At 65.8% G+C, this 222428-nt stretch carries 226 protein-coding genes, 1 tRNA gene, 1 other RNA gene and 2 pseudogenes (2 of these 230 cut by a window edge); 125 read left to right on the forward strand and 105 right to left on the reverse strand.

Annotated features, from left to right (window positions below):
* Together ACT2B0_RS00290 and ACT2B0_RS00295 are read right to left on the reverse strand one after the other, a co-directional pair.
* Positions 1-1275, reverse strand: the 5' portion of a protein-coding gene (locus ACT2B0_RS00290; RefSeq protein WP_473460374.1) for a peptide chain release factor 3. 312 nt of this gene lie to the left of the window's left edge; the window shows 1275 of its 1587 coding nt (coding positions 1-1275); it begins with the start codon at positions 1273-1275; the stop codon falls past the left edge of the window.
* A 104-nt stretch (positions 1276-1379) separates the two neighbouring features.
* A complete protein-coding gene (locus tag ACT2B0_RS00295) occupies positions 1380-2093 on the reverse strand; it encodes a pentapeptide repeat-containing protein (protein WP_473460376.1) in 714 nt (237 codons plus the stop codon).
* A 215-nt stretch (positions 2094-2308) separates the two neighbouring features.
* On the opposite strand from ACT2B0_RS00295, the gene ACT2B0_RS00300 reads away from it, so the two are divergent.
* A complete protein-coding gene (locus ACT2B0_RS00300) occupies positions 2309-3874 on the forward strand; it encodes a tryptophan halogenase family protein (protein ID WP_473460378.1) in 1566 nt (521 codons plus the stop codon).
* On the opposite strand, the gene ACT2B0_RS00305 is transcribed toward ACT2B0_RS00300, so the two are convergent.
* Positions 3855-4133: a DUF6356 family protein gene (locus ACT2B0_RS00305; RefSeq protein ID WP_473460380.1), complete on the reverse strand. Its 279-nt coding sequence runs from the start codon at positions 4131-4133 to the stop codon at positions 3855-3857. The genes ACT2B0_RS00300 and ACT2B0_RS00305 overlap by 20 nt on opposite strands.
* Positions 4134-4264: 131 nt before the next feature.
* On the opposite strand from ACT2B0_RS00305, the gene ACT2B0_RS00310 reads away from it, so the two are divergent.
* The 5 genes from ACT2B0_RS00310 (at position 4265) to ACT2B0_RS00330 (ending at position 8141) form a co-directional block, all read left to right on the forward strand.
* Positions 4265-4735, forward strand: a complete 471-nt coding sequence (locus ACT2B0_RS00310) for an Lrp/AsnC family transcriptional regulator (RefSeq protein WP_473460382.1) — start codon at positions 4265-4267, stop codon at positions 4733-4735.
* Between the two features lie 82 nt (positions 4736-4817).
* On the forward strand, positions 4818-6014 hold the full coding sequence (locus ACT2B0_RS00315; protein ID WP_473460384.1) for an MFS transporter: 1197 nt from the start codon (positions 4818-4820) through the stop codon (positions 6012-6014).
* Between the two features lie 79 nt (positions 6015-6093).
* Positions 6094-6549, forward strand: a complete 456-nt coding sequence (gene dut / locus ACT2B0_RS00320; protein ID WP_473460386.1) for a dUTP diphosphatase — start codon at positions 6094-6096, stop codon at positions 6547-6549.
* Between the two features lie 16 nt (positions 6550-6565).
* Positions 6566-7201 (forward strand): HAD family hydrolase, encoded by a 636-nt coding sequence (locus ACT2B0_RS00325; protein WP_473460388.1) that lies wholly within the window; start codon positions 6566-6568, stop codon positions 7199-7201.
* A gap of 136 nt (positions 7202-7337) precedes the next feature.
* The gene (locus tag ACT2B0_RS00330; RefSeq protein ID WP_473460390.1) at positions 7338-8141 is read left to right on the forward strand and encodes an isocitrate lyase/PEP mutase family protein; all 804 of its coding nucleotides are present in this window, start codon (positions 7338-7340) and stop codon (positions 8139-8141) included.
* Between the two features lie 98 nt (positions 8142-8239).
* Here ACT2B0_RS00330 and ACT2B0_RS00335 read toward each other — a convergent pair whose 3' ends face one another.
* Entirely contained in the window at positions 8240-9097 is an 858-nt protein-coding gene (locus ACT2B0_RS00335) for an META domain-containing protein (protein ID WP_473460392.1), read from the reverse strand.
* 143 nt (positions 9098-9240) lie between these two features.
* Here ACT2B0_RS00335 and ACT2B0_RS00340 point away from each other — a divergent pair, with 143 nt between their 5' ends.
* From ACT2B0_RS00340 to ACT2B0_RS00360, 5 genes are all read left to right on the forward strand, one after another.
* Positions 9241-10242, forward strand: a complete 1002-nt coding sequence (locus ACT2B0_RS00340; RefSeq protein ID WP_473460393.1) for a proline racemase family protein — start codon at positions 9241-9243, stop codon at positions 10240-10242.
* Positions 10243-10347: 105 nt separating this feature from the next.
* Positions 10348-10965 carry a LysE family translocator gene (locus tag ACT2B0_RS00345; protein WP_473460395.1) on the forward strand — a complete coding sequence of 206 codons (618 nt, stop codon included), beginning with the start codon at positions 10348-10350 and terminating at the stop codon, positions 10963-10965.
* A gap of 151 nt (positions 10966-11116) precedes the next feature.
* Entirely contained in the window at positions 11117-11455 is a 339-nt protein-coding gene (locus ACT2B0_RS00350) for a hypothetical protein (RefSeq protein ID WP_156713109.1), read from the forward strand.
* A 172-nt stretch (positions 11456-11627) separates the two neighbouring features.
* The gene (locus ACT2B0_RS00355; RefSeq protein WP_106572582.1) at positions 11628-11882 is read left to right on the forward strand and encodes a helix-turn-helix domain-containing protein; all 255 of its coding nucleotides are present in this window, start codon (positions 11628-11630) and stop codon (positions 11880-11882) included.
* A gap of 168 nt (positions 11883-12050) precedes the next feature.
* The gene (locus ACT2B0_RS00360) at positions 12051-13760 is read left to right on the forward strand and encodes a SulP family inorganic anion transporter (protein ID WP_473460397.1); all 1710 of its coding nucleotides are present in this window, start codon (positions 12051-12053) and stop codon (positions 13758-13760) included.
* On the opposite strand, the gene ACT2B0_RS00365 is transcribed toward ACT2B0_RS00360, so the two are convergent.
* Positions 13749-14687 (reverse strand): LysR family transcriptional regulator, encoded by a 939-nt coding sequence (locus tag ACT2B0_RS00365; protein ID WP_473460399.1) that lies wholly within the window; start codon positions 14685-14687, stop codon positions 13749-13751. The genes ACT2B0_RS00360 and ACT2B0_RS00365 overlap by 12 nt on opposite strands.
* A 123-nt stretch (positions 14688-14810) precedes the next feature.
* Here ACT2B0_RS00365 and ACT2B0_RS00370 point away from each other — a divergent pair, with 123 nt between their 5' ends.
* Entirely contained in the window at positions 14811-15437 is a 627-nt protein-coding gene (locus ACT2B0_RS00370; protein WP_473460400.1) for an FMN-dependent NADH-azoreductase, read from the forward strand.
* Positions 15438-15596: 159 nt separating this feature from the next.
* On the opposite strand, the gene ACT2B0_RS00375 is transcribed toward ACT2B0_RS00370, so the two are convergent.
* Positions 15597-16457, reverse strand: coding sequence for a YiiX/YebB-like N1pC/P60 family cysteine hydrolase (locus tag ACT2B0_RS00375; protein ID WP_473460401.1), 861 nt, complete (start codon positions 16455-16457; stop codon positions 15597-15599).
* 171 nt (positions 16458-16628) lie between these two features.
* Between ACT2B0_RS00375 and ACT2B0_RS00380 the strand changes: the two genes are divergently transcribed.
* The 4 genes from ACT2B0_RS00380 to ACT2B0_RS00395 all read left to right on the forward strand — a co-directional run bounded on the left by ACT2B0_RS00380 (position 16629) and on the right by ACT2B0_RS00395 (position 20394).
* On the forward strand, positions 16629-17324 hold the full coding sequence (locus ACT2B0_RS00380; protein WP_473460403.1) for a CerR family C-terminal domain-containing protein: 696 nt from the start codon (positions 16629-16631) through the stop codon (positions 17322-17324).
* Positions 17324-18283, forward strand: coding sequence for an HlyD family secretion protein (locus tag ACT2B0_RS00385; protein WP_473466174.1), 960 nt, complete (start codon positions 17324-17326; stop codon positions 18281-18283). The genes ACT2B0_RS00380 and ACT2B0_RS00385 overlap by 1 nt, the downstream gene beginning before the upstream one ends.
* A 1-nt stretch (position 18284) precedes the next feature.
* Entirely contained in the window at positions 18285-19202 is a 918-nt protein-coding gene (locus ACT2B0_RS00390; protein WP_473460405.1) for an ABC transporter ATP-binding protein, read from the forward strand.
* Between the two features lie 61 nt (positions 19203-19263).
* Positions 19264-20394: an ABC transporter permease gene (locus ACT2B0_RS00395; protein WP_473460407.1), complete on the forward strand. Its 1131-nt coding sequence runs from the start codon at positions 19264-19266 to the stop codon at positions 20392-20394.
* 152 nt (positions 20395-20546) lie between these two features.
* Here ACT2B0_RS00395 and ACT2B0_RS00400 read toward each other — a convergent pair whose 3' ends face one another.
* Positions 20547-21293 (reverse strand): hypothetical protein, encoded by a 747-nt coding sequence (locus ACT2B0_RS00400; RefSeq protein ID WP_473460409.1) that lies wholly within the window; start codon positions 21291-21293, stop codon positions 20547-20549.
* A 175-nt stretch (positions 21294-21468) separates the two neighbouring features.
* Here ACT2B0_RS00400 and ACT2B0_RS00405 point away from each other — a divergent pair, with 175 nt between their 5' ends.
* Positions 21469-21768 carry a hypothetical protein gene (locus tag ACT2B0_RS00405; protein ID WP_481658437.1) on the forward strand — a complete coding sequence of 100 codons (300 nt, stop codon included), beginning with the start codon at positions 21469-21471 and terminating at the stop codon, positions 21766-21768.
* Between the two features lie 318 nt (positions 21769-22086).
* On the opposite strand, the gene ACT2B0_RS00410 is transcribed toward ACT2B0_RS00405, so the two are convergent.
* Entirely contained in the window at positions 22087-23085 is a 999-nt protein-coding gene (locus tag ACT2B0_RS00410; protein ID WP_473460412.1) for a threonine ammonia-lyase, read from the reverse strand.
* A gap of 144 nt (positions 23086-23229) precedes the next feature.
* On the opposite strand from ACT2B0_RS00410, the gene mbfA reads away from it, so the two are divergent.
* A complete protein-coding gene (gene mbfA, locus ACT2B0_RS00415) occupies positions 23230-24213 on the forward strand; it encodes an iron exporter MbfA (protein ID WP_473460413.1) in 984 nt (327 codons plus the stop codon).
* A gap of 17 nt (positions 24214-24230) precedes the next feature.
* On the opposite strand, the gene ACT2B0_RS00420 is transcribed toward mbfA, so the two are convergent.
* The 3 genes from ACT2B0_RS00420 to ACT2B0_RS00430 form a co-directional block, all read right to left on the reverse strand.
* Positions 24231-24578 (reverse strand): antibiotic biosynthesis monooxygenase family protein, encoded by a 348-nt coding sequence (locus ACT2B0_RS00420; protein ID WP_473460415.1) that lies wholly within the window; start codon positions 24576-24578, stop codon positions 24231-24233.
* The gene (locus tag ACT2B0_RS00425) at positions 24575-24907 is read right to left on the reverse strand and encodes an NIPSNAP family protein (RefSeq protein WP_473460417.1); all 333 of its coding nucleotides are present in this window, start codon (positions 24905-24907) and stop codon (positions 24575-24577) included. The genes ACT2B0_RS00420 and ACT2B0_RS00425 overlap by 4 nt, the downstream gene beginning before the upstream one ends.
* Before the next feature lie 89 nt (positions 24908-24996).
* Positions 24997-25221: a DUF1127 domain-containing protein gene (locus ACT2B0_RS00430; RefSeq protein WP_473460419.1), complete on the reverse strand. Its 225-nt coding sequence runs from the start codon at positions 25219-25221 to the stop codon at positions 24997-24999.
* A 68-nt stretch (positions 25222-25289) separates the two neighbouring features.
* On the opposite strand from ACT2B0_RS00430, the gene ACT2B0_RS00435 reads away from it, so the two are divergent.
* The 6 genes from ACT2B0_RS00435 to ACT2B0_RS00460 all read left to right on the forward strand — a co-directional run bounded on the left by ACT2B0_RS00435 (position 25290) and on the right by ACT2B0_RS00460 (position 30339).
* Positions 25290-25976, forward strand: coding sequence for an ArsR/SmtB family transcription factor (locus ACT2B0_RS00435; RefSeq protein ID WP_473460421.1), 687 nt, complete (start codon positions 25290-25292; stop codon positions 25974-25976).
* 79 nt (positions 25977-26055) lie between these two features.
* Positions 26056-26685: a CDGSH iron-sulfur domain-containing protein gene (locus ACT2B0_RS00440; RefSeq protein WP_473460422.1), complete on the forward strand. Its 630-nt coding sequence runs from the start codon at positions 26056-26058 to the stop codon at positions 26683-26685.
* A gap of 285 nt (positions 26686-26970) precedes the next feature.
* Positions 26971-27120, forward strand: a complete 150-nt coding sequence (locus ACT2B0_RS00445) for a hypothetical protein (protein WP_481658438.1) — start codon at positions 26971-26973, stop codon at positions 27118-27120.
* 83 nt (positions 27121-27203) lie between these two features.
* The gene (locus ACT2B0_RS00450) at positions 27204-28220 is read left to right on the forward strand and encodes a C4-dicarboxylate TRAP transporter substrate-binding protein (RefSeq protein WP_473460424.1); all 1017 of its coding nucleotides are present in this window, start codon (positions 27204-27206) and stop codon (positions 28218-28220) included.
* 59 nt (positions 28221-28279) lie between these two features.
* Positions 28280-28951: a TRAP transporter small permease subunit gene (locus ACT2B0_RS00455; RefSeq protein ID WP_473460426.1), complete on the forward strand. Its 672-nt coding sequence runs from the start codon at positions 28280-28282 to the stop codon at positions 28949-28951.
* The gene (locus tag ACT2B0_RS00460) at positions 28948-30339 is read left to right on the forward strand and encodes a TRAP transporter large permease (protein WP_343040643.1); all 1392 of its coding nucleotides are present in this window, start codon (positions 28948-28950) and stop codon (positions 30337-30339) included. Before ACT2B0_RS00455 ends, ACT2B0_RS00460 begins: the two co-directional genes overlap by 4 nt.
* Positions 30340-30345: 6 nt before the next feature.
* On the opposite strand, the gene cysK is transcribed toward ACT2B0_RS00460, so the two are convergent.
* Both cysK and ACT2B0_RS00470 read right to left on the reverse strand, forming a co-directional pair.
* Positions 30346-31317 carry a cysteine synthase A gene (gene cysK, locus ACT2B0_RS00465; RefSeq protein ID WP_473460428.1) on the reverse strand — a complete coding sequence of 324 codons (972 nt, stop codon included), beginning with the start codon at positions 31315-31317 and terminating at the stop codon, positions 30346-30348.
* Between the two features lie 8 nt (positions 31318-31325).
* The gene (locus ACT2B0_RS00470) at positions 31326-32126 is read right to left on the reverse strand and encodes a potassium channel family protein (protein WP_473460430.1); all 801 of its coding nucleotides are present in this window, start codon (positions 32124-32126) and stop codon (positions 31326-31328) included.
* 224 nt (positions 32127-32350) lie between these two features.
* Between ACT2B0_RS00470 and ACT2B0_RS00475 the strand changes: the two genes are divergently transcribed.
* From ACT2B0_RS00475 to ACT2B0_RS00520, 10 genes are all read left to right on the forward strand, one after another.
* The gene (locus tag ACT2B0_RS00475; RefSeq protein ID WP_473460432.1) at positions 32351-32962 is read left to right on the forward strand and encodes a YkoF family thiamine/hydroxymethylpyrimidine-binding protein; all 612 of its coding nucleotides are present in this window, start codon (positions 32351-32353) and stop codon (positions 32960-32962) included.
* Positions 32963-33013: 51 nt separating this feature from the next.
* Positions 33014-33595 carry an ECF transporter S component gene (locus ACT2B0_RS00480; protein WP_473460434.1) on the forward strand — a complete coding sequence of 194 codons (582 nt, stop codon included), beginning with the start codon at positions 33014-33016 and terminating at the stop codon, positions 33593-33595.
* Entirely contained in the window at positions 33570-35276 is a 1707-nt protein-coding gene (locus ACT2B0_RS00485) for an ABC transporter ATP-binding protein (RefSeq protein ID WP_473460436.1), read from the forward strand. Before ACT2B0_RS00480 ends, ACT2B0_RS00485 begins: the two co-directional genes overlap by 26 nt.
* Positions 35276-36043, forward strand: coding sequence for an energy-coupling factor transporter transmembrane component T family protein (locus ACT2B0_RS00490; RefSeq protein ID WP_473466177.1), 768 nt, complete (start codon positions 35276-35278; stop codon positions 36041-36043). The genes ACT2B0_RS00485 and ACT2B0_RS00490 overlap by 1 nt, the downstream gene beginning before the upstream one ends.
* A 100-nt stretch (positions 36044-36143) precedes the next feature.
* Complete coding sequence (locus ACT2B0_RS00495) at positions 36144-37508, forward strand: cytochrome ubiquinol oxidase subunit I (RefSeq protein ID WP_473460438.1); 1365 nt, start codon at positions 36144-36146, stop codon at positions 37506-37508.
* A 69-nt stretch (positions 37509-37577) separates the two neighbouring features.
* Positions 37578-38582, forward strand: a complete 1005-nt coding sequence (locus ACT2B0_RS00500; protein ID WP_473460439.1) for a cytochrome d ubiquinol oxidase subunit II — start codon at positions 37578-37580, stop codon at positions 38580-38582.
* Between the two features lie 144 nt (positions 38583-38726).
* Positions 38727-41012, forward strand: a complete 2286-nt coding sequence (locus ACT2B0_RS00505) for an efflux RND transporter permease subunit (RefSeq protein WP_473460441.1) — start codon at positions 38727-38729, stop codon at positions 41010-41012.
* A gap of 14 nt (positions 41013-41026) precedes the next feature.
* The gene (locus tag ACT2B0_RS00510; RefSeq protein WP_473460443.1) at positions 41027-41530 is read left to right on the forward strand and encodes a hypothetical protein; all 504 of its coding nucleotides are present in this window, start codon (positions 41027-41029) and stop codon (positions 41528-41530) included.
* The gene (locus ACT2B0_RS00515; protein ID WP_473460445.1) at positions 41527-42477 is read left to right on the forward strand and encodes a carotenoid biosynthesis protein; all 951 of its coding nucleotides are present in this window, start codon (positions 41527-41529) and stop codon (positions 42475-42477) included. Before ACT2B0_RS00510 ends, ACT2B0_RS00515 begins: the two co-directional genes overlap by 4 nt.
* A gap of 6 nt (positions 42478-42483) precedes the next feature.
* Complete coding sequence (locus tag ACT2B0_RS00520) at positions 42484-43086, forward strand: SRPBCC family protein (protein WP_473460446.1); 603 nt, start codon at positions 42484-42486, stop codon at positions 43084-43086.
* Here ACT2B0_RS00520 and sigJ read toward each other — a convergent pair.
* The 5 genes from sigJ to ACT2B0_RS00545 form a co-directional block, all read right to left on the reverse strand.
* Positions 43072-43992, reverse strand: a complete 921-nt coding sequence (gene sigJ / locus ACT2B0_RS00525) for an RNA polymerase sigma factor SigJ (RefSeq protein WP_473460448.1) — start codon at positions 43990-43992, stop codon at positions 43072-43074. The two genes, ACT2B0_RS00520 and sigJ, sit on opposite strands and share 15 nt — an antisense overlap.
* Before the next feature lie 3 nt (positions 43993-43995).
* A complete protein-coding gene (locus ACT2B0_RS00530) occupies positions 43996-44544 on the reverse strand; it encodes a hypothetical protein (RefSeq protein ID WP_473460449.1) in 549 nt (182 codons plus the stop codon).
* Positions 44541-44933, reverse strand: coding sequence for a hypothetical protein (locus ACT2B0_RS00535; RefSeq protein ID WP_473460451.1), 393 nt, complete (start codon positions 44931-44933; stop codon positions 44541-44543). The genes ACT2B0_RS00530 and ACT2B0_RS00535 overlap by 4 nt, the downstream gene beginning before the upstream one ends.
* A gap of 99 nt (positions 44934-45032) precedes the next feature.
* Positions 45033-45317: a hypothetical protein gene (locus ACT2B0_RS00540; RefSeq protein WP_473460452.1), complete on the reverse strand. Its 285-nt coding sequence runs from the start codon at positions 45315-45317 to the stop codon at positions 45033-45035.
* 115 nt (positions 45318-45432) lie between these two features.
* Entirely contained in the window at positions 45433-45639 is a 207-nt protein-coding gene (locus ACT2B0_RS00545; protein ID WP_473460454.1) for a hypothetical protein, read from the reverse strand.
* 373 nt (positions 45640-46012) lie between these two features.
* Here ACT2B0_RS00545 and lepA point away from each other — a divergent pair, with 373 nt between their 5' ends.
* The 3 genes from lepA to ACT2B0_RS00560 all read left to right on the forward strand — a co-directional run bounded on the left by lepA (position 46013) and on the right by ACT2B0_RS00560 (position 49227).
* Positions 46013-47818, forward strand: coding sequence for a translation elongation factor 4 (gene lepA / locus ACT2B0_RS00550; RefSeq protein WP_156713144.1), 1806 nt, complete (start codon positions 46013-46015; stop codon positions 47816-47818).
* Between the two features lie 552 nt (positions 47819-48370).
* On the forward strand, positions 48371-48865 hold the full coding sequence (locus tag ACT2B0_RS00555) for a hypothetical protein (protein WP_473460455.1): 495 nt from the start codon (positions 48371-48373) through the stop codon (positions 48863-48865).
* 152 nt (positions 48866-49017) lie between these two features.
* Positions 49018-49227: a DUF1858 domain-containing protein gene (locus tag ACT2B0_RS00560; protein ID WP_473460457.1), complete on the forward strand. Its 210-nt coding sequence runs from the start codon at positions 49018-49020 to the stop codon at positions 49225-49227.
* A 33-nt stretch (positions 49228-49260) separates the two neighbouring features.
* Here ACT2B0_RS00560 and ACT2B0_RS00565 read toward each other — a convergent pair whose 3' ends face one another.
* The gene (locus ACT2B0_RS00565; protein ID WP_473460459.1) at positions 49261-49962 is read right to left on the reverse strand and encodes a Crp/Fnr family transcriptional regulator; all 702 of its coding nucleotides are present in this window, start codon (positions 49960-49962) and stop codon (positions 49261-49263) included.
* A 132-nt stretch (positions 49963-50094) separates the two neighbouring features.
* Here ACT2B0_RS00565 and ACT2B0_RS00570 point away from each other — a divergent pair, with 132 nt between their 5' ends.
* Positions 50095-50544: a pseudoazurin gene (locus ACT2B0_RS00570; RefSeq protein ID WP_473460460.1), complete on the forward strand. Its 450-nt coding sequence runs from the start codon at positions 50095-50097 to the stop codon at positions 50542-50544.
* A 325-nt stretch (positions 50545-50869) separates the two neighbouring features.
* Here the strand turns inward: ACT2B0_RS00570 and ACT2B0_RS00575 are convergent, their stop codons facing one another.
* The 4 genes from ACT2B0_RS00575 to nirK all read right to left on the reverse strand — a co-directional run bounded on the left by ACT2B0_RS00575 (position 50870) and on the right by nirK (position 54647).
* Positions 50870-52114 carry an NnrS family protein gene (locus ACT2B0_RS00575; protein WP_473460462.1) on the reverse strand — a complete coding sequence of 415 codons (1245 nt, stop codon included), beginning with the start codon at positions 52112-52114 and terminating at the stop codon, positions 50870-50872.
* On the reverse strand, positions 52111-52518 hold the full coding sequence (locus ACT2B0_RS00580; RefSeq protein ID WP_473460463.1) for a hypothetical protein: 408 nt from the start codon (positions 52516-52518) through the stop codon (positions 52111-52113). Before ACT2B0_RS00580 ends, ACT2B0_RS00575 begins: the two co-directional genes overlap by 4 nt.
* A 69-nt stretch (positions 52519-52587) precedes the next feature.
* The gene (locus tag ACT2B0_RS00585; protein WP_473460465.1) at positions 52588-53463 is read right to left on the reverse strand and encodes an SUMF1/EgtB/PvdO family nonheme iron enzyme; all 876 of its coding nucleotides are present in this window, start codon (positions 53461-53463) and stop codon (positions 52588-52590) included.
* 74 nt (positions 53464-53537) lie between these two features.
* Positions 53538-54647 carry a copper-containing nitrite reductase gene (gene nirK, locus ACT2B0_RS00590; RefSeq protein ID WP_473460467.1) on the reverse strand — a complete coding sequence of 370 codons (1110 nt, stop codon included), beginning with the start codon at positions 54645-54647 and terminating at the stop codon, positions 53538-53540.
* Between the two features lie 253 nt (positions 54648-54900).
* On the opposite strand from nirK, the gene ACT2B0_RS00595 reads away from it, so the two are divergent.
* The 4 genes from ACT2B0_RS00595 to olsA all read left to right on the forward strand — a co-directional run bounded on the left by ACT2B0_RS00595 (position 54901) and on the right by olsA (position 59185).
* Complete coding sequence (locus ACT2B0_RS00595) at positions 54901-57060, forward strand: malate synthase G (RefSeq protein WP_473460468.1); 2160 nt, start codon at positions 54901-54903, stop codon at positions 57058-57060.
* 86 nt (positions 57061-57146) lie between these two features.
* Positions 57147-57830 carry a tRNA (adenosine(37)-N6)-threonylcarbamoyltransferase complex dimerization subunit type 1 TsaB gene (gene tsaB / locus ACT2B0_RS00600; protein WP_473460470.1) on the forward strand — a complete coding sequence of 228 codons (684 nt, stop codon included), beginning with the start codon at positions 57147-57149 and terminating at the stop codon, positions 57828-57830.
* Positions 57830-58327, forward strand: coding sequence for a GNAT family N-acetyltransferase (locus tag ACT2B0_RS00605; RefSeq protein ID WP_473460472.1), 498 nt, complete (start codon positions 57830-57832; stop codon positions 58325-58327). Before tsaB ends, ACT2B0_RS00605 begins: the two co-directional genes overlap by 1 nt.
* Positions 58328-58363: 36 nt before the next feature.
* Positions 58364-59185, forward strand: a complete 822-nt coding sequence (gene olsA / locus ACT2B0_RS00610) for a lyso-ornithine lipid O-acyltransferase (RefSeq protein WP_473460473.1) — start codon at positions 58364-58366, stop codon at positions 59183-59185.
* On the opposite strand, the gene ACT2B0_RS00615 is transcribed toward olsA, so the two are convergent.
* From ACT2B0_RS00615 to ACT2B0_RS00625, 3 genes are all read right to left on the reverse strand, one after another.
* Positions 59149-61017, reverse strand: a complete 1869-nt coding sequence (locus tag ACT2B0_RS00615) for a putative bifunctional diguanylate cyclase/phosphodiesterase (RefSeq protein WP_473460475.1) — start codon at positions 61015-61017, stop codon at positions 59149-59151. The genes olsA and ACT2B0_RS00615 overlap by 37 nt on opposite strands.
* A gap of 270 nt (positions 61018-61287) precedes the next feature.
* Positions 61288-61656, reverse strand: a complete 369-nt coding sequence (locus tag ACT2B0_RS00620) for a VOC family protein (RefSeq protein ID WP_473460477.1) — start codon at positions 61654-61656, stop codon at positions 61288-61290.
* 34 nt (positions 61657-61690) lie between these two features.
* Positions 61691-62524, reverse strand: a complete 834-nt coding sequence (locus tag ACT2B0_RS00625) for an alpha/beta fold hydrolase (RefSeq protein WP_473460479.1) — start codon at positions 62522-62524, stop codon at positions 61691-61693.
* A gap of 244 nt (positions 62525-62768) precedes the next feature.
* On the opposite strand from ACT2B0_RS00625, the gene ACT2B0_RS00630 reads away from it, so the two are divergent.
* The 9 genes from ACT2B0_RS00630 to trmB all read left to right on the forward strand — a co-directional run bounded on the left by ACT2B0_RS00630 (position 62769) and on the right by trmB (position 72062).
* Complete coding sequence (locus tag ACT2B0_RS00630) at positions 62769-63437, forward strand: TetR/AcrR family transcriptional regulator (RefSeq protein WP_473460480.1); 669 nt, start codon at positions 62769-62771, stop codon at positions 63435-63437.
* A 92-nt stretch (positions 63438-63529) separates the two neighbouring features.
* Entirely contained in the window at positions 63530-64927 is a 1398-nt protein-coding gene (gene miaB / locus ACT2B0_RS00635; RefSeq protein WP_473460482.1) for a tRNA (N6-isopentenyl adenosine(37)-C2)-methylthiotransferase MiaB, read from the forward strand.
* 80 nt (positions 64928-65007) lie between these two features.
* Positions 65008-66000, forward strand: coding sequence for a PhoH family protein (locus ACT2B0_RS00640; protein WP_473466179.1), 993 nt, complete (start codon positions 65008-65010; stop codon positions 65998-66000).
* Positions 65997-66524: an rRNA maturation RNase YbeY gene (ybeY, locus tag ACT2B0_RS00645; RefSeq protein WP_473460484.1), complete on the forward strand. Its 528-nt coding sequence runs from the start codon at positions 65997-65999 to the stop codon at positions 66522-66524. Before ACT2B0_RS00640 ends, ybeY begins: the two co-directional genes overlap by 4 nt.
* Positions 66525-66533: 9 nt before the next feature.
* A complete protein-coding gene (locus tag ACT2B0_RS00650) occupies positions 66534-67598 on the forward strand; it encodes a hemolysin family protein (RefSeq protein WP_473460486.1) in 1065 nt (354 codons plus the stop codon).
* Positions 67599-67721: 123 nt separating this feature from the next.
* Positions 67722-69317 (forward strand): apolipoprotein N-acyltransferase, encoded by a 1596-nt coding sequence (gene lnt, locus ACT2B0_RS00655; RefSeq protein WP_473460488.1) that lies wholly within the window; start codon positions 67722-67724, stop codon positions 69315-69317.
* Between the two features lie 135 nt (positions 69318-69452).
* Positions 69453-69869, forward strand: a complete 417-nt coding sequence (locus tag ACT2B0_RS00660; protein ID WP_156713747.1) for a helix-turn-helix domain-containing protein — start codon at positions 69453-69455, stop codon at positions 69867-69869.
* 183 nt (positions 69870-70052) lie between these two features.
* Entirely contained in the window at positions 70053-71351 is a 1299-nt protein-coding gene (metK, locus tag ACT2B0_RS00665; RefSeq protein WP_473460490.1) for a methionine adenosyltransferase, read from the forward strand.
* 12 nt (positions 71352-71363) lie between these two features.
* Positions 71364-72062 (forward strand): tRNA (guanine(46)-N(7))-methyltransferase TrmB, encoded by a 699-nt coding sequence (trmB, locus tag ACT2B0_RS00670; protein WP_473460492.1) that lies wholly within the window; start codon positions 71364-71366, stop codon positions 72060-72062.
* Positions 72063-72068: 6 nt separating this feature from the next.
* Here trmB and ACT2B0_RS00675 read toward each other — a convergent pair whose 3' ends face one another.
* Positions 72069-72506: an Lrp/AsnC family transcriptional regulator gene (locus tag ACT2B0_RS00675; RefSeq protein ID WP_473460494.1), complete on the reverse strand. Its 438-nt coding sequence runs from the start codon at positions 72504-72506 to the stop codon at positions 72069-72071.
* Between the two features lie 131 nt (positions 72507-72637).
* Here ACT2B0_RS00675 and rocF point away from each other — a divergent pair, with 131 nt between their 5' ends.
* From rocF to ACT2B0_RS00750, 15 genes are all read left to right on the forward strand, one after another.
* A complete protein-coding gene (gene rocF, locus ACT2B0_RS00680) occupies positions 72638-73558 on the forward strand; it encodes an arginase (RefSeq protein WP_473460496.1) in 921 nt (306 codons plus the stop codon).
* A 2-nt stretch (positions 73559-73560) separates the two neighbouring features.
* Positions 73561-74619 (forward strand): ornithine cyclodeaminase, encoded by a 1059-nt coding sequence (locus ACT2B0_RS00685; RefSeq protein ID WP_473460497.1) that lies wholly within the window; start codon positions 73561-73563, stop codon positions 74617-74619.
* A gap of 151 nt (positions 74620-74770) precedes the next feature.
* Positions 74771-75406 carry a ribosome maturation factor RimP gene (rimP, locus tag ACT2B0_RS00690; protein ID WP_473460499.1) on the forward strand — a complete coding sequence of 212 codons (636 nt, stop codon included), beginning with the start codon at positions 74771-74773 and terminating at the stop codon, positions 75404-75406.
* A gap of 47 nt (positions 75407-75453) precedes the next feature.
* A complete protein-coding gene (gene nusA / locus ACT2B0_RS00695) occupies positions 75454-77073 on the forward strand; it encodes a transcription termination factor NusA (RefSeq protein ID WP_473460501.1) in 1620 nt (539 codons plus the stop codon).
* 42 nt (positions 77074-77115) lie between these two features.
* A complete protein-coding gene (locus ACT2B0_RS00700; protein WP_473466182.1) occupies positions 77116-77766 on the forward strand; it encodes an RNA-binding protein in 651 nt (216 codons plus the stop codon).
* Complete coding sequence (gene infB, locus ACT2B0_RS00705; protein WP_473460502.1) at positions 77763-80327, forward strand: translation initiation factor IF-2; 2565 nt, start codon at positions 77763-77765, stop codon at positions 80325-80327. Before ACT2B0_RS00700 ends, infB begins: the two co-directional genes overlap by 4 nt.
* A 78-nt stretch (positions 80328-80405) precedes the next feature.
* Positions 80406-80954 (forward strand): YcxB family protein, encoded by a 549-nt coding sequence (locus tag ACT2B0_RS00710; protein WP_473460504.1) that lies wholly within the window; start codon positions 80406-80408, stop codon positions 80952-80954.
* Positions 80947-81345 carry a 30S ribosome-binding factor RbfA gene (gene rbfA, locus ACT2B0_RS00715; protein WP_473460506.1) on the forward strand — a complete coding sequence of 133 codons (399 nt, stop codon included), beginning with the start codon at positions 80947-80949 and terminating at the stop codon, positions 81343-81345. Before ACT2B0_RS00710 ends, rbfA begins: the two co-directional genes overlap by 8 nt.
* 50 nt (positions 81346-81395) lie before the next feature.
* Positions 81396-82382, forward strand: coding sequence for a tRNA pseudouridine(55) synthase TruB (gene truB, locus ACT2B0_RS00720; RefSeq protein WP_481658439.1), 987 nt, complete (start codon positions 81396-81398; stop codon positions 82380-82382).
* Positions 82383-82461: 79 nt separating this feature from the next.
* On the forward strand, positions 82462-83547 hold the full coding sequence (gene corA / locus ACT2B0_RS00725) for a magnesium/cobalt transporter CorA (RefSeq protein WP_197435155.1): 1086 nt from the start codon (positions 82462-82464) through the stop codon (positions 83545-83547).
* A gap of 31 nt (positions 83548-83578) precedes the next feature.
* On the forward strand, positions 83579-84103 hold the full coding sequence (locus ACT2B0_RS00730) for an SH3 domain-containing protein (protein ID WP_473460510.1): 525 nt from the start codon (positions 83579-83581) through the stop codon (positions 84101-84103).
* Positions 84104-84227: 124 nt separating this feature from the next.
* Entirely contained in the window at positions 84228-84611 is a 384-nt protein-coding gene (locus tag ACT2B0_RS00735; RefSeq protein ID WP_481658440.1) for a hypothetical protein, read from the forward strand.
* A gap of 102 nt (positions 84612-84713) precedes the next feature.
* Positions 84714-85085, forward strand: a complete 372-nt coding sequence (gene rpsO / locus ACT2B0_RS00740; protein ID WP_281349424.1) for a 30S ribosomal protein S15 — start codon at positions 84714-84716, stop codon at positions 85083-85085.
* A 267-nt stretch (positions 85086-85352) separates the two neighbouring features.
* Positions 85353-87503 carry a polyribonucleotide nucleotidyltransferase gene (gene pnp / locus ACT2B0_RS00745; protein WP_473460514.1) on the forward strand — a complete coding sequence of 717 codons (2151 nt, stop codon included), beginning with the start codon at positions 85353-85355 and terminating at the stop codon, positions 87501-87503.
* 99 nt (positions 87504-87602) lie between these two features.
* Entirely contained in the window at positions 87603-88628 is a 1026-nt protein-coding gene (locus ACT2B0_RS00750) for a class I SAM-dependent methyltransferase (RefSeq protein WP_473460516.1), read from the forward strand.
* Positions 88629-88679: 51 nt separating this feature from the next.
* Here ACT2B0_RS00750 and ACT2B0_RS00755 read toward each other — a convergent pair whose 3' ends face one another.
* From ACT2B0_RS00755 to fabA, 4 genes are all read right to left on the reverse strand, one after another.
* Positions 88680-90206: a putative bifunctional diguanylate cyclase/phosphodiesterase gene (locus ACT2B0_RS00755; protein ID WP_473460518.1), complete on the reverse strand. Its 1527-nt coding sequence runs from the start codon at positions 90204-90206 to the stop codon at positions 88680-88682.
* 96 nt (positions 90207-90302) lie between these two features.
* Positions 90303-91103, reverse strand: a complete 801-nt coding sequence (fabI, locus tag ACT2B0_RS00760; protein ID WP_473460519.1) for an enoyl-ACP reductase FabI — start codon at positions 91101-91103, stop codon at positions 90303-90305.
* 11 nt (positions 91104-91114) lie between these two features.
* The gene (gene fabB, locus ACT2B0_RS00765) at positions 91115-92335 is read right to left on the reverse strand and encodes a beta-ketoacyl-ACP synthase I (RefSeq protein WP_473460521.1); all 1221 of its coding nucleotides are present in this window, start codon (positions 92333-92335) and stop codon (positions 91115-91117) included.
* A gap of 48 nt (positions 92336-92383) precedes the next feature.
* Entirely contained in the window at positions 92384-92896 is a 513-nt protein-coding gene (fabA, locus tag ACT2B0_RS00770; RefSeq protein ID WP_473460522.1) for a 3-hydroxyacyl-[acyl-carrier-protein] dehydratase FabA, read from the reverse strand.
* Between the two features lie 236 nt (positions 92897-93132).
* Here fabA and irrA point away from each other — a divergent pair, with 236 nt between their 5' ends.
* Entirely contained in the window at positions 93133-93552 is a 420-nt protein-coding gene (gene irrA / locus ACT2B0_RS00775) for an iron response transcriptional regulator IrrA (protein WP_473460523.1), read from the forward strand.
* Positions 93553-93651: 99 nt separating this feature from the next.
* On the opposite strand, the gene ACT2B0_RS00780 is transcribed toward irrA, so the two are convergent.
* Positions 93652-94218 carry an SH3 domain-containing protein gene (locus ACT2B0_RS00780; protein ID WP_473460525.1) on the reverse strand — a complete coding sequence of 189 codons (567 nt, stop codon included), beginning with the start codon at positions 94216-94218 and terminating at the stop codon, positions 93652-93654.
* A gap of 166 nt (positions 94219-94384) precedes the next feature.
* Between ACT2B0_RS00780 and ACT2B0_RS00785 the strand changes: the two genes are divergently transcribed.
* Positions 94385-95386 (forward strand): 2-hydroxyacid dehydrogenase, encoded by a 1002-nt coding sequence (locus ACT2B0_RS00785; protein WP_473460527.1) that lies wholly within the window; start codon positions 94385-94387, stop codon positions 95384-95386.
* A gap of 33 nt (positions 95387-95419) precedes the next feature.
* On the opposite strand, the gene ACT2B0_RS00790 is transcribed toward ACT2B0_RS00785, so the two are convergent.
* The 10 genes from ACT2B0_RS00790 to ACT2B0_RS00835 all read right to left on the reverse strand — a co-directional run bounded on the left by ACT2B0_RS00790 (position 95420) and on the right by ACT2B0_RS00835 (position 106227).
* The gene (locus tag ACT2B0_RS00790) at positions 95420-95854 is read right to left on the reverse strand and encodes an aconitase X swivel domain-containing protein (protein WP_473460529.1); all 435 of its coding nucleotides are present in this window, start codon (positions 95852-95854) and stop codon (positions 95420-95422) included.
* The gene (locus tag ACT2B0_RS00795) at positions 95851-97104 is read right to left on the reverse strand and encodes an aconitase X (protein ID WP_473460530.1); all 1254 of its coding nucleotides are present in this window, start codon (positions 97102-97104) and stop codon (positions 95851-95853) included. The genes ACT2B0_RS00790 and ACT2B0_RS00795 overlap by 4 nt, the downstream gene beginning before the upstream one ends.
* Positions 97101-97871 carry a molybdopterin-synthase adenylyltransferase MoeB gene (locus ACT2B0_RS00800; protein WP_473460532.1) on the reverse strand — a complete coding sequence of 257 codons (771 nt, stop codon included), beginning with the start codon at positions 97869-97871 and terminating at the stop codon, positions 97101-97103. Before ACT2B0_RS00800 ends, ACT2B0_RS00795 begins: the two co-directional genes overlap by 4 nt.
* Positions 97872-97970: 99 nt before the next feature.
* A complete protein-coding gene (gene recF / locus ACT2B0_RS00805) occupies positions 97971-99128 on the reverse strand; it encodes a DNA replication/repair protein RecF (protein WP_473460534.1) in 1158 nt (385 codons plus the stop codon).
* A gap of 28 nt (positions 99129-99156) precedes the next feature.
* Complete coding sequence (gene dnaN, locus ACT2B0_RS00810) at positions 99157-100275, reverse strand: DNA polymerase III subunit beta (protein WP_473460536.1); 1119 nt, start codon at positions 100273-100275, stop codon at positions 99157-99159.
* 200 nt (positions 100276-100475) lie between these two features.
* Entirely contained in the window at positions 100476-102005 is a 1530-nt protein-coding gene (gene dnaA, locus ACT2B0_RS00815) for a chromosomal replication initiator protein DnaA (protein WP_473460537.1), read from the reverse strand.
* Positions 102006-102860: 855 nt separating this feature from the next.
* Positions 102861-103127: a 30S ribosomal protein S20 gene (gene rpsT, locus ACT2B0_RS00820; protein ID WP_473460539.1), complete on the reverse strand. Its 267-nt coding sequence runs from the start codon at positions 103125-103127 to the stop codon at positions 102861-102863.
* A 153-nt stretch (positions 103128-103280) separates the two neighbouring features.
* Complete coding sequence (locus tag ACT2B0_RS00825; RefSeq protein ID WP_473460541.1) at positions 103281-104054, reverse strand: enoyl-CoA hydratase; 774 nt, start codon at positions 104052-104054, stop codon at positions 103281-103283.
* Positions 104055-104099: 45 nt separating this feature from the next.
* Positions 104100-104996 carry a bifunctional DNA-formamidopyrimidine glycosylase/DNA-(apurinic or apyrimidinic site) lyase gene (gene mutM, locus ACT2B0_RS00830; RefSeq protein ID WP_473460543.1) on the reverse strand — a complete coding sequence of 299 codons (897 nt, stop codon included), beginning with the start codon at positions 104994-104996 and terminating at the stop codon, positions 104100-104102.
* On the reverse strand, positions 104989-106227 hold the full coding sequence (locus ACT2B0_RS00835) for a phosphopentomutase (protein WP_473460544.1): 1239 nt from the start codon (positions 106225-106227) through the stop codon (positions 104989-104991). Before ACT2B0_RS00835 ends, mutM begins: the two co-directional genes overlap by 8 nt.
* 129 nt (positions 106228-106356) lie before the next feature.
* On the opposite strand from ACT2B0_RS00835, the gene ACT2B0_RS00840 reads away from it, so the two are divergent.
* Positions 106357-107298: a phosphate/phosphite/phosphonate ABC transporter substrate-binding protein gene (locus ACT2B0_RS00840; protein ID WP_473460546.1), complete on the forward strand. Its 942-nt coding sequence runs from the start codon at positions 106357-106359 to the stop codon at positions 107296-107298.
* 121 nt (positions 107299-107419) lie between these two features.
* Here ACT2B0_RS00840 and ACT2B0_RS00845 read toward each other — a convergent pair whose 3' ends face one another.
* From ACT2B0_RS00845 to ACT2B0_RS00855, 3 genes are all read right to left on the reverse strand, one after another.
* Positions 107420-108043 carry a TadE/TadG family type IV pilus assembly protein gene (locus tag ACT2B0_RS00845; RefSeq protein WP_473460548.1) on the reverse strand — a complete coding sequence of 208 codons (624 nt, stop codon included), beginning with the start codon at positions 108041-108043 and terminating at the stop codon, positions 107420-107422.
* Between the two features lie 49 nt (positions 108044-108092).
* A complete protein-coding gene (locus tag ACT2B0_RS00850; RefSeq protein ID WP_473460550.1) occupies positions 108093-108671 on the reverse strand; it encodes a TadE/TadG family type IV pilus assembly protein in 579 nt (192 codons plus the stop codon).
* Positions 108672-108850: 179 nt separating this feature from the next.
* The gene (locus tag ACT2B0_RS00855) at positions 108851-109291 is read right to left on the reverse strand and encodes a pilus assembly protein N-terminal domain-containing protein (protein WP_473460552.1); all 441 of its coding nucleotides are present in this window, start codon (positions 109289-109291) and stop codon (positions 108851-108853) included.
* A gap of 504 nt (positions 109292-109795) precedes the next feature.
* Here ACT2B0_RS00855 and ACT2B0_RS00860 point away from each other — a divergent pair.
* The 9 genes from ACT2B0_RS00860 to ACT2B0_RS00900 all read left to right on the forward strand — a co-directional run bounded on the left by ACT2B0_RS00860 (position 109796) and on the right by ACT2B0_RS00900 (position 118779).
* Positions 109796-109972, forward strand: a complete 177-nt coding sequence (locus ACT2B0_RS00860; RefSeq protein ID WP_473460554.1) for a Flp family type IVb pilin — start codon at positions 109796-109798, stop codon at positions 109970-109972.
* Positions 109973-110115: 143 nt separating this feature from the next.
* The gene (locus tag ACT2B0_RS00865) at positions 110116-110628 is read left to right on the forward strand and encodes an A24 family peptidase (protein ID WP_473460556.1); all 513 of its coding nucleotides are present in this window, start codon (positions 110116-110118) and stop codon (positions 110626-110628) included.
* A 131-nt stretch (positions 110629-110759) separates the two neighbouring features.
* On the forward strand, positions 110760-111572 hold the full coding sequence (cpaB, locus tag ACT2B0_RS00870; RefSeq protein ID WP_473460557.1) for a Flp pilus assembly protein CpaB: 813 nt from the start codon (positions 110760-110762) through the stop codon (positions 111570-111572).
* Positions 111569-113137: a type II and III secretion system protein family protein gene (locus tag ACT2B0_RS00875; protein WP_473460559.1), complete on the forward strand. Its 1569-nt coding sequence runs from the start codon at positions 111569-111571 to the stop codon at positions 113135-113137. Before cpaB ends, ACT2B0_RS00875 begins: the two co-directional genes overlap by 4 nt.
* A 17-nt stretch (positions 113138-113154) precedes the next feature.
* Positions 113155-113859 (forward strand): CpaD family pilus assembly protein, encoded by a 705-nt coding sequence (locus ACT2B0_RS00880; protein WP_473460560.1) that lies wholly within the window; start codon positions 113155-113157, stop codon positions 113857-113859.
* A 24-nt stretch (positions 113860-113883) separates the two neighbouring features.
* The gene (locus ACT2B0_RS00885; protein WP_473460562.1) at positions 113884-115167 is read left to right on the forward strand and encodes a CpaE/TadZ family protein; all 1284 of its coding nucleotides are present in this window, start codon (positions 113884-113886) and stop codon (positions 115165-115167) included.
* A gap of 30 nt (positions 115168-115197) precedes the next feature.
* Positions 115198-116691, forward strand: coding sequence for a TadA family conjugal transfer-associated ATPase (locus tag ACT2B0_RS00890; protein ID WP_473460564.1), 1494 nt, complete (start codon positions 115198-115200; stop codon positions 116689-116691).
* Between the two features lie 26 nt (positions 116692-116717).
* Positions 116718-117731 (forward strand): type II secretion system F family protein, encoded by a 1014-nt coding sequence (locus tag ACT2B0_RS00895; protein WP_473460566.1) that lies wholly within the window; start codon positions 116718-116720, stop codon positions 117729-117731.
* Positions 117732-117759: 28 nt separating this feature from the next.
* A complete protein-coding gene (locus ACT2B0_RS00900; protein ID WP_473460567.1) occupies positions 117760-118779 on the forward strand; it encodes a type II secretion system F family protein in 1020 nt (339 codons plus the stop codon).
* 110 nt (positions 118780-118889) lie between these two features.
* On the opposite strand, the gene ACT2B0_RS00905 is transcribed toward ACT2B0_RS00900, so the two are convergent.
* Positions 118890-119351 carry a hypothetical protein gene (locus ACT2B0_RS00905; protein WP_473460569.1) on the reverse strand — a complete coding sequence of 154 codons (462 nt, stop codon included), beginning with the start codon at positions 119349-119351 and terminating at the stop codon, positions 118890-118892.
* Positions 119352-119529: 178 nt separating this feature from the next.
* Between ACT2B0_RS00905 and ACT2B0_RS00910 the strand changes: the two genes are divergently transcribed.
* On the forward strand, positions 119530-119991 hold the full coding sequence (locus ACT2B0_RS00910) for a GFA family protein (protein WP_473460570.1): 462 nt from the start codon (positions 119530-119532) through the stop codon (positions 119989-119991).
* A gap of 68 nt (positions 119992-120059) precedes the next feature.
* Here ACT2B0_RS00910 and ACT2B0_RS00915 read toward each other — a convergent pair whose 3' ends face one another.
* Positions 120060-120875, reverse strand: coding sequence for a tetratricopeptide repeat protein (locus tag ACT2B0_RS00915; RefSeq protein WP_473460572.1), 816 nt, complete (start codon positions 120873-120875; stop codon positions 120060-120062).
* 110 nt (positions 120876-120985) lie between these two features.
* Between ACT2B0_RS00915 and ACT2B0_RS00920 the strand changes: the two genes are divergently transcribed.
* The 3 genes from ACT2B0_RS00920 to ACT2B0_RS00930 all read left to right on the forward strand — a co-directional run bounded on the left by ACT2B0_RS00920 (position 120986) and on the right by ACT2B0_RS00930 (position 123640).
* Entirely contained in the window at positions 120986-122362 is a 1377-nt protein-coding gene (locus tag ACT2B0_RS00920) for a leucyl aminopeptidase family protein (RefSeq protein ID WP_473460573.1), read from the forward strand.
* 73 nt (positions 122363-122435) lie between these two features.
* Positions 122436-122786, forward strand: coding sequence for a MarR family transcriptional regulator (locus tag ACT2B0_RS00925; protein ID WP_473460575.1), 351 nt, complete (start codon positions 122436-122438; stop codon positions 122784-122786).
* Positions 122783-123640 (forward strand): C40 family peptidase, encoded by an 858-nt coding sequence (locus tag ACT2B0_RS00930; protein ID WP_473460577.1) that lies wholly within the window; start codon positions 122783-122785, stop codon positions 123638-123640. Before ACT2B0_RS00925 ends, ACT2B0_RS00930 begins: the two co-directional genes overlap by 4 nt.
* A gap of 25 nt (positions 123641-123665) precedes the next feature.
* On the opposite strand, the gene ACT2B0_RS00935 is transcribed toward ACT2B0_RS00930, so the two are convergent.
* The 10 genes from ACT2B0_RS00935 to ACT2B0_RS00980 all read right to left on the reverse strand — a co-directional run bounded on the left by ACT2B0_RS00935 (position 123666) and on the right by ACT2B0_RS00980 (position 134057).
* The gene (locus ACT2B0_RS00935) at positions 123666-123803 is read right to left on the reverse strand and encodes a hypothetical protein (RefSeq protein ID WP_473460579.1); all 138 of its coding nucleotides are present in this window, start codon (positions 123801-123803) and stop codon (positions 123666-123668) included.
* 117 nt (positions 123804-123920) lie between these two features.
* The gene (locus tag ACT2B0_RS00940) at positions 123921-124871 is read right to left on the reverse strand and encodes a 2-hydroxyacid dehydrogenase (protein WP_473460581.1); all 951 of its coding nucleotides are present in this window, start codon (positions 124869-124871) and stop codon (positions 123921-123923) included.
* Between the two features lie 27 nt (positions 124872-124898).
* Positions 124899-126533, reverse strand: a complete 1635-nt coding sequence (locus tag ACT2B0_RS00945) for an ABC transporter ATP-binding protein (RefSeq protein ID WP_473460583.1) — start codon at positions 126531-126533, stop codon at positions 124899-124901.
* Complete coding sequence (locus ACT2B0_RS00950) at positions 126530-126898, reverse strand: type II toxin-antitoxin system VapC family toxin (protein ID WP_473460585.1); 369 nt, start codon at positions 126896-126898, stop codon at positions 126530-126532. Before ACT2B0_RS00950 ends, ACT2B0_RS00945 begins: the two co-directional genes overlap by 4 nt.
* Before the next feature lie 20 nt (positions 126899-126918).
* On the reverse strand, positions 126919-127167 hold the full coding sequence (locus ACT2B0_RS00955; RefSeq protein WP_156713221.1) for a type II toxin-antitoxin system VapB family antitoxin: 249 nt from the start codon (positions 127165-127167) through the stop codon (positions 126919-126921).
* A gap of 49 nt (positions 127168-127216) precedes the next feature.
* Positions 127217-128356: an ABC transporter permease gene (locus tag ACT2B0_RS00960; RefSeq protein WP_473460587.1), complete on the reverse strand. Its 1140-nt coding sequence runs from the start codon at positions 128354-128356 to the stop codon at positions 127217-127219.
* Positions 128356-129447: a microcin C ABC transporter permease YejB gene (locus ACT2B0_RS00965; protein ID WP_473460589.1), complete on the reverse strand. Its 1092-nt coding sequence runs from the start codon at positions 129445-129447 to the stop codon at positions 128356-128358. Before ACT2B0_RS00965 ends, ACT2B0_RS00960 begins: the two co-directional genes overlap by 1 nt.
* A 39-nt stretch (positions 129448-129486) precedes the next feature.
* Positions 129487-131376, reverse strand: coding sequence for an extracellular solute-binding protein (locus ACT2B0_RS00970; protein WP_473460590.1), 1890 nt, complete (start codon positions 131374-131376; stop codon positions 129487-129489).
* 13 nt (positions 131377-131389) lie between these two features.
* Positions 131390-133270: an extracellular solute-binding protein gene (locus ACT2B0_RS00975; RefSeq protein ID WP_473460592.1), complete on the reverse strand. Its 1881-nt coding sequence runs from the start codon at positions 133268-133270 to the stop codon at positions 131390-131392.
* A 136-nt stretch (positions 133271-133406) separates the two neighbouring features.
* Entirely contained in the window at positions 133407-134057 is a 651-nt protein-coding gene (locus ACT2B0_RS00980; RefSeq protein ID WP_473460594.1) for a c-type cytochrome, read from the reverse strand.
* A gap of 165 nt (positions 134058-134222) precedes the next feature.
* Here ACT2B0_RS00980 and ACT2B0_RS00985 point away from each other — a divergent pair, with 165 nt between their 5' ends.
* Together ACT2B0_RS00985 and ACT2B0_RS00990 are read left to right on the forward strand one after the other, a co-directional pair.
* Positions 134223-134960, forward strand: coding sequence for a 3-deoxy-manno-octulosonate cytidylyltransferase (locus tag ACT2B0_RS00985; protein WP_473466185.1), 738 nt, complete (start codon positions 134223-134225; stop codon positions 134958-134960).
* Between the two features lie 4 nt (positions 134961-134964).
* The gene (locus tag ACT2B0_RS00990) at positions 134965-135831 is read left to right on the forward strand and encodes a prephenate dehydratase (protein ID WP_473460596.1); all 867 of its coding nucleotides are present in this window, start codon (positions 134965-134967) and stop codon (positions 135829-135831) included.
* Positions 135832-135886: 55 nt separating this feature from the next.
* Here the strand turns inward: ACT2B0_RS00990 and nudC are convergent, their stop codons facing one another.
* Both nudC and ACT2B0_RS01000 read right to left on the reverse strand, forming a co-directional pair.
* On the reverse strand, positions 135887-136831 hold the full coding sequence (gene nudC, locus ACT2B0_RS00995; protein ID WP_473460598.1) for an NAD(+) diphosphatase: 945 nt from the start codon (positions 136829-136831) through the stop codon (positions 135887-135889).
* Between the two features lie 15 nt (positions 136832-136846).
* Positions 136847-137284 (reverse strand): HIT family protein, encoded by a 438-nt coding sequence (locus tag ACT2B0_RS01000; protein ID WP_473460600.1) that lies wholly within the window; start codon positions 137282-137284, stop codon positions 136847-136849.
* 262 nt (positions 137285-137546) lie between these two features.
* Between ACT2B0_RS01000 and ffs the strand changes: the two genes are divergently transcribed.
* From ffs to ACT2B0_RS01025, 5 genes and pseudogenes are all read left to right on the forward strand, one after another.
* Positions 137547-137644, forward strand: an RNA gene (gene ffs, locus ACT2B0_RS01005) — signal recognition particle sRNA small type.
* A 132-nt stretch (positions 137645-137776) separates the two neighbouring features.
* Positions 137777-139573, forward strand: a pseudogene (locus ACT2B0_RS01010) (DNA polymerase III subunit gamma/tau); the annotation flags it as partial.
* Positions 139574-139589: 16 nt separating this feature from the next.
* Positions 139590-139913, forward strand: a complete 324-nt coding sequence (locus ACT2B0_RS01015) for a YbaB/EbfC family nucleoid-associated protein (protein ID WP_473460602.1) — start codon at positions 139590-139592, stop codon at positions 139911-139913.
* An 89-nt stretch (positions 139914-140002) separates the two neighbouring features.
* Complete coding sequence (locus ACT2B0_RS01020; protein WP_473460603.1) at positions 140003-141004, forward strand: LLM class flavin-dependent oxidoreductase; 1002 nt, start codon at positions 140003-140005, stop codon at positions 141002-141004.
* Positions 141004-141882, forward strand: coding sequence for an arylamine N-acetyltransferase family protein (locus ACT2B0_RS01025; protein ID WP_473460604.1), 879 nt, complete (start codon positions 141004-141006; stop codon positions 141880-141882). The genes ACT2B0_RS01020 and ACT2B0_RS01025 overlap by 1 nt, the downstream gene beginning before the upstream one ends.
* A 2-nt stretch (positions 141883-141884) precedes the next feature.
* Here the strand turns inward: ACT2B0_RS01025 and ACT2B0_RS01030 are convergent, their stop codons facing one another.
* Genes ACT2B0_RS01030 through ACT2B0_RS01040 form a run of 3 tightly spaced genes read right to left on the reverse strand, consistent with a single transcriptional unit; the run spans position 141885 to position 145056 of the window.
* Positions 141885-143114 (reverse strand): lytic murein transglycosylase, encoded by a 1230-nt coding sequence (locus ACT2B0_RS01030; protein ID WP_473460606.1) that lies wholly within the window; start codon positions 143112-143114, stop codon positions 141885-141887.
* A gap of 25 nt (positions 143115-143139) precedes the next feature.
* Positions 143140-143745 (reverse strand): recombination mediator RecR, encoded by a 606-nt coding sequence (recR, locus tag ACT2B0_RS01035; protein WP_473460608.1) that lies wholly within the window; start codon positions 143743-143745, stop codon positions 143140-143142.
* A 57-nt stretch (positions 143746-143802) separates the two neighbouring features.
* Positions 143803-145056: a DNA recombination protein RmuC gene (locus ACT2B0_RS01040; RefSeq protein ID WP_473460610.1), complete on the reverse strand. Its 1254-nt coding sequence runs from the start codon at positions 145054-145056 to the stop codon at positions 143803-143805.
* Between the two features lie 101 nt (positions 145057-145157).
* On the opposite strand from ACT2B0_RS01040, the gene def reads away from it, so the two are divergent.
* The 4 genes from def to truA all read left to right on the forward strand — a co-directional run bounded on the left by def (position 145158) and on the right by truA (position 147950).
* Positions 145158-145688 carry a peptide deformylase gene (gene def, locus ACT2B0_RS01045; RefSeq protein ID WP_473466188.1) on the forward strand — a complete coding sequence of 177 codons (531 nt, stop codon included), beginning with the start codon at positions 145158-145160 and terminating at the stop codon, positions 145686-145688.
* 80 nt (positions 145689-145768) lie between these two features.
* Entirely contained in the window at positions 145769-146704 is a 936-nt protein-coding gene (gene fmt, locus ACT2B0_RS01050) for a methionyl-tRNA formyltransferase (protein ID WP_473460611.1), read from the forward strand.
* The gene (locus ACT2B0_RS01055; protein ID WP_473460613.1) at positions 146701-147201 is read left to right on the forward strand and encodes a GNAT family N-acetyltransferase; all 501 of its coding nucleotides are present in this window, start codon (positions 146701-146703) and stop codon (positions 147199-147201) included. The genes fmt and ACT2B0_RS01055 overlap by 4 nt, the downstream gene beginning before the upstream one ends.
* Positions 147202-147206: 5 nt before the next feature.
* Positions 147207-147950, forward strand: a complete 744-nt coding sequence (truA, locus tag ACT2B0_RS01060; RefSeq protein ID WP_473460615.1) for a tRNA pseudouridine(38-40) synthase TruA — start codon at positions 147207-147209, stop codon at positions 147948-147950.
* Between the two features lie 22 nt (positions 147951-147972).
* On the opposite strand, the gene ACT2B0_RS01065 is transcribed toward truA, so the two are convergent.
* Entirely contained in the window at positions 147973-148566 is a 594-nt protein-coding gene (locus ACT2B0_RS01065; protein WP_473460617.1) for a transporter, read from the reverse strand.
* Positions 148567-148573: 7 nt separating this feature from the next.
* Complete coding sequence (gene dapE / locus ACT2B0_RS01070) at positions 148574-149761, reverse strand: succinyl-diaminopimelate desuccinylase (protein ID WP_473460618.1); 1188 nt, start codon at positions 149759-149761, stop codon at positions 148574-148576.
* A gap of 144 nt (positions 149762-149905) precedes the next feature.
* On the opposite strand from dapE, the gene ACT2B0_RS01075 reads away from it, so the two are divergent.
* A complete protein-coding gene (locus tag ACT2B0_RS01075) occupies positions 149906-150943 on the forward strand; it encodes a 2-dehydropantoate 2-reductase (RefSeq protein WP_473460620.1) in 1038 nt (345 codons plus the stop codon).
* Positions 150944-150971: 28 nt separating this feature from the next.
* On the opposite strand, the gene ACT2B0_RS01080 is transcribed toward ACT2B0_RS01075, so the two are convergent.
* The gene (locus ACT2B0_RS01080) at positions 150972-152555 is read right to left on the reverse strand and encodes an adenylate/guanylate cyclase domain-containing protein (RefSeq protein WP_473466190.1); all 1584 of its coding nucleotides are present in this window, start codon (positions 152553-152555) and stop codon (positions 150972-150974) included.
* Positions 152556-152889: 334 nt separating this feature from the next.
* Between ACT2B0_RS01080 and ACT2B0_RS01085 the strand changes: the two genes are divergently transcribed.
* Positions 152890-153294 (forward strand): hypothetical protein, encoded by a 405-nt coding sequence (locus ACT2B0_RS01085; protein ID WP_473460622.1) that lies wholly within the window; start codon positions 152890-152892, stop codon positions 153292-153294.
* Between the two features lie 42 nt (positions 153295-153336).
* Here the strand turns inward: ACT2B0_RS01085 and ACT2B0_RS01090 are convergent, their stop codons facing one another.
* The 7 genes from ACT2B0_RS01090 to dapD form a co-directional block, all read right to left on the reverse strand.
* A complete protein-coding gene (locus ACT2B0_RS01090) occupies positions 153337-155283 on the reverse strand; it encodes a coiled-coil domain-containing protein (protein WP_473460624.1) in 1947 nt (648 codons plus the stop codon).
* Positions 155284-155295: 12 nt separating this feature from the next.
* Positions 155296-155994 carry a hypothetical protein gene (locus tag ACT2B0_RS01095; protein WP_473460626.1) on the reverse strand — a complete coding sequence of 233 codons (699 nt, stop codon included), beginning with the start codon at positions 155992-155994 and terminating at the stop codon, positions 155296-155298.
* Between the two features lie 14 nt (positions 155995-156008).
* Positions 156009-156305, reverse strand: coding sequence for a hypothetical protein (locus ACT2B0_RS01100; protein ID WP_473460628.1), 297 nt, complete (start codon positions 156303-156305; stop codon positions 156009-156011).
* A gap of 48 nt (positions 156306-156353) precedes the next feature.
* Positions 156354-156737 (reverse strand): hypothetical protein, encoded by a 384-nt coding sequence (locus tag ACT2B0_RS01105; protein WP_473460630.1) that lies wholly within the window; start codon positions 156735-156737, stop codon positions 156354-156356.
* Positions 156738-156930: 193 nt separating this feature from the next.
* Entirely contained in the window at positions 156931-157656 is a 726-nt protein-coding gene (locus tag ACT2B0_RS01110) for a hypothetical protein (RefSeq protein ID WP_473460632.1), read from the reverse strand.
* A gap of 116 nt (positions 157657-157772) precedes the next feature.
* Positions 157773-158135: a DUF805 domain-containing protein gene (locus tag ACT2B0_RS01115; protein WP_473460634.1), complete on the reverse strand. Its 363-nt coding sequence runs from the start codon at positions 158133-158135 to the stop codon at positions 157773-157775.
* 5 nt (positions 158136-158140) lie between these two features.
* Positions 158141-158995 (reverse strand): 2,3,4,5-tetrahydropyridine-2,6-dicarboxylate N-succinyltransferase, encoded by an 855-nt coding sequence (gene dapD, locus ACT2B0_RS01120; protein ID WP_473460636.1) that lies wholly within the window; start codon positions 158993-158995, stop codon positions 158141-158143.
* A 150-nt stretch (positions 158996-159145) separates the two neighbouring features.
* Here dapD and ACT2B0_RS01125 point away from each other — a divergent pair, with 150 nt between their 5' ends.
* A complete protein-coding gene (locus ACT2B0_RS01125) occupies positions 159146-159985 on the forward strand; it encodes an LOG family protein (protein ID WP_473460638.1) in 840 nt (279 codons plus the stop codon).
* A gap of 12 nt (positions 159986-159997) precedes the next feature.
* Here ACT2B0_RS01125 and ACT2B0_RS01130 read toward each other — a convergent pair whose 3' ends face one another.
* Positions 159998-160900 carry a DUF817 domain-containing protein gene (locus ACT2B0_RS01130; protein WP_473460639.1) on the reverse strand — a complete coding sequence of 301 codons (903 nt, stop codon included), beginning with the start codon at positions 160898-160900 and terminating at the stop codon, positions 159998-160000.
* The gene (locus ACT2B0_RS01135) at positions 160897-161610 is read right to left on the reverse strand and encodes a pyrimidine 5'-nucleotidase (protein ID WP_473460641.1); all 714 of its coding nucleotides are present in this window, start codon (positions 161608-161610) and stop codon (positions 160897-160899) included. The genes ACT2B0_RS01130 and ACT2B0_RS01135 overlap by 4 nt, the downstream gene beginning before the upstream one ends.
* Before the next feature lie 139 nt (positions 161611-161749).
* Here ACT2B0_RS01135 and ACT2B0_RS01140 point away from each other — a divergent pair, with 139 nt between their 5' ends.
* Together ACT2B0_RS01140 and ACT2B0_RS01145 are read left to right on the forward strand one after the other, a co-directional pair.
* The gene (locus tag ACT2B0_RS01140; protein WP_473460642.1) at positions 161750-162511 is read left to right on the forward strand and encodes a GGDEF domain-containing protein; all 762 of its coding nucleotides are present in this window, start codon (positions 161750-161752) and stop codon (positions 162509-162511) included.
* Between the two features lie 83 nt (positions 162512-162594).
* Positions 162595-163500, forward strand: a complete 906-nt coding sequence (locus tag ACT2B0_RS01145; RefSeq protein ID WP_473460644.1) for an EamA family transporter — start codon at positions 162595-162597, stop codon at positions 163498-163500.
* Between the two features lie 29 nt (positions 163501-163529).
* Here ACT2B0_RS01145 and argB read toward each other — a convergent pair whose 3' ends face one another.
* Positions 163530-164426 (reverse strand): acetylglutamate kinase, encoded by an 897-nt coding sequence (gene argB / locus ACT2B0_RS01150; protein ID WP_473460645.1) that lies wholly within the window; start codon positions 164424-164426, stop codon positions 163530-163532.
* 264 nt (positions 164427-164690) lie between these two features.
* Here argB and ACT2B0_RS01155 point away from each other — a divergent pair, with 264 nt between their 5' ends.
* Positions 164691-165329, forward strand: a complete 639-nt coding sequence (locus ACT2B0_RS01155) for a CatB-related O-acetyltransferase (RefSeq protein WP_473460647.1) — start codon at positions 164691-164693, stop codon at positions 165327-165329.
* Positions 165326-165982, forward strand: a complete 657-nt coding sequence (gene yihA / locus ACT2B0_RS01160) for a ribosome biogenesis GTP-binding protein YihA/YsxC (RefSeq protein WP_473460649.1) — start codon at positions 165326-165328, stop codon at positions 165980-165982. The genes ACT2B0_RS01155 and yihA overlap by 4 nt, the downstream gene beginning before the upstream one ends.
* Before the next feature lie 65 nt (positions 165983-166047).
* On the opposite strand, the gene msrB is transcribed toward yihA, so the two are convergent.
* From msrB to ACT2B0_RS01175, 3 genes are all read right to left on the reverse strand, one after another.
* A complete protein-coding gene (gene msrB / locus ACT2B0_RS01165; protein WP_473460650.1) occupies positions 166048-166557 on the reverse strand; it encodes a peptide-methionine (R)-S-oxide reductase MsrB in 510 nt (169 codons plus the stop codon).
* A 187-nt stretch (positions 166558-166744) separates the two neighbouring features.
* A complete protein-coding gene (locus tag ACT2B0_RS01170) occupies positions 166745-167302 on the reverse strand; it encodes a fasciclin domain-containing protein (protein ID WP_473460652.1) in 558 nt (185 codons plus the stop codon).
* A gap of 146 nt (positions 167303-167448) precedes the next feature.
* Positions 167449-168471, reverse strand: coding sequence for a LysR family transcriptional regulator (locus tag ACT2B0_RS01175; RefSeq protein ID WP_473460653.1), 1023 nt, complete (start codon positions 168469-168471; stop codon positions 167449-167451).
* Positions 168472-168580: 109 nt separating this feature from the next.
* Here ACT2B0_RS01175 and ACT2B0_RS01180 point away from each other — a divergent pair, with 109 nt between their 5' ends.
* Together ACT2B0_RS01180 and ACT2B0_RS01185 are read left to right on the forward strand one after the other, a co-directional pair.
* On the forward strand, positions 168581-169036 hold the full coding sequence (locus tag ACT2B0_RS01180; protein WP_473460655.1) for a cupin domain-containing protein: 456 nt from the start codon (positions 168581-168583) through the stop codon (positions 169034-169036).
* A 99-nt stretch (positions 169037-169135) separates the two neighbouring features.
* Positions 169136-169936 (forward strand): glutathione S-transferase family protein, encoded by an 801-nt coding sequence (locus tag ACT2B0_RS01185; RefSeq protein WP_473460656.1) that lies wholly within the window; start codon positions 169136-169138, stop codon positions 169934-169936.
* Positions 169937-170018: 82 nt separating this feature from the next.
* Here ACT2B0_RS01185 and ACT2B0_RS01190 read toward each other — a convergent pair whose 3' ends face one another.
* From ACT2B0_RS01190 to rpmH, 5 genes are all read right to left on the reverse strand, one after another.
* Entirely contained in the window at positions 170019-170759 is a 741-nt protein-coding gene (locus tag ACT2B0_RS01190) for an anti-sigma factor (protein ID WP_473460658.1), read from the reverse strand.
* Entirely contained in the window at positions 170756-171295 is a 540-nt protein-coding gene (locus ACT2B0_RS01195; RefSeq protein ID WP_473460660.1) for a sigma-70 family RNA polymerase sigma factor, read from the reverse strand. Before ACT2B0_RS01195 ends, ACT2B0_RS01190 begins: the two co-directional genes overlap by 4 nt.
* 198 nt (positions 171296-171493) lie before the next feature.
* Entirely contained in the window at positions 171494-173314 is a 1821-nt protein-coding gene (yidC, locus tag ACT2B0_RS01200) for a membrane protein insertase YidC (RefSeq protein ID WP_473460662.1), read from the reverse strand.
* Entirely contained in the window at positions 173298-173627 is a 330-nt protein-coding gene (gene rnpA, locus ACT2B0_RS01205; RefSeq protein ID WP_473460663.1) for a ribonuclease P protein component, read from the reverse strand. The genes yidC and rnpA overlap by 17 nt, the downstream gene beginning before the upstream one ends.
* Before the next feature lie 55 nt (positions 173628-173682).
* The gene (gene rpmH / locus ACT2B0_RS01210) at positions 173683-173817 is read right to left on the reverse strand and encodes a 50S ribosomal protein L34 (protein ID WP_106572747.1); all 135 of its coding nucleotides are present in this window, start codon (positions 173815-173817) and stop codon (positions 173683-173685) included.
* Positions 173818-174152: 335 nt separating this feature from the next.
* Here rpmH and ACT2B0_RS01215 point away from each other — a divergent pair, with 335 nt between their 5' ends.
* The 6 genes from ACT2B0_RS01215 to ACT2B0_RS01240 all read left to right on the forward strand — a co-directional run bounded on the left by ACT2B0_RS01215 (position 174153) and on the right by ACT2B0_RS01240 (position 181215).
* Entirely contained in the window at positions 174153-174995 is an 843-nt protein-coding gene (locus ACT2B0_RS01215) for a DUF547 domain-containing protein (RefSeq protein ID WP_473460665.1), read from the forward strand.
* 10 nt (positions 174996-175005) lie between these two features.
* Positions 175006-175752: a TVP38/TMEM64 family protein gene (locus tag ACT2B0_RS01220; protein WP_473460667.1), complete on the forward strand. Its 747-nt coding sequence runs from the start codon at positions 175006-175008 to the stop codon at positions 175750-175752.
* 60 nt (positions 175753-175812) lie between these two features.
* On the forward strand, positions 175813-177243 hold the full coding sequence (locus ACT2B0_RS01225; RefSeq protein WP_473460669.1) for a dihydrolipoyl dehydrogenase family protein: 1431 nt from the start codon (positions 175813-175815) through the stop codon (positions 177241-177243).
* Between the two features lie 31 nt (positions 177244-177274).
* Complete coding sequence (locus ACT2B0_RS01230; RefSeq protein ID WP_473460670.1) at positions 177275-178771, forward strand: sensor histidine kinase; 1497 nt, start codon at positions 177275-177277, stop codon at positions 178769-178771.
* Positions 178772-179288: 517 nt separating this feature from the next.
* A tRNA-Arg gene (locus tag ACT2B0_RS01235) sits at positions 179289-179365 on the forward strand.
* 407 nt (positions 179366-179772) lie between these two features.
* Positions 179773-181215: an AAA family ATPase gene (locus tag ACT2B0_RS01240; RefSeq protein ID WP_473460671.1), complete on the forward strand. Its 1443-nt coding sequence runs from the start codon at positions 179773-179775 to the stop codon at positions 181213-181215.
* A gap of 43 nt (positions 181216-181258) precedes the next feature.
* On the opposite strand, the gene ACT2B0_RS01245 is transcribed toward ACT2B0_RS01240, so the two are convergent.
* Positions 181259-181903: a hypothetical protein gene (locus ACT2B0_RS01245; RefSeq protein WP_473460673.1), complete on the reverse strand. Its 645-nt coding sequence runs from the start codon at positions 181901-181903 to the stop codon at positions 181259-181261.
* Positions 181904-181959: 56 nt separating this feature from the next.
* On the opposite strand from ACT2B0_RS01245, the gene ACT2B0_RS01250 reads away from it, so the two are divergent.
* The 8 genes from ACT2B0_RS01250 (at position 181960) to ACT2B0_RS01285 (ending at position 188659) form a co-directional block, all read left to right on the forward strand.
* Positions 181960-182484, forward strand: a complete 525-nt coding sequence (locus tag ACT2B0_RS01250) for a hypothetical protein (protein WP_473460675.1) — start codon at positions 181960-181962, stop codon at positions 182482-182484.
* 86 nt (positions 182485-182570) lie between these two features.
* Positions 182571-182801 (forward strand): hypothetical protein, encoded by a 231-nt coding sequence (locus ACT2B0_RS01255; RefSeq protein ID WP_348202900.1) that lies wholly within the window; start codon positions 182571-182573, stop codon positions 182799-182801.
* The gene (locus ACT2B0_RS01260) at positions 182798-184252 is read left to right on the forward strand and encodes a TolC family protein (RefSeq protein WP_348202899.1); all 1455 of its coding nucleotides are present in this window, start codon (positions 182798-182800) and stop codon (positions 184250-184252) included. The genes ACT2B0_RS01255 and ACT2B0_RS01260 overlap by 4 nt, the downstream gene beginning before the upstream one ends.
* Positions 184253-184269: 17 nt before the next feature.
* A complete protein-coding gene (locus ACT2B0_RS01265; RefSeq protein ID WP_473460677.1) occupies positions 184270-185628 on the forward strand; it encodes a multicopper oxidase family protein in 1359 nt (452 codons plus the stop codon).
* Between the two features lie 38 nt (positions 185629-185666).
* The gene (locus tag ACT2B0_RS01270; protein WP_348202897.1) at positions 185667-186143 is read left to right on the forward strand and encodes a cupredoxin domain-containing protein; all 477 of its coding nucleotides are present in this window, start codon (positions 185667-185669) and stop codon (positions 186141-186143) included.
* Between the two features lie 19 nt (positions 186144-186162).
* On the forward strand, positions 186163-186447 hold the full coding sequence (locus tag ACT2B0_RS01275) for a copper-binding protein (RefSeq protein ID WP_473460679.1): 285 nt from the start codon (positions 186163-186165) through the stop codon (positions 186445-186447).
* Positions 186448-186630: 183 nt separating this feature from the next.
* Positions 186631-187308 carry a response regulator gene (locus tag ACT2B0_RS01280; protein ID WP_473460681.1) on the forward strand — a complete coding sequence of 226 codons (678 nt, stop codon included), beginning with the start codon at positions 186631-186633 and terminating at the stop codon, positions 187306-187308.
* Positions 187295-188659 (forward strand): sensor histidine kinase, encoded by a 1365-nt coding sequence (locus ACT2B0_RS01285; protein WP_348202894.1) that lies wholly within the window; start codon positions 187295-187297, stop codon positions 188657-188659. Before ACT2B0_RS01280 ends, ACT2B0_RS01285 begins: the two co-directional genes overlap by 14 nt.
* A gap of 153 nt (positions 188660-188812) precedes the next feature.
* Here the strand turns inward: ACT2B0_RS01285 and ACT2B0_RS01290 are convergent, their stop codons facing one another.
* Positions 188813-189118, reverse strand: coding sequence for a hypothetical protein (locus ACT2B0_RS01290; RefSeq protein ID WP_348202893.1), 306 nt, complete (start codon positions 189116-189118; stop codon positions 188813-188815).
* Positions 189119-189522: 404 nt separating this feature from the next.
* On the opposite strand from ACT2B0_RS01290, the gene ACT2B0_RS01295 reads away from it, so the two are divergent.
* Both ACT2B0_RS01295 and ACT2B0_RS01300 read left to right on the forward strand, forming a co-directional pair.
* Positions 189523-190617, forward strand: coding sequence for a porin (locus ACT2B0_RS01295; protein WP_348202892.1), 1095 nt, complete (start codon positions 189523-189525; stop codon positions 190615-190617).
* Between the two features lie 119 nt (positions 190618-190736).
* A complete protein-coding gene (locus ACT2B0_RS01300) occupies positions 190737-191099 on the forward strand; it encodes a hypothetical protein (protein ID WP_348202891.1) in 363 nt (120 codons plus the stop codon).
* 401 nt (positions 191100-191500) lie between these two features.
* Here ACT2B0_RS01300 and ACT2B0_RS01305 read toward each other — a convergent pair whose 3' ends face one another.
* The 12 genes and pseudogenes from ACT2B0_RS01305 to ACT2B0_RS01360 form a co-directional block, all read right to left on the reverse strand.
* Entirely contained in the window at positions 191501-191860 is a 360-nt protein-coding gene (locus ACT2B0_RS01305; protein WP_473460684.1) for a hypothetical protein, read from the reverse strand.
* Positions 191861-192234: 374 nt separating this feature from the next.
* Positions 192235-192537: pseudogene (locus ACT2B0_RS01310) on the reverse strand (transposase); the annotation flags it as partial.
* A 572-nt stretch (positions 192538-193109) separates the two neighbouring features.
* Positions 193110-195542 (reverse strand): DUF3772 domain-containing protein, encoded by a 2433-nt coding sequence (locus ACT2B0_RS01315; RefSeq protein WP_473460686.1) that lies wholly within the window; start codon positions 195540-195542, stop codon positions 193110-193112.
* 458 nt (positions 195543-196000) lie between these two features.
* Positions 196001-196723 (reverse strand): dTMP kinase, encoded by a 723-nt coding sequence (locus tag ACT2B0_RS01320; protein WP_473460688.1) that lies wholly within the window; start codon positions 196721-196723, stop codon positions 196001-196003.
* Between the two features lie 52 nt (positions 196724-196775).
* Complete coding sequence (locus tag ACT2B0_RS01325) at positions 196776-198134, reverse strand: NAD(P)-binding protein (RefSeq protein ID WP_473460689.1); 1359 nt, start codon at positions 198132-198134, stop codon at positions 196776-196778.
* A gap of 118 nt (positions 198135-198252) precedes the next feature.
* The gene (locus ACT2B0_RS01330) at positions 198253-199368 is read right to left on the reverse strand and encodes a nucleotidyltransferase family protein (RefSeq protein WP_348424051.1); all 1116 of its coding nucleotides are present in this window, start codon (positions 199366-199368) and stop codon (positions 198253-198255) included.
* Positions 199369-199383: 15 nt separating this feature from the next.
* Positions 199384-199785 carry a hypothetical protein gene (locus tag ACT2B0_RS01335; protein ID WP_473460691.1) on the reverse strand — a complete coding sequence of 134 codons (402 nt, stop codon included), beginning with the start codon at positions 199783-199785 and terminating at the stop codon, positions 199384-199386.
* A gap of 116 nt (positions 199786-199901) precedes the next feature.
* The gene (locus ACT2B0_RS01340) at positions 199902-200186 is read right to left on the reverse strand and encodes a hypothetical protein (protein ID WP_348424055.1); all 285 of its coding nucleotides are present in this window, start codon (positions 200184-200186) and stop codon (positions 199902-199904) included.
* Between the two features lie 283 nt (positions 200187-200469).
* A complete protein-coding gene (locus ACT2B0_RS01345) occupies positions 200470-200961 on the reverse strand; it encodes a MarR family winged helix-turn-helix transcriptional regulator (RefSeq protein WP_348424057.1) in 492 nt (163 codons plus the stop codon).
* Positions 200958-201659, reverse strand: a complete 702-nt coding sequence (locus ACT2B0_RS01350) for a fumarylacetoacetate hydrolase family protein (protein ID WP_348424059.1) — start codon at positions 201657-201659, stop codon at positions 200958-200960. The genes ACT2B0_RS01345 and ACT2B0_RS01350 overlap by 4 nt, the downstream gene beginning before the upstream one ends.
* 11 nt (positions 201660-201670) lie before the next feature.
* Positions 201671-202720: a gentisate 1,2-dioxygenase gene (gene gtdA / locus ACT2B0_RS01355; protein WP_348424061.1), complete on the reverse strand. Its 1050-nt coding sequence runs from the start codon at positions 202718-202720 to the stop codon at positions 201671-201673.
* Between the two features lie 28 nt (positions 202721-202748).
* Positions 202749-203930 carry a 3-hydroxybenzoate 6-monooxygenase gene (locus ACT2B0_RS01360; protein ID WP_473460694.1) on the reverse strand — a complete coding sequence of 394 codons (1182 nt, stop codon included), beginning with the start codon at positions 203928-203930 and terminating at the stop codon, positions 202749-202751.
* 206 nt (positions 203931-204136) lie between these two features.
* On the opposite strand from ACT2B0_RS01360, the gene ACT2B0_RS01365 reads away from it, so the two are divergent.
* The 7 genes from ACT2B0_RS01365 (at position 204137) to ACT2B0_RS01395 (ending at position 212829) form a co-directional block, all read left to right on the forward strand.
* The gene (locus ACT2B0_RS01365; RefSeq protein ID WP_473460696.1) at positions 204137-205258 is read left to right on the forward strand and encodes a hypothetical protein; all 1122 of its coding nucleotides are present in this window, start codon (positions 204137-204139) and stop codon (positions 205256-205258) included.
* A gap of 27 nt (positions 205259-205285) precedes the next feature.
* Positions 205286-207238 (forward strand): asparagine synthase (glutamine-hydrolyzing), encoded by a 1953-nt coding sequence (gene asnB / locus ACT2B0_RS01370; RefSeq protein WP_473460698.1) that lies wholly within the window; start codon positions 205286-205288, stop codon positions 207236-207238.
* A 29-nt stretch (positions 207239-207267) separates the two neighbouring features.
* Complete coding sequence (locus tag ACT2B0_RS01375; RefSeq protein WP_473460699.1) at positions 207268-207540, forward strand: acyl carrier protein; 273 nt, start codon at positions 207268-207270, stop codon at positions 207538-207540.
* A gap of 12 nt (positions 207541-207552) precedes the next feature.
* Positions 207553-209106 carry a class I adenylate-forming enzyme family protein gene (locus ACT2B0_RS01380; RefSeq protein ID WP_473460700.1) on the forward strand — a complete coding sequence of 518 codons (1554 nt, stop codon included), beginning with the start codon at positions 207553-207555 and terminating at the stop codon, positions 209104-209106.
* The gene (gene nadE / locus ACT2B0_RS01385; protein ID WP_473460701.1) at positions 209103-210092 is read left to right on the forward strand and encodes an NAD(+) synthase; all 990 of its coding nucleotides are present in this window, start codon (positions 209103-209105) and stop codon (positions 210090-210092) included. Before ACT2B0_RS01380 ends, nadE begins: the two co-directional genes overlap by 4 nt.
* Positions 210093-210191: 99 nt before the next feature.
* Positions 210192-210995, forward strand: a complete 804-nt coding sequence (locus ACT2B0_RS01390; protein ID WP_473460703.1) for an enoyl-CoA hydratase/isomerase family protein — start codon at positions 210192-210194, stop codon at positions 210993-210995.
* 16 nt (positions 210996-211011) lie between these two features.
* Positions 211012-212829, forward strand: coding sequence for an acyclic terpene utilization AtuA family protein (locus ACT2B0_RS01395; RefSeq protein ID WP_473460705.1), 1818 nt, complete (start codon positions 211012-211014; stop codon positions 212827-212829).
* Between the two features lie 122 nt (positions 212830-212951).
* Here the strand turns inward: ACT2B0_RS01395 and ACT2B0_RS01400 are convergent, their stop codons facing one another.
* The 8 genes from ACT2B0_RS01400 to ACT2B0_RS01435 all read right to left on the reverse strand — a co-directional run.
* The gene (locus ACT2B0_RS01400) at positions 212952-214004 is read right to left on the reverse strand and encodes an ABC transporter ATP-binding protein (protein ID WP_473460707.1); all 1053 of its coding nucleotides are present in this window, start codon (positions 214002-214004) and stop codon (positions 212952-212954) included.
* Positions 214001-215056, reverse strand: a complete 1056-nt coding sequence (locus ACT2B0_RS01405) for an ABC transporter ATP-binding protein (RefSeq protein ID WP_106572802.1) — start codon at positions 215054-215056, stop codon at positions 214001-214003. Before ACT2B0_RS01405 ends, ACT2B0_RS01400 begins: the two co-directional genes overlap by 4 nt.
* Positions 215053-216009 carry an ABC transporter permease gene (locus ACT2B0_RS01410; RefSeq protein ID WP_473460709.1) on the reverse strand — a complete coding sequence of 319 codons (957 nt, stop codon included), beginning with the start codon at positions 216007-216009 and terminating at the stop codon, positions 215053-215055. Before ACT2B0_RS01410 ends, ACT2B0_RS01405 begins: the two co-directional genes overlap by 4 nt.
* 4 nt (positions 216010-216013) lie before the next feature.
* Positions 216014-216994, reverse strand: coding sequence for an ABC transporter permease (locus ACT2B0_RS01415; RefSeq protein ID WP_473460711.1), 981 nt, complete (start codon positions 216992-216994; stop codon positions 216014-216016).
* A gap of 71 nt (positions 216995-217065) precedes the next feature.
* Entirely contained in the window at positions 217066-218682 is a 1617-nt protein-coding gene (locus ACT2B0_RS01420) for an ABC transporter substrate-binding protein (protein WP_473460713.1), read from the reverse strand.
* 255 nt (positions 218683-218937) lie between these two features.
* On the reverse strand, positions 218938-220335 hold the full coding sequence (gene lpdA, locus ACT2B0_RS01425) for a dihydrolipoyl dehydrogenase (RefSeq protein WP_473460715.1): 1398 nt from the start codon (positions 220333-220335) through the stop codon (positions 218938-218940).
* A 4-nt stretch (positions 220336-220339) separates the two neighbouring features.
* The gene (locus ACT2B0_RS01430; protein ID WP_473460717.1) at positions 220340-221698 is read right to left on the reverse strand and encodes a dihydrolipoamide acetyltransferase family protein; all 1359 of its coding nucleotides are present in this window, start codon (positions 221696-221698) and stop codon (positions 220340-220342) included.
* A gap of 1 nt (position 221699) precedes the next feature.
* Positions 221700-222428, reverse strand: the 3' portion of a protein-coding gene (locus tag ACT2B0_RS01435; RefSeq protein WP_473460719.1) for an alpha-ketoacid dehydrogenase subunit beta. It continues 285 nt past the right edge of the window; 729 of the gene's 1014 nt are visible here — the last part of the coding sequence; its start codon lies off the right edge, out of view — the gene reads right to left on this strand; the stop codon is at positions 221700-221702.

Below are 222428 nucleotides of genomic sequence, written 5' to 3' on the forward strand. Positions count from 1 at the left end.
CTCGGGCAGGAACAGCTGCACCACGCCTTCCTCGGCCATCTGCTGCAGCGCTTCGCGAAGCTTCTTGGCCTTCATCGGGTCGCCGAGCCGCACCCGGCGCAGGATTTCGGGCGCGAAGTTGGGCACGCCGCGGAAATAGATCTCTTCGCCTTCCGTCAGCGTGTCGCCGATCCTCAGCGTGCCGTGATTGGGGATGCCGACCACGTCGCCGGCATAGGCCTCGTCGGCGGTGACGCGCGTCTTGGCGAAGAAGAACTGCGGCGCAGACAGGCTCATCGGCTTGCCGGTTCTGACCAGCTTGGCCTTCATGCCGCGCGTGAGCTTGCCCGAACAGACCCGCACGAAGGCGATCCGGTCGCGATGGTTGGGATCCATATTGGCCTGGATCTTGAACACGAACGAGGTCATCTTCGGCTCGCTCGCCTCGACCCTGCGCGTATCGGCCTCCTGGGCGCGCGGTTGCGGGGCGAACGCCCCCAGCGCCTCGATCAGGTCGCGCACGCCGTAATTCCTGAGCGCGGAGCCGAAATAGACCGGTGTCAGGTGACCCTCGCGAAAAGCCGCCAGGTCGAACGGCCGGCAGGCGCCGCGTGCGAGTTCCAGTTCCTCGATGAAATCGGCGCGCTCGTTTTCCGGAAGCAGGCCGGCCACGCGGTTGGAGTCCGGCCCGTTGACCGGCACGCGCTCGACCTGGTCGTCGCCGCGCCGGACGGCGTTGTCGGCGAGGTGGTAGGTGCCGGAAAATGTCTTGCCGCGCCCGATCGGCCAGGTCACCGGCGCGGTGTCGAGCGCGAGCTTGGCCTCGATCTCGTCGAGAATCTCGAACGGGTCGCGCGTCTCGCGGTCCATCTTGTTGACGAACGTGACGATCGGGATGTCGCGCAGCCGGCACACTTCGAACAGTTTCAGCGTGCGCGGCTCGATTCCCTTGGCCGCGTCGATCACCATGACGGCCGAATCCACCGCCGTCAGCGTGCGATAGGTGTCGTCGGCGAAATCCTCGTGGCCCGGCGTGTCGAGCAGGTTGAAGACATGGTCGCCATATTCGAAGGTCATCACCGAGGTGACGACTGAAATTCCGCGCTCGCGCTCGATCTTCATCCAGTCCGAGCGTGTCTGGATCTTGTCCTTCTTGGCCTTCACCTCGCCGGCGAGCTGGATCGCACCGCCGAACAACAGCAGCTTTTCCGTCAGCGTGGTCTTGCCCGCGTCCGGATGGGAAATGATCGCGAAGGTCCGGCGGCGCGCAACCGCCTTGTCGAGTGTCTCTGCCATGTCGAGGATGTCCGTTGAATGGCGGGCTTATAACGGCGCCGGCCGCGGCTGTCGAACGGGAATTGTCTGGCGCGCGGCGGTTCCGGTCCGGTTGCGGCTCACGCCTATTCGAACCCGCATGGCCAGGTCCGCGGCGCCGTCAATCCCTGCGGGAGCACGGTTGCCGCATCGCCGCAGGCAATGTCGACCTGCTCCTGCCGCAATCCGGTCGCCGCGCCGAGATCGACGCCCTCGAACCGGGTCAGGAACAGGAACGCGCCGGCGAAATCGACCGGACCTTCCATCGTCGAGCCCCGGAAATCCGCCCGCGAGAGATTGGCGAGCGCGAAGCTGTTGTTTGCCAGGACCGATCCGGAAAACTCGGCTCGGCCGAGCTCGGCCTTCTGGAAATCCGCGCTCTTCAGCCGCGCATCGATGAACCGGCTGCGCTGCAGTTCGGCGCTGGCGAAAGACGCGTTTTCGCCGGCGAGTCCCGACAGGTCGCTGCGATAGGCTTCCACCTTGCCGAAATTGGCTTTTTCGGCGCTGGCGCCGGCGAGCGAAGCACGCAACAGCGTCGCCTTTTCAAGGTTAGCCGAATCCAGACGGGCGCCGCGCAGATCGGTTTCGCTGAAATCCGTGTCGACGAGCGAGGCGCCTTCCAGATTGGCAGCTTTCAGGATCAGATTGCTCTTGTTGCAGCCGCGCCAGTCGATGCCGGGCTCTGGCGCGCTGCGGCACTCGGCGGCTTCGGCCGCCCCGGCGGAAAACGCGAGAGCGACGGCCAGTCCGGCCAGCCGCACCGGCCCCGGGCGCCGACGGTTTCGCTTCGTAGGCATGGTGGTTCGTGTTTGCGCCAAGGTTTGCGCCTGCTCCCGCATCGGTGCTCCCCGACCTTACTATAGCAAGCTTCGAGTGGTCGCAAAGCGTATCGGCTCTTCGTCGGCAAACATGGTGGGGAGGTCTGCTTATTGTTTGTGCACTGACGGTTGACAGCATCACCGTTTGACAGTTGGATGATGGCAGTGGGGACAACAATCCTATCGGGAGGATGATGGCTGAGGGGAGGACCCGGCTTGTCGTCGTTGGGGGCGGGACGGCCGGATGGATCGCGGCGCTGATGCTTCAGCGTCACGCCGCGAGCACCAACAGAGCGATCGACATCGTGGTGGTCGAATCGAGCCGCATTCCGACGATCGGCGTGGGGGAGGGCACAACCGCGGTCTTTCGTCAGGTGCTGATGGATCTGGGCATCGACGAAACCGACTTCGTGCGCAGGACCGGCGCGACCGTCAAATTCGGCATCCGACACAAGGATTGGCGCCGCAAGGGCCATTGCTATGACGGGCCGATCGACGATCCCAATCTTCTGGCGTTGTCGCGGCGGCTCATGCCCGGCGAGCAGCAGTCGATGCTGCACATCTATGCCGTCGCAACCGGCCGCAGCGTTGCCGATATCCATTTATTCGGCGAACTCATGCAGCGCCGGAAATCGCCCTTCGGCCTCGATGGCGACGAGCTCGTCCCGGCCGGGCCGTTTCAGCACGCCTTCCATTTCGACCAGGCCAAGGTCGGCGCCTATCTGCGCGAGATCACCGCCGGCGTGGAACTGATCGACGCCGAGGTCGCCGATCTGCGCCGCAATGCCGAGACCGGCACTATCGAGGCGCTGGTGATGAGTGACGGCACCGAGCTCGTCGGCGATTTTTTTGTCGACTGCACCGGTTTCCGGCGCAAGCTGATCGGCGAGGGCATGGGGGCGCGGTGGATATCCTATCAGGATCACCTGCCGGTGAACCGCGCCATGCCGTTCTGGCTCGACCATGACGAGACGGAAGACATCGCCCCCTTCACCCTGGCCTGGGCGCAGGAGGCGGGCTGGATGTGGGCGGTCCCCACCCAGGAGCGTATCGGCTGTGGCTACGTCTATTCCGACGCGTTTACCACGCCCGACGAGGCCAAGTGTGAGATCGAACGCGCGCTCGGACGCGAGATCGAACCGCGCGCCGATCTGCGTTTCGACAGCGGCCGCCTCGACCGCGCCTGGATCGGCAATTGCCTGGCGCTCGGCCTGTCGTCGAGCTTTCTGGAACCGCTGGAGGCGACCTCGATCCACGGCACGATCGTCCAGCTGATGCTGTTCACCCGCTTCTTTTTCGACAAGGCCTGTAGCGCCGACGACACGATGCGGCAACGTTACAATGACGCCGTGTCACGCCAGCTCGGCGATTTCCGCGACTTCATCAACCTGCATTATGTCGGCGAGCGCGACGAACCGTTCTGGCGCCACGCCCGTGGCGAGTGCATGAACCAGGCCACCCGCGACATGCTTGCCTTCTGCGCCGAAAACATGCCGCGCCGCGCCGATTTCCAGCCTTTTCCCGGCGACCTGCCCCACATCAACGAACAGCTCTTTTATCCGGTGCTCGACGGGCTCGGTCATCTGCAGCGCGCCGTGGCCAAGTCCGAGATGGCCGCCAGTCCGAAAGTGCGCGCCCATGCCCGCAAGGCGACCGACGCCCATGTGCGCGATTACAAGAAGGCGGCCGGCAACTGCCTCGGCCACCGACACTATCTTGAACTCGTGGCCGAAGGAGCCGTCAGCTTCCGCTGGCAGTAGCGTCGCCGATCTGGCGCGCACGGGGCCGGCCGGCCTCCGGCCTGCTCGCGCCTCTGTCGTGCGTGCGCTCGAACAGCTCGCGCACGATCCGGCTGGCCGTGGTTTGAAAGGCGAAGGGCAGGAGGGCGTGGCCCAGCGCGGCGAGCGCTGCCAGCGCCAGGCGCCCGGCAAACCACAATGCGAACGCCATATGGCCGAAATAGGTTTCGTCGACCGAGGCCGGGTGGTCGGTGAACAGTTTTGCCAGTCGTGTCGGCATGCGTAACCTCCTGCTTGTGTCGCCACGAGCAGCGACGGCCTGGAATTCACCAACAGAATAATCTCGCTGCCCGACGAAAAAATCTCAAAATAGTATCGAAGAATGAAGATGCGTGAGACAATCATCCCGTCATGACGCTTGAACTTGATGCAATTGACCGGAGAATTCTGGCCGAGCTCCAGCGCGATGCGAGCTTATCCGCCGAACAGCTCTCGCAGCGTGTCGGCCTGTCGCGCAATGCATGCTGGCGGCGGGTGCGCATGCTGGAGGAGAGCGGCGTCATCGCCGGGCGGGTCGCGCTGCTCGACCCGGAGAAACTCGGCTATGGCCTGTCCGTCTTCATGCTGATCCGCACGTCGAGCCACGAGCCGCACTGGCTGGAGACGTTCCGCGCCGCGGTGACGTCGCTGCCCGAGATCACCGGGATCTACCGCATGTCGGGCGATCTCGACTATGTGTTGCGGGCTCGGGTCGCCGACATGAAGGCCTATGACAGGCTCTACCAGCGTCTGATCGCCAAGGTGCCACTGTCGGACTGCTCGGCGTCCTTCGTCATGGAGGAGATTCGCGAGACGACCGCGCTGCCCGTCCAGCAGCGTTGAGTTGCGGCGCGTGGATGCACGACGGCACTTGCGTGCCTGTCGCCGTGCGCGCACACTTTGCCGGCCCAGACACCGGTGATGCATGTCCGTCAGCGCCAAGGCCGTTTCGGTCTCCATCCTCGTCGTCGCCGAAATGGCCGGGATGAGCCTGTGGTTCGTCTCCGCCGCCATCCTGCCCGACATGGCGCGCGACGGGGCGATTTCCGACACCCGTCAGGCATTGTTGTCGAGCGGCGTGCAGGCCGGGTTCGTGCTCGGTGCGCTCGCCATCGCGATTTCGGGCCTTGCCGACCGGCTCGACCCGCGACGGGTTTTTGCCGTCTGCGCGCTCGCTGCCGCGCTTGCCAATCTGACCCTTCTTATCCTGCCGCCCGGCGGCAACGGCATGATCGCCGCGCGCGTCGTCACCGGCGCGCTTCTGGCCGGCGTGTACCCGGTCGGCATGAAGATCGCCGTCGGCTGGGGCCTGCGCGACAGGGGCCTGCTTGTCGGCTTGCTGGTCGGCGCGCTCACCGTCGGCAAGGCGATGCCCTATCTCGCCGCCTATCTCGGCGGTACCGCCTGGCGCCCGACGGTCGCGCTGCTCTCGCTCGTTGCCGCCGCGGGCGGAGTTCTGGTGCTGGCCGCCGGTCTCGGGCCGCACCATGCCCGCGCACCACGTTTCGATCCCGGCGCCATCCGGCTAGCCTGGACGCATCCGCGCATCCGGCGGGCCTATCTGGGCTATTTCGGCCATATGTGGGAGCTGTTTTCGATGTGGGCCTGGGTCGGCGCGGCGCTGACCGTCTCCTACGCCGTATCGATGGACACATTCGCCGCCGAGAGCCTGGCCAAGCTGAGCACGTTTGTTGCGATCGCGCTCGGAGCTTTGTTCTGCGTGCCGGCCGGATGGTATGCGGACCGTTTCGGCAAGGCCGAAATCACCATAATCGCCATGGCTGTCAGCGGCGCCGCTGCTTTGTTGACCGCTTTGACTTTCGGCGGCCCGCCCTGGCTCAGCTTCGCGCTGGTCGCGCTCTGGGGCATCGCCGTGATCCCCGATTCGGCGCAGTTTTCGGCCATCGTCGCCGACAATGCGCCGCCCGAACTCGTCGGCAGCCTGATGACCTTCCAGACCGCGCTCGGCTTCACCTTGACGATCGCCACCGTCCAGCTCACGCCGCTGGCGGCCGAGGCGTTCGGCTGGCCGGCGGTGCTGGCCGGGCTTGCCCTTGGACCCGCGGTCGGGATCGTGGCGATGCTGCCGCTGCGTCGGCGCGGCACGAGCGACATGTCTTAAGCCGGTTTTTTGCCGCGCCGCGCCCGTATGCGGAAACCGGGCCGTTGACCGCGCGCGCGGCGTCCGGCAAAGGAACGCCATGATCACCGCTCTCGGCATTATCCGCCTGCCGCACGCCGCCGGCCTCGACCGTCCCGCCTATGCCAGTGCCGGCGCCGCCGGGCTGGATCTGCGCGCGGCCGTTCCCGAGGACCGCCAGGTCATCATCCTGCCGGGGCGGCGCGCCCTGGTGCCGACCGGCTTTATCTTCGAGATTCCCGACGGCTATGAGGGGCAGGTGCGGCCGCGCTCGGGCCTGGCGCTGAAGAACGGCATCACCTGCCTGAATACGCCCGGCACGATCGACAGCGACTATCGCGGTGAGGTGCAGGTTCTGCTCGTCAATCTCGGTGAGGAGGATTTCGCGGTCACCCGCGGCCTTCGCATTGCCCAACTGGTGCTGGCGCCGGTTTCGCGCCTGCCGCTCGAGGAGCGTGAGCAAGCGGCGGCGACCGTGCGCGGCGCCGGCGGCTTCGGTTCCACCGGGACGAGGTGATGACGCCGCCCGGCTCGTGCTGTTCGATTGCGACGGGGTGCTGGTCGACACCGAGACGATCGCCAATCGCCGTCTGGTCGAATTGTTCAACGAGGCGGGTTTCGCCACCGATTACGACTATTGCCGGCGCCATTTTTCCGGCCGCTCGCTGACATCGGTTCAAGAAGAGATCGAGGCGTCCGGCGTCAGCCTCGGCGCCGATTTCGTCGACCGCTGGAACGAGGGCCTGCCGGCGCTGTTTGCCGGCCGGGTCGAGGCTATCCCGCATGTCAGGCAGGCCGTCGAGGCGGTGCGCGACGCGGGCATTGCCTATTGCGTGGCGACCTCGGCGCGCATTTCCAAGATGCACATCACGCTCGGCGCGACCGGGCTTATGCCGCTGTTCGAACACGCGTTGTTTTCCGCCACCATGGTCGCGCGCGGCAAGCCGGCGCCCGACCTGTTCCTGCATGCGGCCGCGGCGATGGGGCATCCGCCCGAGACCGCGATCGTCGTGGAGGATTCGGTGCCCGGCACCCGGGCCGGCACGGCGGCGGGCATGACGGTGCTGTCTTATGCCGGCGATCCGATGGCCGATCGCGACGGGCTGCGTGAAGCCGGCGGCATCCTGTTCGACGACATGCGCGACCTGCCCGCCCTGATCGGCCTTTGAACGACGGCGCCGGGCGCCGCCTTCGTGCCGTTCGGGTTTGTCAGCAGGTTCGGCCTGGACCAAGCGTCTCGACTTTGCAGGCGGCGGGTCGTCGGCATAGCATTTCGCCGCGCCATATCCCACGGGAGGAAGAATGATGGACAAGGGCAGAATTTTTCGCGCGCTGCACGAGGCGCCCGCGCCATTTATCATCCCCAACCCGTGGGATGTTGGGACGGCGCGGTTTTTAGCCTCGCTCGGCTTTACCGCGCTCGCCACCACCAGCGCGGGCTATGCGTTTTCGCGCGGCCGGCCGGATGGGGCGATCCCGTTTGACGACATGATCGGCCATTGTCGCGAGATCGTCGCGTCGAGCGACCTGCCTGTTTCCGCCGATCTCGAGCACGGCAAGGGCGACAGTCCCGACAGCGCGGCCGAAACCATCTTCGCCGCCGCTGCCGCGGGGCTCGCCGGCTGCTCGATCGAGGATTCGACCGGCGATCCCGACCGTCCGATCTACGCGTTTTCGCTCGCCGTCGAGCGTGTCGCGGCCGCCGTCGAGGCGGCGCGCTCGCTCGGCCACGATTTCGTCTTCACCGCCCGGGCGGAGAATTTCTTGTGGGGCATCCGCGATCTCGACGACACGATCAGGCGGCTCCAGGCGTTTGAAAAAGCCGGTGCCGACGTGCTTTATGCGCCGGCTCTGGCCGATATCGAAACGGTCCGCGCGGTGTGCGCGGCGGTGTCGCGGCCAGTCAATGTTCTCGCCATGCCGGGCCTGTCGGTCGCCGAACTGGCCGAGGCGGGCGTGAAGCGCATTTCGCTGGGCTCCAAACTCACCATGGCCGCCTTCGGCGCGGTCGAAGCCGCCGCGCGCGAAATGCTGGACGAAGGCAGTTTCGAATTCTCCCGCCGCGGGCCATCGTTCGCGACGCTGCAGAAGCTGTTTTCCGCCGACTGAGCGCGGTTCGCGCCGTCACCGGCCAGGCGAGACCGGCACCCGGCCGCCGGGAGCCGGCATCCGTGTTGCCCGTCTGCCGCCTGTCCGGTTGCGGCCTGTCAGAGCCGGCGCAGCACCAGCACGGTCTCGCCGGCCGGGTTCTTCAGCGTCAGCCGCGAGCCGCGCAACGTCACCCGGCTTGCCGCGCCAAGCGCCTGCGTGAAGGAGCGCTCGACATTCATCGCCGCCCGGTCCGGGCACATCATCTTGGTCTGCATCGGGGCGCTCGAGCGCCAGGCGTCGCCGTGCTGGACGATCGTTGCGGTGATCGTGTTGCAGCCGGCCCTGGCGCGCAGGGCGCCGCCGGCGCCGATGTCGACGCGGGTTGCCTGCGACAGGGCCTGGTCGAGCCTCACCAGATGGCCGGTCTGCGAAGCCGCCACCTGCTCGATGCGCCAGGCGCCGCGCACCGCCTCCGAGACGCCCGCGCGGGCTTGTTCGCCCTGCGGCTCAACCGCGCGCGCCGGCACGATGTCGAAGATCTCCCAGCCGCGCGGCTTGCCCGTTGATACCGCGGCAAGCCGCGAGCCCGGGCCGACGCCGGCGCGTACCAGCTTGCCGTTCTGGACCGATTTGAGCGCGTGCGCGCTGCCGCCGAGCGCCATGAGGCGAAACCGTTCCCAGCCGCGTGCATGCGGGCTGCCGGTTGCCAGAAACGTGCCGCCGCCCACGCCGGCGCGTATATAGGTATTGTCGGCCACGACGCGGAACGCGACCGTCCGGCCGTCGAGGCGCTGCATGTCGAGCCGCAAGGCACGGTCGGCGCTGCCGGCCGAGGCGGCAAGCAGCCCATTGGCGACGGTGACGTATTTGCCGCTTTGTTTGGAGCGCAGCAGCACTTCCTCGGCGCTGGCGGTCTGGCCGCCAAAAGCAATAAGGGCCGCGGCAATGGCGACAAGGCGGGTCAATTTGGTCAAAATGAGTCTCCCCCGGATTGGCAATCGCTGAACGATGATGCACCCATACTGACATTGTTGATCTGAACGCCTATTGAAACCGGCGTTCAGCCGAGGTTCACGTTCCGGCCGACCGGCCGCCATTCTCGCGCGATGGAGTTTCGATGTCAGAACCGTTGAAGGTTGTCGACATGCATACCGGCGGCGAGCCGGTGCGCATCGTCACCGCTGGATACCCGCCTTTGCCCGCCGGCACGATCCTGCACAAGCGCGCCTATGTGCGCGACAATCTCGATCATCTGCGCCGGATCCTGATGTTCGAGCCGCGCGGCCATATCGACATGTACGGTGCGCTGCTGGTCGAACCGGACCTGCCGGGCGCGGACCTCGCCGTGCTTTTCATGCACAATGAGGGATATTCGACCATGTGCGGCCATGCCGTCATCGCGCTGGGACGGTATGCCGTCGACCAAGGGCTGGTGCCGGCCGACGGACCCGTCGCCACCGTCAATATCGAATGTCCATGCGGCATGGTCGAGGCCACGGTTGAGATCATCGACGGCCGGGCGGGCGCGGTATCCTTCCGAAGCGTGCCGTCCTTTGCCTTTGCCGCCGGCCGTTCGGTCGACCTGCCCGGATTCGGCCCGGTCGGCTTCGACATCGCCTATGGCGGTGCCTTCTACGCCCTGGCGGAGGCGGACCGGTTCGGTCTCGCATTCGGCCGCGATCCCGTGCGTGCCTTCGTCGATGCCGCGAGCGCGCTGACGGCAGCGGTCAAGCGCGCGCATCCGCTCGCCCATCCCGACCACGACGATCTCGCCTTTCTCTACGGGTCGATCCTGACCGATGGCGGCGACGGGGCGGGCGCTGCGACGAAAAATATCTGCGTTTTCGCCGATGCCCAGGTCGACCGCTCGCCGACCGGGTCGGGCGTTACCGCGCGGATGGCGGCCATGCATGCCGCCGGCGCAGTTGGTCTCGGCGAGCCCCGGTCGTTCGAAAGCATCACCGGTGCTGTTTTTACCGCCTGCGTCGAGCGGCAGGTCGACATCGGCGCCCGCCGCGGCGTCGAGGTCCGGGTCTCTGGTCGTGCCTATTATTGCGGCCGCGCCGAGTTCTCCGTCGAGCCGGACGATCCGCTCGGCGGTGGCTTTTTGGTGCGCTGAGCCGGCGGCAGCCAGCGGCCGGGCGACGGCGCTGGCCCATAGAAAAATCCGCCGTTCGCCGCGGCAAGTGTGATATCGGCTCGCGCAGCACAACGGAGCCGACCCATGACGATCGCGGGTTTCATCGCTTACGCCGGCGCGCTTGCCATCGCCGCATCCATTCCCGGCCCGGGCATCACCGCCCTGGTCGCCCGGGCGCTCGGTTCGGGTTTTCGTCCGGCATTGTTCATGAGCTTCGGGCTGATCCTGGGCGATCTGACCTATCTGACCGCCGTCGTGCTCGGCCTTGCCGTGGTCGCGCAGAGTTTCGGGCTGGTCTTCCTGGTCGTCAAATGGGCCGGTGCGGCCTATCTCGCCTGGCTGGCCTATCGTTTCTGGACGGCCGGCATCGTGGCGGAGACGGTGACCGCAGACGCAGGGCGGGGCGGTCTGACGGCGAGTTTCGTCTCCGGCGTCACGATCACGCTCGGCAATCCCAAGACGATGATCTTTTACCTCGCCATCACGCCGACCGTCATCGATCTCGCCGCGGTTTCGGCGAGCGACTACGCCGTGCTGGCGGGGTTGACGGCGCTGGTGCTGATCGTCGTGCTGGTGCCCTATCTGGCGCTCGCCGCTCATGCCCGTACGCTGTTCGCGCGCCCGGCCGCCTTGCGGCTTCTCAACCGGACGGCGGCGACCTTTCTCGGCGGGGCCGCCGCGACGATCGCCATGCGCGGCTGACCGGTCGCACGGCGTTCCGTTTCCAACATCGTGTCTCTGCACCGCCCGATGCGGGCGCTTCGCGCCATGGTTGAAAATCCCGCTTGACGGACAGCGCGGGCGGGCGCACAAGCGAATCCTCTCCGATGACGAATAGAGGATGGTCGCGGGCATGAGCGCGTGGGGCTTCCTGCAATTGTGTGTGTCGACGGCGGTCTTTCTCGCCGCCGCCAGTGTCGCCAAAACCTGGACATTGACGCCGTCGACCGGCCGGCTGGTGCTGACCCTTGCGCTCTACACGCTCGGCAATCTGATCATGCTGCGCCTGATCCGCGATTTCGGCATGGGCGTGGCGCTCAGCCTGTCTGCCGTCATCCAGCTCGTGGCCGTCAATTTCGTCGCCTTCGCCTGGTTCGGCGAGCGCATGAATGCCGTTCAGGGCAGCGGCATCGCCTTCGCCGTCCTTGCCGTGACGCTGGTTTCCCTCGGCCCCTATTTCACCGGCCGCTGACGCATCTTGCGCTTCTGCGGCACGGCGTCGCCGTTTTTTGCGCCATTGCGACCCAATGAGACGATCCTCAACCCGCCGCGGCGCCTTCGCCTGCTGCTTATCCATGCATATTGATGTTTTAAACATCATTATGTATAGAGAAACAATTATCAATGTGGGATAAGAGCGGAGCGTGATCACAGCAGCTCAGATGAAGGCCGCGCGCGCGCTTGCCGGCATCGATCAAAAGACGCTTGCCGAGCGGGCGGGGGTTTCGCTGCCGACCATTCAGCGCATGGAGGCCTCCGAGGGGGTGGTGCGCGGGGTGGTCGACACGCTGGTCAAGGTGATCCAGGCGCTGAACGAGGCCGGCGTCGAGTTGATCGGCGATCACCAGCCCAGCACGGAGGGCGGTCGCGGCGTGCGCCTGAAGGAGCCGGGCAGCTAGTGCGCTACGGCGAAGGCAGGTTCCCGGCTTTTGCGACACGGTCCCAGCGGTCGGCGGGGCCGACGGTTGCTTGCTGCGACGGCATGATGACCGGGCCCCGTCCTGCGCCTCGTCTTGTCCGCATGTGGCGCGGCGGCTTCGCCGTGCCTGAACCGGAGTGATGTAAACGTGCAGTCCTCGATTCCCCACAGCGCCCAGCCGGTCGCGGCCGGGTTTCGCGAGCTCTTCACGCCCAAGCTGATCACGGTTCTGCGCGAGGGATACGGCCTGGCCGGGCTACGCGCCGACGCTGTTGCCGGCCTGACGGTTGCCATCGTCGCGCTGCCGCTGTCGATGGCGATCGCCATCGCCTCCGGCGTTTCTCCCGAACGCGGCCTGTTCACCGCGATCGTCGGCGGTTTCTTGGTGTCGGCGCTCGGCGGCAGCCGTTTCCAGGTCGGCGGCCCGGCCGGCGCGTTCATCGTTCTGGTGGCCGCCACGGTCGAGCGCCACGGCGTCGACGGGCTGTTGCTGGCGACGCTGATTGCCGGCCTGTTCCTGATCGCGATCGGCTTGTTGCGGCTCGGCACCTACATCAAATTCATCCCCTATCCGGTCACGGTCGGCTTCACCGCCGGCATCGCCGTCATCATTTTCGCCAGCCAGTTGCGCGATCTGTTCGGGCTCGCCCTGCCGGGCAAGGAGCCGGGGCCGCTGATCGACAAGCTGCCGGTGCTGTGGGCCGCGGCCGAAACGGTCAGCCCGGCCTCGTTTGCCATCGCCGTCTTGACCGTCGCCGTGATCGCCGGAACCAAGCGTTTGCGGCCCGGCTGGCCCGGCATGCTGATCGCCATCGTTTTGGCGGCTGTGGCGGTGGCCGTGTTCTCCTTGCCGGTCGAGACGGTCGGCGACCGTTTCGGCGACATTCCGCGCATGCCGCCGGCGCCTGCACTGCCTTCTTTCAGTTCCGACAAGCTGGTCGCGGTGCTGCCGGACGCCGCCGCCTTTGCGCTGCTGGGGGCGATCGAATCGCTGTTGTCGGCGGTCGTCGCCGACGGCATGACCGGCCGGCGGCACCGCTCCAATTGCGAACTCGTCGCGCAAGGCGTCGCCAATATCGGCTCGGCCCTGTTCGGCGGTATCTGCGTCACCGGAACGATCGCACGCACGGCCACCAATGTGCGCGCCGGGGCGCACGGTCCGGTCGCGGGTATGCTGCACGCCCTGTTCCTGCTCGCCTTCATGCTGCTTGCCGCGCCGCTGGCGCGCTATATCCCGCTGGCCGCGCTGGCCGGGTTGCTCGCCTTCGTGGCCTGGAACATGGTCGAGCGTCATGCGATCGCCGCCATCGTCCGCACCTCCAGCGGCGACGCGCTGGTCCTCGGCGTGACCTTTCTGCTCGTGGTGTTCCGCGACCTGAGCGAGGGCATTCTCGTCGGTTTCGCGCTCGGCGCGCTCCTGTTCTTGAACCGCATGGCCAAGTCGATCGCGGTCGAGGCGCACATGCCGTTTGTCGAGGACGATGTCGCCGATAGCGTCAATGGCGACCGCGCCGCCTACGACGCCGCCGAGGGCAGTTCGCCCGAGACCGTAGTCTATCGCATCTCCGGCGCCTTCTTCTTCGGCTCGGCCGCCACCGTCGGCGCCGTGCTCGACCGTATCGCCGACCAGCGCCGGAACTTCATCCTCGACTGCTCCGCCGTGCCCGTTCTCGACACGACGGCGGCCAATGTGATCGCCGGCGTTGCGCGCAAGGCGCATCGCGCCGGCATTCGCTTCGTCATCGCCGGCGCCGCGCCGCCCGTGCGGCGCATGCTGCAGCGCCAGGGCGCGCGCCGGCCGCATGCCGTGTACGCGGCGAGCCTTAAGGATGCGCGCGCGCTCTTGTCAGATGGCTGAGGCGGACGGCAGTGGCTCCACGGCCGAACAGGCGGCGAGTTCGAGGCGGAACCGGTCGATCATCCACGCGGTTGCCGGCCCGGGCATGCGCGAGACATGGTGGAGCGCGATCAGGGTGAAAGCGCGCTCGGGATAGGCGTCGATCGAAAGCCGCACCAGGCGTCCGGCGTCGAGGTCCGCGCTTACCGTCGAAATCGGCAACCCGCCCCAGCCGAGCCCGGCCAGGATCAACGCATATTTGACCCCCATGTCGGTCATGCGCCAGTTGCGGAACGACAGGACGCCGAAATTTCTGCCGCGGGTGTAATCGGTGGGATCGGTTATGACGAGCTGCGTCTGTTCGCGGACCAGTTCGATCGGCACCGGCGGCGCGGCGAGCGCCAGCGGGTGGCCTGGCGCCGCGACCGGAATCATCGAGGTGGAGCCGACGCGCGCGCGCACCACCCGCCCGTCCATATTGGTCACCTGGCCGCCGGCGATGCCCAGCGTCGCCTCCTGGCGCACGATCTGGTCGTGCACCATGCCGAGCGCGCCGACATTAAGCCGGACACCGACGGTCGGAAACGTCTCGCCGAAGGCGCCGAGCACGCGGGCGAGCGCCTGGGTCGGCACGGTGGCGTCGACGGCGAGCACGAGTTCGGGCTCCAGCCCGCTCTTCAGCCCGCCCGCCCTGGCGCGCATTCCCTCCAGTCCGGTGAGGATGCGCCGCGCATCCTCAAGCAGAACCGCGCCCGCTTCCGTCAGGCTTGGCAGACGGGTGCCGGCGCGTTCGAACAGCCTGACCTCGAGCTGGGCTTCCAGATTGGCGATCGCGTAGCTGACCACCGATTGCGAGCGGTTGAGCCGGCGCGCGGCGGCGGAAAAGCCGCCGGTTTCGGCGACGGCCACGAAGACCTCGAGCTGGTCGAGAGTGGGATGGGCTTCCATCTAAGAATCCGATAAGTTTCATGCATATTTTCGCAGTTTTTTTGATGAGTACAAGGGGCCATTTAGGGAACGAGCAAGGAGCGGCCCAGCACCCGCATTCCAGTCGAACCCAAGGAGAGCCTCATGTCCTCGATATTGCTTGTCACCGCCAGCCCGCGCGGCGACCTGTCCCTGTCCAGCCGCGCCGCCAGGACCGTGGCCGATGCGCTGGCGCGCCGGAAGCCTGGTGCGCGCATCGTTCATCGCGACCTCGCCGCCGCGCCGCTGCCGCATATCGATCAGGATTTCGCCGTCGCGGTGAAGACCCCGGCCGAAAAGCTGACCGCCGCGCAGGCCAAACTCCTCGCCGCCTCCGACGCGGCGACCGACGAACTGCTCGCCGCCGATGCCGTGGTGATCGCCACCGGCATGATCAATTTCTCGATCGCCTCGACGCTGAAATCCTGGTTCGACCATGTCGCGCGGGCGCATCGCACCTTCCGCTACACGGCCGAGGGGCCGCAGGGGCTCGCCGGCGGCAAGAAGGCCTATGTGGTGATCGCCTCGTCGGGCAGCTATACCGATGGCGGCCCGGCCGCCGCGATGGATCATGCCCGGCCCTATCTGAAATCGATGCTCGGCTTTTTCGGCATTACCGATATCGAGTTCGTCGACATCGAGGGTGTCGGCCTGGGCATCGAGCCGGACGCCGTGATTGTCGAGCGCGCCCTCGGCAAGGTTTCCGCCGTCGATCTGGCCGCCGCCGCCTGACGGGGAGACCCCGATAGGCGGGCGCCGCCGGCCGAAGTCTGGACAGCCGACCTGCCGGACACGCTCGCGGCACCAAAGCCTTCGCCTCGTTCCGACCGGGCTGCCTTGCCGAGCGCGGGGCGGCCCGGTCGCGTTCGGTGGCGCGCGGCCGCTGCCGGGTCAGCCCAAGCCCGCCGCCGGCCTTGCCTGATCGGTGTCGGTCGCGCTGTCGGGCGCGCCGTCGGCGGCGGGCGCGTCGTTCGCCCTGGTGTCGAGCCAGCGCAGGCGTTTGTAGTCAAAGCCGAAGACGAGCGTCGGTTTGACGATTTCGAAATAGGGCGACAGGTCGAAATCGCGCGGCGTGAACAGCGAATGGTGCCGGATCGACATGATCTCGCGGCGCGAGAACCGCGATTGCGCCGTCATCTGGCCGGGCGCGCGGGTGATGCGCGGCAGAATCGGATAGCGCACCTGCTGATAGGCCTGGGCGATCAGCGACGAGCAGATCGCGCGCGTCGGTTCGCCCGAGCCGAAGGCGATCATGCGCCGGCGCCAGCGCACCGGCACAGGCGGCGTCGGGAAGAAATAGCGCAACAGGTCGAAAATGTTCTTGGTGTCGTATTTGAGACCGATACGCTCGACCATAAAGGCCACGACCGCGTCGCGATCCTCCGGCGTCAGTCCGCTCGGCCTGCAGATACGCGTGTTGTAGGTGCGGTATTTCGACAGTGGAACCGCCACGCAGCCTTCGCCGAGATTGACCTCGATCAGCCGTGCTCGCTCGGCGCCGTTCCCGGGATCGGGCAGGGCGTCGCCGATATAGAGCGCGGCGTGGCTCCAGGTCGACTGGGTCAGATATTTGATCGCCGCGGATATGCGCTGATTGCCTTCCACCAGCAAAATGTCGCCGGCCCTGAGCGTGCGCCGGAGCGTTTCGGGATCGGACGGGGTGTAGGGCTCGTAGCCCGAGGATTCACTGCGCAGCCGGTCGGCCAGAAACCGTCCGATCCGGTCGAGCATCGTGTCGGGGGCTTCGCTCATCGTTCCTCCTTGTCGGAAATATGGACTGCGCGGCCGCCGAGTTGAAGAACCTCTTGCTCACGCGTTCGGCAAGAGACGATCTGGCGCGCCTGATAGCAGGCGTGCCGCCCGGAGCAAAGAAAACCGTCTTGCTACTTGCAATTAATCAATCGATTGATTAAATAAGAGCGTATGACCAGGCCGATTGATCCGCATAGCCAGGGCGCCAGTTCGCCCGCTTCCGCCGACCAGACGCGGCTCGCTCTCGTGCATGCGGGCTTGAGGCTGTTCGGCGCCAAAGGCTTCGACGGCGCCTCGACGCGCGAGATCGCCGCCGCCGCCCAGGCCAATATCGGCTCCATCGCCTATCATTTCGGCGGCAAGGAGGGCCTGCGCGCCGCCTGTGCCGACCACATCGTGGCCACCATCGAGCATATCGCCGCGCAGGCGCTAGACGGCTTTTCGGGCGACGTGGAGGACGCGGTGTCGCCGGCGGACGCGCGCGCGGCCTTCGCCGGAGCTCTGGAGCGCATGGTGAGTTTCGTCGTCGCGCGGCCCGAAGCCGGCGCGATCGTGCAGTTCGTCCTGCGTGAACTCGCCCATCCCACCGCCGCGCTCGACCGTATCTATTCCGGCGTTTTCGAGCCGACCCATCGCCGGCTGTGCCAGCTGTGGCAGCACGCCACCGGCGAGCCGGCCGAATGCGACCAAACCAAGATCACCGTCTTCACCCTGATCGGACAGGTGGTCTATTTCCGCATCGGCCGTGAAGCGGTCATGCGGCGCATGGGCTGGGCCGAGATCGGCCCGAACGAGGCCGCCGCCATCAGCGCGATCGCGCGCGGCAATCTCGACGCCATCTTCGCCGCGCATGGAAAGCCGTCATGATGGACCTTGTCTGCGCGATTCCCTACGCGGCGCTGCTGTTTTCCGCCTGCGCGGCGCCGCCGCCGCTCGCCGTCGGTTATGTCGAGGGCGAATATGTGCTGCTTGCCCCGATCGAGACGGCGCAACTGCGCACCGTGCCGGTGCGTCGCGGCGAGCATGTGGCGTCGGGCCATACCGTCGCGGTGCTGGAGGATGCCGACGCCAGAAGCGCCGTCGCCGAGGCCGAGGCCGCGCTCGCCCGCGCCGAGGCCCAACTCGCCGATCTGAGGCAGGCAAGGCGCCCGCAGGAAATCGCCGTGCTGGAGGCGGCGGTGCGCTCCGCCGAGGCGCAGCGTCGCGAGGCCGAGCGGGTTCTCGTCCGTATCGAGGATCTGTTCGAACGCGGCATCGCCACCCAATCGCGGCTCGACGAGGCGCGCACCGCGGTCGAGGTCGCCGAGGCCGCCCTCAACCAGGCGCAGGCCAATCTCGAGGTCGCCCGCCTGCCGGCGCGCGCCGAGGCGATCCGCGCCGCCGAACATGCCGTCGGCCAGGCGCGCGCCATGCTGGTCACCGCGCGCTGGCGGCTTTCGGAACGCACGCTCGCCGCGCCGGCCGTTGGCCGCGTCGACGATATTATCCGGTTCCCCGGCGACATGGCCGGCCCGGCCGCGCCGGTGATCTCGTTCCTGCCCGACGGCGCGGTCAAGCTGAAGCTCTATCTGCCCGAACCCGCCTTCGCCGCGCTTGCCGTCGGCGATCGGCTTGCGGTCCATTGCGACGGCTGCCCCGACGGGCTGGCGGCGCGCGTCTCCTATGTCTCGCCCGAGCCGGAATTCACGCCGCCGGTGATCTACTCGCTCGAGACCCGTCAGAAGCTCGTCTATCTGGTCGAGGCGCGGCCGGAGGCCGGCGCCACGCGGCTCAAGCCGGGCCAGATCGTCGATGTCTCGCTGCCGGAAACCGGCGCCGGGGACTGAGATGAACGCGATCGATGTTCACGGCCTGGTCAAACGCTTCGGCGACAAGACGGTGGTCGACAATGTCAGCATGCAGGTCGCGCCGGGTGAGATCGTCGGTTTCCTCGGTCCGAACGGGTCGGGCAAGACCACCACCATCCGGATCATGTGCGGACTGTTGACGCCCGACGCCGGCTCCGGGCGCGTGCTTGGCTACGACCTTCTGACCGAAAGCCTGAAGATCAAGCGCGAGGTCGGCTACATGACGCAGAAATTCTCCTTCTACGAGGATTTGACCATCGCCGAGAACCTCGAATTCGTCGCCCGGCTCTACCGGCTGAAGCCGGTCGCGACCCATGTCGCCGACACGCTTGCCGATCTTGGCATGACCTCGCGCCGCAACCAGCTCGCCGGCACGTTGTCGGGCGGCTGGAAGCAGCGCCTGGCGCTCGCGGCCTGCATCATGCATCAACCCAAGCTGCTTTTGCTCGACGAGCCGACCGCCGGCGTCGATCCCAAGGCCCGTCGCGAGTTCTGGGACGAGATCCACCGGCTCGCCCGCGACGGTCTGACCGTGCTCGTTTCCACCCATTATATGGACGAGGCCGAGCGCTGCCACCGCATCGCCTATATCTCCTACGGTCGGATGCTGACGACCGGCTCGGTCGCCGACGTCGTCGCCAATGCCGGCCTTGTGACCTACATCGTCTCCGGCCCGGGCCTCGCCGGCATCGCGGCCGCGCTGGAGAGCCGCGACGGCGTCGAGCAGGTCGCGCCCTTCGGCGCCACGCTGCATGTCGTCGGCTCCGACCGGCAAGAACTCGAGGCGGCGCTTTCCGATATCGCCGCCCGCGACGGCGTTACCGTGGCGCCGGGCGAGACCAGTCTGGAGGACGTCTTCATCCAGTTCATGGCCGGCTCGACGGACAATATGGCATGAGCTCCGGACCAGCTCCTGCCTGTCGGGATAACGGGGGCTGGCTCTTCGGCGGAGCGGGCCGATGAACCGGTTTTTCTCCTTCGGTCGGCTCGGCGCGCTGTTGGTGAAGGAATTCATCCAGATGCGGCGCGACCGCGTCACCTTCGCCATGATGCTCGGCGTGCCGCTGATGCAGTTGCTGTTGTTCGGCTACGCCATCAACACCGACCCCAAGAGCCTGCCGGCCGCGCTGGTTGCGACCGGCAACGACCACTACACCCGCGCCATCGTCTCCGCGCTCCAGACCACGAACTATTACCGCTTCGACCATGTCGCCGAGAGCGCGGCCGAGGCCGAGCGGCTGATGGCCCGCGGCGCGGTCTCCTTCGTCGTCACCATCCCCTCCGACTTCGCCCGCCAGGTCGATCGCGGCGCGGCGCCGCAAATCCTGATCGAGGCCGACGCCACCGATCCGTCTGCCTCCTCCGGCGCGGTCTCGACGCTGTCGACCCTGGCCGCGCGCGCGCTCGACCGCGAACGCGGTGTCGCCCCCGGCGCGACCGGCGGCCCGGCGCTCGATGTCGTCGTCCACCGCCGCTACAATCCCGAGGGCATCTCGCAATACAACATCGTCCCCGGCCTGCTCGGCGTCATCCTGCAGATGACCATGGTGATGATGACCTCGATCGCGCTGACCCGCGAGATCGAGCGCGGCACGATGGAAAACCTGCTCGCCATGCCGGCCAGTCCGGCCGAGATCATGCTCGGCAAGGTTTTGCCCTATCTGGTCGTCGGCGGGGTGCAGGTGGCGGTCGTGCTGGTCACCGCCAAGCTGCTGTTTTCCGTTCCCTTCGTTGGCTCGTTGCCGCTCTTGCTCGGCGCCATCCTGATCTTCGTGCTGGCGCTGGTGCTGCTCGGCTATACGATCTCCACCATCGCCCGCACCCAGATGCAGGCGCTCCAGCTCGCGTTTTTCTTCTTCCTGCCCTCGATCCTGGTGTCGGGGTTCATGTTTCCCTATCGCGGCATGCCGGGCTGGGCGCAGCTTTTCGGCGAGATCCTGCCGCTGACCCATTTTCTGCGCGTCGTGCGCGCCGTCATGCTGAAGGGCGCCGACCTTGCCGCCATCGGCACCGAGATCGCTTGGCTGATCGGGTTCGTGGTCTTCTTTTCCGTCCTCGCCCTGCTGCGCTTTCGCCGCACGCTGGACTGAGCCTGCCCTGACAGCTTCACAGGTCATGCACGCCGGCAAACGCATCGAAGCGGGAGCGTTCGCAGCTAATCGTCGCTCCCGTCAACGTCGATCGTTCGACGCCTTTTGGGCCGCCGGCCGCATTGGTCCGAACACGTCAGATCCGCTACCGACTACCTGACTTCGATACGCACTGGATCGCCGTAGAGATCGATCTTGGCCGCTCCGGCTTTCGTGGCCTTGAAGACGATGCCCCGTGCCGGCGTCGGACCGCCGCATTTGCGGCTGTAGCGCGTGCCCACACGCCCGTCCGCCCAAGTCCCGATTTCCAGCTCTGGCAACTCCGCCGCCACTATTTCCCATGCCGGCGGGCTCCCGCCACAAGCGCCGCGCGCCCCATGAACAACAATCGATTCGCCGACCTTCAGCGATACCGATTTTCGGTATTCGACATCCGCCGCCTGCACACCTTCCGCCGACACTTCAAACCCGGATTGCAACAGATAGATCGTACCGACCGCTACGACCGTCAGCGCGGCAAATGTCATGGCCAACGGCGTCTTCATTCCGAACTTTGAGACAATATCTCCGTGAGCCGGGCGCATGCCGGTCGCGCCGGGTGCGCTTTTTCGGGCCGCTTCATACAGGGTCGTCCAATGTCTTTGCAGCTCTTCATGGGCATCGATGCGCAGCACTTTCGTCAGAAGGACAAAATTGCGTTTCTGCGGAAGATTTGAGCCGCTCCGCCAATTGCGTAGATTCTTCAGCGCAGCTTCAAAAGCTTCGCCGCTGCGGTTGCCGGAAACCGCGCTCATCGCGCTGGCCAACGCCATATTGTCGAGATGACCCTGCTGGATGCACACAGCATCAAGCAGCTTATGCCATTCCTGATAACTGCCCCACGGCTGTTCCCTGTCCATTCCGTCATCCCTGCTGATCGAACGGGTGATCCCCTCTTTGGGTCAACCATTTGAAAATACTATGTTTTTAACCAGGTTTTTCCGGTCTTTCCTGTTTTACCGCTGTTCTGCCGTGACACGCCTCCACCCGCGTTTCATTCTCCCACCGGCCAACACCGCACAGATGGAAAACGGATTGATGAAGATATTCGCACCCATGCTCGCTGCTGTCATCGGCTTCGCTGCGACGCCTGCACTCGCTGGCCCCTTGCTGGAAAACGGCCAGACGGTGGTTGCCTCGTTCTCCACCGGAAGCCTGAAGGGGCAGACCTTCCGCCTGCGCTACAACGAGAAGAAGAACATGTTGAAAGACCGACCCGTTACGCAGCATACGAAAAGCATGGTTTCGATCAAGACACCCGGAGGCTGGTGCAAGTTCGCGTCCTCGGGCAAGGTCCAGTGTCACAATGGCACAGGCACGTGGACGGCGCGTTGATACGATAATAGTCAGATATTCTCTATTGCGCGCGTCACGCGATTTCCTGACGGAATGCCTGTACGGTCAGCCGCCCTCCGGCGGCTGGCTGTATTTTTCACGTGAAGGCACGCGCGTCGCGATGTTGTTCCCGCGCGGATATTTATCTGCCTTCAAGATGGTGTTTTAAAAGGGAGATCCATATCTATCTATAGAAGTAATAATTTCAATTGACGCGATGGACGCGCAAAACGTGGCGCAGTCGCAAGTGAAGTTTATTATCCTTCTTCAAAGCAAGCGTTGATGCGGTAAGGAGGCTGCCGTCGCATTGCGGTCGGCTCATCGGTCACAGGCCCCGTCCAGCGCCCGCGCCAGCAGCGCCGGGTCGACGTTGCCGCCAGACAGCACCACCGCCACGGTCTTGCCGGCAATGTCGAGCCCCGGCAGGCTCAGCGCCGCCAGGGCGACCGCGCCGCCGGGCTCCACCACCAGCTTGAGGTGCTCGGCCGCCGTGCGCATCGCCGCCAGGGCCGCGCCGTCGGTGACGGTCAGCGCGCCGGCGAGGCGGCCGCGATTGACGGCGAAGGGGATCGCGCCCGGCGCGGCCGTCAGGATCGCGTCGCAGAGCGATGCGTGGCCGGGCCGGTTGGCGACGATCTCGCCCGCCGCCAGCGAACGGGCCCAGTCGTCGAAATTCTCAGGTTCGACCGCCCAGACCCGCGCCCGCGGCGCAGTCGCCTCCAGCGCCAGCGCGATTCCGGCCGTCAGCCCGCCGCCGCCGCACGGCACCAGAACCATGTCCAGCCCGGCCTCGGCGGCCTCGGCCTGTTCGGCCAGTTCCAGCCCGACCGTGCCCTGGCCGGCAACGACCGCCGGGTCGTCGAAAGGCGGCACCAGCACCATGCCGTCTTCCACATAGGGCCGCACCACCGCCATCCGGTCATCGCGAAACCGGTCGAAGGCGACGATCTCGGCGCCCAGCGCCTCGACATTGCCGGTCTTGATCGCCGGCGTGTCGGCCGGCATGGCGATCACCGCCCGCATGCCGAAGATTTTCGCCGCGGCGGCCACGCCCTGGGCATGGTTGCCGGACGAAAACGCCACCACGCCGCGCGCCCGCTGCGCCGGCTCGAGCTGTGCGATGCGGTTATAGGCGCCGCGCAGTTTGAAGGAGCCGGTACGCTGCAGCGTCTCGGCCTTCACCAGGATGCGCGCGCCGTGGCGGGCGTTGAGCGCCGCCGATTCCAGCAGCGGCGTTTCGACCGCCACGCCGCGCAGCCTGGCGCGCGCCGCGCGTATCTCGGTAACGCCCGGCAGGGCGGCGCCGGCTGAATTCATGACGAGACCCTCGTTGACCGCAGCCGATCGTGGTCGCTTTTGTGCGCGCCCGCCAGCGCCAATTTGTCACCGGGGCAATTGCCGATTGAAACCCGGTGCGCACTGCCTTAGTTTGGAATCATTCTAATCTGGAACGGACTCCTCATGCTTTCTCGCGTCTTCGGTCTCGGCCGCCGCTCGTTCGATTCGCTTTCGGAACAGGAAATTCTGGCGCTCGCCATCTCCTCTGAGGAGGATGACGCCCGCATCTATCGCGCTTATGCCGACGGGCTGCGCAACGAGTTTCCGCAATCTGCCAAGATCTTCGAGGAGATGGCCGACGAGGAAGACGGCCACCGCGCTGCGCTGATCGACATGCATCGCAAGCGGTTCGGCGAGCGTATCCCGCTGATCCGGCGCGAGCATGTGCGTGGCTACTACGAGCGCAAGCCCGACTGGCTGGTGCGGCCGCTGGGTGTGGAGAATGTGCGCCGGATGGCCGAGGAGATGGAACGCCAGGCGCAGCGTTATTATGCAGAGGCCGCCAAGCGCACCACCGACGCCGCCACCCGCAAGCTGCTCGGCGACCTGGCGGCTGCCGAACAGTCGCACGAGGATCTCGCCCACAAGCTTGGCCTCAAGCACACGCCCGGCGAGGTGCGCGAAGAAGAGCACCAGACCGAGCGGCGCCAGTTCATCCTCACCTATATCCAGCCGGGGCTGGCCGGGCTGATGGACGGTTCGGTCTCGACGCTGGCGCCGATCTTCGCCGCCGCGTTTGCCACTCACGACACCTGGCAGACCTTTCTGGTCGGCCTCGCCGCATCGGTCGGCGCCGGCATCTCGATGGGTTTCACCGAGGTCGCCTCCGACGACGGGCGGCTGTCGGGCCGCGGCTCGCCGATCAAGCGCGGGCTCGCCACCGGCATCATGACCACGGTCGGCGGGCTCGGCCACGCCCTGCCTTATCTGATCCCGCATTTTTCCACCGCCACCGCGGTCGCCATCGCCATCGTCTTCGTCGAATTGTGGGCGATCGCCTGGATCCAGAACCGTTTCATGGATACGCCGTTCTGGCGCGCCTCGTTCCAGGTCGTGCTCGGCGGCGCGCTGGTTTTCGCCGCCGGCGTCTTGATCGGCAGCGGCTGAGAGCTGTCTTGCGGCGTTCAGCCGTCATGCCTGGCGCGGCTGTCGGCCGGGGCTTGGTCGCGTTCGGTCATGCCGTAGTCGCGCACCACGTGCGCGATTCTCAGCCGATAGTCGGAAAAAATGCCGCCGCGCCCGGCCTGCTGCGCCTGGTGGTGTTCCTCGGTTGTACGCCAAGCCGTCACCGCCTCCTCGTCGCGCCAGAATGACAGGGACAGCATCCGCTCGGGATCGGTCAGGCTTTGGAACCGTTCGATCGAGATGAAACCATCGAGCCCGTCGAGCTCCGGCCGCAGCCGGGCGGCGATGTCGAGATAGGTCGCGCGCCGGCCCGGCGCCGGCCGCACCTCGAAGATGACGGCAATCATGGCGCGATCCGTTCGCCATGCGGGCCAGAGGCCAGTTTCAAGAACAGCCGGTCCTCCTTCAAAATGAAGCGTTCCTTGCGGGCAAAGGCGTAATTTTCGCGGCCGAGCGGGTCGGCCGCGAGCCGGGCCCTATAAGCCTCATAGGCGGCCAGGCTGTCGACGGCATAGACGCCATAGGCGGTCGTCGCCGAGCCCTCGTGCGGGGCGAAATAGCCGATCAGTTCCGCGCCGCAGCGCGGGATCGCCTGGCCCCAGTTGCGCGCGTACTCCTCGAAGGCGGCGCGCTTGTGAGGGTCGATTTCGTAACGGATGAAACAGGCGATGCTCATGGTTGCTCCTCATGTCGGTATTGGCCGAGATCATGCTTCGACGACGATCGAAGCATGGACCGGCGCAATGCGGCTAGGATGACCGGGCGTTAGTCGCGGTAGAGCCAGAACGGCGCGCATTCGCGGCGCCTATCCGTCTCGGTCAGGCCGATATCGTCGAGCATGCGTTTGTCGAGCCTGGCGAGGTCGAGGCGCTGCAGATGGCGCTGATAACGTTGCCACAGCCGGGTGCCGGCGCGCCGCACGTGATGCATGAAACTGGCCGGCGGCCAATCTGACAGGGACGGGGCGAACAGGGTGGTAAAAATATGCATGGCGGTCTCCTTTCGATGTCCGGAGACTAGTGCTTGCCCCACGAGAATGCTTCGATTAGTGTCGAACTATGCGTGATGGACCCGACATCGCCCGAATAGCCAGCCTGGTCGGCGACCCGGCCCGCGCCAACATGCTGATGGCGTTGATGGATGGCGGCGCCCTGACGGCCAGCGAACTGGCGGTCGAGGCCGGCGTCAGCTTGCCGACCGCCAGTTCGCACCTGTCGAAACTCATGGAGGGCGGCCTGCTCGCGCTCGCCAGCCAGGGCCGTCACCGCTACTACAGTCTTTCGGGCACCCAGATCGCGTCGATGCTGGAATCGATCATGGGCGTGGCGGCCTCCGTCGGTCCGCGGCGCACCCGGCCCGGCCCCAAGGACGAGACCATGAGGGTTGCCCGCGTGTGTTACGATCACCTGGCCGGCGAACAGGCCGTCGCCATGCTCGACGGCTTCCTTGCCCGCGACATCCTGGTCGCCGCCGGCGAGATCGTCACGCTCGGCTCGGCTGGGAAGGAGTTCTTTGCCGCCGCCGGCATGGATATCGCTGCCCTGAGCGGCCGGCGCCGGCCGCTCTGCCGTTCCTGCCTGGACTGGAGCGTGCGCCGCTCGCATCTCGCCGGAGCGCTCGGCGCGGCGATCCTTGATCATATAATGGATCGCAAATGGGCCCGTCGGCTGCCCGGCAGCCGCGCCGTGCGGTTTACCCCGCCCGGCCGCCTTGCCTTCGAGGGCGTGTTCCTGCCGCCGCGCTGAGCGGCCTGTCCGGTGCGATTGCCCGACCTTGGAGCATGGGTCTATTGTCGGGTATCGACCCGAAAGGCAGGAGGCGACGATGGCGAGCAGGACGACCGAGGGCGAGGCGATCGATATCGGCTTCGACACCAAGCGCTGCATCCACGCGCGCAATTGCGTGCTCGGCCGGCCCGACGTGTTCGAACCGAACGCGCCCGGCGGCTGGATCCGTCCGCAACGGGCTAGCGTCGAACACATCGTCCAGGTGGTCGAAACCTGCCCGTCCGGCGCGCTTACCTATCGGCGCAAGGACGGCGGCGCCCAGGAACAGCCGCCGGCGGTCAATACGATCAGGCTGCGCGAGGACGGACCGCTCGCGCTCCATGCCGACATCAGGCTCGGCGAGGAGGCGACCTTGCGCGCTGTCTTGTGCCGGTGCGGCGCCTCGCAAAACAAGCCGTTCTGCGACGGCAGCCACGCCAAGGCGGGTTTCCGGGCCACGGGAGAACCGGTCGCCAAGGACAGTGCCGCGCTCGAGGCGCGCGACGGTCCGCTGACAGTGACGCCGCAGCAAAATGGCTGTCTCAAGATCGAGGGCAATCTGGAGATCGTCTCGGGCACCGGCCGCATGGTCGAGCGTACCCGGCGCGCCTTCCTGTGCCGCTGCGGGCATTCCGCCAACAAGCCATGGTGCGACGGCGCACACAAGAAGATCGGCTTCACCGCCTGACGGCCGTCGCGCCCGTGGTCTCGCCTGCAAACCCGGCCGGCAGGATGCCGGCGTCCGGGCGCGGGTGGTGTTGCGTGCCTGCATCACCCGAAATCGAAAAACGCCCCTGCCGGCCATATCTGTCGAGAAGCCGCTTTTCGGGCACGATTCGGCCGCTTTGGCGGCCTTTTTGCCATGCATCGACCACATGTGTTGACGCCGGCATTCACCAGGAATTCATGACTTGGCAGTAAGCTTGCGACTCATTCGGGAGGGATAACCGAAGGGACGGGAGTCTGAACCAAAATGGCGTTCTGGAGCACGATGCTGCGTTGCGCGACCACGATCCGCGAATTTCTCGCGCCGCGCTACCGGCCTGAGCAGCATTATATGCGCGGGCCGGGCCCGGCATGCGCGCGGCGGTTTCCCGCCGGCGGAGACGTCGCCCAGCATTGATGGCAGCATTGATGGGTTGCGCATTTGCGTTCAACCGCTAGTTTTCTCCCATAACGACAAAAATGGGAGAAACACCAATGGGCATGTCCTTCAGATTTGCGTTGCTTCCTGCGATCGCGATGTCGTTCGTGGCCGGCGAGGCGTTTGCCGCGACGGAGTGGAACGTTTCGACTTGGGGAAAGCGCCGCGCGTTCACGGAACATCTTCACAAGATCGCTGAACTGGTCGAGCAGAAGACCAATGGCGACTTCACCATGAACATTTCCTATGGCGGTCTGTCCAAGAACCGCGAGAATCTCGACGGCATCTCCGTCGGCGCCTTCGAGATGGCGCAGTTCTGCGCCGGCTACCATCCCGACAAGAACCCGACCATCACCGTTCTTGAGCTGCCCTTCCTTGGCGTGAATACGCTCGAGGAGGAAGTAGCGGTTTCCCATGCCGTTTATGGGCATCCCGCCACGCAAAAGGATCTGGCGCGCTGGAACGCCAGGCTTTTGATGACCTCGCCCATGCCGCAATACAATGTCGTGGGCACCGGACCGGCGCCGCGCGCGCTGGAGGACTTCCAGGGCAAGCGCATCCGCGCCACCGGCGGCCTCGGCAAGGCCTTCGAGACCGTCGGCGCGACGCCCACCTCCGTGACCGCCACCGAGGCCTATAACGCGATGGAAGCCGGCGTGGTCGATTCGGTCGCCTTCGCCCAGCACGCGCATCTGTCGTTCCGCACCATCGACCTTGCCGACTGGTGGACGGCAAACCTCAATCCCGGCACGGTCAATTGCCCGATCGTCGTCAACACCGACGCCTATGCGGCGTTGTCGGACGAAAACCGTGCCGCGCTCGATTCCTCGGTCGACGAGGCGATCCAGCACTACCTCGCCAATTACGGCAAGCTCCTGGAAAAATGGGAAACCATCCTGACGGAAAAAGACGTCGAGAAAGTCGCTTTCCCGCCGGAGGAGATCGCCAAATTCGAGGACAAGGCCGCCACGGGCACCCGTGAGCAATGGATCAAGGACATGGAAGCCCAGGGCATTCCCGGCCAGCAACTCTATGACCTCGTCCAGACGACCTTGAAGGACATGCGCGGCTCCAACTGACGCGATCCCGGCCCCGCGGCGGACAGGCGCGCGGGGCCGGACGCTCTCCGGGAGGAGCCATGTCCGCTCAAACCATTCCGCAAGACGGGTCGCTGCTGTCGCGGCTCGATCTTGCCCTGTTCCAGTTGGAAAAGCTGCTGGCGCTGCTTGCCGGCATGACCATCCTGATCGTGATGCTGATTTCGGTCGCCAATATTCTCGGCCGCAAGATCGTCAACGTTCCGGTCCCCGGTTTCGTCGACTGGATGGAACAATCGGTCCCGCTGATCGCCTTTCTCGGCATCGCCTATTGCCAGCGTCTGGGCGGCCATATCCGCATGGACATCCTCATTGGCCGGTTGCACGGACGCGTGCTCTACGCCGCCGAATGGGTGGGCGTGCTCGCGCTTCTGGCTCTGTCGGCGACGCTGATCTGGGGCTCGTGGCTGCATTTCGACCGCAGCTTCGATTTCTCGTCCCCGTGGTGGAGTCGCGATTCCACCATCGATCTGAGCCTGCCCACCTGGCCGGTGAAGCTGGTCGTGCCGGTCATGCTGTTCCTGCTCGCCCTTCGGCTCGCCCTGCAATTGTGGGCCTATGGCCGCGCCTTCGTCGACAACGCGCAAACCCCGGTCGCCGTGCCGCTGATCGAGACGCCCGCCCAGCAGGCCGAGCGCGAGGCCGGCACCGTCTCGGGCCTTGCCGATGACGATGAGGAGGACAGGGCCGACAGCGGGGGAGGGCGCGTATGAGCCCGATCGAAGTCTCCATCCTGTTGTCGCTTTTGTTGATCGTGCTGGTGCTGATTGGCGTGCGCGTTGCCTTCGCCACCGCGCTGATCGGCCTGTTCGGCCTGTTCCTGATCTTCGCCATCGACAAGGGCCAGGGCGTGGAACGTGGGTTCATGACGGCGCTCAAGATCGCCGGCCAGGTGCCGCATTCCAAAATGTCGAGCCACGTCCTGTCGCTGATTCCGACCTTCATCCTGATCGGCTATCTCGCCTATTATGCCGGCCTCACGCGCGCCCTGTTCGAGGCGGCCAAGCGCTGGGTCGGCTGGCTGCCGGGCGGGCTCGGCGTATCCACCGTGTTTGCCACCGCCGGTTTCGCCGCCGTCTCCGGCGCCTCGGTCGCCACATCGGCGGTGTTCGCCCGCATCGCCATTCCCGAAATGCTCAAGCTCGGCTACGACAAGCGCTTCGCAGCCGGGGTCGTGGCGGCCGGCGGTACGCTCGCCTCGCTGATCCCGCCCTCGGCCATCCTCGTGATCTACGCCATCATCACCGAAAGCTCGGTCGGCGCCCTGCTTCTGGCCGGCTTCCTGCCCGGCATGGTCTCGGCGCTGATCTATGGCGCGCTGGTCGTCGGCCTCGCCTCGGTGCGCGACGATCTCGGCCCGCCCGTGCGCGGCTTCACCTGGGGCCAGCGCCTGCAGTCGCTGCCCGGCGCGTTGCCGATCCTGTTCGTGGTCTTCATCATCATCTTCTGCATCTATGGCGGCTGGGGCACGCCGACCGAGGCCGGCGCGCTCGGCGCCTTCGTCGTTCTGGTGATGGCGCTGTGGCGCGGCATGCGCTGGCAACAGCTCAAGAGCGCGCTGCTGGAATCGGCCAAGCTCACCGCCATGATCTTCACCATGATCTGGGGGGTGCTGATCTACGTCCGCTATCTGGGTTTCGCCGACCTGCCCGGCACCTTCGCCGACTGGATCGCCGGGCTCGAACAGTCGGCCTTCGTGACCTTGCTGATGATCCTGCTGGCTTATGTGGTGCTGGGCATGTTCATGGACGCGATCGGCATGCTGATCCTTACCCTGCCGATCGCCTTTCCGGCCGTCATCGCGCTCAATGGCGGCGAGGAGGTGACGGCGGCGGCCTCCGCGCTCGGCATGTCGGGCACCGAGGTCGCGATCTGGTTCGGCATCATCGTCGTCAAGATGTGCGAACTGTGCCTGATCACGCCGCCGATCGGGCTCAACTGCTACGTCGTCGCGGGCGTGGCGTCGGAGCGCCACGCGATCTCGGTCCAGGACGTCTTTCGCGGCGCCTCGCCGTTTTTCGTCGCCGACGTGGTCACGGTCGGGGTCCTGATCGCCTTTCCCGACATCGTCCTGTGGCTGCCGCGCCTGCTGCTTGGGTAGGACGGTTCAGCCGCCCAGCCCCTCGAACAGCGCCGTCGACAGATAGCGTTCGGCAAAGGAGGGGATCACCACTACCATCAGCTTGCCGGCGTTTTCCGGGCGCGTGCCGACGGTGATCGCCGCGTCGAGGGCCGCACCCGACGAGATGCCGGCCGGCACGCCCTCGAGCCGCGCGAGAAGGCGGGCATGAGCGAAGGCGGCCTCGTTGGACACCGCCAGCACCTCGTCATAGATCGACGTGTCGAGGATCTTCGGCGCGAAGCCGGCGCCGATGCCCTGGATCTTGTGCGGACCCGGCTCGCCGCCGGATAGCACCGGCGAGGCCTCCGGCTCGACGGCGATCACCTTGAGCGAGGGCTTGCGCTGCTTGAGCACCTGGCCGACGCCGGTGATCGTGCCGCCGGTGCCGATACCGGAAACAAGGATGTCGACGCCGCCCTGCGTGTCGTTCCAGATCTCCTCCGCCGTCGTTTTGCGGTGGATCTCGGGATTGGCCGGATTCTCGAATTGCTGCGGCATCACCGCGCCATCGGTCTCCGCCACCAGTTCCTCGGCCCGGGCAATCGCGCCCTTCATGCCCTTGGCGCCCTCCGTCAGCACCAGTTCCGCACCGAGAAAGGCCAGCATGCGCCGGCGCTCCACCGACATCGTCTCCGGCATGGTCAGGATCAGCCGGTAACCCTTGGCCGCCGCCGCGAAGGCGAGCGCGATGCCGGTATTGCCGGAGGTCGGCTCAACCAGCGTGGTCTTTCCCGGCGCGATGCGGCCGTCTTCTTCCATCGCCTCGATCATCGCGACGCCGATGCGGTCCTTGACGCTGGCGAGCGGGTTGAAGAATTCCAGCTTGCCGACGAGCTGGGCGACGATGCCGGTCTCCCTGGCGAACCTGTCGAGGCGCACCAGCGGCGTGTCGCCGATCGTCTCGGTGATCGAGCCGTAGATGCGGCCGCGTCCGGGTTTCATGCCGTCGGTGCTCATGGTCAACCTCATGCCTCTTCGGGGATTTGCAGCTTGTGCCCGCAGGACTTGCAGAACACGGCGTCGGGATCGTGGCGCTGCAGCGCGCATTCGGGACAGGGATAGAAGACCTTGCTCGGCCGGAAGATCGACTGCGCCAGCTTCACGAACAGCGAGATGCCGATGATCATCGTCACGATCGCGGTCAGCTTGCCCCACACGCCCGGCAGCACGATGTCGCCGAAGCCGGTCGTCGTCACCGTTGCCACGGTGAAATACAACGCGTCGACATAACCCTCGATGCCGCTGCCGTTGCGGAAGAAGCTCGCATAGACGAAGCCCGTGACCACGAACAGGAAGGTCATCAGATTGACGATCGCCTGCATCGTCTCGCGCCATTCGCCGCGGCCGCGCCGTTCGAGTGGTCGCCAGATGAAGCCGCTGCGCGACAGCGACCACAGCCTGAGCACGCGCAGGAAACCGAGATTGGCGAACGTGTAGGGAAAAAGCAGCGTTACCAGGATGAAGATGTCCACCCACACCGTCGGCTGCCGCAGCCAGCGCAGCACGTTGGAGGCGGCGAGCCCGCGCGCCAGCGTGTCGGCGAAGAGAAAGCCGGCGATGGTGTAGTCGACCCACAGGAAGGAGGGGCGGTCGCGCAGCACCGGCGAGGCGACGAAGAACGCGATCACTGAGAGATCAAGCACGATCACGGCGAACTGGAAACGCAGCGCCGTCGGCGTGCGCCCGTGATAGAGACGCCGCAACGTGCCGCGCAGCCTGTCGAGCCGGCTGTCCTCGGTCGTCTTGGCGGCGCTGTGGCTATCCATCCACACCGAGATAGTCGGCCATGCCGGTCCCGTCCAGTCCTGCGCCGTTATCGCCGTTGCCCGCATATCTGCCCTGCACAGATGACCCATTGTCACATACGGCGAATCGGTGCTAGCTGTGCGCACACGACAGGGGTGCTCCGTATCGCCGGGGCTGAGATTGAAGGTGCGAAACCTTCTGACCCTCAAGCTGATCTGGGTAATGCCAGCGGAGCGAGGCAAGCATGTTTTCCGGCGCGCAGATTTCCATCTATCCCATGACCGACGACTTCGTCGGCGTCATTCTCGGCGCCCTGTCGGCGCTCGATCCCTATCGCGACCGGCTCAGGCTGGAGACCGACGACATCTCCACCTTGATGGTCGGTCCGCCCGAACTGCTGTTCCCGGCCATGCGCGATCTGGTCGTGGCCGCGTCCCGCGGCGGGGTCCATTGCGTGCTGTCGGCTGCCGTCTCGCGCGGCTGTCCCGGCGAGCCCGACGACCCGGCCTGCACGCCGCGCGACGGGCTTGGCGGCGACGACCGCCCGCTTGCCGAGCGCATCGAGACCGCCCGCCAGGCGGTGATGCGGGCCGACAATGCCGGCTGCCCGGTCGCGGCGCAGTTTTCGCTCTACCCGCTCGGCGCCGGCCACCACATGGACGAGATCTATGGCTGCATCGATTTCGTGAAGGCGTCGGGCGTGTTCGAGCGCTCGAAGAATTTCTGCACCAAGCTGCGCGGCGATGCCGGCCCGGTCTTCGCCGCGGTCGAGGAGGCCTTTTTGCGCTTCGGCGCCGCCGACGGCCATGTCGCGCTCGACCTGACCGTATCGGCCAACAGCCCGACCCCGGTCTGAGCCTTCTTTGCGCCGCGACGGCTGCGGCGCGCCATCCCGAAAGGACATGCCATGACTTCCCCACGCTGGACCCAGCGCGAAATCCTCATTCTCGCCGTGATCGGCGCCGTCTTCGCCGTGCTCTATCTGGGCTGGGTGCAGGTATGGCTGGTTTCCCAGGCGGTGTTCGGCCCGGTGACGATGGATATCGCGATGGGTTTCTGGTTCATCGCCTCTATCGTCGCCGCCGCGATCATCCGCAAGCCCGGCGCGGCCTTCCTGGCCGAGGTGCTGGCGGCCGCGATCGAGCTTCTGCTCGGCAGCGCGGCCGGACTGATGCTGGTGGTGTCGGCCGCGATTCAGGGCGCGGGCGCGGAAGCCGTGTTCGCGGCCACGCGCTGGCGCAATTACTCGCTTCCCGTCCTGATGGCGGCCGGCGTCGGCGCCGCGCTCGCCTCCTTCGCCTATACCTGGGTGCGCTTCGACTACGGCGCGCTCGAGCCCGGCCTGCTGGTGCTGATGTTTACGCTGCGCTGCCTGTCCGGCGCGCTGCTTGGCGGCCTGCTCGGCCATGTCGTCGTCGAGGCGCTCTATCGCACCGGCGTGCTGTCCGGCCTGAAGATCGATCATGACCGCCGTGCCGCAGCAGCCTGACGCCGCCCTGGCGCCGGCGCGCGAACACTCGCCGGCGCTCGCCTTCGAGGGCTTCGAAGCGCGGTATCCCTTCGCGCGCTCCGCCGCCGTCGGCCCCGTCGATCTTGCCGTGCGCGCCGGTGAGCGCGTGCTGCTGCTCGGCCCGTCGGGATCGGGCAAGTCGACGCTGCTGCTCGCGCTCACCGGCCTGGTGCCGCAGGCCGTGCCGGCGGAAACGGCGGGCGGGGTTCGGCTTTTCGGCGCCCCGGTCGCCGGGTGCCGGCCCTCGGACTGGGCCGGCCGGGTCGGGCAGTTCTTCCAGGACGCCGACCAGACCCTGTGCGGCATGCGCGTCGAGGACGAAATCGCCTTCGCGCCCGAAAATTTGGCCTGGCCCGAACCGCAAATCCACGCGGCGGTGAAAAAGGCGCTCGCCGCCGTCGGCCTGCCCCAAACGGTCCGCCGCCGCCGCTCCGCCACGCTTTCGGGCGGCGAAAAGCAACTGGTCGCGCTTGCCGCCACCATCGCCGCGGACCCAGAGCTGCTGGTCGCCGACGAGCCGACGGCCAGCCTGTCGCCGCGCGCGGCGCGCCGGTTCCGGGCTCTGCTGGCAGACTGGCCGGCGGAGCGCGCCGCGCTGGTCGTCGATCACCGCCTCGACGGGCTGGTCGATGTGGTCGACCGCGTGATCGTGCTTGGCGATGACGGCCTGGTTGTCGCCGATGGCCCGCCGCATGTCGTTTTCCGCCGCCACCGCGCCGCGCTCGACGCGCGCGGCATCTGGACCCCGCTCGCAGCCGATCTCGACCGCGAACTTGAAGCCGGCGGCCTCGCCGCCGAAACCATGCCGTTGACCGTCGCCGCGGCGTTGGACGCGCTCGATGCGCGCGGCCTGGACTGTAAGGAGCGCGGCAGGGCGCGCACCGCGCTTGCCGCCTTCGTTTCCCGCCACGCGCCGCCGCCCGCCCTCCCGGCGGTCGATACGCCGCCCGTCGTGAGCCTCGAGGCCGCCGCCTGCGCGCCGTTTCTCGGGCCCGTGGTCGTGTCGCAGGTGGGGCTCGAAATCCGCCCCGGCGAGGTCGTCGGCATCCTTGGCGCCAACGGCGCCGGCAAATCCACCCTGGGCTTCGCCCTGGCCGGCCTGCTGCGCCTGAAGGCCGGGCGCCGGGTCGGCGCCATGGGCGCCGTCTCGTTCCAGAATCCCGAGGCGCAGTTTTCCGCCGGCTCGGTCGCCGCCGAAATCGAGACGGCGCTGGCAAGCGGCGGCGATACCGGGGGAAGGGCATCGCGAGCGGCCCGCATTCTACGCGACTGGGATCTGGAGCGACTGGCCGCGCGCCACCCCTTCGAGCTCTCCCAGGGCGAAAAGCGCCGCCTGACGCTCGCCTGCCTGGCCGCCGACGAGCGGGCGCGGCTGGTGGTGCTGGACGAGCCGCTCGCCGGGCTCGACCGGCGCGGCGCGGCGATGGTGGAGGCGGCCGTCGCCGGTTATGTGCGGGCCGGGCGCGCCGTCGCCATCGTCACCCACGACATGGATTTCGCGCTGCGCCTTTGCCCGCGCTGCCTGGTGCTGGGCCAGGGCCGCGTGCTCGCCGACGGGGCCGGCGCCACGTTGATGCGCGATCTTGGGCTCATGCAGCGCGCGGGGCTGGAACCGCCGCAGATCGCCCCGGCGCTGGACTGGCTCGAAAGGCACGCGTGATGTTGTCCTGGCTGCACCCGCTGCCCAAGCTCGCGGTCGCCCTGGCGTTCCTGCTGGCCTCCATCCTGGTCTTCGATCTCGTTTTCCAGATCGCGCTCAGCCTCGGCATGGTCCTGGTGCTGATCGTGTTTGAACGGGTTCCCGTCTGGAAGGTGCTGCTGTTGTGCGTGCCGTTCGCGCTGTTCGGCTTCGGTTTCCTGACCACCAGCCTGCTGTTTCGCCAGGAGGCGGGCGTCGCGCTCGACGACGCCGGGCAATCGCTGTGGCACGCATTGCCGTTTTCGGCCGGCCTGACCCTGTTTTTCCGCGCTCTTGCCGGCGGTCTGGTCTCGATGGCCTTCGCGCTGACCACCGATCCCGGACAACTGGTGCGCGCGCTGATGGCCTGCCGCCTACTGCCGCCGCGTTTCGCCTACGCGCTGTTTTCCGCGCTCGAGCTGGTGCCGGACCTTGCCGGCGCGGCCAACGAGATCCGGCTGGCGCGCGCCATGCGCACCGGCCGCCGGCCGCGGCGCATCCCCGGTCCGGTCGAGATCGGCGCGCTGGTGGTGCCGCTGCTCGCCTTTGCGGTGCGCCGGGCCGGGCGCGCGGCCATCGCCATGGAAGCGCGTGGACTGGCCGCTGGCGGCGCGCGCACCATCATCAACCTGCCGCGATTTTCCTGGCGCGATGCCGTCTTCGTTGGCATGGCGGGCCTTGTTCTTGCTATGCTGGTCGCGGGTGCCCGCACGGGCTGGAGCCTGTCGGCCTTCGCGGGCGCGGCCTGACCAGCCGCGACAACGCGCCCCATGCGCGTATCGGTCACTTTGACCCTTTTCCCGCGCGGCCTATATTTGCTGCCGGGAGGACAAGAAAGCCGAGGTTGTGATGGACCCGCTTATCCTCTCGCGCATCCAGTTCGGTGCGAATATCTCTTTCCACATCCTGTTTCCGACAATCACCATCGCCCTCGGCTGGGTGCTGCTTTTCTTCAAGTTCGCCTATAACCGCACCGGCGACGACGCCTGGATGCAGGCCTATTTCACATGGGTCAAAGTGTTTGCGCTCTCCTTCGCGCTCGGCGTTGTGTCCGGCGTGACCATGAGCTTCCAGTTCGGCACCAATTGGCCCGGTTATATGGAAACGGTCGGCAACATCGCCGGTCCGCTGCTCGCCTACGAGATCTTGACCGCGTTCTTCCTCGAGGCGGTGTTTTTGGGCATCATGCTGTTCGGCTTCCGCCGCGTGTCCAATCGCATACACACGCTGGCCACCTTCCTGGTCGCCTTCGGCACCACCATGTCGGCCTTCTGGATCCTGGCGCTGAATTCGTGGATGCAGACGCCGGCCGGTTTCGAGATGCGCGACGGCGTCGCCCACGCCACCGACTGGTGGGCGATCGTCTTCAATCCCTCCTTCCCCTGGCGGCTGATCCACATGCTGATCGCGTCCGGTCTCACCGTCGCCTTCCTGATCGCCGCCTTTTCGGCGCTGCGCTATCTGCTCGGCGATCGCGCGGCCTCGATGCGCAAGGCGCTCGCCACCGGCGTCGTCATCGGCGCGGTGCTGATTCCGGTGCAGATCTTCGTCGGCGATCTTCATGGGCTCAACACGCTCGAGCACCAGCCGCAGAAGGTCGCGGCGATGGAGGCCAACTGGCAGACCCGGGCCAACGTGCCGCTCGTCCTGTTCGCGATTCCCGACGAGCAGACGCGCGAAAACCGCTTCGAGATCGCCGTTCCCGGCGGCGCCAGCCTGATTCTCAAGCACAGCCTGGACGGGGTCGTGCCCGGCCTCGACGACTTTATCGGCAATCACCCGCCGGTTTTCGCCGTCTTCTGGGCGTTTCGCATCATGGTCGGGACCGGCCTGTTGATGCTCGTCGTCTCGTGGTCCGCCGCCTGGTGCCTGTGGCGCGGGCGTGAACTCCCCAGGCCGCTCCTATGGCTGATGGTGCCGATGGGACTGTCGGGCTGGGTCGCCACGCTCGCCGGCTGGTACACGACCGAGATCGGCCGCCAGCCCTGGCTGGTCACCGGCGTGCTCAAGACGGCCGACGCCGTCGGCCCCGTCGCCGGTTCGCATGTCGGCTTCACGCTCGCCGCCTATCTGGCGCTCTATGCCGTGCTCTTGGTGGTCTATCTCGGCGTTCTGGTCCATCTCGCCCGCAAGGCGTCTGCCGAAGGCGATCCCGAACCGGCGCCGGCCGCCGCCGACAGGGCCCTGTCGCAGCCGGCCCAGCCGGCGGAATAGGGGAGGCGTCGATGATCGGTCACCGGCGCGACACGGCCGCACCACAGACATGCGAAAGGGACGACCATCATGACCATTGACTGGCCGACCGCATTGCCGCTGATCTTCGCCGGCCTGATGGGGCTGTCGATCCTGATCTATGTCGTTCTCGACGGGTTCGATCTTGGCATAGGCATCCTGTTTGCCGTCGCTGCCGACCATGAGAAGGACACGATGATCAGCACCATCGGACCGTTCTGGGACGCCAACGAGACCTGGCTGGTGCTGGCCGCCGGCCTGTTGCTGGTCGCCTTCCCGCTGGCGCACGGCGTCATCCTGACCGCGCTCTATCTGCCGGTCTTCGCCATGCTGTTCGGCCTGATCCTGCGCGGCGTCGCCTTCGACTTCCGCGCCAAGGTTCCCGTGCATCGCAAGGGCCGCTGGAACGTGCTTTTCTGCGCCGGCTCGCTGATCGCGGCGCTGTCCCAGGGCTACATGCTGGGCGTCTATGTGCTGGGCCTGCGCGAGGGGGTCGGCGCCGTCGGCTTCGGCTTCCTGGTCGCGCTCTGCCTCGCCGCGGCCTACACGGCCATGGGCGCGGCATGGCTGATCTACAAGACCGAAGGCGCCTTGCAGGAAAAGGCGGTTCGTTGGCTACGGTCGGCCCTTGTCCTGACCGTGCTCGGCATGGGGGCCGTGTCGCTCGCCACGCCGCTCGCCAGCCCGCGCATCTTCGACAAATGGTTCGCGTTCCCGGCGATGCTCTGGCTGACGCCGCTGCCGCTGGCAACGGCGGGATTGTTCCTTGTCCTGTGGCTGCGCAGCGCCGCCCTGCCGCACCCGCAAGACCGCCATGCGCTGCTGCCCTTCTGCATCCTGAGCGTGATCTTCGCGCTCGGCTTTGCCGGGCTTGCCTACTCGTTCTACCCCTATGTGGTGCCCGAGAAGCTCACGATCTGGCAGGCGGCCGCCGCGCCGGAGAGCCTGGCGATCATTCTGGCCGGCACGCTGTTCGTGTTGCCGGTGATCATTTTCTACAGCATCTACGCCTATCGCGTCTTCGGCGGAAAGGCGGGCGATCTGTCCTATGATTGATCGCGCGGCCGGCGGCGGCAACGCGCCGTGGCCACGCTTTCTTCGCTTGCGCGCTTGATCCGGCTACCCTGCCCCCCTTAAGCTTCCAGCGGGCAAACCGTAGGGTGCGTGCGTCCGGCCATGTCCGGACGCGGCAATGGGTTGATGGGGAAACGTTCAGGCAGGCGGATCACCGCGCTTCTGGCCGCGTCTTGGCTGGTGCTGCTTGTGGCCGATCTTGCCGCTCTGCTCGGCGCCGCACGGCTGGATTTCGATGACGGTCTGAAGGACGCCTTCGTCTCCGATGGCGCGTGGTATACTGACTACCATCACTTCGCCAAGCGTTTTACCCAGACCGACGGCGATATCGTGGTCGTGTTCGAAAGCGCTGATTTTGCGCGGCCGCCCGCGCTTGCCAGCCTGTCGGATTTCGCGCTCGAGGCCGGCCTGGTTGACGGTGTCGTTTCCGCCGTCTCGATCCTGACGCTGCGTGGCCCGCCCGGCGCCGACGGCGCGACCGATCCGCTGGTGCCGGCCGTGCTGCCCCAAGAGGACGCGCTCGCCCCGTTGCTGGACGACATTCGCGCCAGTGCGCCGGGGGCCGCCGCGCTTCTGTCGCCGGACCGCCGGCTGGCGGCGGTGCTCGTCAGTCTTGCCGATGGCGGAAGCGGCCTCGAAGGCGCGCGCGGCGTCATCGCCGAATTGGACGGGCTCGCCGATGCCGTGGCGCGCGACGGCGGGCTCGGCTTCTTCGTGGCCGGCATAACCCCGCTACGCGCGGCGATCGTCGACGGGCTCTACCGCGACATGGTCGTTTTGACCGGTGTCGGCATCGTTGCCGGCTTTCTCGTCTGCCTGGTGGCGCTGCGCTCCCTGCCGCTGGCGCTCCTGACCACGATGCCGTCGGCGACCGCGATGATGTGGGCGCTCGGCGTATTCGGCGCGTTCGGTTTCCGGGTCAACGTCGTGACCGTCGCCCTGCCGGTGTTGATCCTCGTGCTATCCTTCACCGACAGCCTGCACCTGACCTTCGAGACGGGCCGCAGGCTGCATGCCGGCCGGCCACCTCGGGCCGCGCTGGCGGACGCGGTGCGCCGGGTCGGGCCGGCCTGCGCGCTCGCCTCCATCACCACGGCGATCGCTTTTGCCGGGTTGACCTTCTCCGGCTCCCTCATCATCCGCGACCTCGGCTTTGCCGGTGTCATCGCAGGCGTGGCCTCGCTGCTGGCGGTGCTTTTCGCCCATCCGCTGCTGTTTGCCACCGCTGGCCGGTTTGCCGACCTTGCCGGGCTGTTCGCGGGCAATCGTGGCACGCCGCCGGCCCTGTTCGACTGGCAGGCGCTGCCGCGACTGGCGCTGGCCCGTCCGCTGCCGGTCGCCGCCGGCGGGCTTGCGCTGCTTGCCGCCGCGATCGCGGTCTATCCCACCATCGAGCCGGTGCATTCGCTGCGCGAGAACGTCGCTGCCGGCAATCCCGCCATCGTCGCGCTCGACCGTGCCGATGCCGACCTCGCACCGGCCAATGCGGTCGACATTCCCGTGCGCCTCGCAGCCGGCCCCAAAGGCGGCTTCGATGCGGCGAGCCTGGCGCGCGTGGAAAAGGTGCACGGCATCGTCGAGCGGACCGTCGCCGACGGAATGGTCTTGTCGCTGGCCTCGCTCGCCCGCCAGATCGGCGATGTGCCGGCGGCCGAGAAGGCGGTTCGGCTTCAGGCGCTGCTTGCCCGCATGAACGACAATCAGCGCGGCCGGTTCGTATCGGACGACGCGCAATGGGCGCTGGTGCGCCTCCACATCGCCGACGACGGCGCGCGCGCCACCCGCGATCTGGTCGCCCGGCTCGAAGCCGCCCTGACGCGGTCCGGCCTGCGCAGCGGCATCGAGGTTGCGCGGCCTACCGGCTTCCTGGCCATGTCGGCCTTCGTCAGCGCCGCGATGATCACCGATCTGAACTACTGTTTCCTGATCGCCGTCGGTGCGTCGGGGCTGCTGACCGTGCTGTGGTTCCGCAACTGGCGCTACGGCTTGATCGCACTGATCCCCAATCTGTTGCCGATCGCCGTGGTCGGCGCCTGGCTCGCGCTCTCCGGTCGGGGCCTGCAATTCGCCTCCGGCGTCGCGCTCACCGTCGCCTTCGGAATCGCAGTCGACGACACGGTGCACGTCTTGAACCGGCTTCGCCTGAACGCGCCGCCCGGCGCGCCATTCGACCCGCGCGCCATTCGCCGGGCGATGGAAGAGGCAACGCCGATCCTCGTCGTCACCACGGCGGTGTTGTCGTTCGGCCTGATCGGGACCTTCCTGTCGACCGTGCCGACGGCCGCCTATTTCGGCGTGTTGTCGATCATCGTTCTGGTGCTGGCTGTTTTCGCCGACCTCCTGGTGCTGCCGGCCTGTCTTGCGCTGTTTCATCCACGCCGGCTGGCCGTGGGCGAGGGGCGGCCGGCATGAGGGGGCTTCGGACAATGGCATGCTCGCTCGTAGTGCTGCTGCCGGCGACGGCTGCCGCCGCGTCGCCGCTCGACACGCTGATCGGGGTTTGGCGCGGCAAGGGCATGGTCCGCGAGCGTCCCGGCTCGACCCTGGAGCGCGCGGCCTGCCGGCTGACGGCCCGTGCGGCCGACGACACGCGGATTTCGGTAACCGGCCGCTGCGGCACGGCCGGCGGTACGGCGCGGTTTTCGATCACGCTTCGCCGGCGGCCCGGCGGGCGCATTGACGCCGTCGTATCCTCGCCGACCCTGCCCGAGAACATCGACTATGCCGGGACCGTGTCCGGCAATCGTCTCAGCTTTAGCGCGACCGCGCCGCTCGACATTGACGGCGAGCAGTATTCCTCGCGCGTCGTGTTCACCTTCGACGGTGACGATCGCTTCGTCATGGTCGAAAGCGCGACGCGTCTCGCCGACGGCGAAAGACAGATATTCTTCGACATGCGTTACAAGCGCGAGGGAGAGACGCAACCGTGAAAGCCGCAGCGATCGCCACGACGTGCATGACGCTGGCCTTCGCCGCCTGGACCGGCAACGCGCTTTACGCCGCCGGCGCGCCTGGCAGCGGACTGAAATACTGGTCGCCCGCGCTGGTGGCCGGCGCCATGATCGCCTTTTTCGTCATCCATGGTCGCCAGCTTTATTCCGGCCGCCAGTTGCTCGCCTTCGCGGTCACGGTCTTCCTCGTCGGCTGGTTCTTCGAGACCGTCAGCGTGCTGACCGGCTTTCCCTTCGGCAACTACCACTACACCGAGCTGATGGCGCCGTTTCTGGGCCACGTACCGGTGTCCGTCATGCCGGCCTATTGCGTGATGGGCTATGTCTCGTTTTCGATGGCGCGTATCCTTTTGAACCGTCTCGGCGGCAGGCCCGACGCGGTGCTGCGTTTCGGCGTACCGATTGCGGCTTCGCTGTTGATGGTGGTGTGGGATTTGTCGATGGACCCCTTGCGTGCCACGATCGAGCGGCGATGGGTCTGGCTCGACGGCGGGTCGCATTTCGGCGTGCCGGTGGAGAACTATTTCGGCTGGGCCTTCGTCACCTGGATCATGTTCCAGGCTTTCACGCTCCTGCTCGGCCGTGGTGCGCCGAAAACCCCCGTCCCGCCGCCGGCCGATAGCGCGCGCTACTGGCTGTCGGTGCCGATCATCTATCTCGCGTTTGCCGTCGAATACGTTCTCAATCCCGTCTTCGCCGCCTCCGGCGCGCGCGCGGTGTCGGTCAACGACCTGGAGATGGCGGCAGCTGAAATCGAGGCGCAGATCGCGTTTCTGACCGCCACGACCATGCTCCCGCTCGCCATCTTCGCCGTTTTCAGGCTGCGGCGTGCGCTGGTCCGCTCGCGGGTCGTGTTCGGTGACGGCGCCGTTGGGGACCCCAAGACCGGGGGGCAAAGGCTCCCGTTTCGAGACGAACGGCTCTAGCGGCTTATGGCGTACGGACCCGAGATACCCGATTTCGACATCGAAACCCATTGGCGACTGGAGGCGCGGCCGGAGGAATTGACCGCGATCGTGCTCGACCCGGAACTCATCCACCGCTGGTGTCCGACTGTTTTCATGGGCTCCGAACTTGTCGCGCGCGGCGACGCCGACGGTTGCGGCATGACCATCAGGCTCTACACCAAGGGGTTCCTGCCACATGCCTTCTTTTTCGTGGCCCAGGTCGTCGATCTCGTTCCGCACCGGTCGATGACGATCGCGGTCAGCGGCGATTTCGACGGGACGGGCTTCCTAACGGTCGAGCCTTGGCCCGGCGGCATCTGCCTGGCCCGCTTGCACTGGCGCGTGCGCATCGCCCATCCCTATGTCCGGCGCTTCGTGCGCGTCTTCCATCCCGTGCTGGTGGCCAACCACAAATGGGCGATGCGGCGTGCCCATCGCCTGCTGCAGCAGGAAGTCCTGCGCCGCCGGCGCCTGTCCAACGCCTTCGCGGAGGCAGTGCCCACCTTTCCGCATAATCTCGCCCTTTTCCGGGCCTGGCAGCGCCGCCGCACCGCCCAGCGCGGCTGGCAAACTTCAAATACGGAATGACCCGCGTGCGGGAACCTGGCCAGACAGCCGCGTTGGCGTCAGCCGGGTCAGCTTGTCGGGGTTGCGTACCACATAGACGCTTCTGATCCTGCGCGCCGCGTCTAGATCGAAGACCAGCGTCTGATCGACGTGGCCGTCGATCGACACCAACAGGCCGGGCTGACCGTTGATAAGCGCGTGCTGCACCGTGATCTGCCCCGGATGCCCTGCCTTGCGTCCGATGCCGACCAGGAAGCGACTGACGGCGTCCGCTCCATGAATCGTCTTCAGCGCAGCAAGCGCCTTGCCGCCGCCGTCGCTGACCAGTTCCGCGTCCTCGGCAAGCAGGCTCTTGAGCCGGCTCGGGTCCCCTGCTTCGACCGATATCCGGAAGGCGGCAACCAGCCGGTCCACGTCGTCGCGGCTCGGTTGAAAACGCTGGCGCGCTTCCGCCAGACCTGCGCGGGCCCGCGACGCGAGCTTGCGGCAGGCCGCTGGCGAGCGGGACAGTGTGCGGGCGATCTCCTCGAAAGGCAGGTCCCAAAGATCGTGCAAGAAATAGGCGGCGCGCTCGGCCGGCGAGAGCCGCTCCAGCGCCCGCATCACTGCGAAGGAAATGTCGAGTGCGGCGTTGTCCTCGGTCTCGAAGGACGCGTCGGAAACCGGTTCCGGCAGCCATTCGCCGACATAGGTTTCGCGCCTGGCGCGGGTCGATTTCATCCTGTCGAGACAAAGCCTGGTGACGATGGTCGACAACAGGCCCGGCGCATTCCTGACCTCGCCTGCGCCGTCGAAGCGCAGCCAGGCTTCCTGCACCACGTCCTCGGCATCCGCGACCGCGCCCAAATGCCGGTAGGCCAGCCTCAGCAAACGCGGCCTGTGTTCAAGAAACGCGCCGAGGCGCTCCGGATCCGCTTGGTCGTTCATCGCCTATCCCGTCGCCTCCGCCCGTTTCGTGGCGTCGCCTGCCAGCAATCTTGTCAGCACCGGCTCGCACGCCGCGTTGTGACCCATACCGCGCTTCAGCAATGGATAGAATTGGCCGGCAACCACGGCGGCGGCAAGTCCGGTCGCCGCCCGTTCTCCGAACAGCGTCCGGACTTCGGCGACGATCTCGGGCAGGTCCGCGGCATTGTCCAACATGCCGTCGGCAAGGCGCATGGCAAGTGTCACCGTCGCATCTGCGCTGCCGTGTCCGAGCGCAGCCAGCACGGTGGCGTGCTCGACGCCGGCATCCTCCGCCATCGCGGCCGCAAGTCTCAGACACGGGCCGCAATCCGCGCGCATCGCGCTCCTGATCTTGGCCGCGTGGTAGGCGTGTTTGGGTGCGCCGAATTCGTGGGTCAGGAACTGGCTCGCCAGCAGCAGCTTGACCCCGGCGGCCGTGTCGGCCGCCACGATCTCGCGCATATAGCCGCTGTCGTAGTCAAATCTCCGTTCAAAGCCATCGATCAACCGTCGTAGCAGCGCCTTGATCATGCCCTTGCCTCCTGCGGTCCGTGTCTGTGTGCCCAAAGCGCGACCGCCAGAGGCGTCAGGCCCGGTACGACGATGGTTGCGATGTCGCGCGCCCCGGCAAGCGGCGCGATGCCGTGCAGCGCCATCTCGGTCAGATGCAGCACCGCATGGCCGCCGAGAAAGGCGGCGCCGGGCCAGATCGTCGCGTCCGCCCCGCGCGTGCGTGCCGCCAGCGCCAGCGACAATGCCGCGGCCAGGAAGCCGAAGCCGATGTCACGTACGAAATGAGTGTTCAGTGGGCCGGTATGGGTGACGTCCGGAATATTCTGGTACCAGAGTTCCGGCATGGCGAGCATGAACAGCCCGTTGGTCGCTTGGTAGAGCGCGACAAGAAGTAGAATGATACGCATTGGTGCACCTCCTGCCCCTCATGACGAGCTGGCGCGGCGGTATGTGACACGCGGTCGAAAAAAATATCGGCGCCCCTCGCGACCGGGCGGCGCGCCCAATCAAAAATATCGGCGCGGCTTCATCACCGGCACGTCGAGGCGTCCCGGCGGGGTGTTCGCTTCCTTGCGGCGTTGCAGGTTGAAGCGCTGTCGTTTTTCTTCGAAGGCGCGCCGTTTCCGTTCGGCCTCCAGTAGCTGGCTCTCGACATGGCGACCTTCCTGGTCGAGTCGCTGCCGCTCGGCCCTGATCTGCGCGTCGCCGTCGACGGCGAGCGCGGGTCCCGCGCCGCCGCCCGCCAGGACCGCCGCGACCAGCGCGGTTGCCAGGAATGCCGGGATCCGCAATGTGGCCATCCGTCGGATATGGATCATCCCATGCATATAGGTCGCTGGCGGGGCGTCGCCAGCCGGTGCGCTCGGCCGCCGGCGACCAAGGGAATGCGCGCGGTCCGTCTGCCGCTCAGCCTGACCGAGTAAAAGAAAGCGGGGCCGAGGGCCCGCTTTCCATGGCGGTGACGTGAGAACCGGCCGCTGACAAGCCGTTGCGCGCGGCGTCGAGCCAGCCGACGCCCTTGACCTTGAGCCGGTCGGCGACGATATCGGCGACCGTCATGTGCGGGCAAAGCGCGAAGTGCCGGAACACCATGGCGATCTTGGCGCGGCGCACCTAGCGCAGCGTCCTGCCGGCACGGTCTGCCACGTCGACGCCGTCGATCAGCATCCGTGGTGTTCATGTCGCCTGGTAGCACCGTTCTTTCCATCTGGCGGCGCCCAAACAGCACTGCCCGAAGCCAATACGCCACGATCGCGATCACATGCCGCTTGCCATGAAGGTCATATCAATCCGTCATGTGTGGTGACGAATCCAAGGCAGGCCGGGCGGCGCGATATCCCCACCGGCGGCATATCCCGTTTCCTCTTTCCGGGCGAAGAGGCGGGCCCTGTCGACCGGTCCGGCCAGGTGCGGACGCCCACAATGTCGCCCGCGCGCCATATTCCGGCTTTGCCTTTGCGCGTACCCCTGATAAATGCCCGCTATCATGAGAACACCCCTTTCCCGCATCCGCAATTTTTCGATCGTTGCGCATATCGACCACGGCAAGTCGACGCTCGCCGACCGGCTGATCCAGTCAACCGGCTCGCTCGAGCAGCGCGAGATGAAGGAGCAGGTGCTCGACGCCATGGACATCGAGCGCGAGCGCGGCATCACCATCAAGGCCAACACGGTCCGGCTCGAATACGACGCCGCCGACGGCGAGCATTACGTCTTGAACCTGATCGACACGCCCGGCCATGTCGATTTCGCCTACGAGGTCTCGCGATCGCTCGCCGCCTGCGAGGGCTCGCTGCTGGTCGTCGACGCCTCCCAGGGCGTGGAGGCGCAGACGCTGGCCAATGTCTATCAGGCGATCGACAACGACCACGAGATCGTCGTGGTGCTCAACAAGGTCGACCTGCCGGCCGCCGAGCCCGAGCGCATCAAGGCCCAGATTGAGGAGGTGATCGGCCTCGACGCCTCCGACGCGCTGGAGATATCGGCCAAGACCGGTCTCGGCATCGCCGAGGTGCTGGAGGCGATCGTCAAGCGCCTGCCGCCGCCGAAGGAGGGCGACGCGGCCGCACCCTTGAAAGCGATGCTGGTCGACAGCTGGTACGACGCCTATCTCGGCGTCATCGTTCTGGTGCGCGTCATCGACGGCGTGCTGAAAAAGGGCCAGCAGATCCGCATGATCGGCACCGACGCCAAATACCAGGTCGACCGCGTCGGCGTCATCACCCCCAAGCGCGTCATGGTCGACAGTCTCGGGCCCGGCGAGCTCGGCTTCATCACCGCCTCGATCAAGGAAGTGGCCGACACCCGCGTCGGCGACACCATCACCGAGGAAAAGCGCCCGACGGCCAAGCCGCTGCCCGGCTTCAAGCCGGCCCAGCCGGTGGTGTTTTGCGGCCTGTTCCCGGTCGACGCCGCCGATTTCGAGGACCTGCGCGCCGCCATGGGCAAGCTGCGCCTCAACGACGCCTCGTTCTCCTTCGAGATGGAGACCTCGGCCGCGCTCGGTTTCGGTTTCCGCTGCGGCTTCCTCGGCCTTTTGCATCTGGAGATCGTTCAGGAACGGCTCGAGCGCGAATTCGACCTCGACCTGATCGCCACCGCGCCCTCGGTCGTCTACCGGCTGAACCTGACCGGCGGCGAGGTGCGCGAGCTGCACAATCCCGCCGACATGCCCGACGTGGTCAGGATCGACCATATCGAGGAGCCGTGGATCCGCGCCACCATCCTCACACCGGACGACTATCTCGGCGCGATCCTGAAACTGTGCCAGGAGCGGCGCGGCATCCAGGTCGATCTCGCCTATGTCGGCTCGCGCGCCATGCTGACCTACGACCTGCCCTTGAACGAGGTGGTGTTCGATTTCTACGACCGGCTGAAATCGATCTCCAAGGGTTATGCCTCCTTCGACTATCAGTTGACCGATTATCGCGAGGGCGACCTGGTCAAGATGCAGATCCTCGTCAATGACGAGCCGGTCGACGCGCTGTCGATGCTGGTCCACCGCCAGGCGGCCGAAAAGCGCGGCCGCGTCATGTGCGAAAAGCTCAAGGAACTGATCCCCAAGCACATGTTCAAGATCCCGATCCAGGCCGCGATCGGCGGCAAGGTGATCGCCCGCGAGACCATTTCGGCGCTGAGGAAGGACGTCACCGCCAAATGTTACGGCGGCGACGTGACGCGCAAGCGCAAGCTTCTGGAAAAGCAGAAAGAGGGCAAGAAGCGCATGCGTCAGTTCGGCAAGGTCGAAATCCCCCAGGCAGCGTTCATCGAGGCGCTGAAGATGGGGGATTGAGCGGCCGGGCCGCAGGCCCGGCGTGACCACCTGGAGACCCCATTGTACCCGTGGCGCGTTCGAGGGCCGGTGTCCCCAGCGCGGCTGGCAAGGGCGCAGGTACATTCGCCGTGTCATAACGGAAGCTTACCGCCGTAGGACCCTGCTTGCCCGCCTGTGTCGCCGCAGACCGTTCCGAAATGACGCTTTGAGTTGCTTGCTTCCTCACCAATGTGAGGCGTCTTCGCTGCGGGGTAGGGGATGCGGTGAGTGGCAAGCTCCGTCAGCAGCCGACTTAGGCCGGCCAATGTCGCAAGCCGGACCTGCCGCAAGCAGCCGAAGCCGATCGTGAACGCCGGATAAACGGTGCTTCAGCCGCTGTTCAGCCGAACGCCGCCATTCTGTCTTCCGGGAGCCACAGCGTGATCCCGCCCGGAGGAGAACGGAGGAAACATCATGACCCGCCTGCTTAAGAGCACGAGTGCCGTGGCTCTGTTGGCCGTTTTTGCCGTCGGCAGCGCCCATGCCGGCGCCCGTATCGACAAGATCGGCATCGCCCGCTAGGGCATCGATTTGGCACCGGTCCATGTTCGCGCGACCCAGGACGGTTATGCCGGCTTCGCGAACAACAGCCATCGTTTCACCGTGCGCCTGTTCGCCAAGGGCCGGGGCAATAACAACATTCACCGCGTCGGCATCGGCAATCGCAACGGCATGGACCTGATCGAGGTTACCGCCGGCCGCTGGCATTATACGCAGCGCACGCCCGACGACGGCTGGGGCGTCTACAAGACCAGCCGCAGCTTCACCGCCGACATGAGGCAGGTCGACTGGGTGGTCACCCCCGGCAAATTGTGCCGCGACAATCTCGGCCAGCGCGTGCGCGCCGGCATGGCGCGTTCCCAGGTGCTGAGCCGAGAATGGACCTTGTCGGCCAAGGCGGTGTTGCGGTTCTACGCCGCCGCGTCCTCGCCGTCGAAAATCCGCAACGGCCGCGTCGCCGGCAATTCCGAACAGCGCATGGCGACGCTGTTCTATCCGGTCAAGGTCGTCTGCCGGGCGCGCTGAGCGCGGCAGGCGCCTATGATCGGCCTTTCGGCGCGCTGTTTGCGTCAGCGCAACGAGGCTTGCCGCGCGCCGTGCTCTGCTGCCTCATGGGAAGCCGTTCGCCGGGCCAGAGGCCGCGCGGCGGCGGCTTCGGCAGCAAACGGACGCGTAGAATGGCAAGATCCCCGCAAATCGATCCCGACATGAGCGTCGACGAGATCATGCGCCGCTGGCCGTCGACGATCGCCGTGATGATCCGCCACGGCATGCTGTGCGTGGGCTGCCCGATCGGCGGCTTCCACACCGTCACCGACGCCTGCCGCGAACACGACGTCGAGGAAGACCGGTTCGTGCGCGAGCTGGAGGCCGTCATGGGCGCGTGAGGCGCGGCACTGACCACGGGCGCGCCTTCGATCTCAATCCCGACGCCGGTGTTCGGCAACCAGCATCAGCCCGTGCGCGTCGGTCACCACCACTTTCTGGCGTCCGCTGCGCACCAGGCCGCGCTGTTCCCAGGCACTCAAAAGACGGCTCACCGTGTGCAGCGTGGTGCCGGTCATCTCGGCGATGTCCTGGCGGGTGATCGGAAAGTCGATCTCGATCCCGTCCGCCGTTTTGCGCCCGGCCTGCTTGACCAGCCGCAGAAGGGCGTGGGCGATGCGCTGCTCGACCTGTTCGGTCGACATTTCCATCACCTGCGCCTGGGTTTCCTGCAGCCGCGCGCCGATCGTCTGGTAGGCGCTGGCGCCGAAGGCGGGAAACAGCGTCTGCAGCTCCGCCCATTCGCGGTTCGGCCACGCCAGCGCCACGCAGTCGACCGCGGCGACAGCGCTGGCGGGAAAGGTGCTGCGGCCCATGGCGACCGCGATGCCGAACAATTCGCCCTCGTTGATGTAGCGCGCGATCACCTGGTGGCCTTCCGGCGAGGTGCGCACCACGCGGACATGGCCCGACAGCAGAAGAAAAAAGCTCTCCGCCTCCGCCCCTTGCGAAAAGATCTCGCTTCCCTTGGGGTGGCGGGCCGAGCGGGCATGCACAAGCACGCGCTCGAGCGCCTGGTCGGAAAGCCCGCGAAAGGTCTCAAGCCCCGCAATCAGTGTCCTGTCGAGTCCCGTCATGCCGACCCCATCTGTCCCGCGGCTTTTCTAGCGCGTGTTTGTCAAAGCGCAAACTCGCCTTGCGTCGGTTGGCGTATCTGCTTGGCAACGGTCGCGACAGACCGTCCACCTCCTAGGAAGAAAGGAAAGACGATGAAAAACCGGATTGCGATCATGGCTTTGGGCGCCGTCATGGCCATGGCCGGCGCGGCCGGCGCGGCCGAATACGAGGTCAAGATGCTCAACAAGGGTGAAAAGGGCGCCATGGTGTTCGAACCCGATTTCATACGCGCCGCGCCCGGCGACACGGTGCGCTTCGTGCCGACCGACAAGGGCCACAACGCCGAATCGGTCAAGGGCATGCTCCCCGAGGGGGCCGAGGCGTTCAAGGGCAAGTTCAACGAGGAAATCGTGATCACGCTCGACGAGCAAGGCGTCTACGGCATCAAATGCGCGCCGCACTACGCCATGGGCATGGTCGCGCTGATCGAGGTCGGCGAGCCGGCCAATCTCGACGAGGCCGGGGCGGTCAAGCATCCCGGCAAGGCCAAGACCGTGTTCGCCGAGCTGTTCGGTCTCACCGTCGCGGCCAAACAGGACTGATCCGGAAAAGCGCCTGTCGTCCCGGCGATAAGGCGGCGCGGCACGCGGGGCCCGCGTGCCGCGCCTTTTTGCGTTGACGATCCGCGCGCCGCAGGTGAGCGGAAGCGCAACCGTCTTGTTGGAGATAAGCGGACGCACATCCACCCGTGCCATGCTGGAAGGAGAAATCTGTCCGGGACTTCCGGTCGTTTGCGGCCGCGGCGCAATGGATCCCGGATCAGATCCGGGATGAGGCTGCGAGGGGCGGTTGGCGGTTATCAAGGGGCAGACCATCGCCGCGCCGTTGCGGACGTCGGCATCGCCATGCGCCCCGGCCGAAAAGGCGTCAGCCCTTGCGGGGCTTTGACAGGATCGGCCCGTAGCGCAGCGCAAACAGAAGGAAGGCCAGGCTCCAGAGCGCGCCGCCGGCCGTCAGCAGCGCCAGATAGTGAGTGTCGGCGAACGGGGCGGCGACGCGCAGCAGCGCGCCGGCGCTGACGGCGGCGTAGATCGCCAGCGTCCAGCCGTCGGCCTCGATCGCGCGTCCGGTATGGCCGAGGCTGGCGCGCGTCATCACCGCGAGCGTCATCGTGCCGACCGCGCCGGCCGTCAGCGCGTGGATCGCCGCGCTCGGCGGCAGGCCGGGGGCAAGGATCGCCGCGCCGAGCAGCAGCACCGCCGCCGCCAGCCAGCCATAACCCAGATGCAGCACCAGCACGATCGGCTCGCGTATGGCGAGATCGCCGCGCCAGCGCGCCAGCCGCACGGCCAGCAGCGTGCCGGCGAGCACCAGCAGGCCGCCGGTCGCCTGAAGATCGGGCAAGGCGACCCAGGCCGCGACGGCCGTAACGGTTGCCACCAGCGCCGCCTTGTCGACGATCCCGAACGAGGCCGGCAGTCGTCCGTCGCCGTTCCTGGCCAGCCAGTTGCGGGTGAAGCTCGGCACGATCCGCCCGCCGATCAGCGCAATCAGCACGGTCGCGACACCGAGCGCCAGCCGCAGGCCGGGCGCTGCGGCCGAGAGCTCGAAATTGCCGGTGTGATGCAGCCCGTTGGCAAGCGCGAACAGGGTCAGCATCGCGGCCACCGGCGCGTTGCGCCAGTTCCGGCCCGCCGTCACCTCGCGCCAGACAGCCGCTGCCAGCACGACGGGAAAGGCAAGGTCGGCCGCCATCGCGAGCAGCGGCTCGCCGACGGTCAGGTTGGCGGCGCGTCCGAGAAACCACAGCCCGACCAGGCCGGCGAGCGGCCCGCCGCTCAACGGCAGGCGGCCGGTCCAGTTGGGCACCGCCGTCAGCACGAAGCCGGCGATCACCGCGCCCAGATAGCCGAACAGCATCTCGTGCACGTGCCAGTCGAGCGCGGCAAACGGGCCGGCCGGCGACCATCCCGTGCGGAACATCCAAAGCCATGCCGGAATGGCCAGGCCGGCGTGCAGCGCCGCCAGCAGGAAAAACGGTCGAAAACCGTAATGCAGGATCGGCAATGTCGAGGGAACGCGCCCGCGTCCGTCGCGTCCGTCCTCGCCGCTGCTGCGCCGGCGCCGCAGCACCGAGCGGTCGGTCGGCCCGTGCTGTTCCAAAACCGTCATTGCGTCAGTCCCGGCCTCGCACGTGGCCGGCGCCGCGCGCACAGGCGCGCGGCCGCCGCGCCATGGGCGGCGAAATCGCCGATATCGTCGAACAGATCCGCGATCTCGGAAAAGGCCGTCGGGTCCGGCTCGTCCGGCTGCAGGGAATCGAGCTCGTCGAGCAGGGTCGTCACCAGCACGATTGCGTCGCGCATCTTGCGGGCGTCGCTCAGCGCCGCGGCACGGGTGGCGACGTCGTCCTCGGCGCAGATGCGCGCCAGGATCGCGTCGGCGCGGGCGCGGCAGCGGCAGTCGAGCTCGGCTTCCCGGAGCCCTTGCCGCAGGCGTTCAACGGCGGAACGTTCGCCCGCCAGCGCCTCTGGCGCGACGGGCGGTGTTTGCATCGGGCGTTTCGGCGTGACCATGGCAGCCTCCTTACGGGGTGGCCGGACGGCAAAACTGCCGCCGCGGCGGTGTGCTGCGCCGGCGGTTCGTCAACGCACCAGCGCCTGCAGGCGGGCAAACCAGCCCGGCGTGTCGTCGCGCACCAGCCGGAAGCCCAGATTGTCGGGCGGCGCGCCGACGGCGCAGCCGCCGCTTTTGCCGTCCCGCACGAAATCGGACATGTAGGTCCGGTGCCGGCCCTCGGCGACGTGCACGCCGCAATTTTCGGTCGTGTGCTCGATCGTTTCAAGCGCCGCATCGAGCTTCACGCGGCTGTAGCATGTCGACGTCCATTCCCAGACATTGCCGGCCATGTCCCGTACGCCGTGCGCGTTGGGGCCGTAATGGCCGCGCGGCTTGGGCTGCGGGTCAAGTTCGCGCCGCGCCGCGGCTTCTTCCTCGTAGCGGCGAATCCAGGCCACTGCGGGATTTTTCGGATCGTCGGCGACCGCGAACGGATCGCCGGCGAACCGCTCGCCGGCCGCGAACGCCCATTCGGCCGCGCTCGGTAGACGCCAGGTCTCACCGGTGGCTCGGGAATACCAGACGGCATAGGCCTCGGCGTCGAGATAGCTGACCCCCGTCACCGGAATGTCGGCCGCCTGCGCAGAATTTGTACCGTCGGCGGGACGGCACGCGCCCGCCGCCACGCATTCACCGTAGGCGGCGCGGCTGACCTGGTCGGCCATGATGTGCAAGGGGCGGTCGAAACGCACGCTGCGGCTGGGCGCCGCGGCCGGCCGGTCGTCTGCGAGGAATTCGCCGGGCAGGGGAAAGTCGATCGCGCCGGGAGCGATCGCCACCGTTTCCACGGCGCCAGGCACCGGTCCGGGCGTCGATCCGGCCCAGTCCACCAGACCGATCGCTGCCGGCACGGCCACCGCTGCGACGGCTCCGATGATGGCTTCGGCGACATGATGCGGCATGGCCTTTTCTCCCGAATGCCATGGCCCAGCGCTCGTGCCGGGCCATGGCGATTGGTTTTTTGCGCAGCGTCAGGTCAGTTGGTCGGGATCGGTCCCGGGGCCTCGACCTGCTTCATCAGATCGTCGTTCCACTCGCCGTCGACCACGAAATGGGCGGTTGCGCCGAGTTCGACGGCTTCGATCAGGTTGTGGTTCACATAGGCGTAGACGCCCGGCTGCAGGAATGTGTAGAGCGCAGCTCCCGCCGATCCGCCGCGGATGAACCAGGTTTCCAGGTTCTTGGCGGGCGGATTGTCGAACTTGCCTTCTTCCCAGACGAAGTCGCCATGGCCGCCGATCAGGTGTGGCCTTGTGTCCCGGTTGGCCTGGGAGTGGACGATCATCACGGTTTCGCCGACCTTCGAGCGCATGGCGTTGTCGCCGGTGAGCGCGCCCTTGGCGCCGTTGAAGACCACATGGGTGGGCACCAGCCCGCGCATCACCTCGACCGTGTCGGCGTAGGATTCGCCGGGGCTTTCGTAGCTCTTATAGGCCCCGGTCTCGTCGCGCGGCACGTAGAAGTCGTTTTCGCCGACATAGTAGATCTTGTCGTAGGTGACGCGCTCGCCCTTCTCGTTCTTCAGCCCGTCGCGCGGCAGCACCATGATGGTGCCGCTCATGCCGGACACCACGTGCCAGGGGATCATCGCGCCCTCGGGTGCGCAGTGATAGACGAAGGTGCCCGACCGGGTCGCCTTGAAGCGCAGCTTGACCTGCTCGCCGGGCATGATCAGCGTCAGCGCACCGCCGCCCAGCGCGCCCGTGGCGGCGTGGAAATCGATATTGTGCGGCAGGGAATTGCTGGCCGCGTTGATCAGCGTGAGCTCGACATAGTCGCCCTCATGCACCACCATCATCGGTCCGGGAATGGAGCCGTTGAAGGTCATGCCCTGCAGGGTCGTGCCCTCGTCGTCGATGACGACCGGCTTTTCCTCGATCGGCAGAACGAACTCGACCACTTTCGGCCCGCTTGTGGCGACCTGCTCATGCGCATGCACGAATGGCGGCGCGACCAGTGTGACCTTCTCGCGCGGCAAGGTGGCGATATCGGCTTCGCCTGTGCTGGCGACCGCCGTCAGCGGGGGCATCGCGGTCAGCGCCGCCGTGGCGGCCGCGCCCATCAGTGCCTGGCGTCGCGTGAACATTTTTCAATCTCCTTATGGAACTTCGGTGTTGATGACGAAAACATACCGGGACCGGCACGCGCGCTCTTTGTTCCCGCGCAAACAAGTGCGAGAAAGGCTCATTCGCGTCGGAATCGCCGATGCGGGAAGAGTGTTTTTCCATTTTGGAAAAAGTCTTTGATACCTATGACGAATTGACGCCTTCCGGCCCGGGGTGTTGAACGCGTTGACTTTCGCGCCACGCACTGCGCGGGGACCCTAACGGAGAAGGTTGATGAGCGAGCGCATCGAAATCGAGGGATTGAGGATTGACCGGCTGCTGCATGACTTCGTAGCCCGCGAGGCGCTGCCTGGCACCGGCGTCGACGCCGGTCACTTCTGGACGGCGCTGTCCAAGGTCGTGCACGAGCTGGCTCCGAAGAACCGGGCGCTCCTGGACAAGCGCGCGCGTCTGCAAGCCAAGATCGACGCATGGCACCGCGAAAACGGCGCACCCTCGGACCTCGGCGCCTACAAGGCCTTTCTCGAGGAGATCGGCTATCTTCTGCCCGAGGGTGGCGATTTTGCCGTCACCACGGCCAATGTCGATGCCGAGATCGCAACCATTGCCGGTCCGCAGCTCGTCGTGCCGATCACCAATGCGCGCTACGCGCTCAACGCGGCCAATGCGCGCTGGGGCTCACTCTACGACGCGTTGTACGGCACCGACGCGATTCCTGAGACCGACGGCGCAGAGAAGGGCGAGGGGTACAACCCCGTCCGCGGCGCCAGGGTCGTGGCCTGGGCGCGCAGCTTCCTCGACGACAGCGTGCCGCTTGCCGGCGCGCGCTGGGCCGACATCGGCGGTCTGAGCATCGAGGCTGGCATGCTGAAGGCGGGCGACACCGGGCTTGCAGAACCGGCTCAGTTCATAGGGTATCGCGGCGATCCGGCCGCCCCCTCGACCGTGTTGCTGCGCAAGAACGGTCTGCATATCGAGATTTCGGTCGATCGCTACCATCCGATCGGCAAGGACGATCCGGCCGGCATTTGCGACGTGGTGCTGGAATCGGCCGTCACCACCATCATGGATTGCGAGGACTCGGTTGCCACAGTCGACGCCGAGGACAAGGTTCTGGCCTATCGCAACTGGCTCGGCCTGATGAAGGGAGACCTGGCCGAGGAGGTGACCAAGGGCAAGACCTTCGTGCGCCGCCTCAAGGGCGACCGTGACTACACCGCGCCGGACGGCTCCGTCGTCTCGCTTCCCGGCCGCGCGCTGATGCTGGTCAGGAATGTCGGCCATCTGATGACCAATCCCGCGATCCTCGACCGCGACGGGGCCGAGGTGCCCGAAGGCATCATGGATGCCATGATCACGGGCATGATCGCGCTGCACGACGTCGGGGCGGATGGGCGCCGGGCCAATTCGCGCGCCGGTTCGGTCTACATCGTCAAACCGAAAATGCACGGCCCCGAGGAGGTCGCCTTCGCCGCCGAGCTGTTCACCCGCGTTGAGGAAGCGCTCGGCATGGCCAAGAACACGCTGAAAATGGGTATCATGGACGAGGAGCGCCGGACCACGGTCAACCTCAAGGAAGCGATCCGCGCCGCGTCCGAACGTGTGGTGTTCATCAATACCGGCTTCCTCGACCGCACCGGCGACGAGATCCATACCTCGATGGAGGCCGGCCCGATGATCCGCAAGGGCGACATGAAACAGGCCGCCTGGATTTCGGCCTACGAAGCCTGGAACGTCGATATCGGGCTTGCATGCGGCCTGGCCGGCCACGCCCAGATCGGCAAGGGCATGTGGGCGATGCCCGACCGCATGGCGGAGATGCTGGAGCAGAAGATCGGCCATCCGAAGGCCGGCGCCAACACCGCCTGGGTGCCGTCTCCGACCGCCGCCACCCTGCACGCCACGCACTATCACAAGGTCGATGTCGCAGCGGTGCAGCAAGAATTGAAGAGCCGCCCGCGCGCCAGTCTGGACGACATCCTGTCGATTCCCGTCGCAACGCGGCCGAACTGGTCTGAAGACGACAAGCGCCAGGAACTGCGCAACAACGCCCAGGGGATTCTGGGGTATGTGGTGCGCTGGATCGATCAGGGCGTCGGCTGTTCCAAAGTGCCCGACATCAATGATGTCGGCCTGATGGAGGATCGCGCCACGCTGCGCATCTCGTCCCAGCACATGGCCAACTGGCTGCATCACGGCGTGGTCGGCGAGGACGAGGTGATGGCGGTGATGAAGGAGATGGCCGCGATCGTCGACCGCCAGAACGCCGACGATCCGCTCTACAGGCCGATGGCGCCGGATTTCGACAGCTCGATTGCGTTCCAGGCCGCCTGCGACCTCGTCTTCAAGGGGCGCGAACAGCCCAGCGGCTACACCGAACCGGTGCTCCATCGGCGCCGGCTTGAGCTCAAGGCGCGCCAAGCCGCCGGCTGAGGCGGGTTCCGCGGTCCGGATCGGGTTTCCAGCCGACGCGACGCGGCGCTTGTTTGCCGGCACGGTTTTGCCTATGCGGTAACCGCATGAAGGTCCTGGCCATCGACACCGCCGCCGAATTGTGTGCGGCCTGCGTCTTCGACGCCGGCGCAAGCCGGGAGCTCGGCCGTTCCGTGCGCGAGATCGGCAAGGGCCATGCCGAGGCGCTGATCCCGGTGATGGCCGGCGCGCTCGCCGCCGCCGGCTGTGACTATTCCGATTTGGGCGCGATCGCGGTGGCGGCCGGCCCCGGCTCGTTCACCGGCGTCAGGATCGGGGTTGCGGCCGCGCGCGGATTGGCGCTCGCGCTCGACATTCCCGCCACCGGCGTCACGACGTTGGCGGCTCTGGCCCACGACGCCCGCGGCGTCTTTCCCGGTCGGGCCTGCCTCTCGGTTCTCGACGCCAAGCGCGGCGAACTCTACGTCGCGCTCTATGACGCCGCGGGCGGCGAGATCGAGGCGCCGATGATCACCGACGCCGCGCGCGCGGCCGAGCTGGCGCGCGATCACAAAGCCGTCCTGACCGGTTCCGGCGCGGGGCTGGTCGGCGAAGCGGCAGGCGACCGTCTGGTCGAGATCGCCGGCGGCGGCCGCACGGCTGACATCCTCGCCTACGCGACCTGTGCCGTGGCCTCGGGATTTTCGGGACAGAAACCGAAGCCGGTCTATCTGCGCGGGGCCGACGCGCGGCCGCATTCCGGTTTCGCCGTGCCGCGCCGGGAGGGCTGATGCGCACGCCGTTCTCCCTGCGCGGCCGCAAACGCGAGTTCCTGACGGAACCGCTGCGGCACGCCGACGCGCCCGCGCTTTCGCACCTGCATGCGCAGGGCTTTTCGCGGCCGTGGAGCGACGGCGAGTTCGCCGCGCTTCTGGAGCAGGACACCGTGTTCGGTTTCGCAGCGCGCGAGGTCGGGCGCCCCCACGCCGCGCCGGGCGGTTTCGTTCTGGCCCGCCAGGCGGCGGGCGAGGGCGAGATCCTCACCATCATGGTCGCGCCGGGCCTCAGGCGCAGCGGCCTTGGCTGGATGCTCATGGATGCGGTGATGCGCGAACTCTATGCCCAGCGCGCCGAAGCGCTGTTTTTGGAGGTCGACGAGACCAATCGGGCCGCGATCGGTCTTTATCGCAAGCTGGGCTTTAGCCAGGTCGGCGCCCGTCCGGCCTATTACGAGCAACAGGCGGCGCCGCGGACGACCGCGCTTGTCATGCGCCGCGATCTTGGCTAGCGCGTCGCGCGGCGGGGAAGGGGAAACACCGCGACCATGATGGCTTCGATCCGGGCGGTTGCCGTGCTGAGTGTCCTGCTGCCGGCGACACTGGCCGCCGTGGGCGTCCAGATGATCGCCCTGCGTGTCGGCATTCCCGACCCCGACGTGGTGCCGGCCCGCTGGCACAGGCTGGTGCTGCGCCTGCTCGGCATCCGCGTCAGCGTCCACGGTGCGGCCGACATCCGCCGTCCGTTGCTGATTGCCTCCAATCACATTTCCTGGACCGACATTCCCGTTCTCGGCGCGATCATGCCGCTTGGTTTCGTCGCCAAGGCCGACATGGCCGGCTGGCCCGTCTTCGGCCTGCTCGCCAGGCTGCAGCGCACCGTATTCGTCGAACGCGACCGGGCCCGCACATCCGCCGTCCAGGCGGGCGCGCTGGGCGAGCGGCTCGCCACCGGCGACGTGATGGTGCTGTTTGCCGAGGGGACCACCTCCGACGGCAATTTCGTCGCCCCGTTCAAGAGCACGCTGTTTGCCGCCGCGCAGGCCGCGCTGGATGCACAGCACGATGATCGCGGCGACGGTGACCCGCACGTGACGATCCAGCCCGTTGCAGTCGCCTATACCCGCCTGCACGGCATGCCGATGGGCCGGTTCCATAGGCGCCACGCCTCATGGATTGGCGATGCAGAGCTGATACCGCATCTTTTTGCCCTGATCCGAGAGGGCGGCATCGATGTCGAGGTGCATTTCGGCGAGCCGGTCCGCTTCGAACCCGGCGACGATCGCAAGCGGGTGGCGCGGCACATGGAGGCCGAAATCCGCGCTCTGATGGTTCAGGCGCTGCGCAGGCCGGGCGCGTCGTCGCGCTGAGCCTCGTTGCGCCCGGTCAACTGGCCGAAGCTGTCGATCTTGGCCGGGCGACCGGTAAAATAACCCTGCACGAGGTCGCAGCCCTCGGCGATCAGAAAATCGAGCTGCTCCTTGCTCTCCACGCCCTCGGCGGCGACCTCCAGCCCGAGCGCGTGGCCGAGGCCGACGACCGAACGGATGATGGCCGCTGATTGTTCGACCCGGCCGAGGTTTTCGGTAAAGGAGCGGTCGATCTTGAGCGTGTTGAGCGGAAAGGCCTGCAGATAGGACAGCGAGGAATAGCCGGTCCCGAAATCGTCGAGCGCGATCCGCACGCCGATGTCGCGCAGTTTGCGTAGCATCGACATGGCCTGCTCGAAATCCTGGACCATGACGCCCTCGGTGATTTCGAGCTCGAGCCGGTCCGGTGCCAGGCCCGTTTCCTTCAGGATCGCCTGGACGGCGGCTGGCAGGTCGCCGCTGCGGAAATGGAGCGGCGACAGATTGACCGCCACCCGCAGCGGATTTTGCCACGACGCGGCCTCGCGACAGGCGCTGCGCAGGATCCACTCCGAAATTTCCACGATCGTGCCGTCGTCCTCCGCGAGCGGGATGAAGTTGACCGGTGCGATCATGCCGCGCTCGGGATGGTTCCATCGCACCAGCGCTTCGAAGGCCACGGCCGTCCCGTCGGCGGCAAGCTGCGGCTGGAAATGTAGGGATAGCGCGCCATCCCGGATTGCCTCGCGCAGTTCGCTCTTCAGCAGTTGGCGGTCACGCGCAGCCAGGTCTTCGTTGGGATCGAAGAACGCCAGCGGAGCTTCGCGCGTCTGCCGGGCGCGCAGCAGCGCGCCGGCGGCGTTGGCGAGCAAGGTCGAGGCGTCCCGTCCGTCGGCGGGAAAGAGCGCGCAGCCGATTGCAATTGTCGAGTGGGCCTCGCACGCCGCCTCCGCCCCCGCGGTGCCGGCCGAGCACAGGATTTCGGCGAAGCGGCGCAGGCGGTCGCGGCCGCCAGGCCTGGCCAGCACGAGGGCGAACGTGTCGGACGCGATGTGAAAGAGTGGCGTCTTGCCGACGGCTTTTTTCAGCCGCCGGGCGATGGCGCGGAGCGCTTCGTCGCCGGTGGCGTGGCCATACATATCGCTGATATGGGTGTGGCCGGTCACGTTGATGCGCATCACCGCGAAGGGCATGTCGCGGCCGGCGCGCCTGGCGAGGAGCTGATCCAGCGTCGTGTGGAACGCCGCCCGGTTGGGCAGGCCGGTCAGCGCGTCGTGGCGCGCCAGATGGGCCGCCTCCATCTCGGCGCGTTTGCGCGCGCTGATGTCGAGAAGCACGTTCACGGCTCCCACGATCTGACCGGACGGCCCCCGGATCGGCGTCGGGAACGGCGCAAACGGAATCCGTGTTCCGTCAGGCCGCTCGGCGATCGCCTCGGCGCCGCGCACGGCCCGGTTTTCCCGGAGCGCCAGCGCCATCGAACAGTCTTCACGCGCAAGCGGCGCGCCATCGGGGGTGTAGAGCCGTTCCGTGATGCACCAGCGATCGACGCCCACGACCGGCCTGCGGCCGGCGAAGGCCTCAGCCGCCTGGTTGAAATAGGTAATGAAACCGTCCGTATCGGTGGCGTAGACCGGCGCCGGCAGCGCATCGAGCATCGAGCGGACCCACATCTGGTCCGCGCCATCCAGCGGCAGATCCTGCGCTCTGCTGTTGCGCTGCGGGCCCGCCTCATGTGTGACGATGCGCGACAGCGCCGTCGCGATCTGTTCCGATGTGATCCCGAGCTTGCCCAGCGAAAGCGGCGATCCGGCAGGGACGATATCGTTCGGCGCAGCGGCTTGGCTGTTCACGAGCGCGCCACACCCGTTGCGCCGCCGGGCCGGGATGGGCCGGGTGCGGATATGGCCGTTTTCACGGGGCATATTCGGGTTCGTCGGCTCTGTGATCGCACGCCACGCGTCTCCGCATGTTCCTCTCGCCGGCACGGGTCACGACAGCCGACCATCAGTTTGAGAGCATATGTTAGGCGCAGAAGCTGAATCAATCTCTACCGCCGTATCCTGAAATCTCGGGTAGGACGACCGGCGCCAAAACCGGACTGCGTCGGGTCTCGGCCTCGCCTACAAGCGGCTGCCGATCACCATGCGGTTGCCTTCGGTGTCGCGGAATTCGGCGACGATGCGCCCCGGCTGCCACGGCGCCTCCTGCGGTTCGGTGATGATTTCGACGCCGCGTGTCCGCAATTTCTCGACAGTGGTCGCGACATCGTCGGCGACCAGCACCAGGACCGGGTCGGTGGACGGCGCATCGTCGTTGCGCCGGATGAAATGCAGCGTGGTTTCCGCGCCGGGAAACCGCAGCTCGATCCAGCGCCAGCCATTCGGCCCCATTGGCGCGTCCGCTGCGACCTCGCAGCCGAGAGTGTCGACATAAAACGCCTTGGCGCGCTCCTGATCGAAGACAGGCAGTTCGGCGAACTGGATATGCATGGCTGAGACTCCGCAGGGTAAGGTGAGGCTGGCGTCAGCGCCCGGTTCGTCGGAATGCCGAATGCAGGATTTCGGCAAAGGCGCCGGCATGCGGGCCGTAGCCGCCGTGGTCGCCGGGAAAGGCAACCGGCTCGGTGCCCAGCCTGGCGGCGAGGGCGCGGCCGGGGCCGGCGGCGTCCTGGTTGGATGCTGCGCCGATGCCGATCGCAACCGGCGTTGCGGCGATGCGCAGCCGGTCGATATCGGGCCGGTAGAGCGACAGGGGCATCAGCCCGTGGGCGATGAAATAGTCCATGTTCGCGTCGATCCGGGCAAAGGTTTCCAGGATTTCCGGCGGCAGGTCGGCCGGTCCCCCGGCATCGTCCAGCCCCGCCATCGCCATGAAATCCCGAACCGCGGCGTCGAGACCGTCGCGCCGGTAGGTATCGAGGATCGCCCGGTCCTTGGCGATCGCCACCGAGGGGTCGTCCAGCATCAGGACGCATGGCGGTTCGTGCGCGACCAGGCTGTGCACGCGTTGCGGATGGCGGGCGGCGAGATTGAGCCCGATCTGTGCGCCGCCGCTTGTGCCGAAGACAAAAGCCGGGCCGCCGTCGCCGAGCGCGGCGATCAGCCGGGCTGCGTCGTCGGCATGGACATCCACGTCCTGGTCGGCGGGCGGAGCGTCGAGCGGACTGCGCGAATTGCCGCGCGGATCGTAGGTGACGACCGTGTAGCGCTCGGCAAGCTGCTGCGCGAGCGCGGTGAACACGCCGGCATCGGTCGGCCCGCCGGCGATCATCAAAAGCAGCGGCCCACGGCCGCGAACCTCATAATAGAGCCGCGCGCCGGGAACCTTGAGTGCCGAGGTCTCGGTAGGGTGGGGCATGGCAGGGTCTCCTGTCGCGCGGCGCGGTGCGCCGTCATCGGGTTCTGCCGGGCGAACCGGCGTGCCGGCCCAGGTGGCCAACATGGCCGCGGCCAGGGTCAGAACGGATCGGCGGTTCGGCATTCTCGCTCCTCCCGGCGTGGACGAACTTCAAAAGACTGGACGGTCCAGTACTGCTGTTTGCAAAAAACTAGACTGTCCAGTACCATGTTGTCAACGGGCAAGCGAAACGTAGGGAAGCAGCATGGCAAGGCCTGCATCGGCGCGATCACCGGGCGGCGCCGGCGGCGAGACGCGTTCGGCGCAAAAGCGGCGTGCCATCCTCGATGCCGCCACCGAAGTCTTTCTCAAATGCGGCTATGCCGGCGCCAGCATGGACGAGATCGCCGCCTTGTCCTCGGTGTCCAAGCAGACGGTCTACAAGCAGTTCGAGAGCAAGGAGGCGCTGTTTGTCGAAATCGTCACCAGCATGACCGACGCGGCCGGCGACCGGGTTCTCGGCCGGATGCCCGTTTTCGAAGCCGATGACGACCTCGCGACCTATCTGCACGACTACGCCTATCGACAGCTCACCGTGGTGCTGACGCCGCGCATCATGCAATTGCGCCGTTTGGTGATCGCCGAGGTGAACCGTTTTCCAGACCTGGCGCGTGTGCTTTACCAGCGCGGCCCCGCCCGGGCGCTGGCCGAACTGGCCGCCTTGTTCGAACGCCTGGCCGCGCGCGGCCTTCTTGCGCTCGACGACCCCGCCATGGCCGCCGCGCATTTCAACTGGCTGGTGATGTCGGCCCCGCTCAACCGCGCCATGCTGCTGGGCGATGCCGCGATTCCCGGCCCCGACGAGCTGCGCCGCTGCGCGGTCGAGGGCGTGCGTGTCTTTCTCGCCGCCTATGGCGCCGATCGCCGCGCCTGAACCGCGTATCGCGCAACACCTGGCCGAACGGCCCGCGGCCCGACGAACGCAACCGCTTCCATCCGGCCGTGAAACGGTCTAGAAGCCCGGCCATGACCCACACCGACATTGCGGATACCGAAAAAGCAGGCGCGCGCCCGGGCGATGGCGGGCCGAAGAAGGTCTTTGTCAAGACCTATGGCTGCCAGATGAACGTCTACGATTCCCAGCGCATGTCCGATGCGCTGGCGGCCGACGGCTATGAGCCGACACAGGTCCTGGGAGAAGCCGATCTCGTCCTGCTCAACACCTGCCATATTCGCGAGAAGGCGGCCGAAAAGGTCTATTCCGAGCTTGGTCGCCTCCGCAAGCTGAAGGACGAACGCGCCCGCGCCGGACGAGAGACCGTGATCGGCGTTGCCGGCTGCGTGGCGCAGGCCGAGGGCGAGGAGATTATCGCGCGCGCGCCCGTCGTCGACATCGTCATCGGGCCGCAGACCTATCACCGCCTGCCCGACGCCGTGCGCAAGGTGCGTGCCGGCGGCAAGGTTGTGGAGACCGATTACGCGCTGGAGGACAAGTTCGAGCGCCTGCCACAACTCCACCAGGGCGAGGTCAGGCGGCGCGGCGTCACCGCGTTTCTGACCGTGCAGGAAGGTTGCGACAAGTTCTGCACCTTCTGCGTGGTGCCCTATACGCGCGGCGCCGAGGTGTCGCGCCCGGTGAGCCAGATCGTGGCCGAGGCCGAAAGGCTGGCCGAAGCCGGCGTGCGCGAGATCACCCTTTTGGGCCAGAACGTCAATGCCTGGCACGGCGAGGGTCCGGACGGCAGGCAATGGGGGCTGGGCGAATTGTTGTTCCGGCTGGCCGAGGTTCCCGGCATTGCGCGTCTGCGTTATACGACCAGCCACCCGCGCGACATGGACGATGCGCTGATTGCCGCCCATCGCGACCTCGACGCGCTGATGCCCTATCTGCACCTGCCGGTGCAGTCGGGCTCCGACACCATCCTCAAGGCGATGAACCGCCGCCATACCGCCGCCGACTATCTGCGCCTGGTCGACAGGATCAGGGCCGCCAGGCCCGACATTGCCCTGTCGGGCGATTTCATCGTCGGCTTTCCGGGCGAGAGCGATGCCGATTTCGAGGCGACGATGAAAATCGTGCGCGATGTCACGTTCGTGCAGGCGTTCTCGTTCAAATATTCGCCGCGGCCCGGCACGCCGGGCGCCGAGATGGGCGAGCAGGTCGCCGAAGCGGACAAGGACGAAAGACTGCAGCGTCTCCAGGCGCTTCTCACGACCCAGCAGCGCGCCTTTGCCGACACGCTGGTCGGGCGCAGGACCGACGTGCTGATCGAGAAGCCGGGACGCTCGCCCGGTCAGTGGGCCGGGCGCTCGCCGTGGCTGATGCCGGTGATTCTTGATGAAAAGCCGGGTGAAATCGGCGACATTGTCGATGTGCGAATCACGCGCACGGGCGCCAACAGCCTGTTTGCCGTGACCGCTTGACCGTTGGCACGCGGCAAGCCAGGGAGACGCGTTTGAACGCCGGCACAACTTTGAAGGCGAGCCCGCCCGGGGCCTCCGACATGGCCCATATTGTCCTGACCTTCGACAACAACAAACACGCCAGCGCGCTTTACGGCCAGTTCGACGAGAACCTGGCCAGGCTGGAAAAACAGCTTTCCGTCGATATCCGCTCGAAGGGCAATCAGCTCACGATCCGCGGCGCCGCGTCGGCGGCCGAACAGGCGCGCCGCGCGCTCGATTATCTGTACGATCTGGCCCAGAAGGGTGTCGATCTGTCGTCGTCCGAGGTTGACGGGGCTGTGCGCATGGCGGTCGCCGCCGACGACCAGTTGACGCTGCCGACCCTGGAAAAGAAGGGCAAGATGGCCGCCGCCCAGATCACCACCCGCAAGCGTACGATCTATGCGCGCACGCCCAACCAGGACGCCTATATGCGCGCCCTCGACCGCGCCGAGATGGTCTTCGGCATCGGGCCGGCCGGCACTGGCAAGACCTATCTGGCCGTGGCGCACGCCGCCATGCTGCTCGAGCGCGGACTCGTCGAGCGCGTTATCCTGTCGCGGCCGGCCGTCGAGGCGGGCGAAAGGCTGGGCTTCCTGCCCGGCGACATGAAGGAGAAGGTCGACCCCTATCTGCGTCCGCTCTACGACGCGCTCTACGACATGATGCCGGCCGACAAGGTCGAACGCGCGCTCGCCGCGGGCGTGATCGAGATCGCCCCGCTCGCCTTCATGCGCGGACGCACGCTCGCCCATTCGGCGATCATCCTCGACGAGGCCCAGAACACGACAACCATGCAGATGAAGATGTTTTTGACCCGTCTGGGCGAGGGCGGCCGCATGATCGTTACCGGCGACCCGAGCCAGATCGACCTGCCGCACAACGCCAAGTCCGGCCTGGTCGAGGCCCTGCATGTGCTCGACGAGGTGCCGGGCATCGTCATGGTGCGGTTCGAAGACAAGGACGTCGTGCGCCATCCGCTCGTCGCGGAGATCGTGCGCGCCTATGACCGCCAGAGCGTCGGGCGCGACCATCGCGGGGGCGACGTGTGAGCGATCAATTGTCGGGTGGGGCCGCAAGCGGCCCGCTCGCTGTCGAGGTGACGGTTATCGTTGCCGCCGGCGCATGGGCGTCTCCGGAAAAGCTCGAGCCGCTGGTCGGTACGGCGGCCGGGGCCGTGATCGCGGAACTGGATCTGCGTTCCGGCACCAGCGAGCTCGGCGTGACCTTTAGCGACGATGAGTCGATGCGCGCGCTCAATCGGCAATGGCGCGGCAAGGACAAACCCACCAATGTGCTCTCCTTTCCGGCCTTTCCCGACCAGTCTTTGGACCGGATCCCGCCCATGCTGGGCGACATCGTGCTTGCCTTCGAGACGGTGCGTCGCGAGGCGGGACTGGAAGAAAAGCCCTTCGATCACCATCTCAGCCATCTTCTGGTTCATGGTCTGTTGCATCTTTTGGGGTATGATCATGAAACCGACGACGACGCGGCCCATATGGAGGCGACTGAAAGACGCGTTCTGGCGCGCCTTGGCATCGCCGATCCCTATGCCGCAACTGACCGGAGCGAATGACCGACTGCGATGAACGAACGTGAACAAGCCGCCCCCGCCCCCGAGGCCGGCGGCGATGCGGGCTCGGGCGAACCGCCCGAGGAAAGCTCGAGTACCGAGGCGCCGCCGCAAAATGGCGGACGGGGCCTTGTCCAGAGATTTGTGAGCCTCGTTCGCGGGCGCAACGGGTCGACCCTGCGCGAGGATCTGGCCGACGCGCTCGCCGACGGCCGGCACGATAGCGCCCCGTTTTCGCCGGGCGAACGCGCTATGCTGCACAACATTCTGCGCCTGCGCGAGGTGCGGGTGGAGGATGTCATGGTGCCGCGCGCCGACATCGAGGCCGTCGAACTCTCCACCACGCTCGGCGAGCTTCTGAAAATGTTCGAGGAATCGGGACATTCGCGCATGCCCGTCTATGCCGAATCGCTCGACGATCCGCGCGGCATGGTCCACATCCGCGATGCCGTCACCCAGTTGACGCGCACCGCCCGCACGAAAAAACAGCGCGGAGCCCGGCGCGCGGCGGCCAAGACCGCTGACCTCGACCTCGGCCAGGTCGATCTGTCGCGTACGATCGGGGAGTTGAACCTGACGAGGCCGGTCCTGTTCGTTCCACCCTCCATGCTCGCCTCGGACCTGATGAACCGCATGCGCGCCGCCCGCACCCAGATGGCTCTGGTCATCGACGAATATGGCGGCACGGACGGATTGGCCTCGCTGGAGGATATCGTCGAAATGGTCGTTGGCGATATCGAGGACGAACACGACGACGAAGAGCCGATGATCACCGAGGCGGGCGACGGCGTGTTCGTCGTCGATGCCCGCGCCGAGATCGACGACGTCGCCGAGGCCATCGGCGACGGTTTCGCGGCCGAGGAGCACAGCGAGGATGTCGACACGATCGGCGGCGTCATATTCAACACGCTCGGCCGGGTGCCGGCGCGCGGCGAGGTCGTCCAGGCCGTTCCCGGTTTCGAGTTTCACGTCCTCGACGCCGACCCCCGCCGTGTGAAGCGGGTGCGCATCGTGCAGTTGCGTGTGCCCGGGCGCAGGGCGCGCTCCCTCCGGGACCATTTGACCGACGAAGCCTGACGCGGCCACCCGCCGGATGCCCGGCGGGCTTGTCGCCGGCGACGGTTTCGGGCAAGCCGCGTTTGGCAGTCTCCGGCCGGATTGCTAAATCTCGGGCCACTGATTCGCTGACTGGAACGCTGGATGACCGACCTTGCCGCGCGTGTGATCTTGCTGTGGGGCTGGCGGCGGGTGGTCGTCGCCGTCCTGGCCGGCGCGTGCGCGGTGCTTGCGCTGCCGCCTTATGATTTTTTCCCGGCCGGTTTCGTTTCCTTCACCGTGCTGGTCTGGCTGCTCGACGGCGTGGCGCCCGATCCCGGAGACCGTCTCGTGCGGCGGCTGCGCGGCGCCTTCACCGTCGGCTGGTGGTTCGGTTTCGGCTATTTCGTGGCCGGGCTGTGGTGGGTCGGGCGCGCGCTTCTGGTGGATGCCGACAATTTCGCCTGGGCGCTGCCGATCGCCGTGCTCGGCCTGCCCGCGCTGCTTGCGATCTTCTACGGCCTGGCCGCCGCGCTCGCGCGCCTGGCCTGGGCCGACGGCATCGGACGCGTCGTCGCACTCGCCGCGGCCTTCGGCATCGCCGAATGGCTACGCAGCTTCGTCCTGACCGGCTTTCCCTGGAACGCGGTCGGCTACGCGGCCATGCCGGCGCCGGTTTTGATGCAGTCGGTCGGAATCGTCGGCCTGTTTGGCATGAACGCGCTCGCCGTCCTGGTGTTCGCCATGCCGGCGCTCGCCGGGTTCCGGCGTCATCGCGGCGCGGGCATCGTCGTGGCACTGCTTCTGGTCGGGGCGCATCTGGGTTTTGGCGTCTACCAGCTCTACGGCGCCCCGCCGCCCGAAGGCGGGCGATTGCTGCAGGTCCGGGTGGTGCAGCCTTCCGTTTCCCAAAGCGGCAAGTGGGACCCGCAGGAGCGGGCCCGTATCATGAAGACGCTGCTCGATCTGTCGGCGCGGCCCGCCGCCGACGGCCAGGAGAGACCCGACCTGATCGTATGGCCGGAGACGGCGCTGCCCTTCGTCATCACCGAACGGCCCGACGCGCTGGCCGCGATCGGCGCGATGCTGACACCCGGCCAGACGCTGTTCCTTGGCGCGGTGCGCTCCGAGGCCGCCGCCTCGACCCTGGACGAGCCGCGCTATTACAATGCCGTCGTCGCCATCAATGACGGTGGGGAGATCGTCGATGCCGTCGACAAGCTGCATCTGGTCCCATTCGGCGAATATCTGCCCTTCCAGGACTTTTTGCAGGGCTTCGGTTTCGAAACCGTGGCCGAGACGGTCGGCGGGTTTTCGGCCGGCTCGGCGCGTCGTACCCTGTCCGCGCCAGGTGGCGTCGGCGCGCTGCCGATGATCTGCTACGAGATCATCTTTCCGGACCTTCTGGCCGGTGCGCGCGCCCGCGCTGACATCATCGTGAACGTCACCAACGATGCCTGGTTTGGCGATACGGCCGGTCCATACCAGCATTTCCGCCAGGCACAGGTGCGCGCCGTGGAGACCGGAATGCCGCTGATCAGGGCGGCAAATAACGGAATTTCGGCGGTTGTCGACGAAAAGGGCCGGGTCATTGACGGGTTCGCCCTCGACGCGGTCGGAACCTTTGACGTGGCGCTTTTTGTTCCCGACGTTCAAAGCCGACTGGTGATTGAAACCGGCCGCAATGGACTATTGATTATATTGTTCTTTGCAACCCTGGCTTGTGGTATGAATATCGGTCAGCGGTTACGTTCCAAGTGAGGTGCGAAAGTCGCTAAAGGCAGGCATGAATTGCCAAATCGCCCTCTCTCGCCGCCCGTGATTCTGGGGCTATGGGCATTTGGCGGGAATTCGTTGGAGCCAACTGAAAAGCCCGTGCTAAACGGCGAGGACATCATGCCTGACAACAAGAAGAAGCCGAACCCGATCGATATTCATGTCGGGAGCCGCGTTCGTCTGCGGCGAAACATGCTGGGAATGAGCCAGGAAAAGCTTGGCGAAAGTCTTGGTGTGACGTTTCAGCAGATCCAGAAATACGAAAAGGGTACCAACCGGGTCGGCGCCAGCCGGCTTCAGGCGATCGCATCGATCCTGAACGTGCCGGTGGCGTTCTTTTTCGAGGATGCGCCGGTTGATCACCTGCCGGGAAACAAGGGGTTTTCCGAAGATCGGTCGACAAGCTATGTCGTGGATTTTCTCAGCAGCGCGGAAGGGCTTCAGCTCAACCGCTCCTTCGTGAAGATCTCCGACGCCCGCGTGCGCCGCAAGGTGATCGACCTGGTCAAGGCCCTGGCTTCCGAAGACGAAGCCTAACGACCGGACACGCCGATTTGGACGGGGCGACCGCGCCGGTACGGCGCGGCGCGGCCGTGCAATTCTTGTGCTGCGGGCAACAACGGCGATTGGTTTCTTGACGATGGCGCGCTGATTTCGCTAACAGATGCCCCCGCGAAGTAGGCAATCCTGCCCTTCGCGTTCATTCCAGAGGGGACACCCGTGGCACGCCAGAACTATCTCTTTACCAGCGAATCCGTTTCCGAAGGTCACCCGGACAAGGTCTGTGACCGCATCTCGGACGAAATTGTCGATCTCGTCTACCGCGAAGCCAAAAAAACCGGCATGGACCCGTGGAAGGTCCGCGTGGCCTGCGAAACCCTTGCCACGACCAACCGGGTCGTGATTGCCGGCGAGGTCCGCGTGCCCGAAACCCTGATCAAGAAGGACAAGGCCGGCAATGTCGTGATGGACGCCTCCGGCAACCCGGCCATCAACCCGTCCAAATTCCGTTCGGCCGCGCGCCGGGCGATCCGTTCGATCGGCTATGAGCAGGACGGCTTTCACTGGAAAACCGCCAAGGTCGACGTGCTGCTGCACGCCCAGTCCCCCGACATCGGCCAGGGCGTCGACAGCTCTGCCGACCGCCAGGGCGAGGAAGGCGCCGGCGACCAGGGCATCATGTTCGGCTACGCCTGCCGCGAAACGCCCGATCTCATGCCGGCGCCGATCTACTATTCGCACAAGATCCTCGAACTGCTCGCCGAGGCGCGCAAGTCCGGCGAAGGGGACGCGGCCAAGCTCGGTCCGGACGCCAAGAGCCAGGTGACGGTGCGCTACGTTGACGGCCGTCCGGCCGAGGTCACCCAGATCGTGCTTTCGACCCAGCATCTCGATCCATCCTGGGACAACAAGAAGGTGCGCCAGGTCGTAGAGCCCTATATCCGCGAGGCGCTGTCCGTAGGCGACCTGTCGATCGCCGACGACTGCAACTGGTACATCAACCCGACCGGCAAATTCGTCATCGGCGGCCCCGACGGCGATGCCGGCCTGACCGGCCGCAAGATCATCGTCGACACCTATGGGGGCGCGGCAGCGCATGGCGGCGGCGCCTTCTCGGGCAAGGACACCACCAAGGTCGACCGTTCGGCGGCCTACGCGGCGCGGTATCTCGCCAAGAACGTGGTCGCGGCCAAGCTCGCCGAGCGTTGCTCGATCCAGCTTTCCTACGCGATCGGCGTCGCCCAGCCGCTTTCGGTCTATGTCGATATGCAGGGCACCGGCAAAGTGCCGGAGGAAGTGGTCGAAAAGGCGATTCGCCAGGTGATGGATTTGTCGCCGGGCGGCATTCGTCGCCATCTCGACCTGAACAAGCCGATCTACGCCAAGACGGCCGCATACGGCCATTTCGGCCGTAAGGCCGGTCGGGACGGCTCGTTTTCCTGGGAGAAGACGGATCTCGTCAAGGCGCTGAAGGATGCGGTCGCCGACGAGGACCGCAAAGCCAAGCTCGCCGCCTGAGGCGAGTTCCCGATGACGGAGGATGCGCGCGGCAGCCGGGCCACCGAGGCTTTTTTCGGCCGGCGCCGCGGCAAGACCCTTCGTCCGCGGCAGGCGGCCCTTGTCGACCGCCTGCTGCCGCGTCTGGCCCTCGACCTTTCGGCCGGGGCGCCGCCGCTGACCACGCTGTTTGACGCCGACGTTTCGGATGTCAGGCTCGAGATCGGGTTTGGCGGCGGCGAGCATTTCCTGCACGAGAGCGGGCGTTATCCGCAAACCGGCTTCATCGGCGTCGAGCCGTTCGTAAACGGCATGGCCAAGTTCCTGTCGGCGATCGAGGAAATCCCGCGGCGTAATGTTCGTCTCCACGACGACGACGCGACGGAATTGCTGGACTGGCTGCCGCCGGCCAGTCTCGTCGGCATCGACCTGCTTTATCCCGACCCTTGGCCGAAGCGCCGCCATTGGAAACGCCGCTTCGTCGGCTCGGCCAATCTCGACCGCTTCGCCCGGGTGCTGCGGCCGGGAGGGCGCTTCCGCTTCGCGTCCGACATCGACAGCTACGTCAACTGGACGCTGCTGCATTGCCGCGCCCATCCCGCCTTCGACTGGCAGGCGGCGTCGGCAGAGGACTGGCGCAAGCCTTACGAGGGCTGGCCGGGCACCCGATACGAGGCCAAGGCTCTGCGCGAGGATCGCGTGCCGGCCTATCTGACCTTCACGCGCCGCTGAACGCCTTCAAAGGCGCGCCTTCGTCGAGCGCGGCGTCGCCAGCAACAGGCTGGTCTCGCTGCCGGTGATGCCGGGTATCAGCCGGATACGCCGCAAAACGGCGTCGAACTCGCTCAGCGAGGCGGTTCCGAGCTCGACCACCAGGTCCCAGCGCCCATTGGTCGTGTGCACCGTGGCGACTTCCGCAAACCCGCCCAGCGCCCGGATCACCCGGTCGGCGGCGTGCCCTTCGATCTCGATCATCATGATGCCGCGAACGCGCTGGTCGACCGCGTCGGCGCGCAGGATCACCGTGTAGCCGAGTATGTCGCCGCTCCGCTCCAGGCGCTCCATATGGGCGCGCACGGTTGCCCGCGAGACGCTGAGCGCCATTGCGAGATCGGAGATGCTGCGCCGGGCGTCGTGCCGCAGCAGGGTGATGAGCTTCTGATCCAGCGGATCCATGATTTGACCAGAATGGCAAAACTATCCGCCGATACGCTAGAATATTCTGCAAATTATGCCAAATCATTGTGTTCACTCTGCCGGACCGCTGGGCTCCACTGCCACGGTGACGCGTGACGGGAGTTTGGGCATTGCGATGCAGGATCGTGGGCGCGCCGGTCGAGGATGGCGCCGGCCGTATGGGGTGCGAGATGGGGCCGAGCGCGTTGCGTACGGCGGGTCTGGTCGCCGCCTTGCGCGAACTCGGCCATGAGGTGATCGACATGGGCGCCGCGCGCCCGGCGCCGCCACGGGCGCTGCGTCACGCCAACGCCGCGCTCAAGTCTCTGCCGGAGATAGTCGCCTGGACCGAAGCGCTCGGCGAGGCCGCCTACCAGGCCAGTGCCGACGCGATATCGATCTTTCTCGGCGGCGATCATTCGATATCGGCCGGCACGGTGACCGGCGTGGCGCGGCGGGCGGCCGATAGCGGGCGTCCGCTCTTCGTGCTTTGGCTCGACGCGCACCCCGATTTCCACACGCTCGACACCACCGCCAGCGGCAATCTGCACGGCGTTCCGCTCGCCTATGCCAGCGGCCAGCCCGGTTTCGAGGGTTATTTTCCCGACCTGCCGGCGCCGGTCGATCCGGCGCGAATCTGCGCCTTCGGCCTGCGCAGCGTCGATCCGGCCGAACGCCGCGCGCTGACGGCCGCCGGCGTTACCGTGCACGACATGCGCGCCATCGACGAGCACGGCGCCGCCCCGCTGATGCGCGACTTCATCGCCCGCGTTGCCGCCGAAGACGGTCTTTTGCATGTCAGCCTCGACGTCGATTTCCTCGATCCCGGCATCGCGCCTGCGGTCGGCACGACGGTGCCCGGCGGCGCCACCTTCCGCGAGGCGCACCTGGTGATGGAGATGCTGAGCGACAGCGGCCTGGTCACCAGCCTCGACCTCGTCGAACTCAACCCTTTCCTCGACGAGCGCGGCCGCACCGCCACCTTGCTGGTCGACCTGACCGCCAGCCTGCTTGGCCGGCGGATCATGGACCGTCCCACACGGAGTTTTTGACCATGGGTTACGCCCCTTCCGAACTCGCGCTCGTGCCCTTTGTCAGCGTCGAGAACATGATGCGCATCGTGCACTCCACCGGCATCGAGCGCTTCCTGGCCGAGCTGGCCCGCTATATCGAGGAGGATTTTCGTCGCTGGGAGCTGTTCGACAAGACGCCGCGCATCGCTTCGCATTCGCGCGAGGGCGTGATCGAGCTGATGCCGACCAGCGACGGCGAGGCCTATGGCTTCAAATATGTCAACGGCCATCCCAAGAACACCAGGGAGGGACGCCAGACCGTGACGGCGTTCGGCGTCATGGCCGAGGTCGACACCGGCTATCCCGTGCTGATCACCGAAATGACCATCCTCACCGCGCTGCGCACGGCGGCGATGTCGGCCCTGGCCGCGCGCCATCTGGCGCCCGCCGGCGCCGCCACCATGGCGCTGATCGGCAATGGCGCCCAGTCAGAGTTCCAGGCGATGGCGTTCAAGGCGTTGGTCGGCGTCGAGCGGCTGCGCCTTTTCGATATCGATCGCGACGCCAGCCGCCGCTGCGCGCGCAATCTCGCCGGCCGCGGCTTCGACATCACCCTGTGCGGCGGTCCGCAGGAGGCGGTCGAGGGCGCCGACATCATCACCACCGTCACCGCCGACAAGCAATATGCCACCATCCTGACCGACAACATGGTCGGCCCCGGCATCCACATCAACGCGGTCGGCGGGGACTGTCCGGGCAAGACGGAACTCCATCGCGATATCCTGATGCGATCCTCGATCTTCGTCGAATACCCGCCGCAGACCCGCGTCGAAGGCGAGATACAGCAGCTTGCCGCCGACCATCCCGTCACCGAGCTGTGGCGGGTGATTACCGGCGTGGCGTCCGGTCGCGCCACGCGCGACGAGATCACGCTGTTCGATTCTGTCGGCTTTGCCGTCGAGGATTTTTCCGCCCTGCGCTATATGCGCGCCCTCCTGTCCAGGCTTCCTTTTTTCGACAAGCTCGATCTGCTCGCGGATCCCGACGATCCGCGCGACCTGTTCGGCATGCTGATGCGGGCGCAGCCGCAAACCGTCTGAGCCGTCAAGCGGGACGAGGCGTCGCTGCGCCGGCCCTTGCATTTTACCCCGGTCGGGACTATATCGGCTTCAAATTCTTGGTCGCGATGACGAAGAGTGGGTCCCGCCGGTCCCGCTCTTTTTTGTTACCGGCGACCCCGTCGGAGACCTCATGACCCACGAAGAAAGCGCCGCGACACAGGACGATGACCGCCTGATCCGCGAAAGCGGCGTCGAGGCGCGCGTCGCCGCGCTGATCTGGCCGCTGCTGCGCTCGATGGGTTTTCGCCTCGTGCGGGTTCGGCTTTCCGGCCAGAACGGGCTGACGCTGCAGATCATGGCCGAGCGCGAGGACGGCACCATGACGGTGGCCGATTGCGAGGAGCTGAGCCGCGCGGTCTCGCCGGCGCTCGACGTCGAAGACCTGATCGACAAGGCCTACCATCTCGAGGTTTCCTCGCCCGGCATCGACCGGCCCCTGGTCAGGGTGTCGGACTTTGCGGCCTGGCAGGGCCATCTCGCCAAGCTCGAGACCGCCGTGATGGTTGCCGAGCGCAAGCGTTTCCGCGGTCGCATCGCCGAGGCCGGCGCTGACGGGATCGTGCTGGAGCGCGACCAGGCCAGTTACGGCGACGAGCCCAGGGTGGAGATTCCCTACGACACGATCGCCGATGCCCGGCTGATCCTGACCGACGATTTGATCCGCGATGCGCTGGCCAAGGACAAGCAGGCGCGCCAGGCGGCCAAAAAGCTGCGCGGCGACCAGGCCGACGGCGACAATGACAACGACAACGAACCGCAGACATGACCAAAACGGATCGGCACAACGGCCGGTCCGCGTAAAGGGAGACTGAAATGGCAGTCAGTGCAAACCGTCTCGAACTGCTGCAGATCGCCGACGCTGTGGCGCGCGAGAAGTCGATCGACAAGGAGATCGTGCTCGACGCGATGGCCGACGCGATCCAGAAGGCCGCGCGGTCGCGTTACGGTCAGGAGACCAATATCCGCGCCGACATCAACCCGCAGACTGGCGAGATGAAGCTGCAGCGGCTGATGGAGGTCGTCGAGGCGGTCGAGGAATCGGCCCGCGAGATTTCCATCCAGGAGGCGCGCGAGCGTAATCCCGACGCCCAGGTCGGCGACTTCATCGCCGAGCAGCTGCCGCCGATGGATTTCGGCCGCATCGCCGCCCAGTCGGCCAAGCAGGTCATCGTGCAGAAGGTGCGCGAAGCCGAGCGCGACCGCCAGTACGACGAATACAAGGACCGCATCGGCGAGATCGTCAACGGCTCGGTCAAGCGCGTCGAATACGGCAACGTCATCGTCGATCTCGGCCGCGGCGAGGCCATCATCCGGCGCGACGAATTGATCCCGCGCGAACTGTTCAAATATGGCGACCGCGTGCGCGCCTATGTCTATGACGTGCGCCGCGAACAGCGCGGGCCGCAGATTTTCCTGTCGCGCACCCATCCGCAGTTCATGGCCAAGCTGTTCACCATGGAAGTTCCGGAGATCTATGACGGCATCATCGAGATCAAGTCGGTGGCACGCGATCCCGGCTCGCGGGCCAAGATCGCGGTGATCTCGCGCGATTCCTCCATCGATCCGGTCGGCGCCTGCGTTGGCATGCGCGGCAGCCGTGTGCAGGCGGTCGTCGGGGAGTTGCAGGGCGAAAAGATCGACATCATCCCCTGGTCGCCCGACGCCGCGTCCTTCATCGTCAACGCGCTGCAGCCGGCCGAGGTCGCCAAGGTCGTTCTCGACGAGGATGCAGAGCGCATCGAGGTCGTGGTGCCCGACGAGCAATTGTCGCTGGCCATCGGCCGGCGCGGCCAGAACGTGCGCCTCGCCTCCCAGCTCACCGGCTGGGATATCGACATCCTGACCGAGGAAGAGGAATCGCAGCGCCGGCAGAAGGAGTTCGTCGAACGCTCCAACCTGTTCATGGACGCGCTCAATGTCGACGAGATGGTCGGCCAGGTCCTGGCGTCGGAAGGCTTCACCTCGGTGGTGGAAGTCGCCTATGTCGAGGCCGACGAAATCTCTTCGATCGACGGCTTTGACGACGATACCGCCAGCGAGATCCAGGCCCGGGCGCGCGAATATCTGGATCGCATCGAGGCGGAGAACGACGCCCGGCGCCAGGAATTGGGCGTCTCCGACGATCTGCGCGAGATTCCCGGCGTCACCACCGCGATGATGGTCGCCTTCGGCGAGGACGGCGTCCAGTCCCTTGAGGACTTCGCCGGCTACGCGGTCGACGACCTGGTGGGCTGGAAAGAGCGCAAGGACGGGGAGACCAAGATCTATCCGGGCATTCTCACCGATTTCGACGTGTCGCGCGAAGATGCCGAGCAGATGGTGGTTGTCGCCCGCATGAAGATGGGCTGGATCACCGAGGAGGATCTTGCACCGCCGGCCGAGGACGCCGAAGAGGCCGGTCAGGACGGAGCGACGGAAGCCGCCGGCGCATGATGCGCCGCGCCGCGACGGTGACGGGAGCGCTTTTTGGACGCGATGGGCGAGCGGACATGCATTGTGACGCGCCGCACGGTGGAACCGGAGGATCTGATCCGGTTCGTGGCCGGGCCGGACATGTCCGTCGTTCCCGACCTGAAGCGCAACCTTCCCGGCCGCGGTTGCTGGGTCACCGCCGAACGCGCGCGGGTTGACGAGGCGGCAAGGAAGAATATCTTCCGCAAGGCGCTGAAGGCGCCGGTCGAGGCCGATCAGGCCCTTGGCGCGCAGGTCGACGGGCTGCTTGCGAAATCGGCGCTCGGTGCGCTTGGGCTTGCGCGCAAGGCCGGGATCGTGGCATTGGGTGCGGCAAAGGTCGATGCCGCCATCCGTAGCGGGCGGGCGCTGTTTGCGCTCCACGCAACCGACGCCTCGGAAGACGGCGTACGCAAACTGAATCAGGCCCGGCGCGCGGTGTTGCTGGCCGGCGGCCCCGACATACCGGCGTTCAGGCTCTTTTCGGAAGCGGAAATGAGTTTGGCATTCGGGGGGGCAAATGTGATACATGCTGCCGTGCTCGGTGCGGAAACGAGCGCGGCGGTACAAAGGCGCGTTGTTGCGCTGGAACGGTACCGGGGCGGGCACCCCGAACGCCGCGAGAAAGTTGACGGCGAGTCCGCGAGGACGGCGTCCCACAAGGATACGGAATGACGGATACGAAATCGGGCGACGACAAGACGCTGAGCATGAATACCAAGAAGACCCTGACCCTGAAGCGGCCGGGAGTCGAGCAGGGGACGGTGCGCCAGAATTTCTCGCATGGACGCACAAAATCCGTGGTCGTCGAAACCAAAAAGCGCAAATTCTCCGTGCCGGGCGAAAAGCAGGAGCCGGCGGCGCCGGTCGCGCTCGCGCCGCGTGCCCAGCCGGCGCCCAAGCCCGCGCCGGCGCCGGTCGCCAAGGAACCGCCCAAGCCGGCTGCCGCCGAGGGGCGCTCCGGTCTCGTGCTCAACGAATTGTCGACCGAGGAGATGGAAGCGCGTCGCCGCGCTCTTGAGGGCTCCAAGGTTCGTGAGGTCGAGGAACGCAGGCGCGCCCAGGAAGATGCCGCGCGCCGCGCCGAGGAAGATGAGCGCCGCCGCAAGGAGCGTGAGGAATCCGCCCGCCGGCAGGCCGAGGAGGAAACGCGCCTCAAGGCCGAGGCCGAGGCGCGCAGCCGTGCCGAGGAAGAGGCGCGCCGCAGGGCGCCCGAACCGGCGCTGGTGCCCGTTGCCGACGACGATGATCGAGACGCCAAGCGCAAGACCAAGCCGTCATTGCCGCCCAAGCGCATCGCCACGCCCGAACCCGCGCGGCCGGCCCGTCCGCGTGTCGGCGAGGATCGCCGCCGCGGCAAGCTGACCCTCAACAGCGCGCTTGCCGGCGACGAGGCGCGTGGCCGTTCGCTGTCGGCTATGCGTCGCCGCCAGGAGAAGTTCAAGCGCTCCCAGCACCAGGAAGCGCGCGAGAAGATCGCCCGCGAGGTGATCCTGCCGGAGACGATCACCATCCAGGAGCTGGCCGGCCGCATGGCCGAGCGTGCCGTGGACGTGGTCAAGTTCTTCATGAAGCAGGGCCAGATCCTTAAACCCGGCGACGTCATCGACGCCGATACCGCGGAGCTGGTGGCGGTCGAGTTTGGCCATACGGTCAAGCGCGTCGCCGAATCCGATGTCGAGGAAGGGCTGTTCAACATTCCCGACAAGCCGGAAAACCGCGAAACGCGGCCGCCTGTCGTCACCATCATGGGCCATGTCGACCACGGCAAGACGTCGCTGCTCGACGCCATCCGCCACGCCAACGTGGTGTCCGGCGAGGCCGGCGGCATCACCCAGCATATCGGTGCCTACCAGGTCGAGCAGGACGGACAGAAGATCACCTTCATCGACACGCCCGGCCACGCCGCCTTCACCCAGATGCGTGCGCGCGGCGCGCAGGCGACCGACATTGCGATCCTGGTCGTCGCCGCCGATGACAGCGTCATGCCGCAGACGGTCGAATCGATCAACCACGCCAAGGCGGCCGGGGTCCCGATCATCGTGGCGATCAACAAGATCGACAAGCCGGAGGCCGACCCGCAGAAGGTTCGCACCGAACTGCTTCAGCACGAGGTGTTCGTGGAATCGATGGGCGGCGAGGTGCTCGACGTCGAGGTGTCCGCCGTCAAGGGCACCAATCTCGACAAGCTGCTCGAGGCGATCCTGCTGCAGGCCGAACTGCTCGACCTGAAGGCCGATCCCGAGCGGACCTCCGAGGGCGTCGTCATCGAGGCCAAGCTCGACAAGGGGCGCGGCCCGGTCGCCACCGTTCTGGTGCAGACCGGCAAGCTCCTGCCCGGCGACATCATCGTCGCCGGCAACGAATGGGGCAAGGTGCGCGCGCTCGTCAACGATCGCGGCGAGCAATTGTCCGACGCGGGCCCGTCCATGCCGGTCGAGGTTCTCGGCCTGCAGGGCACGCCGCAGGCCGGCGACCGCTTCGCCACGGTGGAAAACGAGGCCCGTGCCCGCGAGATCTCGGAATACCGACAGCGCAAGGCGCGCGAGATGGCTGTCGCCAAGCATGCCGGCCAGCGCGGCTCGCTCGAGCAGATGATGTCGCAATTGCAGTCGAGCGGGCTCAAGGAATTCCCGCTGCTGATCAAGGGCGACGTCCAGGGCTCGATCGAGGCGATCGTCGCCGCGCTCGACAAGCTCGGCACCGACGAGGTGCGCGCGCGCATCGTCCATTCGGGCGCCGGCGGCATCACCGAGAGCGACATCTCGCTTGCCGAGACATCGAACGCGGCCATCATCGGCTTCAACGTCCGCGCCAACAGGCAGGCGCGCGACGCCGCCGAGCAGGCTGGTATCGAAATCCGCTACTACAACATCATCTACAACCTCGTGGACGATGTGAAGGCGGCGATGTCTGGCCTGTTGTCGCCGGAGCGTCGCGAGACCTTCCTGGGCAACGCCGAGATTCTCGAGGTCTTCAACATCACCAAGGTCGGCAAGGTCGCCGGCTGCCGTGTCAGCGAAGGCAAGGTCGAGCGCGGCGCGGGCGTGCGCCTGATCCGCGACAACGTCGTCATCCACGAAGGCAAGCTGAAGACGCTCAAGCGCTTCAAGGACGAGGTGCCGGAAGTGCCTGCCGGCCAGGAATGCGGCATGGCCTTCGAGAATTACGAGGACATCCGCGCCGGCGACGTGATCGAGTGCTTCCGCGTGGAAGAAGTGGCGCGCACGCTTTAACGTCGTTCCGACGCGAAGCTGCCCAGCGGCGCGGCCCGAACGGGCCGTCGCCGCCCGGGTCCTCTGCTGGAGCCTGCCATGCTTGCATCACACATGCCGGATGATGGCGGGGTCGAACTCCGCTATCACCTGACCGAACAGGACTATCTTGCCATGATGGAGGCAAGGACGCGCTGGCGCACCGGGCGGATCGGCCGGATGGTGTTGTGGGCCGCGGTGGTTCTTAATGTCGGTGTCGGAGCTTGGCTGCTGCTGGGCGCGCTTGTGACCGCGACGCCACTTGCCGTCGAGCATTTTCTCAACCTCGGCCTGGCTACGCTGATCGTCGCCTGGTTGGCCCTTTATCTGCCATGGCTGCGCCGCAGGAATTTCCGCCGCATGAAGCTTGCCGACAAGCCTGTCCATCTGGTTGCCGACCGCGAGGCCGTAAAGCTGCGGATCGGTGACGATGACAGTCGCACCGCGTGGCGCGAGTTCGAGCGCGGCCATCGCACGGCGGCGCATTTCTTCTTCTGGCTCAATCCCGCCATCGCGCTGATCGTGCCGCTGCGCGCCTTCCCCGATGAGGCGCTGTGCGAGCGGTTCTGGCGCCTCGCCCAGGAAGGAGTTCCCACCACAAATGGCTGAAAAACTGCCCTCCCAGCGCCAGCTCCGCGTCGGCGAGCAGGTGCGCCATGCGCTTTCCGACGTGCTGCTGCGCGGCGAAGTGCGCGACGAACTGATCGAAAACACCGTGATTTCGATTTCGGAAGTGCGCATGTCGCCGGATCTGAAGATCGCCACGGCATTTATCTCGCCGCTCGGCGTGAAGGACAATCAGGCAGTCGTCAAGGCACTGGCACGCAACGCGAAATTCATACGAGGCCGCGTTTCCGGCGCTCTCAAGCAAATGAAATACATGCCCCAGTTCCGCTTTCGGCTCGATACCAGCTTCGACAATATGGCCAAGATCGACGAGTTGCTGCGTTCGCCCGAAGTGTCCCGCGATCTTGGTGATGACGGGGAGAGGGACGAATGACGCTGGCGGCGGCGCGGATTTTTCGGTTTTTGTCGGGGGCGGCGTAAGAAATGGCGCGGCGTGGCAAGAAAAAGGGGCGTTCCGTCTCCGGCTGGCTGGTGTTCGACAAACCCGTCGGCATGGGTTCGACCGAGGCGGTCTCCAAGATCAAATGGCTGTTCAAGGCCGACAAGGCGGGCCATGCCGGCACGCTTGACCCGCTCGCCTCCGGCATGCTGCCGATCGCGCTCGGCGAGGCGACCAAGACCGTGCCTTACGTGATGGACGGCGCCAAGGTCTACCGCTTCACCATCGCCTGGGGCGAGGCGCGTTCGACCGACGATCTGGAGGGGCATGTGACGGCCACCTCGGACCGGCGTCCGAGCGAGGCCGACATCCGCGCCCTGTTGCCCGACTATACCGGCCTCATCATGCAGGTGCCGCCGCAGTTCTCGGCCGTCAAGATCGCCGGCGAGCGCGCCTACGACATCGCCCGGGAGGGCGAGATCGTCGATATTCCCGCCCGCGAGGTCGAGATCGGTCGGCTCGACCTCCTTGAGTGCCCGGATGAATACAGCGCGGTCTTCGAGATCGAATGCGGCAAGGGCACCTATGTGCGCTCGCTCGCGCGCGATATGGGACGCGACCTGGGCTGTCATGGCCACATTGCCGTCCTGCGCCGGGTCGAGGTCGATCCTTTCGTGGCCGACGATTTGGTGACGCTGGCGGCACTTGAAGCCGCCGCCGCCGAGGCCCGCCCGCAAGGCGAGCCGGGAGAGGACGGCCAAATCGTCGACACGCGTCCCGACAAGGAACGCTTCGCCGCGCTCGACGCGCTGCTGGTCGACACCGGCGCCGCGCTCGACTGTCTTCCCGAAGTCGCCGTCAGCGATGATGCCGCCCAGCGTATCCGGCTCGGCAATCCGGTCATAATCCGTGGCCGCGACGCGCCGGTCGAGGCGCCCGAGGCCTATGCCACGGCGCGCGGCCGTCTGGTTGCGATCGGCGCCGTGGAGGCGGGCATGTTCAAGCCGAAGCGGGTCTTCACCGGTCGCTGAGGCCGCCTCCGCCGCGCGTCAGCCGGCTGTCGGCGTATTTGCCCTTGCGACGGCGGCGATTTTTGCGCCTACTTGCCGCATGAGCGGGAAAACCAAGGGCAAGACGAAATTCGTGTCGCGCCATCGCGCCCCCGTTGGCGCGCCGCCCGGCACGCTGGTGCATGACGAGCGCGCCTCGCCGACCGGCATCCGCCTGACCATCATTTCCAACGACCATGTCGAAGAAATCGCCGAGGCTTCGCTGGCGGCGATCGAAAAGGCCATGAAGTCGGGCAAGCGGCTGTGGGTCGACGTGACCGGACTGGCCGACCTTCAGCTTCTGGGCGCGATCGGCGCATTGTTTTCGATCGAGGAACTGGCGCTCGAGGACATCGCCAACACCAGTCAGCGCCCCAAGGTCGACACTTACGAGGCGCACGCCCTGATCGTCGTGCATATGTTCGACGGCAAGAGCGTGGATTCCAAGGAACAGTTTGCGATCCTGTTCGACGGGCGCCATGTTGTGACCTTCCAGGAGCGCCCCGGCGATTGCCTCGAGCCGGTCCGCAAACGGCTGCGCCAGCCGGCTGGGCGGATCCGCACGCGCGGGGCGGCCTATTTTGTCTACGCGATCCTCGACACGATCCTCGACGCCTATTTTCCGATGCTCGAGACGATCGGCGACGAGCTGGAGGACCTGGAGGACAAGATCACCAAGGACCCGCATCCGCGCGATGTCGGGCGCCTGCACCAGCTCAAGCGCGAACTGCTCGTCATCAAGCGCGCGCTGTGGCCGGCGCGCGAGATGCTGTCGGCGATGAGCCGTGAGGAACTCGGCCTTATCCCCAGCGAGGTGGGCTATTTCCTGCGCGATACCTACGATCATGCCATCCAGCTGATCGACATCGTGGAAACCTATCGCGAGCTCGCGACCGGGTTGCTGGACCTTTATCTGTCGAGCGTCTCGACCAAGATGAACGAGGTGATGAAGGTGCTCACCATCATCTCCACCATCTTCATTCCCTTGTCTTTCCTGGCCGGTATCTGGGGCATGAATTTCGCACCCGATTCCACCTGGAACATGCCGGAGCTTCGCTGGCGCTATGGCTATCCGGTCGCGCTGACGATTATGGTCGTGATCGCGGTCGGGCTGTTATATCTGTTTCGGCGCAAGCGCTGGCTGTGAGGCGCCGGCGAACAAAACCAAGGGGAACCCCATGCGACATACGATCGTCTTCGGCTTCGCGACCCTGTTTTCCGTGCTTGCCGTGGGGTTGGCGCGCGCCTGCGACGGCCCGCCCGTGTGCACGGTCGTCGACCCGACGGGTACGCCGCTCAATGTGCGCGAGGGGCCGAACGGCCCCATCCTGTCGACCCTGAACAAGGGCGCCAAGGTGGAAATCGTCGCCCATCGCGACCATGAAGGCTCGCGCTGGGCCTTGGTCGGCAAATATGCGGAGGCGTGGGGCTGGGTTTTCGGCGCCTATCTCGATTGCACGGGCGAGGACGGGATCGGGCGCGTGTGTGTCGTGGCCGATCCGACCGGCACGCCCCTCAATATCCGCGAGGAGCCGAACGGCGCGATCCTCGGCACCTGGGCGAACGGCGTGCGTGTGCGGCCCTATGAGGAGCGGCTGCATAACGGCAAGACCTGGTACGCCGTCGAACGGCTCGCCGAAGACAACGCCGTCGGCTGGGTCTACGATCCCTATCTCAAATGCGAGGAGGACGAGGCGCACTGAATTTCGCGTCGTGATCCGGTCTGCGGGCGTGCGAGGTCCCGTGCTTGACAGGCTCCGGCCGCGGGCCGAAGATTTGTCGGGGCAAGCATGGGACGACGAAGATCGTCCGGCAGGGGAAGCGATCATGGCGAAAACATCGAACGTTCGCGCGCTGGCGTCAGCGGCGTTTCTCGCGGCAATGGCGGCATCCGCGCAGGCCGGACCGGTCGCGCCCCTCTCCGGGGTCGGCTCGCCCGGTCTGCCGCTCGTTGCGGTCCAGAGCTGCGGCTGGTACGTCATCCTCGGCTGCCATAACCGTCATACCGACGCCGCGGCGCTGGTCGAGGAACTCGGTGGCCCCTTCGCCGGCGGCGGGGCGGGGCTCCATGTCCTGCACACCGACGACTATCCGAATTTCCGCGACGGCTATTTCTGCGTTGGCGACGGTCCGTATGGGTCGCATGGTGATGCCGCGAGCATCGCCTGGAACGAGGCCGTGCCGGACGCCTATGTCAAGAACGGCTGCTGACGGCCGCTAGAGCGTCGGCGCCCCCGCCTGAGCGGCGCTTGCAGCCGCCCCGGACCGGGCGCGCTTGAATTTGCGCTGGCAATCCGCGCGAATTTACACTATATGCGCCGCAGCATTGCGCTGGGCGCATGCACAAATGGCCCCCGCTGGACGACATCCCGGCCGTGGGCGACTCTTCCTGATCAAGAACAGAAAGGATGCACGATGTCGATTACCGCCGCGCGCAAGCAGGAATTGCTGACCGAATACGCGACCCAGAAGGACGATACCGGTTCTCCGGAAGTCCAGGTGGCGATCCTTTCGGAGCGCATCAAGAATCTGACCGAGCATTTCAAGACCCACGCCAAGGACAACCATTCCCGGCGCGGTTTGTTGAAACTGGTGTCGCAGCGCCGTTCTCTTCTCGACTATCTCAAGAAGAAGGACGTTGCCCGCTACCAGACCCTGATCGGAAAGCTCGGTCTGCGTCGCTAATGTTCGAACGGCGGATCCCGCATGGGGTCCGCCGTTTGAATGTTTTGGGCCGGACGTAATAGGCCCGATCGGTTTGCGCCGCCGAACCGCGGAGGCAAACCGCCCATGGGCAGGTCATGGGGCAGGATTGCAGGACGCCCGGAGGTCGAACGACCCCGACCACGGACGTCGCGCTGTCTTGCCCATGGCTCGTCCGCAATGAAGCCAGACGGAAACGGTCCGCGCAAAAGCGTCGGACATCGGCGTTTCCGCATATGAGAGACACACATGTTCAATCACCACAAAGTGGAAATCGAATGGGGCGGCCGTCCGCTCACCCTCGAAACCGGCAAGATCGCACGCCAGGCCGACGGCGCCGTGCTCGCCACCTATGGCGAAACGGTCGTGCTGGCGACCATCGTATCGGCCAAGGAGCCGAAGGCCGGCTTCGACTTCTTCCCGCTGACCGTCAACTACCAGGAAAAGACCTTTGCCGCCGGCAAGATCCCGGGCGGTTTCTTCAAGCGTGAAGGCCGCCCGAGCGAGAAGGAGACGCTGACCTCGCGTCTGATCGATCGCCCGATCCGCCCGCTTTTCGTCGACGGCTACAAAAACGACACCCAGGTCGTCCTGACCGTTCTGCAGCACGATCTGGAAAATGATCCCGATATCGTTGCCATGGTCGCCGCCTCGGCCGCGCTCACCCTGTCGGGTGTGCCGTTCATGGGGCCGATCGGTGCGGCGCGCGTCGGCTATATCGGCGGCGAGTACGTGCTCAACCCGCATCTCGACGAGATGGAGGAGTCTAAGCTCGACCTGATCGTCGCCGGCACCGGCGAAGCCGTGCTGATGGTGGAATCGGAAGCCCAGGAACTTTCCGAGGACATCATGCTCGGCGCGGTCATGTTCGGCCACAAGAACTACCAGGCGGTGATCGACGCGGTCATCAAGCTGGCCGAGGTCGCCGCCAAGGAGCCGCGCGAGTTCACCCCGACCGATCTTTCCGAGCTCGAAGCCGAGATGCTGAAGATCGCCGAAACCGAGCTGCGCGCGGCCTACAAGCTGACCGACAAGCAGGAGCGCTACAACGCCGTCGACGCCGTCAAGGCCAAGGTGAAGGCGGCGCTGCTGCCGGAAGGCGAGGAAGAGCCCAAATGGACCGGCGAGCAGATCGGCACCGTCTTCAAGGGCCTGCAGGCCAAGATCGTGCGCTGGAACATTCTCGACACCGGCAACCGCATCGACGGCCGCGACCTTGAGACCGTGCGCCCGATCGTCGCCGAAGTCGGCGTCCTGCCGCGCACCCACGGTTCGGCCGTGTTCACCCGCGGCGAAACCCAGGCCCTGGTCGTCGCCACGCTCGGCACCGGCGAGGACGAGCAGTTCATCGACGCGCTGACGGGCACCTACAAGGAAGCCTTCCTGCTTCACTACAATTTCCCGCCCTATTCCGTCGGCGAGACCGGCCGCATGGGCTCGCCCGGCCGTCGCGAGATCGGTCACGGCAAGCTTGCCTGGCGCGCCGTGCATCCGTTGCTGCCGGCGCCCGATCAGTTCCCCTACACGCTGCGCGTCGTCTCCGAGATCACCGAATCGAACGGGTCCTCGTCCATGGCCACCGTCTGCGGCACCTCGCTGGCGCTGATGGATGCCGGCGTGCCGCTGTCCAAGCCGGTCGCCGGCATCGCGATGGGCCTGATCAAGGAAGACGAGCGTTTCGCGGTCCTGTCCGACATTCTCGGCGATGAGGATCATCTCGGCGACATGGACTTCAAGGTCGCCGGCACCGACGAGGGCATCACCTCCCTGCAGATGGACATCAAGATCGATGGCATCACCGAGGAGATCATGAAGGTGGCGCTCGGCCAGGCCAAGGGCGGCCGCCTGCACATCCTCGGCGAGATGGCCAAGGCGCTGTCGGAAAGCCGCGGCGAACTGGGCGAATTCGCGCCGCGCATCGAGGTCGTGACCATCCCGACCGACAAGATCCGCGACGTGATCGGCGCCGGCGGCAAGGTGATCCGCGAGATCGTCGAAAAGACCGGTGCCAAGATCAACATCGACGACGACGGCACGGTCAAGATCGCCTCGTCCAATGCCAAGGAGATCGAGGCGGCGAAGAAGTGGATCCACACCATCGTCGCCGAGCCGGAAGTCGGCGAGATCTACGAGGGTACGGTCGTCAAGACCGCCGATTTCGGCGCCTTCGTCAATTTCTTCGGCCCGCGTGACGGCCTTGTGCACATCTCCCAGCTCGCCAATGAGCGTGTCGCCAAGACCACCGACGTGGTCAAGGAAGGCGACAAGGTCTTCGTGAAGCTGATGGGCTTCGACGAGCGCGGCAAGGTGCGCCTGTCCATGAAGGTCGTCGATCAGGAGACCGGCAAGGAAGTCGCCAGGGAAAAAAAGAAGGAAGAGACTGAAGACACCGACGCCTGAGCGCCGGACTTCCGACGGATCGCACGGGCGCGCCTCGCAAGGGGCGCGCCCGTTGCCATTCGAACACCAGCTGTTGCGGCCGCACGGGCAACGGGGATCATGACCGAAAACGCCACGAAAACGCTGTTTCATCCGTTCGAAAGCGGAACGCTTCCGGTGCCGGGACCTGGAGAGCGGGCGCTGTTTCTGGGGGCGGTGGCCGGCTTCCGGCTACCGGACGGCTTTGCCGCCGATCTGCGGGCGGTGCAGGGCTTCCGTCCGGACTTCCTTGCCCTGGAGCAGGGCGGCGTGGCCGTGACGCCCGAACCGCAGGGGGATGGCTACGATCTGTCGATGGTGCTGCTCGGCCGCCATCGCGGCCAGAACGAGGCCCGCATCGCGGAAGCCTATGCCCGCACCCGCGCCGGCGGCCTCATCATGGTCGCCGGGGGCAAGAAGGATGGCGCCGACAGCTTGCGCAAGCGTCTCGGCAGGAGGCTGGCCCTCGACGGCAGCCTGTCCAAACATCACGGTATCGTCTTCTGGTTTGCCGGAACTGAAGCCGCGGCGCCCGTCATGGCGGAGCTTGCGGCAGGCCGGCGTGTGGCGATCCTCGACGGCCGCTTCCAGGCCGCGCCGGGCATGTTTTCCCACGACCGCATCGATCCGGCCTCGCGACTGCTTGCCGATCATCTCCCGGAAAAACTCGCCGGCCGGGCTGCCGATTTCGGCGCCGGCTGGGGTTATCTTGGCGCCGCGCTGCTGGAGCGCGCCGGGCAGGCCCTATCCGGCCTCGATCTTTACGAGGCCGATCACGCCGCGCTGGAGGCGGCCAAGATCAATCTTGCCGCTCATGCCGGTCGCCTGCCGCTTGGGTTCCACTGGCGGGATCTGTTGAGCGAACCCGTACCGCGCCAATACGATGTCGTGGTCATGAATCCGCCCTTCCACCACGGCCGGGCGGCCGAACCGGCGATTGGCACGGGCATGATCCGCGCGGCCAGCGCTGCGCTCAAGCCGGGCGGCCGTCTTTTTCTGGTCGCCAATCGGGGACTGCCCTACGAAACCGACCTGGCGACGATGTTTGCCGCGTCCGGCGAGACACTGCGCGACGCGCGTTTCAAGCTGCTTTGGGCCCGCCGCTGACTGCCACGGGCCGGGCCTGCCGCGCTCTGGGCGCCAGACGGCGCCGGCGGCTCAATGCACGGCGTGCCGAACCTCGACCGCCTCGCCTCCGCGCACCATCAAAGGCTGCGGCTTGCCGAACAGATATCCCTGGAACACGTCGCAGCCGGCCGCGCGCAACAAGGTTGCCTGATCCTCGGTCTCCACCCCTTCGGCGATTGTGTCGACGCCCAGTGCGCGCGACAGTCCCACGATGGTCGACACCACCGCGCCGCCATTGCTGCGATCGATGCGCGAGACGAAGGAGCGGTCGATCTTGAGTTTCTGGAACGAGAAATCGATCAGATAGGACAGGTTCGAATATCCGGTCCCGAAATCGTCGACGGCCACCGTCAGGCCCATCGCGGTGAATTCCCGGAGGATTTCGGCGGCGCGTGTGCGGTCCTGCATCATTGCGGTTTCGGTGACTTCGAGCTCGAGCCGCGACGGCGGCAGACCGGTATCGTCCAGCACCTGTCGAACCAGGCTGGCGAAATCCTTGGTCATGAACTGCACCGGCGAGATGTTGACGGCCACGAAGCAATCGTCCGGCAGGGTATGCGCATCCGTGCAGGCCTTGCGCAGCACCCATTCGCCGATCGGGCCGATGATTCCGGTCTCTTCCGCGATCGGAATGAATTCGGCCGGTGAAATCATGCCGCGGGCCGGATGGCTCCAGCGGATCAGGGCTTCGTAACCGACGACGCGGCCTTTCATGTGATCGAATTGCGGCTGGTAGTGGAGATCGAAATCGCCGCGGTCGAAGGCGGTGCTCAACTCCGCTTCGATCCACTGCCGGTAGTCGGCCACCTGTCCCATCTCCGGCTGAAACACCGCCCAGTTGCCCATGCCGCTGGCGCGCGCGTGCTGCAGCGCGAGATTGGAGCGGCGCAACAGGACGATCGGGTCGTCGCCGTCCTTGGGAACCGCCACGACCCCGACCGACAGGTTCAGCGACTGGAGATGCGAAGGAAGCTGATAGGGTTCCGTCATCTTTTCGATCAGCGTATCGATCATCGTTCCGATCTCTCCGCCGATCAGGCTGTCGGGCACCAGCGCGGCGAACTCGCCGGCACCGATCCGCCCGATTTCGGCGCCCTCCGGCAGGCAGGATTTCAGGCGCTGCGCGAAGGCGCGGATCACCTGGTCGCCCTGGCTGTAGCCGATGGCGTCATTGATCTGCTTGAACCGGTCGATGTCGAGGTCGATAAGGAAAACGGGTTCGCCCGCCCGCTCGGTGGTCGCCACGGCCTCGGCGGTTTTGCCGATCAGCGCGTTGCGGGAGTGGAAGCCGGTGAGCTTGTCGATCTGCGTTTCCCGGAACACGTAACCGGCCGATTCGTCGACGCCGGCGAAGAAGGACAGCGCCGCCCCGGCCGCCGCCAGCGCGCACAGCGCCGCCACGCTTGCGCCGACGATTTCCGGTGGCAGCCCGGCCAGGTCGCCGCCCAGCCCCGACCGCAAGGCCCACAGGCCGATGATGAAGCTGCCCAGGCCCGAGCTCGCTATGGTTATCATCCTGAATACAGGCGACCGGTTTGGATCCGATGCGTCACGCATGGCAAAGTCCCTCACTCGCTATACGAAAGCACAGGCGAATTAAGGTTTGCTGCGTGGCTTTATTCGAATTTTAGCTGTCGCGTCGCGTCCGGTGGCTCACTCGGAACTCTTGAGTTCCTCAAGGCTCGGCATCGACACGATATGATAGCCGGAATCGACGTGATGGATTTCCCCCGTCACGCCCGCGGAGAGATCGGACAACAGATAAAGCGCCGAATTGCCCACCTGGTCGATGTCGACGCTGCGCCGCAGCGGGGAATTGCGTTGCTGAAAGGCGAACATGTGACGGGCATCGGCGACGCCTGCGCCGGCGAGCGTGCGCACCGGCCCCGCCGACAAGGCGTTGACGCGGATGCCGCGCGGCCCGAAATCGCTGGCCAGATAGCGCACGCTTGCTTCCAGGCCCGCCTTGGCCACGCCCATGACGTTGTAATTGGGCATCACGCGCGTCGAGCCGGCATAGGTCAGGGTCAGCATCGCGCCGTCATCGTTCATCATCGCGGCGGCGCGGCGCGCGACTTCGGTGAACGAAAAGCACGAAATCACCATTGTCCGGGTGAAATTGGCGCGCGTGGTGTCGGCGTAGAGTCCCTTGAGTTCGTTCTTGTCGGAAAAGCCGATCGCGTGCACGATGAAATCGAGCTTGCCCCATTCCGATTTCAGCGTGTCGAACACCGCGTCGACCGAGCTTTCGTCCTCGACGTCGCAGGGCAGCACCAGCTTTACGGCGGCCTGTTCGGCAAGCGGTTTGACCCGCCGCCCGAACGCCTCGCCCTGATAGGTGAACGCCATCTCGGCGCCGTGCTCGTAGGCTTTCTTGGCGATGCCCCAGGCGATCGAGTGGTCGTTCGCCACGCCCATGACAAGGCCGCGCTTGCCCTTCATCAGTCCTTCCATAGTGCGGGCTCCTAACCGGAATGCCGCTGGAAGACAAGGGTGGCGTTGGTGCCGCCGAAACCGAAGGAATTCGACAGCACTATGTCGATCTTGGCGTCGTCGATGCGCTCGCGCACGATCGGCGCGCCCTCGAATTCAGGGTCGAGCGTTTCGATATGCGCGCTCTTGCCGATGAAACCCGCCTGCATCATCAGGATCGAATAGATTGATTCCTGTACGCCGGCCGCGCCCAGCGAATGGCCGGTGAGCGATTTCGTCGACGCGATATGCGGCATCTTGTCCCCGAAAACCTCGCGGATCGCGGCGATCTCGCGCGAATCGCCGACAGGCGTCGAGGTCCCGTGCGTGTTGACGTAGTCGACCTCGCCTTCGACCGTCGCCAGCGCCTGGCGCATGCAGCGCACCGCGCCCTCGCCGGACGGCGCGACCATGTCGAACCCGTCCGACGTCGCGCCGTAGCCGACGATCTCGGCATAGATCTTGGCGCCGCGCGCCTTGGCGTGCTCGAGCTCTTCGAGAACCAGCACGCCGGCGCCGCCGGCGATCACGAATCCGTCGCGGGTGACGTCATAGGCGCGCGAGGCCGTGGCGGCCTGGTCGTTGAACTTGGACGACATTGCGCCCATCGCGTCGAACAGGTTCGACATCGTCCAGTCGAGATCCTCGTGCCCGCCCGCGAAGACGACGTCCTGCTTGCCCCACTGGATGAGCTCGGCCGCATTGCCGATGCAGTGCGCCGAGGTCGAGCACGCCGAGGAAATAGAATAGTTCACGCCGTGGATCTTGAACCAGGTCGCGAGCGTGGCGGACGCTGTCGAGGACATTGCCTTGGGCACGGCGAACGGCCCGATGCGCTTGGGACTGTTGTTCTTTTCCGTAATTGCCGCCGCTTCCACGATGGTGCGCGTCGACGGCCCGCCGGAGCCCATGATGATGCCGGTGCGTTCGTTGGTGATGTCGGTCTCGGCCAGTCCGGAATCGGCGATCGCCTGTTGCATGGCGACATGGTTCCAGGCGCCGCCCTTCGACAGAAAGCGCATCGCGCGGCGGTCGACCAGGTCCGTGGGGTCGAGCGTCGGCGCTCCCCAGACCTGGCAGCGAAAGCCGTGCTCGGCGAATTCGTCCGAAAAACTGATCCCCGATCGCGCATCGCGCAGCGAGGCTTCGACCTCGCCGGCATTGTTGCCGATCGACGAGACGATACCGAGTCCGGTTACGACGACACGTTTCATGTCGTTCTCCCTGGAATTGTTCAATGGGCCGTGTCCGGCCGGGCGAAGTTAGGCTTCCTGCTTGGCCAGGCCGACTTTCAGGTCGCAGGCCGTGTAGATCGTTTCGCCGTCCGCCTTCAGCCAGCCGTCGGCGATGCCCAGCACCAGCCGGCCGCGCATGACGCGTTTGAAGTCGACGCCGAATTCGACCAGTTTGACGTCCGGTGTCACCATGCCCTTGAATTTGACCTCGCCGGTGGACAGCGCCATGCCTTTTCCCGGCTCGCCGAGCCAGCCCAGGAAAAAACCGGTCATCTGCCACATCGCGTCCAGGCCGAGGCAGCCCGGCATCACCGGATTGCCGATGAAGTGGCACGGGAAGAACCAGAGATCGGGCTTGATGTCCAGTTCCGCGCGGATCATGCCCTTGCCGTGTTCGCCGCCGGTTTCGCTGATCTCGGTGATCCGGTCGAACATCAGCATGGGCGGCGCCGGAAGCTGGGCGTTGCCCGGTCCGAAAAGCTCGCCGCGCGCGCACGCCAGGAGCTCTTCGTATCCGTAGCTGGATTTCTGCTCTGCCATCAGACCCTTCCCGCTTTGTGAACACGGCCGGCAGCTCTGCCCGCCGCTTCCGCGCCCGGCCAGTTGGATCTGGCCGGGAGAAACCTATGCCTGCGCTTATCGCGATGTGCTGCACGGGTCAATGTACCGCTATTGATCTGGATTTGCGGAGAAGTTATATCCTGAAATGTGAATTCAACGCTGGACCCGGTCTGCCCGGCGGCGTGTGCGGGCCTGGCGCCCCGAAACGAGGTGAGATGCTGGACACATTGTCTCTGGCGAAGAGGAAAGTGCGTACGGCTGGATTGCGGCCGACGCGGCAGCGCGTAGCGCTCGCCGATCTCCTGTTCGCCAAGGGCGACCGGCACCTGTCGGCCGAGGAACTGCACGAGGAAGCGGTCGATGCCGGCGTTCCCGTGTCGCTGGCGACCGTCTACAACACATTGCACCAATTCACCGAGGCCGGCATGCTCCGCATCCTGGCCGTCGAGGGCTCCAAGACCTATTTCGACACCAACACGTCCGACCACCATCATTATTTCATCGAGGGCGAAAGTCGCGTCGTCGACATCCCCTCCGGTCCGGTCACCGTCCACAACCTGCCCGATCCGCCGGAAGGCATGGAAATCGTGAATGTGGATATCGTCGTGCGGCTCCGGCCCAGGCGCGGCGGCTGACCCTGCTGCTTTTCGACATTCTGGATACACCGCCCGCGCGATGACGTGTGACGGGCCGCCGCTCGGCGATGACGAAGCCGGGTTTGCGGCCCTGACGCCTCAGTCCTCGATGGTTTCTCCGGGATAGGCGCCCCAAACCTGCTGCTGGCGCACCCAGCCGGTGTGACCGTCGAAATCCATCCGGCACCAGTCGCCGTTGCAGGCGCGGATCTCGCCCACCGCGCCCGGCTCAACCAGCGCGACCGTTCGCGCGTCGTCATAGGGTTCTTTGCGCAGGGCGATTTCCGCCGCCTTGCCGCGCTGCCAGGGAGCGGCGATCCCGGTGCGCCGGCCAGACAGCAGCGAGCCGCTGATCCAGCCTTCCACACCTTCCGAATCGCGCACCCGGCGCCAATTGTCGTATTCCTGGATGATTTCCATCGGCAGGCCGCTGCGCAGATAGAGCCAGTCGACCGCATAGCTGCGCCCGGGCCCGATCCGCAGATTGACGCGGCTTGCCTTCAGGCTCACGAAGCGCGGCAGCGGCAGGCCGCTCGGCCCGCGGGCCACCGGCTGTGAGGCGCCTGCCGACCAGGCCGGGGTGGAGGTGACTGTCGATGCGGTTGCCGTTGCCAGGAGAGCAGCCCCAACGGCCAGGCCAAGCGACACGAAACGCGACACGGTCATTCCCTGAATTTCTAACTTGTTGCGGCCGCGTTAGCAGGCCGGCATTGTCCGGTTTTTCTTTGTCTTCATCAGGCCCAGTTGTTACACAGGGGCCGGGCCGATCACGCTGGCGAGTATCGCCCGTCTTGGTTAAAGAGGTCTCAACAGGACCCGGAACGAGGAAACGATGACGGGCAAGAAAAAGCCTCTCGTGGTGATCACGCGCAAGCTGCCGGATCCCGTTGAAACGCGCATGCGTGAACTGTTCGACGCACGGCTGATCGTCGAGGACAGACCGATGACGCAACCCGAACTGGTCGCCGCGGTGCGCGAGGCCGACGTTCTGGTGCCCACGATTACCGACCGCATCGACGCCGCGTTGATCGCTCAAGCCGGCGAGCGGCTGAAGCTGATCGCCAATTTCGGCAATGGCGTCGACCATATCGACGTTGAGGCTGCGGCGCAGAAGCAGATTACCGTTACCAACACGCCCAACGTGCTGACCGAGGACACGGCCGACATGACCATGGGCCTGATCCTGACCGTGCCCAGGCGGCTGATCGAGGGCGCGGGCGTATTAAAGGGGGACGGCAAATGGGGCGGCTGGTCGCCGACCTGGATGCTCGGCCACCGCATCTGGGGCAAGCGGCTCGGCATTGTCGGCATGGGCAGGATCGGAACGGCCGTTGCGCGGCGCGCCAAGGCGTTCGGGCTTTCCATCCACTACCACAACCGCCACCGGGTCGCGCCCGCCATCGAAGACGAGCTGGAGGCGACCTATTGGGAAAGCCTCGATCAGATGCTGGCCCGCATGGACATCATCTCCGTCAATTGTCCCTCCACGCCCGCCACATTCCATCTGCTTTCGGCACGGCGTCTGGCGCTGATGAAGCCCGGCTCCTATATCGTCAACACGGCGCGCGGCGAGATCATCGACGAGGGGGCGATGATCGAGATGGTCCGCGAGGGCAGGTTGGCCGGCGCCGGCCTCGACGTTTTCGAGCATGAGCCGGCCGTCAACCCGAAGCTCGTCAAGCTGGCCGAAATGGGCAAGGTCGTCTTGCTGCCGCACATGGGATCGGCCACGATCGAGGGCCGTATCGACATGGGCGACAAGGTGATCATCAATATCCGGACCTTTTTCGACGGCCATCGTCCGCCCGACCGGGTGCTTCCGGGCCGGGTGTGAGCGCCGGCGCCTTTCCACCGATGCGGGGGAGCCCTATTCGCCGGCGCCGTCTTCCACGATTTCCAGCGTGCCGTCGCCTCCGACCGCGACCGCGTGGCCGCTGAAGCTGGCGAAATGCTCCGGATCGAGCCGTACCGCCACCGGCGGTTCCCAGCCCATTTCGCGCGCCACGATCAGCCCTAGAAGCAGGATCGCGTCGGCCTCGCCGATGACCAGCGCGGCTGGCGCCACGCCGGCCCGGACAAGTTCCAGAAGCACCGACGAGGCCGACGACGATCCGATCGTTGCCGGCACGAACAGCACCTTGGCGGCCACGACTGAACCGTGTTGCGGGTGGCGCACGTCGATGATCCTGCCGTCGCGCGGATCGACGCCACCCCAGAAGCTGATCGGAGCCTGCAGAACCAGCGCCGGGCCGCGGCCGGGCGCGCCGGCGACCAGCACCTCGCCCTTCGCCGGCGCCGTCAAGTCTGCGGCTCCGCCAGAATCGGGCGTCCGCTGACGGCGCTTTCCACGCAGTCTGAAAGCGAACCGTATAGCGTCGCATAGCCGGTATTGCCCGGCGCATAGTGGGCGAATTTGCCTGAGTTGGTCATCAACACCCCCCCCTTGATGTCCGCCAGGATCGGCGTAACCACAACGCAGGTATCGGCCACGATCCTCACGCCCGCGCGTTCGAGCGGTCCACGCCGGTGTTGACGGTCGAGTGCTTCCAGAACATGCCGTCCGGTGCAGGCAAACAGCGGCACCTGCAGGCGACGTCCGGCGATCAGGCGTTCGAGCCGGTCGAATTCGGCCAGCGACAGATGCGGGCTGCCGATCGCCACCGCGTCGATCCGCCCGGCGTGCTCGGCGGTCGAAAGCCGCCGGCGGCTGTCCGCGACCATGGCCGCGGTCACGACGATGCGCGCCTCGGGCGCCAGGCCGCCGGTCGCCGTGGCGAGATCGGGTGCTTCAGGCGTCAGGCCGGCAATGTGGAACAGGCCGACCGCGCCGGACGAGGCGGCCGCCGCGCCGAAGGCCTTGAGCGCGTCCTCGTCGGGTGCGCCGCGCACTCCCGTCAGCACGCCGACCGTGTTGCCGACCAGCCGGCCGTAGAGGCTGCCCAGCACCGGCCACGCCGTGTCGTCGGCGAAAAAGGTCTCCGGCAGGCCCGACACGTCGACCACGATCCGGGCGAGGCGGTTTTCGGGTCTGTGCAGGCCGCAATCGGGCGCGCGCCCGGCCACCGCGCAGGCGATGTCGAGGAAGTCGCCGTAGCGGCTGGTGCGCGCGCCCAGCACGGAATTGCAGAATACGACGGCGTTCGATTCACCCCAGGCGACGTCCTGGCCGCGGGCGGGGCGGTGCCCGGCCTGGTAGGGGGCGCAGGTCCAGCTCGGCTCGCAGCCGAGCGCCACGTAGGCCCGCATCATCCGCCGCGCCATGCCGCGTTGCGGTTCGTCCAGTCGCACCCTGCAGCCGCCGGCGAGATCGAGCGAGCCGACATTCAGCGTCGCCCGCACCGCCACCCTAGCGCCCTCGGCAACCAGTCTTTCGGCGAACAGCGTGCCGGAATCGCCGTGATAGAGGCCGCCGTCGATATGAGCCGACGCGATCGGCAGCAGCCGGCTCGCGCCGAGCAGGCGGGCGCTTTCGGCAACGATGCGCATCGCCATCGCCTTGCCGTCCCCTCCGGCCGCGAGCGCGCGTTCGTCGGCTGCCAGCACCAGGCTCATGCCGGGCTCCGTGCGTATTTCATGGTCTCGAACCGGGCGCCGAGCCCGTCATACAACAAAAGCCTTCCCACGAGCGGTTCGCCGATCCCGGTGATCAGCTTGATCGTCTCCATGGCCTGCAGCGTGCCGATTACCCCCGTCAGCGCCCCCAGAATGCCGGCTTCCGCACAGGACGGCACCATGTCGGCCGGCGGCGGTTCGGGGAAAAGATCGCGATAAGAAGGCAGGCGCGCGCCGTCCGCGCCGCGTTCAAAGGGCTTGAGGACGGTCAGCGAGCCGTCGAAGCGCCCGACAGCGCCGGTGACCAGCGGCTTTTCCGCCAGCGCGCAGGCGTCGGCCACCGCGTAGCGTGTCTCGAAATTGTCGGACCCGTCGGTGACGATGTCGTAGCCGGCGACCAGTTCCCCGGCGCTGGTGTCGGTCAGGCGCAGCCTGTGCTTTTCCACCGTTACGTGCGGGTTGATTGACGCGATCGTGTCGGCGGCGCTGTCGACCTTGGCCTTGTCGAGCGCGTCGGTGCGATGGATGATCTGCCGTTGCAGGTTGGACAAAGACACGACGTCGTCGTCGACGATGCCGATCGTGCCCACCCCTGCGGCGGCGAGATAGCTGAGCGCCGGCGCGCCGAGCCCGCCCGCGCCGATCACCAGCACCCGCGCGCGTTTCAGCTTCTGCTGGCCGGCGCCTCCGATCTCCGGCAGGACGATGTGACGCGCGTAGCGTTCCAGCTCGTCGTCGCTCAGGGGTCGTTTTGTGGGCTTGTCCATGCCTTCCCGCCTTTTCGAACCTGTCGGGTATCGTGGCCGACCACGCCTGCGGCCGGCACCGCAACGCTACGTCAACAGGCTCGCAAAAGCGACCGGCTGTCAGGCTTCGCGGTCTGCCGTGAGCGTGCCGTGCGAAACCGACACGAACTGGGCGCGGTCGGCGATCGCCGAAAATAGCTCCGGCTCGGTGCCGGTCATGAAGACCTGGCCGTTGAGGTCGTGCAGGATGTCGAACAGCGCGGCGCGGCGGCGATGATCGAAATGGGCCGCGATCTCGTCGAGCAACAGCACCGGCGCCATGCCGGCCATCTCGCCGGTCAGCCGCGCATGCGACAGCACGATCCCGACGAGCAAGGCCTTCTGCTCGCCGGTGGACGACAGCGCGGCCGGCATGTTCTTGGGCCTGTGGCGGACCACGAGATCGGCGCGATGCGGACCCTCGAGCGCCCTGCCGGCGGCGCGGTCGCGGTCGCGCTCGGCGGCGAGCCGGTCGCGAAACCGTTCCTCGACCTCGATCGCCGGGAGGCTTGCCAGCATTTCTTCCACCAGGCCCGACAGCGCCAGGTCGGCGCGCGGAAATACCTCGCCGTCGGGCGCGCGTTCGATCATGGCACCGAGCAGCCGCACCATCTCGGCCCGGGCGGCCGCGATCGCCGTGCCGGTCTCGGCCATCTGCGCCTCGATGGCGGCGAACCAGGTTTGGTCGCGCACGTTTTCGGCAAACAGCCGGTTACGTCCGCGCATCGCCTTTTCATAGGCGAGCGCGCGGCGCCCGTGCGCCGGGTCGATCGTCAGCACCAGCCGGTCGAGGAAGCGGCGCCGGTCCGCCGTCGGGCCGGTGAAAAGCCCGTCCATGGCAGGCGTCAGCCACATCACCCGCAGCCATTCCTGCATGGCGTCGGCCGAGCGCGCCGGCGCGCCGTTGATGCGCACGCGCCTGCCGGCTTCGGTCTCTCCATTGTCGGCGCCGCCGGCCCCGGTGCCGATGTCGACCGGTCCGTCCGGCCAGTCCAGCCTGGCATGGAGCGCGAAACCGCCGGCCGCCCCCTCGCGGGTCATCTCGCCATAGGTCGCCCGCCGCAGGCCGCGCCCCGGCGTGAACAGCGATAGCGCCTCCAGAAGATTGGTCTTGCCGGCCCCGTTCTCGCCGGTCAGCACCACGGCGCCGTTGTCGAACCGGGCGGTGAGGGAGGCATAGTTGCGAAAATCAGTAAGCGTAAGCCTACCAATTCGGATCTGGGGCGGTTTGTCCGTCACGGTCGCCGGGTCGCGGGCCGCGTTGCGGTCACACCCGCATGGGCATGAGCACGTACAACGCCTGCTCGTCGGCCATGTCGTGAATAAGCGTCGGCGATCCCGCGTCGGCAAGCAGGAACTTGGCTTCGCTGCCGCTCAACTGCCCGGCGACGTCGAGCAGGTAGCGCGCGTTGAACCCGATCTCGATCGGGTCGGCGTCGTAATCGGCCGCGACTTCCTCGACTGCGCTGCCCGAGTCCGGATTGTTGACGGTCAACGTCACCATGCCGTCCGCAATCGCCAGCTTGACCGCGCGGCCGCGCTCCGACGAGATGGTGGACACGCGATCGACGGCGTCGGCGAAACTCTGCCGGTCGATGACGAGTTTCTTGTCGTTGCCGGTCGGGATGACGCGCTGATAGTCGGGAAACGTGCCGTCGATCAGCTTGGAGGTCAAAATGACGCTGCCGATGGTGAAGCGGATCTTGGTTTCCGACAATTCAACCGCAACCTTGATGTCGGGCGCGTCGACGAGCTTCTGCAACTCGCTCACCGTCTTGCGCGGAATGATGATGCCGGGCATGCCCTCCGAGCCGGCCGGCGCCTCCATGTCGGCGCGCGCCAGGCGGTGCCCGTCGGTCGCCACCGCGCGCAGCACCAGCGTGCCGTCGTTTTCAAGCGTGTGCAGGAAGATGCCGTTGAGATAATAGCGGGTCTCTTCGGTCGAGATCGCGAACTGGGTTCTCTCGACCAGACCCTTGAGAGCCTCGGATTCGATCCGGAAAATATGCGAGAAGGACCCCGCCGTCAGCTCCGGGAAATCGGATTGCGGCAGGCATTGCAGACGGAAATTGGAACGCCCGGCGATCACCGACATCGAGCGCCCGTCTTCGTCGGTCTTCAGCATAACTTCGGCGCCGTCCGGCAGCTTGCGCACGATATCGTAGAGCAGATGGGCGGGCACCGTCGTCGCCCCCGCCTGTTCGACCTGCGCTGCGGTCGCCTCGGTGACCTCGATGTCGAGGTCGGTCGCCTTCATCTCCAGCACAGCGCCTTCGGCCCTCAGCAGCACGTTCGACAGGATCGGAATCGTGTTGCGGCGTTCGACAACGCGATGGACGTGGTTGAGCGACTTCAGCAGGTTTGAACGTTCGAGTGTGACACGCATGACTTCGAGGTCTCATACCGGGCGGGCTTCGCGGGAAGCGCAGAAGGAAACGGCCCGCAACGGGCCGGAATCAAATCAAAATGACAGGAAAAACCAAACGAACGCAAGCCCGCGTACCGGCCGAATGGTCGACAGGCCCGCTTTCTCCGGGGAAAACGGGGCGGCGGCGCCGAATGCCGGCGGCCGCCCCCTGAAACCGGTCACGCCTGGTCGCTGATCAGGCGGCGTAGAAGCTCCAGTTCCTGGGCCAGCGTATTGTCGTCGCCCGACAACTGTTCGATCTTGCGCACCGCGTGCAGCACGGTCGTGTGATCGCGGCCGCCGAAGCGACGGCCGATTTCCGGCAGCGAGCGCGGCGTCATCACCTTCGACAGATACATGGCGACCTGGCGCGGTTTGACGATGGTGCGCGTGCGCCGGTTGGACAGCAGCTCCGTCTTCGACACGTTGTAGTGTCGCGCGACGATGCGCTGGATATCCTCGATGCGTACCCGTTTCGGGTCGCCCGGGCGGAACATGTGACCCAGAAGCTCGTCGATGCGTTCGATCGACAATTGCGGCTCGAAGGAGCGGCGAAACAGCAACTGGTTGAAGGCGCCTTCGAGCTCGCGACCGGAGCCGGTGACGGCACGCGCGACATGTTCGAGGATTTCCGCGGGGATCGTCAGCGTCTGGTCTTCCGTGCGGGCCGCCTCCAGGCGCTGCTGCAGCATGCGCAGGCGCATGTCCATGTCGGGCGCGGCCATTTCCAGGGAGACGCCGCCCTGCAGTCTCGAGCGCACGCGTGGCTCGAGCGATTCCAGTTCCGAGGCCGGCCGGTCGGCGGCAACCACCACCTGCTTGGCGCTATCGAGCAACATATTGATCAGATGGCAGAATTCATGCTGGATCGACTTGCCTTGCAAAAACTGCATGTCGTCGATGATCAGCAGGTCGATGTCGCGCAATTGCTCCTTGAGCGTCAGCGCATTGTTGTCGCGGATCGCGGTCGCGAACCGCCACATGAAATATTCCGCGGTCAGATAGACCACGCGCGACTGCGGGTTGCGCGCCAGCGCCTCGGCCGCGATCGCCTGCAGGAGGTGGGTCTTGCCGAGGCCGACCGAGGCGTGGAGGAACAGCGGGTTGAAGCGCAGCGACGCGGTCGGGTTTTCCGCCACGGTGCGGGCGGCGGCGAAGGCGACGCGATTGGGCGGCCCCTCGATGAACGACTCGAACGTGTAGCGGCTGTCGAGCGGGGACCCGAGAACGTTTTGTCCGCGGGCAGTCTCCACCGCGGGATGGCGCGGCTGGGTCGGTCTTTTCTGGCTGAGCGTCCCGCTCGACAGCGCCGTGCCCGCGGCGTGCGGCGCCGGGCCGGTATCGGTCGTTGCGCTGTCGCTGGCCCGTGTGTGGCGCGTGGCGGTGCGCACAACGATCTCCAGGCGCAGCAGTCCGGGCTCTTCGCGCCGCCACAGCTCCGTGATCAGGTCGACATAGTGGCTGTTGATCCAGGAGCGCAGGAAGGCGGTGGGCACGGAGAGGCGGACCAGCCCCCGGGACGCCTCGGCCAGCTTCATGCGGCCGAACCAGCTTGAATAGACTTCCATGCCGAGCTGCGCGCGCAGTTGCACCCGGATGCGTTCGAAGATTTCGGAAGCGGCCGAACCGGAATTCATCTCATGAACATCCCCGCCTGCCCTTACGAAAGGAAGCCCCGCCTTGACCTCCGTTCCCATGCCGCCCTGCATCCCATCTTTCCTTTTCATAACGATATGCATTCCCGTCGCGCGCAGGCACAGGCCGCGCGCGTCCACGTTCCGACGGCGCGGCGCATAGCGCCGTCCGCCACCTCACTCGAATACAACCGACCGCATCTGGTCAGCCCGTCCCCTTCATGTGCTGCGCGCGGACGCGCAGCGACTGCTTGCACCTAGGCCGCAAAGTTCCCCGTGCCGGCGAAAGACACCGGCCCGTTCCTCGTCACTCCTCGACCTGAAACACGCCGGACAAGCGGCGTGACGAAAGGCAAAAATCTGTCGCTCGCGGGATATGCTTCCCGCGCTGAAAACGGTAGATTTTCTGGGTATTGAGGCCCGAAGGCCTTGTCCCTTCCGATGGGTGGACATTACAAAATCTGACCGCTCAAGGGCAAGGCCGCGGGTAAGGGTTTTTTAATCTGTAAGGGGGTTGGGGCCATGTCCGGGGCAGGGCGAATCATCGGCCGCTCCCCCTAAACCGTTTTGAATCAAACCCTTTTCTACGGCCGTTTCTTTCGTGGCCGGCTACATAAAATTTCTATATTTTTTTCGCTTGACACAATTTCCGCAAAGCCGGTGTGCCGCACATGTGGAGAAGCTGTGCATGACCTCTGGTAAGGTGTTGATTTAAAAAAATAATATCCGTGAATTTCGTTCTCTCGGCCGCGGCTCCTTCGCGTTGCGGTCATGGTCGAAACCGCCAGTGCCGGCAAAGGAATTGTCGCGGTTTTTTTTCGTCGCGCCTGCCTGTCCGGGACAAGTGCTTGGCGACAAAACGAAAAAGCCCGGCTCAACCGGCCGGGCAATTATGCAGCGATAAGGAGGCGACAACGCCCCGGGCTGTCTTCAGGCCGACAGGGCCTTCACGCGCTGTGCCAGACGCGACACTTTGCGCGACGCCGTGTTGCGGTGCAGCACGCCTTTGGTTGCTGCGCGCATCAACTCCGGCTGAACGGCCTTGAGCGCCGTTTCGGCGGCACTCTTGTCGCCGGAGGCGAGCGCCTCTTCGACCTTGCGCACGAAGTTGCGCACGCGCGAGCGGCGGCTCTTGTTGATCTCGGTCCGGCGCGCGAGCTTGCGCGTGGCCTTCTTGGCCGAAGTGGTATTGGCCATGGTGCCTCTCTGGTTATCCTGACATTCGTGCCGCGCCCGCAAAGCCGGTAGGCACGAAAACAATCGGGCGGCCGCAGGGCCGCCTCTGTTGGCGCGGCTTATAGTGCAGCTTTTTTGCCACGTCAACGCCCGTCTGACGGCTTTGCGCCCTTCTCAGCGATTGCGGAAGTTCGGCGTGCGTTTTTCCGCGAAAGCCGCCATGCCTTCCGACTGGTCCTCGAGCGCGAACATGGAGTGAAACACCCGTCGTTCGAAGCGCAGCCCTTCCGAAAGCGTGGTCTCGTAGGAGCGATTGACGGCTTCCTTGGCCATCATCACCGCCGGCAGCGAGAAGGAGGCGATCTTGGCCGCCGCCGCCAGGGCCTCCTCAAGCAGGTCGCCCGTCGGCACCACCCGCGAGACCAGGCCCGCGCGTTCGGCTTCGGCGGCGTCCATCATCCGCCCGGTCAGGCACATATCCATCGCCTTGGCCTTGCCGACAAAGCGCGTCAGGCGCTGCGAGCCGCCCATGCCGGGCATGACGCCGAGCGTGATTTCCGGCTGGCCGAATTTCGCATTCTCGGCGGCGATGATGAAATCGCACATCATGGCCAGCTCGCATCCGCCGCCGAGCGCATAGCCGGAAACGGCTGCCACGATCGGTTTGCGAATTCGGGTCAGCGCCTCCCAGCCGGCGAAAAAGTCGCTCATGAACGCATCGGCGAATTCCATCGACTGCATCTGCTTGATGTCGGCTCCGGCCGCAAACGCTTTTTCCGAACCCGTCATGACGATCGCGCCGATGCCGGCATCGGCCTCGAAGACCTCGAGCGCCGCGATCACTTCCGCAAGCACCGTGGTGTTGAGCGCATTGAGCGCTTTCGGCCGGTTCAGCGTGATGAGGCCGACCCGCGCGCGCGTCTCGACCAGGATCGTTTCATAGGCCATTCGGGTATCTCCTCCGGGATTGGGGCATGTGGCCACAGCCGTAGCCTAGCGCTGGCACGAGGGGCAATAGAAAGTCGACCGGCCCGACTGCACGCTACGCAGCACGACGCTGTCGCATCCGGGCTTGGCGCAGGGCTCGCCTTCGCGGTCGTAAACGGCGAAACGGTGCTGAAAGTAACCCAGCGCCCCGTCGGCATGAACATAGTCGCGCAGCGACGAGCCGCCGGCTTCGATCGCCTCCGCGATCACCGCGCGGACCGCCGCGGCGAGCCGGTCGCAGGCCGCTGTCGCGCCGCCACGCGTGGTCACGATCGACCCGGCCGCGCGGTCGGGCGCGAGCCCCGCCCGCCACAGGGCCTCGCACACATAGATGTTGCCGAGCCCGGCGATCAGGCGCTGGTCGAGCAGGGCCGCCTTCAGCGGTGCGCGCCGGTTGCGAAAAAGGCTGGCGAGCAGGGCGCCGTCGAGCCTGTTTCCGGTCGGTTCGGCGCCGAGCTTGCCGATCAGCGGATGCGCGGCCAGTTCCCCTTCCTCGGCGAACGCCATGAAGCCGAAACGGCGCGGGTCGTTGAAGACGATCCGGGCGTTTGCGCCGGTCTTCGGCGCGAGATGGAAGACCACGTGGTCATGCGCGGCGTTTTTGGAGCGGGCATGGTGAAACCGGCCGGGCGCGTCGCCATCGGGCTCGTCCGTCTCGATGCGCCAGGAGCCCGACATGCCCAGATGGCTGATCAGGGTCAGGCCGTCGTCGAGATGGGCGAGAAGATATTTGGCGCGCCGCGACAGGCCGTCGACGCGCCGCCCGGTCAGCCGGCCGGCGAAATCGGCGGGAAAGGGGAAGCGCAGATCGGGCCGCCGCTGCTCGACCGACAGGATGCGCGCGCCCTCCATCACCGGGGCGAGCCCGCGACGCACCGTTTCGACCTCGGGCAGCTCAGGCATCGGCGTGCAACTCGGCCAGAAAGGAGCGGCCGTAGGGACCGGCCGGCACGCCCAGATGCGCGGCCACCGTCTCGCCGATATCGGCGAAGCTGGTGCGCACCCCGAGCGCGGCCGCAGCAAGGCCGGGGCCGGTGCCGAACACGGGAACGCGCTCGCGCGTATGATCGGTGCCGGGCCAGGTCGGGTCGCAGCCATGATCGGCCGTCAGGATCAGAAGGTCGCCCTCCACCAGCCGCGACAGCGCCTCGGGCAGGCGGGCGTCGAAAGCCTCGAGTGCCGCCGCATAGCCCGCGACGTCGCGCCGGTGACCGAACAGCATGTCGAAATCGACGAAATTCGCGAACACCAGATCGCCGTCGACGGCATCCTCCATCGCTGTGAGCGCGGCGTCGAACAGCGCCATGTTGCCGGCTGCCTTGCGCACCTCGCTCACGCCGCGATGGGCGAAGATGTCGCCGATCTTGCCGATGCCGATCACGCGGCCGCCGGCCTCGGTCACCCGGTCGAGCAGCGTCGGCTCGACGGGTGGAACCGCATAGTCGCGCCGGTTGGCCGTACGGACGAAGTCAGACGGCGTTTCGCCGACGAAAGGCCGCGCGATCACGCGGCCGATATTGAGCGGGTCGACCAGGCGCCGGACCGTGGCGCACAGCGCGTAGAGACGCTCGAGGCCGAAATGGGTTTCGTGCGCGGCGATCTGGAACACCGAATCCGCCGAGGTGTAGCAGATCGGCCTGCCCGTGCGGACATGCTCCTCGCCGAGTTTCGCGATGATCTCGGTGCCCGAGGCGTGGCAATTGCCCAAAATCCCCGGCAGCCCGGTCTCGCTGAGGATCGCCGCCACCAGATCGTCGGGGAAGCTCGGCTCGGTGTCGGGGAAATAGCCCCACGCGAACGGCACCGGCAGGCCGGCGATCTCCCAATGACCCGAGGGCGTGTCCTTGCCCTTGGAAACCTCCTGCGCGGCGCCGAAGAATCCGCCCGACGCGCGCCGGTCTGGCGCCTTTCCGTTCGGGGCGGCCGCCGTCTCGGCGGCCAGGGTGAGGCCGAGGGCCGTCATGTTTGGCAGGTCGAGGGGACCTTCGCGCAGCCCCGCACGGTCGGCTTTTCCCCTCGCGGCCGCTTGCGCGATATGCGCGAACGTGTTGGCGCCCTCGTCGCCGAAGTCGGCGGCGTCCGGCGCGCCGCCTATGCCGAAGGAGTCGAGCACGTAGAGAAAGGCGCGCGCCATGGCTGAACGTCCTTACACAGTGGTTTCAACGACACTTAGAAGTGATGCGGCGAATTGGCAATTCGGAAACCAAACGGCAAGGTCGCCATGCGATAGACAACGGATCAAGGCTGCGGAGCGGAGATGGCGATGAAACGGACGACGTTTGCGGGACTGGCCGTGGTCGCGACGGTCGCATTCGGGCAGCCCGCCGCCCATGCCGGCTGGAAGGACGAGATCAAAACACTGCGCATCGGCATGCTCGCGCGCCCCGGCGCCGGAGCGACCGTACCGGGTGCGTCGGCGATCGAGCGCGCCTTTTCGCAGGCGCTGGGCGTTCCGGTCGACATCTTCGTTGCGCGCGATTTCGCCGCCCTGATCGACGCCCAGGCCAATGCTCGTGTGCATTATGCGGTCTATTCGGCCCTGGCCTATGCGCTCGCCTGGCGCCGCTGCGGCTGTGTGGAGCCGCTTGCCGCTCCGATATCGCGCGACGGCGCCACCGGCATCCGCTCCCTGCTCGTCGTTGCGCCCGACGTGGCACAACGGCAGACGCCGCCGCGCATCGCCTTCGTGCCGGGCAGCCTGTCTTCGGATTTCCTGCCGCGGCTGGGGTCCAGGGACGGGGCCGAAAAGGGGCGCGCGGCGCGCGAAGATCGTTTCGCCGTGGACAGCGCCGCGGAGGCCGAGCGCCGCTTTGCCGCCGGCGAGGTCGACGGTCTGTTCGGCTGGGCCTACCAGCGCGTCGGCGGCGCGACCGGCGGCACGGTGGACCGTCTTGTCGCCGCGGGTCTCGACGCGGACGGTTTCGAGGTTGCTTGGACGTCGGCGCCGATACGCTATGGCCCGCACGCGGTCCGCGTCGACCTGCCGGACGATCTCAAGCAGGCGCTGGCACGGTTTCTGACAGGCATGAAGCAGCAGCAGCCCGACATCTATGATCTGCTGGAGGAAGAGCGTCAGGGAGGCTTCCTGCGTGTCTCGCAGTCGGATTATCGAAGCGCGCTCGACCTGACCGAACTCGTCGTGCCGCCGCGGCCCGTTGCGGTGGCTCCCGTTACCGGAGCTTCAGAAAGCCCAGCGGAGTTTTGAGCCGGCTGCTCTGGCCCTGAAGCAGGGCTGCCGGCCACGGGACCCGGTTTCGCGATCGCGACAGTCGACGGATCGGAAGCCAGGAGTGCACGCCGATGGCCGCGCGATCACGCCCTGCTTCTTAGCAGTCGATGCATTTCACCTGCTGGCTCATGCGCGGCCGCAGATAGTATTTCTCGCCCATGCTGATCTTGTCGAAGGCGGCGGCCAGGCCGATCGTCGTCTTCTTTTCGGCATTCCAGGTAAGCACCGGCTTGTAGTCCAGCTTTGCTTCGCCGCGGATGAGAAACGTGCCCCTGACCTTGAGGTCCTCGGGCACGGTCGTCGTCGTGCCGGCCGTCAGATAGTCGCTCGCCGCGCCGTTGACCATCTTGCGCGACCAGGCGACCTTGACCTTGGGCGTGTCCTCGTCGGTGATTTCGATCCCAGTGACGTAGATCGATGGCGAGGTGCGGTTATAGGGCTGGATAACCGACCCGCCGATCTTCATGATCGCGTCGATCTCGGATTCGGTGATCTGCTGCTGCTGGGTGACCAGATCGGCGACCATCGAGGCGATACGGCCGGTCTTCTTGTTGGCCTCGATGGCCTGCGAGGTCTCCATGGTCATGAAATAAAGCCCGATCAGGATCGGCACCACAAACGCGAATTCCAGCGCGGCCGCGGCGCGGCGGTCGTGCCACAGGCTGACAAGCGTCGCCTTCGAAAACAGGCTCCGACACGAAAATCCGTTTCGCCCCAACATCACTACGGCTCCTTCCTTGCCTGGCGCACTTAGCCTCGCCACGGCGACATCAATCGTCGAACGGCTCGTTCTGCCAGGTGGCTGTCGCGAAGTGCAGCGTCTTGCCGTCCTTCAGATTCGACAGCGATTTGCGCATGAAGTCGGTCATGACCGGCCAGCGGTAAAAGACCCGCAGCATGTTCTTGCTCAGCGACGGGCCGGGGTCGACATCGAATTCGCTGGTGTCGATATCCTTGTCCGAAGTCATCTTGATCCGCACCTTGGACGCTTCTTCGAAGGTGGCGAATTCCCGCAGATCCACCTCCAGCCCCGGGCAGCCTGCCGCCACGATGATTTCGATCTGGTCGCAGATCTTCTGCTTGAGCAGGGCCTCGTTCAGGCCGCCCGCCTTGAGCTGGCCGGTCCGGACCTGACGCGCGACATTGTCGGTCGCCGACGTCAGCACTTGCTGGCCGGCAAACGAGATACAGCTTTCCAGAATCGCGAAAACCAGCATGGAGAACGGCAGCGCCAGCGCCACGAATTCGATCGCAACGGCGCCGTCGCGGCTGCGCGCGAACCGGCCGAAAAGACCTCTGCGCGTTCGTGTCGTCACGGTTTCCCGCTCTGCCGACATGTCCTGTGTCATTGCCAACTCCTGCCAACCCCAATTGCAGTCGTGCAAAGACGATTAGCGCATGGCGGTTGAATTCCCGTTTTGGCAACCAGGAAAATTGTCCGCGTTGCGTTTACCGACGCTTTACCGGCGTCGGGACCGCGGATTTCCGGCGGTTCCGCCGGTCTGCGGGCGCGGATGCGGTCGGCGCGCTACTGGCTGGCGCTCATTTCGCTTTCCGACAGGCGCTCGGCATCGCTCTTGTAGGAGCTCTCGCAATAGGGCGTGCACGACAGCGTCTGGACCTCGGCGCGGCGATAGATGCGTACGGATTTGTTGTCCTGGCGGGCCACGTAGATCTGTTCGTCGACGATCGGGGCGCCGTCCAGGTCGAGAACGACGATATTGGTGACGCCGAAGCCGCGCCCCGTCAGCACGAGCGTGGTGGCGTCCTGGACCGAGGCGTCGGCGATCTGCGGATTGCCCACCACGATCGTGTCCGCCGGCCGCGTCAGCTTTACGATCTTCGCTTCGTTCATCAGGATGCGAATGCCCGCTTCCGCGAGGGCAGGCGCGGCTCCCGCTGCCAGCGACAGCGCTGCCAACGCGCCGATCAGGACCTGTCGTGCCGGGAGTTTCGATGTCGACGCCATGGGTCTCTCCGCCTCGTGCTTGCCGAAAGATGAACCGGATTGGTGAATCTTCGGTTAAGCGCGGCCGCGAACCTGGCGGGATTGCCCTTTTGGTCCCCCGTGCCGGGACACCTCGCTCGCGTGCGCGAGTCTTTCACGATCCCGGTGAGGCCGTATTCGCGGCGTCGAGCCGGCGGTGCGCCTCTCCGCCGCCGGCAAAAAGGCGCGGCGGCGTCCAAATAAGACGCGCCCCGTTACAGGCAGATAACCGCGACCATGCGCATTGTGCCGGTGTTCGGGCGACCGTCGTTCGGGGGGCAAATCGAAGTGGGCGGCAAAGCATACAATGCGCGGGTTTTGCTTATGTCAAATTTAACCAACAGGGGCAGTTGCAAGGGTTAGGGTTTCGGTAAGTCTGTTTCTTAAGCCGATCGAAACAGCTTCCCCGTAGTGTCTGGCCATCCGATCAACGCACGAAGAAATGTTGACGGGCTGTGCTGTAACACGTGGAGTAGGAGCTCTCGAATGTCTAAGCTTTTTGCACGTTTCGTGAAAGATGAATCCGGCGCGACCGCTATCGAATACGGTCTGATCGCTGCCCTTATCGCCGTGGCCATCATGGCCGGCGCCGGTGCCCTGGGCACGTCGCTGGACAGCAAGTTCACGGAACTGTCGACCACGCTCGACAACGCCGGCAAGTAACAGCCGTCTTCGGGCCGTCAAATGCCCGATATTGCCGAGGGGCCGCTTGTCGAGCGGCCCCTTTGCTTTGTGCGGTTTCGGGTTTCACATTTGTTTAAGCGCACAGGGCCTATCCTTGGATCATACCAACCGGTGAAGCGATCATGATTGAAGCGGCGATCTTCGTCATCTTTCCGTTCTGCATGGCTTTCGCGGCCGTCTCCGACATGCTGTCGATGACGATCGCCAACCGCGTGCCGGTCTTGCTTGTCGCCGCCTTCGCCGTCCTGGCCCCGCTGACCGGCATGGCCTGGCCCGAATTCGGCATGCATTTCGCCGCCATGGCTGCGGTGCTCGCCGTGACCTTCGCCCTGTTCGCCGTCGGCGGCATGGGCGGCGGCGACGCCAAGCTGCTCGCGGCCACGGCATTGTGGATGGGGTTCGACATGAACCTGCTTTATTATCTCACCGCGTCGGCGATGTTCGGCGGATTGCTGACCCTTTTCATCCTCCTTTATCGCCGCTCGCTTTTCGCAGACATCACCGTCAACAATCCGGTCCTGCGCCATTTCGCCGACCGCAATGCCGGCGTTCCCTACGGCATCGCGCTCGGGCTCGGCGGTTTGGCCGCCTATCTGCATTCGCCCCTGATGGTCTGGGCACTGGCCCAGGTCTAGGCGGTTAGGCACTGCGATCCGTAAACCTTGAATTAAGGACGATCGTAAGCATTGCATTAACCCTAATTTGACGATTGCTCCCGCATTGTCGCCCCCGGTGAACGCAAATCGCCGGGTAAAGGTGCGGGTCGATGAACACTTCACGCTTGATCATTCTGGGTGTCGCCGTCGTCGCGGCTGGCGTTGCCGGCTATATCGCCAAGAACCTGGCGACGGCGCCGGCGCCGATCGTGGTCGCGGATGCCGTGCCGCGCGAACCGGCGGTTCGCATGACCGAGGTGCTGGTGCTGTCGGAGGACCTGCCGATCGGTCAGCCGCTGGAAAACCAGATGCGCTGGCAGGACTGGCCGTCCGAGGCGGTCAGCGACGGTTTTATTACCCGTGACGCCGAAGGCGACGCTCAGGAAGCCCTGAAGGGGGCGATCGCCCGTCTGCCGATGTATGCCGGCGAACCCGTTCGGCGCTCAAAACTGATCGGCGCGGGTCAAAGTTTCATGTCCGCGATCCTGCCGTCCGGCAAGCGTGCGATCGCGACCCAGATCTCGGCCGATACCTCGGCTGGCGGCTTCATTCTGCCCAATGACTATGTCGATGTGATCATGACACGACGCGCCGAAAGCGGCGGCGCGCAGGGCTTCGTCACCGAAACCATCCTGAAAAACATTCGCGTCCTGGCCATCGACCAGACGATCACCGAGGACGAGGAAGGTCGCAAGGTCAAGGTCGGCGAGACCGCGACCCTCGAATTGACGGCCCAGCAGGCCGAAATCATCACCGTGGCCCAGCAGCTCGCCGACAGGCTGACGCTGGCGCTGCGTTCGATCAAGGATGCCCAGGAAAAGCCGAGCGGTGAGGCCGACTATCTGGTGTCCGGCAATGGCCGGCGCGGCACGGTTCGGCTGATCAAATCGGGCGAAGTCTCTGAAGTTGGAGCGCGCAAATGACGTCGCAAATTCGCAAACTGCCGGGAAAAGACCGCAAAGCGGCGATCGCAACGGGGATCGCGACGTGCCTTTTCGCGATGGCGGCGATCGGCCTGCCCGCCGTACCCGGTTTCGGATCGGGCGAGGCGGCCGCCGCACAGGTCAAGGTGCGCTCGACCAGTTCGACGAGCCAGCGCATCAAGCTCGGCCTCAACAAGTCGGTCGTTATCGATCTGCCGCAGGACGCCTACGACATTCTGGTGGCAAATCCGACGGTTGCCGACGCCGTGACGCGCACCGCGCGGCGCATCTATCTGTTCGGCAAGCAGGTCGGCGAGACCAATATCTATGTGTTCGGGGCCAACGGCGAGCAGATCGCCAGCCTGGACCTGGCGATCGAGCGCGACGTGGCCGGGCTGGAGGATTATCTCGAACGCTTTATCCCGAACTCCGACATCACCGTTGAACTTCTGAACGACAACGTTGTCCTGACGGGAACGGTCGACACTCCGCTCGACGCATCGCGCGCCGCCCGGCTGGCGCAGATTTTTGTCACCGGCGGTGAAGCGACCACCGGCCAGTATGCGCAGACCGCCGCCGCGCCGACCGATGGCGGCGGCGTGGACATCAACAACCCCGACGCCGAGCGGCGCGTCAGCCAGATCGTCAATCTCCTGAAGATCATCGGCGAGGACCAGGTCACGCTCAAGGTGACCGTCGCCGAAGTCAGCCGCGTTGTCATGAAGCAGCTCGGCGTCAACATCATGGGGTCGGGCACGTCCAACGGAATTTCCTGGGGTGCGATCAGCGAAAACATGTCCGGTCTGGGCAAGCACCTGAGCGGGTCGCAATTCAGCCTCGGCTCCGCCTTCGGCGCGAGCACGCTCGAGGCCTATCTGAATGCCATGGAACAGGCAGGCGTGATGAAGACGCTTGCCGAACCGACGCTGACGGCGATCTCGGGCGAGAAGGCGGTATTCCAGGTTGGCGGCGAGTTCAATCTCGTCGTGGGCCAGGAAGTCGATTCCGACACCGGCGGCATTTCCTATGATATCGAGAAGCTGGAATACGGGATCGGACTGGAATTCCTCCCGGTCGTGCTTTCGCCCGGTCGCATCAGCCTGAAGGTGCGTACCTCGGTCTCCGAACCGACGACGGAAGGATCGGTCGCGCTCGGCACCGGTGGCAAGAGGACCGCCACCAACCTCTTGTCGATCCGCAAGCGCCTCGCCGACACGACGGTCGAACTGCCCTCGGGCGGCTCGATGATGATCGCCGGCCTGGTGCGCGACGACATCCGTCAGGCAACGTCGGGAATGCCCGGCCTGTCGAAGTTGCCGGTCTTGGGCACGCTGTTCCGCAGCCGCGACTTCGTCCGCAACGAATCCGAGCTCGTCATCATCGTCACGCCCTATCTGGCGCGCCCGGTCGCCCGCCAGCAGCTTGCCCGTCCGGACGACAATTTCAACGCCGCCAGCGATGGCGCCGGCATGTTTCTGGGGCGCGTCAACCGCGTCTACGGCACCATGAAGACCAACAAGCCCAAGGGCCGCTACCACGGTGTGGTCGGCTACATCTACAAATGATCGCGAGGAACGGCACGATGCGTAGTGCACTCTCCTGTCTGCCCCACGCGGCACGCCCGTCGCGGCGCACCGCTACCGTTCTTGCCGCGATCGCGGCGGTCGCGCTGCTGGGCGGCTGCGCCAAGCGCGATTCGATCACGGTCGGATCGGTGCCGGACGACTACCGGACCAATCATCCCATTATCGTATCCGAGCAGGACGAGGTGCTCGACCTGCCCGTCGGCCTGTCCGAGCACGGCATGACCCGCGTCCAGCGTGTCGCCGTCGACGGTTATGTCTCCAATTACGATCGCGGCGCGGGCGCCGTGATCAGCATCATGGTTCCGGCCAATTCCGCCAACGCGGCCTCGGCCAGCTCCGCCGCCTACGAGATCGCCGGCTACATGCAGCGCAAGGGCATTCCGGCCGGGCGCATCGTCACCGTGCCTTATGATGCGGGCGCCCCCGACCAGACCGCGCCGATCCGTCTCGTCCATGGCCGCATGAAGGCGCATGTCGGCCAGTGCGGCCGCTGGCCCGACGACCTGCTCAAGACGCGCGAGAACAAGCACTACGCCAATTTCGGCTGCGCCTATCAGAACAATCTGGCCGCCCAGCTGGCCAACCCGTCGGACCTTCTGGGACCGCGGGCCTCCACGGAGATCGACGCCGCCAATCGTGGGGTCGCGATTGAAGACTATCAGAGCCGTAAGACCGAATGGACCCCGGTCACCCAGTACTGACGTGCCGCAAGCGAGGCGAGGACGATGAACAATCTGGCTTATGACAGCGAAAGCGAGCTGGACGAAGCGGTGACGGACGGCGAAGTGGCGCAGCTCAATGCTCTGCGCCCGATCCCGCGGATCTCGATCCAGGCGTTCTGCGAGACCGAGAGTGTCGCCAAACCGATCGAGCGCGCCGGCGACGACCGGCGCATGGCCAAGGCTCATCTCAAGGTTCATATGGGAGGGCTGGAGGCCGCGCTGGAATATTACAACACCGCGCCGACTCCGAACCTGATCGTTCTGGAATCACGCGACGAGCCGAAGGAGCTGCTGGAATCGCTGCAGCGGCTGGCCGATGTGTGCGATCCCTCGACCAAGGTCATCGTCATCGGTCACTACAATGATGTGTGGCTTTATCGCGAACTGATCCGCGCCGGCATATCGGAATATGTCGTTGCGCCGGTCTCGCTGGCCGATGTCGTCGCGATCATCTCCCAGATTTTCGTCGACCCCGATGCCGAGCCGCTCGGCAAGTCGATCGCCTTCGTCGGCGCCAAGGGCGGTGTTGGATCCTCCACGATCGCCCACAATGTCGGCTGGATGATGTCGACGACGTTCAACTCCGAAGTCGTGGTGGCCGATCTCGACCTGCCGTTCGGCACGGCCAATATCAATTTCGACCAGGATCCGGCCCAGGGCATCGCCGAAGCCGTGTTTTCGCCCGAGCGTATCGACGAGGTCTATCTCGACCGTCTGCTTGCCCAGTGCTCGGAACATCTCTCGCTGCTGGCCGCGCCGTCGACGCTCGACAGGGCCTATGATTTCGATGCCGACGCGTTCGCACAGATCATCGACATCGCCCAGCGCAGCGCGCCGCTGCTGATCCTCGACGTTCCGCATGCGTGGAACGGCTGGACGCGCAAGACGCTGGTCCAGGCCGACGAGATCGTGATTACGGCCTCGCCCGAACTGGCCAATCTGCGCAACACCAAGAACCTTGTCGACACGCTCAAGAAGCTGCGGCCCAACGACAAGGCGCCCTATCTCATCATCAACCAGGCCGGCGTGCCCAAGCGTCCCGAGATCTCGGCGGAGGATTTCGCCGAGCCGCTTGATCTGGTGCCGCTGGCCACGATCCCGTTTGAGGCGCAGCTTTTCGGCAATGCGGCCAATAATGGCCGGATGCTCGGCGAGATGGATGCCCAGCACATGATCGTCAAATCGATCTTTGACATCGCGCATGTGCTGACCGGTCGAAGCGAAATAAAGACCAAACCCAAGTCTGGCCTGGCCGGAATGCTCGCCAAGCTGAAGGCGCGGAAGTAGCCGCGAAATTGCGAAACTGGTGCGTGGGACATGTTTGGAAGACGTGGTAGCGAAGGTCCGTTGAAGGAAGAGCCGGCCGCCAGGCCGGTTGCGCCGTCGCCGTCGTCGGCGCCGCCTGACGGTGTCGACCGTCCGGCGGCCGAGCCACGCGCGGCCGCGCCGCAGCCGCCCGTTCCGTCGCGCCGCGACGCCGCGCCGCCGCAGGCGCCCAAGCCGGCCCCGCGCCAGGAGCGCGAGCATACGGAAAACTACTACGACACCAAGAGCCAGGTCTTTTCCGCGCTGATCGACACGATCGACCTGTCTCAGCTCGCCAAGCTCGAGCCGGAGACGGCGCGCGAGGAAATCCGCGACATCGTCAACGACATCATCGCGATCAAGAATTTCGCCATGTCGATTTCCGAGCAGGAGGAGCTGCTCGAGGACATCTGCAACGACGTGCTGGGTTACGGGCCGCTCGAGCCCCTGCTTGCCCGCGACGAAATCGCCGACATCATGGTCAACGGCGCCAAGCACGTCTATATCGAGGTTGAAGGCAAGATCGAGCAGACCAAGGTCCGCTTCCGCGACAATCAGCAGCTCCTCAATATCTGCCAGCGCATCGTCAGCCAGGTCGGCCGGCGCGTCGACGAATCGAGCCCGATCTGCGACGCGCGCCTGCCCGACGGCAGCCGCGTCAACGTCATCGCGCCACCGCTCGCCATCGATGGAGCGGCGCTGACCATCCGCAAGTTCAAGAAGGACAAGCTGACGCTCGACCAGCTTGTGAAGTTCGGGGCCATCTCGCAGGAAGGCGCCGATGTGCTGAAGATCATCGGCCGCGTGCGCTGCAACGTCATCATCTCCGGCGGTACCGGTTCGGGCAAGACGACCCTGCTCAACTGCCTGACCAACTATATCGACCGCGACGAACGCATCATCACCTGCGAGGATTCCGCCGAGCTCCAGCTGCAGCAGCCGCATGTCGTGCGCCTGGAGACACGGCCGCCCAATCTCGAGGGAGAGGGCGAGGTCACCATGCGCGACCTGGTCAAGAACTGCCTGCGCATGCGTCCCGAACGCATCATCGTCGGCGAGGTGCGCGGACCCGAAGTGTTCGATCTGCTTCAGGCGATGAACACCGGCCATGATGGGTCGATGGGCACCATTCACTCCAACTCGCCGCGCGAATGCCTCAACCGCATCGAATCGATGATCGCCATGGGGGGCTTTTCGCTACCTCAGCGCACGGTGCGTGAGATCATCGTCGGTTCCGTCGACGTCATCATCCAGGCGACCCGTCTGCGCGACGGTTCGCGCCGCATTACCCATATCACCGAGGTGATCGGCATGGAGGGCGACGTCATCGTGACGCAGGATCTGGTCCTCTACAATATCAGCGGCGAAGACCAGAACGGGCGCATCGTCGGCGCGCACACTTCGACCGGTGTCGGTCGGCCGAATTTCTGGGACCGGGCCCGCTACTACGGCGAGGAGGCACGGCTGGCCAACGCGCTCGAAACCATGGAAAAGCAGGTCGGCTGACATGAACACGGTGGGGAACTAGGCCGATGTTCGGACTTGATACGACCCTCTTGGCGGTAATCCTGCTCGCCGGCCTCAGCGCCGGCGCGGTCGCCTACGCATTCATGTTCAACACCATCGCCAATGAGCGCAAGGCCGGGCGGCGGCTGGATACGATCAAGCGGGCAGAGACCGACCGCAACGTGGTCAAGGCCTCGCGCGACCGCATGGCCGAAGCGGCGAAACGGCGCAAATCGGTCCAGGATTCGCTCAAGGATCTGGACGAGAAGCAGCGGGTGAAGGATACCCGCACGCGCAAGCCGCCGCTGAAGGGCCAGATCAGGCAGGCAGGCCTCAACATGCCGGTGCAGCGCTTCTACATCATCTCCGCCTTTTGCGGACTGTTCTTCGCGGCCGTGGCGTTTTTCGCCGGGGCGCCGCTGTGGGCGGTTCCCGGGGCGCTGCTGGCCGGCGCCTTTGGCGTGCCGCGCTGGGGACTGGCCTATATGCGCGCGCGCCGGGTCAAGGCCTTCCTGGAGGAACTGCCCAACGCGCTCGACATCATCGTGCGATCGGTGAAGTCCGGCCTGCCGATCAATGACGGCGTGCGGCTGATCGCGAGCGAGGCGCAGGAGCCGGTGCGCGGCGAATTCCGCCGTGTCGTCGAGGCCCAGCAAATGGGTCTTTCGCTGCCCGAGGCCACGCTGCGCATGGCCGAGACCATGCCGTGCCCGGAGGCCGGCTTTTTTGGCATCGTCATCCAGATCCAGAGCCAGGCCGGTGGCAATCTGTCCGAGGCGCTGGGCAATCTCTCGCGGGTCCTGCGCGACCGCAAGCGCATGCGGGCGAAGGTATCGGCCCTGTCGATGGAGGCCAAGGCCTCGGCCGCCATTATCGGCGCACTGCCCTTCATCGTGGCTTTCCTCGTCTATCTGACCAGCCCGAATTACATCATGCCGCTCTTCACCACCTCGACCGGACACATGGTGCTCGGCGTATCGCTGCTGTGGATGTCGGTCGGGATTTTCGTCATGAAGAAAATGATGAATTTCGACATTTGAAGACGGCGCATCTCGAAAAGGCCGACCCATGACCGACCAGATCGTCAACGCGATATTCGAACCGGCCTTCCTCATCGGGCTGCTGGTTGCGGTTGCTGTCTTCGCGACCGTGTTCACGGCCATGCCGGCGCTGGGCGGAAACGAGCTCAAGACACGCATGAAGACGGTTGCGCTCGAGCGCGACGAATTGCGGGCCAAGCAGCGCGCGCGCCTTGCTGCCGAGGCGGACCGGCGCCGCAAGGGACTGCGCGAGGAACACTCGCGCGGCATGCGCGATATCGTCGAAAGGCTCGATCTGAAACGGGCGCTGGTCGATCAGGCGACCTTGTCGAAGCTGCGCATGGCCGGGTTTCGCGGCGAAAACCCGTTGACGCGCTTCTTGTTTTTCCGCCTGGTTCTGCCGGCGGTCGGGCTGGTGCTCGGCGGTCTGTATATCTTCGTGCTCGGCGGCATGGCCGACCAGCCGATGCTGGTCAAGGTCTTCGTTATCATCGCCGCAGCCTATGCCGGCTTTTATGCGCCGATCATCTATGTCAACAACCGCGCCACCAAGCGCAAGCAATCGATCCAGAAGGCGTGGCCCGACGCGCTCGACCTGATGCTGATCTGCGTGGAATCGGGCATGTCGATCGAAGCGGCCTTCCGGCGCGTGGCCGAGGAAATCGGTTTGCAGTCCGTCGAGCTCGCCGAGGAATTCGTGCTCACCAATGCCGAGTTGTCCTTCCTGCAGGAGCGCCGTCAGGCTTATGAGAACCTCGCCGCCCGTACCGGGCTCGATGCGGTCAAGAGCGTCAGCCAGGCGCTGATCCAGGCCGAGCGCTACGGCACGCCGGTGGCCCACGCGCTCCGGGTTCTGGCTCAGGAAAGCCGCGAGATGCGTATGAACGCCGCTGAAAAGAAGGCGGCAGCCCTTCCCCCGAAGCTGACCGTGCCGATGATCCTGTTCTTCCTTCCGGTCCTGTTCGCCGTCATCCTCGGCCCCGCCATCATGCAGTTTTCCGAACAGGGTGTCTTCGGCGACAAGAAGCAGTCGTCGAGCGAGCGCTAGGCCCCGCTTGCCGGCAGGCTTGAGACGCCGGCTCCGCGCACCCGCCCGCATACGAAAACGCCCCGGCGAACATCGCGCGGGGCGTTTTACGTGCGGGGGCAGGGTCGGGTTCAGCGGTCGACCGCGATGTAGCCCATATGAGTTCCCATGCCGCGATTGGTGCGCCGAAGAACCGGGCCCTCGCGATAGTTCGGGCGGGCGCGCACCGGCTTGGGCGGCTTGGCGGGGCTGTCCTTGATGCCCCACATCTTCTTGAAGCCCTTCCAGGACTGTTTGGCCATGTCGCCCGGCCGATAGCCATCGTCGACGCCGAAACATCTGGCGATGCAGGTTACCACCGTGGTGGAAACCTCGCCGACGGCCGTGCCGACCGCGAGGCCGACCGACGAGATGATCTTGGCGCGGGTACGTGCCGGCGTGCCGGCCGTCTTCAAGTCCCGGCCCATCCGCTGGATGCCGGATTCGCGGTTGAGGTTTGCGCCATCGCGTGCCGCCGCGGGCCCGGCTATCGTGGCGGTGATGCCGACCGCGAGGGTGGCTGCGAGGAAAATGGAGACCAGTTTTGCGAACATTTTTCGTCCCTTCCATTGAGATCGCGAACAAGCGTTACGTCAACTTGGTCGCGGGGCGGGGCGAAAAGGTTCAAGACTTTTTTGGACCCCCAACACGGGGGCGGGAAGGAAAGGCGCCGGATGCCGCGATATGGGGCCAACCGTGCTATGGTGACCGGGCGTTTTAGGAGCCCGCTTGATGCCGGCTACATTCGCGCTGAAAGGACCGGAAATGTCCAACACCCAAAAAGGTGCATGCTTTTGCGGCGCGGTTGCGATTGAAGTGACCGGCGCACCCGAGGCGATGGGGTATTGCCATTGCGAATCGTGCCGATCGTGGTCCGCCGGGCCGGTCAACGCCTTTACGCTCTTTAGGGCCGAAAATGTGAAGGTTACGAAGGGGGAGGCGCATGTCGGCCATTTCAGGAAGACCGAGCGGAGCGATCGGCAATACTGCACCCGGTGCGGCGGTCATCTCATGACCGATCACCCGCATTGGGGATTGATCGACGTCTACGCGGCGACGATCCCCGGACAGGCGTTCGTGCCCGGTGTGCATGTCAACTATGCCGAGACGGTTTTGCCGATGAGAGACGGCTTGCCGAAGATGAGCGATTTTCCGTCCGAACTGGGCGGTAGCGGCGAAACCGTGCCCGAATAGCGGCTCCACGACCCTGTCCCGCCCGTCGCGTGGTTGGCGGGTCGAATTGGCTCCTAAGAGGAACGGCTCTAGTTGGTCGCCTTCTTGTCTTCCTTCTTGATCTCGCTCCATGCGTTTTGCTGGGCGAGCATCGAGCGCAGATAGGCGACGTTGGCTTCTGCCTGGTTCGGTGACAATTCCTGGCGCGCCAGTTTTTCGGCCTCGTCGAACCGGCCTTGCAGGCCGACGACGAGCGCCAGGTTCTGCCGCACCCGGCTGTCGGCGCTCGGTGCGGCGGCCGCCTGCCTGAGATAGGTTTCGGCCGTTCTCAGATCGCCTTCCAGCACATAGGACATGCCGAGATTGGACAGGATCGACGGTTCGTCGGGTTTCAGGTCCAGCGCTTTGCGGTAGAGCGTGCGCGCCTGCGCGGAATTGCCGAGCTGATCGAGGATCGCCGCTTCGGCGGAAAACAGCTTCCAGTCCGGATATTCCGGCGTCTGGGCGCGACGGACCGCGTCGAGCGCGGTCTCGAATTCTCCGGCTGCGGCCAGCGCCTTGCCGTAGGCGGCGAGCACCGAGCGGTCCTTGGGATGCGCGATCGCCAGCTTGCGCATCACCGCCAGCGACTGGTCCGTCTTGCCGGTCATCTGCAGCACGTTGGCGTAGCGTATCGCCACGCCCTTGTCGGTGGGGGCTTTGGCAAAGGCTTGTCCCAGCGAAACGGCGGCGTTTTGCAATTCCTGCGACGACATTTGAGCGACCGGGCGCGCGCTGCCGCGATCGACCGAGCCGGTCGTCAGGCGTGAATTGGCGCAGCCCGCGACGCTTGCGGCCAACGCAACGGCGAGGGCGGCACGACGCCAGCGTCTTCCGGTTGCGTTCGCGTCGCGATTGGTCAACATGCGCTCGTCTCCGCTTCGCCGCGCCGCAGGTTTGATGATGCGGCTGTCTGGAGGCAGAAATATTCCGTTAACCCTAACGGACGGTTAAGGAAACCAAGGACAACTGCCCGATGCCCGTCGAACTGATCGCCGAAAAGCCGGCCGCCGCCCTGCCGGTCCATCTCGTCACCAAGGCCGGGTTCGAAACGGCCGGGCTTGATGCGGCCGCGCGCGCCTGGGCCGAAGCGCACGGGTTTTCGGGCAAGGTCGGCGAACTGCTGTGCTATCCCGACGCGGCCGGCCGCCTCGCCGGCGCGCTGTTGGGCTGCGCCGCGGCGCGGGACGGGTTTGCACCGCTCGCCACCGGGCGGCTGGCGCGGCAGTTGCCACAGGGCGACTGGTTTTTCGCCACCCCTCTCGACGAGCCGGCAAACGCGGCGCTGGCCCTTCTGCTTGGCGGCTACCGTTTCGCCCAATATGGCAAGAAACAGAGCGACACGCTGCGTTTCGTGGCGCCGGACGGCGTCGATGTCGAGCGTCTCAACCGCATTGCCGCCGGCGTGTTCATGGCCCGCGACCTGGTCAACACCCCGACCAACGATCTCGGCCCCGATGCGCTCGAGCAGGCCGCGCGCGATCTCGCCGCCCGCCACGGCGCCGACGTTTCGGTGGTCGTTGGCGAGGCGCTGCTTGAACGGAATTTTCCGATGATCCACGCCGTCGGTCGCGCGGCCGCCCAGGCGCCGCGCCTGATCGATCTGCGCTGGGGACCCCAAGATGCGCCGCGCGTCACCCTGGTCGGCAAGGGGGTCTGCTTCGACACTGGCGGACTCGACATCAAGCCGGCAAGCGGCATGCGCCTGATGAAGAAGGACATGGGCGGCGCGGCCAATGTTCTCGGCCTTGCGTCGATGATCATGGCGGCGGGCCTGAAGCTGCGCCTGCGCGTGCTGGTGCCGGCGGTCGAGAATGCGATTTCCGGCAATGCCTTCCGTCCCGGCGACGTTCTGAAAAGCCGCAAGGGACCGACGGTGGAGATCGGCAATACCGACGCCGAAGGCCGCCTGGTGCTCGCCGACGCGCTGGCGCTGGCCGACGAGGAAGAGCCGCAGCTTCTGATCGATATGGCGACCCTGACCGGAGCGGCGCGTGTCGCCCTCGGCCCGGACCTGCCGCCGTTCTATACCGATGACGACGCCTTCGCCGCCGCGCTGGCCGACGCGGCCGGGCGCGTCTGCGATCCGGTGTGGCGCATGCCGCTGTGGGCGCCCTACGATGCCGGGCTTTCCTCCAAGGTCGCCGACGTCAACAATGTCACCACCGACGGTTTCGCCGGCTCGATCACCGCCGCGCTCTTCCTGAAGCGTTTCGTCGAACGCGCCGCCACCTGGGCGCATTTCGACATCTTCGCCTGGAGCCCGACCGACCGGCCGCATGGCCTGGCCGGCGGCGAGGCGCAGGCGATCCGCGCGCTTGAGAGCCTGTTGGCGGCGCGCTACCCGGCTTGACCGGCTTGCCTCGCGTGGCATTTCGGGGTTGAATGAAACGGACCCGTAACAAGCCTTGCAAATCAAGGAAGACATGTCCGTATCCTTGCGTCCGAGCCAGGCATTGAGGCTGTGGCAGCAGGTATCGCTGTCGGAGGTGCTGGACGATCGCCCCGATCTGAGCATGCGCCAGACCGCCATCCTCCTGACCATCTATCTCGACCCGCCGCCCCACACGGTGCGCGGCCTGGCGGCACGGCTTGCCGTCACCAAGCCGGTCATCACGCGCGCACTCGACACGATGGGGGCGCTCGGGCTTGTCAGCCGGCATCGCGACGACAACGACAAGCGCAACGTGCTGATCAAGCGTACGGTCAAGGGCGCGCTCTATGTCGAGCGCCTCGGCGACGTGATCATCGAACGGGGACGGGAGCTGCCGCTGTGACGATACTGGACCGCAGGCTGCATGCCTATCGCGAGGATCTCGCCGACACGCGCCTGCAGGGCCGGGTCGCCGCGCCGCGCTTCGTGTCCCCGCGCGTAAGGCGGATCGCGAGCCCTGTCGTCGACCTGCTGGTCGGACCCGACCGCGCCTCGGGTGTCAATTCGCAATTGCTGCGCGGCGCCGATGTCGACCTGTTCGACGAACGCGGCGGGCTCGCCTGGGTCCAGGCGCGTGAGGACGGTTATGTCGGTTATGTCGACGCGAAGGTCCTGGCCGAGCCTGGCCCTGCCGCGACGCATGTCGTCGTCGCGCCGCGCACGTTTGTCTACGGTGAACCGGACATGAAGACGCCGCGCACCGCCGCGCTATCGATGGGAACGCGGCTTTCCGTGACCGGTGAGGCCGAAACCCGCGGCAGCCGCTTCGCGATCACCGCCGACGGCGAGGCCGTCTTTGCCGATCATCTGCGGCTCGTCGGCTGGGGCGCGCCGGACTATGTCGCCGTCGCCGAACAGTTCGAGCACACGCCCTATCTGTGGGGCGGCACGTCCGGTTTCGGCCTCGACTGCTCCGGCCTGGTCCAGCTTGCCATGAAGATGGCCGGAACGGTGGTGCTGCGCGATTCCGACATGCAGGAAAAGATCGGCGCGCCGCTCGATCCGGGGCCGGATTTCCAAGCCGTGCGCCGGGGCGATCTGGTGTTCTGGAAAGGCCATGTCGCGATCGTTACCGCGCCGGGCGAGGTCATTCATGCCAACGGCAACACGATGACGGTGGCGCGCGAGCCGCTTGCAGCGGCCATCGCCCGCATCGCGCCCCTGTTCGGTCCGCCGACCGTCATACGCCGGCCCTGAGCGCGGTCGCGCGCTCGATACGCCGTCAGCGCCGCGGGCGCGATGCCTGTTCGGTGTCGGCGAACGGCGAGGACGTTTGCGTGGCGGCGTCGAGCTGGACGAAAAATGCCGCGAGCGCGACGGCGACCAGAGCAAGCCTGACATGGTGATTGATGCGCGCCATGGTTTCTTCTCCGATCCGGTGTGGCGGACGGCGCTCGGCCGTCGCCATATGGTCGCGGCGGCGCCGGAGAAGGTTCAATGCGCGCCTGGGGCGAGCGGGTGAGGCGGCCGGCCGGGCTCAGTAGCCGGCCTTGCGATCGACGAGATTGCGCAGCGCCTCGCCGCGGTCGCAGGCATCCATCTGTTCCAGCATCGAGCTGGCCAGGTGCTCGGGATCGGACGCGGCGGCGGCATGCGGGGTGACGAACACGCGCTCATGCGTCCACACAGGGCTCGTCTCGGGCAGCGGTTCGGTTTCGAAAACGTCGAGGCTCGCTTCCTTCAGCACGCCCTCGTCAAGGGCGCGCAAAATATCGGCGCCGTTGTGCAGGAGCCCGCGCCCGGCATTGATCAGCACCGCGCCGCCGAGCGGGTTGTCGCGCCGCAGCTTCGACAAAAGCGCGAAGTCGATCATGCCCTGCGTGGCCGGCGTCAGTGGCAGCAGCACGACCAGAATATCGGTCGCGCCCAGAAAGGCGTCGAGGCCTTCATCGCCCCCATAGACGCCGACGCCCTCGACCGGGGCGCCGCTCCGGCTCCAGCCATTGACCCGGAAGCCGAGCGCCAGCAGCGCCCTGGCTGCCGCGCGACCGAGCTCGCCGAGCCCCATTATGCCGACCGAAACCCTGTCCGCCGGCGGCTGGGAGGCCTCGATCCAGGCCTTGCGCCGTTGCTGCGCGCGGTAGAGAAAGCCCTGGCGGTGATGGTCGAGCACCCGCCACACCACATATTCGCTCATGTGCTGGGTCAGGTTGTCGGCCACCACGCGCACGATCGGCACGTCCGGCAGTTCCGGGTCGGCGAACAAATGGTCGACCCCGGCCCCGCCAGAGAAGATCGCCTTGAGGTTGGGAAGGCCGGACAACAGCCCGGGATTGCGGTTCCACACCACCGCATAGTGGATCGCGCTATCGACCGAGCGTTCGCGTTCCAGCACCACCTCGCGGCCGGCCGACAGCCTCTTGCGCCAATGCTGCGGGTCGAACCCGGCGACGGACAGGAGAACGCGGCCTTTTGCGGGGTCTTGCATGGTGCTTGCGGTCTTGCGCCTGAAAAACTACTGGCTGACCACGCCTTCCGGCGCGGCGGTGATGTCGAAGGCGGCGGCGAGCAGGGCCCGCGTATAGTCCGATTGCGGCGCCCGGAATATCCGCTCGGCCGGTCCCGCCTCCACGATCTTGCCGTTGCGCATCACGATCACCTCATTGGCGAGCGCGCGCACCACCTTCAGATCGTGGCTGATGAACAGATAGGCCAGGTCGTGGCGTTTCTGTAGGTCGCGCAGCAGGTCGACCACCTGCGCCTGCACGCTCATGTCGAGCGCTGAGGTCGGTTCGTCGAGCATGACGAATTTCGGCTTCAGCACCATGGCGCGCGCGATCGCGATGCGCTGGCGCTGACCGCCGGAAAATTCGTGCGGGTAGCGGAAGCGGGTCTGCGGATCGAGCCCGACCTCGTCGAGAACCGCCACCACGCGCCGGTCGCGTTCGTCCGCCGACAGCGCCTTTTCGTGGATGGAGAGCCCTTCCTCGATGATCTCGGCCACCGACATGCGCGGGCTGAGCGAGCCGAACGGATCCTGGAACACGATCTGCAGTTCGCGGCGCAGGGGACGCATTTCCTTGAACGACAGGGCGTCGATGGGGCGTTCTCCGAAGCGTATGCCGCCTTGCGAGGCGATCATCCGGCACAGCGCCAGCCCCAGCGTCGTCTTGCCCGAGCCCGATTCGCCGACCACGCCGACGGTCTGGCCGGCGCGCAGCGTGATGTCGACGCCGTCGACTGCCTTCACGTAGTCGACCGTGCGGCGCATGAAGCCCTTCTTGATCGGAAACCACACCCGGATAGCGTCGCCGGTCATCACCTGCCGGGCGGCCGCGTCGGCCGGCGGCGGCTCGCCCTTCGGCTCTGCGGCCAGAAGGTGCCTGGTATAGTCGTGTTGCGGATTGTCGAAGATCTCTTGCGTCGGCCCGGCTTCGACGATCCTGCCCTTGGTCATCACGCAGACGCGGTCGGCGATGCGCCGCACGATGCCGAGATCGTGGGTGATGAACAGCATCGACATGCCGTTCTTGCGTTTCAACTCGTCCAGAAGCTCCAGGATCTGGGCCTGGACGGTAACGTCGAGCGCGGTGGTCGGCTCGTCGGCGATCAGCAATTGCGGCTCGTTGGCGAGCGCCATGGCGATCATCACGCGCTGGCGCTGGCCGCCGGACAATTGGTGCGGATAGGCGCCGAGCCGTTTTTCCGGCTCGCGGATTCCGACCTCCTCGAGCAGCGCCAGCGTGCGCGCGCGGGCGGCGGTATCGCTCATGCCCTGATGCAGCTTCAGCACCTCGCCGACCTGCTGCTCGATACTGTGCAGCGGGTTGAGCGAGGTCATCGGCTCCTGGAAGATCATGGTGATGTCGCGCCCGCGGATCCTGCGCAGCGCCTGTTCCTTCGCGCCGAGCAGGTCCTGGCCATCGAACAGGATTTCGCCTGAGGGATGGCTGGCCGCCGGATAGGGCAGGAGCTTCAGCACCGATAGCGCCGTCACCGACTTGCCCGAGCCGGACTCGCCCACCAGCGCCACCGTCTCGCCGCGGCCGATGTCGAACGACACGCGGTCGACGGCGAGGCTTTGTTTCTCGTCCTGCGAGAAGGCGACGGAAAGATCGCGAACGGAAATAAGGGGCGCGGTCTCGGTCAAAGCGCCGCCTCGACATCGGTCTTGCGGAAATCGTCGCCCTTGAACAACAGCGGCTCGCCGCGCGCCTTGGCCAGTGCATAGGCGAAGCAGTCGCCGAGATTGAGTCTGGCGGGATGGTTTCCCTTGCCAAAATTCCGGTAGGCCTCACGGGCGAGATGGGCTTGCTGGGCCGTCGTCGGTACGATTTCCACATCAAGGGCGGCGATGAGATTATCGAGTTCACGCGCCTTCCTGTCGGTGTCGAGACTGTCGACCCGCACGGCGGCTTCCAGATAGTTTATCGGCGACATGGTGTGCTTTTCAGGTGCATCGGCAAGACAATATTTCAGTGCCGGTTGCTCCGGTTCATCCAGCAGGATCGCCAAAATTGCGGAAGCGTCCACAATCATCTCGGCAATCCCCTTTTGTCGTATAGATGAGAATGATCGCTGCTCGCGCCGGGCGGCGTCGGACCAGAGCGGGTCAGGATCTCGTCGATTTTTTTGATTTTCTGCGCGACATCCCGCTCGCGGCGCAACCGTTCCAGTTTTTCTTCAAGCGCGGCCTGGATCGCCGACGTCATCGTTTCCCCGGTTGCGCTTGCAAGCTGACGCGCAAGCTGCTCGACGCGCGGATTCTTGATGTTCAGGCCCATATCGACCTCCATGGTAGAAAACCGCCGGAATTATACCATCCCGCCCCGCTCATTTGAACGTCTTCCGGGGGTCGAAGGCGTCGCGGGTCGCCTCGCCGATGAAGATCAGGAGCGACAGCATCAGCGAGATCACCACGAATCCGGTAATGCCGAGCCAGGGCGCGTTGAGGTTCTGCTGGCCCTGTTTGAGCAGTTCTCCCAAGGAGGCCGAACCCGGCGGCAGGCCGAAGCCGAGAAAGTCGAGCGAGGTCAGCGTGGTGATCGAGCCGTTGAGGATGAACGGCAGGAAGGTCAGCGTCGCCACCATCGCGTTGGGCAAGAGGTGGCGGAACATGATCGTGCGGTTGGGCACGCCGAGCGCGCGCGCGGCGTTGACATATTCGAAGTTGCGCGCCCGCAGGAATTCCGCCCGCACCACGCCGACGAAGCCGACCCAGGAAAACAGCAGCATGATCGCCAGCAGGATGAAGAAGCCGGGCGGCAGCACGGCGGCGATGATCAGGATCAGGTAGAGCACCGGGACCGACGACCAGATTTCGATGAAACGCTGGAACAACAGGTCGGTCCAGCCGCCGAAATAGCCTTGCACGGCGCCGGCCGACACCCCGATCAGCGCCGAGCACAGCGTCAGCGCCAGGCCGAACAGCACCGAGATGCGGAAGCCGTAGATCGCCCGCGCCAGCACGTCGCGGGTCTGGTCGTCCGTGCCGAGCCAGTTCCAGTTGCCGAGCGTGCAGCTCGGATCGTCGGCGCCCTGCGGATAGCGCGCGCAGCGCGTCTCGCGGTCGTAGAGCCAGGACGGCTTGGCCGGCGCGGCTTCGGGAATCTCGTTGTTGACGGTGCGGTAGGAATAGCGGACCGGTGGCCAGATCAGCCAGCCATTGGCTTCGATCTCCTCGAAGATCACCGGGTCGCGATAATCGGTAACGGCGAGGAAGCCGCCGAATTTTTCCTCCGGATAGTCGACCAGCACCGGAAACAGGATCTCGCCCTTGTAGGAGGCAAGCACCGGCTTGTCGTTGGCGATGAACTCGGCGAACATCGACAGCACGAACAGCACCAGGAAAATCCACAACGACCAGTAGCCGCGGCGGTTCGCCTTGAAATTCTGCCAGCGGCGCTGGTTGAGCGGCGACAGCCAGCCGCGGCGCGGCGCGGCGGCGTCGGGGGCGGTGACGGCGCGCTGCATCACACGTCCCTCCGCTCGAAATCGATACGCGGATCGATCCAGGTATAGACCAGGTCGGAGATCAGCCCGACGACGAGACCGATCAGCGAAAAGATGAACAGGTTGGCGAACACCACCGGGTAGTCGCGGTCGAGCACCGAGCGGAAGCCCAGAAGGCCGAGCCCGTCGAGCGAAAAGATGTTCTCGATCAGCAGCGACCCGGTGAAGAAGGCGGAGATGAAGGCGGCCGGGAAGCCGGCGATGATGATCAGCATCGCGTTGCGGAACACGTGACCGTAAAGCACCTGGCGTTCCGTCAGCCCCTTGGCGCGCGCGGTCACGACATATTGCTTGCGGATTTCGTCGAGGAAGGAGTTCTTGGTCAGCAACGTGTTGGTCGCGAAGGCCGACAGCACCATCGCCGTGAGCGGCAGGGTCAGGTGCCAGAAATAGTCGACGATGCGTTCCGGCCACGACAGCTCGTGCCAGTTGTCGGAGATCAGGCCGCGCAGCGGGAACCAGTCGTAGAACGAGCCGCCGGCGAAAAGCACCATCAGTAAAATCGCGAACAGGAAGCCGGGAATGGCGTAGCCGACGATGACGACGCCGCTGGTCCAGATGTCGAAGCTGGAGCCGTCCTTGACCGCCTTGCGAATGCCGAGCGGAATCGAGATCAGGTAGGAAATCAGCGTGATCCACAGGCCGAGCGAGACCGAAACCGGCATCTTTTCCAGGATCAGGTCCAGCACGGAAATGTCGCGGAAGAAGCTTTCGCCGAAATCGAACCGGGCATAGTCCCACAGCATCTTGAAGAACCGCTCCAGCGGCGGCTTGTCGAAGCCGAATTGCACCTCGAGCTGCTTGATGAACTCGGGGTCGAGCCCCTGCGCGCCGCGATATTTGGAATCGCCGGCATCGAAGTCCTGCACGCCTGAATCGCCGCCGCCGCCCGAAATGCGGTCGGCCGCGTCGCCGCCCTGGCCGGTGATGCGCGCAATCACCTGTTCGACCGGTCCGCCCGGCGCGAACTGGATGACGGTAAACGAGATCGCCATGATCCCGAACAGGGTCGGGATCATCAAGAGCAGGCGTCTGAGGATATAGGCTCCCATCAGCCCGCCACTCCGCTGCCCGCGTTCATGTCCGAGCGCCTAGGATTTCCCAATTGCCTCTGCCTTGTCAGGATCGACCCACCACAATGTCTCGACCGGGAAGCCGTAATCGGGTTTCGGCTCCTTGAAGCCGAACATGTCCCAATAGGCAGCCCGGTGATTCGCCGCATGCCAATTTGGAATCCAGTCATGCCGTGCGCGCAAGACCCGGTCGAGCGCCCGCATGGCCACGGTGAAGCGTTCGCGGTCGCCGGCCTCTTCGGCAAGCGCAATCAGCGCATCGACCGCGGGGTCGGCCGTCCCCGCCAGGTTGCGCGAACCGGACAGCCTGGCCGAACGCGAATGGAAATAATGCGTCAGCTCGTCGCCGGTCGGCGTGGCGGTGAAGGACGCGGCGATGCCGAGCATGTCGAAGTCGAAGTCGAGCTGGCGCGCCTGGTACTGCGTTGCGTCGACCAGGCGGATCGAGGCGTCGATGCCGATCGCCTTCATGTTCTCGACAAACGGCGAATCGACCCGCACGAACACCTGGTCGCGCACCAGGATCTCCAGCGTGAGCGCCTCGCCCTTGTCGTTGCGCACCAGCGTGCCGTCGCGCGCCCAGCCGGCTTCCGCCAGAAGCCGTGCGGCGCGGGAAAGCAGCACCCGGTCGCGGCCCGACCCGTCGGAGACCGGCGGCGTGACCGCCTCGCCGAACGCCTCTTCGGGAATCTGCCCGCGAAACCGTTCCAGAATTTCCAGTTCCGCTGGCGAGGGCAGGCCGGTAGCCTTGTAGTCCGAGCGCTCGAAGGTCGAGTGCGAGCGTTCATAGGCACCGTAAAACAGGTTGCGGCGCGTCCACTCGAAATCGAAGCACAGCCCGACCGCCTCGCGCACGCGCCGGTCGCGAAAACGCTCGCGTCGCTGGTTGAGCGCCCAGGCCTGCATCGACGGGCGCAGTTCGGACGGGAATTCGCGCTTGACCACCTTGCCGTCTTCGACGGCGGGAAAATCGTAGCCGGTCGCCCACACCCGCGAGGTGAATTCCTGCCGGTAGGTCACTTCGCCCTTCTTGAAGGCTTCGAACCCGGCCTGGCGCTCCTGATAGAACTCGATGCGGATGCGGCCGAAATGGCCAAGCCCCCTGGCGACCGGCAGGTCGCGCGCCCAGTAATCCTCGACCCGGTCATATTCGATCCAGCGCCCCGGCTCGAACCGGCCGACCTTGTAGGCGCCTGAGCCGAGCGGCGGCCTGAGTTCGGAACTGTCGAACGGATGGGCCTGGTAGAAGGCCCGCGAGACGATCGGAAAGACCGAAACGGCCAGGATGGTGCGCGACGACTGCTCGCCCGAAAAGCTGATGCGGAATGTATGGTCGTCGACCGCCACGGCCTCGCGCATATGCGTCAGCGGCAGCAGCAGGCTCGGATGGCCTTTTTCCTTGAATAGATTGTAGCTGAAGGCGACGTCGTGCGCGGTCAGCTTCGTACCGTCGTGAAAGCGGGCCTGCGGCCGCAGCGCGAAGGTGAAGCTGTTGCGGTCGGGCGAGATGGTGACGGTTTGCGCCACCAGCCCGTAGAGCGCGTCGGGTTCGTCGAGCGCGCGTGTCATCAGGGCGTCGAAGCACAGTTCCATGCGCGGCGGCGCGTCGCCGCGAGACACGAAGCTGTTCAGCGTGTTGAAGGTCAGGACGTTCTGGTTGAACCCCCAGTTCGGCGGCGCGAAATTGAACGTGCCGCCAGCCGGCGCGTCCGGGCTCGCATAGTCGAAATGGGTGAAGTCGGGCGCGTATTTGAGATCGCCGAAGGCCGACAGCCCGTGCAGGCTGCGGCCTGCCGGCGGTGCCGCCAGCGCCAAGCCGGGCAGTTGGGGAACGACAAGCGCTGCGCCGGCCAGGGCCAGGAAATCGCGACGGGCCAGAAATTCGCGACGGGGCAGGGTGCTCGTCATGACGCGGCCCGGCTCAGTTCTGGCCGCTTGTTTTTCCGGCAAGGGCCGCCTCCTTGTCCGGGTCGATCCACCACGAATCGATGTCCGCGCCGATATAGGACGGTTGTGTGTCGGGAATGCCGAACTTGTTCCAGTAGGCGAGCCAGATCTCCGAGCGGTGCCATTGCGGCACGACGTAGAAATCCCACAACAACACCCTGTCGAGCGCGCGGGTCGCCGCCACCAGCTCCTCGCGATCCTTGGCGTAGATCACCTTTTCCACCAGCGCGTCCACCACCGGGTCCTTGATGCCGGGAAGGTTGCGCGAGCCGGGCTGGTCGGCCGCCGTCGAGCCCCAGAACTCGCGCTGTTCGTTGCCGGGCGACAGCGACTGGGCGAACTGTCCGGTCAGCGAATCGAATTCAAAGCCGCGCAGCCGGTTGATATATTGCGAGGTGTCGACAATGCGCAGCGTGGCGTCGATGCCGAGCTTGCGCAGCGTGGCGATATAGGAGCCGGTGATCACCTCGTCGGTCGGGCTGCGGCCCAGAAACTCGATCCGGAACTGCTCGCCGGTTGCCTCGTTGACCAGCTTGCCGTTCCTAATCACCCACCCGGCTTCGGCGAAAAGCTTGACGGCGCTGCGCAGGTGGGTGCGTTCGGCCCGCGGTGTGTCATAGACCGGCAGGGTGAATTCCTCGGTGAAGACTTCCGCCGGCAACCGGTCGCGGAATTCCTCGAGAATGGCCAGTTCGCGGCCTTCCGGCAGGCCGGACGAGGCGAGTTCCCCGCCTTCGAAATAGCTGTCGGTGCGCGTGTTCTGACCGTAGAACAGGTTGCGGTTCATGCTTTCGAAATCGAGCGCGATGGTCAGCGCCTGACGCACCTTGCGGTCCTGGAATTGCGGTCGCCGCAGATTGAGCACGAACCCTTGCATTGGTTCGCTGCTTGTGGTCGGAAACTCGCGCTTGATCACGTCGCCGGCCTTGAAGGCGGGAAAGTCGTATTCCACCGTCCAGCGCCGCGAGCTGTTTTCCGGCCTGATGTCCTCGAGCCCGCCTTTGGTGAAGGCCTGCCATTCGGCGTTGTCGTCCTGGATATAGATATATTTGCGTCGGTCGAAATTGTTGCGCCCGACGTTTACCGGCAGCTCCGCCGCCCAATAATCCTCGACGCGCCGCCATACGATTTCCGCGCCGGGGCGGAAACTGTCGATCCGGTAGGCGCTCGAGCCGAGCGGCGGCTCCAGCGTCGGCTGGGTGACGTCGCGCTTGTTGCCCTTGGCGTCGGTGCCTTCCCACCAGTGTTTGGGCAGAACCGGCATGTCGCCCAGAATGTGCGGCAATTCGCGGTTGCCGGTCTGGTCGAAAGAGAATTCGATCTCGCGTTCCGACAGAGCCCTGGCCTCGGTGACGCTGGAGAAGTAGCGGTTGAAATTGGGGCTGTTTTCCTTCAGCACGCCAAAGGTCCACACCACGTCGTCGGCAGTGATCGGCGTGCCGTCATGCCATTTGGCTGCCGGGTTGAGCCGGTAGGTGGCCGAGGAATAATCGTCGGGATATTTGTAGGCTTCCGCGATCAGCGGGTGGCTGGTGCCCGGCTCGTCGGTCGATTGCTGCATCAGCGTGTCCCACAACAGCCCGCCGAAGAAATTCAGTCCGGCCGCGGGTGTGCCGCGAACGATGAACGGATTGAAGCTGTCGAACGTGCCGGCCGAAACCGAATTCAGCGTTCCGCCCTTCGGCGCGTCGGGATTGACGTAGTCGTAGTGGGGAAAGTCGTCGAGATATTTGGAGGTTCCGATCAGCGAGGTGGTCGTGTGCCATTCCCCGTCGGCTGCCCGGGCGATGTTGGTTGACGGCGCCAGCAGCGCCGCCACCAGACACACGCTGGCAAATCTCGAAAAGCGCCTCATCTCACTCCCCTTGATCTTGCCGGCAAGACTAGTCCGCCGCGCCGCAGTGAACCCGCATTCACTGAATTCTGGCACAGGCTAACAAAAAAAGCCGGGGCGAACCCGGCTTTTTCATGGAATTGAGATTACAATTTGGTCATTCGGCGGCCGGTTCCGCGTTGGCTTCCGCAGCCGGCTTCTCGCCCGCGGCGGCATCGGCGGCGGTATCGTCCGCCTGCGCGGCCTGTTCCTCGCTCGGCACCTCCGGCAACGGCGCCGGATTGTCCGACAGCGTGTGCAGATAGGCGATCAGGTCGGCGCGTTCGTCCGGCTTCTTGATGCCGGCAAAGCCCATCGCGGTCCCCTTAACCAAGCCCTTCGGCGAGGCCAGGAAATCGTCCAGATGCTGATAATCCCACACGACCGTGCCGTCCTGGGCGAATTCCTGCATCGCGCCGGAATAGGAAAAGCCCTCATGCGAGGCGATCGGCCGGTTGACGATGTCCCACAGATTGGGACCGACCTTGTTGGCGCCGCCCTTGTCGGCCGTATGGCAGGCCGCGCATTTCTTGTACACGCTCTCGCCCGCGCCCGCATCGGCGGAGGCCAGGCGCACGGCGATCGGCTCGATCTCGGGAGCGGCGGGGCCGCCTCCGCCGCCTTCCTCTTCCGCCACCTCGATCGCGTAGCCGGCTTTCTCCGGCGCTGGGCTGGCAAAGATCGAGTCCGACACAATGCCTATGGTGAACACCACAAAAGCCGCGCCGAGCAGCCCGCCGAGCAGTTTGTTGAGTTCGAATGAATCCATGTGAACCGGGGCTCCTGAAATCCGTGACCGCCTGCCGCCGCATACGGTCCGCACCGGCTTGAACCGGCCAAGTTGCGCGGAACGGGTCTAGGTCTTTTGCTACGGCCTTGCAACACATATAAGGGCTATTCCATGTGAGACCTTTTGCCACTTTTCCCGCCCCAGATGTCGATTGTCATTCTCATACCAGCCCGCATGGGCTCCACCCGCCTGCCGGGAAAGCCGCTCGCCGACATCGCCGGCAAGCCGATGATCGCCCATGTCGCGGCGCGGGCGGTTGAAAGCGGGCTCGGCCGCGTCGTCGTGGCCGCCGACAGCGACGAGATCTGCAGCAGCGTGCGCGCTCATGGCCACGAGGCGGTGCTGACCGGCGGCCATCACCAATCGGGATCTGACCGCATCTTCGAAGCCCTGCGAACGCTTGATTCGGCGGGCGAGGTCGAAACCGTGATCAATCTTCAGGGCGACCTGCCCACGATCGATCCCGCCGATGTCGCGGCCGTGCTGGAGCCGTTGCGCCGGGCCGAGGTCGATATCGCCACGCTCGGCGTGGAAATCGTCGCGGAAGACGAAAAGACCAATCCCAACGTCGTCAAGATCGTCGGTTCGCCGACGGCGCCGGCGACGTTGCGGGCGCTTTATTTCACCCGCGCCACCGCCCCGTGGGGCGAGGGGCCGCTCTACCATCATGTCGGCATCTATGCCTACCGGCGTGCCGCTCTGGAACGTTTCGTCGCACTCGCACCCTCGCCGCTGGAGCAGCGCGAGAAACTGGAACAGTTGCGTGCGCTCGAAGCCGGCATGCGCATCGATGCCCGCATTGTCGACGCCGTTCCGCTTGGCGTCGACACCCCCGCCGATCTCGAACGCGCCCGCGCGACGCTCACCACCCGAGGAAACTGACCTTATGTCGTCCAAAACCAACAAGATCGCCTTTCAGGGCGAACCGGGCGCCAATTCCGACACCGCCTGCCGCAATATGTTTCCCGAGATGGAGGCGCTGCCCTGCGCGACGTTCGAGGACGCCTTCAACGCGGTGGAGACCGGCAAGGCCGATCTGGCGATGATCCCGATCGAAAATACGATCGCCGGCCGCGTGGCCGATATCCACTATCTTCTGCCGGAATCGCGGCTGCATATCGTTGGCGAGTATTTCTTGCCGATACATTTCCAGCTGATGACGCTGCCTTCGGCCGACATCGACGACATCAAGGCCGTCTACAGCCACATTCACGCGCTCGGCCAGTGCCGCAAGGTGATCCGCCGCCACCGCTGGAAGTCGGTGGTCGCCGGCGATACGGCCGGCGCGGCGCGACTTGTTGCCGAGGAGGGCGATCCCACCCGGGCCGCGCTGGCCCCCAGGCTTGCCGCGGAACTCTACGGGCTCAAGATCGTCGCCGAGAACGTCGAGGACACCGACAGCAACGTGACGCGTTTCGTGGTGCTGTCGAAGACCAAGCGCTGGGCTGAGCGTACAAGCCCCGACACCACGATGATGACCACCTTCATCTTCCGCGTGCGCAACCTGCCGGCCTCGCTCTACAAGGCGATGGGCGGGTTCGCCACCAACGGCGTCAACATGACCAAGCTGGAGAGCTACCAGCTTGGCGGCAAGTTCTTCTCGACACTGTTTTACGCCGATGTCGAGGGCCATCCCGACGACCGGAACGTGGCGCTGGCGCTGGAGGAATTGCAGTTCTTTTCGCGCGAGGTGCGCATTCTCGGCGTCTACGAGGCCCACGCGTTCCGCGCCACCCAGAGCGAGGACGACTGACCCCGCTCACGCGACGGCGGCCCGATTTGGGCTCCGGCGCGCCGCCGGGCGGTCGCTAACCCTCGGCGTCCGCCCAGGCTCTGATCAAGGTGTGGGCGATCGCCATCTTCGGCGGCACCAGAACGCCGCCGGGATGCAGCCCGTTGACGATCTGTCGGGTCTCGGCCCGGCTGAACCAGCGGCAGTCCTCCAGTTCCGTGGCGTCGGCGTCGATCGTCTCGGTGACGGCCTCGCCATAGCAGCCGATCATCAGCGAATGCGGGAACGGCCATGGCTGGCTGGCGTGGTAGACGACCCGTCCGATCCGGATGCCGGCCTCCTCGAAGGTTTCGCGGCGCACGGCGTTTTCGATCGTCTCACCGGGCTCCACGAACCCGGCCAGACAGGAATACATGCCCGGCATGAAATGGGGGCTGCGGCCCATCAGGCAGGCATCGCGCGTCACCGCGAGCATGATGACGACCGGGTCCGTGCGCGGAAAGTGATCGGCTCCGCAGGACGGGCAGGTCCGCTTGCAGCCGCCGTCGCGCATCTGCGAGCCCGCGCCGCAGCGGCTGCAGAAACGATGGCTGTGGTGCCAGGCCAGCATCGCCGCGCCCTGCGCCAGCGCGCCGAGCGCGGCCGGGTCGAGCAGCCCCTGCATATAGATCGAGCGATAGTCGATCGCCTTGGCGGTATCGGGCAGATCGTCGGCCTCGCGTCCGGCCGGCGCCGCCACAACCGGTCCGGCCGCATCCCATCCCAACAACACCGCGTCGGCCAGCCTGGCGTCGAGCGCCCGCGCCTCGTCGACGCCGTACCAGGCCGAAAACCCGTCGCCGGTCTTTTTCAGCTGCATGCGCCCGCCGCCCATCACCATCACGCGGCAGGCGGGATCGGCAAGCGCGGTCTCGACATCGTCGTCCCTGCGGTTTTCCGACTGCCGGTCGATCGCGTTGCCGGCGAAGCCGACAAACTGGCTCGCCTCGCGTTCGGGCGCGTCGAACAGATGAAATCGCATCAGGTCAGCTCTCGTTTACGGCGTGTCGGGCCGTGACAACCCTTGTCGGACCGACTCCACGAACTGGTGCAGGTCCTCGCGGCGATAGGGTTCGCGCAAGCCGTGTCCCCAGACCGGGCCGGGCCAGTTCGGGTCGCCTTCCGCGCGTGCGACGATATGGACATGGAGCTGGCGCACCATATTGCCGAGCGCGGCGACGTTGATCTTGGTGCACCCGGTCTGCTCCTTCAGCGCCTGGCCGACGAGATTGACCTCGAAGGTAATCATGGTCTGGTCGAGCGGCGTCAGCTCGAACAGTTCCTCCACGCCGGTGCGGTGCGGCACCAGAACGAGCCAGGGCCAGCGGCGGTCGTTCATGACGCGCAACTCGCACAGGCCGAGCCAGATCACCGGCTCGCTTTCCGAATTCAACCGCCGGTCAAGGATGAAACCGCGTTCTTGCCCCCGCATCATGGGCGATTCCTCGATATGCTTCGATGAAGGCTAGAACCGTTCACCGTCAAATGGAAGCGGTTTGATGGGCCGATTTTCCGGATCGGCGGCTGGAAAACGCAGCCACGGGAGGGGGATCGGGCGCGGATCTGGCCGGAAGGGCGGGGCTATCGCGCCTGCGCTTCTGCGCGGAGGCGGGCCGTAGGCCATGCCGCGTCCCGGGGCGTCATCGTTGTGTCGCGGCCTCTTGCATTTGGCGGCGCAATTGACGATATGGAGCGTGGGAGGTTGGTGGTGGACGAGCCACTCGCCAACCGGGTCAGGTCCGGAAGGAAGCAGCCCTAACGAGCCACGGCACGGGTCATCGTGCCAGCCTCCCACCTCACCGTTGCGCTCCAGGGCCAATCGACATTTCGAGTTCGGGCGCGGCGCGGCATTGACGCCGCCCGGCCGCCGCGCGAGATTTGAACGGACCGGGCGTCCAGTCCGGGCAGTCAGACGGAGCGACATCGATCCATGAGTGAAGCCGGCGCAGGCGACAGCAGGGAGCGTGCCTATCGCGTGCTCGCCCGTAAGTACCGGCCGAGCGATTTCCAGGATCTGATCGGCCAGGAGCCGATGGTACGCACGCTGACCAACGCGTTCGCCAGCGGGCGTATCGCCCAGGCCTGGATGCTGACGGGTGTGCGCGGGGTCGGCAAGACCACGACGGCGCGCATTCTGGCCCGTGCTCTCAATTACAAGACCGAGGCTGTCGACCTGCCTTCGATCGACCTCGCCCAACCGGGCGAGCACTGCCAGGCGATCATGGAAGGCCGGCATGTCGATGTCATTGAGATGGACGCCGCCTCGCATACCGGCATCGACGACATTCGTGAAATCATCGAGCAGGTCCGCTATGCGCCGGTGTCGGCCCGTTACAAGGTCTACATCATCGACGAGGTCCACATGCTGTCGACGCAGGCCTTCAACGGCCTGCTCAAGACGCTCGAGGAACCGCCGCCGCATGTGAAGTTCATCTTCGCCACCACCGAGATCCGCAAGGTGCCGATCACGGTCCTGTCGCGCTGCCAGCGTTTCGACCTGCGCCGTATCGACGCCGGTCTCATGGTGGAGCATCTGCGCAAGATCGCCGCCAGGGAGGAGATCACCGTCGAGGACGAGGCGCTGGCGATGATCGCCCGCGCCGCCGAGGGCTCGGTGCGCGACGCGCTCTCGATCTTCGACCAGGCGATCGCCCACAGCGCCGGCGCGGTGACGGCGGCAACCGTGCGCGACATGCTGGGGCTGGCCGACCGCGCCCGCGTCATCGACCTGTTCGAGAGGCTCATGCAGGGCGACATCGCCGCCGCGCTGGCCGAGTTCCGCGCCCAGTACGACGCCGGCGCCGACCCGGCCGCCGTGTTGACCGACCTTGCCGAGTTCACGCATCTCGTGACCCGGCTGCGTTTCGTGCCCGAGGCGGCCGCCGACGCCGCCCTGACCGAGGACGAGCGCGTGCGCGGACCCAGGCTGGCCTCCGATCTGTCGATCCGGGTTCTGTCCAGGGCCTGGCAGATGCTCCTGAAGGGCATTCCCGAGGTCCAGGCCTCCAGCCGCCCGGTCAGTGCTGGCGAAATGGTGTTGATCCGCATGGCGCATGCCGCCGACCTGCCGACGCTCGACGAGGTGCTGAAGCGCGCCGACGACGGCGCCGGGCCCGCACCGTCCGGCGGACCCGCTCGTGGCACCTCCGCGCCGGGCCCGGGCGCCGGCGCGCGCGCGGTGTCGGCGCCGGTTGCCGTTGCCTCGTCAAATGGCGGCGCGACCATGCGGCTGGCGGCAGCGACGCCGGAACCGGCAATTCAGCCGCAACAGCCCGCGCCGTCCGAGGCCGCGCAGGCCGAGCCGGGCATCGCCTCGCTCGCCGATATCGCCGCGCTCGCCGACCGCAATCGCGACCTGGCCTTCAAGGTGCTGGTGAAACGCTGCGTGCGGCCCGTCAGGATAGAGCCGGGCCGGCTCGAGGTCAGCCTGACCGACGACGCGCCGAAGACGCTGCTGGGCGACATCACCTCCCGCCTGCAGCAATGGACCGGCCGGCGCTGGATCGTGTCCTTGTCGCGCGAACGCGGCGACGACACGATGGCCGAGAAGGAAGCCAACCTGCGCGAGAGTGCGATTCTCGACGCGCGCGCCGATCCCGAAGTCGCGGCGATCCTGGCCCGCTTTCCCGGCGCCCGCATCATCGACGTGCGCATCCCCGATGCGGTCGCCGACGACGACCCCATGGTCGAGCCGGCGCCGGACGCCGACGAAGACGACAGCTGAACACGAGGACAGTGCAATGAAGGATCTGATGGGCCTGATGGGCAAGGCCAAGGAAATGCAGGCCAAGTTCGAGGCCATGCAGCAGGAGATCGCCGAGCTCGAGGCGTCGGGCCAGTCCGGCGGCGGGCTCGTCAACGTCACGCTTTCGGGCAAGGGCGAGATGAAGCAGCTCAGGATCGACCCGTCCCTGTTCAAGGAGGACGATGTCGAGATTTTGGAAGATCTGATCGTGGCTGCGCACAACGACGCCAAGGCCAAGGCCGAGGCGCTGATGCAGGAAAAGACCAAGGAACTGACCGCCGGCCTGCCGATTCCCCCCGGCTTCAAGCTGCCGTTTTAGGTCGGGCGCGCGGCCGGGCGCGGGGTGACGTCGTTGTCCTCGCCCGGACCGCTCTGGTATCTTCCCGTGCAGGCTCCCATATCCGTGCCATGATCCCGATTTCCGTTCTCGACCTGGCGCCCGTCGCCGAAGGCAGCGACGCCGCCCGGTCGCTGGCCAACACGCTCGACCTGGCGCGCCATGCCGAGGGCTGGGGCTTCCACCGCTACTGGCTGGCCGAGCACCACAACATGCCCGGCATCGCCAGCGCCGCCACGGCGGTGGTGATCGGCCAGGTCGCGGCGGCGACCTCGACCATCCGCGTCGGCGCCGGCGGCATCATGCTGCCCAACCACGCGCCGTTGATGGTCGCGGAAGCCTTCGGCACGTTGGAGGCCCTTCACCCGGGCCGCATCGATCTCGGCCTCGGCCGCGCGCCGGGCACCGACATGGCGACCGCCCATGCGCTGCGTCGCGGGCTCAACGCCGATCCCAACGCCTTCCCGCAGGACGTGGTCGAGTTGATCGACTGGTTCCGTCCGCCGCAGCCGGGCCAGCGCGTGCAGGCGGTGCCAGGCGCCGGTCTGGACGTGCCGATCTGGATATTGGGCTCCAGCCTGTTCGGCGCCCAGCTCGCCGCCGCGCTCGGCCTGCCCTACGCTTTCGCCTCGCATTTCGCGCCGGCCGAGATGGAAAACGCCGTGCGGATCTATCGCGAACGGTTCAAGCCGTCCGAACAGCTCGCCAAACCCTATGTCATGCTGGGCATGAGCGTGTTCGCCGCCGAGACCGACGCGGCGGCGCGGCTTTTGTTCTCCTCGCAGCAGCAGGCTTTCGTCAATCTGCGCTCCGGCCGGGCCGGCAAGCTGCCGCCGCCGGTTGAAAATTACGAAGACACGCTCGACCCGTCCGCCAGGGCGATGCTCGCCCAGGCGCTTTCCTGCGCGGTGGTGGGATCGCCGGAGACGGTCAAGACCGGCATTGCCGATTTCGCGCGCCGCACCGGCGCCGACGAGTTGATCGTCACCGGACAGATCTTCGACCACGGTGCCCGGCTGCGCTCCTTCGAGATCCTGGCCGATTGCCATCGCGCCCTGGCGCGGGCCGCCTGATGGAGGCGCGGCACGACCTCACGGATCGGACGGTACCGGCGAATGATCCGGGCGCGGCCGGGCTTAATCTCGACGCCTATTTCCGCCGCATCTCCTATCATGGCGAGCGCGCGGCGACGCTGGCGGTGCTGCGGCAGCTTCATCGTCTGCATCCGCAGGCGATCGCCTTTGAAAATCTCGATCCGTTGCTCGGTCGGCCGGTGAACCTGGACCTGGCTTCTGTACAGGACAAGCTCGTCCGCTCGAGGCGCGGCGGCTATTGTTTCGAGCACAACCTTCTGTTCTGGCAGGTGCTTTCCGCACTCGGCTTCCAGGTGACGGGGCTCGCCGCCCGGGTGATGTGGGGCCAGCCGGACGAAACGGTCATTCCGCGCGCGCATATGCTTTTGCGCATCGCGCTCGACGGCGAGACCTGGCTCGCCGATGTCGGTTTCGGCCGTATGACCCTGACCGCGCCGCTGCGCCTTGCCGCGGGCGTGGTCCAGTCGACCCCGCACGAGGACTACCGCATCGACGATGACGGCGATCATTTCCGCCTGCAGGCCGCGGTCGACGGCGACTGGCGTCCCGTCTACCATTTCGACCTGCAGCCGCAGCAGCCGATCGACTACCGGGTCTCCAGCTATTACATGGCGACCCATCCCCAATCGCATTTCACCTGGACGATCATGGCGGCCCGGCCGACCTCCGAAGGGCGTTTCACGCTGTCGAACGATCGCCTGACCTTTCGCGGACTGGACGGAACCAACCGTCAGCGCCGGCTGGAATCGACCGACGATTTCGTCGAAACGTTCCGCACCGATTTCGGCGTCGACATCCCCGATCAAGCAGGCTTCGCGGCGCGGATCAGGGCAACCGGCATCCTGAAAGACGCCTGAGCTCAGCGCAGCGCCCGCACCAGCCCCGCATCGGGAAAGCAGGTCGGCGCGCGGCCGTTTTTTGTCTGCCAGGCGCCGATCGAGCGGCGCGTCTTGAAACCGGCCAGCCCGTCGGCGCCGCCGACATCGTGGCCGAGCCGTTCCAGCCCGCGCTGCATGGCGGCGATGTCGGCGCGGTTCAGCCGGTCGATCGCCGTCCAGCCGCCGGCAAAGCGGCGCTCGCCATAGGCGATCCGGTCGGCGGCATGGCCGACGAACAGCGCGTAGACGTCGCTCTCGTTGTACTGTTTCAACACGTAGAAATTGGGCGTGACGATGAAGGCCGGCCCGAAGCGGCCGGCCGGCATCATCAGATAGCCCTCGCCGGTGAGCTCGTGCGCGGGAAACGGCTTGCCGCCGACGCGCTTGACGCCCATCGCCGCCCAGTCGGCGATCCGCCGGCCGCGGTCCGGTCCTTCGAGCGCGCAGGACACGCCCTGCGGCACCGTCACCTCGAACCCCCAGTCGCGCCCGCGCACCCAGCCATGCGCGTCGAGATAGCGCGCAATCGAGGCCAGCGTGTCGGGCTCGGAGTTCCAGATGTCGGCGCGCCCGTCGCCGTCGCCGTCGGCGGCGAATTTCAGATAGGAGCTCGGCAGGAACTGCGGCTGGCCGAGCGCGCCGGCCCAGGACGATTTCATGCTGCGCGGGCTGATCTGGTTGCGGTCGGCCAGAACGAGCGCGGCCAGCACCTCGGTGCGGAACATCTCCTTGCGCGTTGACAAAAACGCCTTGGTGGCCAGCACCTGGAACGCGTCGTGCGGGATCTTCGCCCGGCCGAAGCCGGATTCGCGGCCCCAGATTGCCAAAATGATCCCGGCCGGCACGCCGTGGCGCTTTTCGATCGCCGCGAGTGTGCCGCGATGCTGCTTGAGCCGTGCCCGCCCGCCGGCGGTGACGCCACGCACGGTGTTTTCGTTGAAATAGGCGGCCGGCGAGCGGAACTCGGCCTGATGCTGGACCGTCGCCGCCTTCTTGCCGGGCAGGACGAGGTCGGGCAGGTCGAGATTGGGCGAGATGCCGGTAAAGGCGGCGTCGAAGGTGGCGCGCGACACCCCGTTGGCCTTCGCTGCCGGCCACAGATCGGCGTCGAGCCAGGCGCGGAACTGTTTTTCGATCGAGGACGCGGCTGCCGGCGCTGTCGCCAGAAACAGCGCGGCGGCGAGGACGGCAAGGCGGCGCAGGCGTGTCATATCCGGTTCCTCGGCGAACAATGCGTCAAAACGTGGTCCGCGACTTCAGCGCCGCCGCAAGCGTTCCCTCATCGAGATAGTCGAGTTCTCCGCCGACCGGCACGCCGTGGGCAAGCCGCGTCACCTTGACCCCGAGCCCGTCGAGCTGGTCGGTAATGTAGTGCGCGGTCGTCTGGCCTTCCACCGTCGCGTTGACGGCCAGGATCAGCTCGCCGATCCCGCCGGCAGCCACGCGGTCGACCAGCGTTTTGATGTTGAGCTCTTCCGGGCCGACGCCGTCGAGCGGCGACAGCGTGCCGCCGAGCACATGGTAGCGCGCATTGATCGCCCCGGCGCGTTCCAGCGCCCACAGGTCGGCGACATCCTCCACCACGATCAGCGTTGCGGGATCGCGGCGCGCGTCAGTGCACACCGTGCACGGGTCGCAGGTGTCGACATTGCCGCAGGTCGAGCAGATGCGCACCGTGTCGAGCGCCTCGGCCATCGCCGCCGCCAGCGGTCCCAGAAGCTGCTCCTTTTTCTTGATCAGGTGCAGGGCGGCGCGCCGCGCCGAGCGCGGGCCGAGGCCGGGCACCTTGGCAAGCAGCTGGATCAGGCGTTCGATCTCGGGACCGGCGATTCGCTTCGACATGGCGAATGTCTACGTCCAATCCGGCCGCGATTGAAGCGCGCGATGCAGCAAAAGCGCTCAGTCGTCGCCGTCGACCACGCGCAGCCGCAGCGAGCCGGTCTTGGATTCGGCCATTTTGGGCGGGCTTCCGCCATCGGCCTCCGCCGCCCCGCCGTCGGCCGCGCCCAGTTCCAGGGCCTCGATCTTCTCGCCGCGCTTGGTCACCTTCTCCGTCGAGGTCAGGATCATGTCGATATCGCGATTGGCCTGCGAGAAATGCGTCTGCAGCTTGCGCACGCGCTCGTCGAGCCGCCCGACATCCAGCATCAGCCGCGCCACCTCGCCCTGGATCAGATGCGCCTGCTCGCGCATGCGCGCATCCTTCAGCACCGCCTGGATGACCTGGATCGACAGCATCAGCAGCGATGGCGACACGATCACGATGCGGGCGCGATGGGCGCGCTGCACCAGCGCCTCGAAATTCTCGTGGATCTCGGCGAAGATCGATTCCGACGGCACGAACATGAACGCCGTCTCCTGGGTCTCGCCCTGGATCAGGTAGCGTTCGGAAATCGCCTTGATATGCACGTCGATGTCGCGGCGAAAGGCTTGCGTGGCCTGCTTTTCGGCCTCCGGGCTTTCGTTTTCGCCGGCCGCCCGGATCGCATTCCACGATTCCAGCGGGAACTTGGCGTCGATCACCAGCGACGGCGCGCCGTTCGGCATTCTTACCAGGCAGTCCGGCCGGTTGCCGTTCGACAGCGTCGCCTGGAACTCATAGGCGCCCGACGGCAGCCCGTCGGCCACGATCGCCTCCATGCGCGACTGGCCGAAGGCGCCGCGCGTCTGCTTGTTGGCAAGAATCTGCTGCAATTGCACGACCTGCCCGGCCAGCGACTGGATATTGCCCTGGGCGGTGTCGATCACGGCCAGCCGCTCCTGCAGCTTGGCCAGGCTCTCATGCGTGGCGCGCGCCTGCTGGCTCATCGACTGGCCGAGCCGGCCGGTCATGGCGTCGAGCCGTTCGGAGATCGCCTTGTTGAGTTCGCCCTGCCGCGATCCGAACACGTCGGCAATGGTCGCCATGCGGCCCTGCATCTCCGATTGCGCGCGTGTGATCTCGGTCATGCGCGCCTCCGCCTCGCGGGCATGGGCGGCCGCTTCCGCCGCCGCCATCGCCCGGGTGCGCGCCGCGCGCATCAGCGTCGCGACAAGCAGGACGACCAGCACAAGGACCAGCCCCGCGCCCGCCAGGAGCGCGTGCGCCAGGGTTATCGGCGTGTCCCCGAGCATGAACAGGGGCTGGGAAAGGAGCGGTTCGATCGGGTCCATCGGACCACCCTAGCCGATTCGAGCGCACCACATAAGATCAAAACAGGAACATTGTCCAAGATGGAGTTGACGCTCCCATGGCCACCGATTACCTGAAGGCCATGTCGATCAAGCCACTCGTTTTTCTGCCCGACCCCGTCCTGCGCCAGGTGTCCAAGCCCCTCGAGCGGGTGGACGAGACCGTGCGGGCGCTCGCCGACGACATGCTGGAAACCATGTACGAGGCCCCGGGCATCGGCCTGGCCGCGATCCAGGTCGGCGAGCCGCTGCGCCTGCTTGTCATCGATCTGTCCAAGGAGGACGAGCCGCGCGCACCGCAGATCTTCATCAATCCCGAGATCGTCGCCTCGGTCGACGAGCGCTCGGTCTACGAGGAAGGCTGTTTGTCGATTCCCGATTATTACGCCGAGGTCGAGCGGCCGGCCGCGGTGACCGTGGACTATGTCGACATCGACGGCAACAAGCGCCAGGTCGAGGCCGACGGTCTGCTTGCGACCTGCCTGCAACACGAGATCGACCACCTCAACGGTGTGCTGTTCATCGACCACCTCTCCAGGCTCAAGCGCGACATGGTGGTCAAGAAATTCAGAAAGGTCGCCCGGGACAAGCCGCCGTCGCGGATGGCGGGCTAGGACAGCTTGACCTTTGGGCTCTAAACCCGTTTGAAGCGGGGTGGTGGGCGCGTCCCCTTGTCCTTATCGGATCGTTTAGAATGCCGCTTCGTCTCGTCTTCATGGGCACGCCCGATTTTTCCGTGCCGACGCTGCGTGCCGTGGCCGCGGCCGGACACGACGTCGCGGCCGTCTATACCCAGCCGCCGCGCAAGGCAGGACGGCGCGGGCTGGAGGTGACCCGATCACCGGTGCACCGCGCCGCCGAGGAACTCGGCCTTCAGGTGCGCACGCCGGCCTCGCTCAAGGGCGCCGACGAGCAGGCCCGCTTTCGCGATCTGGCGGCCGACGCCGCCGTCGTGGTGGCCTACGGTCTGCTTCTGCCCAGGCCGATCCTCGACGGCGCCCGGCTCGGCTGCTTCAACGGCCATGCCTCCGCCCTGCCGCGCTGGCGCGGCGCCGCGCCGATCCAGCGCGCGATCATGGCCGGCGACCGCGAGACCGCGATGATGGTGATGAAGATGGAGGAGGGGCTCGATACCGGTCCCGTCGCCTTGCAAAGGCGGGTCGAGATCGCCCCGGACATGACGGCCGGCGAGCTGCATGACGTTCTGGCGCGCCACTCCGCCACGCTGATGGTCGAGGCCCTTGCCGCGCTCGAGGCCGGCCGGCTTGCTCTGACGCCGCAGCCGGCCGAAGGCGTCACCTACGCCAGGAAGATCGACAAGGGCGAAACCCGCATCGACTGGACGCGGCCCGCGGCCGAAATCCACGATCACATTCGCGGTCTGTCGCCGTTTCCGGGCGCCTGGTGCGAGGCGCGCCTAGCCGGCAGGCCCGAGCGGCTGAAGATCCTGCGTTCGGCGCCGGCCGAGGGAACGGGCGCTCCCGGTGTCGTGCTCGACGACGCGCTGACGATTGCCTGCGGAACCGGAGCCGTCCGCCTGGTCGAACTGCAGCGCGCCGGCGGCAAACCGATGACGGCCGAGGCCTTTCTGCGCGGCGCGGCGCTGAGCCGGGGAGACAGGGTGTCATGACGGAACCGCGCATCAGGACGGCGACCGACGCCGACCGCGCGGCGATCTTCGCGGTGGAAGAGGCCGCCTTTTCGCGCACCGACGAGGCCGAACTGGTCGACGCGATCCGCCGCGACGGCGACGCCGTGCTCGAACTGGTCGCCGAACGCGACAATACGGTCGTCGGTCACGTCCTGTTCTCGCGGCTCGTCGTGGAAGACGGCGCATCCCGCTTTTCGGCCTTTGCGCTGGCGCCGGCCGCAGTTGCCCCGGATTTCCAGGGCCGCGGCATCGGCACGGCCTTGATCCTGGAAGGTCACCGACGGCTGCGCGCGGCCGGCGAACGGCTTTCCGTTGTTCTCGGCGATCCGGCCTATTACGGCCGCTTCGGGTATACGCACCAGCGCGCGGCGGGTTTCGAAAGCCTGTTTCAGGGCGATGCGCTCCAGGCGCTTGCCTGGGGCGCCGCGCCGCTGACCGGCCGCCTGGTCTATCCGCGCGCTTTCGGCGTCGGTTGAGCGCCATGCCACGCTACCGGCTCGACATCGAATATGACGGCACCGCCTATGCCGGCTGGCAGCGCCAGGCCGACCAGCCCTCCGTGCAGGGCGCGATCGAGGCGGCGCTGTTCGCCTTTTGCCGCGAACAGGTGACGCTCGGCGGCGCCGGCCGCACCGATGCCGGCGTCCACGCCACCGGGCAGGTCGCGCATTGCGACCTTGACCGGGACTGGCCGGCCAGCACTGTGTGCGACGCCGTCAACGCCCATCTCCAGATGGCCGGCGAGACGGTCGTTATCCTGGACGCGGCCAGGGTCGGTCCGGATTTCGATTCGCGCTTCTCCGCCCGCGGCCGGCATTACCTCTACCGCATCATCAATCGCCATCCGCCGCTGACCCTGGAACGAAACTTCGCCTGGCACGTGAAGAAGGAACTCGACGTCGAGGCCATGCACCGGGCCGCGCAGCGCCTGGTCGGCCATCACGACTTCACCACCTTCCGCTCGGTGCGGTGCCAGTCGAAAAGCCCGGAAAAGACGCTCGACCGTCTCGACGTGACGCGATCCGGCCCGCTGATCGAGATCCGCGCCTCGGCGCGCTCCTTCCTGCACAACCAGGTCCGCTCCATGGCCGGCACGCTCAAGCGCGTCGGCGATGGCGGCTGGAGCGCCGACGACGTCAGCGCCGCGCTTGCCGCGCGCGACCGCACCGCCTGCGGGCCGGTGGCGCCGCCGGGCGGGCTTTGCTTGATCAAGGTCGACTATTGAACGGCGCGCCGCGCCCCGGCGATCAGGCCGGCGGCAGCGCGTCGAGACCGAACAGCGCCTGCAGCGTCAACAGCACGCCGATCGACAGCGCCAGCATGAGCGCGAACACCGCGCTTGCCAGGCCGGCGCCGCGGTCGATCACCGCATTGGTCAGCCGCCAGGACAGCGCCATCGTCACCAGGAAGGCGGCGAGCGACAGCAGCGCGGCCAGTTCGTCGGCGCCCGGCGCCAGCAGGCGCACCAGCGTTGCCGGCAGCATCAGCCAGATCAGCAGCGCAGAGCCCCAATTGCTGGCCACCACGTAAGGCACGAAACGGTCGCCGACCCCGAGCGGCTTGGCCACCAAGGCCAGGACGATTAGCGGCAGCACCCAGGTTGCCAGATCGATCACGCCAAGCAGGAACACGATCCCGAAACGCCCGCCTGCGCCGACCGCGAAATCGCCGGCGAAGCTTGCCCAGCCGACGGTCAGGGCGGGAACCGCCACCACGATGGCATAGAACGAGTTCCAGAAGCCGTCCGCCGACAGGTCGAACAGACGGATCGCCTCTGGCTTGCCCATCATCAGCCGCCAGGCGCCGGTCATGTAGGTCTGGATATCCTGGGCTGACGGCATCGGCGGACTACTCGAACCACAGCGCCAGCAGGCGCTGATAGATCTGCGTCAGCGTCTCCAGGTCGGCCAGCGCCACGTGTTCGTCGACCATGTGCAAGGTCTGGCCGACCAGCCCGAATTCGACCACCGGGCAATAATCCTTGATGAAGCGGGCATCCGACGTGCCGCCGGTCGTCGACAGTTCCGGCTGGCGCCCGGTCACGTCGCTGACCGCTCTGCGCATCAACGCGATCAGCTTGTCGTCGTGGGTCACGAACACCGGGCTCGGCCGGTCGCGCCAGTCGAGTTCGAACGACACGGGCTCCGGTCGGCCGGGTCGCAGCCGCGTCAGCTGCGCCGCCCGGTCGAGCCGGTCGTGGATTTCCGCCTGCAGGCTTTCCGCCGTCCAGCGGTCGTTGAAGCGCACGTTGAAGCTGGCCGTGGCCGAAGCGGGAATGACGTTGACGGCCGGATTGCCGACGTCGACGCTGGTCACCTCCAGATTGGTCGGCTGGAAACTCTCGGTGCCCTCGTCATAGGCCGGATGCATCAGCGCGTCGATCAGCATGGTGAGCCCGCGCACCGGATTGTCGGCCAGGTGCGGATAGGCGGCATGGCCCTGCCGGCCGGCGACGCGCAGCGTGCCCGACAGCGAGCCGCGCCGGCCGATCTTGATCATGTCCCCGAGCCGCTCGGGATTGGTCGGTTCGCCGACCACGGCGGCGTCCCAGCGCTCGCCTTTGGCTGCCGCCCATTCCAGCAGCCTTTGCGTGCCGTTGACGGCCGGGCCTTCCTCGTCGCCGGTGATCAGCAGCGAAATCGAACCCGCCGGCGCGCCGTGCTCGCCAATATGGCGGGCGGCCGCGGCCACGAAACAGGCGATGCCGCCTTTCATGTCGACCGCGCCGCGGCCGAACATCGCGCCGTTGGCGACGATGGCGGCGAAGGGAGGATGCGTCCAGGCCGCCTCGTGGCCGACCGGCACGACGTCGGTATGCCCGGCAAAACACAGATGCGGCCCGGCGCCTGCAAGCCTTGCATAGAGATTTTCCACGTCCGGCGTGCCGGCCTCGCTGAACACCGGCCGCTCGACGGCAAAGCCGAGCGGGTTGAGCATGGCTTCCAGCGCCGACAGCGCGCCGGCTTCGGCCGGTGTGACCGAGGGACAGCGGATCAGGGTGGCCAGATTGGCGGCGGGATCGACGGGCAATGACATGAGGCGGATGGATAGTCGAAAGGACAGCGCCTGTCACGCCGCGAAACCGCGTCGGCATTTGGGCCAGATGTCACCCGCAAAACCGGCCGGACGCTTGACGCGGCCGCTGCAATGGCTGTGATGGCGGGGAGAGTGGAGGACCGGATGCGCTTTGACGACCAAACCAGGATCGCGGTCGCTGGCGCCGGCAGCATCGGCTGTTATGCCGGCGCCTGCCTGGCGCTTGCCGGGCGCAAGGTGGCGCTGCTGGCCAGGCCGCGCATCGTCGACGCCGTTACCGGGGCCGGTCTTGCGGTCCGCGACCTCGACGGCACGCAGCGCCAATTGCCTGCCGGTCGTGTCCAGGCCAGCGCAGACCCCGCGGCCGTGCTTGCAAATGCCGACATCGTGCTTGTCACCGTCAAGAGCGGCGCGACGCGAGCGATGGCCCGGCTGGTCGCGCACCATGCCCGGCCGGGCGCCGTGGTGGTCAGCTTGCAGAATGGCGTGGAGAATCCCGCCATCCTGCGTGCCGGGCTTGGTGCGCGCCATCCGGTCGTGGCCGGCATGGTGCCGTTCAACGTGGTGGCCGCGATGCCGGACGATGGCGCGCCGGTCTTTCACCGCGCGACGGAAGGCACGACCTTGGTCGACCGCGCGCCCGCGGGGCTGGCCGCCTTTCTCGGCGTTGCCGGTTTTCCCGTTTCGGCCGCCGCCGACATGGACGCCGTGCTGTGGGGCAAGCTGCTGCTCAACCTCAACAACGCCCTCAACGCCCTGTCGGGCCTGCCGCTCGCCGACGAACTCGCCGACCGGCGCTGGCGCCGTGTGCTGGCCGGCCAGATTGCCGAGGCGCTTGGCGCGATGAAGGCGGCCGGCATCCGGCCGGCGCGCATCGGGCGCTTGCGGCCCGGCCTGCTGCCGGCGGTGCTGCGCCTGCCCGATCCGCTGTTTCGCCGTCTCGCCCGACGCATGCTCGCCGTCGATCCCGCCGCGCGCTCCTCCATGTGGGAGGATCTGGAACGGGGCCGGCCGACGGAGGTCGACCAGTTTCAGGGCGCGGTAATCGCGCTTGCCGAACGCCATGGCCTGGACGCGCCTGCCAACCGCGCCGTGCTGGCCGCGATACGGCGCGCCGAACGGGCCGGGCGCGGGGCGCCGCGGCTTCAGCCGGAGGCGGTGCTGCCGCAAGCCGGACGGTAGGGCGCGCTCGCGGCGGCGTCTCGCGATTTCAGCCGGCGGGTTCGGGCGGCTTGTCCGGCCGTGCGCCGCGCACGGCGTGCAGCGCCTTTTCGAGCACCGTCTCCGCGCGCCGCCGCGCCTCGGCGTCGAGACGGTCGACGTCGAGAAACAGCGACAGGCCGCTCTCCGCCTCGTTGAACGTGGCCGGCGCGGCATCGCCGTCGTGAATGCCTTCCACGGCATAGGGCACGATTTCGCCCGCAATGCCTTTGAGCGTGATCGGCTGCAGGGGGCGTGCGCGCACCCTGTCGCGCACATGCGCCCAGGTCTCGTAGGACAGCACGATGCCGCCCGGGTCGGCGATGTGTTGCAGGCGCGCGGCCAGGTTCGCCTCCGCGCCGATGATCGTGTAGTCCATCCGGTCGGCCGAGCCGAAATTGCCGACATTGCAGTAGCCGGTATTGATGCCCATGCGCACCTCGAACGGCTTTTCGATGCCGCGCCGGCACCATTCGCCCTTCAACTCCACCATGCGCCGCTGCATGGCCATTGCCATGTCGAGACAGGCATTGGCGTCCTCGCGCGCGCCGCGTGTGTGCGGATCGCCGAAAAAGGCCAGGATGGCGTCGCCGATGAACTTGTCCACCGTCGCGCCGTGCGCGTGGGCGATCGCCGACATTTCGGTGAAATACTCGTTGAGCAGGTTCGTCAGCTCCTCCGGCTGCAGATGTTCGGAGGTTTCGGTGAAATCCTTGATGTCGGAAAAGAAGATCGTCAGCTTCTTGCGTTCGGTCGAGATCGTGACGTCCTTTTCGCCGGAAAAGATGCTCTTGTAGATCTGCGGCGACAGATATTTCGAGATTTTCATCGACACCGAGGCAAGGAAGTCGTTCGCCTCCTCCAGCTCGCTGTTCATCCGGCGGAATTGATTGGCCTGGCGCCAGTTGAGGCCGGTCAGCGCGATGCCGAACGCGCCGGCGCCAGCGAAATACAAGAACAGATATTTGAAGGAAAACAGGTTCTTCGCGATTGGCTGGTGGACGGTGATCGCCTGGATTCCGCGCACGTCGCCGACCTGCCAGTCCTGTTTGGGACTGAGCGGATGATTGTTGTGGCACGACACGCACGCCTGGCCGAGAATGACGGGGACCGCCATCCGGATCTCGCGCTCGAACAGCGAGCCGGCGATTTCGGTGGCCACGGCACCGGGATCGCGCGAGGCGCGGAAGGAGGCAAGCGCGGCGCGCTCGAAACCGTCGAGCCTGTGCGCGGCCCGGCTCGTGAACGCGGAATCGGACACGAAGCGGTAGCCGATTTCCTCCTCGCCGCTGGTGCCGATCACGTCGCCGAGTTCGAGCGACAGCGTTGCCGGGATCGGCACGGCCCCGGGAATGTCGGCATAGTCGTGCGCGGCGATGCTGTCGCCGTCATGGCCCTGCACCCGGCTCACGACATTGGTGGCGTAATAGCCGCGTATGTCGTTGAGCATCCGGTTCAGGGTCCGGGCCTGGACGGTCAGCGCCCGGTCGGACAGGTTCTTGAGGTCCATCCACACGGCAATGGGCAGCAAGGCCAGGGCCAACGCCACGATAGTGCCCAGCAACCAGGGGCGTTCGGCCGTGTAGAGCCACATGCGACCGATCGCGGTGTCCTTGTCTTCGGCGGGTTGCGACACGGTTTTCTCCGATCCTTCTCGCGGGGTTTTGAAGGATAGCCAACAAGGGCGCGCATGACGAGCGCTCGGCGCGGACAGGCTTGACGGTCCTTGGTCGGAACATTCGCAATCTCGACGACCCTCAACGGCCGGCGCGGAATGTTTATGGATCGCAGCCCGTTCGACGGGCAGTCCATGATCGTTGGTTAAAGTAGTAGTTCAGAATAGAAGAGAGATAAGAGTGCAAATCGTCAATATACGTGTAAGCTGAAAGAAAATCGTTCCAAATAATCCGAAAACAGGAGAGGAAATCATGCCGGTGCTCGCGATATATCTCGTCATAACGCCGCTGGATGGCTGGGTCACGGATGGCCGCAACAGCTGGATCTTCCTGAAATTCGGCGTCACCGAGAATCTGGACGAAGACACCATCCGCAGCGGCTACACCACGCACAATCCCTCGATCCTGTTCGCCAAGCAGGAATACGACACCAATGTCAGGGAGATATTGCACCACGGCGACCTTGGCCGGGCCTATCTCAAGGTGCTGATCGACAAGGGATTCAAGCAGGTCGGGCGGACCGAATGGGTCGACGGTGCAAACCGCAAGATGATCGACGCGATCTACAAATGGTTCGTGGAAACCAAAGACGTGCGCACCGACAAGACCAATGTCGAGAACCGGCTTCACTTTCTGGCGTCGATCACCGGCGAGTGAGATCCGGCTTCCCGCGGTGAGGCTTGCACGGCCCGGCTCCGGTTAATCGTTCTCGGCGGCTTTCTTCGCCGCCAGTTCTGCCTGCCACTGCCAATAATTGTCGCGCCGGATGCCGCGCACCAGATCCATGTAGTCGTGGCCGAAGAAGGCGGAGATCTGGCCGATATTGTAGTTTCCGTCCCGGTAGGCGGCCACCATCGCCTTTTCGTCGTTGTGCGGGTAGGCGGCGCGGAATTCCTTCAACGTATGCGGAAGGTGGCGGGGCTCGTCCGTCGGTTCGACGGTTCCGGGTGGCTGGGCCACCTTGCCGAGCGCCTTTTCGATCGAATTGACATGCGTTTCGATGTCGTCGATCCGCGTTGCCGTCTTTTCAATCGCATCCAGCCGGCCGTTGATCGCGGTCAGGCTTGCTTCGATCTGCTCGAGCCTGCCGAGCGCCTGTTCGGCTGCGTGCAGACGTTGCGACAGCCGGTCTTCCGACTGCATCAGATGGCTGATCTTCGACGGCGCCTCCTTCAGGCCGGCAAGCTGGGTGTCGTGTGCGCTCGACTGCGCCTGGACCGCTTGCAGCCGCTCGCCCTGGTCGTGCACGCTCTGCTCCACGCCGTCGAGCGCGGCCAGCCTGTCATGCGCCGACTGAAGACCGCTGGCGTTTGCTTGCGCCTGCGCGGCCACGTCCTTGAGCTTGTCGGGCAGCGTGTCGATCACGTCGAGGAATTCGTGAATCTCGTGGATCTGGCCACCGATGGTGCCCAGTGTCGCGGTCGCGCTTTCGGAGGCGTTTTCAAGCCTATCAAGCCGTGCCGGGAGCGGGCCGAGCCGGTCGCCGATCGAGGCGACCGACATGGCGAGCTTCGCGACCTTGTCGGGCAGCGGTGCGAGGTCGGCCAGCTTGCTGTTGCTATGGCTTGCGCTCTTTTCCAGTGCACGCACCTCGCTCGTATGCGCGTCGGTCGTGTTCATCAGATGTGTCATCATGCGGGGAAAGTCGCTGATGCGATTGAGGAACTCTCCCATCCCGTCGATTTGCCGGGTCACATTGGCCAATTTCTCCGGCAGTCCGTCGAGCGTGCCCAGCTTGCCCGTTACGCGCTCCAGCGTGTGGTCGATCGTCGATAGCCGGCCGTCCTGCTTGCCGCTGGTGTCGGACAATTCGGCAAGCTGATCGGGAACGGGTTCCAGAAAGTCGAGCGTCGCGCCCATCGTGCCGAGCCTTTCGCGCATGTCGCGCACCTCCTCGGGCAGCGGCATGAGCGCGTCGACGGCCTCGCCGATCTGCTCGACAGAGTGCTCGAGCGAGGCGAACCGCGTGTGCCGTTCGTCGGCCTGTGCGCTCAGATCGGCCAGCGCGCCGGGCATCTTTTCGAGCGGCGTTACCGCTTTGGTCAGTCGCGCGAGCGTCGCAGTCACCGTGTCCAGGCCGGCAATCCTGCTGGCCGGTATCTGGCCTTCTATCGCCAGCCCGCAGCTGCGTTGATGCGAGGTCTCGACCTCGAGCTGCGGCGCCGAGGCGCCGGTGGCCGTGTTGCGGATCGTGGCCAGCAAGATCGCCGGCGCGGGGACGGCTTGGCCAGGTTCCGTAACCGCCAGTACCGGGCTCGCATCCGCCTGCCCGCTTTCCGGGTCCGCTGGCGTTTCGCCGAAGGCGATCGAAAGGCTTGCCGAGCCGCCCGACGGGATGGCGGGCAGTTTCAGCTCGGCCATCTCTGCTTTGAACTTGAGCGGCTTGTTTTCGGCGTTCGTGGCATGCGTCGACAGGATGATCAGCCGGCCGAGCGCATCGATCGCGCCGCCGGGCCCGACCAGCAAATGCGCGCCCGAAAGCGCAACGTCGAACCCGCCCAGCACGCCGGGTTCGAGGATCGCTTGTGTCAGCACTTCGCGATGCCTGCGATGGTAGTCCTGTTCGCGCGTCAGGGCGGCCGCGTCGACCAGCATTCCCTCGCGGAAGACCTGGCGTTCTATGGTCGGAAAACTGCGTCGGGTCATATCGCTGTGTCCCTATTTTTTCCTGGTCTCGGGCAGCCAGGTGTCAACTCCGAGATTGCTCTTGCCCAACACCCAGGGATATTTGCCGTCGACCGGTTCATCCTTGCCGGAAGACGAACCGCCGGAGCTGTCCTCGTCGTCCTCATCGTCCTCGTCGTCCTCGTCCTCGTCGTCGCCTGGAGGTGGAGGCGGGCCGCCACCGCCGCCGCCGCCGCCTTTGTCGTCCGGCTTGCGGCGCGGCGGCTTGCGGGGCTTCTTCCACTTGGTTCCGCAGTAGCACCAGAAGACGCCCTCGACATGGCCGCTGATGCACACGGTCGCCTTCTTTCCCTTCTTCTTGACGATGATGATTTGTGCGTCCTTCACCTCCTTGGAGACGCCGAACATCTTGACGGTAATGCTGTCGAACCGGGCGACGATTTTCAGCGCGCGCGGTTTGGCGAGAAGCTTGACGTCGATTTCCTTGAGCTCGGCGACGATGTCGGCGAAGACGCCAAGCTTGTCGGTAAACCCTTCCGCGCCGGTAATTTTTCCGATCATCTCGACGACGTCGACATGGCTTTTCTCGACCATGCCCAATTCGAGCAGGTAGCCTTTCTCCGGCAGCGTGTCGCACAGCGACTGGGTCGCGGGCTTGAGAATGTCCTCCGCGCTCAACTCAAAATGAACGCCTTCGATCCTGAATTCCGCCGACACTTCGATGGCGCGCATGGTCTGTCTGTCCGTTACACTCCAAGGACCTTCCGCAGACCTTGAATCTGGCTACCCGACAGAAAGCCGTCGAGCACGGCGTCTGGATCGACCTTCACGCTTGGCGCGCCGCTGGCCGGCACCGATATCCTGAGATACGGTCTGTCGGGCAGGCCCCGCGGCGCAAGGCTCAGTTGCGAAGGCGTGTCGGCGGCGAAGGAGGCTTGCAGCGTGGCATCGAACCCCAGCAAGGCCTCGGCCGCACCGCTGGCCGGGCCGAGCCCTTCCCCCTTCAGTCCGATCACGATATCGATGCTCAATCCGCTGCGCACCGGCGCTCTCCCGACGGTTCCGGCCCGGCCCGGCAGGGACGGTCCTTGCTACTCTTCCCAGTTGCTGAGTTTGATCTGCAGCTTGTCGAGATCGACCACGCCGTTGTTGAGGCCGTTCAAGAGCCGTTGCGGCGGACTGACCAGAAGCTCGACATTGTCGCCGCCGCCGAGCCTCAGTTTGATGACCGGGGGCGCGGGGTGCTTGGTGCCGTCCGCCTCGACGATTTGATTGTCCTTGGAATTGGGATCGGGCGTGAGCGAAAAAACATAGGGGTCCGTCTTCGAGACATGATGCGGAATCTCCAGCATCATTTCGTATTTGTCGCCTCCGAACGAAAGGATGGTGTCGATCGACAGAGCTTTTTTGTCGACGATCGGTTTAGGTGTCTGTTGTGTGTTTTGATCGCCAGTATCGGTATCGCCCTTGGCCATGTTTTGTCCTCCCTTTTGATTTTTATTATTTAGATCAATAATTGCTTATATTTGTGGATTTGTTCCCGAAGACAACATTGCGCTCAATTCTGCATGACCGCAATCGTTAATGCGGCGGTATCGGGCCGGCTGCCGGGAATGGCGCCGGATCGGTGTGGTGGAGCCGCCGGAGGAAACCTTGCCGGGTCAGTCGTCAGAAGACTTCAAGGGCTTGAAACCCGACGCTGAGCCGGGGGGTGGCGGCATCGACGGCGTGCCAGAAGGGCCGATCAGCGCTGATCTTGAAACAATTCGCCGACCATCCGCCGGGATCGTTGCGCCTGACGATCTTTCCCTCGACAAGGCCGAGAAAGGCGGATCGACCGCCGAGCGGCACGCTCCAGTTGATGTAGAGCCGCCAGCCTGGCTGATCGGCGTTGGTATGCCAACCCATCCAGCCGCCGGCGGGATACCAAACCAGGTTGGTCGGGCGAAATCTGCGGCGCGGGAACACCCGGGCCAGCAAAGTCGCGGTTGCCGGCAGCACCCAGCGCTCGGGGTGTCCGGGCGGGAACTTGGCGATCAGCTTGTTTTCGTTGGCGCGCAGGGCGCGTCTGCCGTCCATGTCCTGGACCCGCTTCAGGTCATCGAGGGCAAGGCGCGGCGGACCGCCGGCGCCCTGCCTGACGGGCGGGATCTCGATCGCCAGCCGCCACTGTTCCAAAAGCCAGAAAATCTCGGCGAACCGCGATGGCGGCGTAGCGCCAAGAATGTCGCCGGTGTCGTGCGCGGGCGGTGCGTCGGGCGCCACCGGGGCATGCGCCGTCTCGGCCGTTTCCAGATAGGTCTCGACGGCCTCGCGCAGGCTTGCACCGTCCCGCCGCGCGTCGCTCACCCATTGTCGCAACGCAATACGGGAATGACTGGTCGTTTTCGCCATGTCCGGGTCGTACCAAGCTGTGCGGACAAGACCCGCGCGCCCACTATCCGGGTCCATACGGACGAAGACAAGACGGAGCCGCGGGATCGAGGGTGCGGCAGGCCATCGGGCAGGTTCTATTTCGGCGCGTTGGTGCGCGCTCCGAAGCGGTTCGGCCCTTGCGTGCCCGGCGCCAGGCACAAAAACAGATACATCAAAATGTCGCCGATGATGAAGAACACCGCGAACCAGCCCGGCTGGTTCATGTCGTGCAGCCGCTTCACCGAGGTGGCGACATGCGAGATCAGCGTGGCGCCGACCACCACGAGAAAGATGCCGCCCCAGAAGGTGGCCGCTGCGTCGTTGTCGCCGGCATTGATGATGCGATAGATCGGATAGACCCGGAGCAAATAAAGCAGCAGCCCGGCCAGCGCGTAGGCCTGGCGGCTGAGCCGGCCGGAAAAGCCGAAAAACAGCCAGATGATTTGGCCCGGACCCACCTGGTTCAATCCCGCAGCAGCTCGTTGATCGAGGTCTTGGAGCGTGTCTTTTCGTCGACCCGCTTGACGATGACCGCGCAATAGAGGCTCGGGCCCCAGTCCTTGCCGGGGATGGTCTTGCCCGGCATGGTGCCGGCGACCACCACCGAATAGGGCGGAACCTCGCCGTAAAACACGTCCCCGGTGGCGCGGTCGACGATCTTGGTCGACTTGCCGATGAACACGCCCATGCCGAGCACCGAGCCCTCGCGCACGATGCAGCCCTCGACCACTTCCGAACGCGCGCCGATGAAGCAATTGTCCTCGATGATCGTCGGGCCGGCCTGCATCGGCTCCAGCACGCCGCCAATGCCGACGCCGCCCGAAAGGTGCACGTTCTTGCCGATCTGCGCGCACGAGCCGACGGTCGCCCAGGTGTCGACCATCGTGCCGGCGTCGACATAGGCGCCCAGATTGACGAAGGACGGCATCAAGACCGCGCCCGGCGCAATATAGGCCGAGCGGCGCACCACAGCGCTGGGCACGGCGCGGAAACCGGCCTTCTCGAACTCGTTCGCGCTCCAGCCGTCGAACTTGGACGCCACCTTGTCCCACCACACGGCTTCGCCCGGTCCGCCCTTGATGATCTCCATCGGGTTGAGCCGGAACGACAGAAGCACCGCCTTTTTCAGCCATTGGTTCACCTGCCAGGCGCCGTCGGCGTCGCGTTCGGCCACCCGCGCCTGGCCGCGATCCATCAGGTCGAGCGCTGTCTCGACGGCTTCCCGCACCTCGCCGCGCGTGGTCGTGCTCACGCCGTCGCGCGCCTCGAAGGCCTGTTCGATGGTGCGCTCGAGGGTCGCGAGATCGGGCTTGTGCATCCGGGGCTCCATTACAACGTCTCATTAAGGGATAGGCTTTAGCCATAGACGGGGCGAAAGTCGCGCGGAACCTATGTCAACGCCATGGGAGGGTCAATCGCGGCCATGCCGGGCGGACGGTGCAAAGCGACGCACAAGGGGACTGGACGCATGAACCCGATGGACAAGAACGGCTGGACGCCGTTGCCGCATTCGGACGAGGACCTGGAACGCTCGCGCAGCGTGCCCGATACCGAGCAGACACGCTCGCCGGCCTATCGCCTGGCCTGGGACGACGACGATTTCATGACCCGGCGCGAACTGCGCGCCGTGCGCCTGCAACTCGAGCTGCTGAAACCGGAAATGGCGCTCGCCGAGCGCGGCATCCGCTCCACGGTGATCCTGTTCGGCGGCGCGCGCATTCCCGAGCCCGGCGGCGAGGCCTGGGCGGCCAAGAACGAGGTCCAGGAAAAGAACCTGCTCGCCAACAGCCGCTATTACGAGGAGGCGCGCAATTTCGCCCGCATCTGCTCGCAGCATTCGGCCGCGTCCTACTACCGCGAATTCGTCATCGTCACCGGCGGCGGTCCGGGCGTCATGGAGGCCGGCAATCGCGGCGCCGCCGATGTCGGCGCGCCGACGATCGGGCTCAACATCGTGCTGCCGCACGAACAGGCGCCCAACCCCTACGTCACGCCCGAACTGTGCTTCAACTTCCACTATTTCGCGATCCGCAAGATGCATTTCATGATGCGCGCCAAGGCGGTCGCCATCTTCCCCGGCGGCTTCGGCACCATGGACGAGTTTTTCGAGACGCTGACGCTGATCCAGACCGGGCGCATGGAGCGGGTTCCCGTCATCCTGTTCGGCCGCGCGTTCTGGCAAGGCGCGGTCAATATCGAATTCCTGGCCGAGCAGGGCACGATCTCGCCGGACGACCAGAACCTGATCGACTATGCCGATACCGCCGGCGAGGCCTGGAATTGCGTCAAGCGCTTCTACGAGATCTGAACCGGCCGGCCGTTAGCGTCGTTCCGCGGGCTCCGCCGCGCTGTCTCCCGCTCCCGCCTCATCTTCCCGGCTGATCCCGCGCGGGCGATGCACGATTGTCGCCAGCACGAAGGAAATGATCATCAGCAGATACCAGGCGCCAAGCTTGGCGATGGACACAGGTGTCCAGCCATGCGCCTGGGCCGGGTAGAGCCAGGCGCGCGACCAGGTGGCGATGTTTTCTGCGAACCAGATGAACAGCGCGACCAGCAGGAACCCGAGCAGGAGCGGCATGCGGTGGCGGAACCGGAAGACGCGGTAATGCACCGTCGTTCTCAGGAACAGCAGCGCCGTCACCGCGAACAGGCCGTAGCGCAGGTCGAGCGTGAAATGATGGGTGAAGAAATTGACGTAGATCGCCACGGCGAGCGCGACCGTCGCCTCGAAGGGCGGGTAGCGGCTGTAGCGTATGTCGAAAATGCGCGAGATGCGTGCGAGATACGAGCCGACGGCGGCGTACATGAAACCTGAAAACAGCGGCACGCCGCCGATCCGGAAGAACGCCTCTTCCGGATAGGTCCAAGAGCCGACCGACGTCTTGAAGATTTCCATGGCCGTGCCGACCACGTGGAAGATCAGGATGACCTTGGCCTCGGCCGGGGTTTCCAATCGGGCGGCCAGCATGGCGATCTGTATGGTGAGGGCCGACAGGAACAAGAAGTCGTAGCGGGCAAGTGCGGCCTCCTCCGGCCAGGCGTATTTCGTCGTAATCATCAGCATGAGCAGCGCGCCGCCGAACAGGCAGGCCCATGCCTGTTTCAGGCCGAATACCGTGAACTCGACCAGAGCGCCGGAGAGCCCGCCGGCCGGCAGCGCGTCGAGGACGCGGTGCGCGGCGACGTCGATCTGCGCTTCGAGCGAGGTGAAGCGTTTCAAACGTTGTCGGACCCGGGATTGATCGCGGCCAGGAAGCCGGCGAGATCGTCGGTCACGTAGTCGACATCGTCCTCCTTGTCGGCGTCCTGTTCCCAGATTTCCGCAAAGGTCGGCTCGAAGTTGCGCGGCACGATCAGCACCGTCTTCATGCCGAGCGCCTTCGGCACGGCCAGATTGCGGGCCAGATCCTCGAACATCACCGAATCGGCGCCCGCGACGCGGTGCAGCGCGGTGAACTTGTCGTAGGTCTCGCGGGCCGGTTTCGGCACCAGCCCGGCGGCCACGATATCGAAGATGTCGTCGAAATGGTCGAGGATGCCAAGCTGCGCCGCCGTGCGCTCGGCATGGCCGCGATCGCCATTGGTGAAGATGAATTTGCGGCCCGGCAGCGTCCGGATCTGCGCGCCGAGGGCCGGGTCCGGCGCAAGATGCGTGTAGTCGATATCGTGCACTTTCTGCAGAAAATCGTCCGGGTCGATGCCGTGCCGGACCATCAGCCCGTTCAGCGTCGTGCCGTGGTCGCGATAAAGCTCTTTTTGCAGCGCGCGAGCCTGATCGCGCGGCAGTTCAAGCAGTTCCGACACATAGGCCGTCATGCGCACGTCGATCTGGGCGAACAGGTTCGAGTGATGCGGGTAAAGCGTATTGTCGAGGTCGAACACCCAGTTGCGGATGCCGGTGAAGTCGGACGATTCGGGAATCTGTGTCATGCCGCCTTATCGCATCTTTGCCGCCGCTATGACAGCGGACGCGACCGTCCGGCAGTTCCGGATCGTTTCAAATTTGATCGAAGTCTCATATCGGATTTTTAACGGTGCGATGGCAACAGCGGCTCGTGGGGAGTACGCAATGCGCTCTATTGTTTTGATCTCGGCACTGATCGCCGTCGGCGCCATGGTCACCTCGGTTTTGGTCGCTTTCAGCCTTATGCGGCTGCAAGGCCTGTCCCTGGGACCCAACGGCCTCCTGATGTCGCTCGTCTGCCCGTTGGTGATCGGCTGGCCGGTCAGTGCCTTCCATCTGTACCAGCGGCGGCGGTTCCTCGACATGCACGCCCAACTGGCCCGCGCCCACACCGATCTGCGCCAGGCGCATGCGCGGCTGGCCGAACGGGCGAGCCGCGATCCGATGACCGGCATGCTCAATCGCGAAAGCGCGCTCGACGCGATCGCCGGCGAGCAGGCGACCGGGGCCGACGGCGCCCTGCTGATTGTCGATGCCGATCATTTCAAGGCGGTCAACGATACCTATGGCCACCAGGCGGGAGACGTTGCGCTGGTGGCGATCGCCAATGCGATCCGCCGTGCCCTGCCGCGCGGCAGCATTGTCGGCCGCATCGGCGGCGAGGAGTTCGTGGTCTACCTCCCCGGTTGCCGGGGGCGCGCGATCGCGCAGGTCGGCGAGAATATCCGGCGCGAGGTCGCGGCGACGTCGTTCAGGCCGTCCGACCGGCCGGTGCCGCTGTCCGTCAGCATTGGCGGCATGCATTTTTCCCGCGACCTGACTGTCTCGCAGGCGCTGCGCAGCGCCGATCGGCGCCTCTACCTGGCCAAACGGGCCGGGCGCAACTGCGTGGTGACGCAGGACGACGAGAACCGCGCGGCCGCGTGACGGGACGAGGCCGGTCCGCCGCGTTCCTCTTGCCTTGAAGGTCGCGGTCGGCCTAGATCGCCTCTTTTGCGCGGGGGGCGTCCTTGGAACTCTGGATACCGATCACCATCGCGGCCGCGTTCCTGCAGAACATCCGTTCCGCGATGCAGAAGCATCTCAAGGCCGTGATGGGCACCACCGGGGCCACCTTCGTGCGCTTCGGTTTCGGCGCGCCCTTCGCGCTCCTGTTCGTGGCCGTGCTGCATTTCGGTGCCGGCCATGCGCTGCCTCGGCTCAACGCGACCTTCTTTGTCTGGATGCTCGCCGGCGGGCTCGGCCAGATCGCGGCCACCTTCCTGCTGATCCATCTGTTTTCCTTCCGCAATTTCGCGGTCGGAACGGCCTATTCGCGTACCGAGCCGGCGCAGGCGGCGCTGTTCGGCTTGATCTTCCTCGGCGAGAAGATCTCGGCCGGCGTGCTGGCCGCCATCGGCGTCAGCGTGTTCGGCGTCATGCTGATCTCGGTCGCCCACACACCCCTGAGCTGGCGGGCGCTGCTCGCCTCGCTGGTCAGCCGCAACGCGCTTGTCGGGCTTGCCTCGGGGGCCTTGTTCGGCGTGACGGCGGTTGCCTACCGTGCCGCCTCGCTGGCGCTCGGCGGGCCGAACTTCATCATGCAGGCCGCGGTCACGCTTGCCTGGGTGATCGTGTTCCAGAGCCTGCTCATGGCCTTGTGGATGCTGTGGAAGGACCGGGCCGAGATCGGCCGCATCCGCAAGGCGTGGAAGCCGGCCCTGGTCGTCGGCCTTGCCGGCGCCACGGCCTCCTTCGGCTGGTTCATGGCGATGACGCTGCAGCAGGCGGCGGTGGTCAAGGCGCTGGCGCAGGTCGAGATGATCTTTACCTTCGCCTCCACGGTCTTTTTCTTCCGCGAGCGTATCAACCTGATGGAAATCGCCGGCTGCCTGCTGATCGTCGGCGGCATCCTGCTTTTGCTGGCGATGGGCTGACACGGGGCGCAGGCCCGCGTCGTCTTGCGTTACGGCACGATCAACGTGCCGGCGCCGTGCTCGGTGAAAAGCTCCAGAAGCACGGCATGCGGCGTCTTGCCGTTGAGGATGACCACCCCTTCCACGCCGCGCTCGATCGCCTCGATGCAGGTCTCCACTTTCGGGATCATGCCGCCCGATATGGTGCCATCGGCGATCAGCGACCTGGCTTCGGCCACCGTCAGCTCGTCGATCAGCGTCTTGTCGCGGTCGAGCACGCCCGGCACGTCGGTCAGAAACAATAGCCGCGTGGCCTTGACGGCCCCGGCGATCGCCCCGGCGAAAATATCGGCGTTGATGTTGTAGGTGTGGCCGTCGCGGCCCGGCGCCACGGGGGCGATGACGGGGATCATTTCCGAACGGGCCAGAAGGTCGAGCAGCGTGCGGTCGACCTCGACCGGTTCGCCGACGAAGCCGAGATCGAGCACGCGCTCGATATTGGAATCGGGATCGAGCGCGGTCTTATGCGCCTTTTCGGCGAACACCATGTTGCCGTCCTTGCCGCACAGGCCGATCGCCCATTCGCCCTCGGCGTTGATCAGCGCCACGATCTCCTTGTTGATCGAGCCCGCCAGCACCATCTCGACGATCTCGACGGTCTTGGCGTCGGTGACGCGCAGGCCGCCCTCGAATTTCGATTCGATGCCCATCTTGGCCAGCATCGCCGCGATCTGCGGTCCGCCGCCATGCACCACGATCGGGTTAACGCCGGACTGTTTCAACAACGCGATGTCGCGCGCGAATGCCCGGCCGAGCTCGGTGTCGCCCATGGCATGACCGCCATATTTGACCACCACGGTCTTGTTCTCGTAGCGCTGCATATAAGGCAGCGCCGCCGAAAGCAGACGCGCTTGTTCCCGGGCTGTGGCGGCGATGTCGCTCGTCATCGGTTTCCTGTTGCGGCCGTTGAAAAATGTCCGGCGGGTCATAGCGGGAAACCGGGGAGCGGGCAATTGCTGCGCGCGCCGACGCCCTGTCGCGCGCGGTTTTTCGTGGACGCATGACGCTTGCCGCGTTATAAGCGCGGCCTCTTTCGGGGAGTACGGGGTCGATGAACAAGGTTGCCTGATCCGCACGAAACGGCGTCGTCGCGCCGGGCCGGATCGTTTGTCCCGCACCCTGTTCATCATGCTCACCGAGAAAGACGCCCCATGCACGCGCCTGATCCGCACGACACCCACCCGCTGCCGTTCCACCCGCGCACCGCGTTCCTGAAACCGTTGATCACCCGCCCGACCATCGAGGTCGGTGACTACACCTATTACGACGACCCGCTTGGCCCCGAGCGTTTCGAGGAGCACAACGTGCTCTATCATTTCGACTTCGTCGGCGACCGACTGGTCATCGGCCGCTATTGTGCGATCGCCGCCAATACCCGTTTCGTCATGAACGGTGCCAACCACGATCTGCGCGGCTTTTCCACCTTTCCGTTCGCCGTTTTCGGCGGCGCCTGGCGCGACAGTTTCGATCCGCAATCGCTGGCTGCCGGGTTTCGCGGCGACACGGTCGTGGGCAACGACGTCTGGTTCGGCATCGACGCCACGGTCATGCCCGGCGTGAGGATCGGCGATGGCGCGATCGTGGCGGCCGGCGCCATGGTGTCGGCCGATGTGCCGCCCTATGCGGTGGTCGCCGGCAATCCGGCCCGTATCGTGCGCATGCGCTTCGATGCTGCGACCGTCGAGCGCCTGCTTGCGGTTGCCTGGTGGAACTGGCCTGTTGACAAGGTGACGCGCAACATCGATGCCATCGGCGGAAACGATCTGGAACGGTTGGAATCAGCGACGTGAGCGAGACGAAAACCGACAGCGGCACCGGGCGGGACTTTCCCCGCACATGGGTCTTCATTCGCGGTGTGCCGGCGATGAAATTCCTGCCGCCGGAAGGCCCGCCCGAGATCGCCTTCGCCGGCCGGTCGAATGTCGGCAAGTCGTCGCTGATCAATGCGCTGGTCGGCCAGAAGGCGCTGGCGCGCACCTCCAACACGCCGGGCCGCACCCAGGAGCTGAACTATTTCGTGCCCGACGGCCACACCGGTACGGCCGACGACCTGCCGCCGCTCGCTTTGGTCGACATGCCGGGTTACGGCTTTGCCAAGGCGCCCAAGGCGGTGGTGGAGAATTGGACCAGGCTGGTGTTCGACTATCTGCGCGGCCGCGTCACCCTGAAGCGCGTCTACGTGCTGATCGACGCCCGCCACGGCGTCAAGGCGATCGACGGCGAGGTGATGGACCTGCTCGACCGGGCCGCCGTCTCCTACCAGATCGTCCTGACCAAGGCCGACAAGATCAAGCCGCCGGCGGTTGAGGCCCTGCTCGCGCAGACTTTGGCAACGGTCAAAAAACGGCCCGCGGCCTATCCTGAGGTGCTGGCCACCTCGTCGGAGAAGGGCGCCGGCATCGATGGCCTGCGCGCCGCGATCATGACGGCAATCGCCTCGTAGATCGTGCCGGGCATTTGCGTCGAAGCGCCGGCGCGGTCGGCCTGCCCGGTCGGCGGCGTGCGGTTTCAGGCCGCGCCGGACGGCTTGAAGGTCAGCGCCAGCCCGTTGATGCAGTGGCGTTTGCCGGTCGGCGGCGGGCCGTCGTCGAAAATGTGGCCGAGGTGACCGCCGCAGCGGCGGCAATGGCACTCCGTGCGCACCATGAAGAACGACCGGTCCTTCCGCGCGCCGACCGCGTCGGGCAGCGCCTCCCAGAAGCTCGGCCAACCGGTGCCGGACTCGAACTTGGTCTGGGATGAATAAAGCGGCAGATCGCAGCCCGCGCAATGGAACGTGCCGGCGCGTTTTTCATCGTTGAGCGGACTGGTGAAGGCGCGTTCGGTCGCCTCCTCGCGCAGCACCTTGTAGCGCTCGGGCGTCAGGATTTCCCGCCACTCGGCCTCCGTTTTTTCGATCTCGAACTGTTCGTTGTCCTTGGCCATTGCCGGGCTCGCTATGTCCTGACGCGCCAGGAGCGGCAGTCCGGCCACGATGGCCGCGCCGGTCGAGCCGTAGAGAAAAAATCTTCGGTTCATGGCGGTCTCCTTTGCAGCTAGCCTATCGGGTTTGCGCGGTCACGGGGAAATCAACTCGCCTTGACGAAAACGGCTCGCTGTCGTGATCGCTCCGCGCCACGGCCGTGCCGTGACGCGGAGCGTGCCCTCCGCCGTGAGGGTGTTCGAACGTCCGCGGGGACGCCGCGCGGCCGGTCGGCGCCGCGTGTCAGGCCTTCGGCAGCAGCACCGTGTCGATGACGTGGATGACGCCGTTCGACTGATCGACATCGGCGATCGTCACGGTGGCGACGTTGCCGTTCTCGTCGGTCAGGGTGATGTTGTCGCCGTCCATCTTGGCCTGCAGCATGCAGCCGCCGACGGTCTCGACCGGATGGTTGCCGCCGTCATCCTTGATCATCTTGCCGATCGCGTCCGACATCGCCTCGGCCGCCACAACGTGGCAGGTCAGAACCTTGGTCAGCGTGTCCTTGTTCTCCGGCTTCAGCAGCGTGTCGACCGTGCCGTCGGGCAGTTTCTCGAAGGCGGCGTTGACCGGCGCGAACACCGTGAACGGGCCTTCGCCCTGCAGCGTCTCGACCAGGCCGGCCGCCTTGACGGCCGCCACCAGCGTGGTGTGGTCGTTCGAGTTGACGGCGTTTTCGACAATGTTCTTGTCGGCATACATCGCCGCCCCGCCGACCATCGGATTGTCGGCATGCGCGATGCCGGCAAGGGTGGAGACGGCGAAGGCGCCGGCGAGTGCGAAAAGCTTGGTATTGTTCATCGTGTCGAAACTCCCTGTTGGTGTGTCCCAGCGTGTGGGCAGACGAAGACACGGAATCGGCGGGGCGACAGTTTCAGTCGATCACCGTTGAAGGCGGCGGCCGATTTGTTCCGTCGCGAGGCGTGCCGCGGATTGGAGCTGCTGGTCTACGTGCTGGTGATTTCAGCCGGCGGCCCGTTCCCGCCCTGCCTCCTGGCGGCCAGCGCCGCCCGCAGCGCGGGATCGCGCGGCGCGGATTGGTTGGCGCGCGAAAACACGTTCGAGATCTGGGCGCGCAGCCAGGAATTGGCGCTGTCGTTGTCGTGCCTGCGGTGCCAGTAGAGATTCACGTCGATGATCGGCGGGTCGTAGGGTGGAAGATAGAGTTCGAGATCGAGCTGGGACGCAACGAACCGGGCGTAGTGCACCGGCAGGTTGCCCAGCATCGAGCCGGCTGCGACCGCGCAGGCGACGGCGTGAAAATGCGGCAGGGTCAGGCAGATGGTGCGCGTCAGCCCCTGGCCCTCGAGCGGCGCGTCGACCGTACCCCGCATCGCGCCGTCCATCGACATCACCACTTGCGGGATCGCGCAGTAGATCTCGGGCGGAATGCGCCCGCCGGGATCGATGCCGGCCGCGCGCAGGCGCCCGTTCTTCTTTGCCATCACCGAGACGATATAGGAGTGGAACAGGGTCTGTTTGCACACATAGTCCGGCGGTTCCAGGGTCGACGGGCTGACGGCGAGGTCGACCCGTCCCTCGCGCAGCGCGGTCACGACCTGCGAGGAGGCCATATCCAGCATCTGCAGCACCACGCGCGGGGCGACCTCCTGCACGGCGGCCGCGAGCGGGGGCATCAGCAGCGTGGAAAAATAGTCGGAGCCGAGCAGGCGGAAGCTGCGTTCGGCGGTGGCGGGGTCGAACGGCATCGCCACGTCGAAGGCGCCCTCGATGCCGGCCATGGCTGCCCGCACAGGGGCGAGCATCGCCTCGGCCTTCGCCGTCGGCACCATGCGTCCCCCCTCGCGAATGAAAAGCGCGTCGTCCGTCAGGTGACGCAGCCGCCCGAGCGCTGCGCTCACCGCGGGCTGGCTCAGGCCCACCCGCTCGGCGACGCGCGTGGTCGATCGCTCCTGCATCATCGCGTCGAAGATCCGCAGCAGATTGAGATCGATTCCTGAAAAATTCATCGTCCTGATCGACGCTATTTCGACATTCGATTTCCACCGCCGGACCGCACGCCCTACCGTTTGCACACGGATTGACGCAGCAACGCGGCACGGGAGGGCCGGCATGGTCATGACGACACAAACAGCCATCGATGGCAACGAATGGTTCTCATGGGCGGGAACGGACTATCTGATCCAGCTCGCCAAATCCGACACGTCGGGCGCCGCGGGCATGTTCGAGGGCATCGTGCCGGCCGGCAGCGGTCCGCCGATACACATTCATCACAACGAGGACGAGATCATCCACGTGCTGGAAGGCCGCTATATGTTCTGGCTCGACGGGGTCACCACGACGCTTGGCGTCGGCGGCTCGGTCTTTCTGCCGCGCGGCGTGCCGCACAGTTTCCAGGTGACGGGCCCGGGCAGGGGGCGCAATCTGGCCGTGGTCACGCCCGGCGGGTTCGAGGGGTTTTTCCGCGACGTCGCCGCCGATGGCTTGACCATTCCCGACGACATGCCGCGTATCGGCGAGATCGCGGGGCGCTACGGTCTGGAATTCGTTGGTCCGCCGCTCGCCGTGCTTTAACGTCCCCGCCGCCGAGTCGGCGCCCGTTTGCGGCACGGCGGCATGGTCGCGACCGCTGCGGGTCGGGCCGTCGTTTGAAAACAAAACAGGTGCTGCATCATGTCCCAAGGGCCGAAGCCGGTCGTCTACCACATCCCCGTCTGCCCGTTTTCGCAGCGCCTCGAGATCCTGCTCGAATTGAAGGGACTGCGCGATCGGGTCGAGTTTCATGTCATCGACATCACAAAACCGCGCCCGGACTGGCTGCTCGAACTGACCGACGGGACGACCGCGCTGCCGGTGCTTGCGACCGAAAGCGGCGGGGTCGTCAAGGAAAGCCTGGTCATCATGGCCTATCTGGAGCACCGTTTCGCGGAGCGGCCGGTGGCGCGCGCCGACGCCTACGAGCGCGCGGTCGAAAACATGCTGATTGCCCGCGAGGGCGCCTTCACCGCCACCGGCTATATGTTCGTCATGAACCAGGATCCGGCTGCCCGCGCCGGTTTCCGCGACAAGATGCTCGGCCATTACCGCGATTTCGACCGCTTCCTGCGCAAGCACAACCCCGATGGACCGTTCCTGTTCGACCGCTTCGGTCTCGCCGAAACCGTGTTCACGCCGATGTTCATGCGCTTCTGGTTCCTCGACTATTACGAGGATTTCGACCTGCCGGTGGAAGGGTTCGAGCGCGTCGCCGCCTGGCGCGAGGCGTGCCTGGCGCATCCGGCCGCGGGCCAGGTGAGCCGCGAGGAGATCGTCAAGCTCTACTACGACTACGCGCAAGGCGCCGGCAACGGCGCGCTTTTGCCGGGGCGCACGAAGTCGAGCTTCGTGTTCGAACCGGATTGGCGCGCGCGGCCCTGGCCGCCACGGGCCAAATACGCGACGCCGGCCGACGACGCCACTCTGGGGTTGGTCTGATTGTGGGCCCGGCCTGAGCGGATATTGCCTTGCTGCCGGCCGGTGCGGGTCGCTCTGGCAGCGCGGCCTGGCGCCGTCGCGGTCAGATCGCGCGCAGATCGCCGGCCGCCACGACCGGTCCGGTCGGCCGGCCGGAGGGCGAGCCGCCGGCTGGTTCCAGGCTGATCGCAAACACCGCGCCGGCCTCGATCTTGCGGCGCAACGCCTCGCCGACGGCGAGATGGACGGTGGAGCCGGCGGGAATCACGCCGAGCGAGGCCGGCGGCGTGTCGCCCTCGATCACCCACAATTCGAAGTCGCGGCCGCTGTCGCGCTCGCCGGTGACATGCGACAGCCCGATATCGCGGGTGCTGGCGTCGTAGACGACGAAATAATGAACATTGCTTTCCTGCGGCGCCAGCGAGGCCACCAGGCGCCCGGCCGGTTCGCCGGCCGGCGGCGGCGCAAGCAGCGGCACGGCCAGGGCGAGAACCAGCCCTGCGATCGCCGCCGCCGCTATGCCGCGCCACACCGCAAGGCTTTGCCACAGGCCGCCGGCGGGGGCCGCGGCCTTCCTGGGCGTTGTCGCGCCGCCGCTGGCGGCAAACAGCCGCCGGTCGAGCGCTGACTTGACCGCGGCCGGCGGCTCGACCGGTTCGTAGCCGGCCGCCAGCGGCGCCATATGCTCTTCCCAGCGCTCGACCAGCCGGGCGAAGCCGGGCTCGGTCTCGATCCGGCGGGCGGCCGCGCGGCGGTCGTCGCCGTCCAGCGCGCCGAGCACATAGTCGGCCGCCAGCGCGTCGTCGCCGGTCAGTTCGCGTCCGTTGTCGTCGGCAGCGCTCATCGCTCCAGACAATCCCTGAGTTTCAACAGGCTGCGTCGCAGCCATGTCCGCATCGTGTTCAGCGGCACGCCGTGCCGCGTGGCAAGCTCGGCATAGCTGTCGCCGCTCAGATAGGCGCCGCGCACCGCCGCCGCCCGCTCGCCGTCGAGTTCGCCAAGGCAGTCGTCGATACGCCGCCGCTCGCTGGTCATCACCGCGACGGTCTCCGGTCCCGGTTTCGGGTCGGCGACCTCGACGGCCTGGTCGATCGGCGCCCCGCTCGCACGCCGCGACCGCAGCTTGTCGATCGCATGGTTGCGCGCCACCGCCACCAGCCACGAGATCGGACTTAGATCCGAGACGGCGAAGCGGTCGGCCTTGGTCCATATCTTGACATAGACGTCCTGCAACGCTTCCTCGGCCTCCGCTCTGTCCCTCAAGACACGCAGGCACACGCCGAAGAGTTTCGCGCTGGTTTGCCGGTAAAGCAAATCGAACGCCCCGCGATCCTTCATCGAGGTACGGACGATCAGTTTTGTGATGTCATGCGGCGTCATGCCGCTTCAACCTAGCGCGCCGCGCCGCATTTGCAATGAGGCGTCGTCGCGGCCACGGCGGCGTCGATCGAATGGGGTGCCGCGCGCCGCCGGCAAACCGCCGCTTCGCCGTGCGACCGGAAGGTCTTTGCGCCGCACCGGACACGAAAAAGCCCGCGCGCGGCGGGCTTTTTTTTGATTTGCGTCGATCCGGTCCGGCTATTCCGCCGGCTGTTTCGGCTTTTTCTTGAACAGCCCGGCAAGATTGTCCCACAGCTCGATCTTGGCGCCCTGGCGCTTCATGATCACGCCCTGCTGCAGGATCGACAGGAAATTGTTCCAGGCCCAGTAGATGACGAGGCCGGCCGGGAACGTCGCCAGCATGAAGGTGAACACCACCGGCATCCAGGTGAAGATCATCGCCTGGGTCGGGTCGGGCGGCGTCGGGTTCATGCGCATCTGCAGGAACATGGTGACGCCCATGATCAGCGGCCACACCCCGATCATCAGGAAGGCCGGCACGTCGTAAGGCAAAAGGCCGAACAGGTTGAACAGCGACGTCGGATCGGGTGCCGCCAGATCCTGGATCCAGCCGAAGAACGGCGCGTGCCGCATCTCGATGGTGACGTAAAGCACCTTGTAGAGCGCGAAGAAGACGGGGATCTGGATCAGCACCGGCCAGCACCCGGCCAGCGGATTGATCTTCTCCGTCTTGTACAGCTCCATCATCGCCTGCTGCTGCTTCATTTTGTCGTCCGCGTATTTTTCGCGGATTTCCAGCATTTTCGGCTGAACCTTCTTCATGTTCGCCATCGACTTGTACGACTTGTTGGCGAGCGGGAAGAAGATCAGCTTGACGACGACGGTGGTGGCCAGGATCGCCAGGCCGAAATTGCCGAGCTGCTTGTAGAGCCAGTCGATCAGGTAAAACATCGGCTTGGTGATGAAGTAGAACCAGCCCCAGTCGATCAGCAGGTCGAACTGGCGGATCTGCCGGTCTTCCTCATAGGCGTCGACCTTCGACACCTCCTTGGCGCCGGCGAAGACCATCGTCTCCACGGTCGCCGAGCCGCCGGCGTCGACCACCATCGGATCGGACAGGAAATCGGCCTGATAGCGCGACCGCTTGTCGTCGAGATAGACGAAGCGCGGCTGGAAGGGCTGCTTGCCCGACGGCACGATCGCCACGGCCCAGTATTTGTCGGTCATGCCGAGCCAGCCGTCACTCGACTTCGACGGCAGCACCTTGCCGTCCTCCTCGACGTCGGAATAGTCGATTTCCTGCAGGCCTTCCTCGCCGGTGACGCCGATCAGGCCCTCGTGCAGCACGTAGATGCCGGTCGTCTGCGGCTTTTCGAAACGGGTCACCCGACCGTAATTGCTGATCGAGACGGCGTTGCCGGATGCGTTTTCGATCGTGTCGGACAGTGTGAACATATAGTCCGCATCGACCGCGATCGTGCGCTTGAAGGTCAGGCCCTTCTCGTTGGTGAAGGTCAGCACGACCGGCGTCTGCGGCGTCAGCTTCGTATTGCCGCTGACCGTCCACACCGTATCGTAGCTCGGCACCTGGCCCGACGCCTCGCTGCCGACATAGCCGATTTCGACATAATAGGCGTTGGGAACCGCCGACGGGTTGAGGAGCTCGATATTGGGCGAGTCCTTTTCCACCGTCACGCGGTAGTCTTTCAGCAAAAGGTCGTCGATGCGCCCGCCCGTCAGGTTGATCGAGCCCGCCAGGCGCGGCGTGTCGATGACCACGCGTCCGCCACCGGCAAGCGCGCCGTCGCGTCCCGCCTGTCCGTTGGTCCCCTCCGACACGCCGGCCGGCGCCGTGCCGGGGATGTCGGGGTTCACGGCCGCCGGGGCGTCGGGCGCGCCCGACGCCTTTTCGGCAATGTCGACCTCGGCCTGCTCGGTCTCGATGCGGGCCTGTTCGCGTTGGGTCTCGATCTTCGGATTGACGTAGAAGACCTGCCACACCGTCAGGATCAGGATCGACAGCGCGATCGTGATGAAGAAATTACGGTTGTTTTCCATCAGGAGCGGTTCCGCGCATTCGTCGGGAGAGTTCGCTTTTCAGCTGGTCGAAGGGGATCGCCGCGATCTCGCGGCGCCCGACGATCACATAGTCCTTGCCGCGCGCCATGTCATCCGCCGCGTGTGTCCGCACGGCTTCCTTGAGGCGTCGTCGGATAAGGTTACGTATGACGGCGTTGCCGGCCTTTTTTGTGACCGTCAGCCCAAGGCGCGGCGCGTCGTTGTCGCCTCGGTCGAAAACCTCGAGCAAAAACAGACGCCCGCGGCGTTTTTCGCCGCGTCGCGCTGCCAGAAAATCGGCGCGTTTGCGCATTCGTTCCGGCAGGTTTGCGCTGCGCCGGTCGCCGGTCAATGCCCGGCCGGCCCGATTAGGCCGAAAGCCGGCTGCGGCCGCGGTTGCGCCGCGCCGCGATGACGCGACGACCACCCTTGGTCGCCATGCGGGCGCGGAAACCATGACGGCGTTTGCGCACGAGCTTGGACGGCTGATAGGTACGTTTCATTTATTTAATACCGCGGCGTGCGGCCCTTCTTGGATCTATCTCTTCAAAGCAGGAGCTTTCGGATCTTGCCGTGGGCGCACATAGATGGCGCCGGGCCACGGACCCGAACGTGCGGCGGCTTATAGAAAGATGACTGCCGGAAGTCAATGAAAAGCCGGCGCGCTGCGCGCTGGCGACAGAATTGCCATGGCAAGACGGCTCACGAAAGGGTGAGGCCGTTTCCGAGCACGGTCAATAGACGGTGAGATCGCGCCCTGACGGGTTGTACCCATCCGGTTGCTGGGCCAATTCGGGTGGGTGTGTCTTTGCCGCGCCCAACGCCACAGGATTATGCCATGCCCGATGCCGCCACCCATGAACCGACCCTGCGCGCGACACGGCGCCACGTGCTGGCCGGCGGCGGCGCGGCCGCGCTTCTGGCAATGGCGGGCGTGCCGGCCTTGGCGGCGCCGATCGACGCATTCCGGCCGCGCGGCGCGGGCGGGGTCGACCACACCGCTTTTGACCGCCTCTTGCAAACCCATGTCAAGCCGGACAAAAACGGCTACAACCGTGTCGACTATCGCGGTTTTGCCGCGTCCGGCCACACGGTCTTGAAGTCCTATCTCGACCTCCTGGAACAGGCCCGTCCGTCGACCTTCGCGCGCGCCGAGGCCCATGCCTACTGGATCAATCTCTATAACGCCAAGACCTTGGACGTGGTGCTCGACAATTATCCGGTGCGTTCGATCAAGACCATCAATCTCGGCGGCGGCGGACTGTTCGGCCGCGGCCCCTGGTCGAAGACGTTGATCCGCGTCGAGGCGCGCGACCTGTCGCTCGACGATGTCGAGCACCGCATCGTGCGGCCGCTCTTTGCCGATCCGATGAGCCACTACGCGCTCAACTGCGCCTCCTATTCCTGCCCGAACCTGGCCACCCGCGCTTTCACCGGCGCCAATCTGGACCGCCTGATGGCCGGCAACGCGGCCGCCTATGTCAATCACGAGCGCGGCGTCATGGTTGCCGGCGGCGCTCTTACCGCCTCCAAGCTCTATGCCTGGTATGCGTCGGATTTCGGGGGCAGGGGGCGGCTGAAGAAGCACTGGAGCGGGTTCGCCAAACCGCCCCTCAAAAGCGCGATCGAGGCAGCGCGGCTCGGCGGGTTCGTTTATGACTGGGCGCTCAACGATGTCTGAGGAGACGACCATGTCAGGCGATGCCGGCAAGACGCCGACCGGCGGCGCCCGAACCCTGTGGCGCTACGCGCCGATCGCCATCGTCGTCGCCGGCCTGGGTTTCGGCTATGCGATGGGCTGGCACAGGGTCCTGTCGCTCGCCTATCTTTCGGAAAGCCGCGAGACGCTGGCCGCCTTCGTCGCGGCGCATCATGTCCGCTCGCTCGTGCTGTTTTTCGTCGCCTATGTGCTGGCCGTGGCGTTTTCCTTTCCGGCGGCCTCGGTACTGACCATCCTCGCCGGCTTCCTGTTCGGCTGGCTGGTCGGCGCGGCGCTGGTCGTTTTCGCCGCGACACTCGGCGCGACACTCCTCTTTCTGGCCGCGCGCACCGCGTTCGGTGATGTGCTGCATCGCAGGCTCGGCGCGCGCGTGGCGCGTCTGGCCGACGGTTTCGAGCGCGACGCGTTCGGCTATCTGCTCGTGCTCAGGCTGGCGCCGATTTTCCCGTTCTGGATCGTCAACATCGCGCCGGCCTTTTTCGCGGTGAGGCTGCGCACCTATGTCGCCGCCACCTTCATCGGTATCCTGCCCGGCACGCTCGCCTATGCCTGGCTCGGCGAGGGGCTCGACAGCGTCCTGGTCGCGGCCGGGCAATCCGGGCAGGACATATCGCTACGCGATCTTGTCACTCCCGAAATCACGCTCGCCTTCGTCGCGCTCGCCCTTGTTGCGGCGATCCCCACCATCGTAAGGAAGGTCAGGGGCCGGCGCGCCTGAGGCGCGGCGTCGCCGCGCCGCCGCGAAGGCCGGTGGCTCGGGGCCATGCGAAGGGATCTTATGACCGATACGATATTGAAACCGGATATTTGCGTCATCGGCGCCGGCTCCGGCGGCCTGTCGGTTGCGGCTGCCGCCGCGGCGTTCGGCGTATCCGTCGTGCTCGTTGAAAAGGGCAGGATGGGCGGCGATTGCCTCAACTATGGATGCGTTCCCTCCAAGGCGCTGATCGCGGCCGGCAAGCGGGCCGCCGCGATGCGCGGCGCCTCGGCCTTCGGCATCGCCGATGTCGAGCCCAAGGTGGATTTCAGGGCGGTGAACCGCCATGTCCAGGACGTGATCGCGGCGATCGCGCCGAACGATTCGGTCGAACGCTTCACCGCGCTCGGCGTTCATGTCATCCGCGCGCAGGCGCGTTTCACCGGCCCGCGCACGGTCGTTGCCGGTGACACCGAGATTCGCGCCCGCCGCTTCGTCGTCGCCACCGGCTCCTCGCCGATGGTGCCGCCGATCCCTGGGCTCGACGATGTCGATTTCCTCACCAACGAGACGATTTTCGATCTCACCCGCCGGCCGTCGCGGCTGATCGTCATCGGCGGCGGGCCGATCGGCATCGAGCTCGCCCAGGCCCATCGCCGTCTGGGTTCGGAGGTGACGGTGGTCGAGGCGTTGTCCGCGCTCGGCAAGGACGATCCCGAGGCGGTTGCGCCGGTCCTGGAGCGGTTGCGCGGCGAAGGCGTCGTCATTCGCGAAAACACCGCCGTCGCGCGGGCCGAACGCCGCGGCAAGACCGGGGTGCGGGTGTTTGTCGAGACGCAGGACGGCCTCGAGCCCATCGACGGCAGCCATCTGCTGGTCGCCACCGGCCGGGCCGCCAATGTCGACGGGCTCGGCCTCGACGAGGCCGGCATCGCCTACGACAAAAAGGGCGTGAAGGTCGACGCGAAACTGCGCACTACCAACCGGCGCGTCTACGCCATCGGCGACGTCGCCGGCGGGCTGCAGTTCACCCATGTCGCCGGCTATCATGCCGGGCTGGTGATCCGCGCGCTGCTGTTTCGCCTGCCGGCGCGCGAGAACCGCGCCATCCTGCCGCGGGTCACCTACACCGATCCCGAACTCGCCCAGATCGGCATGACCGAGGCCGAGGCCATCGAGGCCGGTGGCCGGGTGCGCATTCTGCGCTGGCCCTATGCCGAGAACGACCGCGCCCTGGCCGAGCGCCAGACGGCCGGTTTCATCAAGCTGATGGCGGACCGGCGCGGCCGGCTGCTCGGCGTCACGATCGTCGGCGCCAATGCCGGCGAGATGATCAATCTGTGGGCGCTCGTCCTGTCGAAAAAGCTGCGTCTGCGCGATGTCGCCGCCTATGTGCCGGCCTATCCGACGATGAGCGAAATTGGCAAACGCGCCGCGATCACCTATTTTTCGGGTGCAGCCCGCAAGCCGATGGTCAGGCGGCTGATCGCGTTTTTGCGATTGTTCGGCTGACCGGCCGGCCGGCGCGGGCGAGAAAGGCGCGATGACGCGGTACGACAAAGCCCAGCACGGTCACGACACGGGTCCGGACGGTTCGGCCGGTCCGGTCGCCTGGCCCTATCGCCTGTCGACCAAGCTTCTGCTCTTGACCATCGTCTCGGTGCTGATCGCCGAGGTGCTGATCTTCATTCCCTCCGTCGCCAATTTCCGGCTGCGCTGGCTCGAGGAGCGCCTGTCGACGGCGGCCGCCGCCAGTGTGCCGCTGATCGAAAGCGGCGGGATCGAGCTGCCGCCGCAATTGCGCGACGACGTCCTGATGGCGCTCGGCGCCAAGGCGATCGCCGTGCGCGACGAGGGCGTGTCCCGGCTTCTGGTGAGCGCCGACATGCCGCCCGATGTCGACGAGCACGTCACCCCGTCCGAGGTCGGGCCGCTGGCTGCGATCGCCGGCGCGCTCGACACCATGCTGGATGGCGGCGATCGCATGCTGCGCGTCTACGGGCGTGTCGGCGACAGCCCGATGGATTTCGAGCTGATCCTGCCCGACGCCAAGCTGCGCGCGGCCATGTTCGTCTATGCGCGCAATGTCGCGCTGTTGTCGCTGCTGATTTCGCTGATCACCGCCGGCCTGGTGTTCTTCGCCATCCACGCACTGATGATCAGGCCGATCCACGGCATGCGCCGGGCCATGTCCGCCTTCGCCGAGGCGCCCGACGATCCCGGCCGCATCATCCGCCCCTCGGGCCGGCGTGACGAGATCGGCATTGCCGAGCGCGAATTGTCGGTGATGCAGAACCAGCTCCACCACACGCTGGGCGAGCAGAAGCACCTCGCCGATCTCGGCCTGGCGGTATCCAAGATCAATCACGACATGCGCAACATCCTCGCCTCCGCGCAGCTGATCTCGGACCGGTTGCGCGCGGTCAAGGATCCGTCCGTGCAGATGTTCGCGCCCAAGCTGGTGCGCGCCATCGACCGCGCCGTCGGTTACACCGAGCGCGTTCTGGCCTATGGCCGCGCCCACGAGGCGCCGCCGACGCGCCGCATCCTGCGGCTGCAGACCCTTGTCGCCGAGGTCGAGGGGCTGGTCGGCCTCGATCCGCGCGCCGACATCGAGTTCGTCAACACCGTCGCGCCCGATTTCGAGGTCGACGCCGATGCCGAGCAGCTGTTCCGCGTCCTCAACAATCTGTGCCGCAACGCCGTCCAGGCGATGGCGGCCGACCGGGAGGGCTCGCTTGTGCGCCGGCTGACCGTGTCGGCCGAGCGCGAGGGCAGCGTCAGCCGCATCTACGTGGAAGACACCGGTCCCGGCCTGCCGGCCAAGGCGCGCGACAATCTGTTCGCCGCCTTCCGCGGCGCGGCGCGCTCCGGCGGCACCGGGCTCGGACTGGCGATCGCCCATGAGCTGGTGCGCGCCCATGGCGGCACGATCGAGCTGGTGGAAAGCGTCGGCGGGCGCACCCGCTTCTTGATCACGATTCCCGACCAGCCGGTCCGCCTCGACGAGGCGCGCCAGACCATCCGCCGCCCGGCCTGAGCACGCCGGTTCCGCCCGGACGGGCGCGCCTTCAAGCGGTGGATCGTTTGACGGGTTCGGTCTGAAAGGCCGGACCGGTCGCGCCGGCAACCAGCCGTCCGCGGCGCGATCGACGATCGGGCGCGGGTTTTGACGGCCAGGCCCGGTTGTGTCGGGCGTGCCCCTCGAAACCGCCCGGGAGAGGGCGCAAGCCCGTTTTGAGCCTTGCCGGGCGAAACGGACGCCGGTTCGCCTGGAAGCGCGGCACGACAGGACGTGAGAGCCGGTCTGCGGTTCCGTGAAATCCAGAACGGCTCGAGGCCGGCAGCGCCTGGTGGTCCTGGGAGCAGCGTATGAACGGCAACCGCCCGACCTCGGTCTTTGAGCCTTTTTCGGCGCCGCCGGCGGCCGGCTGCCGAAACGGCAAAGTTTTCGCCCCCGCCCGCTTGCTTTTCGCCCGCGTCTTCATTAGGTAGCGATCTCGTTTGCGGATGGCAGCAATGCTCGTCTGCGGGCTGCTCTTGTCGCAGCCCCGTGCGCGCCCGTAGCTCAGCTGGATAGAGCACCAGACTACGAATCTGGGGGTCAGAGGTTCGAATCCTTTCGGGCGCGCCATTTCACATTTCTTTACTTTTTTTCAGCCAACCCATTGAAATCATTCAATAATCTGAGTTCGAGCTCGCGATTTTTTTAATGCGCACAACTTACGGCCATTTTCGTAGAGTTTTTCGAACTCTCGCAAGGGCGGCAGCGGCTCATTCTCCTGTTTGATGGGGCTTGAGCCGCTCCGCAAGCGAGTTCGAACTTTTGAAAGCCGCAATGCCCAAAATGTCGGACATTTCCCAATCCCATCGAAATCCGTTTATCGCATTCCGCAAGATGTGTGTTGTCAGACCACACCATCCTGGCAAGAGAGACGCTGCGCTCTCCCGTTGCATCCCTCTGGCTTCAAGAATACATTCTGATATATTGAAAGTTGCATTTTAAACATAGAGATTTCAGGTAAAAAGCGGTAAAAAATTATGAATATAAACATTGGTGGTCGCTCCCTTAACAATATCGGGCAAATCAATGTCGTTTTGGGGAAAAATGGCTGTGGCAAAAGCGGCCTTTTGAGGCACTTGGACCAAGAATATAAAGGAACAGGACAAAACATCGGGCTTGTCAAATATCTGAGCCCAGAGCGCGGTGGACAGCTCATTTCTGAGTCTAGCATCTTCGATGCTATGCAGAATAATATTGATTGGAGTTCAAATGCTCGGCGGAAAAACCGTGTCAATAATTTTCGTCAAATGAGTATGGCAGAGTTTAAAATTCTCGAAACATTGGTTCTAAGAACGATAGAAAACGACAGAGAAATCAGGAATTCAGATTTCACTTTCGAAGACACAATTGGACAAATTAACGGGCTATTAGATAACATCAGAATAATGCGCGGAAATCGCAGCGGCTTTGAAACCAAGGGAAAAAGAGATGATTCCAGCCGCAGCCCAGAACAGCTGAGTAGTGGGGAGTCTGAACTTATAAGTGTTGCCATCGAGATCCTCTCCTTCGTTTATCAAACAAAGAGCGAAGATAATGTGGACAAAGATCATATCCTTTTGCTGGATGAACCCGATGTCCATCTGCATCCGGATCTCCAGGCCCGTTTGGTAAAATTGCTGGTGGACAATGTACGCGGCCAGCGCATCACCGTTTTTGTTGCTACCCACAGCACAGCCTTTTTAGGAAGTCTGGATCCGGAATTAACGCATGTGTGTTTTATGCGATCCGGTGCGACAACTTATGACTTCCTGTCCATATCAGAGGCGCTGGAAAGAACGCTTCCCATTTTTGGCGCGCATCCGTTGTCGAACGTCTTCAATAACAGCCCGATCCTTTTGGTCGAAGGGGAAGATGATGAGCGCATATGGCAGCAGGCCGGAAGATCATCGCTTGGCCGGATCAAAGTCTGGCCGTGTGCCGCCGGCGATGTTCAATCTCTGGACGAATATGAAGATACGGTATCGTCCATTATCGACGCGGTATATGACGATGCAAAAGCATACTCTTTGCGCGATCGGGATGAAGAACAATATGACATCACCGATAAGACAAATGTCATTCGGTGCCGTTTAAATTGTAAAGCAGCAGAAAATCTCATTTTATCCGATGATGTGCTTTCCCTATTAGGAACGACATGGGCGGAGATGCAGACCAGAATCACCGATTGGATCCACAGGAACCCTGAACATTCCAAAAACGGTTTTATGACCGTGTTTGTCGGGAATTTTGATCGCAGAAATGCGAACTTGAAAGAGATCCGTCTTATCCTGATGGATCTGGCGGGGTCAAACAAGCCGTGGGAGGTGGCGGTAGGGCAAGGGATTGCCGCCTTGACGACTGCCTCCAGTAGAGAAGATGGCAGCCTGGCTGATTTTTTGGGTTCAAAAATTATAAACGCTCTAAGTTTGATGCCTGAGTGATCCGCTAGCTCCCTTCTTTCTGTGGTAAACAGAAAGGGTCGAATTAGTTTGAACTGTCTCTTCCCGGGCGCGCCATACCGTTCTCACCATCGCCAAGAGCACCTAACACCCTGAATGGTATAGACAAATTTTCCGTTCTAAATCCCGTTTCGTGGGCATAGCGCAGGCGGTCGGCAAATGCGAGTTTAAGCACCGTGCGCCGGTTCTCCAGCTTGCCAGAAACCCACTGATCCCAGGGGGTCGCCAGGAATCCGAGCGCCGTTCTAAGTGTATCGTCGAAGCTGCTTTTCGGACGTTTGGCATCCGCCATGCTTTCCCGGACGACCAGTTTCTCCTCTTCCAGCTTGGCAATGCGGTCCTCGTAGGCGCCGATGACGCTCGGCGTCCTCGCTTCGACCACGCGTTCCAGGAACTGCCCGATCTGCCTGTCAATCTCGGTCAGGCGTTTGCCGAGCGACCGGGACTGCGACTGCGTTTGCTCGCCGATATGGTTCCACCATTCGCGCAGCATGCCGCACGCGATGCGAAACAGGTTTTCACTCGGTTGCAACTCTTTCAGAAGGTTCTCGAACTCGCCTTCGATCCTGTCCCGCCGGATCGACTTGCCGTAGCTGTCACGGTCGGTCGGGTCTTGAGCGGAGACGTCAGGATCCTGCCTGCCACCGGCGGGTCGAAGCAATGGTACCATCCGACGTTCTGGTCCTATCTGTGGACCGGAATGATCAAGGGCGTGTGGTGAAGCCGATGCTGACGGCTTCGGCTCTTGAGCCTCATCGCAGCCGGCACCCGGATGTGGCCGAAATATCCCACTTGACATCCGGTACGCGGATCAAGCTTATTCGCACCATGAAAGTCGGACATGCCATCAAGCGGACTTATGCCGCGCCGCTCCAGCTGGCGCTCGCTTTTCTTTTTCTTGCCTTCACGTCGGTGCAGCCGGGTCTGTTCTCGATGGCGAGCGCCGAGCGGCTGACCGCCAAGCCCGCCGAAATATCACAGGGTCACGCGCCGCATGCGGTGGCGGACCATGCGCATGAAGGTGGCCATGACGCCGACGCAGATGCCGGCCACGCACAAAGCAAGGCCCAGCATCACGAGACCGGCAAGTTTGCCGATGGCGGCTGCGTGGTCCATTGCGCGCCGGTCACCGCGGTGCCGGTCGACTGCCCGTTCCTGCAATGGCCGGCCGGCAGTGGCCACGGGGTGACGCACATCGTCGCGCTCGTCGACAGCGACACCAGCGTCCTCGCAAGACCTCCCAGATCCTGAACTGACGCGCCCGCATCGGGCGGAGCCTGCCGCGTGACGTTTCGTGTCACGACGGCACGATCCCTCTTTCAGTTCAGGTATTCAGGATGAAACTTGCATTTGTTGCGGTGCTCGCGCCGCTTTCACTTGCCGCATGCGCAGCGCCGCCGCCGGTCGTGCTGCCGGCTTACAACGCAGCCGACCCGGCCATGGGCGTGCGCGAAACCAGCTATCGTCCCGTCGTGGGTGATTATCACCATCGCCAGCCGGTCGGTCCGCAGGATTGGCGGCGGCTCAACGAGCGGTTGTCGCCGGCTTCGAAAGGAGCCGGGTCATGAGGATTATCACTGCCAAGGTTATCACCCTCGCGGCGTTGCCTCTTCTCGCCGCCGGTTGCGCCACGACCGCAGCGGTCGACACCGATCCGTTAAACGCCTTTGCGCCCGTTTCCGACCGAACCGCGTCGGTGACCGGCAAACAGACGGTCTGGGTCCAGTCCGCCGAGGAGGCACGCAAGGTCGGCGACCGTGTGCAGGCGCTGGTTCGAAACAGGACGGTCGGACCCGACACGGCCGTGCAGGTGGCGCTGCTCAACAACAAGGGGCTTCAGGCCGCCTATGCCGATGTAGGCCTTTCGCAGGCCGAGGTCTGGCAGCAGAGCCTGCTCGTGAATCCGACCGTCTCGGTCGGTCTGACCGGCGTCGACCCGGTCCGCTCCATCGAGGCGACGGTGGCCAACAACATCCTCGCAGTGATCACGCGGCCGAAGCGCATGGCCATCGCCGATACCCGGCTAAGGCAGGCACAGTTGCGTGCTGCCGAAGAAACGCTGCGCCTGGCTGCCGACACGCGGCGGGCATGGATCGACGCGGTTTCGGCGTGGGAAAGGGTCGCCTATCTCAATCAGGCCCAGGCGGCCGCCGATGCCGCCTCGGAACTTGCCAAGAAGCTCGGCGAGACTGGCGCCTTCACCAAGACCGGCCAGGCGCGCGAGCACGTGTTCTATGCCGAATTGGCCGGTCAGACCGCTGAAGCCCGCATGCAGGCGCGCATGGCCAAGGAGGCGCTGACCCGCCTCATGGGCCTCTGGGGCTCCGACCTCGACTATCAGGTACCCAACGCGCTGCCTTCGCTGCCGAAGCGGCCAACGGCCAAGCGGGCGATCGAGGCCGAGGCGCTGCGCAACCGCGTCGACCTGGAGGTGGCGCGGCTGGAACTGGAAGCCTTGGCCCGCGCCTACGGGCTGACCTCGGCGACCCGTTACCTGACCGATCTCGATATTGTCTCAGGGGCCGAAGTCGAGCGCGAAGAAGAGGATGACGGCACTACCACAACCACAACCACATCGAGGATCGAGCTGGACTTCGTGATCCCGATCTTCGACAGCGGCCAGGCACGCCTGCGCAAGGCCGAACTCGCCTACATGCGGGCAGCGAACCTGTTGGCCGAAAAGGCGGTGAACGTTCGCTCGGAGGCTCGCAGCGCCTATGACGGCTATCGATCGAGCTATGATATCGCCCGGCATTACCGCAACAATGTCGTGCCGTTGAGGACCACCATCGAGGAAGAGTCGGTGCTGACCTATAACGGTATGATCACCAACACGTTCGAGCTCTTGGCCGACACACGCGCGAAGATTGGCACGATCATGCTGTCGCTGAACGCCAAGCGCCAGTTCTGGCTGGCCGACGTCGACCTCGGCACCGCTGTCAATGGCGGCGGCTCGGGTTCGTCCCCGGCCGTTGCGACGGAGGTTGCGGCGGCTGGTGACGGCGGCGGCGGACATTGAGCATGGGAACCGGAAAAATGATCACCAGACGACAAATCCTCGGTGGCGGCGCGTTCCTTGCAGGAGCGGCCGCCTGGACGAAGACCTCCGCAATGGGCCTGCCCGAAGCGCCGATCATGGAATCGGCCGACATGCAGCCGCCATTGTTCCCATCGAGCGGACCGGACTACCAGCCCGTCGTCACCCTCAACGGCTGGACGCTGCCGCATCGCTTGAACGGCGATGTCAAGGAGTTCCATCTCGTGGCCGAACCGGTCGAACGCGAGCTGGCGCCCGGCATGACTGGCTATCTGTGGGGATACAATGGGCAGTCGCCCGGCCCGACCATCGAGGCCGTGGAGGGCGACCGGGTACGTATCTTCGTCACCAACCGACTGCCGGAGCACACCACGATCCACTGGCACGGCATGATCCTGCCCTGCGGCATGGACGGGGTGACCGGACTGACCCAGCCCGGCATCCCGCCCGGCAAGACCTTCGTCTACGAGTTTGACCTCGTGAAGAGCGGCACCTTCATGTACCACCCGCACGCCGACGAGATGGTGCAGATGGCGATGGGCATGATGGGCTTTTTCGTCATTCACCCGAAGGACCCGGCGGAGCAGCGGGTCGACCGTGACTTTGTCTTCCTGCTCAACGCCTTCGACATCGACCCCGGATCTTACGTGCCGCGTGTCATGGAGATGACGGACTTCAACATATGGTGCTGGAACAGCCGCATCTTCCCGGCCATCAGTCCACTGGTGGTTGCCAAGGACGATCGGGTGCGGGTGCGTGTAGGGAATCTGACGATGACCAACCACCCGATCCACATGCATGGCTACGACTTCGAGGTTACCTGTACCGATGGCGGCTGGGTACGCCCGGAGGCGCGCTGGCCCGAAGTCTCCATCGACATTCCCGTGGGGGCCATGCGCGCCTACGAATTCGACGCCAGGTATCCCGGCGACTGGGCCATCCACTGCCACAAATCGCATCACACCATGAACGCGATGGGCCACGACGTGCCGACCTTCATCGGCGCCGACAAGACCGAGGTCGCCAAGAAAATCCGGCGCGTGCGGCCGGAATACATGGCCATGGGCACTCGCGGCATGGCCGACATGGGCGAGATGGAGATGCCGCTGCCTGACAATACTGTCAAGATGATGGAAGGCTGGGGACAATTCGGCGCGATAGAGATGGGCGGCATGTTCTCCGTGGTGAAGGTTCGCGAGGGACTGGCCGCCGACGATTACGCCGACCCAGGCTGGTACCAGCATCCGGCCGGCACCGTCTCTTACGAATGGACAGGCGACACGCCCGAACCAACAAGATCAGGCAACACAAAAATGATGGCCCCGGCCGATCCGCAAGCGGGACACAATCAGGGATGAAACTCCGTCGACCGACAAGCAACCAGGAAAGGAACAGCATGAAATATCTGATCATTGGGCTCACCGCGTCAGCGCTCGCAGTGGGCGCGGCGCAAGCAGCCGGCAAACACGCTGGTGGACACGACGAAATGGCAATCGGCAAGCCTGCGGAGGCGGCCAAGGCAGAACGGACCGCGGCCATTACCATGTTGGAGAACGACGACGGCGAGATGCTGTTCGAACCGGCCTCGCTGGAGGTGAAGGAGGGCGAGACCATTCGCCTCAGCTTCGTCAACAAGGGCGAAACCGACCACGAGTTCGTAATGGACAACCATGAGGAACTCATGAAGCACAAGGAGATGATGGCGAAGTTTCCGGAGATGGAACACGACGATCCCAATTCCGTTCGGCTCGCGCCGGGTGAGAAGGGAGAGATCGTCTGGACCTTCGCCAAGGCCGGAGACTTCGCGTTCGCCTGCCTCATTCCGGGCCACTACGAAGCCGGCATGAAGGGCGACATCACGGTCAGCCAATAAGTTGAAAGGAAAGACAAGCATGAAACCCATCGGAACCGCGATCGCCGCCCTCGGCTTGGCGTTCTCGCTCGGCGGTGCAGCCTTGGCCTCCGAGTACACCAAGGGCGAGGTGACCAAGATCGACGCCAAGCAGAAAAAGCTGACGATCAGGCACGAGGAACTGAAGAATCTCGACATGCCGGCCATGAAGATGGTGTTTGTCGTTGCCGACGACGCCATGATCGACAGGGTCAAGGAAGGCCAGCCGATCGAGTTCGTCGCCGAACGCGTAAATGGCCGGCTCACGGTCACCGAGATCAAGTAGCGAATCTCGGTTCCCGGTCCGGCAAATCGGACCGAAGTGAGACTCCAGCCCATCCCAACAACCAGAACGGTCTAATCCGTCGAAAGGAGATGCAGCGTACCCGCCGCCAGACGCGGCGGGTGCGCTTTGCGCCTGCCAGAGGTCACCCATGTCGGCATAACCACAACCGAGAAGGCGACCACAATGAAAATACTCCTGGTCGAGGACGATGACCGGACCAGCAACTACATTGCCAGCGGACTGCACTCGTCGGGACACACCGTCGATATTCTGAAGGATGGTCGCGATGCACTCGGTATCGGCCTTAGAGAGCCCTATGACGTGGCTATCGTTGACCGCATGCTGCCCGGCTTGGATGGCCTTGCACTTGTAAAAAGCCTGCGTGCAGCTGGTGGCAAGATTCCAATTTTGTTTCTTACCTCCCTTGGAGGCGTCGAAGATCGAGTCGCGGGACTGGAAGCCGGCGCAGATGACTATCTAGTGAAACCGTTTGCGTTCTCCGAGCTAACGGCACGCGTCAGCGCCCTCGCACGCCGCCCTCCTATCTCTGGCGAGAAAACCCGCTTGCAGGTGGCAGACCTCGAATTGGACCTCGTGCGGCGAGTAGCCAAGCGACAAGGCAAAGTGATTGATCTTTTGCCGCGTGAATTTGCCCTGCTGGAAATTTTCATGCGCAGCGAAGGTCGCATCATGACCAAACACATGCTCCTGGAACGCATATGGAATTTCAATTTCGATCCACAGAGTACAGTCGTCGAGACTCATGTCAGCAGGTTGCGAAGTAAGATTGACAAGCCTTTTGAATTTCCATTGCTTCACACGACGAGAAACACTGGTTACAGTCTTCATGTTCCAAGGTAATATCGCACGTACCACGTCGTTTCGTCTTTCAATACTTTATGTAACTCTCTTTCTTGTCTGCTATCTCGGGGTAAATTTGGTTGCCTACAAGATGGTCGCCAGTCATCTCAGCCAACGTCTTGATTCGCACGTCATGGAGCGCTTTCGAGAAATCCAAACAGCTTTCGACAAGCGAGGACTGGCCGGCGCCAGCGCGATGATTGAAAACCACGGTCCTGCTATCCGAGGCCAGGAAACAATCTATTCGCTACGTGGACCGGACGGCGCCCTGCTCGCCGGTAACGTCGACATCACTGACGTGGCGCCAGGCTTCTCTACGCTAGATGCAAGTAATCACAGCGCCATCCCAGTCAACTATCGACTCTATCGGAACGCGCTTGGCCCGGCGGAACTCATCATCGGTGTGAGCTACAATGATACCAACAGCCTGCGCAGCATCGCCCTGACAAGTTTCGGTTGGGCGACGGCCATAGCTCTCGCGACCGGACTGGGCGGGGGCGCCTTTCTCGCCATGAGGACGCGAAAACGGATCGCAGCATTGTCGGCCGTCATGCGCGAGGTGGCTTCCGGGAAGCTTTCAACGCGCTTGCCGGTCTCCTCGCGCATGGATGACATTGACGCGCTATCGGAAGAGGTAAATGTTTCACTTGGGTACCTCGAAGCCAGCGTCAATGCCATGCGGCAGGTTACCACCGACATTGCTCATGATCTCAAGACTCCGATCTCCCGCTTGTTCCTGCTGCTAGAGGCTGCGGCACAAGCCTCAACCCTTGGCGCTGCCCGTCCGCTAATTCAGACCGCCTTGACCGATATCCGCGCGATTACTGCGACGTTCGATGCGCTCCTGCGCATTTCCCAAATTGAGGCCGGGGTGCAAAGGCAGCGGTTTCGGCGAATTAACGTGCATGACCTTCTCCAGGATGTGTTCGAAGTTTATGCTGAAATTGCCGGCAACAAAGGGAGCCAGGTTCGTCTTGCCATGGAGCGGGGCGGCCAGACCATGCTACGGGGTGATCCGGATCTGCTGAGACAGATGCTAGCCAACCTCGTCCAAAATGCCATTAGTCACACGCAGCCCGGTTCGCAGATTGAGATTGGAAGCGAAACGCAGAGGGGCGAGGTCGTTATTGTGGTCAAAGACGACGGCCCTGGCATTCCGCTTGAAGAGCGATCGAATGTTTTCAAGCGCTTCTATCGATTGGACAGGAGCCGACGGACGGAAGGCTCGGGGCTGGGACTGAGCATGGTAAAGGCCATATCTGATCTACATGGTGCTGCGCTTCACCTAGCAGATAACAGGCCGGGGTTGGCCGTTCACATTCGATTTCCGAAGCTGGGCGATAGTTTATAGAAAAACCCGCCCGCGGAGGTCAGGCACGCGGGCGGGCAAAGGGCATCACATGGAGATGCTTTCTCATCTAGAGATGCAGGTGTACCCTTACAGAGCGAGTTAAGCTGCACTTTTCTCCGTGTTTACATCTTTGTAAAAATGCTCACCGTCGAACTACCGTCCCCCCCGGTAGTCAAAACCACGCTCCCATTGCGCGAGGGGCCGAATGTATTGGACCGTGTCGTAGCGGTCGTTCCTTCGTTCAACCAGTCCGTTTTCCATCACAGTAAACGTAACGTTCGGGTCAGAAACCGAGGTCACCGAGTCGCCAGGGCTGCCTTTTCCCTGCAGCAACGCTTCTACGCGCTGCGCGTTTGAGACAGCCGAAGTCGTCAAAGGATCAGCCGTCCGCTGGTGTGGGAAAGCCAGAGATGCTGAACTGAGCAACAAGGCTGTAGTGATTGCGGTGATGCGGGTCATTGTCTTCTCCAATTTCTACGGGGTGACAGGTTGCTCACCCGGACAACTGCACCGGCCGCGGCCGCAACGTTCTCCCAGAGAGGGTCTCGACCCTTGCCTCCTGAAGAACATGGAGCTCAGTACCGATGCTGGAATGAATTTAGAGACCGCGGTTCACTTCGCCTTTTCGTCCGACTTACGAATCTGACAAACGCCATGATCGCCCGGAGAGACGGTCCATGCGGGTGTTGCCGCTTGGCAACAGCATTCGCGCAAGGCGGCGAATGCAACATATCTTACGCAGATGTAAAGTTGGAGGAAAAATCTCGACAGGCTTCCGATCCCTATTCTCCGGCAGTCAGGACGGACGCTTTTGGCGCCTCTGTCCTCGGCTGGTTAACCCGCAAACAACGGAGGTGGGCAACGTGAAGAAAATATTGGTACTTTTGTCATGCGCAGCCAGTGCTGCAGGGATTACATCGGCGAGAGCAGCCGACCCGATCATCATTGCCGAACCGGAACCGGTTGAATATGTACGCGTCTGCGACGCTTATGGTGCCGGCTTCTTCTACATTCCCGGCACCGAAACGTGCCTACAGATCTCGGGCTATGTCTATTATCAGATCGGAGCTGAGAGCCGGGACGCTGGAGATACGCCACCGCTCACCTTTCATCCAGGTGATCCGGTCACCGAAGGCTTCTACAAGACAGTACGCGCCCGGTTGAACTTCGATGCTCGCTCGCAGACTGAATGGGGTTTGCTTCGATCCTTCATTCGGCTCGAAGCAAATTGGAACGGTGTGGGAGACGGCCCGGCCGTTTTCGACCAGGCCTACTTGGAACTTGGCGGCCTGCGCCTGGGATATACCGAGTCCGCCTGGACAAGAACCCAAGGCGGCGGTGTGTCCAACTTCCCAGGCTCCCACTCGTGGTCAGGCTTGGGTTATGGCTATCAGCAACGCGCGCAGGTTTCCTACACCTTCAGAGGCGGCCCCGGCTACTATGGGACGGTCTCGCTAGAGGATGATGCGCTTGCGGGTGACGGATATTTGCCAGATGTCGTTGTCAAGGCCGGTGTCAACCAAGGCTGGGGCGGCGCGTGGGCACAATTCGGCTACGATGAATCGTTTTTGGGTACGGACGGGTGGGCTGGCAAGCTTGGTCTGCATGTCAACGTGCCGAACATGCCTGGTTCGTCACTTCGCCTGATCGGGACGTATGCCAACAACGCCAATATCTATTCTACAGGCCAGTTCGACGCCATCAGCGCCGAATGGTCAGCGCTGGCGTCCTACAACCATCAGTTTAGTCAACAACTCGGCATTTCCGTGGCTGGCCACTACTACAGCAACTTGCATGCCGGCCTAGTGACCACTGGTATCGATGCTTTCGCGGCGGAAATCTCGACGGTTTGGATGCCTGTAGAGAATTTCGAGGTGCGCGGCGAACTTGCCCACAGCAAAATCGAAAATCTCGGCGGAACGACGTCTGGCTTCCTCCGATTCACCCGGTACTTCTAGGAACGAGGCGTCGGTAGGGCAAAGACCCCAATGAGACGCGAAACGACATCGCTCCTGCTGTAACCCGAAAAGCGCGGCCGCAGCCATCGGAAAGCTGCGGCCGCCAAACCGGTGATCTAATGGATATTCCAACGGTCTTGGTCATCTCTTCGGGGGCAAACGCCGCGTCACAGCTATTGCTGAAAATGGAAGCCAGATCATCGTTGCACGCAGCGAAGATCGATATCGCAATTATCATTCGCCTATTAAGGAGTGCGCGATTTATTGGCGGATTATTTCTATTTGCGTTATCTCTTTCAGGTTATGTGGTGCTCATATCCCAATATGACATCATGATAATATTTCCAGGGATGGGTTTAACATATGTATTCGTCTCCCTGCTAAGCGCGTTTGTTCTTGATGAAAGGTTCGATAGCATTCGGATCGCGGGCGTCGCTCTCATCGTCGTCGGTCTTGGATTCTTGATGGCTGGCAGCCAGTAGACAAAACGGACTGCGCGACGCTGCTTCGTCATCATACCACCGAACAAATCGACACTGTATTGATTCAATCTTTCAAATGATCTTGAGGTTGCAAACGTGATCAACTCTCCAATTATAATATCTGCGTCACCAAAATTAAATATCAAAGATGCAATAAATTCATAGTATTCTGATATCAATTCTATGGAAATGATACGGAAAGCGAAAATATATTTCTTATATTTGAATCAAAAGTATACGATATTATCAAAAGAAAGATTTGATATTCTGATGGGGCTGCCGGAAGCGGAGCAGCGCTGCCGATATCAGCGGACGGTCGCGACGCCGACAGGGAGGATGGCGACGATCGGCGCAGCCAAAAGGGCGCGACATTCGCTTTAAAACTCCTTTTCGCCACCATTTCACGATGTCGGCGCTGAACAGATCGTGCGCCAGAGATCGGTCTTCCAGTTCCTTGGTTCGTGAGACGTGGTGGCAAGCCCGATCGCATGGTCGGCCCCGCCGACGAAAACGCTCGCCGGCGCGCCGCAACGCACCCGGGCGCGATGCCTGCCGCGGTCGCGGAATATCGGCTGGCCTCTGCCATCCAGTTCCGTCAGCCCGACGACGACATCGAAATCATACCCGGGTTCGGTCGAGCCCAGGCTGCTGAGTAGGCTGAGATTGACGGTCGTGTTGTCCAAACGCAGCGTGTGGAAGACCGGCATATCCCCGGCGCTGGCAACCGTGGCGAACAGCAGGCCGGCAATCAGGGAATGCACGTACATGGCAGTCCTCCCTGAATACTTGGGCTGGCATCATAGCATGGTTCGGAACTGTCGCCGATACCGCTGAAGCCACCTGAAGCAACGGCCATCTCCCAAGGGCAAGTGGTATGTGTCCGGTGATGTCCAGTATGCCCGCTCGCAGCCTTCGGAACGGAACCAGGGCCCGTCAGGAGGCGTTGTCTCGAAAGTCGGCTGGGGGACGGCCATCCGGCAGACCGGATCGATCCTCGCGGGGTCGATTTCCCGCGCCTGATGGACCGAGTGAAGTTCGACAGGCTTGGTGGCGGACCGCGACGCATGTGAACCGAGCGAATGCGAGGCAATGCCATGCGGGACTGTCGGATATTTTGTGCTTGGGGCCTGTTGGGTCACTGGCTGACGAACCTCCCGCCGAAGACGACGGCGAATCGGGTTTTGGCCTCGAACCATTGGCGTGGCGGCCGTTTCCATTCTTCGGCCGCATCGTCATTGGGGAAGTGACCTCGGGTTCGCACGGCGCGGCGCAGCTTCGAGTTCAAGGCCTCGATTTGGTTCGTGGTGTAAATGATCCGGCGCACGCTTTCCGGGAAGGCGAAGCAGGGAATGACGTGGTCCCAGTTGCGCCGCCAGCTCAGCGCGATCGCCGGGTATCGCTGTCCCCAGTGGCTGGCCTCGAACCCCTCCAACGCCTCATTGTCGGTGTGTGTGAGAGCCGACCCCCATACGGGGGTGGGTGGCCCCGCGTTTTTGAAATTCGACCGTCGCGCGTCACGCCAGATCGAAGGGTGGGGGCGGGGTCGAGCGTCAACAGGCCAGGTGGGTCGCCCCACCAATCGGCGTTCACCTGCACCCCCACACCTGCCTAATTTTGAAACGAGGGACAGCCACCACTACCTTGCAATCCACCCCGCGCACTGCCTCGGAAGCAGCGTTCCAAAAACCCTCCCGAAATCCGCAATCCGGAAGCCCGGAAATCCGCGCCTTTCGATGGGCCGTCCCGACTGTTCCAAAACCATGGGGTTCTTGGAACGTCTGAATTGGGGCCGAAAGCCACCGTCGAGCTCAGTCAACACTTGACAGTGGCTGTTCGGTCCTCGGCACCCGGAAACGGTCGTTCCGCTGTCCTCCCCGAAATGGACATTAGGCCTGCGGATCGCGCGCAGGCGGTGACCACGGGCTCGCGCACGGGTCTTGTCGGTCCGGACGGCCGGTCGCCGCTCGGCAAAACGCTGCCCCTGTCTTCATCGCCAAGACCGGCCCGCGCTCAGGAGCCTGGCGTGCGCGGGGTCTCCTCCGCCGGCTCGCCGGTGTCGGTTTCCGTGTGCGGGCGGCAGAGCGCTCTGGCGAAGTCCTCGACATTACGCACGGTGATGTCGCGTTGGGGAAACGGGATCTCGATACCGGCCTTGTCGAGCTCAGTATAGATCGTGAACAAGAGATCCGAGCGCGCGGTCAGCACGTTGGAGACATCCTCGAGGAAACAGCGCAGTTCGAAGTCCAGCGAGCTCTCGCCGAGCCCCATGAACAACACCGCCGGCTCGGGATAGGACAGCACCATCGCGTTGTCCTTGACCGCGTCGAGCAGGATTTGCCGGGTCTTTTCCAGGTCGCTGCCATAGGCGACGCCGACCGGGACGATCACGCGCCCGGTCGGCGAGGTCAGCGTCATGTTCTTCACCGTGCCGGCGATCAGGTCCGAGTTCGGCACGATGACGTCGTGCCGGTCGAAGGTCTGGATACGGGTCGAGCGCACCGCGATCTTGCGCACGATGCCCGAATGTCCCGACACCTCGATCCAGTCGCCCTCCTTGATGGGGCGTTCGACGAGCAGGATGATGCCGGACACGAAATTCGACACGATCGCCTGCATGCCGAACCCGATGCCCACCGACAGCGCGCCGGCGACGATGGCGAGATTGGACAGATCGAGCCCGGCGGCCGACACCGCGATCAGCGCCGCCAGGGTGATCCCGGCATAACCGAGCCCGGTCAGCACCGCGTTGCGCCCGCCGCTGTCGAGCTTGGTGCGCGGCAGCACCGTGGTGCCCAGGAAGCGCTGCAGCCAGCGTGTAATGAAAACGCCGAGCACGAAGACGGCCACCAGCGTGAAGACCACCCCGATCGACACGTTTATGCCGGCGATCTCCACGCCCTGCGTCAGCAGGATCCAGACTTCCGAAATGTCGGCGAGCCGCGCGCCCCAGATCAGCGCGAAGGCCGGCAGCGAGGCGAGCAGCACCAAAAGCCCGACGGCGAACGGCAGGAGCGTGACCGCGACGCGTTCGTCGGGCTGGTGACCGCCCAAAAACCGCGTCACCGCGCTCGTCAGGAGGTGGTGGAGGGCAAGGCAGAAGGCGAGCAACGCCAGCGACAGCACCATCGGCACAATCGCCTGCCGGGCAATCTGCACGTAGCCGGCAATCGAAAACAGGATCGCCAGCATGGCGGCGAGCTGCAGCGTTCGCGCGATCAGCCCGGTCACCGAGATCGCCGCCTCGTCGTCGGCCGGCTGCGCCGGGCCGGCTTCCGCTGGTGTTTCCGCCGGGGTCCGGAGCAGGCTCGCCAGACGCCACAAAAGCAGGCTGCCGGCGATCACGATGATCGCGGCCATCACCGATCGCGACCCTGGCGCGAACTGGAAATCGCGTTCCATCGCCTCCAGGATCGCTTCGAACACCAGCACGAGGCCAAGTGCGAGCGCAACCCAGGTCGCGCGTGTCGCCGCCTGGTCGTTGAGGTCGACCAGCCGGCGTTCCGGCCCGCTCGGCGCGAACACCACATGCGCGAGCCAGTAGGCGGTGACGAGGAACAGCGTCAGCATGAGAACGACGGCGTTGATGGATTTCGCCGATGGCGGTGTCAGCCGCAGCGACAGGAACGCCAGTGCCAGCAGGCCTCCGCCGGCTGCCGGAAGCACAAGGCGCAGCGCCAGGGCGAGCCCGGCATAGCCGCGTTTGCGCAACCCGCTCGACGCGCCGGCGGCCGCGGCCTCGACGCGGCGGATCGCGCGCGGATGCACGAACAATAGCACAATCAGCCCGATCCCCGACAGGAGAGCCGCCAGCGGCAGGCGCTGGCGCAAGAGCGCCCCCTGGGTGGGGCTGGAGACGATGTCGCCGACCTCGTCCAGAACGCGGCCCAGATAGGCCGACAATTCGGTGAGCGTCGGCAGCCAGTAGGCCGGCACCAGCGGCGAGGGTTCGCGTGCGAGCAGCTCTGCCCGCTGCCGGGCGCGGATCAGGTCGTCGATTTCCTCGACCAGCACTTCGGCGCGATTATGCGCCTGCCGGGCGGCAAGCACCGGCGCGTCGGCAATCGCGATCGCTTCCAGCAGCGCCTTGCGCTGCGTCGCGATGCGTTCCGGTTCGGCATCCTTTTCTGCCGGCGGCGGGCCCAGCGCCTCCAGCCTGGCCTGCAGCGTCAGCGTCTCGATATTGCCGCGCTCAATGACTTCCAGCGCCTCGCTGCGGGTCGCGGCGACGTCGCTTCTGAGGATCTCCAGCGCGTCGTTGGAGGCGCGCGCGTTACGCAGCGCTTCCTCTGCCCTTTCCGCCGTTTCGTTCCAGTCGGCCACACGCTCCTCGAACGTGGCCGGCGCATCCTGCGCATCCTGCACATTCTGTGCGTGCCCCGGTTCGGCCCCGGTGATCAGCGCCAGCACCAACACGGTCAGAAAATGCGTGATGAAGCGTGCCATGCGGTCTCCGGTCCTCTCCCGATTGCAGATATTGGCCAGATTTTGCCGCCGCGAACAAGCCGGTTGGTCCACGGCGCCGGAAGAGTGGCGCCAAGCCGGTCCTTGTCCGGCGCCGCTGCGGCGCTGCCGGTGGCCGCGCCTGGCAAAGCAGAAATCCGCTTTCGCCGTCGCCAGTCGCGTGGTCCGGATCGGCAAAACCGATCAGAACCAGCGCGTGACCGGTCGCAAGCCGGGCGGGTCCACGGGCATACCGGTCCCCGCCACAGATCCGCCGCCCGTAAAGGAGGCTGCCAGCACGCGAGCCTGCCGGCCATCGGCGCCGTCATCGGTTTTCCGGCCGTTCCGCGGTGCGGGCATACGGGCGCCGGCCCGCCGGCCCGGGCGCTGTCCGTCCGGCAGGTCCAGCCGCAGACTGGAGCCGGCACGGCGTCTCCGGTTCGGTTGGACCGAAGACGCCGTCAGGCGTCTATTGCCGCGCCGTCTGGTGGCCGCGCGCCTGCGGCCTGGGATCGCGTGCGCGCCAAAATGCGTTCGACATGGGGCACGATGTGGCCGACGATGTCCGCGTCGTCGTGCAGCCTGCCCTGGTCGACCACCACCCAGCCCTGCTGTTCGCCCAGCCTGCGCAGGATTTGCCGGACCTTTTGCTGGTAGGCGCAAAATGCGTCTTGCGGGTCGCCGGCGAAACCGTCCCAGCGTCCGATTTCGGTTTCCCTGAAGCTGCTGCGTCGCGCCCAGGCCACGCGCGGCTCCAGGTCGAGCAGCACCACCAGGTCCGGCTCGGCGGCGTCGACGAAGAATCCACGCAGCTCTTCGATCGCGATGCCGCTGCGCAGATGCGCCTTGGCGATCACCCGGAAATAGGAACCGTCCATGACGTGCAGCGCGCCGCTGTCGCGGGCCGCCTGTCGCCGGAAATATTGCCCGGCGGCCGCGAACCAGGCGGCGAGCAGATGGAGGTAGAACCGGGTTCCCAGAAGGTCCTGGCCGGGTTCGCCGCGAGTTGGCCAGAGCGCCTCCTTGAGCAGCGCCAGCCTGCCGTCGGCGAAACCGTCGCCGAACGAAAGGTCTTTTTTGTCGACATAGACGGCCCGCCGCCCGCGCTCGGCCATCGCGCGCGCGAGCTTGCGGCTGATATGGGTTTTGCCCGCGCCGTCGATACCTTCTATCGCGATCAGCATGAAGCCTCCCCCGAACGTCCCGCCAGCGCGCTGATCGTGGTGCGCAAACCGTTCATTCGGCCGCGATCTTGGTTTCGGACTGCTGGACGGCTGCGGCGGGCTCGTCGCCGGCAATCGCCGCGCATACGGCCGCCGCCGCGTAGCCGCCGCTGACCAGAGCCGGGATCAGGCCGCGAAACCGTCCGACGGCGTCGCCGCAAAACCAGATGTTCTCCACCGGGCCCTTCAGGTCGAGATCGTTGTGCGGAAACGCGCCGACGCCCTCGATGGCGGGAAACAGGCACACGGTTTCGGGCGAATTGAGGTCGGGATACTGGTCGACCAGAAGCCTCAGGCTGCCTGCCAGGATCGCGTGCAGGTCGGCATGCAGCATCGCGGCGATGTCGCCCCGGCGGAACTCCGCGCGCGGATGCCACGGCCGTCCGTCGAGTTCGGGCGTGGCTGTCGGGCGCCCGTCAAGAAATTCCGGCAATGGCTGCCACAGCGCCCCCGGGCTGCCATTCAGCGTCTGCTGGTAGTGCTGCCAGAGCCGTCGGCCCTTGTCGAGCGCATCGCCGGAAAACCGCGCCAGAAGGCCGAAATTGGAATAGCCCGAGGGCGGTCCGTCGGAGCGGCCCGACAGCGCCGACGGTCCGTTATAGGGGATGAGCCAGACCTCGCCGTTGCGGCAGGTGCAGAAGGTCCTGACCTCGGTGTCGAGCGCGTTGATGATGAATTTGACGTCCGGCCGCTCGACCGCGTTCAGGAAACCGACATGGTTGGGATGCTCGATGCGGATGCCGAATTCGTATCGGAGCTCGGTCGCGGGAGCGAGGTCAGGCATCAGGCGCGCGATCGCCTGCGGCCCGAACCGGCCGGTGGCGACGACGACATGGCTGAACTCCTCCTCGCGGGCGACCCCGCCTTGCGGCGTGCTTCGCACCGCATAGCCCGCGCCGCTGCGGCGCACCCGTTCGACCGTCGTGCCGGTCGCGATCCAGGCCCGGTAGTCGCGGCTCAGCGCGGCAATCAACTCCGCCCGTTGCGCCAGCGTGCCGTAGCTCGACGGATAGTCCTTGGTGGTGATCGGATCTCCGGTCCACACGAAGTCGCCGCCGGCGGACCCCTCGGTGACCGGAACCTTGATGCCGACGCCGTCGAGCAGGGCGCAGATCCGGTTGTAGGCCGTCCACAGCCGGTCCTTGTCGCGCAGCCGGTAGAGATGGGAGCCGGACGGGTGGAAGCTGAACTTGCCGTCGGAGAACAGGCCGGCCCCGCCGATGCCGCATCCCAGCTCGCTCGCTTTGTCGTGGTGGCGTTCCTCCAGCGCCCGGCCGGCCTCGAACAGGCGAAACTCGATCCCGCTCGCGGCGAGACAGGACGCCGCCGCCAGTCCCGCCGGTCCGCCGCCAATGATAGCAATACGCGCCATGTCCAACTCCTGCGATGAATTCGGTGCGCGGCCGGTCTCCCGGCCGGGTCGATGGTCGCTGTGCCCCATGGAAATATGTGTCCGCCGCGCCGCGGCCCGCTTCGGCGGTGCGCCGCCGTCAGGCGAAGGCGAATTCGTTCACAACCACCCGCGAAAGCAGCTTGGGGATCGGGTCGCCATAATCGCCCGGGTCGGGAATGCCCTTCTGGTTCGGCATCAACAGCGCGATGACGTGTTCGGGGACCGGGGTGTCGTAGAGCCGTCTTTGCTGTTCGAAGACGTAAAACAGCGCCGAGGCGAAGCCGTATTTGCGGGCCACCAGCAGCAGTTCGGCCCAGTCGATCGCCTCCTGGTGGCGGCGCACCAGCGCATCGATGTCGCCCAGCATATACGGCTTGACCGTGCCGTGCTGGAAGGCCTCGAAATAGGCGCGCGCGGCGCTGAACCACAGCGCGGTCGTCGGCCCCTGGCACCGCACGGCCTGCCCGAGCACGGTCTGCGGCCCCGCGCCGCGCCACACGTCTTCCTCCTCGATCCCGTTCGCCAGGCCGAAATGGATGTCGACGAAAACCGGCATCAACACCGTGCCGTCGGCCTCGACGAAGGATTTTATCTGCCGTTGCCGCCATTCCCGGGGCAGGAGCCTGGCGTCGAAACCGGGCCGCAGCGCCTCCACCTTGGTCACCGAGTGCAGGGCGTATTTGTGCTCGAGCGTGTTTTTGGTGATCCGGCGGAACATGTGGGTGAAGCGGCCGCTGGCGGGGTCGAACACGCCATGTTTGAAACCGAGCCCGTAAAGCGTCTTCTGGACGCGCCACAGATCCTGCGGCCGCACCATGATGTCGAGGTCCTGCATCGGCCGCAAAAGCGGGTCGGGAAAAAGGGTTGCCGCCATCAGCGCGCCCTTGAAGACATAGTGGTCGATGCCGTCGTTCTGGAACGTGTTGAGGATCTGCGCCAGCAGCCGAAACTGCGCCACCGTGCGCAGCTCGGAAAGCTTCGACCACCCGGCCAGATAGGCCGTCACCCACTCGGGCACGGTGCGCGTTGCGCCCAGCCGCTCGAGGTGAAACCGGCACAGCGGGATCGTCTGGTAGGTCTCGGCCCGCCACAGCACATAGGCCCAGTCGATCTCCTGGCGGGCAAGGCTTGCCAACCGTTCGTCGCCGGCATCGTCGAGCCGCGGACGACAGGTCAAAAGCAGAAAGGTTTCCTCACGAGAAAGATGGATCATCGTCCCGCTCCCGCCCTAGCTTTTCTGCGGCGACTTTTTCGACTTGCCGTCATCGTCGGGGGAGGCGGCGTTGCCAGCCGCTGCCGCCTCGCCGTAATGCTGCAGAAGCTGCCTGTACTGATCGAGCTGCTGGTCGAACTCGGCGAAGTCGCGGTCGAAGCCCTGGCCGAAAATCTCTTCCAGATTGGGCTCGCCCGCCGCCGCGCCCTCGGCGTCCTGCGCGGTCAGGTGGACGGCGTTGGAGGCGAGCGCGCTGAACGGAAACAGCGCCGGCACGTCGGTGTCGCGCCCGTTCCTGCGTCCCATATTCGCGCCGATATCCTGCAGGATCGGAACGGCGAGCTTGCCCGACAGGGTGATCACGAAGGTGCCGTCAGTCTCCTCGACGGTGTACCCGAACAACAGACCGTCGCCCATTCTTGCCTCCCATGGTTGTGTGCGTCAGTGCGCTACGGAGCGCCTCCGTGGTCGGACGCGCCCCGTGGTCGCTAGTCTGGTGCGGTCGCTAGTCTGGTGCGCGCGGTGAGCAGGCCTCATGCGCGCGCGCGGTGAACGGCAAACGACCTGCGGCGCAGCGCGTTGCCGCGCTTCCACAGCCGGACCTCGGCCCTCGACAGGGCGAGCGCCCTGCGGCCCATCGCCAGCATCGCCCGGTATTTCCTCCGGTTGCCGCGGGAGCGGTGACGCTTGGCGAGCGAGAAGCAGTTGCGCGCCAGCTTCAGGTGGCGGCCGGCCGGGGAGGCCCAGAACCGATTGGAGCGTCTGGCGGCCGGCTTGGCGCGGGCTGCCTGCAAAAACGGATTTCGCGAATAGGCCATGCTTTCTCCTCCTTCCTGAACCGGCTCAGAATAAAACAACCATAGGTAGCGGTCAAGATAAATACACCCTAATGACGGTGCGGCGGGAGACACGGGGAAACCCGGGCGCGGGGAGATTGGTCGACGGCCGCATCGGCGTCGTCGTTCGCCCAATCGGTTCGGGCCGGGCGCCGCGGTCGGGCGCCAAGGTCCGGCCCGGGCCGGCAACGTGACTGCGGGTTTTGGGGAAAGGATCAGCTCGTGGCGGCGCGCCGCATTGCGATGGCGGAACGCCGCGATCGCATCAGGGTTGAGGCAGGCTGTGCGGGGCGCGGCTCAGCCTGTTGTTGCCGTCCGCCATTTTGGCAAGCAGCGCGGTCAGTTGCGCGCGCTCCGATGGCGAGAGCGGCTCGACCATGCGCTCCTGCGCCTGGCGGGCAAGCGGCAGGGCCCTGGCCAGCAGGTCGCGGCCGGTCTCGGTGATGGCGACGATCTTGGAGCGGCGGTCCTTGCGCGAGGGCGTGCGCGTGACGAGTTCGCGTTGCGCCAGCTTGCCAAGAACGACCACGATCGTCGTGCGGTCGAGGGCGGCGACGCGACCGAGGCTGGCCTGGTCCATCGCGCCGAACCGCGCCAGCGCCGCGAGCAGGCCGAACTGCAGCGGCGTCAGGTCGACGGCGCGGCATTCCTCCAGGAACACCGCCACCCCGATCTGGTGGCACCGCCGCAACAGATGCCCCGGCATGTCGAGGAAATTGTCCTCTTGGCCGTGTGCGGCGGCGGTGGGGTCGTTCATGCCTCGGGCTCGCCGATGGTGGTGCTGATCGTGCCGAGACCCTCGATCGCGACCGTGCATTGGTCGCCGGGCACCAGCGCGCCCACGCCCGCCGGCGTGCCGGTATAGATCAGGTCGCCAGGCGCGATACGCATCGAGTGTGACAGGATCGAAATGATCTCGGGCACCGACCAGATCAGTTCCGACAGATCGGCGTCCTGGCGCGTCACGCCGTTGACGCTGAGCCGGATCGAGCCCGAGGCGAGGTGCCCGCTTGCCGAGACCTTGTGGATCGGTCCGCAGACCGCGGATCGGTCGAAGGCCTTGCCCCAGTCCCAGGGGCGGCCCTTGTCGCGCGCCTCGAACTGCAGGTCGCGACGGGTCAGGTCGTTGCCGATCGCATAGCCGTAGACGTGCTCGAGCGCGTTGTTCTCGGCGATCTTGAAGCCGGCGCGGCCGATCGCGACCACCAGTTCGGCCTCGTGGTGCAGGTTCTTGGTCAGCGGCGGATAGGCAACGGTCTCGCCGTCATCCACGATCGCGTCGGCCGGTTTGGTGAAGAAGAACGGCGCCTCGCGGTCGGGATCCTTGCCCATCTCGCGGGCATGCGCGGCATAGTTGCGGCCAACGCAGAAGATGCGGCGCACCGGAAAGCGCGCGGTCTCGCCGGCGACGGCGAGGCTCGGCTGCGGGGGCGGGGAAAAAACATAGTCGGTCATGATGGGCGCTCTCAATGGTTGCCGCGGTCTTCGCGCCACAGGCCCAGCCTGTCCTGGGCGGCGCGATCGGAATAGGAAAACAGCACCGCGTCGGTCGCGGGCTCGTGGACGATGCGTTTCCATGACGGGGCGACGAAAATGTCCTTCGGACCCCATTCGAACACCTGGCCGTCTATGGTCGTGCGCCCCGATCCCTCCACCGCCACGAACACCGTGGCGTCCGTCGAGCGATAGGCGGCGGTGGCGAAGCCGGCCGGCAGAAGCTGCAAAAACGTGGCGATGGTCGGCATCGCGTAGCCGCCGTCGACCGGGTTGACATAGCGCAGCTTGAGCCCGTGGCAGGGGTCCCACTCCTCCTGGGCGCGCATCTGCTCCAGCGCCGCGCGCGAGCGCTCGTAGGGATAGTTGAAGATCGGCGAGGCCTTCTTGCGTGGCTCGAAGTCGACCGGCAGGAGATTGGCGCCGAAACGGGCGAGCGAATCGCCGGTCCTGCGTGAGATCGGCTGCTCGTCGTCGGGATACCCTTCCGCGAACGAGGCGTCGAAGAACGAGATCATTGGGATGTCGAGCCCGTCGAGCCAGATCATCGGCTCGTCGGTGCGGTTGCCGTGGTCGTGCCAGGCGCCGGGCGGGGTGATGACGAAATCGCCGTAATGCATGATCGTGCGTTCGCCGTCGACCGCGGTATGGGCGCCGTCGCCGTCGAGCACGAAGCGCAGCGCGGATTGCGAATGGCGGTGCGCGGGGGCGACTTCGCCCGGCATGACGAGCTGCAGGCCGGCATAGAGCGATGTCGTGATCCGGCTCTGGCCGCGCAGGCCGGGATTTTCCAGGATCAGCACCCGCCGTTCGGCCTCCTTGGCGGTGATCAGCCCGCCGGCCTCCAGAAGATAGGCCTTCGCCTCCTCGTAGTTCCAGCAATGGGCCTGGCAGCCGCTTGTCGGCTCCGGCGTGATGATCGACGACATCACCGCCCACAGCGGGGTCAGGCTTTTCTTGTCGATCTTTTCGTAAAAGGCCTTGCGTTGCGGCGTCTCGGCCGGCTTTTCGGTCAGCGACATGGGGTCTCCTCCTTGCGGCTCTCGTTTCTCAGGCCCGCGCGAGCCCGGTCCCGCCATAGAGCCATTCGAGGCGGTCGTAATATTGTTCGGGCGACAGCGAGGTCATCACCTGGTTGCGCACCAGCGCCTTGGCGCCGGCCGGATGGTAGATGTACTCGCCGATCAGGCGCGAATCGATCTGCACATGGGCCGTGCGCGGCACCCGGTTGTGCTGATAGGCGGCAAGGGCTGCTTCGACGTCGCCCGCATGGGCGTCGAGCATATGGGCCAGGCACACCGCGTCCTCCATCGCCATCGCCGCGCCCTGGGCGAAATATTGCAGCATCGGATGCGCGGCGTCGCCGAGCAGGGCGACCCGGCCGTCGACCCAGCGCTCGGCCGGTTCGCGGTCGCACAGCACCCACAATTTCCAGTTTGTGCCGTGCTTGATGATTTGTTGCGCGCGCGGGTGGATATGCTCGAAACCGCGCATGACCTCGTCCACCGGCACCGGCTTGCCGGTCACGGCCTCCTCGACGTCATTGTGGTAGGTCACGACCAGGTTGAACATCTTCCAGCCCTGCAGCGGGTAGTGGACGATGTGGCACTTCGGGCCGGCCCATAGCGTGGCCGCGTTCCAGCGCAGATCCTCCGGCATGCGCTCGACCGGGATCACGGATCGGTAGGTGGTGTGGCCCGACACGATCGGTTCGCCGTCGCCCAGCATCTGCGCGCGGATCGGCGAGCGCAGCCCGTCGGCGCCAATCAGCGCGCTGCCGACCACGGGATCCCGGCCGGCGCACAACACCCGCACCGACGCGCCGTCCTGCGTGTAGCTTTCGACCCGGTGCGAGGTGCGGATATCGACCAGGCCGGTGTTTCGGGCCGCCTCCACCAGCGCCATATGCAGGTCGGCGCGATGCACGACGGCGTAGGGATTGCCGAACCGCTCGCGGAACGGCTGATCGAGCGGAATATGCACGATCTCGTCGCCGGTCAGCCCGTCCATCAGGCGCAACTTGTCGATGAAGACGGCTTCCGCGCGCGCCTGGTCGCCGACGCCGAGCGCGTCGAAACAGTGAAACGCGTTCGGCGCAAGCTGGATGCCGGCGCCGATCTCGCCGATTTTCGAGGCCTGCTCCAAAACGATGGAGCCGCGGCCGTTGCGGGCGAGGGCGAGCGCGGCGGCGATGCCGCCAATGCCGCCTCCGGCGACGATAACGGGGTGCATATTCGGTCCTCCGCTCTAATAGTCAGTATTATGCTCATAATACTGACTATGACAAGTGCGATGGCCGGACACTGTCCGATTGCCGTCCCTGTCCGGCTTCAACCGAACCTTAATCCCCGGCCTCTAATATGAGCGCCGTTGTCGCGCATGGCTTGCGCCGGGTTGCGCGGATCGGCCTGCCGGATCGGGCCGGATCGGATTGGTGGATGATACAGCATCAAACGGACACGACGCGGATCTTGGACGAAGCCGACATTCCTGTCGTGGCGCGGCTGTTCCAGAAGATCTTGCGCAAGACCCGCGAGCCCGCCACCCCGGCGCTCGAAACCTATCTCGCCAGCGTCTTCCTGGACGGTCCCGACCGCGACACCGAGATCAATTCTTTCGTCCATTTGCGCCGTGACGGTCGCGTCAACGGTTTTGTTGGCGTCTTGCCGCTGCCGTTGATCGCCGGCGACAGACCGGTGCGCGGCGCGCTGTGCGGCACGCTGATGGTCGAGGACCACGCCGACGATCCCTTTGCCGGCGCGCGGCTGATGCGCGCCTTCCTCGGCGGTCCGCAGGACATTTCGCTGACCGAGACCGCCAACGACATTTCCACCACCATGTGGCGCAAGCTCAGGGCCACCGTCCTGCCCGACCATAGCCTGGAATGGCTGCGTGTGATCCGTCCGGCCGGCTTCGCCGCCGAGATGGCCGGTCGCGCGGTCGGCCTTGGCGGTGTGTTGCGCCCGCTCGCGCGTCCCGTCGACGCGCTGGTCCGGCGCCGGGGCGACGGTCCGTACTGGACCCATATGCCGGCCGGGCTGCCCGCCGGCACGCTGGCCAGCGCCGAGGTCGACGATGGCGAGGCGGCGGCTTTGTTTGTCGAATTGACCCGGGGCTACGAGGTGCGGCCCGACTGGCGCGCGCAAAGCCTCGCGCGGATGCTGGCCGAATCCCGCCGCAAGGCGGTCTACGGCGCCATGGTGCGCCGCAAGGTCGTGGCGCGCAACGGCCGCCCGGTCGGCCTGTTTCTCTATTACGGCGATCCGGGGCGTGTCGGGCGGGTGGTGCAGGTCCTGCACGCGCCCGGCCAGGCCGGCATTGTCCTCGACAGCATGCTCGCCCATGCCGGCGAAACCGGCCTTGTCGCCTTGCGCGGCCGCACCATGCCCGCGCTGCTGGAGGCGATGCTTGGCCGGCGTTTCGTCTTCGTTCACGCCTCTTCCTCCATTGTGCACGCGCGCGACAGGAGCCTGATCGAGCCCTTTGTCGCCGGCAGGGCGTTTTTCAACGGGTTTGCCGGCGAATCCTGGTCGCGACTGATCGGAGACCGTTTTGACTGAATTCGCTTCGAAGACGGCACGCGGCTCATGTGCGGCATAGCGGGTTATTGCGGCGACGGCGTCGCGCCGCAGGACGGCGCGGCGCTGTTGTGGCGCATGGGCCGCGAGCTCGCCCATCGCGGCCCGGACGGACAGGGCAGCCATGTCGGTCGCGGCATCGGCCTCGGCCATCGCCGTCTTGCCGTCATCGACCTGTCCGAGGGTGCCGCCCAGCCGATGGCCAGCGCCTGCGGGGCGATCCACATCGCCTATAATGGCGAGGTCTTCAATTATCTCGAACTGCGCGCCGAGCTGGTCGCGCGCGGTCGGCGCTTTCGCAGTGAAAGCGACACCGAGGTGGTGCTGCAGCTCTATGAGGAGTTTGGTCCCGATTTCGTCACCAAACTCAACGGCGATTTCGCGCTGGCGATCTGGGACGGGCGCAGCCGGCGCCTGCTTCTGGCGCGCGACCGCGTGGGCGTGCGCCCGCTCTTTTATCACTGGCAGGGCGGCACGCTCTATTTCGCCTCCGAGATCAAGGCCCTGATGCAGGTGCCGGGCTTTTCGGCCGAGATCGATCCGCTGGCGCTCGACCAGATCTTCACCCTGTGGACGCCGTTGGCGCCGCGCACCGCCTTCAAGAACGTCAACGAACTGCCGCCGGCCCACATGATGATCGTCGAGGGCGGCCACGCCGTCACCCGGCCCTACTGGGCGCTCGACTTTCCAGCGCTCGGCGATGACCCTCCCTCACGCGCCGAGGGCGATGTCGCCGAGGAGTTACGCGCGCTGCTCGAGGACGCCACGCGCATCCGCCTGCGCGCCGATGTCGAGGTCGGATCGTTTTTGTCCGGCGGCCTCGATTCCTCGCTGATCTCCGCCATCGCCGCCCGTCAGGCGCCGGGCCGGCTGCGCACCTTTTCGCTCGCTTTCGACGATCCCGCCTTCGACGAGAGCCGCCATCAGGAAACGATGGCCGCGGCCCTCGGCACGCGCCATGATGTCCTGACCTGCCGGGCCGGCGACATCGCGGCCGCCTTTCCCGCCGTCGTGCGCCAGATGGAGCGGCCGGTCCTGCGCACCGCGCCCGCCCCGCTCTATCTGTTGGCGCAGCGTCTGCGCGGCGAGGGGCTCAAAGTGGTGCTGTCGGGCGAGGGCGCCGACGAGATTTTCGCCGGCTATGACGTGTTCAGGGAGGCGCGCATCCGCCGTTTCTGCGCGCGCCAGCCCGGCTCGACGCTGCGGCCGCACCTGTTCCGCAAGATCTATCCCTATATCGCCTCGCTGCAGCAGCAGACGCCGGAATATCTGGCCGCGTTTTTCGGCGCCGGCGCCGATCGGCCCGACGATCCGCTGTTTTCCCACCGGCCGCGCTTCCGCGCCACCGCCGGGGCGAAGCTGTTCTTCTCGCGCGAGCTCAAGGCAGAGCTGGCCGGCTACGACGCGGCCGAAGAGCTGGCGGCCTCGCTGCCGGCTGAGTTCTCCCGCTGGCACCCGCTGCACCAGGCCCAGTATCTGGAGACGCGTTTTCTCCTGCCCGGCTACATCCTGTCGGCCCAGGGCGACCGCATGGTTATGGCGCACGGGCTGGAATCGCGCTTTCCCTTCCTCGATCACCGCCTGGTCGAGTTCGCCGCCCGCATCCCGCCCGAGATGAAACTGCGCGGCCTGCGCGAAAAGCACATTCTGCGCCGGGCCGGCGCCGACCTGTTGCCGGCCGCAATCAGCGAACGCCCCAAACAGCCCTACCGCGCGCCGGAGAGTGTGTCGTTCAGCGGCCGGGACGGCGCCTATGTAGAGGCGCTGATGGCAACGCCGCGCATCGCCGAGGACGGGCTGTTCAACCCGCAGGCGACCCGAAAACTGCTCGACAAGCACGGTCGCGGCGCGATCGCCGGTTTCCGCGACGCCGCCGCCTTTGTCGGCATTCTCTCCACCCAGCTCTGGCTGCGGGAATTCGCCGGCGCCGCGCCCCGCAAGCAGTCCGCGCAGGCCGTGTGACCGCGCTCCAACCACGAAAGGCTCATCCGATGTCAGAACCTGTCCACCAGCACATCCGCGAGTTCATCGTCGAGAACTTCCTGTTCGGCGACGACGACTACGAGCTCGACAACGGCGTCTCGCTGATCGAAACCGACCTGGTCGATTCCACCGGCATCCTGGAGCTGGTCTCCTTCCTCGAGGAGCGCTTCGAGATCGCGGTCGCCGATGCCGACATCGTGCCGGCCAATCTCGATTCCATCGACCGCATCGCCGCCTTCGTCGCCTGCAAGCGCGGCGAAGGCCAAAGGCTGGCCGGCTAGCGCGGCGCAACCATGCCGATGATCGCCCGCGTCGAGCAGTTTCTGCGCCGCAGCGCCGCCGCCGGCGCGGCCAAGGCCGCGATCGTCGATGGCGAGACGCGGCTGAGCTACGCCGAACTCGACGCCGCCGCCGACCGGCTTGCCGCCGGGCTTGCCGCGCGCGGCGTCAAAAGCGGCGATCGCGTCGTCGTGTTGATGGACAATATCTGGGAAGCCGCGCTGTCGATCTTCGCCGTGCTCAGGGCCGGCGCCGTCTTCTGCTCGGTCAATCCCGCCGCATCGGCCGACATGCTCGCCCAGATTTTCGGCGATTGCGCGCCGCGCGTCGTGCTCACCCAGGCCAAATATGCGCGCGCCGCCACCGTGGCCGCCGCCGGCCTCGCCGCGCCGCCTTTGATCGTCGCCGCCAGGGCCGTCACGGCGCTGCCGCCGGGCGTCGCCGGTTTCGAGACCCTGCTGAAGGAGGAGGCGCCCGCCAAATGCGCGCCGGATGGTGCCGCGTCCGATCTGGCGATGATCATCTACACGTCCGGCTCGACCGGCCGGCCCAAGGGCGTGATGATCGCGCACGCCGCCATGATCGCGGTCTCCGGCTCGATCGCGGCCTATCTCGACAACGGCCCCGACGACGTCGTGCTCGCCGTGCTGCCGCTTTCCTTCACCTACGGGCTTTACCAGCTGATCGTCGCCGCCCAGGTCGGCGCGACCCTGGTCTTGGAGAAGAGCTTCGCCTTTCCCCACGACGTGCTCGCGCGCGCGCGCGCCGAGGGCGTCACCGGCCTTCCCCTGGTGCCGACCATGGCGGCGATGATCCTCGGCCTGTCGGAGCTTAAGCCCGGCGCGCTGCCGGCGCTGCGCTACATCACCAACGCCGCCGCCGCCCTGCCGCCGGCCCATGTCGCCGGCCTCGGGCGCCTGTTTCCGGGCGTGCGCATCTATTCCATGTACGGCCTCACCGAATGCGCCCGCGCCAGTTTCCTGCCGCCCGGGGAACTCGAGCGCCGGCCCGATTCGGTCGGCAGGGCGATCCCCGGCACCGAAACGGCGATTGTCGACGAGACCGGTCGCCCGGTGCCGACGGGGGCGGTCGGCGAACTGGTGGTGCGCGGCCCGCATCTGATGCGCGGTTACTGGGGCGACGAGGAAGCCACCGCCCGGGCGCTGCGGCCCGCTCCCACCCCCGGCGCGCGCCAGCTTCACACCGGCGACCTGTTTCGCGCCGATGCCGACGGTTTCCTCTATTTCGTCGGCCGCAAGGACGACATCATCAAGATCCGCGGCGAAAAGGTCGCGCCGAAACGGGTGGAAACCGTGCTGCATGCCTGTGCGGGCGTGCGCGAGGCGCTCGTCTTCGGCGTGCCCGATCCTGTGCTCGGCCACGTCCTGCATGCCGTCGTCGTGCGCGCCGATCCGGATCTCGACGACCGCGCCATTCTGCGCCACTGCGCGCGAAACCTGCCCGACCTCATGGTGCCCAGGAAAATCGAGTTCCGTCAGGCCCTGCCGAAGACCGCGAGCGGCAAGGTGGTGCGGCGGCTCGTACTCGAAACAGGAACAGACCGATGAACCAGCATTCCGTCCCCGCCTTCTCACCCGACGCGCTCGCCATCGATGCCGAGGCCGAGATCGAGCGCATCGTTGCCGCGCTGCGCGCCCAGCTGCGCGGGACGCTGCGCAAGCGCGGCCTGGTGCTCGGCCTGTCCGGCGGCATCGATTCCAGCGTCTGCGCCGGGCTCGCCGCCAGGGCCGTCGGCCCCGACAGGGTTCACTGCCTGTTGATGCCCGAGGACGATTCCGATCCCGAAAGCCTGCGGCTCGGCCGGCTGGTGGCCGATCGGTTCGCCCTGTCGGCCGAGGTGGAAAATATCGGCCCCGCGCTCGCGGCAATGGGCTGTTACGACAGGCGGGACGGCTTCATCCGCCAGGTCGTGCCCGCCTACGGGCCGGGCTGGAGCTCCAAGATCGTCTTCGCCAACGCGCTCACCACCGCCGGCTACAACATGTCCTCGCTGGTCGTCAGCGATCCCGACGGCCGGGTGGAAAAACACCGCCTGCCGGCCGAGGCCTATCTCGGCATCGTCGCGGCGACCAACATGAAGCAGCGCACGCGCAAGCAGTTCGAATATTATCACGCCGACCGGCTCAACTATGCCGTTATCGGCACCCCCAACCGGCTCGAATACGATCAGGGCTTTTTCGTCAAGAACGGCGACGGCGCCGCCGACGTCAAGCCGATCGCCCACCTCTACAAGTCGCAGGTCTACCGGCTGGCCGAGCATCTCGGCGTCCCGCCGGAAGTGTGCCGCCGCCCGCCGACCACCGACACCTATTCGATGGCGCAGACGCAGGAGGAGTTCTATTTCGCGCTGCCCTACGACAAGATGGATCTGTGTCTTTACGCCCTCGACAACAACGTGCCCGCCGCCGCCGTCGCCGGCGCGGTCGCCTTGAGCGAGGACGAGGTCGCCTTGGTCTGGAAGGATATCGCCGCAAAGCGCAAGATGGCCCGCTATCTCCATCTCGGCCCCCAGCTTGCCGCGCCGCTCGACTGACGCCACACTGGGCCGCGAAGGGGTCGGCCGCCGCCGCGCCCCGACCGTTTAGCCGGGGCGGCGGACAGGACCGCGATCCGGTCGAAAGGACGCCAGCGCATGACCGATCTGCCATCGACCGAGACGCTCATTCTGGAACGGGACGGGGGCTGGCTGACGGTCTGGCTCAACCGGCCCGCGGCGCGCAACGCGCTGTCGGCGGCAATGGCCGACGAGCTTGCCGCCACCGTTGCCGCGCTCGCCGGCGATCCCTCGATCCGCGGCGTCACCTTTCGCGGCAAGGGCGACATGTTCTGCGCCGGCGGCGACCTCAAGGATTTCGGCGCGCTGTTGCGTGACGACGTCCCGCGCGCCGACATCGTCGAGTTCAGCCGGCGCGCCGGCGCCCTGTTTCACGCCGTCGACACCTTGCCGCAGGTCACCGTCATGCTCGTTCACGGCGCGGCCATGGCCGGCGGGCTCGGTCTCGTCTGCGCCGGCGACATCGTGATTGCCGCCGCCGACGCCAGATTCGCGCTCACCGAGACCATGCTCGGCATTCCCCCGGCACAGATCGCGCCCTTCGTCGTCCAGCGCGCCGGCAGGGCGGCCGCGCGCCGGATCATGCTGACGGGCGCCCGCTTCGACGGCGGCGCGGCGCTCAGGCTTGGCATCGCCGACCAGCTTGCCGACGACGTCGCCGGCCTCGAGGCGGCCGAGGCCGCGGTGCGCGCGGCCGTGCGCCGCTGCGCGCCGGGCGCCAACGCCGTCACCAAGAATATCGTGCTTGCCGCCGGGCGCCTGGACGGCGCGGCGCTGCGCGATCTCGCCGCCGACGGGTTTGCCGAGTGCCTGCTCGGCGAGGAGGGCCGCGAGGGCGTGGCCGCCTTCCTGGAAAAGCGCAAGCCGCGCTGGGCGGTTTGAGGTGGCAGACGACGCCATGACGGCACGGACGGTACGGATCGGCGGCGCCGCGGCGGCCTGGGGCGACACGCTGCTGGGCGCGCGCCAGCTCGTCGAAAAGGGCGATGTCGACTATCTCGTCGGCGATTATCTGGCCGAGGTCACCATGGCGCTGCTGGCGCGCGCCAGGGCGAAATCGCCCGACGGCGGATTCGTGCCCGACTGGCTGGCCTCGGTCGAACCGGTTCTGCCCGAAATCCACAAAAAGCGCATCCGGCTCGTCACCGACAGCGGCGGCATGAACCCGGCCGCCTGCCGCGACGCCTTCGTGGCCGCCGCCGACGCGGCGGGGCTCGCCTTCAAGGTCGCGGTCGTCACCGGCGACGATCTGACCGCCCAGGCGGACGCGATCGCCGCCGCCCGTCCGCCGGAGATGTTTTCCGCCTCGCCGCCGCCGGCGGCCTTCGCCTCCGCCAACGCCTATCTCGGCGCGACCGCGATCGCCGAGGCGCTGGACGCCGGGGCCGATGTCGTCATCACCGGCCGCGTCGTCGATTCGGCCATGACGCTCGGCCCGCTGATGCACGAGTTCGGCTGGCGTCACGACGACTACCACCGCCTCGCCGCCGGCAGCCTCGCCGGCCATGTCATCGAATGCGGCTGCCAGGCGACCGGCGGCCTGTTCACCGACTGGCAGGACATTGCCGACGGCTGGCACGACATGGGCTTCCCGATCGTCGACTGCGCCGCCGACGGCAGTTTCGTCGTCACCAAGCCGCCCGGCACCGGCGGCAAGGTCTCGCGCGGCACGGTCGCCGAGCAGATCGTCTACGAGATCGGCGACCCGCGCGCCTATCGCCTGCCCGACGTGACCTGCGATTTCTCCGAGGTGGTCCTGGACGAGATCGGCCGAGACCGCGTGCGGGTCAGCGGCGCGCGGGGCCGCGCCCCGGGGCCGGACTACAAGGTCTGCGGCACCCATCTCGACGGGTTTCGGCTGGTGACGACCTACATGATCGCCGGCTTTCAGGCCGGCGCCAAGGGCAGGCGCACCGCCGAGGCGCTGGTCGAGCGCACCGCGCGCATCATGCGCGCCAAGGGGCTTGCGCCCTATCGCGACGTCTCCATCGAGGTGATCGGCGCCGAGGACACGTATGGCGCGGCCCGGCGCGCCTTCGAGGCACGCGAGGTGGTGGTCAAGATCGGGCTCAAGCACGACGACGCCAGGGCGCTGGAGGTGTTCGCGCGCGAATTCGCCCATCCGGGCGTCGCCATGGCGCAGGGCCTGACCGGCGTCATGCACGGCCGGCCGAAACCGGTGCCGGTGCTGCGCGTCCACTCCTTCCTGTGGCCGAAGCGCGACGTACCGGTTTCGATCGATCTCGACGGCGACACCCGCCCCGCCGCCATTGCCGATACGAGGGCCGCCGCCGACCCGCCGCCGCATGCCGTCCCGCCGGCGCCCGTTGCCGCCGGCGCGACGACGCTAGTGCCGTTGCGCGCGCTCGCCTGGGGGCGCAGCGGCGACAAGGGCAATCACGCCAATATCGGCATCGTCGCTCGTCGGCCCGAATTCTATCCCTGGCTGTGCCACCAGGTCACCGCCGCGCGCATCGCCGGTTTTTTCGCGCATTATCTGGAGGGCGAGGTACGGCGCTACCTGCTGCCAGGCTTTGACGCGCTCAACTTCCTGCTCGAGGACGTGCTCGGCGGCGGCGGCACCGCCTCGCTGCGCTACGATCCGCAGGCCAAGACCTATGCCCAGATGGTGCTCGACCTGACCGTCGAAATCCCCCGGGCCTGGCTCGACCCGGACGGCCCGCTCGCCGGCTGGCGGCCGGAGGCGGGGGAGTAAATCCAGCAAAGCCGTGAAAGGGTTTTGCGTCCTGAACTGTGCCAAACAACCGAATAGATCTCTTCGCCGGCGCGGCCGTCACCGCACGTGCTTCAGCTTCCCGGCGGCCGTTTCCCAGCCGGTCAGCGCGCCTTTGCCCGGTCCTCGGCGAACAGGTGGCAGCGCACCGCCGCGTCGCCCACCAGATGCGCCGGCGGCGTCTCGGTCGAGCAGTGCTCCATCACAAACGGGCAGCGCGGATGGAAATGGCAGCCCGGCGGCGGGTTGACCGGGTTCGGGATCTCGCCGGCGATCGCCAGCCTTTCCTTGCCCTCCATCTCGATGTCGGGCACCGCGTCGAGCAGCATTTTCGTATAAGGGTGTTTCGGCGCCGCGAACAACTCGCGCGCCGGCGCCTCCTCCACCAGCCGGCCGAGATAAAGCACCCCGACCCGCGTCGCCACGTGCCGCACCACGGCCAGGTTGTGGCTGATGAACAGATAGGTCAGGCCGAGCCGTTCCTGCAGGTCGCGCAACAGATTGAGCACCTGCGCCTGCACCGACACGTCCAGCGCCGAGGTCGGCTCGTCGCAGACGATGAATTGCGGGTCGGAGGCGAGCGCGCGCGCGATCGCGATGCGCTGGCGCTGGCCGCCGGAAAACTCGTGCGGGAATTTCTGGCCGTCGCGCGCGTCGAGCCCGACCAGCGACAGCAGTTCGCCGACGCGCGCGGCGCGGTCCTTTGGGTCGGCGATCAGCCCGAACGCCTTGATCGGCTCCTCGATGATCGCCTGCACGCGCCAGCGCGGATTGAGGCTGGCGAACGGGTCCTGGAAGATCATCTGGATCTTGCGGCGCATGCGCCGCATCGCATCCGCGCCCTTTTCGCCCCACACGTCGGTGCCGTCGATCGACACCCGCCCGGCCGAGGGTGGCAGCAGCCCGACCGCCATCTTGGCGATCGTCGACTTGCCGGAGCCGGATTCGCCGACCAGCGCGTAGGTCTCGCCCCGATTGATCGAAAAATCGACCCCGTCGACCGCCGTCAGTGTCACCCTTCCGCCGCCCTCGATCAATCGGTTGAGCCAGGGTTTGGAAAGATCGAAGACGCGCCGCAGGCCGCCGACCTCCACCAGCGGCGCGGCGTCTTGGTCCGGCGCGGCCGGGCGTGCAGGGCTTGTGTGCGCGGCCGTCATGATGTCGCCTCCGGCGTTTCGTCCGCCGCCGCGATGCCGCGTGCGGCGGCCGCGCGCGCGACCGGTTCGGGCGGGCGGCGCGCCGGGTCGGGATCGTGCAGGAAACAGGCCGCGTCGCTGGCGCCGGCGGAGTAGGGGTGCGGGCGTTCCGCCCGGCAGCGCGCGAAGGCGTGGTCGCAGCGCGGGTTGAAGGCGCAGCCATCGGGGATGGCGCCCAGCCGGGGCATCGCGCCTGGAATCTGCGCCAGTTCCTCGTCCGGGTCGCCGGCCAGCGAGGGGATCGCCGACATCAGCCCGTGCGTATAGGGGTGCTGCGGATGCTTGACGACCGCGCGCACCGGCCCGATCTCGGCGAGCCGGCCCGCATAGAGCACGCACACCCGGTCGGCGGTTTCCGCGATCACCCCCATGTCGTGCGTGATCAGCATCACCGAGGCGCCGCGCTCCGAGCATAGCCGTTTCAACAGCGCGATGATCTGGGCCTGCACCGACACGTCGAGCGCCGTGGTTGGCTCGTCGGCGATCACCAGTTCGGGATCGGCGCACAGCGCCAGCGCGATCACCACACGCTGGCGCATGCCGCCGGAAAACTGGTGCGGATAGGCCGAGAGCCGGGCGCCGGCGGCCGGGATGCCGACCTCCTCGAGCAGTTTTTGCGCCTTGTCGCGCGCCGCGCGCTGCGACAGGCGCTCATGGGTGAGGATGGTTTCGGTGAGCTGGTCGCCGATCCGGTAGAGCGGGTTGAGGCTGGTCAGCGGGTCCTGGAAAATCATGCCGATGCGCCGGCCGCGTATGCGCCGCATCTGGTCCGGCCCCAGATCGTCGATGCGCTCGCCGCCGAGCCGGATCTCGCCGGCCGCCACCCGCCCCGGCGGCTCCAGAAGGCCGATAATCGCCGAGCCGGTGATCGACTTGCCGGCGCCCGATTCGCCCACCACCCCCAGCACCTCGCCCGGCGCGATGTCGAACGACAGATCGTCGATCGCCCTCAATACGCCGGCGCGCGTGGGGATCTCGACCCGGAGATTGCGGACGGAAAGCGTTGCGGTCATCTGAGCTTCGGATTGAGTGCGTCGCGCAGCCAGTCGCCGAGCAGGTTGACGGCGAGCGCGAGGATTGCCAGCGTGATGCCGGGGAAGATGGTGATCCACCATTCGCCGGAGAACAAAAAATCGTTGCCGATCCGGATCAGCGTGCCCAGCGACGGCTCGGTCGGCGGCACGCCGACGCCCAGAAACGACAGCGTCGCCTCGGTGATGATGGCCAGCGCCAGATTGATCGTCGCGATCACCAGCACCGGACCCATTACGTTGGGCAGCACGTGTTTGAACATGATCGTCCACGGCCTCAGTCCGATCAGCCGCGCGGCCAGCACATATTCCTTGTTGGCCTCCACCAGCACCGAGCCGCGCACCGTGCGCGCATACTGCACCCAGAACGACAGGCCGATCGACAGCACCAGCACCACCAGCACCACCTGGTCGTAGGATTGCGGCCCGGCCATCGCCCGCGCCACGCCGTTGATCAGAAGCGCGATCAGGATGGCGGGAAAGGTGAGCTGCACGTCGGCGATGCGCATGATGACGGAATCGACCGCCCCGCCGAAATAGCCGGCCACCAGGCCGAGCGTGACGCCGATCACCATCGCGAACAAGACGCTGGCAAACCCCACCGCCAGCGAGATGCGCATGCCGTAAAGGATGGTCGACAGGATGTCCCGGCCCTGGTCGTCGGTGCCGAGCAGGAAGCGCGGATCGCCGCCCTCCATCCAGGCCGGCGGATAGAACGAATCCAGGATCGAGATCGTGGCCGGGTCGAACGGGTTGTGCGGCGCCACCAGCGACGCGAACGCCGCCGACAGGATCATGACGAGCGTGACGGCGGCCGACGCCACCGTCACCGGCGAGCGGGTGAAGGAGTACCACAGATCGGACTCGATCGCCCGGCGCAACGGTCCCCGCGCCGCCGCCGCGCCGTTTGTGTCCTTGCCGACGACATCGGGCATCGGCCTATCTCCTGGCTTCGCCGAGGCGAATGCGCGGGTCGACCGCCACGTAGAGCAGGTCGACGATGAAGTTGATCGTCACGAACAGGAACGCGATCAACAGCAGGTAGGCGGCCATGATCGGGATATCGACATTCTGCACCGCCTGCAAAAACAAAAGCCCCATGCCCGGCCACTGGAACACGGTTTCGGTGATGATGGCGAAGGCGATGATCGAGCCGAGCTGCAGCCCGGTGATGGTGATCACCGGCACCAGCGTGTTCTTCAGCGCATGGCCGAAATTGACGGCGCGCCGCGACAGGCCGCGCGCGCGGGCGAATTTGATGTAGTCGGTCCGCAGCACCTCCAGCATCTCGCCGCGCACCAGCCGCATGATCAGCGTCATCTGGAACAGGCCGAGCGTGATCGCCGGCAGGATCAGCGACAACAGTCCCGACTTGGTCAGCAGTCCGGTCGTCCACACCCCGCCGAGATTGACCGTCTCGCCGCGCCCGAACGAGGGCAGCCAGCCGAGATGCACCGAGACCACGAAGATCAGCAGGATGCCGATCAGAAAGGTCGGCAGCGACACGCCGATCAGGCTGATCGCCAGGAAGCCGCGCGCCAGGAGCGTGTTGCGGTAGAGCCCGGTATAGACGCCCATCGGCACGCCGACGGCGAGCGCGAACAAGGCCGAGACGAAGGACAGCTCCAGCGTCGCCGGCAGGCGCGAGGCGATCAGCGCGGCGACCGGCTGCTTGAACTGGTAGGAAATGCCGAAATCCATCTGCACCGCCTTCACGATGAAGCGGGAAAACTGGATCATCACCGGGTCGTTGAGCCCGAGCGCCTGGCGCAGCGCTTCGCGCTCGGCCGGCGAGGTGTCGACCCCGACGAGCTGGTTCACCGGGTCGCCGACGAAGCGGAACATCAAAAAGGAAATCAGCGCGACGACAAGCATGACGCCGAGCGCCTGCATGAACCGCCTGATGGCGAATGCGATCATCGAATGTGCCCCTGAAGTCCGTGCCTCCCCCGCGCGCGGCGCGCGCGGGGGTCAGATGGCGGTTTGGACGTTCAGTTCACCGTGGCCCAGTAGAACAGGACCTGGTTGTCCGGCCGCTGGACGATGTCGATGTTCTTGCGCTTGCCCCACACCAGCGACTGCTGATGCAAGGGGATGTGCGAGACCTCGTTGGTCATGATCGTGTAGGCTTCCTTGATCAGCGCATCGCGCTTTTCAGGATCGATCTCGCCGACGATCTTGGCCGCCAGCGCGTCGACTTCCTCGCTGCAATACCCGCCGAGATTGAACGGCCCGCCCTTGCCGGTCTCGTCGCGGCAGCCGACCAGATTGGTGATCACGTTCCAGGAATCGAACGAACCGGGCGTCCAGCCGAGCAGGTAAAAGTCGGTGTCGTAGCCGCCGGGCGCCAGCACCTTGGCGAAATACTGCGCCTTGGGCTGGGCGTTGAGGTTCACCGTCACGCCGATGCGCGCCAGCATCGACACCACGGCCTGGCAGATCGCCTCGTCATTGACGTAGCGGTCGTTCGGGCAGTCCATGCCGACCGAAAACCCGTCCGCATAGCCGGCATCGGCCAGAAGCTGCTTGGCCGCGTCCGGATCGTAGGGCAGCCGCTTGAACTCGCCCGAGCCGCTGAACAGCTCGTTGGCGATCAAAAGCGGCACCGGCGTTGACAGGCCGCGCATCACGCGTTCCTTGATCGCCTCCATGTCGATGGCCTGATAGATCGCCTTGCGCACATTGACGTCGCGGAACGGGTTCTTGCCCTTGATGTCGGAGGTCGGCAGTTCGTCGCGGAACTGGTTGAAGCCGAGATGGATCACGCGCAGCTCCGGCCCGGTCAGCGCCTCGGTGTTCGGGTCGCTGTTGACGCGCGGAATGTCCTGCACGGGCACCGGGTCGACCAGGTCGACGTCGCCGGCCAGAAGCGCGGCGACACGCGTGCCGTCGGCGGCGATCGGCGTGAACACCACCTCGGTCAGATTGTGTTCGGGCTCGCCCCACCAGCTCTCGTTGGGCTTGAAGATCGTCTTCACGCCCGGCTCGTGGCTGTCGATCACGAACGGGCCGGTGCCGTTGGCCTTGAACGCCGCCGGTCCGGGATTGGTGTCGCGCGCCGAGACCGGCGAGACCGCGCCTTCCGCCTCGGCCCATTCCTTGTCGAAAATATACCAGGTGTCCCACTCGTAGTGCAGGATCGGGTTGGGTGAGGTGAGCTTCACCTCGACCGTGTGGTCGTCGATCTTGGTCCACTGCGAATCGGCGGGAATCCGGGTCTTCAGGTCCGATGTTTCGGCGCGCACGCGCTCGGCCGAGAAAATGACGTCGTCGGCGGTGAAGTCGTTGCCGTTGGCGAATTTCACGCCCTTGCGCAGATTGAAGCGCCAGGTCAGCGGGTCGACGACTTCCCAGCTTTCGGCCAGGCCCGGAACGATCTTCAGATCCTTGTCGCGCTTCGTCAGGCCCTCATAGACATTGCCCAGCATGCCGAGCGTGAAGGTCTCGTTGAGCGAATAGGGATCGAGCGCGTTCAGCGTGCCCTGAAACGCGAACCGCAAGGTTTCGGCATGCGCGGTCGACCCGAGAAGCAGTCCCGCGCCCGCGGCGGCCAGGGCCAACTTGCGGCTTCGCGCGCGCAGACCACGGAAGGATTGTCCGATGCTCATGATTGTCTTCTCCCATTAGCGAGCATTGATGGTTTTTTGATTATCAGAAGAAATGCTCCCGGCCGGCACTATTCAGAAAACCCGCTCGACGCGCAAGCCATGTTCTTCGCCGACCCGGCGCGGTCGTGTCGAAACCATGCACAATTGCTGTATGGTGGGCCGGTTTCGCGCGGCGAATCTGTAGCCGCGCCAACAACCGTGCGAAATCAGGCGAGAAATCGCATCGTTCGATTTCCGCCCCGGCGCCGGTCCGCGTCAGATATGCAGCGCGTGACCGAGCGTGCGCAGCGCGGCTTCCTGGAAAGCCTCGCCAAGCGTCGGGTGGGCGTGGACGGTCTGTGCGACGTCTTCCAGCCGGGCGCCCATTTCGATGGCGTGGGCGAAGTAGGAGGCAAGTTCGGATATCTGTGCGCCGACCGCCTGCACGCCGACCACGAGATGGTTGTCGGCGCGCGCCACGATGCGCACGAAGCCGTCGTCGCGCTCGATTGTCATGGCGCGGCCGTTGGCCTGCAGCGGAAAGCTCGCGCTGCGCACGTCGAGCCCGGCCGCGGCCGCCTCCTGCGGCGACAGGCCGGCCGTCACGATCTCGGGATCGGTGAAGCAGACCGCCGGCACGCAGTGCCGGTCCCAGGCGCGCCGTTTGCCGGCGACGATCTCGGCCACCATCTCGCCCTGCGCCATGGCGCGGTGCGCCAGCATCGGCTCGCCGGTCACGTCGCCGATCGCGTGGACGCCGCGCATGGAGGTGCGGCATTGGTCGTCGACGGCGATGAAGCGCCCGTCCATGGTCAGGTCGAGTTCCTCCAGCCCCCATCCCGTCGTCGCCGGCGCGCGGCCGATCGTGACCAGCACCGCGTCGGCCGGCACCGTGCCGGACTGCCCGCCATCGCTGGTGTAGGCCAGCGTGCCGGCGCTTGCCGAATGGCGCTCGGCCTTGACCCCGGTCAGTACGCGCACGCCCAACGCCTCGAGGCGCTTCTTCACCGGCCTGGTCAACTCCGCGTCATAGGCGGGCAGGATGCGGTCCATGGCTTCCAGCACGCACACCTGGCTGCCGAGCTTGGCGAAGGCCGTGCCCAGTTCGAGCCCGATATACCCGGCGCCGACCACAGCCAGCCGTTGCGGGATCTCCGTCAGCGCCAGCGCGCCGGTCGACGACAGGACGGCGCCGCCGAACGGCAGTCCCGGCAGCTCGACCGGCGTCGAGCCGGTCGCGATCACGATCTGGTCGGCCTCGATGGTCTGGGGACCGGTCGGCGTGTCCACATGCACCGTCTTGCCGTCGCGGAACCGCGCCCAGCCGTCGACATGCTTGACGCCGGCCTTTTTCAGGAGCCCGCTCACCCCGCTGGTGAGCCGGCGCACGATGCCGTCCTTCCAGTCGACGGTTTTCGGGTAGTCGATCCTGGCCTCGCCGACATGGATGCCGAGCGGCGCTTCGCCTGCCGCGAACGCGCTCGCCCTGGCGAATTCGTCCGCCGCGTGGATCAGCGCCTTGGAGGGAATGCAGCCGACATTGAGACAGGTTCCGCCCGGTTTCTCGGCTTCCACGATCACCGTGTCGACGCCGAGCTGGCCGGCGCGTATGGCGCAGACATAACCGCCCGGCCCGGCGCCGATGACCAGCAATTGGCACTTGATGTCTCTCATCCTGTCAGTCCTCGATGAAGATCGATGCCGGCGTTTCCAGAAGCGTCTTGATCCGCTGCACGAAGACGGCGGCTTCCCACCCGTCGATGATGCGGTGGTCGAAGCTCGACGACAGATTCATCATCTTGGCCGGCAGGAACTGGGCGCCGTCCCAGACTGGACGCACCTGCATCTTGTTGACGCCGACGATCGCGACTTCGGGATGGTTGATGACCGGCGTCGTGGCGATGCCGCCGAGCGCGCCGAGCGAGGTGATGGTGATGGTCGAGCCGGACAGTTCCTCGCGGGTCGCCGTGCCGTTGCGCGCCGCCTCCGCCAGCCTGGCGATTTCCGCCGCGCAGGACCACAGATCGAGCGTCTCCGCGTGCCGCACCACTGGCACCACCAGCCCGTTGCGGGTCTGGGTTGCGACCCCGACATGCACCCCGCCATGCTGGTGCACGACACCGGCCTCGTCGTCGTAGAGCGCGTTCAAGCCGGGCTGTTCGCGGATCGCTTTGGCCATCGCCAGCAGCAGGAACGGCAACACGGTCAGCCGTGTCTGGTCGTCGCGCTTGCGCGTGTTGAGGGCGGCGCGCAGATCCTCCAGCGCGTCCATGCCCACTTCCTCGACATAGGTGATGTGCGGGATGCGCGATTTCGCCACCTGCATCTTCTCTGCGATACGCCGCCGCAGCCCGACCACCTTGAAGTCGGTGACGCGGTTGTCGGGCGCGCGCGCTGCGACCGCGCCGGGGCGGGCGCCGGCCTCCAGATGCAGATCGAGATCCTCGTGGGTGATGCGACCGGCCGGACCGCTGCCGCGCACGAACCGTAGATCGACGCCGGCCTCGCGCGCTCTCAGTCGCACGGCCGGCGCGGCGATCGGCTTGTCGCCTTCCTTGCGCGTCTGGGCTGGCAGGCGGCGGTCGCGTGCGGCTTTGCCCGCAGGCTGGGTGTGCGTGTCCGGCTGGGCGCGCGCCGCGGCCGGCGCGTCCTGCGCCGCGTCGTCGTCCGGCTGCCTGTTGGCGGTCGTCTCGGCCCCATCGGCTGCCGGTCGCGCCGGCGCCGCCGGCTCGTCCTCGTCTTCCGCTCGCGGCGCGGCCGGCTTTGGCGCTGCGGCCGCGTCGTCGTTGCCGTCGCCGGCGACCTCGATCTTCAGAAGCGGCGCGCCGACCGAGATCTGCTCGCCGACCTCGCCGCCGAGCCAGGCGACGGTGCCTTCGACCGGCGAGGGAATTTCCACCGTCGCCTTGTCCGTCATCACGGCGGCCAGCACCATGTCCTCGTTCACCGGATCGCCGACCTTGACGTGCCATTCGACCAGTTCGGCCTCCGCGATCCCCTCGCCGACATCCGGCATCTTGATGACGTGCTGGCCCATCTCAGCCCTCCATCAGTTCGCCGAGCGCGGCGCCGACCCGTGCGGGGCCGGGAAAATAGGTCCATTCCTGCGCGTGCGGGTAGGGCGTGTCCCAGCCGGTGACGCGCCGGATCGGCGCTTCCAGATGGTAGAAGCAATGTTCCTGCACCAGCGCGGCGAGTTCGGCGCCGAAACCCGAGGTCAGCGTCGCCTCGTGCACGATCAGGCAGCGTCCGGTCTTCTTCACCGAGGCCACGATCGTGTCGAGGTCGACCGGCAGCAGCGTTCTCAGATCGATCACCTCGGCGTCGACGCCGCTCTCTTCGGCCGCAGCCTCGGCCACGTAGACCATGGTGCCGTAGGCAAGCACGGTGACGGCGGCGCCCTCGCGCCGCACCACCGCCTTGCCCAGCGGTTCGGTGAAATGGCCGGCCGGCACCTCGCCCAGCGCGTGCTTCGACCACGGGATGATCGGCTTGTCGTGGTGGCCGTCGAAGGGGCCGTTATAAAGCCGCTTCGGCTCCAGGAAGATCACCGGGTTGTCGTCCTCGATCGAGGCGATCAAAAGCCCCTTTGCGTCGTGCGGGTTCGACGGCACCACCACTTTCAGCCCCGATACGTGGGTGAATAGCGCCTCCGGGCTCTGGCTGTGCGTCTGGCCGCCGAAAATGCCGCCGCCGGTCGGCATGCGGATGGTGAGCGGGCAGGTGAAGTCGCCGGCCGAGCGGTGGCGCAGGCGCGCCGCCTCCGA

It is taken from the genome of Nitratireductor sp. J20-h4, from assembly GCF_056780505.1.

What these genes read in the sequence shown, in the direction of transcription:
- ACT2B0_RS00295 (WP_473460376.1), bottom strand. Translation starts at nt 2,093, where the DNA reads ATGCCTACGAAGCGAAACCGTCGGCGCCCGGGGCCGGTGCGGCTGGCC.
- ACT2B0_RS00300 (WP_473460378.1), top strand. Translation starts at nt 2,309, where the DNA reads ATGGCTGAGGGGAGGACCCGGCTTGTCGTCGTTGGGGGCGGGACGGCC.
- ACT2B0_RS00305 (WP_473460380.1), bottom strand. Translation starts at nt 4,133, where the DNA reads ATGCCGACACGACTGGCAAAACTGTTCACCGACCACCCGGCCTCGGTC.
- ACT2B0_RS00310 (WP_473460382.1), top strand. Translation starts at nt 4,265, where the DNA reads ATGACGCTTGAACTTGATGCAATTGACCGGAGAATTCTGGCCGAGCTC.
- ACT2B0_RS00315 (WP_473460384.1), top strand. Translation starts at nt 4,818, where the DNA reads ATGTCCGTCAGCGCCAAGGCCGTTTCGGTCTCCATCCTCGTCGTCGCC.
- dut (WP_473460386.1), top strand. Translation starts at nt 6,094, where the DNA reads ATGATCACCGCTCTCGGCATTATCCGCCTGCCGCACGCCGCCGGCCTC.
- ACT2B0_RS00330 (WP_473460390.1), top strand. Translation starts at nt 7,338, where the DNA reads ATGGACAAGGGCAGAATTTTTCGCGCGCTGCACGAGGCGCCCGCGCCA.
- ACT2B0_RS00340 (WP_473460393.1), top strand. Translation starts at nt 9,241, where the DNA reads ATGTCAGAACCGTTGAAGGTTGTCGACATGCATACCGGCGGCGAGCCG.
- ACT2B0_RS00345 (WP_473460395.1), top strand. Translation starts at nt 10,348, where the DNA reads ATGACGATCGCGGGTTTCATCGCTTACGCCGGCGCGCTTGCCATCGCC.
- ACT2B0_RS00350 (WP_156713109.1), top strand. Translation starts at nt 11,117, where the DNA reads ATGAGCGCGTGGGGCTTCCTGCAATTGTGTGTGTCGACGGCGGTCTTT.
- ACT2B0_RS00365 (WP_473460399.1), bottom strand. Translation starts at nt 14,687, where the DNA reads ATGGAAGCCCATCCCACTCTCGACCAGCTCGAGGTCTTCGTGGCCGTC.
- ACT2B0_RS00370 (WP_473460400.1), top strand. Translation starts at nt 14,811, where the DNA reads ATGTCCTCGATATTGCTTGTCACCGCCAGCCCGCGCGGCGACCTGTCC.
- ACT2B0_RS00375 (WP_473460401.1), bottom strand. Translation starts at nt 16,457, where the DNA reads ATGAGCGAAGCCCCCGACACGATGCTCGACCGGATCGGACGGTTTCTG.
- ACT2B0_RS00380 (WP_473460403.1), top strand. Translation starts at nt 16,629, where the DNA reads ATGACCAGGCCGATTGATCCGCATAGCCAGGGCGCCAGTTCGCCCGCT.
- ACT2B0_RS00385 (WP_473466174.1), top strand. Translation starts at nt 17,324, where the DNA reads ATGGACCTTGTCTGCGCGATTCCCTACGCGGCGCTGCTGTTTTCCGCC.
- ACT2B0_RS00390 (WP_473460405.1), top strand. Translation starts at nt 18,285, where the DNA reads ATGAACGCGATCGATGTTCACGGCCTGGTCAAACGCTTCGGCGACAAG.
- ACT2B0_RS00395 (WP_473460407.1), top strand. Translation starts at nt 19,264, where the DNA reads ATGAACCGGTTTTTCTCCTTCGGTCGGCTCGGCGCGCTGTTGGTGAAG.
- ACT2B0_RS00400 (WP_473460409.1), bottom strand. Translation starts at nt 21,293, where the DNA reads ATGGACAGGGAACAGCCGTGGGGCAGTTATCAGGAATGGCATAAGCTG.
- ACT2B0_RS00410 (WP_473460412.1), bottom strand. Translation starts at nt 23,085, where the DNA reads ATGAATTCAGCCGGCGCCGCCCTGCCGGGCGTTACCGAGATACGCGCG.
- mbfA (WP_473460413.1), top strand. Translation starts at nt 23,230, where the DNA reads ATGCTTTCTCGCGTCTTCGGTCTCGGCCGCCGCTCGTTCGATTCGCTT.
- ACT2B0_RS00420 (WP_473460415.1), bottom strand. Translation starts at nt 24,578, where the DNA reads ATGATTGCCGTCATCTTCGAGGTGCGGCCGGCGCCGGGCCGGCGCGCG.
- ACT2B0_RS00425 (WP_473460417.1), bottom strand. Translation starts at nt 24,907, where the DNA reads ATGAGCATCGCCTGTTTCATCCGTTACGAAATCGACCCTCACAAGCGC.
- ACT2B0_RS00430 (WP_473460419.1), bottom strand. Translation starts at nt 25,221, where the DNA reads ATGCATATTTTTACCACCCTGTTCGCCCCGTCCCTGTCAGATTGGCCG.
- ACT2B0_RS00435 (WP_473460421.1), top strand. Translation starts at nt 25,290, where the DNA reads ATGCGTGATGGACCCGACATCGCCCGAATAGCCAGCCTGGTCGGCGAC.
- ACT2B0_RS00440 (WP_473460422.1), top strand. Translation starts at nt 26,056, where the DNA reads ATGGCGAGCAGGACGACCGAGGGCGAGGCGATCGATATCGGCTTCGAC.
- ACT2B0_RS00445 (WP_481658438.1), top strand. Translation starts at nt 26,971, where the DNA reads ATGGCGTTCTGGAGCACGATGCTGCGTTGCGCGACCACGATCCGCGAA.
- ACT2B0_RS00450 (WP_473460424.1), top strand. Translation starts at nt 27,204, where the DNA reads ATGTCCTTCAGATTTGCGTTGCTTCCTGCGATCGCGATGTCGTTCGTG.
- ACT2B0_RS00455 (WP_473460426.1), top strand. Translation starts at nt 28,280, where the DNA reads ATGTCCGCTCAAACCATTCCGCAAGACGGGTCGCTGCTGTCGCGGCTC.
- ACT2B0_RS00460 (WP_343040643.1), top strand. Translation starts at nt 28,948, where the DNA reads ATGAGCCCGATCGAAGTCTCCATCCTGTTGTCGCTTTTGTTGATCGTG.
- cysK (WP_473460428.1), bottom strand. Translation starts at nt 31,317, where the DNA reads ATGAGCACCGACGGCATGAAACCCGGACGCGGCCGCATCTACGGCTCG.
- ACT2B0_RS00470 (WP_473460430.1), bottom strand. Translation starts at nt 32,126, where the DNA reads ATGGATAGCCACAGCGCCGCCAAGACGACCGAGGACAGCCGGCTCGAC.
- ACT2B0_RS00475 (WP_473460432.1), top strand. Translation starts at nt 32,351, where the DNA reads ATGTTTTCCGGCGCGCAGATTTCCATCTATCCCATGACCGACGACTTC.
- ACT2B0_RS00480 (WP_473460434.1), top strand. Translation starts at nt 33,014, where the DNA reads ATGACTTCCCCACGCTGGACCCAGCGCGAAATCCTCATTCTCGCCGTG.
- ACT2B0_RS00485 (WP_473460436.1), top strand. Translation starts at nt 33,570, where the DNA reads ATGACCGCCGTGCCGCAGCAGCCTGACGCCGCCCTGGCGCCGGCGCGC.
- ACT2B0_RS00490 (WP_473466177.1), top strand. Translation starts at nt 35,276, where the DNA reads ATGTTGTCCTGGCTGCACCCGCTGCCCAAGCTCGCGGTCGCCCTGGCG.
- ACT2B0_RS00495 (WP_473460438.1), top strand. Translation starts at nt 36,144, where the DNA reads ATGGACCCGCTTATCCTCTCGCGCATCCAGTTCGGTGCGAATATCTCT.
- ACT2B0_RS00500 (WP_473460439.1), top strand. Translation starts at nt 37,578, where the DNA reads ATGACCATTGACTGGCCGACCGCATTGCCGCTGATCTTCGCCGGCCTG.
- ACT2B0_RS00505 (WP_473460441.1), top strand. Translation starts at nt 38,727, where the DNA reads ATGGGGAAACGTTCAGGCAGGCGGATCACCGCGCTTCTGGCCGCGTCT.
- ACT2B0_RS00510 (WP_473460443.1), top strand. Translation starts at nt 41,027, where the DNA reads ATGGCATGCTCGCTCGTAGTGCTGCTGCCGGCGACGGCTGCCGCCGCG.
- ACT2B0_RS00520 (WP_473460446.1), top strand. Translation starts at nt 42,484, where the DNA reads ATGGCGTACGGACCCGAGATACCCGATTTCGACATCGAAACCCATTGG.
- sigJ (WP_473460448.1), bottom strand. Translation starts at nt 43,992, where the DNA reads ATGAACGACCAAGCGGATCCGGAGCGCCTCGGCGCGTTTCTTGAACAC.
- ACT2B0_RS00530 (WP_473460449.1), bottom strand. Translation starts at nt 44,544, where the DNA reads ATGATCAAGGCGCTGCTACGACGGTTGATCGATGGCTTTGAACGGAGA.
- ACT2B0_RS00535 (WP_473460451.1), bottom strand. Translation starts at nt 44,933, where the DNA reads ATGCGTATCATTCTACTTCTTGTCGCGCTCTACCAAGCGACCAACGGG.
- lepA (WP_156713144.1), top strand. Translation starts at nt 46,013, where the DNA reads ATGAGAACACCCCTTTCCCGCATCCGCAATTTTTCGATCGTTGCGCAT.
- ACT2B0_RS00560 (WP_473460457.1), top strand. Translation starts at nt 49,018, where the DNA reads ATGGCAAGATCCCCGCAAATCGATCCCGACATGAGCGTCGACGAGATC.
- ACT2B0_RS00565 (WP_473460459.1), bottom strand. Translation starts at nt 49,962, where the DNA reads ATGACGGGACTCGACAGGACACTGATTGCGGGGCTTGAGACCTTTCGC.
- ACT2B0_RS00570 (WP_473460460.1), top strand. Translation starts at nt 50,095, where the DNA reads ATGAAAAACCGGATTGCGATCATGGCTTTGGGCGCCGTCATGGCCATG.
- ACT2B0_RS00575 (WP_473460462.1), bottom strand. Translation starts at nt 52,114, where the DNA reads ATGACGGTTTTGGAACAGCACGGGCCGACCGACCGCTCGGTGCTGCGG.
- ACT2B0_RS00580 (WP_473460463.1), bottom strand. Translation starts at nt 52,518, where the DNA reads ATGGTCACGCCGAAACGCCCGATGCAAACACCGCCCGTCGCGCCAGAG.
- ACT2B0_RS00585 (WP_473460465.1), bottom strand. Translation starts at nt 53,463, where the DNA reads ATGCCGCATCATGTCGCCGAAGCCATCATCGGAGCCGTCGCAGCGGTG.
- nirK (WP_473460467.1), bottom strand. Translation starts at nt 54,647, where the DNA reads ATGTTCACGCGACGCCAGGCACTGATGGGCGCGGCCGCCACGGCGGCG.
- ACT2B0_RS00595 (WP_473460468.1), top strand. Translation starts at nt 54,901, where the DNA reads ATGAGCGAGCGCATCGAAATCGAGGGATTGAGGATTGACCGGCTGCTG.
- tsaB (WP_473460470.1), top strand. Translation starts at nt 57,147, where the DNA reads ATGAAGGTCCTGGCCATCGACACCGCCGCCGAATTGTGTGCGGCCTGC.
- ACT2B0_RS00605 (WP_473460472.1), top strand. Translation starts at nt 57,830, where the DNA reads ATGCGCACGCCGTTCTCCCTGCGCGGCCGCAAACGCGAGTTCCTGACG.
- olsA (WP_473460473.1), top strand. Translation starts at nt 58,364, where the DNA reads ATGATGGCTTCGATCCGGGCGGTTGCCGTGCTGAGTGTCCTGCTGCCG.
- ACT2B0_RS00620 (WP_473460477.1), bottom strand. Translation starts at nt 61,656, where the DNA reads ATGCATATCCAGTTCGCCGAACTGCCTGTCTTCGATCAGGAGCGCGCC.
- ACT2B0_RS00625 (WP_473460479.1), bottom strand. Translation starts at nt 62,524, where the DNA reads ATGCCCCACCCTACCGAGACCTCGGCACTCAAGGTTCCCGGCGCGCGG.
- ACT2B0_RS00630 (WP_473460480.1), top strand. Translation starts at nt 62,769, where the DNA reads ATGGCAAGGCCTGCATCGGCGCGATCACCGGGCGGCGCCGGCGGCGAG.
- miaB (WP_473460482.1), top strand. Translation starts at nt 63,530, where the DNA reads ATGACCCACACCGACATTGCGGATACCGAAAAAGCAGGCGCGCGCCCG.
- ACT2B0_RS00640 (WP_473466179.1), top strand. Translation starts at nt 65,008, where the DNA reads ATGGCCCATATTGTCCTGACCTTCGACAACAACAAACACGCCAGCGCG.
- ACT2B0_RS00650 (WP_473460486.1), top strand. Translation starts at nt 66,534, where the DNA reads ATGAACGAACGTGAACAAGCCGCCCCCGCCCCCGAGGCCGGCGGCGAT.
- lnt (WP_473460488.1), top strand. Translation starts at nt 67,722, where the DNA reads ATGACCGACCTTGCCGCGCGTGTGATCTTGCTGTGGGGCTGGCGGCGG.
- ACT2B0_RS00660 (WP_156713747.1), top strand. Translation starts at nt 69,453, where the DNA reads ATGCCTGACAACAAGAAGAAGCCGAACCCGATCGATATTCATGTCGGG.
- trmB (WP_473460492.1), top strand. Translation starts at nt 71,364, where the DNA reads ATGACGGAGGATGCGCGCGGCAGCCGGGCCACCGAGGCTTTTTTCGGC.
- ACT2B0_RS00675 (WP_473460494.1), bottom strand. Translation starts at nt 72,506, where the DNA reads ATGGATCCGCTGGATCAGAAGCTCATCACCCTGCTGCGGCACGACGCC.
- ACT2B0_RS00685 (WP_473460497.1), top strand. Translation starts at nt 73,561, where the DNA reads ATGGGTTACGCCCCTTCCGAACTCGCGCTCGTGCCCTTTGTCAGCGTC.
- rimP (WP_473460499.1), top strand. Translation starts at nt 74,771, where the DNA reads ATGACCCACGAAGAAAGCGCCGCGACACAGGACGATGACCGCCTGATC.
- nusA (WP_473460501.1), top strand. Translation starts at nt 75,454, where the DNA reads ATGGCAGTCAGTGCAAACCGTCTCGAACTGCTGCAGATCGCCGACGCT.
- ACT2B0_RS00700 (WP_473466182.1), top strand. Translation starts at nt 77,116, where the DNA reads ATGGGCGAGCGGACATGCATTGTGACGCGCCGCACGGTGGAACCGGAG.
- infB (WP_473460502.1), top strand. Translation starts at nt 77,763, where the DNA reads ATGACGGATACGAAATCGGGCGACGACAAGACGCTGAGCATGAATACC.
- ACT2B0_RS00710 (WP_473460504.1), top strand. Translation starts at nt 80,406, where the DNA reads ATGCTTGCATCACACATGCCGGATGATGGCGGGGTCGAACTCCGCTAT.
- rbfA (WP_473460506.1), top strand. Translation starts at nt 80,947, where the DNA reads ATGGCTGAAAAACTGCCCTCCCAGCGCCAGCTCCGCGTCGGCGAGCAG.
- truB (WP_481658439.1), top strand. Translation starts at nt 81,396, where the DNA reads ATGGCGCGGCGTGGCAAGAAAAAGGGGCGTTCCGTCTCCGGCTGGCTG.
- corA (WP_197435155.1), top strand. Translation starts at nt 82,462, where the DNA reads ATGAGCGGGAAAACCAAGGGCAAGACGAAATTCGTGTCGCGCCATCGC.
- ACT2B0_RS00730 (WP_473460510.1), top strand. Translation starts at nt 83,579, where the DNA reads ATGCGACATACGATCGTCTTCGGCTTCGCGACCCTGTTTTCCGTGCTT.
- ACT2B0_RS00735 (WP_481658440.1), top strand. Translation starts at nt 84,228, where the DNA reads ATGGCGAAAACATCGAACGTTCGCGCGCTGGCGTCAGCGGCGTTTCTC.
- rpsO (WP_281349424.1), top strand. Translation starts at nt 84,714, where the DNA reads ATGCGCCGCAGCATTGCGCTGGGCGCATGCACAAATGGCCCCCGCTGG.
- pnp (WP_473460514.1), top strand. Translation starts at nt 85,353, where the DNA reads ATGTTCAATCACCACAAAGTGGAAATCGAATGGGGCGGCCGTCCGCTC.
- ACT2B0_RS00750 (WP_473460516.1), top strand. Translation starts at nt 87,603, where the DNA reads ATGACCGAAAACGCCACGAAAACGCTGTTTCATCCGTTCGAAAGCGGA.
- ACT2B0_RS00755 (WP_473460518.1), bottom strand. Translation starts at nt 90,206, where the DNA reads ATGCGTGACGCATCGGATCCAAACCGGTCGCCTGTATTCAGGATGATA.
- fabI (WP_473460519.1), bottom strand. Translation starts at nt 91,103, where the DNA reads ATGGAAGGACTGATGAAGGGCAAGCGCGGCCTTGTCATGGGCGTGGCG.
- fabB (WP_473460521.1), bottom strand. Translation starts at nt 92,335, where the DNA reads ATGAAACGTGTCGTCGTAACCGGACTCGGTATCGTCTCGTCGATCGGC.
- fabA (WP_473460522.1), bottom strand. Translation starts at nt 92,896, where the DNA reads ATGGCAGAGCAGAAATCCAGCTACGGATACGAAGAGCTCCTGGCGTGC.
- irrA (WP_473460523.1), top strand. Translation starts at nt 93,133, where the DNA reads ATGCTGGACACATTGTCTCTGGCGAAGAGGAAAGTGCGTACGGCTGGA.
- ACT2B0_RS00780 (WP_473460525.1), bottom strand. Translation starts at nt 94,218, where the DNA reads ATGACCGTGTCGCGTTTCGTGTCGCTTGGCCTGGCCGTTGGGGCTGCT.
- ACT2B0_RS00785 (WP_473460527.1), top strand. Translation starts at nt 94,385, where the DNA reads ATGACGGGCAAGAAAAAGCCTCTCGTGGTGATCACGCGCAAGCTGCCG.
- ACT2B0_RS00795 (WP_473460530.1), bottom strand. Translation starts at nt 97,104, where the DNA reads ATGAGCCTGGTGCTGGCAGCCGACGAACGCGCGCTCGCGGCCGGAGGG.
- ACT2B0_RS00800 (WP_473460532.1), bottom strand. Translation starts at nt 97,871, where the DNA reads ATGGACAAGCCCACAAAACGACCCCTGAGCGACGACGAGCTGGAACGC.
- dnaN (WP_473460536.1), bottom strand. Translation starts at nt 100,275, where the DNA reads ATGCGTGTCACACTCGAACGTTCAAACCTGCTGAAGTCGCTCAACCAC.
- dnaA (WP_473460537.1), bottom strand. Translation starts at nt 102,005, where the DNA reads ATGCAGGGCGGCATGGGAACGGAGGTCAAGGCGGGGCTTCCTTTCGTA.
- rpsT (WP_473460539.1), bottom strand. Translation starts at nt 103,127, where the DNA reads ATGGCCAATACCACTTCGGCCAAGAAGGCCACGCGCAAGCTCGCGCGC.
- ACT2B0_RS00825 (WP_473460541.1), bottom strand. Translation starts at nt 104,054, where the DNA reads ATGGCCTATGAAACGATCCTGGTCGAGACGCGCGCGCGGGTCGGCCTC.
- mutM (WP_473460543.1), bottom strand. Translation starts at nt 104,996, where the DNA reads ATGCCTGAGCTGCCCGAGGTCGAAACGGTGCGTCGCGGGCTCGCCCCG.
- ACT2B0_RS00835 (WP_473460544.1), bottom strand. Translation starts at nt 106,227, where the DNA reads ATGGCGCGCGCCTTTCTCTACGTGCTCGACTCCTTCGGCATAGGCGGC.
- ACT2B0_RS00840 (WP_473460546.1), top strand. Translation starts at nt 106,357, where the DNA reads ATGAAACGGACGACGTTTGCGGGACTGGCCGTGGTCGCGACGGTCGCA.
- ACT2B0_RS00845 (WP_473460548.1), bottom strand. Translation starts at nt 108,043, where the DNA reads ATGTTGGGGCGAAACGGATTTTCGTGTCGGAGCCTGTTTTCGAAGGCG.
- ACT2B0_RS00850 (WP_473460550.1), bottom strand. Translation starts at nt 108,671, where the DNA reads ATGACACAGGACATGTCGGCAGAGCGGGAAACCGTGACGACACGAACG.
- ACT2B0_RS00855 (WP_473460552.1), bottom strand. Translation starts at nt 109,291, where the DNA reads ATGGCGTCGACATCGAAACTCCCGGCACGACAGGTCCTGATCGGCGCG.
- ACT2B0_RS00860 (WP_473460554.1), top strand. Translation starts at nt 109,796, where the DNA reads ATGTCTAAGCTTTTTGCACGTTTCGTGAAAGATGAATCCGGCGCGACC.
- ACT2B0_RS00865 (WP_473460556.1), top strand. Translation starts at nt 110,116, where the DNA reads ATGATTGAAGCGGCGATCTTCGTCATCTTTCCGTTCTGCATGGCTTTC.
- cpaB (WP_473460557.1), top strand. Translation starts at nt 110,760, where the DNA reads ATGAACACTTCACGCTTGATCATTCTGGGTGTCGCCGTCGTCGCGGCT.
- ACT2B0_RS00875 (WP_473460559.1), top strand. Translation starts at nt 111,569, where the DNA reads ATGACGTCGCAAATTCGCAAACTGCCGGGAAAAGACCGCAAAGCGGCG.
- ACT2B0_RS00880 (WP_473460560.1), top strand. Translation starts at nt 113,155, where the DNA reads ATGCGTAGTGCACTCTCCTGTCTGCCCCACGCGGCACGCCCGTCGCGG.
- ACT2B0_RS00885 (WP_473460562.1), top strand. Translation starts at nt 113,884, where the DNA reads ATGAACAATCTGGCTTATGACAGCGAAAGCGAGCTGGACGAAGCGGTG.
- ACT2B0_RS00890 (WP_473460564.1), top strand. Translation starts at nt 115,198, where the DNA reads ATGTTTGGAAGACGTGGTAGCGAAGGTCCGTTGAAGGAAGAGCCGGCC.
- ACT2B0_RS00895 (WP_473460566.1), top strand. Translation starts at nt 116,718, where the DNA reads ATGTTCGGACTTGATACGACCCTCTTGGCGGTAATCCTGCTCGCCGGC.
- ACT2B0_RS00900 (WP_473460567.1), top strand. Translation starts at nt 117,760, where the DNA reads ATGACCGACCAGATCGTCAACGCGATATTCGAACCGGCCTTCCTCATC.
- ACT2B0_RS00905 (WP_473460569.1), bottom strand. Translation starts at nt 119,351, where the DNA reads ATGTTCGCAAAACTGGTCTCCATTTTCCTCGCAGCCACCCTCGCGGTC.
- ACT2B0_RS00910 (WP_473460570.1), top strand. Translation starts at nt 119,530, where the DNA reads ATGCCGGCTACATTCGCGCTGAAAGGACCGGAAATGTCCAACACCCAA.
- ACT2B0_RS00915 (WP_473460572.1), bottom strand. Translation starts at nt 120,875, where the DNA reads ATGTTGACCAATCGCGACGCGAACGCAACCGGAAGACGCTGGCGTCGT.
- ACT2B0_RS00920 (WP_473460573.1), top strand. Translation starts at nt 120,986, where the DNA reads ATGCCCGTCGAACTGATCGCCGAAAAGCCGGCCGCCGCCCTGCCGGTC.
- ACT2B0_RS00925 (WP_473460575.1), top strand. Translation starts at nt 122,436, where the DNA reads ATGTCCGTATCCTTGCGTCCGAGCCAGGCATTGAGGCTGTGGCAGCAG.
- ACT2B0_RS00935 (WP_473460579.1), bottom strand. Translation starts at nt 123,803, where the DNA reads ATGGCGCGCATCAATCACCATGTCAGGCTTGCTCTGGTCGCCGTCGCG.
- ACT2B0_RS00940 (WP_473460581.1), bottom strand. Translation starts at nt 124,871, where the DNA reads ATGCAAGACCCCGCAAAAGGCCGCGTTCTCCTGTCCGTCGCCGGGTTC.
- ACT2B0_RS00955 (WP_156713221.1), bottom strand. Translation starts at nt 127,167, where the DNA reads ATGGGCCTGAACATCAAGAATCCGCGCGTCGAGCAGCTTGCGCGTCAG.
- ACT2B0_RS00960 (WP_473460587.1), bottom strand. Translation starts at nt 128,356, where the DNA reads ATGCAGCGCGCCGTCACCGCCCCCGACGCCGCCGCGCCGCGCCGCGGC.
- ACT2B0_RS00965 (WP_473460589.1), bottom strand. Translation starts at nt 129,447, where the DNA reads ATGGGAGCCTATATCCTCAGACGCCTGCTCTTGATGATCCCGACCCTG.
- ACT2B0_RS00970 (WP_473460590.1), bottom strand. Translation starts at nt 131,376, where the DNA reads ATGACGAGCACCCTGCCCCGTCGCGAATTTCTGGCCCGTCGCGATTTC.
- ACT2B0_RS00975 (WP_473460592.1), bottom strand. Translation starts at nt 133,270, where the DNA reads ATGAGGCGCTTTTCGAGATTTGCCAGCGTGTGTCTGGTGGCGGCGCTG.
- ACT2B0_RS00980 (WP_473460594.1), bottom strand. Translation starts at nt 134,057, where the DNA reads ATGGATTCATTCGAACTCAACAAACTGCTCGGCGGGCTGCTCGGCGCG.
- ACT2B0_RS00985 (WP_473466185.1), top strand. Translation starts at nt 134,223, where the DNA reads ATGTCGATTGTCATTCTCATACCAGCCCGCATGGGCTCCACCCGCCTG.
- ACT2B0_RS00990 (WP_473460596.1), top strand. Translation starts at nt 134,965, where the DNA reads ATGTCGTCCAAAACCAACAAGATCGCCTTTCAGGGCGAACCGGGCGCC.
- nudC (WP_473460598.1), bottom strand. Translation starts at nt 136,831, where the DNA reads ATGCGATTTCATCTGTTCGACGCGCCCGAACGCGAGGCGAGCCAGTTT.
- ACT2B0_RS01000 (WP_473460600.1), bottom strand. Translation starts at nt 137,284, where the DNA reads ATGATGCGGGGGCAAGAACGCGGTTTCATCCTTGACCGGCGGTTGAAT.
- ACT2B0_RS01015 (WP_473460602.1), top strand. Translation starts at nt 139,590, where the DNA reads ATGAAGGATCTGATGGGCCTGATGGGCAAGGCCAAGGAAATGCAGGCC.
- ACT2B0_RS01020 (WP_473460603.1), top strand. Translation starts at nt 140,003, where the DNA reads ATGATCCCGATTTCCGTTCTCGACCTGGCGCCCGTCGCCGAAGGCAGC.
- ACT2B0_RS01025 (WP_473460604.1), top strand. Translation starts at nt 141,004, where the DNA reads ATGGAGGCGCGGCACGACCTCACGGATCGGACGGTACCGGCGAATGAT.
- ACT2B0_RS01030 (WP_473460606.1), bottom strand. Translation starts at nt 143,114, where the DNA reads ATGACACGCCTGCGCCGCCTTGCCGTCCTCGCCGCCGCGCTGTTTCTG.
- recR (WP_473460608.1), bottom strand. Translation starts at nt 143,745, where the DNA reads ATGTCGAAGCGAATCGCCGGTCCCGAGATCGAACGCCTGATCCAGCTG.
- ACT2B0_RS01040 (WP_473460610.1), bottom strand. Translation starts at nt 145,056, where the DNA reads ATGGACCCGATCGAACCGCTCCTTTCCCAGCCCCTGTTCATGCTCGGG.
- def (WP_473466188.1), top strand. Translation starts at nt 145,158, where the DNA reads ATGTCGATCAAGCCACTCGTTTTTCTGCCCGACCCCGTCCTGCGCCAG.
- fmt (WP_473460611.1), top strand. Translation starts at nt 145,769, where the DNA reads ATGCCGCTTCGTCTCGTCTTCATGGGCACGCCCGATTTTTCCGTGCCG.
- ACT2B0_RS01055 (WP_473460613.1), top strand. Translation starts at nt 146,701, where the DNA reads ATGACGGAACCGCGCATCAGGACGGCGACCGACGCCGACCGCGCGGCG.
- truA (WP_473460615.1), top strand. Translation starts at nt 147,207, where the DNA reads ATGCCACGCTACCGGCTCGACATCGAATATGACGGCACCGCCTATGCC.
- ACT2B0_RS01065 (WP_473460617.1), bottom strand. Translation starts at nt 148,566, where the DNA reads ATGCCGTCAGCCCAGGATATCCAGACCTACATGACCGGCGCCTGGCGG.
- dapE (WP_473460618.1), bottom strand. Translation starts at nt 149,761, where the DNA reads ATGTCATTGCCCGTCGATCCCGCCGCCAATCTGGCCACCCTGATCCGC.
- ACT2B0_RS01075 (WP_473460620.1), top strand. Translation starts at nt 149,906, where the DNA reads ATGCGCTTTGACGACCAAACCAGGATCGCGGTCGCTGGCGCCGGCAGC.
- ACT2B0_RS01080 (WP_473466190.1), bottom strand. Translation starts at nt 152,555, where the DNA reads ATGTGGCTCTACACGGCCGAACGCCCCTGGTTGCTGGGCACTATCGTG.
- ACT2B0_RS01085 (WP_473460622.1), top strand. Translation starts at nt 152,890, where the DNA reads ATGCCGGTGCTCGCGATATATCTCGTCATAACGCCGCTGGATGGCTGG.
- ACT2B0_RS01090 (WP_473460624.1), bottom strand. Translation starts at nt 155,283, where the DNA reads ATGACCCGACGCAGTTTTCCGACCATAGAACGCCAGGTCTTCCGCGAG.
- ACT2B0_RS01095 (WP_473460626.1), bottom strand. Translation starts at nt 155,994, where the DNA reads ATGCGCGCCATCGAAGTGTCGGCGGAATTCAGGATCGAAGGCGTTCAT.
- ACT2B0_RS01105 (WP_473460630.1), bottom strand. Translation starts at nt 156,737, where the DNA reads ATGGCCAAGGGCGATACCGATACTGGCGATCAAAACACACAACAGACA.
- ACT2B0_RS01110 (WP_473460632.1), bottom strand. Translation starts at nt 157,656, where the DNA reads ATGGCGAAAACGACCAGTCATTCCCGTATTGCGTTGCGACAATGGGTG.
- dapD (WP_473460636.1), bottom strand. Translation starts at nt 158,995, where the DNA reads ATGCACAAGCCCGATCTCGCGACCCTCGAGCGCACCATCGAACAGGCC.
- ACT2B0_RS01125 (WP_473460638.1), top strand. Translation starts at nt 159,146, where the DNA reads ATGAACCCGATGGACAAGAACGGCTGGACGCCGTTGCCGCATTCGGAC.
- ACT2B0_RS01135 (WP_473460641.1), bottom strand. Translation starts at nt 161,610, where the DNA reads ATGACACAGATTCCCGAATCGTCCGACTTCACCGGCATCCGCAACTGG.
- ACT2B0_RS01140 (WP_473460642.1), top strand. Translation starts at nt 161,750, where the DNA reads ATGCGCTCTATTGTTTTGATCTCGGCACTGATCGCCGTCGGCGCCATG.
- argB (WP_473460645.1), bottom strand. Translation starts at nt 164,426, where the DNA reads ATGACGAGCGACATCGCCGCCACAGCCCGGGAACAAGCGCGTCTGCTT.
- ACT2B0_RS01155 (WP_473460647.1), top strand. Translation starts at nt 164,691, where the DNA reads ATGCACGCGCCTGATCCGCACGACACCCACCCGCTGCCGTTCCACCCG.
- msrB (WP_473460650.1), bottom strand. Translation starts at nt 166,557, where the DNA reads ATGAACCGAAGATTTTTTCTCTACGGCTCGACCGGCGCGGCCATCGTG.
- ACT2B0_RS01170 (WP_473460652.1), bottom strand. Translation starts at nt 167,302, where the DNA reads ATGAACAATACCAAGCTTTTCGCACTCGCCGGCGCCTTCGCCGTCTCC.
- ACT2B0_RS01175 (WP_473460653.1), bottom strand. Translation starts at nt 168,471, where the DNA reads ATGAATTTTTCAGGAATCGATCTCAATCTGCTGCGGATCTTCGACGCG.
- ACT2B0_RS01180 (WP_473460655.1), top strand. Translation starts at nt 168,581, where the DNA reads ATGACGACACAAACAGCCATCGATGGCAACGAATGGTTCTCATGGGCG.
- ACT2B0_RS01185 (WP_473460656.1), top strand. Translation starts at nt 169,136, where the DNA reads ATGTCCCAAGGGCCGAAGCCGGTCGTCTACCACATCCCCGTCTGCCCG.
- ACT2B0_RS01190 (WP_473460658.1), bottom strand. Translation starts at nt 170,759, where the DNA reads ATGAGCGCTGCCGACGACAACGGACGCGAACTGACCGGCGACGACGCG.
- ACT2B0_RS01195 (WP_473460660.1), bottom strand. Translation starts at nt 171,295, where the DNA reads ATGACGCCGCATGACATCACAAAACTGATCGTCCGTACCTCGATGAAG.
- yidC (WP_473460662.1), bottom strand. Translation starts at nt 173,314, where the DNA reads ATGGAAAACAACCGTAATTTCTTCATCACGATCGCGCTGTCGATCCTG.
- rnpA (WP_473460663.1), bottom strand. Translation starts at nt 173,627, where the DNA reads ATGCGCAAACGCGCCGATTTTCTGGCAGCGCGACGCGGCGAAAAACGC.
- rpmH (WP_106572747.1), bottom strand. Translation starts at nt 173,817, where the DNA reads ATGAAACGTACCTATCAGCCGTCCAAGCTCGTGCGCAAACGCCGTCAT.
- ACT2B0_RS01215 (WP_473460665.1), top strand. Translation starts at nt 174,153, where the DNA reads ATGCCCGATGCCGCCACCCATGAACCGACCCTGCGCGCGACACGGCGC.
- ACT2B0_RS01220 (WP_473460667.1), top strand. Translation starts at nt 175,006, where the DNA reads ATGTCAGGCGATGCCGGCAAGACGCCGACCGGCGGCGCCCGAACCCTG.
- ACT2B0_RS01225 (WP_473460669.1), top strand. Translation starts at nt 175,813, where the DNA reads ATGACCGATACGATATTGAAACCGGATATTTGCGTCATCGGCGCCGGC.
- ACT2B0_RS01230 (WP_473460670.1), top strand. Translation starts at nt 177,275, where the DNA reads ATGACGCGGTACGACAAAGCCCAGCACGGTCACGACACGGGTCCGGAC.
- ACT2B0_RS01240 (WP_473460671.1), top strand. Translation starts at nt 179,773, where the DNA reads ATGAATATAAACATTGGTGGTCGCTCCCTTAACAATATCGGGCAAATC.
- ACT2B0_RS01245 (WP_473460673.1), bottom strand. Translation starts at nt 181,903, where the DNA reads ATGGTACCATTGCTTCGACCCGCCGGTGGCAGGCAGGATCCTGACGTC.
- ACT2B0_RS01250 (WP_473460675.1), top strand. Translation starts at nt 181,960, where the DNA reads ATGCTGACGGCTTCGGCTCTTGAGCCTCATCGCAGCCGGCACCCGGAT.
- ACT2B0_RS01255 (WP_348202900.1), top strand. Translation starts at nt 182,571, where the DNA reads ATGAAACTTGCATTTGTTGCGGTGCTCGCGCCGCTTTCACTTGCCGCA.
- ACT2B0_RS01260 (WP_348202899.1), top strand. Translation starts at nt 182,798, where the DNA reads ATGAGGATTATCACTGCCAAGGTTATCACCCTCGCGGCGTTGCCTCTT.
- ACT2B0_RS01265 (WP_473460677.1), top strand. Translation starts at nt 184,270, where the DNA reads ATGATCACCAGACGACAAATCCTCGGTGGCGGCGCGTTCCTTGCAGGA.
- ACT2B0_RS01270 (WP_348202897.1), top strand. Translation starts at nt 185,667, where the DNA reads ATGAAATATCTGATCATTGGGCTCACCGCGTCAGCGCTCGCAGTGGGC.
- ACT2B0_RS01275 (WP_473460679.1), top strand. Translation starts at nt 186,163, where the DNA reads ATGAAACCCATCGGAACCGCGATCGCCGCCCTCGGCTTGGCGTTCTCG.
- ACT2B0_RS01280 (WP_473460681.1), top strand. Translation starts at nt 186,631, where the DNA reads ATGAAAATACTCCTGGTCGAGGACGATGACCGGACCAGCAACTACATT.
- ACT2B0_RS01285 (WP_348202894.1), top strand. Translation starts at nt 187,295, where the DNA reads ATGTTCCAAGGTAATATCGCACGTACCACGTCGTTTCGTCTTTCAATA.
- ACT2B0_RS01290 (WP_348202893.1), bottom strand. Translation starts at nt 189,118, where the DNA reads ATGACCCGCATCACCGCAATCACTACAGCCTTGTTGCTCAGTTCAGCA.
- ACT2B0_RS01300 (WP_348202891.1), top strand. Translation starts at nt 190,737, where the DNA reads ATGGATATTCCAACGGTCTTGGTCATCTCTTCGGGGGCAAACGCCGCG.
- ACT2B0_RS01315 (WP_473460686.1), bottom strand. Translation starts at nt 195,542, where the DNA reads ATGGCACGCTTCATCACGCATTTTCTGACCGTGTTGGTGCTGGCGCTG.
- ACT2B0_RS01320 (WP_473460688.1), bottom strand. Translation starts at nt 196,723, where the DNA reads ATGCTGATCGCGATAGAAGGTATCGACGGCGCGGGCAAAACCCATATC.
- ACT2B0_RS01325 (WP_473460689.1), bottom strand. Translation starts at nt 198,134, where the DNA reads ATGGCGCGTATTGCTATCATTGGCGGCGGACCGGCGGGACTGGCGGCG.
- ACT2B0_RS01330 (WP_348424051.1), bottom strand. Translation starts at nt 199,368, where the DNA reads ATGATCCATCTTTCTCGTGAGGAAACCTTTCTGCTTTTGACCTGTCGT.
- ACT2B0_RS01335 (WP_473460691.1), bottom strand. Translation starts at nt 199,785, where the DNA reads ATGGGCGACGGTCTGTTGTTCGGGTACACCGTCGAGGAGACTGACGGC.
- ACT2B0_RS01340 (WP_348424055.1), bottom strand. Translation starts at nt 200,186, where the DNA reads ATGGCCTATTCGCGAAATCCGTTTTTGCAGGCAGCCCGCGCCAAGCCG.
- ACT2B0_RS01345 (WP_348424057.1), bottom strand. Translation starts at nt 200,961, where the DNA reads ATGAACGACCCCACCGCCGCCGCACACGGCCAAGAGGACAATTTCCTC.
- ACT2B0_RS01350 (WP_348424059.1), bottom strand. Translation starts at nt 201,659, where the DNA reads ATGACCGACTATGTTTTTTCCCCGCCCCCGCAGCCGAGCCTCGCCGTC.
- gtdA (WP_348424061.1), bottom strand. Translation starts at nt 202,720, where the DNA reads ATGTCGCTGACCGAAAAGCCGGCCGAGACGCCGCAACGCAAGGCCTTT.
- ACT2B0_RS01360 (WP_473460694.1), bottom strand. Translation starts at nt 203,930, where the DNA reads ATGCACCCCGTTATCGTCGCCGGAGGCGGCATTGGCGGCATCGCCGCC.
- ACT2B0_RS01365 (WP_473460696.1), top strand. Translation starts at nt 204,137, where the DNA reads ATGATACAGCATCAAACGGACACGACGCGGATCTTGGACGAAGCCGAC.
- asnB (WP_473460698.1), top strand. Translation starts at nt 205,286, where the DNA reads ATGTGCGGCATAGCGGGTTATTGCGGCGACGGCGTCGCGCCGCAGGAC.
- ACT2B0_RS01375 (WP_473460699.1), top strand. Translation starts at nt 207,268, where the DNA reads ATGTCAGAACCTGTCCACCAGCACATCCGCGAGTTCATCGTCGAGAAC.
- ACT2B0_RS01380 (WP_473460700.1), top strand. Translation starts at nt 207,553, where the DNA reads ATGCCGATGATCGCCCGCGTCGAGCAGTTTCTGCGCCGCAGCGCCGCC.
- nadE (WP_473460701.1), top strand. Translation starts at nt 209,103, where the DNA reads ATGAACCAGCATTCCGTCCCCGCCTTCTCACCCGACGCGCTCGCCATC.
- ACT2B0_RS01390 (WP_473460703.1), top strand. Translation starts at nt 210,192, where the DNA reads ATGACCGATCTGCCATCGACCGAGACGCTCATTCTGGAACGGGACGGG.
- ACT2B0_RS01395 (WP_473460705.1), top strand. Translation starts at nt 211,012, where the DNA reads ATGACGGCACGGACGGTACGGATCGGCGGCGCCGCGGCGGCCTGGGGC.
- ACT2B0_RS01400 (WP_473460707.1), bottom strand. Translation starts at nt 214,004, where the DNA reads ATGACGGCCGCGCACACAAGCCCTGCACGCCCGGCCGCGCCGGACCAA.
- ACT2B0_RS01405 (WP_106572802.1), bottom strand. Translation starts at nt 215,056, where the DNA reads ATGACCGCAACGCTTTCCGTCCGCAATCTCCGGGTCGAGATCCCCACG.
- ACT2B0_RS01410 (WP_473460709.1), bottom strand. Translation starts at nt 216,009, where the DNA reads ATGCCCGATGTCGTCGGCAAGGACACAAACGGCGCGGCGGCGGCGCGG.
- ACT2B0_RS01415 (WP_473460711.1), bottom strand. Translation starts at nt 216,994, where the DNA reads ATGATCGCATTCGCCATCAGGCGGTTCATGCAGGCGCTCGGCGTCATG.
- ACT2B0_RS01420 (WP_473460713.1), bottom strand. Translation starts at nt 218,682, where the DNA reads ATGAGCATCGGACAATCCTTCCGTGGTCTGCGCGCGCGAAGCCGCAAG.
- lpdA (WP_473460715.1), bottom strand. Translation starts at nt 220,335, where the DNA reads ATGAGAGACATCAAGTGCCAATTGCTGGTCATCGGCGCCGGGCCGGGC.
- ACT2B0_RS01430 (WP_473460717.1), bottom strand. Translation starts at nt 221,698, where the DNA reads ATGGGCCAGCACGTCATCAAGATGCCGGATGTCGGCGAGGGGATCGCG.